Origin of the sequence: Pseudomonas sp. SCPG-7, from assembly GCF_002156405.1 — a bacterium.
GTDB lineage: Bacteria > Pseudomonadota > Gammaproteobacteria > Pseudomonadales > Pseudomonadaceae > Aquipseudomonas > Aquipseudomonas parakoreensis.
The window spans coordinates 56,936-287,621 of sequence record NZ_MVOO01000005.1 but is presented as its reverse complement, the minus strand read 5'-3'; the positions used below and the strand labels follow the sequence as shown (position 1 = coordinate 287,621).

At 61.1% G+C, this 230,686-nt stretch carries 208 protein-coding genes and 2 pseudogenes (2 of these 210 cut by a window edge); 109 read left to right on the top strand and 101 right to left on the bottom strand.

Annotated elements, in window-relative coordinates; translation table 11 throughout:
• From B1722_RS12785 to B1722_RS12775, 3 genes are all read left to right on the top strand, one after another.
• On the top strand, positions 1-1,206 hold the 3' portion of the coding sequence (locus tag B1722_RS12785) for an efflux transporter outer membrane subunit (RefSeq protein ID WP_041067209.1). It extends 201 nt beyond the left edge of the window; 1,206 of the gene's 1,407 nt are visible here — the last part of the coding sequence; the start codon falls outside the window, past its left edge; its stop codon occupies positions 1,204-1,206.
• A gap of 156 nt (positions 1,207-1,362) precedes the next feature.
• On the top strand, positions 1,363-1,968 hold the full coding sequence (locus B1722_RS12780) for an SCO family protein (protein ID WP_041067212.1): 606 nt from the start codon (positions 1,363-1,365) through the stop codon (positions 1,966-1,968).
• Positions 1,968-2,447: a copper chaperone PCu(A)C gene (locus tag B1722_RS12775; protein WP_041067215.1), complete on the top strand. Its 480-nt coding sequence runs from the start codon at positions 1,968-1,970 to the stop codon at positions 2,445-2,447. Before B1722_RS12780 ends, B1722_RS12775 begins: the two co-directional genes overlap by 1 nt.
• A 68-nt stretch (positions 2,448-2,515) precedes the next feature.
• Here the strand turns inward: B1722_RS12775 and B1722_RS12770 are convergent, their stop codons facing one another.
• Positions 2,516-2,782: a hypothetical protein gene (locus tag B1722_RS12770; protein WP_174377184.1), complete on the bottom strand. Its 267-nt coding sequence runs from the start codon at positions 2,780-2,782 to the stop codon at positions 2,516-2,518.
• Positions 2,775-3,656 (bottom strand): LysR family transcriptional regulator, encoded by an 882-nt coding sequence (locus B1722_RS12765; RefSeq protein ID WP_041067218.1) that lies wholly within the window; start codon positions 3,654-3,656, stop codon positions 2,775-2,777. Before B1722_RS12765 ends, B1722_RS12770 begins: the two co-directional genes overlap by 8 nt.
• Positions 3,657-3,758: 102 nt before the next feature.
• On the opposite strand from B1722_RS12765, the gene B1722_RS12760 reads away from it, so the two are divergent.
• The 3 genes from B1722_RS12760 to B1722_RS12750 all read left to right on the top strand — a co-directional run bounded on the left by B1722_RS12760 (position 3,759) and on the right by B1722_RS12750 (position 6,306).
• Positions 3,759-4,820, top strand: a complete 1,062-nt coding sequence (locus B1722_RS12760) for an alkene reductase (protein ID WP_086792781.1) — start codon at positions 3,759-3,761, stop codon at positions 4,818-4,820.
• A 10-nt stretch (positions 4,821-4,830) separates the two neighbouring features.
• Entirely contained in the window at positions 4,831-5,658 is an 828-nt protein-coding gene (locus tag B1722_RS12755; RefSeq protein ID WP_086792779.1) for a pirin family protein, read from the top strand.
• A gap of 63 nt (positions 5,659-5,721) precedes the next feature.
• On the top strand, positions 5,722-6,306 hold the full coding sequence (locus B1722_RS12750) for an isochorismatase family protein (RefSeq protein WP_041067227.1): 585 nt from the start codon (positions 5,722-5,724) through the stop codon (positions 6,304-6,306).
• Between the two features lie 44 nt (positions 6,307-6,350).
• On the opposite strand, the gene B1722_RS12745 is transcribed toward B1722_RS12750, so the two are convergent.
• The gene (locus tag B1722_RS12745) at positions 6,351-7,367 is read right to left on the bottom strand and encodes an ABC transporter substrate-binding protein (RefSeq protein WP_086792776.1); all 1,017 of its coding nucleotides are present in this window, start codon (positions 7,365-7,367) and stop codon (positions 6,351-6,353) included.
• Positions 7,368-7,677: 310 nt separating this feature from the next.
• On the opposite strand from B1722_RS12745, the gene B1722_RS12740 reads away from it, so the two are divergent.
• On the top strand, positions 7,678-9,909 hold the full coding sequence (locus tag B1722_RS12740) for an LTA synthase family protein (protein ID WP_086792774.1): 2,232 nt from the start codon (positions 7,678-7,680) through the stop codon (positions 9,907-9,909).
• A 45-nt stretch (positions 9,910-9,954) separates the two neighbouring features.
• Here B1722_RS12740 and B1722_RS12735 read toward each other — a convergent pair whose 3' ends face one another.
• Complete coding sequence (locus B1722_RS12735) at positions 9,955-10,383, bottom strand: hypothetical protein (RefSeq protein WP_140396012.1); 429 nt, start codon at positions 10,381-10,383, stop codon at positions 9,955-9,957.
• A 343-nt stretch (positions 10,384-10,726) separates the two neighbouring features.
• The gene (locus tag B1722_RS12730; RefSeq protein WP_086792770.1) at positions 10,727-12,763 is read right to left on the bottom strand and encodes a TonB-dependent receptor; all 2,037 of its coding nucleotides are present in this window, start codon (positions 12,761-12,763) and stop codon (positions 10,727-10,729) included.
• A 334-nt stretch (positions 12,764-13,097) separates the two neighbouring features.
• Here B1722_RS12730 and katG point away from each other — a divergent pair, with 334 nt between their 5' ends.
• Complete coding sequence (gene katG, locus B1722_RS12725; RefSeq protein ID WP_086792768.1) at positions 13,098-15,368, top strand: catalase/peroxidase HPI; 2,271 nt, start codon at positions 13,098-13,100, stop codon at positions 15,366-15,368.
• Between the two features lie 127 nt (positions 15,369-15,495).
• Here the strand turns inward: katG and pepN are convergent, their stop codons facing one another.
• From pepN to B1722_RS12695, 6 genes are read right to left on the bottom strand one after another with little or no spacing between them, the layout of a single operon-like run.
• Positions 15,496-18,153: an aminopeptidase N gene (gene pepN / locus B1722_RS12720; protein ID WP_041067241.1), complete on the bottom strand. Its 2,658-nt coding sequence runs from the start codon at positions 18,151-18,153 to the stop codon at positions 15,496-15,498.
• Positions 18,154-18,163: 10 nt separating this feature from the next.
• Positions 18,164-18,994 (bottom strand): DUF2797 domain-containing protein, encoded by an 831-nt coding sequence (locus B1722_RS12715; protein WP_086792766.1) that lies wholly within the window; start codon positions 18,992-18,994, stop codon positions 18,164-18,166.
• Entirely contained in the window at positions 18,991-19,251 is a 261-nt protein-coding gene (locus B1722_RS12710; protein ID WP_003224178.1) for a YeaC family protein, read from the bottom strand. Before B1722_RS12710 ends, B1722_RS12715 begins: the two co-directional genes overlap by 4 nt.
• Before the next feature lie 32 nt (positions 19,252-19,283).
• Entirely contained in the window at positions 19,284-20,153 is an 870-nt protein-coding gene (locus B1722_RS12705) for a rhomboid family intramembrane serine protease (protein ID WP_041067247.1), read from the bottom strand.
• Entirely contained in the window at positions 20,150-21,124 is a 975-nt protein-coding gene (locus B1722_RS12700; protein ID WP_371260368.1) for a metallophosphoesterase, read from the bottom strand. The genes B1722_RS12705 and B1722_RS12700 overlap by 4 nt, the downstream gene beginning before the upstream one ends.
• Positions 21,121-22,011, bottom strand: coding sequence for an NAD(+) kinase (locus B1722_RS12695; protein WP_003224174.1), 891 nt, complete (start codon positions 22,009-22,011; stop codon positions 21,121-21,123). Before B1722_RS12695 ends, B1722_RS12700 begins: the two co-directional genes overlap by 4 nt.
• Before the next feature lie 115 nt (positions 22,012-22,126).
• Here B1722_RS12695 and B1722_RS12690 point away from each other — a divergent pair, with 115 nt between their 5' ends.
• Complete coding sequence (locus tag B1722_RS12690; RefSeq protein ID WP_086792764.1) at positions 22,127-23,077, top strand: DUF1853 family protein; 951 nt, start codon at positions 22,127-22,129, stop codon at positions 23,075-23,077.
• 193 nt (positions 23,078-23,270) lie between these two features.
• Here B1722_RS12690 and B1722_RS12685 read toward each other — a convergent pair whose 3' ends face one another.
• Both B1722_RS12685 and B1722_RS12680 read right to left on the bottom strand, forming a co-directional pair.
• The gene (locus B1722_RS12685) at positions 23,271-24,554 is read right to left on the bottom strand and encodes an arsenic transporter (RefSeq protein WP_041067257.1); all 1,284 of its coding nucleotides are present in this window, start codon (positions 24,552-24,554) and stop codon (positions 23,271-23,273) included.
• A gap of 160 nt (positions 24,555-24,714) precedes the next feature.
• Entirely contained in the window at positions 24,715-25,272 is a 558-nt protein-coding gene (locus B1722_RS12680; RefSeq protein WP_047293713.1) for an NADPH-dependent FMN reductase, read from the bottom strand.
• Between the two features lie 183 nt (positions 25,273-25,455).
• Here B1722_RS12680 and B1722_RS12675 point away from each other — a divergent pair, with 183 nt between their 5' ends.
• Complete coding sequence (locus B1722_RS12675; RefSeq protein WP_041067263.1) at positions 25,456-25,692, top strand: hypothetical protein; 237 nt, start codon at positions 25,456-25,458, stop codon at positions 25,690-25,692.
• An 85-nt stretch (positions 25,693-25,777) separates the two neighbouring features.
• On the top strand, positions 25,778-26,671 hold the full coding sequence (locus tag B1722_RS12670; protein WP_086792762.1) for a LysR substrate-binding domain-containing protein: 894 nt from the start codon (positions 25,778-25,780) through the stop codon (positions 26,669-26,671).
• Here the strand turns inward: B1722_RS12670 and B1722_RS12665 are convergent.
• The 5 genes from B1722_RS12665 to B1722_RS12645 all read right to left on the bottom strand — a co-directional run bounded on the left by B1722_RS12665 (position 26,637) and on the right by B1722_RS12645 (position 31,981).
• Positions 26,637-27,251, bottom strand: a complete 615-nt coding sequence (locus tag B1722_RS12665; RefSeq protein WP_041067268.1) for a GNAT family N-acetyltransferase — start codon at positions 27,249-27,251, stop codon at positions 26,637-26,639. The two genes, B1722_RS12670 and B1722_RS12665, sit on opposite strands and share 35 nt — an antisense overlap.
• A 14-nt stretch (positions 27,252-27,265) precedes the next feature.
• Positions 27,266-29,521 (bottom strand): Orn/Lys/Arg decarboxylase N-terminal domain-containing protein, encoded by a 2,256-nt coding sequence (locus B1722_RS12660; RefSeq protein ID WP_086792760.1) that lies wholly within the window; start codon positions 29,519-29,521, stop codon positions 27,266-27,268.
• A 205-nt stretch (positions 29,522-29,726) separates the two neighbouring features.
• Positions 29,727-30,485 carry a DNA polymerase III subunit epsilon gene (gene dnaQ / locus B1722_RS12655; protein ID WP_086792758.1) on the bottom strand — a complete coding sequence of 253 codons (759 nt, stop codon included), beginning with the start codon at positions 30,483-30,485 and terminating at the stop codon, positions 29,727-29,729.
• A gap of 184 nt (positions 30,486-30,669) precedes the next feature.
• On the bottom strand, positions 30,670-31,131 hold the full coding sequence (rnhA, locus tag B1722_RS12650; protein ID WP_003224162.1) for a ribonuclease HI: 462 nt from the start codon (positions 31,129-31,131) through the stop codon (positions 30,670-30,672).
• 91 nt (positions 31,132-31,222) lie between these two features.
• Entirely contained in the window at positions 31,223-31,981 is a 759-nt protein-coding gene (locus B1722_RS12645; protein WP_003224159.1) for a methyltransferase domain-containing protein, read from the bottom strand.
• 66 nt (positions 31,982-32,047) lie between these two features.
• Here B1722_RS12645 and gloB point away from each other — a divergent pair, with 66 nt between their 5' ends.
• The 8 genes from gloB (at position 32,048) to fabI (ending at position 42,752) form a co-directional block, all read left to right on the top strand.
• Positions 32,048-32,815: a hydroxyacylglutathione hydrolase gene (gloB, locus tag B1722_RS12640; RefSeq protein ID WP_086792832.1), complete on the top strand. Its 768-nt coding sequence runs from the start codon at positions 32,048-32,050 to the stop codon at positions 32,813-32,815.
• 99 nt (positions 32,816-32,914) lie between these two features.
• Positions 32,915-34,381 (top strand): LysM peptidoglycan-binding domain-containing protein, encoded by a 1,467-nt coding sequence (locus tag B1722_RS12635; RefSeq protein ID WP_041067277.1) that lies wholly within the window; start codon positions 32,915-32,917, stop codon positions 34,379-34,381.
• A gap of 175 nt (positions 34,382-34,556) precedes the next feature.
• Positions 34,557-36,389: an extracellular solute-binding protein gene (locus tag B1722_RS12630; RefSeq protein ID WP_086792756.1), complete on the top strand. Its 1,833-nt coding sequence runs from the start codon at positions 34,557-34,559 to the stop codon at positions 36,387-36,389.
• A complete protein-coding gene (locus B1722_RS12625) occupies positions 36,386-38,227 on the top strand; it encodes an extracellular solute-binding protein (RefSeq protein WP_086792754.1) in 1,842 nt (613 codons plus the stop codon). The genes B1722_RS12630 and B1722_RS12625 overlap by 4 nt, the downstream gene beginning before the upstream one ends.
• A gap of 4 nt (positions 38,228-38,231) precedes the next feature.
• The gene (locus B1722_RS12620; protein ID WP_041067287.1) at positions 38,232-39,305 is read left to right on the top strand and encodes a microcin C ABC transporter permease YejB; all 1,074 of its coding nucleotides are present in this window, start codon (positions 38,232-38,234) and stop codon (positions 39,303-39,305) included.
• Position 39,306: 1 nt separating this feature from the next.
• Positions 39,307-40,326, top strand: a complete 1,020-nt coding sequence (locus B1722_RS12615; RefSeq protein WP_041067290.1) for an ABC transporter permease — start codon at positions 39,307-39,309, stop codon at positions 40,324-40,326.
• Between the two features lies 1 nt (position 40,327).
• Positions 40,328-41,938 (top strand): ABC transporter ATP-binding protein, encoded by a 1,611-nt coding sequence (locus B1722_RS12610; RefSeq protein WP_041067293.1) that lies wholly within the window; start codon positions 40,328-40,330, stop codon positions 41,936-41,938.
• 19 nt (positions 41,939-41,957) lie between these two features.
• A complete protein-coding gene (gene fabI, locus B1722_RS12605; protein ID WP_003202751.1) occupies positions 41,958-42,752 on the top strand; it encodes an enoyl-ACP reductase FabI in 795 nt (264 codons plus the stop codon).
• Positions 42,753-42,794: 42 nt separating this feature from the next.
• Here fabI and B1722_RS12600 read toward each other — a convergent pair whose 3' ends face one another.
• Positions 42,795-43,658 carry a LysR family transcriptional regulator gene (locus B1722_RS12600; protein ID WP_086792752.1) on the bottom strand — a complete coding sequence of 288 codons (864 nt, stop codon included), beginning with the start codon at positions 43,656-43,658 and terminating at the stop codon, positions 42,795-42,797.
• Between the two features lie 113 nt (positions 43,659-43,771).
• Here B1722_RS12600 and B1722_RS12595 point away from each other — a divergent pair, with 113 nt between their 5' ends.
• Positions 43,772-44,197, top strand: coding sequence for a VOC family protein (locus B1722_RS12595; RefSeq protein WP_041067301.1), 426 nt, complete (start codon positions 43,772-43,774; stop codon positions 44,195-44,197).
• A gap of 122 nt (positions 44,198-44,319) precedes the next feature.
• Here B1722_RS12595 and B1722_RS12590 read toward each other — a convergent pair whose 3' ends face one another.
• The 4 genes from B1722_RS12590 to B1722_RS12575 form a co-directional block, all read right to left on the bottom strand.
• Positions 44,320-45,288: a sensor domain-containing diguanylate cyclase gene (locus B1722_RS12590; RefSeq protein WP_041067304.1), complete on the bottom strand. Its 969-nt coding sequence runs from the start codon at positions 45,286-45,288 to the stop codon at positions 44,320-44,322.
• A 61-nt stretch (positions 45,289-45,349) separates the two neighbouring features.
• Entirely contained in the window at positions 45,350-45,928 is a 579-nt protein-coding gene (locus B1722_RS12585) for a hypothetical protein (RefSeq protein ID WP_041067306.1), read from the bottom strand.
• Position 45,929: 1 nt separating this feature from the next.
• Positions 45,930-48,092, bottom strand: a complete 2,163-nt coding sequence (locus B1722_RS12580) for a xanthine dehydrogenase family protein molybdopterin-binding subunit (RefSeq protein WP_086792750.1) — start codon at positions 48,090-48,092, stop codon at positions 45,930-45,932.
• A gap of 14 nt (positions 48,093-48,106) precedes the next feature.
• Positions 48,107-48,562, bottom strand: a complete 456-nt coding sequence (locus B1722_RS12575) for a (2Fe-2S)-binding protein (protein WP_025111491.1) — start codon at positions 48,560-48,562, stop codon at positions 48,107-48,109.
• A gap of 251 nt (positions 48,563-48,813) precedes the next feature.
• Between B1722_RS12575 and B1722_RS12570 the strand changes: the two genes are divergently transcribed.
• The gene (locus B1722_RS12570; protein WP_086792748.1) at positions 48,814-49,644 is read left to right on the top strand and encodes an alpha/beta fold hydrolase; all 831 of its coding nucleotides are present in this window, start codon (positions 48,814-48,816) and stop codon (positions 49,642-49,644) included.
• 129 nt (positions 49,645-49,773) lie between these two features.
• Here the strand turns inward: B1722_RS12570 and B1722_RS12560 are convergent, their stop codons facing one another.
• Positions 49,774-50,166 carry a GFA family protein gene (locus B1722_RS12560; protein WP_086792744.1) on the bottom strand — a complete coding sequence of 131 codons (393 nt, stop codon included), beginning with the start codon at positions 50,164-50,166 and terminating at the stop codon, positions 49,774-49,776.
• Between the two features lie 93 nt (positions 50,167-50,259).
• On the opposite strand from B1722_RS12560, the gene B1722_RS12555 reads away from it, so the two are divergent.
• From B1722_RS12555 to B1722_RS12545, 3 genes are all read left to right on the top strand, one after another.
• Positions 50,260-50,928 (top strand): bifunctional 2-polyprenyl-6-hydroxyphenol methylase/3-demethylubiquinol 3-O-methyltransferase UbiG, encoded by a 669-nt coding sequence (locus tag B1722_RS12555; RefSeq protein WP_086792742.1) that lies wholly within the window; start codon positions 50,260-50,262, stop codon positions 50,926-50,928.
• Positions 50,929-51,163: 235 nt separating this feature from the next.
• Positions 51,164-51,667 (top strand): VOC family protein, encoded by a 504-nt coding sequence (locus B1722_RS12550; RefSeq protein ID WP_086792740.1) that lies wholly within the window; start codon positions 51,164-51,166, stop codon positions 51,665-51,667.
• A 35-nt stretch (positions 51,668-51,702) separates the two neighbouring features.
• Positions 51,703-52,536 carry an AraC family transcriptional regulator gene (locus B1722_RS12545; RefSeq protein ID WP_086792738.1) on the top strand — a complete coding sequence of 278 codons (834 nt, stop codon included), beginning with the start codon at positions 51,703-51,705 and terminating at the stop codon, positions 52,534-52,536.
• 15 nt (positions 52,537-52,551) lie between these two features.
• On the opposite strand, the gene B1722_RS12540 is transcribed toward B1722_RS12545, so the two are convergent.
• Positions 52,552-53,139 (bottom strand): LysE family translocator, encoded by a 588-nt coding sequence (locus B1722_RS12540; RefSeq protein WP_041067328.1) that lies wholly within the window; start codon positions 53,137-53,139, stop codon positions 52,552-52,554.
• Positions 53,140-53,434: 295 nt separating this feature from the next.
• On the opposite strand from B1722_RS12540, the gene B1722_RS12535 reads away from it, so the two are divergent.
• Positions 53,435-57,130: a hypothetical protein gene (locus tag B1722_RS12535; protein ID WP_086792736.1), complete on the top strand. Its 3,696-nt coding sequence runs from the start codon at positions 53,435-53,437 to the stop codon at positions 57,128-57,130.
• A 42-nt stretch (positions 57,131-57,172) separates the two neighbouring features.
• Here B1722_RS12535 and B1722_RS12530 read toward each other — a convergent pair whose 3' ends face one another.
• Both B1722_RS12530 and B1722_RS12525 read right to left on the bottom strand, forming a co-directional pair.
• On the bottom strand, positions 57,173-59,419 hold the full coding sequence (locus B1722_RS12530; protein ID WP_041067333.1) for an ATP-binding protein: 2,247 nt from the start codon (positions 59,417-59,419) through the stop codon (positions 57,173-57,175).
• The gene (locus B1722_RS12525) at positions 59,416-60,030 is read right to left on the bottom strand and encodes a biliverdin-producing heme oxygenase (protein WP_041067336.1); all 615 of its coding nucleotides are present in this window, start codon (positions 60,028-60,030) and stop codon (positions 59,416-59,418) included. The genes B1722_RS12530 and B1722_RS12525 overlap by 4 nt, the downstream gene beginning before the upstream one ends.
• 274 nt (positions 60,031-60,304) lie before the next feature.
• Here B1722_RS12525 and B1722_RS12520 point away from each other — a divergent pair, with 274 nt between their 5' ends.
• Positions 60,305-60,925 (top strand): LysE family translocator, encoded by a 621-nt coding sequence (locus B1722_RS12520; protein WP_047293666.1) that lies wholly within the window; start codon positions 60,305-60,307, stop codon positions 60,923-60,925.
• Here the strand turns inward: B1722_RS12520 and B1722_RS12515 are convergent.
• Entirely contained in the window at positions 60,922-61,335 is a 414-nt protein-coding gene (locus tag B1722_RS12515; protein WP_041067342.1) for a VOC family protein, read from the bottom strand. The genes B1722_RS12520 and B1722_RS12515 overlap by 4 nt on opposite strands.
• A gap of 184 nt (positions 61,336-61,519) precedes the next feature.
• Here B1722_RS12515 and B1722_RS12510 point away from each other — a divergent pair, with 184 nt between their 5' ends.
• Genes B1722_RS12510 through B1722_RS12500 form a run of 3 tightly spaced genes read left to right on the top strand, consistent with a single transcriptional unit; the run spans position 61,520 to position 64,053 of the window.
• The gene (locus tag B1722_RS12510) at positions 61,520-62,602 is read left to right on the top strand and encodes a bifunctional transcriptional activator/DNA repair enzyme AdaA (protein WP_041067344.1); all 1,083 of its coding nucleotides are present in this window, start codon (positions 61,520-61,522) and stop codon (positions 62,600-62,602) included.
• A gap of 31 nt (positions 62,603-62,633) precedes the next feature.
• Positions 62,634-63,431, top strand: a complete 798-nt coding sequence (locus B1722_RS12505; RefSeq protein WP_086792734.1) for an isocitrate lyase/phosphoenolpyruvate mutase family protein — start codon at positions 62,634-62,636, stop codon at positions 63,429-63,431.
• 1 nt (position 63,432) lies between these two features.
• Positions 63,433-64,053 carry a DNA-3-methyladenine glycosylase gene (locus tag B1722_RS12500; protein WP_086792732.1) on the top strand — a complete coding sequence of 207 codons (621 nt, stop codon included), beginning with the start codon at positions 63,433-63,435 and terminating at the stop codon, positions 64,051-64,053.
• Between the two features lie 95 nt (positions 64,054-64,148).
• On the opposite strand, the gene B1722_RS12495 is transcribed toward B1722_RS12500, so the two are convergent.
• The 3 genes from B1722_RS12495 to B1722_RS12485 all read right to left on the bottom strand — a co-directional run bounded on the left by B1722_RS12495 (position 64,149) and on the right by B1722_RS12485 (position 67,353).
• Positions 64,149-65,246: an extracellular solute-binding protein gene (locus tag B1722_RS12495; protein WP_086792730.1), complete on the bottom strand. Its 1,098-nt coding sequence runs from the start codon at positions 65,244-65,246 to the stop codon at positions 64,149-64,151.
• Positions 65,247-65,248: 2 nt separating this feature from the next.
• On the bottom strand, positions 65,249-66,370 hold the full coding sequence (gene aguA / locus B1722_RS12490) for an agmatine deiminase (protein ID WP_086792728.1): 1,122 nt from the start codon (positions 66,368-66,370) through the stop codon (positions 65,249-65,251).
• Positions 66,371-66,468: 98 nt separating this feature from the next.
• A complete protein-coding gene (locus tag B1722_RS12485) occupies positions 66,469-67,353 on the bottom strand; it encodes a LysR substrate-binding domain-containing protein (RefSeq protein ID WP_041067359.1) in 885 nt (294 codons plus the stop codon).
• 232 nt (positions 67,354-67,585) lie between these two features.
• On the opposite strand from B1722_RS12485, the gene B1722_RS12480 reads away from it, so the two are divergent.
• Entirely contained in the window at positions 67,586-68,074 is a 489-nt protein-coding gene (locus tag B1722_RS12480; RefSeq protein WP_041067362.1) for a GFA family protein, read from the top strand.
• Between the two features lie 124 nt (positions 68,075-68,198).
• On the opposite strand, the gene B1722_RS12475 is transcribed toward B1722_RS12480, so the two are convergent.
• From B1722_RS12475 to B1722_RS12465, 3 genes are all read right to left on the bottom strand, one after another.
• On the bottom strand, positions 68,199-69,485 hold the full coding sequence (locus tag B1722_RS12475; protein WP_041067365.1) for an ATP-binding protein: 1,287 nt from the start codon (positions 69,483-69,485) through the stop codon (positions 68,199-68,201).
• Entirely contained in the window at positions 69,486-70,193 is a 708-nt protein-coding gene (locus B1722_RS12470) for a response regulator (RefSeq protein ID WP_027613172.1), read from the bottom strand.
• 218 nt (positions 70,194-70,411) lie between these two features.
• On the bottom strand, positions 70,412-71,020 hold the full coding sequence (locus B1722_RS12465) for a tRNA-(ms[2]io[6]A)-hydroxylase (RefSeq protein ID WP_041067368.1): 609 nt from the start codon (positions 71,018-71,020) through the stop codon (positions 70,412-70,414).
• Positions 71,021-71,179: 159 nt separating this feature from the next.
• Between B1722_RS12465 and B1722_RS12460 the strand changes: the two genes are divergently transcribed.
• Positions 71,180-72,043 (top strand): universal stress protein, encoded by an 864-nt coding sequence (locus tag B1722_RS12460; RefSeq protein ID WP_041067371.1) that lies wholly within the window; start codon positions 71,180-71,182, stop codon positions 72,041-72,043.
• A 209-nt stretch (positions 72,044-72,252) separates the two neighbouring features.
• On the opposite strand, the gene B1722_RS12455 is transcribed toward B1722_RS12460, so the two are convergent.
• Entirely contained in the window at positions 72,253-72,723 is a 471-nt protein-coding gene (locus B1722_RS12455; protein WP_041067373.1) for a DUF1289 domain-containing protein, read from the bottom strand.
• Positions 72,724-73,190: 467 nt separating this feature from the next.
• Between B1722_RS12455 and acnB the strand changes: the two genes are divergently transcribed.
• Positions 73,191-75,800 carry a bifunctional aconitate hydratase 2/2-methylisocitrate dehydratase gene (acnB, locus tag B1722_RS12450; protein ID WP_047293641.1) on the top strand — a complete coding sequence of 870 codons (2,610 nt, stop codon included), beginning with the start codon at positions 73,191-73,193 and terminating at the stop codon, positions 75,798-75,800.
• 52 nt (positions 75,801-75,852) lie between these two features.
• Here acnB and B1722_RS12445 read toward each other — a convergent pair whose 3' ends face one another.
• From B1722_RS12445 to B1722_RS30120, 4 genes are all read right to left on the bottom strand, one after another.
• Entirely contained in the window at positions 75,853-77,535 is a 1,683-nt protein-coding gene (locus B1722_RS12445; RefSeq protein WP_371851372.1) for a SulP family inorganic anion transporter, read from the bottom strand.
• 115 nt (positions 77,536-77,650) lie between these two features.
• Positions 77,651-78,931: an HAAAP family serine/threonine permease gene (locus tag B1722_RS12440; RefSeq protein ID WP_041067380.1), complete on the bottom strand. Its 1,281-nt coding sequence runs from the start codon at positions 78,929-78,931 to the stop codon at positions 77,651-77,653.
• Positions 78,932-79,184: 253 nt separating this feature from the next.
• A complete protein-coding gene (locus B1722_RS29580; RefSeq protein WP_174377316.1) occupies positions 79,185-79,355 on the bottom strand; it encodes a hypothetical protein in 171 nt (56 codons plus the stop codon).
• A 49-nt stretch (positions 79,356-79,404) separates the two neighbouring features.
• Positions 79,405-79,785: a hypothetical protein gene (locus B1722_RS30120; RefSeq protein WP_371851371.1), complete on the bottom strand. Its 381-nt coding sequence runs from the start codon at positions 79,783-79,785 to the stop codon at positions 79,405-79,407.
• A 44-nt stretch (positions 79,786-79,829) separates the two neighbouring features.
• Here B1722_RS30120 and B1722_RS12430 point away from each other — a divergent pair, with 44 nt between their 5' ends.
• Positions 79,830-80,213 (top strand): tautomerase family protein, encoded by a 384-nt coding sequence (locus B1722_RS12430; RefSeq protein ID WP_041067383.1) that lies wholly within the window; start codon positions 79,830-79,832, stop codon positions 80,211-80,213.
• A gap of 195 nt (positions 80,214-80,408) precedes the next feature.
• Positions 80,409-81,377, top strand: a complete 969-nt coding sequence (locus B1722_RS12425; RefSeq protein ID WP_086792722.1) for a 2-hydroxyacid dehydrogenase — start codon at positions 80,409-80,411, stop codon at positions 81,375-81,377.
• On the opposite strand, the gene tssA is transcribed toward B1722_RS12425, so the two are convergent.
• From tssA to B1722_RS12400, 5 genes are read right to left on the bottom strand one after another with little or no spacing between them, the layout of a single operon-like run.
• Positions 81,374-82,456 carry a type VI secretion system protein TssA gene (tssA, locus tag B1722_RS12420; RefSeq protein WP_041067389.1) on the bottom strand — a complete coding sequence of 361 codons (1,083 nt, stop codon included), beginning with the start codon at positions 82,454-82,456 and terminating at the stop codon, positions 81,374-81,376. The genes B1722_RS12425 and tssA overlap by 4 nt on opposite strands.
• Positions 82,453-86,277 carry a type VI secretion protein IcmF/TssM N-terminal domain-containing protein gene (locus B1722_RS12415; protein WP_086792720.1) on the bottom strand — a complete coding sequence of 1,275 codons (3,825 nt, stop codon included), beginning with the start codon at positions 86,275-86,277 and terminating at the stop codon, positions 82,453-82,455. Before B1722_RS12415 ends, tssA begins: the two co-directional genes overlap by 4 nt.
• Complete coding sequence (locus B1722_RS12410; RefSeq protein WP_086792718.1) at positions 86,274-87,050, bottom strand: DotU/TssL family secretion system protein; 777 nt, start codon at positions 87,048-87,050, stop codon at positions 86,274-86,276. Before B1722_RS12410 ends, B1722_RS12415 begins: the two co-directional genes overlap by 4 nt.
• Before the next feature lie 18 nt (positions 87,051-87,068).
• Entirely contained in the window at positions 87,069-88,400 is a 1,332-nt protein-coding gene (gene tssK, locus B1722_RS12405; RefSeq protein ID WP_041067450.1) for a type VI secretion system baseplate subunit TssK, read from the bottom strand.
• A 46-nt stretch (positions 88,401-88,446) separates the two neighbouring features.
• Positions 88,447-88,875, bottom strand: coding sequence for a hypothetical protein (locus B1722_RS12400; protein WP_041067397.1), 429 nt, complete (start codon positions 88,873-88,875; stop codon positions 88,447-88,449).
• A gap of 244 nt (positions 88,876-89,119) precedes the next feature.
• Between B1722_RS12400 and tssB the strand changes: the two genes are divergently transcribed.
• The 11 genes from tssB (at position 89,120) to B1722_RS12345 (ending at position 101,562) form a co-directional block, all read left to right on the top strand.
• Positions 89,120-89,662 carry a type VI secretion system contractile sheath small subunit gene (gene tssB, locus B1722_RS12395; RefSeq protein ID WP_086792716.1) on the top strand — a complete coding sequence of 181 codons (543 nt, stop codon included), beginning with the start codon at positions 89,120-89,122 and terminating at the stop codon, positions 89,660-89,662.
• A 29-nt stretch (positions 89,663-89,691) separates the two neighbouring features.
• Complete coding sequence (gene tssC, locus B1722_RS12390; RefSeq protein ID WP_041067403.1) at positions 89,692-91,176, top strand: type VI secretion system contractile sheath large subunit; 1,485 nt, start codon at positions 89,692-89,694, stop codon at positions 91,174-91,176.
• A 70-nt stretch (positions 91,177-91,246) separates the two neighbouring features.
• Positions 91,247-91,744, top strand: a complete 498-nt coding sequence (locus B1722_RS12385) for an Hcp family type VI secretion system effector (protein ID WP_041067406.1) — start codon at positions 91,247-91,249, stop codon at positions 91,742-91,744.
• Positions 91,745-91,759: 15 nt separating this feature from the next.
• Complete coding sequence (gene tssE, locus B1722_RS12380) at positions 91,760-92,203, top strand: type VI secretion system baseplate subunit TssE (RefSeq protein ID WP_086792714.1); 444 nt, start codon at positions 91,760-91,762, stop codon at positions 92,201-92,203.
• Positions 92,187-93,980, top strand: coding sequence for a type VI secretion system baseplate subunit TssF (tssF, locus tag B1722_RS12375; protein ID WP_086792712.1), 1,794 nt, complete (start codon positions 92,187-92,189; stop codon positions 93,978-93,980). Before tssE ends, tssF begins: the two co-directional genes overlap by 17 nt.
• The gene (gene tssG, locus B1722_RS12370; RefSeq protein WP_041067415.1) at positions 93,944-94,969 is read left to right on the top strand and encodes a type VI secretion system baseplate subunit TssG; all 1,026 of its coding nucleotides are present in this window, start codon (positions 93,944-93,946) and stop codon (positions 94,967-94,969) included. Before tssF ends, tssG begins: the two co-directional genes overlap by 37 nt.
• Position 94,970: 1 nt before the next feature.
• Complete coding sequence (gene tssH, locus B1722_RS12365; protein ID WP_086792710.1) at positions 94,971-97,511, top strand: type VI secretion system ATPase TssH; 2,541 nt, start codon at positions 94,971-94,973, stop codon at positions 97,509-97,511.
• A 174-nt stretch (positions 97,512-97,685) separates the two neighbouring features.
• Positions 97,686-98,243, top strand: coding sequence for a hypothetical protein (locus tag B1722_RS12360; RefSeq protein ID WP_086792708.1), 558 nt, complete (start codon positions 97,686-97,688; stop codon positions 98,241-98,243).
• 140 nt (positions 98,244-98,383) lie between these two features.
• On the top strand, positions 98,384-98,965 hold the full coding sequence (locus B1722_RS12355; RefSeq protein ID WP_140396010.1) for a hypothetical protein: 582 nt from the start codon (positions 98,384-98,386) through the stop codon (positions 98,963-98,965).
• 32 nt (positions 98,966-98,997) lie between these two features.
• The gene (gene tssI, locus B1722_RS12350) at positions 98,998-101,007 is read left to right on the top strand and encodes a type VI secretion system tip protein VgrG (RefSeq protein WP_086792704.1); all 2,010 of its coding nucleotides are present in this window, start codon (positions 98,998-99,000) and stop codon (positions 101,005-101,007) included.
• Positions 101,008-101,019: 12 nt separating this feature from the next.
• On the top strand, positions 101,020-101,562 hold the full coding sequence (locus B1722_RS12345; protein WP_041067430.1) for a toxin-antitoxin system YwqK family antitoxin: 543 nt from the start codon (positions 101,020-101,022) through the stop codon (positions 101,560-101,562).
• Position 101,563: 1 nt separating this feature from the next.
• Here B1722_RS12345 and B1722_RS12340 read toward each other — a convergent pair whose 3' ends face one another.
• On the bottom strand, positions 101,564-101,959 hold the full coding sequence (locus B1722_RS12340; protein WP_007958887.1) for a DUF4280 domain-containing protein: 396 nt from the start codon (positions 101,957-101,959) through the stop codon (positions 101,564-101,566).
• A gap of 190 nt (positions 101,960-102,149) precedes the next feature.
• Between B1722_RS12340 and B1722_RS12335 the strand changes: the two genes are divergently transcribed.
• On the top strand, positions 102,150-103,217 hold the full coding sequence (locus B1722_RS12335) for a phosphotransferase family protein (protein ID WP_086792702.1): 1,068 nt from the start codon (positions 102,150-102,152) through the stop codon (positions 103,215-103,217).
• Positions 103,218-103,239: 22 nt separating this feature from the next.
• Complete coding sequence (locus B1722_RS12330) at positions 103,240-104,007, top strand: SDR family oxidoreductase (protein ID WP_047293630.1); 768 nt, start codon at positions 103,240-103,242, stop codon at positions 104,005-104,007.
• 1,008 nt (positions 104,008-105,015) lie between these two features.
• Here the strand turns inward: B1722_RS12330 and B1722_RS12325 are convergent.
• The 5 genes from B1722_RS12325 to B1722_RS12305 all read right to left on the bottom strand — a co-directional run bounded on the left by B1722_RS12325 (position 105,016) and on the right by B1722_RS12305 (position 110,669).
• Positions 105,016-105,273, bottom strand: a complete 258-nt coding sequence (locus B1722_RS12325) for a DUF1652 domain-containing protein (RefSeq protein ID WP_041073283.1) — start codon at positions 105,271-105,273, stop codon at positions 105,016-105,018.
• Between the two features lie 134 nt (positions 105,274-105,407).
• Positions 105,408-106,904: a helix-turn-helix transcriptional regulator gene (locus B1722_RS12320; RefSeq protein ID WP_086792700.1), complete on the bottom strand. Its 1,497-nt coding sequence runs from the start codon at positions 106,902-106,904 to the stop codon at positions 105,408-105,410.
• 187 nt (positions 106,905-107,091) lie between these two features.
• A complete protein-coding gene (locus B1722_RS12315) occupies positions 107,092-107,985 on the bottom strand; it encodes a LysR substrate-binding domain-containing protein (RefSeq protein ID WP_041073287.1) in 894 nt (297 codons plus the stop codon).
• A gap of 6 nt (positions 107,986-107,991) precedes the next feature.
• Positions 107,992-110,205, bottom strand: coding sequence for a xanthine dehydrogenase family protein molybdopterin-binding subunit (locus B1722_RS12310; RefSeq protein ID WP_086792698.1), 2,214 nt, complete (start codon positions 110,203-110,205; stop codon positions 107,992-107,994).
• Entirely contained in the window at positions 110,205-110,669 is a 465-nt protein-coding gene (locus B1722_RS12305; protein WP_041073291.1) for a (2Fe-2S)-binding protein, read from the bottom strand. Before B1722_RS12305 ends, B1722_RS12310 begins: the two co-directional genes overlap by 1 nt.
• Positions 110,670-110,787: 118 nt before the next feature.
• Between B1722_RS12305 and B1722_RS12300 the strand changes: the two genes are divergently transcribed.
• From B1722_RS12300 to B1722_RS12260, 9 genes are all read left to right on the top strand, one after another.
• Positions 110,788-111,678 carry a LysR substrate-binding domain-containing protein gene (locus B1722_RS12300; RefSeq protein ID WP_086792696.1) on the top strand — a complete coding sequence of 297 codons (891 nt, stop codon included), beginning with the start codon at positions 110,788-110,790 and terminating at the stop codon, positions 111,676-111,678.
• A gap of 337 nt (positions 111,679-112,015) precedes the next feature.
• On the top strand, positions 112,016-112,945 hold the full coding sequence (locus tag B1722_RS12295; RefSeq protein ID WP_086792694.1) for an amidohydrolase family protein: 930 nt from the start codon (positions 112,016-112,018) through the stop codon (positions 112,943-112,945).
• A gap of 4 nt (positions 112,946-112,949) precedes the next feature.
• Positions 112,950-113,855: an amidohydrolase family protein gene (locus tag B1722_RS12290; protein ID WP_003224037.1), complete on the top strand. Its 906-nt coding sequence runs from the start codon at positions 112,950-112,952 to the stop codon at positions 113,853-113,855.
• Positions 113,856-114,144: 289 nt separating this feature from the next.
• Entirely contained in the window at positions 114,145-115,530 is a 1,386-nt protein-coding gene (locus B1722_RS12285) for a UbiD family decarboxylase (protein ID WP_086792692.1), read from the top strand.
• 11 nt (positions 115,531-115,541) lie between these two features.
• Positions 115,542-116,156, top strand: coding sequence for a UbiX family flavin prenyltransferase (locus B1722_RS12280; protein ID WP_176393373.1), 615 nt, complete (start codon positions 115,542-115,544; stop codon positions 116,154-116,156).
• A 75-nt stretch (positions 116,157-116,231) separates the two neighbouring features.
• Positions 116,232-117,272, top strand: a complete 1,041-nt coding sequence (locus tag B1722_RS12275) for a GTP-binding protein (RefSeq protein ID WP_086792688.1) — start codon at positions 116,232-116,234, stop codon at positions 117,270-117,272.
• Positions 117,273-117,529: 257 nt separating this feature from the next.
• Positions 117,530-118,885, top strand: coding sequence for a nucleobase:cation symporter-2 family protein (locus tag B1722_RS12270; protein ID WP_041073301.1), 1,356 nt, complete (start codon positions 117,530-117,532; stop codon positions 118,883-118,885).
• A gap of 13 nt (positions 118,886-118,898) precedes the next feature.
• Positions 118,899-120,287 (top strand): amidohydrolase family protein, encoded by a 1,389-nt coding sequence (locus tag B1722_RS12265; RefSeq protein ID WP_086792686.1) that lies wholly within the window; start codon positions 118,899-118,901, stop codon positions 120,285-120,287.
• 220 nt (positions 120,288-120,507) lie between these two features.
• Positions 120,508-120,717: a hypothetical protein gene (locus B1722_RS12260; RefSeq protein WP_003224027.1), complete on the top strand. Its 210-nt coding sequence runs from the start codon at positions 120,508-120,510 to the stop codon at positions 120,715-120,717.
• A 114-nt stretch (positions 120,718-120,831) separates the two neighbouring features.
• Here B1722_RS12260 and B1722_RS12255 read toward each other — a convergent pair whose 3' ends face one another.
• Positions 120,832-122,115 carry a Zn-dependent hydrolase gene (locus tag B1722_RS12255; protein WP_041073308.1) on the bottom strand — a complete coding sequence of 428 codons (1,284 nt, stop codon included), beginning with the start codon at positions 122,113-122,115 and terminating at the stop codon, positions 120,832-120,834.
• A 154-nt stretch (positions 122,116-122,269) separates the two neighbouring features.
• Positions 122,270-123,754: an NCS1 family nucleobase:cation symporter-1 gene (locus B1722_RS12250; RefSeq protein WP_086792684.1), complete on the bottom strand. Its 1,485-nt coding sequence runs from the start codon at positions 123,752-123,754 to the stop codon at positions 122,270-122,272.
• 623 nt (positions 123,755-124,377) lie between these two features.
• Between B1722_RS12250 and hydA the strand changes: the two genes are divergently transcribed.
• From hydA to preA, 3 genes are all read left to right on the top strand, one after another.
• Positions 124,378-125,817, top strand: a complete 1,440-nt coding sequence (gene hydA, locus B1722_RS12245; RefSeq protein ID WP_086792682.1) for a dihydropyrimidinase — start codon at positions 124,378-124,380, stop codon at positions 125,815-125,817.
• A 166-nt stretch (positions 125,818-125,983) separates the two neighbouring features.
• A complete protein-coding gene (locus B1722_RS12240) occupies positions 125,984-127,351 on the top strand; it encodes an NAD(P)-dependent oxidoreductase (protein WP_041073314.1) in 1,368 nt (455 codons plus the stop codon).
• Positions 127,352-128,626, top strand: coding sequence for an NAD-dependent dihydropyrimidine dehydrogenase subunit PreA (gene preA / locus B1722_RS12235; RefSeq protein WP_041073316.1), 1,275 nt, complete (start codon positions 127,352-127,354; stop codon positions 128,624-128,626).
• A gap of 141 nt (positions 128,627-128,767) precedes the next feature.
• Here preA and B1722_RS12230 read toward each other — a convergent pair whose 3' ends face one another.
• On the bottom strand, positions 128,768-129,388 hold the full coding sequence (locus B1722_RS12230) for a TetR/AcrR family transcriptional regulator (RefSeq protein WP_027613201.1): 621 nt from the start codon (positions 129,386-129,388) through the stop codon (positions 128,768-128,770).
• A 138-nt stretch (positions 129,389-129,526) separates the two neighbouring features.
• Between B1722_RS12230 and copC the strand changes: the two genes are divergently transcribed.
• Both copC and copD read left to right on the top strand, forming a co-directional pair.
• A complete protein-coding gene (gene copC / locus B1722_RS12225; protein WP_041073319.1) occupies positions 129,527-129,889 on the top strand; it encodes a copper homeostasis periplasmic binding protein CopC in 363 nt (120 codons plus the stop codon).
• 3 nt (positions 129,890-129,892) lie between these two features.
• Positions 129,893-130,750: a copper homeostasis membrane protein CopD gene (gene copD, locus B1722_RS12220; protein WP_086792680.1), complete on the top strand. Its 858-nt coding sequence runs from the start codon at positions 129,893-129,895 to the stop codon at positions 130,748-130,750.
• 112 nt (positions 130,751-130,862) lie between these two features.
• Here the strand turns inward: copD and B1722_RS12215 are convergent, their stop codons facing one another.
• Together B1722_RS12215 and B1722_RS12210 are read right to left on the bottom strand one after the other, a co-directional pair.
• A complete protein-coding gene (locus B1722_RS12215) occupies positions 130,863-132,005 on the bottom strand; it encodes an HlyD family secretion protein (protein ID WP_086792678.1) in 1,143 nt (380 codons plus the stop codon).
• Positions 132,002-133,657 carry an MFS transporter gene (locus B1722_RS12210; RefSeq protein ID WP_086792676.1) on the bottom strand — a complete coding sequence of 552 codons (1,656 nt, stop codon included), beginning with the start codon at positions 133,655-133,657 and terminating at the stop codon, positions 132,002-132,004. The genes B1722_RS12215 and B1722_RS12210 overlap by 4 nt, the downstream gene beginning before the upstream one ends.
• A gap of 248 nt (positions 133,658-133,905) precedes the next feature.
• Here B1722_RS12210 and B1722_RS12205 point away from each other — a divergent pair, with 248 nt between their 5' ends.
• A complete protein-coding gene (locus B1722_RS12205) occupies positions 133,906-134,832 on the top strand; it encodes a polysaccharide deacetylase family protein (RefSeq protein ID WP_086792674.1) in 927 nt (308 codons plus the stop codon).
• A gap of 85 nt (positions 134,833-134,917) precedes the next feature.
• Here B1722_RS12205 and B1722_RS12200 read toward each other — a convergent pair whose 3' ends face one another.
• The 3 genes from B1722_RS12200 to B1722_RS12190 all read right to left on the bottom strand — a co-directional run bounded on the left by B1722_RS12200 (position 134,918) and on the right by B1722_RS12190 (position 137,483).
• Positions 134,918-135,718 (bottom strand): sulfite exporter TauE/SafE family protein, encoded by an 801-nt coding sequence (locus B1722_RS12200; RefSeq protein WP_086792672.1) that lies wholly within the window; start codon positions 135,716-135,718, stop codon positions 134,918-134,920.
• Positions 135,719-135,727: 9 nt separating this feature from the next.
• Positions 135,728-136,972 (bottom strand): FAD/NAD(P)-binding oxidoreductase, encoded by a 1,245-nt coding sequence (locus tag B1722_RS12195; RefSeq protein WP_086792670.1) that lies wholly within the window; start codon positions 136,970-136,972, stop codon positions 135,728-135,730.
• A 169-nt stretch (positions 136,973-137,141) separates the two neighbouring features.
• Positions 137,142-137,483, bottom strand: a complete 342-nt coding sequence (locus B1722_RS12190) for a helix-turn-helix transcriptional regulator (protein ID WP_041073332.1) — start codon at positions 137,481-137,483, stop codon at positions 137,142-137,144.
• A gap of 91 nt (positions 137,484-137,574) precedes the next feature.
• On the opposite strand from B1722_RS12190, the gene B1722_RS12185 reads away from it, so the two are divergent.
• A complete protein-coding gene (locus B1722_RS12185; RefSeq protein ID WP_086792668.1) occupies positions 137,575-138,438 on the top strand; it encodes an MBL fold metallo-hydrolase in 864 nt (287 codons plus the stop codon).
• Between the two features lie 93 nt (positions 138,439-138,531).
• On the opposite strand, the gene bkdR is transcribed toward B1722_RS12185, so the two are convergent.
• A complete protein-coding gene (gene bkdR, locus B1722_RS12180) occupies positions 138,532-139,020 on the bottom strand; it encodes a Bkd operon transcriptional regulator BkdR (protein WP_027613216.1) in 489 nt (162 codons plus the stop codon).
• A 185-nt stretch (positions 139,021-139,205) separates the two neighbouring features.
• Here bkdR and B1722_RS12170 point away from each other — a divergent pair, with 185 nt between their 5' ends.
• From B1722_RS12170 to B1722_RS12150, 5 genes are all read left to right on the top strand, one after another.
• Positions 139,206-140,441 carry a 3-methyl-2-oxobutanoate dehydrogenase (2-methylpropanoyl-transferring) subunit alpha gene (locus B1722_RS12170; protein ID WP_086792666.1) on the top strand — a complete coding sequence of 412 codons (1,236 nt, stop codon included), beginning with the start codon at positions 139,206-139,208 and terminating at the stop codon, positions 140,439-140,441.
• 1 nt (position 140,442) lies between these two features.
• Entirely contained in the window at positions 140,443-141,501 is a 1,059-nt protein-coding gene (locus tag B1722_RS12165) for an alpha-ketoacid dehydrogenase subunit beta (RefSeq protein ID WP_041073339.1), read from the top strand.
• Complete coding sequence (locus B1722_RS12160; protein ID WP_086792665.1) at positions 141,502-142,782, top strand: dihydrolipoamide acetyltransferase family protein; 1,281 nt, start codon at positions 141,502-141,504, stop codon at positions 142,780-142,782.
• A gap of 4 nt (positions 142,783-142,786) precedes the next feature.
• Positions 142,787-144,160 (top strand): dihydrolipoyl dehydrogenase, encoded by a 1,374-nt coding sequence (gene lpdA / locus B1722_RS12155; RefSeq protein WP_086792663.1) that lies wholly within the window; start codon positions 142,787-142,789, stop codon positions 144,158-144,160.
• Between the two features lie 242 nt (positions 144,161-144,402).
• Positions 144,403-145,422 carry a branched-chain amino acid aminotransferase gene (locus tag B1722_RS12150; RefSeq protein WP_041073345.1) on the top strand — a complete coding sequence of 340 codons (1,020 nt, stop codon included), beginning with the start codon at positions 144,403-144,405 and terminating at the stop codon, positions 145,420-145,422.
• 149 nt (positions 145,423-145,571) lie between these two features.
• Here the strand turns inward: B1722_RS12150 and B1722_RS12145 are convergent, their stop codons facing one another.
• The 3 genes from B1722_RS12145 to B1722_RS12135 all read right to left on the bottom strand — a co-directional run bounded on the left by B1722_RS12145 (position 145,572) and on the right by B1722_RS12135 (position 148,492).
• Positions 145,572-146,393 carry a TIGR03915 family putative DNA repair protein gene (locus B1722_RS12145; protein WP_041073347.1) on the bottom strand — a complete coding sequence of 274 codons (822 nt, stop codon included), beginning with the start codon at positions 146,391-146,393 and terminating at the stop codon, positions 145,572-145,574.
• Positions 146,390-147,610 (bottom strand): putative DNA modification/repair radical SAM protein, encoded by a 1,221-nt coding sequence (locus B1722_RS12140; protein ID WP_086792661.1) that lies wholly within the window; start codon positions 147,608-147,610, stop codon positions 146,390-146,392. Before B1722_RS12140 ends, B1722_RS12145 begins: the two co-directional genes overlap by 4 nt.
• Before the next feature lie 123 nt (positions 147,611-147,733).
• On the bottom strand, positions 147,734-148,492 hold the full coding sequence (locus tag B1722_RS12135) for a helix-turn-helix transcriptional regulator (RefSeq protein ID WP_086792659.1): 759 nt from the start codon (positions 148,490-148,492) through the stop codon (positions 147,734-147,736).
• A 78-nt stretch (positions 148,493-148,570) separates the two neighbouring features.
• Between B1722_RS12135 and B1722_RS12130 the strand changes: the two genes are divergently transcribed.
• Positions 148,571-149,674, top strand: coding sequence for a cytochrome P450 (locus B1722_RS12130; RefSeq protein WP_086792657.1), 1,104 nt, complete (start codon positions 148,571-148,573; stop codon positions 149,672-149,674).
• On the opposite strand, the gene dmeF is transcribed toward B1722_RS12130, so the two are convergent.
• The 3 genes from dmeF to B1722_RS12110 form a co-directional block, all read right to left on the bottom strand.
• On the bottom strand, positions 149,671-150,600 hold the full coding sequence (gene dmeF / locus B1722_RS12125) for a CDF family Co(II)/Ni(II) efflux transporter DmeF (protein WP_041073355.1): 930 nt from the start codon (positions 150,598-150,600) through the stop codon (positions 149,671-149,673). The genes B1722_RS12130 and dmeF overlap by 4 nt on opposite strands.
• A 12-nt stretch (positions 150,601-150,612) precedes the next feature.
• A complete protein-coding gene (locus B1722_RS12120) occupies positions 150,613-150,888 on the bottom strand; it encodes a metal/formaldehyde-sensitive transcriptional repressor (RefSeq protein WP_003223990.1) in 276 nt (91 codons plus the stop codon).
• A gap of 507 nt (positions 150,889-151,395) precedes the next feature.
• Entirely contained in the window at positions 151,396-151,734 is a 339-nt protein-coding gene (locus tag B1722_RS12110; RefSeq protein WP_041073359.1) for an FKBP-type peptidyl-prolyl cis-trans isomerase, read from the bottom strand.
• Between the two features lie 163 nt (positions 151,735-151,897).
• Between B1722_RS12110 and B1722_RS12105 the strand changes: the two genes are divergently transcribed.
• The gene (locus tag B1722_RS12105; RefSeq protein ID WP_086792655.1) at positions 151,898-153,010 is read left to right on the top strand and encodes a sensor domain-containing diguanylate cyclase; all 1,113 of its coding nucleotides are present in this window, start codon (positions 151,898-151,900) and stop codon (positions 153,008-153,010) included.
• Here B1722_RS12105 and B1722_RS12100 read toward each other — a convergent pair.
• Positions 152,976-153,440, bottom strand: a complete 465-nt coding sequence (locus B1722_RS12100) for a hypothetical protein (RefSeq protein WP_086792653.1) — start codon at positions 153,438-153,440, stop codon at positions 152,976-152,978. The genes B1722_RS12105 and B1722_RS12100 overlap by 35 nt on opposite strands.
• Before the next feature lie 101 nt (positions 153,441-153,541).
• Positions 153,542-153,850 (bottom strand): RcnB family protein, encoded by a 309-nt coding sequence (locus tag B1722_RS12095; protein WP_027613230.1) that lies wholly within the window; start codon positions 153,848-153,850, stop codon positions 153,542-153,544.
• Positions 153,851-154,274: 424 nt separating this feature from the next.
• Here B1722_RS12095 and B1722_RS12090 point away from each other — a divergent pair, with 424 nt between their 5' ends.
• Complete coding sequence (locus B1722_RS12090) at positions 154,275-155,567, top strand: MFS transporter (protein WP_041073363.1); 1,293 nt, start codon at positions 154,275-154,277, stop codon at positions 155,565-155,567.
• Positions 155,568-155,578: 11 nt separating this feature from the next.
• Positions 155,579-156,346 (top strand): substrate-binding domain-containing protein, encoded by a 768-nt coding sequence (locus tag B1722_RS12085; RefSeq protein ID WP_086792651.1) that lies wholly within the window; start codon positions 155,579-155,581, stop codon positions 156,344-156,346.
• On the opposite strand, the gene B1722_RS12080 is transcribed toward B1722_RS12085, so the two are convergent.
• The gene (locus B1722_RS12080) at positions 156,336-157,250 is read right to left on the bottom strand and encodes a LysR family transcriptional regulator (protein ID WP_041073367.1); all 915 of its coding nucleotides are present in this window, start codon (positions 157,248-157,250) and stop codon (positions 156,336-156,338) included. The two genes, B1722_RS12085 and B1722_RS12080, sit on opposite strands and share 11 nt — an antisense overlap.
• A gap of 239 nt (positions 157,251-157,489) precedes the next feature.
• On the opposite strand from B1722_RS12080, the gene B1722_RS12075 reads away from it, so the two are divergent.
• Entirely contained in the window at positions 157,490-159,298 is a 1,809-nt protein-coding gene (locus B1722_RS12075) for a monovalent cation:proton antiporter-2 (CPA2) family protein (RefSeq protein WP_041073369.1), read from the top strand.
• 131 nt (positions 159,299-159,429) lie between these two features.
• Here B1722_RS12075 and hcnC read toward each other — a convergent pair whose 3' ends face one another.
• The 4 genes from hcnC to B1722_RS12055 form a co-directional block, all read right to left on the bottom strand.
• Complete coding sequence (gene hcnC, locus B1722_RS12070) at positions 159,430-160,689, bottom strand: cyanide-forming glycine dehydrogenase subunit HcnC (RefSeq protein WP_086792649.1); 1,260 nt, start codon at positions 160,687-160,689, stop codon at positions 159,430-159,432.
• The gene (gene hcnB / locus B1722_RS12065) at positions 160,682-162,091 is read right to left on the bottom strand and encodes a cyanide-forming glycine dehydrogenase subunit HcnB (RefSeq protein WP_086792647.1); all 1,410 of its coding nucleotides are present in this window, start codon (positions 162,089-162,091) and stop codon (positions 160,682-160,684) included. The genes hcnC and hcnB overlap by 8 nt, the downstream gene beginning before the upstream one ends.
• Positions 162,088-162,402, bottom strand: a complete 315-nt coding sequence (locus tag B1722_RS12060) for a (2Fe-2S)-binding protein (protein ID WP_041073555.1) — start codon at positions 162,400-162,402, stop codon at positions 162,088-162,090. The genes hcnB and B1722_RS12060 overlap by 4 nt, the downstream gene beginning before the upstream one ends.
• 250 nt (positions 162,403-162,652) lie before the next feature.
• Positions 162,653-163,543, bottom strand: coding sequence for a LysR family transcriptional regulator (locus B1722_RS12055; protein WP_041073375.1), 891 nt, complete (start codon positions 163,541-163,543; stop codon positions 162,653-162,655).
• Positions 163,544-163,676: 133 nt separating this feature from the next.
• Between B1722_RS12055 and B1722_RS12050 the strand changes: the two genes are divergently transcribed.
• Positions 163,677-165,323 carry a GMC family oxidoreductase gene (locus B1722_RS12050; RefSeq protein ID WP_086792645.1) on the top strand — a complete coding sequence of 549 codons (1,647 nt, stop codon included), beginning with the start codon at positions 163,677-163,679 and terminating at the stop codon, positions 165,321-165,323.
• A gap of 156 nt (positions 165,324-165,479) precedes the next feature.
• Positions 165,480-167,102: pseudogene (locus B1722_RS12045) on the top strand (MFS transporter).
• A gap of 184 nt (positions 167,103-167,286) precedes the next feature.
• On the opposite strand, the gene B1722_RS12040 reads toward B1722_RS12045, so the two are convergent.
• Both B1722_RS12040 and B1722_RS12035 read right to left on the bottom strand, forming a co-directional pair.
• Positions 167,287-167,655 carry a DUF427 domain-containing protein gene (locus B1722_RS12040; RefSeq protein WP_041073381.1) on the bottom strand — a complete coding sequence of 123 codons (369 nt, stop codon included), beginning with the start codon at positions 167,653-167,655 and terminating at the stop codon, positions 167,287-167,289.
• 228 nt (positions 167,656-167,883) lie between these two features.
• A complete protein-coding gene (locus B1722_RS12035) occupies positions 167,884-169,290 on the bottom strand; it encodes a serralysin family metalloprotease (protein ID WP_086792643.1) in 1,407 nt (468 codons plus the stop codon).
• 279 nt (positions 169,291-169,569) lie between these two features.
• On the opposite strand from B1722_RS12035, the gene B1722_RS12030 reads away from it, so the two are divergent.
• From B1722_RS12030 to B1722_RS12020, 3 genes are all read left to right on the top strand, one after another.
• A complete protein-coding gene (locus B1722_RS12030) occupies positions 169,570-171,501 on the top strand; it encodes a DNA topoisomerase III (protein WP_086792641.1) in 1,932 nt (643 codons plus the stop codon).
• Positions 171,502-171,673: 172 nt separating this feature from the next.
• The gene (locus tag B1722_RS12025; RefSeq protein ID WP_041073387.1) at positions 171,674-172,177 is read left to right on the top strand and encodes a GNAT family N-acetyltransferase; all 504 of its coding nucleotides are present in this window, start codon (positions 171,674-171,676) and stop codon (positions 172,175-172,177) included.
• A gap of 511 nt (positions 172,178-172,688) precedes the next feature.
• On the top strand, positions 172,689-173,018 hold the full coding sequence (locus B1722_RS12020) for a hypothetical protein (RefSeq protein WP_041073389.1): 330 nt from the start codon (positions 172,689-172,691) through the stop codon (positions 173,016-173,018).
• Positions 173,019-173,091: 73 nt separating this feature from the next.
• Here B1722_RS12020 and cynR read toward each other — a convergent pair whose 3' ends face one another.
• Entirely contained in the window at positions 173,092-173,976 is an 885-nt protein-coding gene (gene cynR, locus B1722_RS12015; RefSeq protein ID WP_041073391.1) for a transcriptional regulator CynR, read from the bottom strand.
• Positions 173,977-174,096: 120 nt separating this feature from the next.
• Here cynR and cynS point away from each other — a divergent pair, with 120 nt between their 5' ends.
• From cynS to B1722_RS12000, 3 genes are all read left to right on the top strand, one after another.
• Entirely contained in the window at positions 174,097-174,564 is a 468-nt protein-coding gene (gene cynS, locus B1722_RS12010; protein ID WP_041073392.1) for a cyanase, read from the top strand.
• A gap of 82 nt (positions 174,565-174,646) precedes the next feature.
• Entirely contained in the window at positions 174,647-174,883 is a 237-nt protein-coding gene (locus B1722_RS12005) for a DUF2790 domain-containing protein (RefSeq protein WP_041073394.1), read from the top strand.
• A 12-nt stretch (positions 174,884-174,895) separates the two neighbouring features.
• Entirely contained in the window at positions 174,896-175,555 is a 660-nt protein-coding gene (locus tag B1722_RS12000; RefSeq protein ID WP_041073397.1) for a carbonic anhydrase, read from the top strand.
• Between the two features lie 128 nt (positions 175,556-175,683).
• On the opposite strand, the gene B1722_RS11990 is transcribed toward B1722_RS12000, so the two are convergent.
• The 3 genes from B1722_RS11990 to B1722_RS11980 form a co-directional block, all read right to left on the bottom strand.
• A complete protein-coding gene (locus B1722_RS11990) occupies positions 175,684-177,186 on the bottom strand; it encodes an aldehyde dehydrogenase family protein (protein WP_041073399.1) in 1,503 nt (500 codons plus the stop codon).
• Between the two features lie 200 nt (positions 177,187-177,386).
• A complete protein-coding gene (glsB, locus tag B1722_RS11985; protein ID WP_027611723.1) occupies positions 177,387-178,295 on the bottom strand; it encodes a glutaminase B in 909 nt (302 codons plus the stop codon).
• 176 nt (positions 178,296-178,471) lie between these two features.
• Positions 178,472-180,088: a murein L,D-transpeptidase gene (locus tag B1722_RS11980; protein WP_041073401.1), complete on the bottom strand. Its 1,617-nt coding sequence runs from the start codon at positions 180,086-180,088 to the stop codon at positions 178,472-178,474.
• Positions 180,089-180,238: 150 nt separating this feature from the next.
• Here B1722_RS11980 and B1722_RS11975 point away from each other — a divergent pair, with 150 nt between their 5' ends.
• Positions 180,239-180,952 (top strand): murein L,D-transpeptidase catalytic domain family protein, encoded by a 714-nt coding sequence (locus B1722_RS11975; RefSeq protein ID WP_041073402.1) that lies wholly within the window; start codon positions 180,239-180,241, stop codon positions 180,950-180,952.
• Here B1722_RS11975 and B1722_RS11970 read toward each other — a convergent pair.
• A complete protein-coding gene (locus tag B1722_RS11970; RefSeq protein ID WP_041073404.1) occupies positions 180,900-182,288 on the bottom strand; it encodes an MFS transporter in 1,389 nt (462 codons plus the stop codon). The two genes, B1722_RS11975 and B1722_RS11970, sit on opposite strands and share 53 nt — an antisense overlap.
• Positions 182,289-182,391: 103 nt before the next feature.
• On the opposite strand from B1722_RS11970, the gene B1722_RS11965 reads away from it, so the two are divergent.
• Positions 182,392-183,279: a LysR family transcriptional regulator gene (locus B1722_RS11965; RefSeq protein ID WP_041073406.1), complete on the top strand. Its 888-nt coding sequence runs from the start codon at positions 182,392-182,394 to the stop codon at positions 183,277-183,279.
• Here B1722_RS11965 and B1722_RS11960 read toward each other — a convergent pair.
• Positions 183,276-183,896 (bottom strand): cell wall hydrolase, encoded by a 621-nt coding sequence (locus B1722_RS11960; RefSeq protein WP_041073408.1) that lies wholly within the window; start codon positions 183,894-183,896, stop codon positions 183,276-183,278. The genes B1722_RS11965 and B1722_RS11960 overlap by 4 nt on opposite strands.
• A gap of 199 nt (positions 183,897-184,095) precedes the next feature.
• Here B1722_RS11960 and B1722_RS11955 point away from each other — a divergent pair, with 199 nt between their 5' ends.
• The 3 genes from B1722_RS11955 to B1722_RS11945 all read left to right on the top strand — a co-directional run bounded on the left by B1722_RS11955 (position 184,096) and on the right by B1722_RS11945 (position 187,143).
• On the top strand, positions 184,096-184,947 hold the full coding sequence (locus tag B1722_RS11955) for a CAP domain-containing protein (protein ID WP_041073409.1): 852 nt from the start codon (positions 184,096-184,098) through the stop codon (positions 184,945-184,947).
• 262 nt (positions 184,948-185,209) lie between these two features.
• Entirely contained in the window at positions 185,210-186,208 is a 999-nt protein-coding gene (moaA, locus tag B1722_RS11950; RefSeq protein WP_086792639.1) for a GTP 3',8-cyclase MoaA, read from the top strand.
• Between the two features lie 35 nt (positions 186,209-186,243).
• A complete protein-coding gene (locus B1722_RS11945; RefSeq protein ID WP_086792638.1) occupies positions 186,244-187,143 on the top strand; it encodes a bestrophin family protein in 900 nt (299 codons plus the stop codon).
• A 177-nt stretch (positions 187,144-187,320) separates the two neighbouring features.
• Here the strand turns inward: B1722_RS11945 and glp are convergent, their stop codons facing one another.
• Complete coding sequence (glp, locus tag B1722_RS11940) at positions 187,321-188,526, bottom strand: gephyrin-like molybdotransferase Glp (RefSeq protein ID WP_086792636.1); 1,206 nt, start codon at positions 188,524-188,526, stop codon at positions 187,321-187,323.
• A complete protein-coding gene (moaB, locus tag B1722_RS11935; RefSeq protein WP_041073418.1) occupies positions 188,523-189,062 on the bottom strand; it encodes a molybdenum cofactor biosynthesis protein B in 540 nt (179 codons plus the stop codon). Before moaB ends, glp begins: the two co-directional genes overlap by 4 nt.
• 283 nt (positions 189,063-189,345) lie before the next feature.
• Here moaB and B1722_RS11930 point away from each other — a divergent pair, with 283 nt between their 5' ends.
• The 4 genes from B1722_RS11930 to B1722_RS11915 all read left to right on the top strand — a co-directional run bounded on the left by B1722_RS11930 (position 189,346) and on the right by B1722_RS11915 (position 194,970).
• A complete protein-coding gene (locus B1722_RS11930; protein ID WP_041073420.1) occupies positions 189,346-190,239 on the top strand; it encodes a LysR family transcriptional regulator in 894 nt (297 codons plus the stop codon).
• 65 nt (positions 190,240-190,304) lie between these two features.
• Complete coding sequence (gene chrA / locus B1722_RS11925; protein WP_086792633.1) at positions 190,305-191,648, top strand: chromate efflux transporter; 1,344 nt, start codon at positions 190,305-190,307, stop codon at positions 191,646-191,648.
• Positions 191,649-192,174: 526 nt separating this feature from the next.
• Entirely contained in the window at positions 192,175-193,539 is a 1,365-nt protein-coding gene (locus B1722_RS11920) for a glutamine synthetase family protein (protein ID WP_086792631.1), read from the top strand.
• Between the two features lie 147 nt (positions 193,540-193,686).
• On the top strand, positions 193,687-194,970 hold the full coding sequence (locus B1722_RS11915) for an FAD-binding oxidoreductase (protein WP_086792831.1): 1,284 nt from the start codon (positions 193,687-193,689) through the stop codon (positions 194,968-194,970).
• A gap of 128 nt (positions 194,971-195,098) precedes the next feature.
• On the opposite strand, the gene B1722_RS11910 is transcribed toward B1722_RS11915, so the two are convergent.
• Together B1722_RS11910 and B1722_RS11905 are read right to left on the bottom strand one after the other, a co-directional pair.
• Entirely contained in the window at positions 195,099-195,884 is a 786-nt protein-coding gene (locus tag B1722_RS11910) for a DeoR/GlpR family DNA-binding transcription regulator (protein ID WP_086792629.1), read from the bottom strand.
• A gap of 252 nt (positions 195,885-196,136) precedes the next feature.
• Complete coding sequence (locus B1722_RS11905) at positions 196,137-197,030, bottom strand: LysR family transcriptional regulator (RefSeq protein WP_174377063.1); 894 nt, start codon at positions 197,028-197,030, stop codon at positions 196,137-196,139.
• 84 nt (positions 197,031-197,114) lie between these two features.
• On the opposite strand from B1722_RS11905, the gene B1722_RS11900 reads away from it, so the two are divergent.
• On the top strand, positions 197,115-197,891 hold the full coding sequence (locus B1722_RS11900; protein ID WP_086792625.1) for an NAD(P)H-dependent oxidoreductase: 777 nt from the start codon (positions 197,115-197,117) through the stop codon (positions 197,889-197,891).
• Positions 197,892-198,051: 160 nt separating this feature from the next.
• Here B1722_RS11900 and B1722_RS11895 read toward each other — a convergent pair whose 3' ends face one another.
• The 3 genes from B1722_RS11895 to B1722_RS11885 form a co-directional block, all read right to left on the bottom strand.
• Positions 198,052-199,071, bottom strand: a complete 1,020-nt coding sequence (locus B1722_RS11895; RefSeq protein WP_086792623.1) for an AbrB family transcriptional regulator — start codon at positions 199,069-199,071, stop codon at positions 198,052-198,054.
• A 144-nt stretch (positions 199,072-199,215) separates the two neighbouring features.
• A complete protein-coding gene (locus tag B1722_RS11890) occupies positions 199,216-199,638 on the bottom strand; it encodes an HD domain-containing protein (RefSeq protein ID WP_041073433.1) in 423 nt (140 codons plus the stop codon).
• 15 nt (positions 199,639-199,653) lie between these two features.
• Positions 199,654-200,034 carry a hypothetical protein gene (locus B1722_RS11885; RefSeq protein WP_041073435.1) on the bottom strand — a complete coding sequence of 127 codons (381 nt, stop codon included), beginning with the start codon at positions 200,032-200,034 and terminating at the stop codon, positions 199,654-199,656.
• Between the two features lie 264 nt (positions 200,035-200,298).
• Between B1722_RS11885 and B1722_RS11880 the strand changes: the two genes are divergently transcribed.
• Entirely contained in the window at positions 200,299-200,919 is a 621-nt protein-coding gene (locus B1722_RS11880; protein WP_086792621.1) for a hypothetical protein, read from the top strand.
• A 125-nt stretch (positions 200,920-201,044) separates the two neighbouring features.
• A complete protein-coding gene (locus tag B1722_RS11875) occupies positions 201,045-201,476 on the top strand; it encodes a hypothetical protein (protein WP_086792619.1) in 432 nt (143 codons plus the stop codon).
• A gap of 69 nt (positions 201,477-201,545) precedes the next feature.
• Here B1722_RS11875 and B1722_RS11870 read toward each other — a convergent pair whose 3' ends face one another.
• Complete coding sequence (locus B1722_RS11870) at positions 201,546-201,959, bottom strand: hypothetical protein (RefSeq protein WP_086792617.1); 414 nt, start codon at positions 201,957-201,959, stop codon at positions 201,546-201,548.
• A gap of 102 nt (positions 201,960-202,061) precedes the next feature.
• Here B1722_RS11870 and B1722_RS29825 point away from each other — a divergent pair.
• A pseudogene (locus tag B1722_RS29825) lies at positions 202,062-202,148 on the top strand (fructose-bisphosphate aldolase); the annotation flags it as partial.
• 62 nt (positions 202,149-202,210) lie between these two features.
• Here the strand turns inward: B1722_RS29825 and B1722_RS11860 are convergent.
• From B1722_RS11860 to B1722_RS11840, 5 genes are all read right to left on the bottom strand, one after another.
• Entirely contained in the window at positions 202,211-202,768 is a 558-nt protein-coding gene (locus B1722_RS11860) for a hypothetical protein (RefSeq protein WP_086792615.1), read from the bottom strand.
• Positions 202,769-202,809: 41 nt separating this feature from the next.
• Positions 202,810-203,358 carry a cupin domain-containing protein gene (locus tag B1722_RS11855; protein ID WP_011333561.1) on the bottom strand — a complete coding sequence of 183 codons (549 nt, stop codon included), beginning with the start codon at positions 203,356-203,358 and terminating at the stop codon, positions 202,810-202,812.
• 357 nt (positions 203,359-203,715) lie between these two features.
• Positions 203,716-204,999, bottom strand: coding sequence for an FAD-binding oxidoreductase (locus B1722_RS11850; RefSeq protein WP_086792613.1), 1,284 nt, complete (start codon positions 204,997-204,999; stop codon positions 203,716-203,718).
• A gap of 51 nt (positions 205,000-205,050) precedes the next feature.
• A complete protein-coding gene (locus B1722_RS11845) occupies positions 205,051-206,541 on the bottom strand; it encodes an aldehyde dehydrogenase (RefSeq protein WP_086792611.1) in 1,491 nt (496 codons plus the stop codon).
• A gap of 257 nt (positions 206,542-206,798) precedes the next feature.
• The gene (locus B1722_RS11840) at positions 206,799-208,175 is read right to left on the bottom strand and encodes a glutamine synthetase family protein (protein WP_041073455.1); all 1,377 of its coding nucleotides are present in this window, start codon (positions 208,173-208,175) and stop codon (positions 206,799-206,801) included.
• Positions 208,176-208,457: 282 nt separating this feature from the next.
• On the opposite strand from B1722_RS11840, the gene B1722_RS11835 reads away from it, so the two are divergent.
• The 5 genes from B1722_RS11835 to B1722_RS11815 all read left to right on the top strand — a co-directional run bounded on the left by B1722_RS11835 (position 208,458) and on the right by B1722_RS11815 (position 213,779).
• Positions 208,458-209,219, top strand: a complete 762-nt coding sequence (locus B1722_RS11835; RefSeq protein WP_047293497.1) for a gamma-glutamyl-gamma-aminobutyrate hydrolase family protein — start codon at positions 208,458-208,460, stop codon at positions 209,217-209,219.
• A gap of 367 nt (positions 209,220-209,586) precedes the next feature.
• The gene (gene potA, locus B1722_RS11830) at positions 209,587-210,729 is read left to right on the top strand and encodes a polyamine ABC transporter ATP-binding protein (protein ID WP_041073459.1); all 1,143 of its coding nucleotides are present in this window, start codon (positions 209,587-209,589) and stop codon (positions 210,727-210,729) included.
• A gap of 29 nt (positions 210,730-210,758) precedes the next feature.
• Positions 210,759-211,640, top strand: coding sequence for an ABC transporter permease subunit (locus B1722_RS11825; RefSeq protein WP_371260449.1), 882 nt, complete (start codon positions 210,759-210,761; stop codon positions 211,638-211,640).
• On the top strand, positions 211,637-212,512 hold the full coding sequence (locus tag B1722_RS11820; RefSeq protein ID WP_041073462.1) for an ABC transporter permease subunit: 876 nt from the start codon (positions 211,637-211,639) through the stop codon (positions 212,510-212,512). The genes B1722_RS11825 and B1722_RS11820 overlap by 4 nt, the downstream gene beginning before the upstream one ends.
• A 169-nt stretch (positions 212,513-212,681) precedes the next feature.
• Positions 212,682-213,779 carry a polyamine ABC transporter substrate-binding protein gene (locus B1722_RS11815; protein ID WP_041073464.1) on the top strand — a complete coding sequence of 366 codons (1,098 nt, stop codon included), beginning with the start codon at positions 212,682-212,684 and terminating at the stop codon, positions 213,777-213,779.
• Between the two features lie 249 nt (positions 213,780-214,028).
• Here B1722_RS11815 and thpR read toward each other — a convergent pair whose 3' ends face one another.
• Positions 214,029-214,568 (bottom strand): RNA 2',3'-cyclic phosphodiesterase, encoded by a 540-nt coding sequence (thpR, locus tag B1722_RS11805; protein WP_086792607.1) that lies wholly within the window; start codon positions 214,566-214,568, stop codon positions 214,029-214,031.
• 105 nt (positions 214,569-214,673) lie between these two features.
• Between thpR and B1722_RS11800 the strand changes: the two genes are divergently transcribed.
• Entirely contained in the window at positions 214,674-214,868 is a 195-nt protein-coding gene (locus B1722_RS11800; protein WP_041073468.1) for a hypothetical protein, read from the top strand.
• Positions 214,869-214,986: 118 nt separating this feature from the next.
• On the opposite strand, the gene B1722_RS11795 is transcribed toward B1722_RS11800, so the two are convergent.
• Both B1722_RS11795 and B1722_RS11790 read right to left on the bottom strand, forming a co-directional pair.
• Positions 214,987-215,340 carry a DUF1428 domain-containing protein gene (locus B1722_RS11795; RefSeq protein WP_086792605.1) on the bottom strand — a complete coding sequence of 118 codons (354 nt, stop codon included), beginning with the start codon at positions 215,338-215,340 and terminating at the stop codon, positions 214,987-214,989.
• A 2-nt stretch (positions 215,341-215,342) separates the two neighbouring features.
• A complete protein-coding gene (locus B1722_RS11790) occupies positions 215,343-216,422 on the bottom strand; it encodes a hypothetical protein (protein WP_086792603.1) in 1,080 nt (359 codons plus the stop codon).
• A 372-nt stretch (positions 216,423-216,794) separates the two neighbouring features.
• Here B1722_RS11790 and B1722_RS11785 point away from each other — a divergent pair, with 372 nt between their 5' ends.
• On the top strand, positions 216,795-217,067 hold the full coding sequence (locus B1722_RS11785) for a hypothetical protein (protein ID WP_041073474.1): 273 nt from the start codon (positions 216,795-216,797) through the stop codon (positions 217,065-217,067).
• Between the two features lie 45 nt (positions 217,068-217,112).
• Here the strand turns inward: B1722_RS11785 and B1722_RS11780 are convergent, their stop codons facing one another.
• A complete protein-coding gene (locus tag B1722_RS11780; RefSeq protein WP_041073476.1) occupies positions 217,113-217,319 on the bottom strand; it encodes a hypothetical protein in 207 nt (68 codons plus the stop codon).
• Between the two features lie 244 nt (positions 217,320-217,563).
• On the opposite strand from B1722_RS11780, the gene B1722_RS11775 reads away from it, so the two are divergent.
• The 4 genes from B1722_RS11775 to paoC all read left to right on the top strand — a co-directional run bounded on the left by B1722_RS11775 (position 217,564) and on the right by paoC (position 223,363).
• Positions 217,564-219,318, top strand: coding sequence for an L-lactate permease (locus B1722_RS11775; protein ID WP_041073478.1), 1,755 nt, complete (start codon positions 217,564-217,566; stop codon positions 219,316-219,318).
• A gap of 276 nt (positions 219,319-219,594) precedes the next feature.
• Positions 219,595-220,218, top strand: a complete 624-nt coding sequence (paoA, locus tag B1722_RS11770) for an aldehyde dehydrogenase iron-sulfur subunit PaoA (RefSeq protein WP_041073480.1) — start codon at positions 219,595-219,597, stop codon at positions 220,216-220,218.
• The gene (locus B1722_RS11765) at positions 220,215-221,171 is read left to right on the top strand and encodes a xanthine dehydrogenase family protein subunit M (protein WP_086792601.1); all 957 of its coding nucleotides are present in this window, start codon (positions 220,215-220,217) and stop codon (positions 221,169-221,171) included. The genes paoA and B1722_RS11765 overlap by 4 nt, the downstream gene beginning before the upstream one ends.
• A complete protein-coding gene (paoC, locus tag B1722_RS11760; protein ID WP_086792599.1) occupies positions 221,168-223,363 on the top strand; it encodes an aldehyde oxidoreductase molybdenum-binding subunit PaoC in 2,196 nt (731 codons plus the stop codon). The genes B1722_RS11765 and paoC overlap by 4 nt, the downstream gene beginning before the upstream one ends.
• A gap of 181 nt (positions 223,364-223,544) precedes the next feature.
• Here paoC and B1722_RS11755 read toward each other — a convergent pair whose 3' ends face one another.
• Entirely contained in the window at positions 223,545-223,967 is a 423-nt protein-coding gene (locus B1722_RS11755) for a cupin domain-containing protein (protein ID WP_041073486.1), read from the bottom strand.
• Between the two features lie 198 nt (positions 223,968-224,165).
• Between B1722_RS11755 and B1722_RS11750 the strand changes: the two genes are divergently transcribed.
• Entirely contained in the window at positions 224,166-225,107 is a 942-nt protein-coding gene (locus tag B1722_RS11750; RefSeq protein WP_052510613.1) for a LysR family transcriptional regulator, read from the top strand.
• Here B1722_RS11750 and B1722_RS11745 read toward each other — a convergent pair.
• The gene (locus tag B1722_RS11745; protein ID WP_174377062.1) at positions 225,064-226,023 is read right to left on the bottom strand and encodes an aldo/keto reductase; all 960 of its coding nucleotides are present in this window, start codon (positions 226,021-226,023) and stop codon (positions 225,064-225,066) included. The two genes, B1722_RS11750 and B1722_RS11745, sit on opposite strands and share 44 nt — an antisense overlap.
• Before the next feature lie 112 nt (positions 226,024-226,135).
• Here B1722_RS11745 and B1722_RS11740 point away from each other — a divergent pair, with 112 nt between their 5' ends.
• Positions 226,136-226,909, top strand: a complete 774-nt coding sequence (locus B1722_RS11740) for an alpha/beta hydrolase (RefSeq protein ID WP_086792597.1) — start codon at positions 226,136-226,138, stop codon at positions 226,907-226,909.
• A gap of 174 nt (positions 226,910-227,083) precedes the next feature.
• On the top strand, positions 227,084-227,950 hold the full coding sequence (locus B1722_RS11735; protein ID WP_041073492.1) for a CAP domain-containing protein: 867 nt from the start codon (positions 227,084-227,086) through the stop codon (positions 227,948-227,950).
• 130 nt (positions 227,951-228,080) lie between these two features.
• On the opposite strand, the gene B1722_RS11730 is transcribed toward B1722_RS11735, so the two are convergent.
• Positions 228,081-228,713, bottom strand: coding sequence for a PQQ-binding-like beta-propeller repeat protein (locus B1722_RS11730; protein WP_041073494.1), 633 nt, complete (start codon positions 228,711-228,713; stop codon positions 228,081-228,083).
• Positions 228,714-228,744: 31 nt separating this feature from the next.
• Positions 228,745-229,956 carry a helix-turn-helix domain-containing protein gene (locus tag B1722_RS11725; RefSeq protein ID WP_086792595.1) on the bottom strand — a complete coding sequence of 404 codons (1,212 nt, stop codon included), beginning with the start codon at positions 229,954-229,956 and terminating at the stop codon, positions 228,745-228,747.
• Between the two features lie 517 nt (positions 229,957-230,473).
• Here B1722_RS11725 and B1722_RS11715 point away from each other — a divergent pair.
• Positions 230,474-230,686, top strand: the 5' end (the start) of a protein-coding gene (locus B1722_RS11715; protein WP_041073499.1) for a nuclear transport factor 2 family protein. It continues 219 nt past the right edge of the window; only the first 213 of its 432 coding nucleotides appear in the window; it begins with the start codon at positions 230,474-230,476; its stop codon lies beyond the right edge, outside the window.

Sequence of the window (230,686 nt, the reverse complement as noted above, 5' to 3'; positions counted from 1 at the left end):
GCACTGCTGAACAATCGCGACCTGCGCGTGGCGGCGCTGAACGTCGAGGCGTTCCAGGCGCAGTACCGGATCCAGCGCGCCGATCTGCTGCCGGCAGTGTCGGCCAATGCCAGCGAGTCGCGCCAACGCCTGCCGCCCAGCGTGACCCGCAGCAAAGCCATGATCAATTCGACCTATGCGGCGAATCTCGGCGTCAGTGCCTATGAGCTGGATTTTTTCGGCCGGGTGCGCAGCCTCAGCGAGCAGGCGCTGCAAACCTGGCTGGCGACCGAGCAGGCGCGGCGCAGTGCCGAGCTGAGTCTGGTGGCCAACGTCGCCAATGCCTACCTGACCTGGCGCGCCGATCAGGAGTTGCTCGAACTGACGCGCCAGACCCTCGCCGCCGATGAACAGAGCCTGCGCCTGACCACGCGCAACCGTGACGCCGGCAAGTCTTCGGCGCTGGAACAGGCGCAGGCCAAGACCAGCGTCGACAGTTCGCGAGCCAATCTGGCGCGCTACAAACGCCAGGTGGCGCAGGATCTCAACAGCCTGACGCTGTTGGTCGGCGCGCCAGTCCCCGAGCAACTGCCGGCGCAACCACTGGCCAGCGATCTGATCCGGCAACTGCCGGCGGGGTTGCCGTCGGATCTGCTGCAACGGCGCCCGGACATTCTCCAGGCCGAGTACCAACTGAAGGCGGCCAACGCCAATATCGGCGCGGCGCGCGCGGCGTTTTTCCCCAGTGTCAGCCTGACCGCCAGTGCCGGCACCTCCAGCCGCGATCTGTCCGGGCTGTTCAGCGCCGGCTCCGGCGCCTGGACGTTCCAGCCGCAAATCAACCTGCCGATTTTCAACGCCGGCAGCCTGCGCGCGAGCCTGGATTATTCGAAATTGCAGAAAGACGTCGCAGTCGCCGAATACGAGAAATCGATTCAGACCGCATTTCAGGAAGTCGCCAATGGCCTGGCGGCGCGCAGCACTTATCAGCAGCAATTGCAGGCGCAACGCGATCTGGTGCAGGCCACTCAGGACTACTACAACCTGGCGCAGCATCGGTATCAGAATGGCGTCGACAGCAGCCTGACGTTTCTCGATGCACAGCGTTCGCTGTTCAGTTCACAGCAGGGGCTGATCACCGATCGGCTCGCGCAACTGGTCGCCGAGGTCAACCTGTACATCGTGCTGGGCGGCGGCTGGCGGGCCGATGAGGCGAGTTTTAATTAGCCCCCCGTCACTTTTTCTTACACCTTTTGTCGCCCGATCCTGCGCCACGCAGCGATCCGTGGCCGGCGTCTGCCGTCAGTTTGGTATCATGCGCCGCTTTTACGGTTAACCCCCCGCCAGTCCTGCCGACTGACGGGCTGCAAAAGGCGGTATTAGATGACGGCTTTGTTGACTCGCCGCAAGGTGCTTGCGGGAATGGGCGTGCTGGGCCTGGGCCTGCTCGCCGGCTGCGACACCCGTGGCCAACTGTCGTACAAGTACGGCAAGGACCTGAGCGACAAGATCCTCGGGCGCACCTTCAAGCTGAAGAACACCGACGGCGAAACCATGACGCTGTCGAGCTTTCGCGGCATGATGCCGATGATCTTCTTCGGCTTCACCCAATGCCCGGCCGTGTGCCCGACCACCCTCGCCCGCGCCGCGCAAATCAAGAAACTGATGGGCAAGGACGGCGACCGTCTGCAGGTGATCTTCATCACCCTCGACCCGGAACGCGACACTCCGCAGATCCTCGACAGCTACGTCAAAGCCTTCGACCCGAGCTTCGTCGCGCTGTACGGCACCGTCGAGGAAACCAAGGCCACGGCCAAGGAATTCGACGTGTTCTACGAGAAGGTCCCGGCGGGCGATACCTACACGATCTCCCACACGTCCACCAGTTACGTCTACGACTCGCGCGGCCAGTTGCGCCTGGGTCTGTCTGTATCGCTTTCGGCACAAGAGTGCACGGAAGATTTGCTCACCGTTATGGAGGTCTGCTGATGCACCCCGTTTTGAACAACATCAAACGCGCCGTTTTCGCCCTGTCCCTGCTGGGCCTGGCGTTTCAGGCCAGCGCTCAGACCAAGGTCGACGACGCCTGGGTGCGTGCGACCGTGCCGACCCAATCGGCCAGCGGCGCGTTCATGACCGTCACCGCCGACAGCGACAGCAAACTGCTGAGCGTGGCCTCGCCAGTGGCCAAAGATGTACAGATCCACGAAATGACCATGAAGAACGACGTGATGAGCATGGGCCCGGTCAAATCGGTCGACCTGCCGGCCGGCAAAGCGGTCAGCCTCGACCCGAACGGCTACCACGTGATGCTGATGGGCCTGACCGCTCAGCTCAAGGAAGGCGAAAGCGTGCCGCTGACCCTGACCGTGGAAAACGCCAAGGGCGAGAAGGAAACCGTCGAAGTCAAAGCCGAAGTCCGTGCGCTGACGCACATGGAAGGTCACGATCACAGCAAGATGCATTGATCTGACTGCGCGGCAATAAAAAGGGGCGGCCTGATTGATGATCAGGTCGCCCCTTTTTATTGCGCAAGTCAGCCGCGTTTGCGAGCCAGTGCGTTGCGCACACTTTCTCTCGACATCCCCGAGCGCGGTGCCGCCGCAGTTTTCTCCACGGGCGCCGCAGCCAACTGCTGCTTGCGCTTCAACACCTGACTCCAGCGATAACCGAGATAACCGGCCGCCGCAAAGAACCCCAGCCAACCAGTGATCAGGTTGACCACTGTCCACAGCCCAAGGGTGATCAGTACGGTTTTCCAGGTGAACAGCTTCAGGTTGGCGCCGACAACATCCTCAGGCATCCACCAGCCGCTCACGCAAAAACTCGATGAAACGCTGGGTCTTGGCCGGCAACAAGCGGGTTTCCGTCAGTGCGTATACCGCAATTGAACTGGACTGCCACTTTGGCAACACCCGGCATAACGCGCCGCTGGCCAGATCTTCGGCGGCAATGCCTTCGGCCAACACGGCGATTCCCTGATCAAGCATGGCCAGGCGCCTGAGCATGCCGACACTGTTGAGCTGAAAGCGTCCGGCGATTTCGACTTCAATCGTCTCTCCGGCCGTAGACAGGATCCAGTTGTCCGGCCTTGGCGTGCGCAAACGCAAGCACTCGTGCTTCACCAGATCACTCGGTTGCCGCGGCGTACCAAAACGCTGCAGATACCCCGGTGATGCATACAACCCGCGTCGTAACGTGGTGAGCTTGCGGGCGATCAGATTGGACGTCGCCGGCTCACCCATGCGGATCACGACATCCACCGGCTCGCTGACCAGATCCACCTGGCGTGGCGTAAGGTCGAAATCGAAGCTGATGCCCGGGTAATTCCCGGCAAATTCGGCGATCAGCGGTGCCAGATAAACGTTAGCGAAATCCACCGGCATCGACACGCGCAACAGTCCACTGGGCTGCGCCAGCATTTCACCCAGTTGCTCGTGCGCCAGGCGCGCCTCCTCGACGATCCGCTTGCAGCGGTCAAAGTACAGCTGCCCGGCTTCAGTCAGTTCAAGCTTGCGCGTGGTGCGATGTAGCAAACGCAGGCCAATGGCCTTTTCAAGGCCGCTGATGCGCCGCGACAGAGTCGAATTGGGCATGCCCAGTGCCTCGGCCGCGCGACGAAAGCTGCGCACCTTCACTACCTCCACAAACAGCGCCATATCGTTCAAAAGCTCCACGGAAATTGCTCCATGAGTGGAATAGTCATTTCATCTTTAGCGGATTTATCCCGAAAACGGATTGATTAATGATAGCCACATCAATTACCGAGGAGCAGCAAAATGAGTTCGCTATTCACGCCCGTCCAGATGGGTCGCGTTGTACTTGAGAACCGTCTGGTGATGGCACCGATGACTCGATCCCGTGCAGATGACGACGGTGTACCCAGTGATCTGGTCGCCACTTATTACACGCAGCGCGCCGGCGCCGGCCTGATCATCAGTGAAGGCGTGTATCCCCAGGGGACGGGTAAAGGCTATGTGCGTACTCCCGGGATCGAGACCGACGAACAGGTCAGCGCCTGGAAACAAGTCACCGACGCGGTGCATGCTCAAGGCGGCCGAATTTTCATGCAATTGATGCACAGCGGACGAATCTCCCATCCGTCGCTGCAACCCCGCGGCGCCCTGCCCCTGGCACCGTCGGCGATCAAACCGGCTGGTCAGACCTGGACCTCGAATGGCCTGCAAGACTTCGTCACGCCGCATGCACTGAGCGTGGTCGAAATTGCCGCAGTGGTTGAAGGCTACCGTCAGGCAGCTCGCCGGGCGATTGAGGCCGGTTTCGATGGTGTTGAAGTGCATGGGGCCTCCGGGTATCTGCCAGAGCAGTTTCTCTCCTCTGGCAGCAACCAGCGCAGCGATGAATATGGCGGCTCGGTGGAAAACCGCGCGCGGTTCCTCCTCGAAGTGCTGGCGGCAGTTGCCACGGAAATTGGCAGTGATCGCGTGGGCTTGAAAATCTCCCCCGAGATGAATTTCAACGACATCATCGATGCCGACCCACAAGCAACGTACACCTATCTGGTCGAGCACCTGCACAGTCTCGACCTTGCTTATTTGCACGTCGCCTTGTTTGGCGCCAAGACCGACTATCACGCGTTGCTGCGGCCACTCTTCGATGGTCGCTACTTGATCGGTGGAGGACTCGATCAAGCCGCCGCCCAGGCGTTGATCGAAAACGCACAAGCGGATGCTGTGGTGTTCGGCAGTGCGTTCCTTGCCAACCCGGATCTGCCCGAGCGTCTGCGTCTCGGTGCCGAACTCAATGCACCGGACAAAGACACGTTCTACACCCCGGGCGCCAAGGGCTATATCGACTATCCGACATTGAGCCAAGTGTAAGGAGTCTGCCATGTCCGCCCGCGCCTCCTTGAAGTCCATGCGTCACGGCAGCCATTTCCGTGCCTTTTCTCTGCACGGCGGGCAGCCGAATGTCAGCATCGACCCGTTTCTTGCCGTAGACCATGCGTGGATCAGCGGGCCGACGTTTGCGCCCCACCCACACGCAGGGTTCAGCGCGGTGTCGTATCTGTTTGCCGACTCGCAAACCGCAATCGACAACCGTGATTCGCTGGGCAACCGCAACTTGATTCGACCGGGCGGCCTGCACTGGACAGCCGCCGGCAAAGGCATCGTTCACGAAGAGGTCCCGAACGAAAGCGGCAAGACCGTACACATGCTGCAAATTTTCATCAATTTGCCGCTCGCATTTCAGGAGGCTGCGCCTTTTGCCCTCAGTCTTGCCCCTGAAGACGTGCCGGTCTTGCGTTTGCCGGGGGCCAAAATCCGGGTGCCACTGGGTGCCTTTCTCGACACCCGCTCGCCGCTGGATCTGCCGACCGACGTAAGCCTGCTCGATATCAGCATCAAGCCGAGGCACGAAGTGCGGATTCCCGTTGCCAGCGGCGAGTCGGCGTTCGTCATGCCAATCGACGGCGACATCTGGATCGACGACCAGCGTTTCACCATCGACAACGCGCAGGTACCCGTGAGCCTGGTCATCGGCGAAGCGCACAGCATCACCCTGCGGGCTACAGATGCGCCCGCCCACGCCGTGGTGTTTCGTGGTGTGCCATTGCATCAACCGGTGTATTGGCAGGGGCCGCTGGCACTTGCCTCGTCAGACGCGCTGAGCCGGGCGGTTGCGGCCTATCAGCGCGGTGAGTTCGGAACTCTGTAACCCCGTTGAACCGTTCCATCGACCGGGGCGCCGTGCCCCGTAACATCTGCCAGGAGAGATACCATGAGTTACGAGAAATTCAGTGCCAATAATGCTGCCCTGCTGTTGATCGACCATCAGGTGGGCACCATGGGCTGGGTGAAATCCATTCCGTTCGAAGAACTCAAACGCAATGCCCTGATGCTCGCCAGAACCGCAAGCATTCTCAAACTGCCGGTGGTGCTGACGTCGAGTATGGAGGAATACGCTCAGGGTCCATTGCTCAGCGAACTTGAGACGATCCTGCCTGCCGAGTTCGCCGCACGAGTCAAACGCCTTGGCATCGTCAACGCCATGGATGATGAAAACTTTGCCGGCGCCGTCAAGGCGACCGGACGCAAGAAGCTGATTATTGCCGGGGTCACCAACGACGTCTGCACGGTATACCCGGCGTTGAGTCTGGTGCGCGACGGTTATGAAGTGCAGGTGGTTGCCGATGGCGGCGGATCGCCGAGCGTCATGGCCGACGATATCGCCTTGCGCCGCATGGACAAAGGGGGGGTGACCCTGACCACGACCAATCAGTTGATCGCCGAACTGGCCGGCAGTTGGGCAACCCCTGAGGGTGGCCAACTGGTGCAGGTGTTGATGGAAGCCTTGCAGTCCTGATCACTCAACTCCGGCAGCCGCCGCTCGGCGGCTGTTTTTATGCATCAACTCCCCGCGCCACCATGCGCCTCTTCAAAGAAGTAATCCTTCCAGGTGCCGGCCTTGTTCTTCAGCACGCCCAGTTCCTGCAGTTTTTCGGCATAGATAAACGTGCGCTGCGGCACCACCGTGAAGTCGATTTCCGGATCGGTGACGATCTTCTCGACCAGCGCCAGCGGCAGCTTCGACTGTTCGACGCGGATGTACGCCTGGGCGGCGGCGGGTTTGTCGGCCTTGATGATTTTTTCCGCTTCGACCAGCGCATCGTAGAACGCCTTGTAGGTCCTGGGATTGTCGTCGTGGAATTTTTCCGTGGTGTAGAGCACGTTGAAGGTGGCCTGACCGCCGAGCACGTCGTAGGAACTCAGCACTTTGTGTACGTTGGGGTTTTGCAGCGCCTGATACTGGAACGGCGGGCTGGAGAAATGCGCGTTGATTTCCGAACCGCCGGCAATCAGCGCCGCCGTGGCGTCCGGATGCGGCAGGCTGACCGAGATGTCGTCAAATTTCTTGTACTGGTCATTGCCGAATTCCCTGGCCGTTTCGATCTGCAGGGTCCGCGACTGGAACCCCACGCCCGCTGCGGGTACGGCGATGCGATCCTTGTCGCTGAAGTCCTTCAGGGTCTTGATATTCGGGTTGTTGGTCAGCAGGTAATTGGGCATCGAGCCGAGCGAGGCAATGGCCTTGACGTTCTGTTTGCCGCGGGTGCGATCCCACACGGTAAGCATCGGCGGCACCCCGGCGGAGACCACGTCCAGCGCACCGGTGAGCAGTGCTTCGTTCATGGCAGTGGCGCCGGAAATGCTGTTCCAGTCGACCTTGATCTCCAGCCCCTGCGCCTTGCCGTGTTTTTCGATCAGTTGCTGATCACGAACCACATCGAGAATCAGATAACCGATGCCGAATTGCTGGGCGATGCTGATCTTGCCTTCGGCCTGCGCACCGCTGCTGAACAGCATGCTGCTCGCCAGAGATGCGGCCAACAGGGTCAGCGCAGAACGTTTGAACGGTGTGGCCATGACAACCTCGCAGCAGGGTGGATTTGGCTGAAAGGCCGAACTCTATCGCTATAAAAAACAGAAATTAAATACCGTTATCGAATATCCATAGCACGCTCGCATGGGCCGTCATGCGCTGATTTAAACAGCCTGAAACAATAAATCTGCCATCGGTTACACGTTGTGCGTCAGTCACTAGCGGGCTGACACCAGCGCTGGTCACGGCCTCAAGCCCTGCGCCGTGTCTGTGCGAGCAGATCAGCCACGCGTTTAAAAGGGCGATCACGCAGCCCACCCTTGGTATCATCGCGCACACTTTTATGACGGTTTGATGGCTGGAAGGTCTGTGTTTGTGAGCGTTCTTTTGCGTTGGTTGCGGCAACCGCATGCCCGCCTGTTTTCCCTGATTCTGCTGGTACTGATTGTACCGGTGTGCCTGCGCGCGGCATTGGGCTGGTCGTCGCCGCTGGGCTATTTGTCCGACCTGGCGATTGGCAGTTTGCTGGTGCTGTTGCTGCATCGCCGTGCGTGGTGGCTGGCGTTGCCGTTGCTGCTGTTCTGGGGGTTGCTGGCGGTGGCGACGGCGGAGCTGGTCAGCGCTGTCGGCCGGCTGCCGAATCCTGCCGACCTGCATTACCTGATTGACCCGCAGTTCGTGGAAAACTCCACCGGTGGCGGCTTTGCCCATCCGGCGCTGGGCGTGGCCCTGTTGCTGGCGCTGCTGCTCTGGTTGCTGACGCGTTTCGCCAATCGCGCGCAACCCGCTGCTGCCCTGCCCCGTGCCGTGTGGGCCGCACCGGCGCTGCTGTTCGCTGCGCACTGGGGCGTGCAAAACCAGTGGCCGAGCGAGGAAGATCCGTGGCGCCTGTACAACCTGCCGCATCAGTTGCTTGCCTCGCAAGTCGCCGATCTGCAGTTGCAGGCCGAGGAATGGCTGGACGGTGACGTCGAACCCGCCGCGCCACAGATGGCCGGGCTGACCGATCTGGATCTCAATGGCCACAAACTGCTGGCCGCGCCGGGGCAGGCGCGCAACGTGCTGATCATCGCCTTGGAAGGCATTCCCGGCGCGTACATCCGCGCCAATCGCGAGGCCATCGGCAGCCATTATCAGGAAGACCTGATGCCCAACCTCAGCCGCTGGGCCGAGCGCGGCATGAACACCCCGGATTACGTGCTGCATACGCACCAGACCATTCGCGGCCTGTACGCCATGCTCTGTGGCGATTACGACAAGCTCAACAACGGCACGCCCAAAGGCGTGGAAATGCTCACCCAACAGGAGCGCAATCAGGCCTGCCTGCCGGCGCAGCTGCGGCAGAGCGGCTTCAGCACTCATTACCTGCAAGGCGCCGGTCTGCGTTTCATGGCCAAAGACAAGATCATGCCGCACATCGGTTTCGATGCGACCCACGGCCTGGAATGGTTCTCTAACGCCAACTATCTGGAGTTTCCGTGGGGCAAGGATGACAAGGCGTTCTTCGAAGGCGCGCTGGATTACGTCGGCCAACTGAAGAAGCAGAAGCAACCGTGGATGCTCACCCTGCTGACCGTTGGCACCCACCAGCCCTACTCCGCACCGGAAGACTATCTGGCTCGCTACGAGACGCCGAAGCAGGCTGCCGTCGGTTACCTCGACGATGCGCTGGAGCAGTTCCTCAGCGGCCTCGAACGTCAGGGTGTGCTCAGGGAGACGCTGGTGGTGATCACCTCGGACGAATCCCACGGCATCGACGGCGTGCGTCTGGCGTCGTCGTGGGGCTTCAACCTGACGCTGGCCCCCGAACAGGAGCAACTGCCGCGACTGAATGCCGGGGTCTACGGTCATGTCGATCTGAGCGCATCGATCCTCGACTATTTCGACTTGCCCGTGCCGACGACGCTGAGCGGCCGCTCGCTGTTTCGCGACTACGACAGCGGGCGCGAAATCATGTCCTACACCAACGGCAAACTGCGCTACCACAATGGTCAGGGGATCTTCTCCGAGTGCGACATGCCGCGCCGTTGCCGCTACTACGAAAGCGCCGGGTTCATTGCCGAGCGGGCCACCTTCAAGGGCAATGAAAGCAGCCAGCAGGCCCGGCAGATTGCCGCGCGGGCCATGGCGCTGGACCTGTCGCTGCTGCGCACCCCGCTCAATCAGCGTTACCAGTTCGGCAGCAACAACGTCATCCCGCTGCAGGCACAGATCAACGATGACTGGGCCGACAACCTGATCGGCGCGCAGTACCTGGAAATGCCCAAGGGCTCGCACACCCGCGTGCGCCTGACCGTGCGCTCGGTGGACCCGCAGCAGGCGGCGTACATTCAGCTCAAGGCCAAGGAGTTCGAACAGGATGTGCAACTGGGTCTGCCAACCGAGATGGTCGCCACGGCGGATCAGCCGCTGGAAATGGATTTCAGCTTCGACAACCCGCAACAGCGCAAGGCGTTTTCGTTCCACTTGCTGGGTTATGGACTGGGTGCGGTCGAGGTGACGGATTTCAGTGTGATCACCGAGTTGCCGGGGCAGGAAGATCCGCTGGATGCGCTGCCGGAGGATGAAACGATGCAATCGAGTTGAAATCAGGGAGGGGACGGATTGGTTGGATCCGTCCCTTGGCATTTACTAAATACGCTTAATTTCAAATTTACCTGTAACTGTCTTTCCATCAGGCAAAACAAAATCGATGTCACCTGAAACACCGGATCGATTTTCGCCTGTCCGTAAGAACGTGACATTTGCCAGTCCTTGTTTAATAACGTGAGACACGTTTGAGATCCTAACGCTCCAAACCAGCCCACCTTCGTACCATCTCACCTGGTGAGGGCCGTCCTTTATCAAGTCCTGTGGAACGCAGAAGGTAACGACGTTGTGGTTGTAATCATCAGCCCCAACAATGAAATAGTCCTTATCTGCCGTATGAAAAAGCAAGTTTGTCTTCGCGACCATGAACTCTCTTCCATCAACGTGTGCACTAAACGTTCCTTTATATTGATGGTGATTTTCATTAATCAGGTCGAAAATTTGCTTTTCTGATTTATTTGAATTTTGCATGTCGATGCGCTCCGATCCGTTTGAAGGCGGTTGCCTGCGATTGAAAAGCTATGCCTCAATTATCTTGGGCGCTACTGTCATAACTGACAGGTTATTAGCTGAAATCGAAATAAGAAGTTTAAAAAAGACAATTAAATGCGGTATCAAAGCAGTTTGCGACAATGTATGAGCCGGCTATGGACTGGGCGCGGTCGAGGTCACGGATTTCAGTGTGATCACCGAGTTGCCGGGGCAGGAAAATCCGCTGGATGCACTGCCGGAGAATGACACCGCACAATCAAGCTGATGCCCGTGCAGGAGCTGCCGCAGGCTGCGGCAGCTCCTTCAGGGGGGCGAAGGGCTATCAGAACGTCGTGCGCAACCCGACCTGAATGCTGCGCCCTTCTGCCGGTGCAATATCACGCAGGATCGAACTGGCGTAACGCACGGTCTGGTTGGTCAGGTTCTCGGCGTTGACGAAGGCCAGCCATTTGCTCTGGCCGACATCAAAGTGATAACCCACATTGGCGCCCAGCGTGGTGTAGCCGTCGGTGCTGCTTTCGTTGTCTGGCACACGATGCTGCGAGCTGGCGTGTTCGATATCGATCCGCGCCTGCCAGCGATCCAGTTCCCACAGCAAACCACTGTTCAAGCGCAGCGGCGCGATGCGCGGCAGGTCCTGGCCGGTGTCGAGATTCTTGGCGCGGGTGTAATCGCCTGACAGCTCCAAAGCAAATTTGCCGTAGGCATTTTCGCCAAGCGTCCAGCGATCCTGCGCCTCGATGCCACTGAAACGTGCACGCACACCCGAGTAGGTGTATTCGGGAATCCCGCCAGCATCCTCTTCGCCTTCGTCATTCAGTGTACGGCCCGTGCCGAGCAAGCCGATGTAGTTGGAGAAGTGGCTGTAAAACACACCGACACTGCCCTTGTGCGTGCCGTTGTCGAAGCGCAGTGCGAGGTCGCTGGACACGGCTTTTTCTTTCGACAGTCCGGCATCGCCAACTTCATAGGTGCCGGTCGCGACGTGAGCGCCGTTGGCGTACAACTCATAGAACGTCGGCGCGCGTTCGGTGTAGCCCAATGTCGCGGCGACCGACCAGATCGGCGTCAGCGTGTACACCGCGCCGGACGACAGGCTGCCGGCGGTGAAACTGCTGGAGCGGTCGGCATTGGCAAAGCGCTCATTGCCTTTGGCGTCCGGGTCGACGCTGGTGTGTTCGAGGCGTCCGCCGAGGGTGAACAGCAAGCGCTCAGTGGCTTGCAACTCTTCCAGAATGAACAGTGCGCCAGCGTCGGTATCGGTGTGCGGCACAAAGGCTTCTTCGCCCAGTGCCGAGAATTCGTTGCGGCTGACCTGGGCGCCGATCACCCCGTTGAACGGGCCCAGCGGCTGATGCCGAGCCTCGACCCGAGCTTCGTAACCCTTGTTCTTGAAGGTGGTGCCGACTTCACCGCCCTCGATTTCGCGGTGCTGGTAATCGGTGTAGCCGGCATCGAGTTTGATCGAGCTGAACGGCCCGTCGAGATTGCGCATTTCCGAGGCGAACGCGTAGTGCTCCTGCTGCATGCGAATGCGCACGTCGTCTTCGGCGGGCGAGCCGTAGTTCGAATCGTAATTGCTGTAGGACAGCCCGGCGTAACCGTCATCCCAAGTGTAGGAACTGCCGACGGCACCGCCATCCTGACGACCATCGCTGTTGGCGAGCCGATGCTTGCGCGAGTCGCCGTCGTCGTTGGCGCGTGCCGTGCCGGTCTTGGCGTAGCCGGGAATTTTCAGGTCATTGAATTCCCGGGCGCTGGCGTCCAGGTGCAAGGCGAACTGACCGTTGCCGGCCTCCAGTTTCCCCGCGCTGCTGCGGGTGGTGTCGGCCCCGCCGTAACGCAACTCGCCGGCCCCGTGAATGCCTTCGATGGCTTCGGTGGGGATGCGGTTATCGAAGGTGTTGACCACCCCACCGATCGCGCTGCCGCCGTACAGCAACGCCGCCGGGCCACGCACGATTTCAATGCGCTCGACGTTGACCGGGTCCAGCGGCACCGCGTGATCGTAGGACAGCGACGAGGCGTCCAGCGCGCCGACGCCGTTACGCAGGATGCGAATGCGGTCACCGTCCTGCCCGCGAATGATCGGCCGACTCGCGCCCGGGCCGAAGTACGACGAGGACACACCGGGCTGCTTGTTCAGCGTCTCGCCGAGGCTGCCCTTCTGCTGCAACGTGAGGTCGTCGCCGCTGAGAACGGTCGAGGGCGATGCCAGGCTCTGACTGCCCAGCGGGTTGCCGGTGATGACTTGCGGTTGCAGTTCGAGCGGCTCGGCGGCGAACACGGGTGAGGCAACAAGCAGCGCGGCGGCCAGAGGAGCCAGGCGTCGTTGAAGGGGTTGGGAACGGGCAGGCATTTCAGAACTTCCATGAGCAGAAAAATGAGATCGCTGCCGGCGTTTGGCGAGTAACGCTGGCAGAAACAGAATGAAATCTTTTTTATGTTATACAATAACATTTCTTTTTGTCATCACGATTCTCGCGATCCGTTTCGCAGCAAGCCCTCAAGCACGGGGATTTCAGGGTCGAATCAGACAATCATCCAGCCTGCGCAGTAGGCGAAAACGCTGAAAGACTGCGCCTATCAACCTCCAATAGTCGGCCTATTAGCTGGTTGCCCGAGTCGGGTCTAGCCTTACTAGTCCGAAGTCGGCATGAGCCGGCCGCACAAGACCTGATAAGGATCCGAACATGGCAAATGAATCGAAATGCCCGTTCAACCACGCTGCCGGTGGTGGTACGACAAACCGTGACTGGTGGCCGAATCAACTGAACCTGAAGATCCTCAGCCAGCACTCGCCCAAGTCCGATCCGCTGGGCAAGGACTTCAACTACGCCGAAGCCTTCAAGAGCCTGGACTTCCAGGCCCTGAAACAAGACCTGCGCGCGCTGATGACCGACTCGCAGGACTGGTGGCCAGCCGACTTCGGTCACTACGGCCCGCTGTTCATCCGCATGGCCTGGCACAGTGCCGGCACCTATCGCACCGCCGACGGGCGCGGGGGCGCCGGCTCCGGCCAGCAGCGTTTCGCCCCGCTCAACAGCTGGCCGGACAACGTCAGCCTCGACAAGGCCCGGCGCCTGCTGTGGCCGATCAAGCAGAAATACGGTCGCAATATTTCCTGGGCCGACCTGATCGTGCTCACCGGCAACGTCGCACTGGAATCCATGGGCTTCAAGACCTTCGGTTTCTCCGGCGGCCGTCCCGATGTCTGGGAGCCGGATGAAGACGTGTACTGGGGTTCGGAACGCGAATGGCTCGGTGGCGACAGCCGTTACGGCAAAGACAAGTCAGCCATGCAAGAACCCGGGGACGGCACACTGGTGGCCGAACCGGATCTGCATGGCAAAGAGGAAAGCCGCACCGATCAGGGCGAACGCAACCTGGAAAACCCGCTGGCCGCCGTGCAGATGGGCCTGATCTACGTCAACCCGGAAGGCCCGGAAGGCAATCCCGATCCGGTCGCCTCGGGTCGCGATATCCGCGAAACCTTTGGCCGCATGGCCATGAACGACGAAGAAACCGTGGCCCTGATCGCCGGCGGTCACGCCTTCGGCAAGACCCACGGCGCTGGCCCTGCCGACAATGTCGGGCCTGAGCCGGAAGCGGCCGGACTGGAAGAACAAGGTCTCGGTTGGCGCAACGCATTCGGCACCGGCAAAGGCGCCGACACCATCACCAGCGGCCTCGAAGTCACCTGGACCACCACCCCGACCCAGTGGAGCAACAACTACCTGGAAAACCTGTTCGGTTTCGAGTGGGAACTGTTCAAAAGCCCGGCCGGTGCGCACCAGTGGAAACCAAAAAACGGCGCCGGGGCTGGCACCGTTCCCCATGCGCACGATCCGAGCAAAAAGCTCTCGCCGACCATGCTCACTTCCGATCTGGCGCTGCGTTTCGACCCGATCTACGAGCCGATCGCTCGACGCTTTCTGGCCAACCCGGACCAACTGGCGGACGCCTTCGCCCGCGCCTGGTACAAGCTGATCCACCGTGACATGGGCCCACTGTCGCGCTACCTCGGCCCGGAACTGCCGAACGAGGAACTGCTGTGGCAAGACCCGATTCCTGAGGCCACGCACCCGCTGATCGACAGCAACGATGCCGCCGCGCTGAAAAGCAAAGTGCTGGCGTCCGGGCTGTCGGTGTCGCAACTGGTGTCCACCGCATGGGCCGCCGCATCAACCTTCCGTGGTTCCGACAAGCGTGGCGGCGCCAACGGTGGCCGTCTGCGTCTGGCCCCACAGAAATTCTGGCAGGCCAATCAGCCGGAGCAACTGGACAAGGTGCTGAAAACCCTTGAGGGCATTCAGAACGAGTTCAACGCCGGCTCATCCGGCAAGAAAGTGTCGCTGGCAGATCTGATCGTGCTGGCGGGTAACGCCGGGGTCGAGCAAGCGGCGAAAAACGCCGGACACTCGGTGTCGGTGCCGTTCAATCCAGGTCGAACCGATGCGACTCAGGAGCAAACCGATGTCGAGTCGTTTGGTTTCCTCGAACCGATTGCCGATGGTTTCCGTAACTACAGCAAAGGCAAATACACCGTTTCCGCCGAAGCCCTGCTCATCGACAAGGCCCAACTGCTGACCCTCTCCGCTCCGGAAATGACCGTACTGGTCGGTGGTCTGCGGGTATTGGGGGCCAACGTCGGACAGAGCCGGCATGGCGTGTTCACCTCGCGCACTGAAACGCTGAGCAACGACTTCTTCACCAACCTGCTGGACATGGGCGTGGAGTGGAAGCCGACCTCAGCGGCGGCAGACGAGTTCGAAGGACGCGACCGCAAGACCGGCGGCGTGAAGTGGACGGCGACGCGGGTTGATCTGGTGTTTGGTTCCAACGCGATTTTGCGCGCGCTGGCCGAGGTGTATGCGAGTGCTGACGCGAAGGAGCAGTTTGTGAAGGACTTCGTGGCGGCATGGGCCAAGGTGATGGAGCTGGATCGGTTTGATCTGAAATAACAGAAAACGCAAAAACCTGTGGGAGCTGGCTTGCCAGCGATAGCGGTAGATGAGTCAACTTCAACGTTGAATCTGATGCCGCCATCGCGGGCAAGCCCGCTCCCACAAGGTCTGATCTTATCCCTACTTACGCCAGGCTTTTGCTGACCACTTCGTACACATCACTCGACAACTGCCCAGAAGCCAGAATCCGCTCCAGCTCAGCCTTCATCAACGCCTGACGGGCGCTGTCGTATTTGCGCCAGCGGGTCAGTGGCGCCAGTTGCCGCGAGGCGATCTGCGGGTTGAAACCGTTCAGCTCGATCACCAGATCCGCGAGGAAGCGGTAGCCCGAACCGTCGGCGGCGTGGAAGTTGATCAGGTTCTGCCCGGCAAACGCACCGACCAGCGCACGCACCTTGTTCGGGTTCTTGATGTTGAACGCCGGGTGCTGCATCAACGCCTTCACCCGTGCCAGACCGCCCGGCAACGTGCTGCCGGCCTGCACGCTGAACCACTGATCCATGACCAGCGGGTTGTCCTTGAAGTGCTCGGCGAAAGTTGTCAGCGCTTTGGCCTTTTGTTCTTCGAACGGCGAGTTGACCAGCACCGCCAGCGCAGTCAGACGCTCGGTCATGTTGTCGCTGTTTTCGAACTGTTCTTGCGTAGCGGCCAACACTTCCGGCTTGCCGCTGAGCATCAGGTACGACAGCGCAATGTTCTGCAGTGCACGACGGGCAAAGTGCTCGGCCTCGGCCACGTACGGCGTCTGCTTCGACAAATCGCGGTTGGCCTGATAACGCAGCCACAGCGCTTCAAACAGGTTGTCCGCCAGTTGCTTGCGGGCAAACTCGCGGGCGCTGTGAATCGCCTCGACATCTGCCACTTCGCTGATTTCGGTCAGATACGCTTCGCTCGGCAGCGAAAGCATTTCAGCGACCATGGCCTGATCCAGCGACTCATCGGACAGCACGGTTTTCAGCGCCGAGATCAGACGCGGATCGAGCACCAGGCTTTCGCCCTTCTGCTGCTGGGCAATCAATTCCTGCAGCACTTGCACCGACAGTTGCTGACCGGCATCCCAGCGGTTGAAGCCATCGCTGTCGTGCTGCATCAGGAACATCAACTGGTCGCGGTTGTACGGGAAGCTCAGTTTGACCGGCGCCGAGAAACCACGCAGCAACGATGGCAGCGGGTGTTCAGCGATGTCGACGAAGGTGAACGTCTGCTCGGCTTCAGTCACCGAGATCACACGGCTGGTACCTTGCGCTGCCGCTTCACCGGCCAGACGCAGGGCAATCTCGTTGCCCTTGCTGTCGAGCAGGCCCAGTTCGACCGGGATCACGAACGGCAGTTTTTCCACTTTGTCCGGGGTTTCCGGGCAGCTCTGGCGGAAGGTCAGGCTGTAGGTTTTCGCCGCAGCGTCGTAGGACTCGCTGACCGCCAGACGCGGTGTGCCGGCCTGGCTGTACCAGCGCTTGAACTGCGTCAGGTCGACACCGTTGGCGTCTTCCATGGCCTTGACGAAATCGTCGCAGGTCACGGCCTGGCCGTCGTGGCGTTCGAAGTATAGGTCACTGCCCTTGCGGAAGCCTTCGGCTCCCAGCAGGGTGTGAATCATGCCGACCACTTCCGAGCCCTTTTCGTACACGGTCAGGGTGTAGAAGTTGGAGATCTCGATGAAGCTGTCCGGGCGCACCGCGTGGGCCATGGGACCGGCATCTTCGGCGAACTGGTGGGTACGCAGGTACGCCACGTCCTGAATGCGCTTGACCGTGGCCGAGTTCATATCCGAAGAGAAACCAGCGTCGCGGAATACGGTGAAGCCTTCCTTGAGCGACAGCTGGAACCAGTCGCGGCAGGTCACGCGGTTGCCCGACCAGTTGTGGAAATATTCGTGGGCGACGATCGCCTCGACCCGCTGGTGCGCCGCGTCGGTGGCGGTTTCGGCGCGGGCCAGCACGGCGCTGGAGTTGAAGATGTTGAGGCCCTTGTTCTCCATCGCGCCCATGTTGAAGTCGTTGACGGCGACGATCATGAAGATGTCCAGGTCGTACTCGCGACCGTAGACCTCTTCATCCCAGCGCATCGACTTCTTCAGGCTGTTCATCGCGTGCTGGCACTTGTCGATGTTTTCCGGCTCGACGTAAATGCGCAGCGCGACATTACGGTGGGTCATGGTGGTAAAGGTGTCTTCGACACACCACAAATCACCGGCCACCAGCGCGAACAGGTACGCCGGCTTCATGAACGGGTCTTCCCAGGTCGCCCAGTGCCGGCCGTCTTCGCCCGGGCCGGAGGCGATCGGGTTGCCGTTGGACAGCAGCACCGGATAGCTGTGCTGCTCGGCGACCACCGTGGTGGTGAACTTGCTCATCACGTCCGGGCGGTCGAGGTAATAAGTGATCTTGCGGAAGCCTTCGGCCTCGCACTGGGTGCAGAACATCGTGCCGGACTTGTACAGGCCTTCCAGCGCGGTGTTGGTTTCCGGGTGGATTCTGACGCTGGTGTCGACCGTGAAGCTGGCGCTGGCCGGCTGCAGGGTCAGGGTGTTTTCAGTCAGCTGATAATCGCCGGCGCCCAGTTCCTGGTCGGCCAGGGTCACCGACAGCAGTTCCAGCTGCTGGCCGTCGAGTACCAGTGGCGGCAGGCCCGGGCCACGCTCCGGGTTGCGGCGCATCACCAGTTGCGCGTGGACCAGGCTGTGGTCCTCGAACAGCTCGAAGGTCAGGTGCGTCTCGTCGATCAGGTACTCGGGCGCCTGATAGTCCTTCAGGTAAATCATCTTCGGTTGTTCGGTGCGCATGCTGGAATCCTTATTGATGCACGGCGAGTTGATAGGCCGTGTATTTACGAACGTTGATCACGCCGGTGTCGAAAATCAGGTACTGACCCTTGATCCCCAGCAGCGTGCCTTCGGCAATCGGGTTCTTGTCCAGGTTGAAGCTGACGATTTTGGCCGGGTATTGCTCGACCGGATAGCGGATTTCGAGCGGTTCTACATCGGCAATCGTCTGAATTGCCTGTAGGCCGAATCGCTGTTGCAGACCTTGCAAGCCTTCGGCGCAGCTTTCAAACAGCTGATCGCGTACTTGCGCCAGATCCACCGCCGCCGCATCGCCCTTGAGCAAGGCGCGCCAGTTGGTCTTGTCGGCCACCTGACTGCGGAACAGGTCTTCGACGAAGCCCGACTGCTGACGTGTGGCGACGCGCATGATCGGCAGCGCCTGACTCGCGCCCTGATCCAGCCAGCGGGTCGGCAACTGGGTAGCACGAGTGATGCCAACCTTGATCCCCGACGAGTTGGCCAGATAGACCACGTGATCGGTCATGCAGAATTTTTCGCCCCACGCTGGCTCACGGCAGGTGCCGGCCTCGAAGTGGCAGCGCTCCGGGCTCATGATGCAGAGGTCGCACTGGGCCAGTTTGGTCATGCACGGGTAGCAGTAACCCTGGCTGAAACTGGTTTTGGTCTTGCGCCCGCAATGGGTGCAATGAATCGCCCCCAGGTACTCCAGACGCACCGTGGTGCCGATCATGGGGTTGACCGGCACCTCGACGTCATCCAGACGAAACGCGTATTGCACGTTCGGCCCGTCCAGGCGCGCCGACATTTTGCTGATTGCACCGCGGCCAATCTCGATCAATGGATGGCATCCGACTTGAACAGGATGTTCGGTACTTCGATCGACTTCGACGCACATTCTTGCGGGCCCATGTAACCGGTGCGCTGGTCTTCAGGCAGGTTCTGGATTTCCCAGGCGATCATCGCCTGCAGCGACAGCTCGCGCTGTTCGGCGGTGAGTTTGCCACCGTCGGACCACTTACCGATTTCCACGGCCAGTTTCAGGCTCTCGTAGATGTCCGGGGTTATGTTTTTGATCATGTCGTTAAAAGAGGACATCTGGGTCTCCGTGCTCTTTATTCACTGAAATGTTAGGCGGCCAGTTTACGGCGGTTATACAAACCGCCCAACAAACCGGTGAAGCATCCGATGAGTAACCCGCTGACGTGGGCGGCGTTGGCGATCTGGCCGAACCCGATCATCGAGACCAGTCCGGACATGCAGATCACCAGCCACACCAGCATCATCACCAGCACGCCACGTGGCAGGCGATACGCCGGGTTCGGTGCCAGCAACTGGAAAATCCAGCAGTGGCCGAGCAGTCCGTAAAGCACGCCGGACAAGCCGCCGAACAGGCTCGGGCCGCTCCAGGCAAACTGCGCGTAGTTCGACACCAGGCTGAACAGCAGGGTCAGACCGAGCAGATTGATGCTGCCCTGACGTGACTCGATGCGCCGACCCAGCTCCCAGTACCACATGCCGTTCATGGCCAGGTGCAGGATGCCGAAGTGCAGCAGCATCGGCGTGAACAGGCGCCACCACTGCCCCGCCGCCAGGCTGTCGGCCAGCGGGGTGAACTGGATGTACTCGCCGACCACACGAAAGTCGAGGAACGTCAGCCAGCGGATCGTTTCGAGGTTGTCGCCCAGATAGGTCAGGCCACCGACCAGCAGGCTCAGCAGCAGGATCAATCCGGTGGCCTTGGCGTGTTTGAGTTGCTCGGCGAAGCTCGGGCGTTTGAAGGTCGGCGCCAGCGGGATGTCCAGTTGCTGATCGGGATCGCCGGCCGGGAAGCGCTCGTACAGCGAACGTACGTCTTCGCTGATTTCCGCTGGCGCCCACAGCACTTGCTCGCCCGCCTCTTCACTGACCCGATGCGGCACCTGCATCCGTTGCAGCAGCTTGACGAAACCACTCAAATCCACCGCCAGTGGCAGACGCAATACCGCTACCGCACTCATTGCAGCACCTCCGGCCGCTCGACATCGACCCAGACAAATTTATGCGGATCCAGGCGTGTTTCCTGATCCAGACGATAGGCCACCAGTTTGCCGTAGAGCACCGCGCTGTAATCCAGACACGCGAGGTTCGGGCGGATCGGCGCCGGTTTGCCGCTGCGCCAGTAATGCCCGACGAACAACAACGGCTCGTCGATGCCGTAGCGCAGCAGGTTGTTTTTTTCGCTGGAGGTCAGCGGCTTCTGCGCCACCGGCTCAGGCAGTGCATCTGGCTGGAAGACAATGTCGCCGTAGGTTTTCGGATCGTCTTCCCAGAACTTGGTACGGAAAAACGAACGCACCAGACCGTCGCCGCTGGTCATGGTCAGGCCATCCGGCAGGCGCATGTCGGTGCCGCGCAGCAAGCGGTCGAACACCGTGCAGGCGAAACTGCCGGGCACGGCCGAGGCCTGGAGAAAATGCTCGTCGATGCGCGCATCGGGAAACAGCCCGCGCAATGGTTCGATCAGGCTGGTATCCCAACAGGCGTGCACCACACGGAAGCGTCCGGCATCAACCACCAGCGGCAGTTCGTAGAACCAGTTGAGGAAGTCATGCCAGTCGCCCGGATGGTCTTCGAACTGGGTCAGGGTTTCGTGCAGCAGGCGCGCGTGCCGCGGCGTGTGCTCACGGACGAACTGCTTGCCGCTGCCCGGCAGCGCCGGCGTGCTCCAGCCCAGTGCGTTGAATTCGTGGTTGCCCATGATGCACAGCGCCTGCCCGGCCTCGACCATGTCGTGGACGATGTGCAGGGCTTCGCGGATTCGCGGGCCACGGTCGATGATGTCGCCGACGAACACGGCCATGCGCGATGGATGCCGCCAGACCCCGCCCTGCTTGTGATAACCGAGACGGTCAAGCAAGTGTTCGAGGGTCAGGGCGCATCCGTGCACGTCACCAATCAAGTCATAACTGCGCGCGGGATCGAGCATCAGTCGCCTCCACCACCCAGCTTGCTGCCCCAGCCGAGCTTGGTCCGGCAGACTTCGTAGTAGTTGTGGTCGAGCGGATGAATCAGCCGCAGCTTCTGGGCTTTCTTGCTGACGGTGATGGTGTCGCCCGGCGCGCAGGTGAAGTGGTTCTGCCCGTCGCAGGAGACCTGCGGGTAGATCTGCATGTTTTTCGACACGACGATTTTCAGCTCACTGTTGCCATCGACCACAATTGGCCGGCTCGACAACATATGGGGGTACATCGGCACGATCACAATGGCGTCGAGCTTGGGATGCATGATCGGGCCACCCGCCGACAGCGCGTAAGCGGTGGAACCGGTCGGGGTGGCGACGATCAGACCGTCGGCCTTCTGGCTGCAGACGAACTGGCCGTCGATGTACAGCTCGAACTCGATCATCCGCGTCGATTTGCCCGGGTGCAGCACCACATCGTTCAGCGCATCGCCCTGGCCGATGGCCTCGGCGTGGCGGCGGACTTCGGCTTGCAGCAGGAAACGGTTTTCTACCAGATAGTGGCCGTCGAGCACCTTGGCCACTTCGACTTCCAGCTCATCGGGACGAATGTCGGTGAGAAAACCGAGGCTGCCCCGGTTGATCCCGAGTACCGGAATATTGTGCTTGGCCAGCGCCCGCGCGGCGCCGAGCAGGCTGCCGTCACCGCCAACGACGATGACCATGTCGCAGACTTCGCCGAGCATCTTGCGCGACGAGGTTTGCAGGCCATGGCCCGGCAGGACTTCGGCGATGGTGTCTTCGAGGATCACGTGCAGGTGACGATCGAGCAGAAAGCGTTTCAGTCGGCGGACGGTATCCAGCACCTGGGAACTGCCCAGGCGACCGATGATGCCGATATTACGAAATTGCTCCATGGGACCTCTGCGGACAATCGAAAACGCGAAAAGCACAATTATGGGCGAAAGCCCGCCATAGACAAAATCCTTTCAGCCTCAAGGGTGCGCGCGTGTTTCAGGCTATGCTCGCAAGATGATCCTGTTTCCCGACCTGCTCCAGTTGCCACATCAATTACGCCATCCGGAAGTGCGGGATCTGGCGTGGGTGATTCTCGCCCCGCCAATGCTCGCGGCGACACCTTGGCCGCAACGCCATCCGCTGGCCGGCAGCGATTGGGTGAGCGATCCCGCGCGCCTGGAGCAGTGGCTGCGGCAACTGGATCGGGACAGTTATGGCTTGCTGCACTGGCTGTCGCAGGCGCGCACGCGGCGGCTGGGCCTGTATTACGAGCGGTTGTGGCAGTTTGCCGTGGAGCATGCGCCGGGCATCGAACTGATTGCCGCCAACCTGCCGATCCGCCGCGAAGGCCACACCCTCGGTGAACTGGACATGCTGCTGCGCGACCGCGACGGCGTGCATCACCTGGAACTGGCGATCAAGCTCTATCTCGGCCCGCAGAATGGCGACGGCCACGACCCGGCGCAGTGGCTGGGGCCGGGTTGCCACGATCGACTGGACCGCAAACTGGCGCATCTGGCCGAACACCAGCTGCCGATCTCGGCGCGCCCGGAAAGCCGTGCGGCACTGGCCACGCTGGATATCGAAGTGTTCAGTGCGCAGTTGTGGCTGGGCGGCTACCTGTTGTACCCGTGGCCCGGTCACGCCGAGCCGCCGAAAGGGGCGCATCCGCAGCATCTGCGCGGCAGTTGGTTGCATCAGAAGGACTGGCCGGCGTTCGTCGCCCAGCGCCCGGCCGGACGCTGGCAACCGCTGCCCCGCCATGCGTGGCTGGCGCCGGCGCACTACCCGGCAGATCAGACCTGGAGCGCTGAACACCTGCAGAGGTGGCTGGACACCCTGGAACCGATGGCTCCGGCGCAATTGATGGTGCGCCTGACCGAGAATGCGCAGGGCGAATGGGAAGAGGCGGAGCGGTTGTTTCTGGTGGCGGATCTCTGGCCGAATGTGCCGGGCCAGGCTTGAGACTCTGCGGTGTTTGCATCGGCCCCATCGCTGGCAAGCCAGCTCCCACAGGGAGCTTCTGTGTGCTCACTATCTGAGCCGCATCACAAAACCTGTGGGAGCTGGCTTGCCAGGGATCTTCTGTGTGCTCACTATCTGAGCCGCATCACGAAACCTGTGGGAGCTGGCTTGCCAGCGATGGGATCAACTCGGTCTAAAGGGATAACCGCAGCGCCAAAGCCGCCAAGGTAATCAACAACACCGGCACCGTCAGCACAATCCCGACCTTGAAGTAATACCCCCAGCCAATCCGGATATCCTTGCGCGCCAGCACATGCAACCAGAGCAACGTCGCCAGACTGCCGATCGGGGTGATTTTCGGCCCCAAGTCGCTGCCGATCACGTTGGCGTAGATCATCGCTTCCTTGACCACACCGCTGGCCTGACTAGCATCGATCGACAACAAGCCGATCAGCACCGTCGGCAAGTTGTTCATGATCGACGACAACAGTGCCGTCAGCACCCCGGTACCCAGCGCCGCGCCCCACACGCCGTACCCGGCGAACACATCCAGCCAGCCGGCCAGATACCCGGTGAGTCCGGCATTGCGCAGGCCATACACCACCAGATACATGCCCAGCGAGAAAATCACGATCTGCCACGGCGCTTCTTTGAGCACCTTGCGCGTGGAGATCTTGTGACCACGGGCAGCGATCCCCAGCAGCAATGCAGCGCAGACCGCCGAGATCGCGCTGATCGGGATGCCCAGCTGTTCGAGGAAGAAGCAGCCGATCAACAGGATCACCAGCACCACCCAACCGGCGTAGAACGTGGCTTTGTCGTGGATCGCCGTGTGCGGCTGTTCGAGCTGTTCGGGGTCGTAGGCCTTGGGAATGTCGCGGCGGAAGAACCACATCAACACGCCCAAAGTGGCGGCCACGCTGACGAAGTTGACCGGTACCATCACCGCCGCATAGCGGTTGAAGCCGATGTGAAAGAAGTCCGCCGAAACAATGTTGACCAGGTTCGACACCACCAGCGGCAGGCTCGCGGTGTCGGCGATGAAACCGGCGCCCATGACGAACGCGAGGGTTGCCGCCGGAGAAAAGCGCAGCGCCAGCAGCATCGAAATCACGATCGGCGTGAGGATCAGTGCCGCGCCATCATTGGCGAACAGCGCCGACACCAGCGCGCCGAGCAACACCATGTAGGCAAACAGCTTGCGCCCACTGCCCCGCCCCCAGCGCGCCACATGCAGCGCAGCCCAGGCGAAGAAACCGGCTTCGTCGAGCAACAGACTGATGATGATCAGTGCGACGAAGGTGCCGGTGGCGTTCCAGATGATCTGCCACACCAGCGGAATATCGCTCAGGTGCACGACGCCGAAGATCAATGCGAGCACGGCGCCGAGCGTCGCGCTCCAGCCGACGCCGAGGCCTTTGGGTTGCCAGATGACAAGGGTGATGGTCAGCAGGAAGATCAGTGACGCAGCGAGCATTCGCGACAGCCTTAATGAATGAAATAAGCCAAACCACACAACTGTGGGAGAGAGCCTGCCCGCGAAAGCGGACTGTCAGTCACCACGAGGTGTGGCTGATGGCCCTTTCGCGAGCAGGCTCGCTCCCACAGGATTTTTTCAAGCCGCAGCTCTGACCCGATTATTTTTTGTGTTGTTCCACAAATGTCCCATACGCATTGATGAAATTTTGCAGGAACGGTTTCACCGACTCGCTCAATTTGCCCGCCTCGTCAAACGCCGAACCCGCACCGCCCAGGTACGCTTCCGGCTGCTGCATGCACGGCACATCGAGAAACACGAAAGACTGGCGCAGATGCTGGTTGGCGCCAAAACCGCCAATGGCCCCCGGCGACACGCTGATCACTGCCCCCGGCTTGCCGCTCCAGACGCTTTTGCCATAAGGCCGTGAACCCACGTCAATCGCATTCTTCAAAGGCGCCGGCACCGAGCGATTATATTCCGGGGTGACAAACAGCACCGCGTCGGAAGAGCCCACCTGCTGGCGGAAAGTGCTGTAGGCTGCCGGCGGTGAATCGCCGTCGATGTCTTCGTTGTAAAGCGGCAGATCGCCGATTTCGACAATCTTCAGTTTCAGGTTCGCCGGGGCCAGCTCGGCCAATGCCAGCGCGACTTTGCGGTTGATCGATGCTTTGCGCAGGCTGCCGACGACTACAGCGACGTTGTAGACATTGCTCATGGAAGACTCTCGACTGTCCGTGGGAAGAGCCAGTAGTTATAGATGATTCGATGACCGTTTCACCAGCGTGCGCAGGAAATTCCTCCGCGCTGATTATTTTTTTCCTGCAGGAAAACTTACAGGGCTTGATGACGGTCTACCAAGCCGCAAATCAAGCGTTTTATCTCCAGAGGTTCTAAGCAGATGGCAGCAGTACTCGTCGGTCAGTTCCATGCAAGAGATGCGGAAGGCCGCGTTTATTCCGTGCATGAGTTCCAGGAATCCACCCCGTCGGCAGACGGTTTCACCGGCATGGAGCCTGTCACCACCTACAAACTGGCGATTGGCGATCGAGTCAAGAAGCTCAGCGACAATGAGTTTTTGCTGGTTCAGTCAGACATCACCCTGATCCGCGAACCCGAGCCAACCGTCGCTCAATAACCGCGCGTTATGAGCAGAAGTCATATGCGCAGACTTGGGGTAGGATTCAGCCACTGACCCCACCTGCTGAACATGGACTTCACGCATGCGTTTACGTCATATCGAAGTGATTCAGGCGCTCTTGCAGACCGGTCACCTGGGCACCGCCGCCGAATGGCTGCAGCTCCCGGTGACTGACGTCGAAGAGCGTTTGCGCGAAGCCGAGAGCGAGTTGGGGTTCATGCTGTTCGCCAGCGTGCGCGGTCGATTGCAACCAACGCCCGAAGCGCGGGCGCTGCAGGTGGAAATTGCTCACGTCTATCAGGCGCTGGAGCCGGTGCAGCGCCTGGCCAGCAGCCTCAAGCAATACCTCGCTCCGCCCCTGCGCATCATCGGCACCCCGCCGCTGGCGCAACTGCTGTTGCCGCAAAGCATCGCGCTGTTGCGCCGACGTTTGCCCGACGCGCCCTGCCGTTTGCTCAGCTCGCCCACGTGCGACATCGTTCGCAGCCTGCTGCTGCGCGAAAGCGATCTGGGCCTGAGCCTGCACGATCCGGAACACCCCGACATCCACTGCCAGCCATTGGCCCACGGCAAGCTGCAACTGCTCGCGCCGCACGGCTGGCTGCAACCGAAGCAGAAATACATTTCCCTGCAGGATCTCGCTGGCCAGGCAATGGTCGGCCTCGAAGGCCACGACCCGCTGAGCCCGGCATTGGAGAACAAACTCCAGGCCCTGCGCCCGGCGCCGAGCATCCAGACCCGAGTGCAAACCCATCAGATGATGCGCAGCATGGTCGAGGCCGGCGAGGGCCTGGCCATCGTCGACCCGTTTACTGCGCTCGGTGCACGGGCGGGCGGCCTGGACGTCTGCCCGTTGTCACCGGCGGTGCCGATCAGCCTGTATGCGCTGAGCTACCGACACAACGCCACGCCGGCCGCGATTCAAACGCTGCTGGCGATCGTCACGGAACAAGCCGAGGCGATGCTGGCGAGCTGAGCGGGTTTTCCAGCGGGTTGTCGAACAGTCTGTACCAGAACAGCGCAATTTCGGCGGTATTCGGGTCTATCCCGCGATAACGCAAATGGTCGATACCGCCAATCTCGTAGCCACAACGTTCGTACAAACGACACGCACCGAGGTTGTTGTTCTGCGTCTCGAGCATGATCCCCGGCAGCTTCTTCTTGCGACTCCAGAACTGCGCGACATCCAGCAACGCCTTGGCGACGCCATGGCGTCGTGCCGGTGCGTGCACCGCCAATTCATCGATGTGGGCAAAACCGTTCCAGTTGGTGCTGATCACCAGATGGCCGACCGGTTCGTCGTCCAGATAAGCCATGAAGATCGCGCTGTCGGCGGCGTCGCGATAGCTGCTGAACTCTTCAGGATCGATGCCGTAGCACTTGCGGTACGGCACGATCGGCGTCACCGCCCAGCGCTCGACCGGCTGGCCAATGACTGCCGCGCCATACGCAGCCACCTCGAAACTGAAGTCGCTGCCCCAGATGTACGCCGCAAAACCATCGTCGGCGACGCGCACCGACAGTCCTGGGTATTTTGGATTCATGACCGGTTGCATACTCGGAAAAGTCCTCATTCCTTGACGCAATCGACGGTGTACTGCCGTCCATTGCCTTCATCTTCATGTTGCAGTCCATGCACATCAGCGACAAAACCGGGAAAGCTGCTATCGAACGTGCGGGCAAATTTCAGGTAGTCGATGATCGAGCGGGTTGCCTCGGTGAAGCGCTCGCCGGGCATGATCAACGGAATCCCTGGTGGATACGGCACCAGCATCACCGCCGCGACCCGTCCTTCCAGCTCATCGATCGGCACCGCCTCGACCTCGCCGCGCACCAATTGATCGTAGGCGTGGGCCGGCTTCATGGCGATTTCCGGCAACACCGTGTACATGCGTTTCAGATGCTTGGCCGTGGCGTTGCTGCGGTAACAGGCGTGCAGTTGATCGCACAGGTCACGCAGGCCCATGCCGCGATAGCGCGCGGTGTCTTGCTGCGCCACGCAAGGCAGGCAGCTCGCCAGACTGACGTTGGCGTCATAACTGCGTTTGAATTCGAGCAACTCGGTGAGCAGCGTGCTCCACTTGCCTTTGGTGATGCCCATCGAGAACAGCACCAAAAACGAATACAGCCCGGTCTTCTCCACCACCAGCCCGCGCTCCCAGAGGAACTTGCTGACCACCGCCGCCGGGATGCCCTTCTCGCTCAGCGCGCCGCCGGCATTCAATCCGGGCATGACCAGGGTCACCTTGATCGGGTCGAGCAGCACGTAGTCGTCACTGACTTCACCGAAGCCATGCCAGTCGGCGTCCGGCTGCAGCAACCAGTCTTCGGTCTGCACCCGGTCGATGCCTTCGACGCCGGGCGGCTGCCAGATCGAGAACCACCAGTCATCCGCCGCAATGTGCTGACGCAGATTGGCCAGCGCCCGGCGAAAACTCAGCGCCTCATCGAAGGTTTCCTGCAACAGCGAACGCCCGGCCGGGCCTTCCATCATGGCCGAGGCCACGTCCAGCGAGGCGATGATGCTGTATTGCGGCGAGGTCGAGATGTGCATCATGAACGCTTCGTTGAAACGATCGCGGTCCAGTTGCCGCGCACCACCGTCCTGTACGTGAATCATCGAGGCCTGGCTGAACGCGGCGAGCAGCTTGTGGGTGGAATGTGTAGTGAACACGAGTGGGCTGTCTTCTGTGCGCGAGGTGGCCATGCCATAGCGTCCGGCGAAAAACTCGTGAAACGCCGCATAGGCGTACCAGGCTTCATCGAAATGCAGCACTTCGACGCTACTGCCCAGGCTCTGCTTGATCAGCTCGGCGTTGTAACACAGGCCGTCATAGGTCGAATTGGTCACCACCGCCAGTTTGACTTTCGGCGCGCGGCCCCTGGTCAGCGGGCTGGCGTCAATTTTGGCCTGGATCGACTCGCGGCTGAATTCGCTTAGCGGAATCGGGCCGATGATCCCCAGTTCATTGCGCTCCGGGCACAGGTACAACGGGATCGCGCCGGTCATGATGATCGCGTGCAGCACCGACTTGTGGCAATTGCGATCGACGAGCACCAGATCATCCCGACCGACCATCGAGTGCCAGACGATCTTGTTGGCAGTCGAGGTGCCATTGATCACGAAAAACGTGTGATCGGCGCCAAAGTTGCGCGCCGCGCGCTCTTCGGCTTCAGCCAACGGGCCGGTGTGATCGAGCAGCGAACCGAGTTCCGGCACCGACACCGACAAATCCGAACGCAGGGTGTTTTCGCCAAAGAACTGGTGAAACGCCTGTCCCACCGGACTCTTGTGGTAGGCCACGCCACCGCCATGTCCAGGCGTATGCCAGGAATAGTTGGAGTCGGCAGTGTGCTGCACCAACGCCTTGAAAAAAGGCGGCAGCAGGCCATCCAGGTACTTGCGCGCCGCCCGCGCCACTTGCCGGGCCAGAAACGGCACCGTGTCTTCGAACAGATAGAGAATGCCGCGCAACTGATTGAGTTCGGCCATCGCATCGGCCGGGGCATTTTCCAGGGTGACCTGTTCGCCGAGGGCAAAGATCGGCAGATCCGGCGCTCGCACTCGCGCCAGACCGATCAGTTCGGCCATGTTTTGCAACAGATGGGAATTGGTGCTGGCGTCTTCGGCAGCGATGAGCATGCACGCCAGACCATGATGGGTTGACGCCACCAACCGCCCTTCGGTGTAGTCGATGGCCGAAACGATCTTGAAACCTTCCTGCTCCAACTCCCGGGCGATGCCCCGGATACGCTCGCCGGCGACCGTGTCGGCCTTGATGTCGCGGTGGACGATCAACACCGGAAACTTCAAATCTTTGTACATGAGGCTCAGTGTCCCGAGGCGGCGGATCAATGTCTGCCAATGCACTCAGGGTAGAGGGTTGCAGCGAAAGTGGCGAGGGTGGCCAGTTGGCTTCATTCAGCCAAAAGCAAAAGATCGCAGCCTTCGGCAGCTCCTACAGGGATCGCATTCCAATGTAGGAGCTGCCGAAGGCTGCGATCTTTTGATCTTTTGATCTTTTGATCTTTCAGGCCTGAGCGTCAGCCTCGGCGATCTGCGTCCACAGCGCCGGGCCACCGGCCGACTTGGCAATGATCTCCAGCCGCGTCAGGTGCTCCGCCAGCTCATCTTCTGTCGCCCGGATAATCCGCGCAGGCTGACGATTCGCCGGCAGACGACGGATTTCGGTGGCGGAGTTGTCCGCGCCCTCACCTGTGCCATTGCCGTCGGAAGCGTTACCGGCCAGCGACAGACTGGTCTGGCCACCGGTCATGGTCAGGTAGACGTCGGCGAGAATCTCCGAGTCGAGCAAAGCGCCGTGCAGTTCGCGGCCGGAGTTGTCGACGCCATAACGTTTGCACAAGGCGTCGAGGCTGTTGCGCTGCCCCGGGTGACGCTCCCGCGCCATCATCAGGGTATCGAGAATGGTGCAGTGCTGCGTGATGTCCGCACGATCGTGCTGGCCCATCAAGGCAAATTCGTTGTTGATGAAGCCAACGTCGAACGCCGCGTTATGGATGATCAACTGCGCGCCATTGATGAACTCGAAGAACTCGTCGGCGACTTCGGCGAAACGCGGTTTGCCGACGAGGAATTCGTTGGTGATGCCGTGAACGCCGATCGCCCCTTCATCACTCTCGCGATCCGGTTGCAGGTAAACGTGAAAGTGCCGGCCCGTCAGGCGCCGGCCGATCAGTTCGACACAGCCGATTTCAATGATCCGGTGACCATCGGTCACCGGCATGCCGGTGGTTTCGGTATCGAGTACAACGGATCTGGTGGCCATCAGTGTTCAGTTCTCAACGGGGTCAATCGTACAAAAGCGGCGATATTAACACGCTCGGTGGGGGTGTTTCAGGCAGACCGTGTCGCGCCCATTCGCGAGCAGGCTCGCTCCCACAGGGAAGCGCATTCCAATGTGGGAGCGAGCCTGCTCGCGAATGGGGCATACCACAGTGCTCCGCCGTCAATCAGCTCTGCTTGTACCCGCGCACCTCATCAACCCCACGGTTGGCCAATTGGTCAGCCCGTTCGTTACCGTGATGACCAATGTGCCCGCGCACCCACTTCCAGGTGACCTTGTGGCGGTTGACCTGCTCATCCAGCTCTTTCCACAGGTCAGCGTTTTTCACCGGCTCTTTCGCCGCCGTCTTCCAGCCACGTTTCTTCCAGTTGGCCATCCACTCGTTGATGCCCTTCATCACGTACTGCGAGTCGGTCACCAGCAGCACTTCGCAAGGACGCTTCAGGGCTTCAAGGCCACGGATGGCGCCGAGCAGTTCCATGCGGTTGTTGGTGGTGTTGGCCTCGCCGCCCCACAGTTCCTTTTCCACGCCCTTGCACACCAGCAAGGCGCCCCAGCCGCCCGGGCCGGGGTTGCCCTTGCAGGCGCCGTCGGTGAACAGTTCTACGCTATCGACGCTTTCGCTCATGCCACGCTATCCAGATAAATGTCTGGCCCCGTCAATCGCGGATCGACGATGGCCGCGGCCGGAGCAGGTCCGGCCACTATAAAAAGAAGGTTTACGGTTCGATACGACGGCGGTTGACCTTGGCCATCGGCAGCGGAATCAGCTTGCCCATCGGCTCGCGGCGCTCCTGACGCACCGGACGCAGGCCAACCACGATCTTGCGCGCGACCAATAAATAGAAGCCACCGCCCGACAGTTGCCAGTCGCCGGCCTTGCGTTCCCAGCCGGCCAGTCGGGCCTGCCACTTGGGCGATGCGAGCGGCGGACGATAGCACCCGAAGCGGCGTTTCTCCAGCGCAAACCCCAGCAGATTGAGCCAGTCGGCGACCCGCGACGGCGAGATACAGCGCGCCTGGCGCAAGGCGTCGTGGGCGAAAACATGGCGCAGGCCCCAGGTGCTCCACGGGTTGATGCCGATGATCAACAGATGCCCGCCGGGGCGTACGCTGCTCGCCGCTTCACGCAGCAATCCGTGGGGTGACAGGCAGAAATCCAGACCGTGCTGTAACACCACCACGTCAGCAGCATGCTCGCTCAACGGCCAGGCCTGTTCCTCGCAGACGATCTCGACCCCCGGCAACGGCGCGCCGAGCCGCACGTTGCGCTGCACCTGCGGCGCCGACGGCGGGGTCTGCGCCGACGGCCCGTAATGCACCAGATAGCCGCCGAAGAACCGTCCCAACTCGTCTTCGAGCATGCGTCGTTCTTCATCCAGCAGAAATTGCCCGAGCGGGCCGGCCAGCCATTCACGGGCCGCGCCGATCAACGCCAGCCAGTCGGGATCGGCCTGAGCGAACGCTTTATCGGTCATGTCATTCTCCAACGCCGCTAGAAGCTCTAAGATGCGCCAATGTTTTCCGCTTGGCGAATTCCGACGATGATACAGATCAGTGCCCTGCCCGCGTTCACCGACAACTACATCTGGTTGTTACAGGATCACCGCACCCAGCGTTGCGCCGTGGTCGACCCGGGCGATGCCGCGCCGGTGCAGGCCTGGCTGACCGCACATCCGGGCTGGGTGCTGAGCGACATTCTGATCACTCATCACCATCACGATCACGTCGGCGGCGTCGAACGCCTGAAAGCGGCAAGCGGCGCCACAGTCTACGGCCCGGCCAGCGAAAACATCCCAGGGCGCGACGTGGCGCTCAAGGACAACGACAAGGTCAGCGTGCTCGGCTGGGACTTCGATGTCTATGCGGTGCCCGGTCACACCCTCGGCCACATTGCCTACTACCACCACGGCCTGCTGTTTTGCGGCGACACCCTGTTCGCCGCCGGTTGCGGACGTCTGTTCGAAGGCACGCCGGAGCAGATGCACCACTCGCTCGGCCGTCTCGCCGCTTTGCCCGAGGATACGCTGGTGTATTGCACCCATGAATACACCCTGAGCAATCTGAAGTTTGCTGCGGCAGTCGAACCGAGCAACCCGGACATTGCCGCCCGTCTGGAAAAAGTCACTCAACAACGGGAAAAAGGCGTGATGACCCTGCCCTCTACCCTGGCCCTGGAAAAGCTCACAAATCCGTTTTTGCGTACCGCTGAAACATTAGTTACACAAAAAGTGGACGAACGGGCAGGCGCTCAAAACCGGGCGCCGAGTGAGGTTTTTGCGGCTCTGCGGGCGTGGAAAGATAAATTCTAAGCGACTCGCCCCCTGGTACAAAAATTCTGAATGGTTGACCGCAGGGGGTGCGCTTTCTAGAATCGCCCGACATTTTTGCCCGGAACTTACTTCCAGCCAATGTCGTCATCCATACGTAAGTCCGTCAATTCAGACACGTTGACCCGCCTGGCCCAAGCCATCGCGGTGGCTGTGTCCGCCACATTGGCGGGCTGTTCCAGCCATGCTCCGCAGACTGAAGCGACCCATACGCCGAACATTGCTGCGCGAGCCAAGCAGAAACCGATCTGGCTGAGCGAAAAGCCCAGCCCGCAGGTGCCTCAGGACATCTGGGAGCGCATGCGCGGTGGTTTCCAGCTGCAGGACGGCCTGGGCGTCAACCCGCGCATCGAGCAACAGCGCCTGTGGTTCGCCAGCAACCCTTCTTTCCTCGAGAATGCCGGCGAACGCGGCAGTCTCTACATTCATTACATCGTCGAGCGTCTCGAAGAGCGCAACATGCCGCTGGAACTGGCCCTGCTGCCAGTGATCGAGAGCGCCTACAACCCGATGGCCTACTCGCGCGCCGACGCCTCGGGGCTGTGGCAATTCATTCCGTCCACCGGTCGCTACTACAACCTGCGCCAGACCCGTTTTTATGACGGCCGTCGCGATATCACCGCCTCGACCACCGCTGCGATGGATTACCTGACCCGTCTGCACGACATGTTCAACGGCGACTGGCTGCTGGCCCTGGCGGCCTACAACGCCGGTGAAGGCACGGTGAGCCGCGCCATCGAGCGCAACGAGAAGCTCGGCCTGCCGACCGACTACTGGAACCTGTCGTCGTTGCCGGCGGAAACCCAGGCGTACGTGCCGAAACTGCTGGCCCTGTCGCAAGTGGTGCTGGCCCCGGAAGCCTACGGGGTGAACCTCAACCCGATCGCCAACGAACCGTATTTCCAGGTCGTCGAAATCAACCAGCGCATGGACCTGTCGAAGGTTGCGGCGGTGGCCAACATCGACGAAGACGAGCTGTTCCAGCTCAACCCGGCCTTCAAGCAACGCACCACCATCGACGGCCCGCAGCATCTGCTGGTGCCGACGTCCAAAGCGCAACTGCTGACCGCCAGTCTGCAGACCATGCGGCCTGAAGAACTGATCAGCCCGCGTTCGCTGAAACCGGTATTCGACGGTGCCGACCCGACCGAGGTGGCGAAGCTCAAGCGCGCCTACCGGGTCAAACGCGGCGACAACCTCGGCTCCATCGCCAAGGCCAACAAGGTCGAAGTCAAGGACCTGCAGCGCTGGAACAAGCTGACCGGCAAGAACCTCAAGGTCGGCCAGACCCTGGTGATGCAGGACACCACCAAGCGCGCCCCGGCTCGTAACAGTGGCCGGATCAACACGGTGATTGCCGCCAACAGCAAGACCAAAGGCAAGGCCGACAACCAGCAGCAGACCCAGTACAAGGTCAAGCGTGGCGACACCCTGTACGTAGTGGCCAAGCGTTTCAACGTCGAGATGCAGCATCTCAAGCGCTGGAACCCGGGCGCCGGCAAGGCCCTCAAGCCTGGGCAGATGCTCACGGTTTACCAGCCGCATTGAGTTGAAATCAAAAGATCGCAGCCTTCGGCAGCTCCTACATTGGTCTCTGTAGGAGCTGCCGAAGGCTGCGATCTTTTTTTTCATTAACACAGCATTAACCCGCTATCTTTTTCCAGTCCAGACAAGCTGTTACTGTACGGCCCACAAAGCCCAAGCCGCCTGGATCGGATCTGACTTGAAGCGTCCCCTCCTCCTGCTCCTGATCAGCCTGGCCTTGAGCTCACCCGCAAGCGCGACGATTACCGAGAGTCACGGTTATGCGCAGTTCGGCACGCTCAAGTACCCGGCCAGATTTACCCACTTCGACTGGGTCAACCCGCAAGCGCCCAAGGGCGGTACGTTGCGGGTGATGGCGTTCGGCACCTTCGATACGGTCAACCCGTACACCTTCAAGGGCACCAGCCCGGTCACCACGCCGAATTTCCTGCAGTACGGCATCAATGAGCTGAACGAGCCGCTGATGGTCGGCACCGGCCAGTATTCGCCGTCCGGTGACGAGCCGGCATCAAGCTATGGCCTGATCGCGCAATCGGTGGAATACAGCGAAGATCGCAGCTGGGTGGTGTTCAATCTGCGCCCGGAAGCACGTTTCCACGATGGCACACCGATCACCGCCTACGACGTGGCGTTCTCCTATCGTTTGCTGCTCAAGGACGGCCATCCGCTGTACCGCACCGCCCTGCAGGAAGTCTCGCGGGTCGACATCCTCAACCCGCAGCGCATTCGTTTCGTGATGAAGCGCTCGGGGAACCCGCTGCTGATTCTGCGCCTCGGTGAGCTGCCGGTGCTGCCACAGCATTACTGGAAAGATCGCGACTTCAAGGCCACCACCTTCGAGCCACCGCTGGGCAGCGGGCCGTACCGCATCAGCTCGGTGACGCCGGGACGGCAGCTGATCTTCGAGCGGGTCAAGGATTACTGGGGCAAGGACCTGCCGGTCAATCGCGGCAAGTACAATTTTGATCGCATGGAAGTCGAGTTCTACCGCGACAGCGACGTGGCCTTCGAAGCCTTCAAGGCCGGTGAATTCGATATCTACATCGAGCATCAGGCGAAGAACTGGGCCAATGGCTACAACTTCCCGGCGGTGCGCCGTGGCGACGTGATCAAGGCGAAGATCCCGCATCAGATCCCGACCCAGAGCCAGGGCCTGTTCATGAACACCCGACGCGCGACCTTCAGCGACGTCAAGGTGCGCGAAGCGCTGGGCCTGATGTTCGACTTCGAGTGGACCAACCGCGCGCTGTTCAGCGACGCCTACCAGCGCACCACCAGCTACTACCCCAACAGCGAATTCAGCGCCAGCGGCCTGCCGGTCGGGCACGAATGGCTGATGCTCAAGCCGTATAAAGATCAGTTACCGGCGAAGCTGTTCACCGAGCCGTTCACCTTGCCGCAAACCGATGGCCGTGGCATCCCGCGAGAAACCATGCGCAAGGCCCTGGCGCTCCTCGCCGAGGCCGGCTGGAAGCTCAACGGCCAGCGCTTGCAAAATTCCGCAGGCCAACCGCTGAGCTTCGAACTTTTGCTGGTCAACCCGAACCTTGAACGGATCCTGCAGCCGTACATCGAAAACCTCAACAGCATCGGCATCGATGCGCGCCTGCGCACGGTGGATCGCGCCCAGTACAAACAGCGCCTGGATCAGTTCGATTTCGACATGATCCTGATGACCCTCAACCAGACCCTCAGCCCGGGTCTGGAGCAATGGCAGTACTTCCATTCCAGTCAGGTCGGGGTCAAGGGCAGCAAAAACTACGCGGGCATCGCCAACCCGGTGGTCGATCACCTGCTCGAACAATTGCTCGCCGCGCAAACCCGCGACGAACAGGTCGCCGCCGGCAAGGCGCTGGACCGCGTGCTGCTGTGGCAGCACTACAGCATTCCCAACTGGTACCTCAATTATCACCGACTGGCCTACCGCAACCGGTTGGCTTTCGTCACCACGCCGCCCTACACCCTGGGCCTGAGCGCGTGGTGGCTGAAATCTTCGGAGAACAATAAATGACCCCCATCCGTGCCCTGCTCCTGCAGGCCAGCGGTCTGCTGTTCGCCGGGCTGGCGATTGCCGCCCCGCAACACGCGGTGACCCTGTACAACGAGCCGCCGAAATACCCGGCGGACTTCAAACAGTTCGATTACGTGAACCCCGACGCGCCCAAGGGCGGGATCTTCCGCCAGGCCGGGTTCGGCGGCTTCGACAGCCTCAACCCGTTCATCAGCAAAGGCGTGCCGGCCGATGACGTCGGGCAGATCTACGACACCCTGACCAAGCACAGCCTCGACGAGCCGTTCACCGAATACGGCCTGATCGCCGCGAAGATCGAGAAAGCCCCGGACAACAGCTGGGTGCGTTTCTACCTGCGCCCGGAAGCGCGTTTTCACGACGGCCATCCGGTGCGCGCCGAAGACGTGGTGTTCAGCTTTCAGACCCTGACCAAGGACGGTTCGCCGCTGTTTCGCGGCTACTACAGCGATGTCGAAGAGGCCATCGCCGAAGACCCGCTCAAGGTGCTGTTCAAGTTCAAGCACACCAACAATCGCGAGTTGCCGCTGATCCTCGGCCAGTTGCCAGTGCTTCCGAAACACTGGTGGGCCAATCGCGATTTCACCAAGGGCAATCTGGAAATCCCGCTGGGCAGCGGCCCGTACAAGGTCGCCGAAGTGAAGGCCGGGCGCTCGGTGCGCTATGAGCGGGTCAAGGACTATTGGGGCAAGGATTTGCCGGTCAATCGCGGCTTCTACAACTTCGACGTGATGACCACCGATTACTACCGCGACAACACCGTCGCCGTCGAAGCGCTGAAGGCCGGGCAGTTTGATTACTGGCTGGAAATGACCGCGAAGAACTGGGCCAACGCCTACAACATTCCGGCGGTCACAGAAGGTCGGCTGATCAAGGAACAGATCGCCAACAGCAACCCGACCGGCATGCAGGGCTTCGTTTTCAATTTGCGTCGTCCGGTGTTTCAGGATGTGCGGGTGCGGCAGGCGCTCGGCCTGCTGTTCGATTTCGAGTGGACCAACAAACAGCTGTTCAACGGTGCCTACTTCCGCACCCGCAGCTATTTCGAGAATTCGGAAATGGCCGCCACCGGCCTGCCCGACGCCGAACAACGGGCGATCCTCGAACCGTTTCGCAGCAAACTGCCGGCGCAGGTGTTCAGCGAAGCCTTCGAGCCCCCCAAGACCGACGCCAGCGGCATGATCCGCGCCCAGCAGCGCGAAGCCTATCAACTGCTGCAAGAGGCCGGCTGGAAGATTGTCGACGACAAAATGGTCGACGCCAGCGGCAAACCGGTGGTCATCGAGTTCCTCCTTGCGCAGACCGAATTCGAACGCGTACTGCTGCCGTTCAAACGCAATCTGGCCGACCTCGGCATCGATCTGGTGATCCGCCGCGTCGACGTTTCGCAATACATCAACCGCGTGCGCTCACGGGACTTCGACATGATGGTCGGCAGCTTCCCGCAATCCAATTCGCCGGGCAACGAGCAGCGCGAATTCTGGATGAGCGCGGCCGCCGACAAATCGAGCAGCCGCAACACCATGGGCCTGAAGGATCCGATCGTCGATCAACTGGTGGAAAGCCTGATCAACGCCGATTCACGCAGCAGCCTGGTGGCGCATGCCCGGGCGCTGGATCGGGTGCTGCAATGGGGTTACTACGTGGTCCCCAACTGGCATATCAAGACCTGGCGCGTGGCTTACTGGAACCACATCGGTCACCCGAAAGTCTCCCCCAAATACGACATCGGGATTAACACCTGGTGGGTCAAGCCTAACGCGAAACCCGCCATAGAAGTCGAAACCAAACTGCAAGCCGACCCTGTGGGCACGGAGTAATCAGATGCTGGCGTATATCTTTCGGCGACTGCTGCTGATCATCCCGACCCTGTTCGGCATCCTGCTGATCAACTTCGTGATCATTCAGGCCGCGCCCGGCGGCCCGGTGGAACAGATGATCGCCAAGCTTGAAGGCTTCGAAGGCGCCACCAGCCGCATCGCCGGTGGCGGCGCCGAAGTCTCGGTGGCCGGCTCCGCCTATCGCGGCGCGCAAGGCCTGGACCCGGCGCTGATCAAGGAAATCGAGCACATGTACGGGTTCGACAAGTCGGCCCCGGAACGCTTGTGGATCATGGTCAAGAACTACGCGAAGCTGGATTTCGGCGACAGCTTCTTCCGCGACGCCAAGGTCATCGACCTGATCAAGGAAAAGATGCCGGTGTCGATCTCGCTCGGGCTGTGGAGCACGCTGATCATGTACCTGGTGTCGATCCCGCTGGGGATCGCCAAGGCCACGCGGCACGGCAGCCACTTCGACGTGTGGACCAGTTCGGCGATCATCATCGGCTACGCGATTCCGGCGTTCCTCTTTGCGATTCTGCTGATCGTGGTGTTTGCCGGCGGCAGTTATCTGGACTGGTTCCCGCTACGCGGCCTGACCTCGAACAACTTCGATCAACTCAGCCTTGGCGGCAAGGTCCTCGATTACTTCTGGCACCTGGCCCTGCCGGTGACGGCGCTGGTGATCGGCAACTTCGCGACCATGACCCTGCTGACCAAAAACAGCTTTCTCGACGAGATCAACAAGCAGTACGTGGTCACCGCCAAGGCCAAGGGCCTGACGCGCAATCGCGTGCTCTACGGCCATGTGTTCCGCAACGCCATGCTGCTGGTGATTGCCGGGTTCCCTTCCGCGTTCATCGGCATCTTCTTCACCGGCTCGTTGCTGGTGGAGGTGATCTTCTCCCTCGACGGCCTGGGCCTGATGAGTTTCGAAGCGGCGATCAACCGCGATTACCCGGTGGTGTTCGGCACCCTGTTCATCTTCACCCTGCTGGGGCTGGTGGTGAAACTGATCGGCGACCTCACCTACACCCTGGTCGATCCGCGTATCGACTTCGCCAGCCGGGAGCATTGAGATGAACCTGTCCCCGCTCAACCGCCGCCGGTTCGAACTGTTCAAAGCCAACAAGCGAGGCTGGTGGTCGCTGTGGCTGTTCCTGATTCTGTTCGGCCTGAGCCTCGGCGCCGAGCTGATCGCCAACGATAAGCCGCTGCTGGTGCATTACGACAACAATTGGTACTTCCCGGCGATCAAGCGCTACCCGGAAACCACCTTCGGCGGCGAATTCCCGCTGGAAGCCAACTACAAGAGCCCGTATATCCGAGAACTGCTCAAGGCCAAGGATGCGTGGGTGTTGTGGGCGCCGATCCCTTACAGCTACCAGAGCATCAATTACGACCTGAAAGTCCCGGCCCCGGCCCCGCCCTCGGCGGATAACCTGCTGGGTACCGACGATCAGGGCCGCGATGTGCTGGCGCGGGTGATTTACGGCTTCCGCATTTCCGTGTTGTTTGCCCTCACGCTGACGGTACTCAGCTCGATCATCGGCGTGATTGCCGGCGCGCTGCAGGGTTTCTATGGCGGTTGGGTCGATCTGGCCGGGCAGCGCTTTCTGGAAATCTGGTCGGGGCTGCCGGTGCTGTACCTGCTGATCATTCTCGCCAGTTTCGTCCAGCCGAATTTCTGGTGGCTGCTGGGGATCATGCTGCTGTTTTCGTGGATGAGCCTGGTCGATGTGGTGCGCGCCGAGTTCCTGCGTGGGCGCAACCTCGAATACGTGCGCGCGGCGCGGGCGCTGGGCATGCAGAACGGCGCGATCATGTTCCGCCACATTCTGCCCAACGCGATGGTCTCGACCATGACCTTCATGCCGTTCATCCTCACCGGTGCCATCGGCACCCTGACCGCGCTGGATTTCCTCGGCTTCGGTTTGCCGGCCGGCAGCCCGTCGCTGGGTGAACTGGTGGCCCAGGGCAAATCCAACCTGCAGGCGCCGTGGCTGGGCATCAGCGCGTTTGCGGTGCTGGCGCTGATGTTGAGTTTGCTGGTGTTTATCGGCGAGTCCGCTCGCGATGCCTTCGACCCGAGGAAGTGAAATGAATCAGGACAATCTGATCGAAGTGCGCGACCTCGCCGTCGAGTTTGGCTTGAATGAGCGGGCCCACCGGGTGGTCGAGGGCGTGAGCTTCGACATCAAGCGCGGTGAGACCCTGGCGCTGGTCGGCGAATCCGGCTCGGGCAAATCGGTGACGGCGCACTCGATCCTGCGCCTGCTGCCTTATCCGCTGGCCCGCCATCCGGCCGGCAGCATCAACTACGCCGGGCAGAATCTGCTGGGGCTGAGCGAAAAGACCATCCGCCACATCCGCGGCAACCGCATCGCGATGATCTTTCAGGAGCCGATGACCTCGCTCAACCCGCTGCACTCGATCGAGAAGCAGATCAACGAGGTGTTGGGCATCCACAAGGGCCTGAGCGGCAAAGTCGCGACCAAACGCACGCTGGAGCTGCTGGAGATGGTCGGCATCCCCGAGCCGCACAAGCGCCTCAAGGCCCTGCCCCACGAGTTGTCCGGCGGCCAGCGCCAGCGGGTGATGATCGCCATGGCGTTGGCCAACGAGCCGGAGCTGCTGATCGCCGACGAGCCGACCACCGCCCTGGACGTGACCGTTCAGCTGAAAATCCTCGATTTGCTCAAGGAACTTCAGGCTCGATTGGGCATGTCGCTGTTACTGATCAGTCATGATTTGAACCTGGTGCGAAGAATTGCGCATCGCGTATGTGTCATGCAGCGCGGTTGCATCGTCGAACAGGCATCGTGCGCAGAGCTGTTCCGTTCGCCGCAGCATCCGTACACTCGGGAATTGCTCGGCGCGGAGCCCAGCGGAGGCCCGGCGAGCAATAAAATCGGGGCGCCGCTGCTCGAAGTCGAGAACCTGAAAGTCTGGTTCCCGATCAAGAAAGGCCTGCTCAAACGCACGGTGGATTACGTCAAGGCAGTGGACGGCATCAATTTCAGCCTGCCTCAGGGACAGACCCTGGGGATCGTGGGGGAAAGCGGTTCCGGCAAATCCACGCTGGGTCTGGCGATTTTGCGGCTGATCGGCAGCAAAGGCGCGATCCGCTTTGAGGGCAAGCAGCTAGACTGCCTGACGCAGAACGAGGTTCGCCCGTTGCGGCGGGAGATGCAGGTGGTGTTTCAGGACCCGTTCGGCAGCCTGAGCCCGCGAATGTGCGTCAGCGACATCGTTGGCGAAGGCCTGCGGATTCACAAGATGGGCACCGCGACCGAGCAGGAAGCGGCGATTATTGCGGCATTGAAGGAGGTAGGTCTGGATCCGGAAACCCGGCACCGCTACCCCCACGAATTTTCCGGTGGGCAACGGCAACGTATCGCCATTGCCCGGGCTTTGGTGCTGAAACCGGCGCTGATCCTGCTGGACGAGCCTACGTCGGCGCTCGACCGCACGGTGCAGCGGCAAGTGGTGGAGCTGTTGCGTTCACTGCAAGCCAAGTACAACCTGACGTATTTGTTCATCAGCCATGACCTGGCTGTCGTCAAAGCGCTGAGCCACCAGCTGATGGTGGTCAAGCATGGCCAAGTGGTCGAACAGGGAGACGCGCAAGCAATCTTTGCCGCTCCCAAACATTCGTATACACAGCAGTTGCTGGAAGCCGCTTTTCTGGCACCAGCCACTGCGCAATAACCTGAAAGAGGAGCAACACATGGGTTTTCTCGCCGGTAAGCGCGTACTGATCGTCGGTGTCGCCAGCAAGCTGTCCATCGCATCCGGCATCGCTGCCGCCATGCATCGCGAGGGCGCTGAGCTTGCCTTCACTTATCAGAACGACAAACTCAAGGGTCGCGTTGAAGAGTTCGCACAGGGCTGGGGTTCGAGCCCTGAGCTGTGCTTCCCGTGCGACGTGGCCAGCGATGAAGAAATCGCCAAGGTCTTCGAAGAACTGAGCAAGAAGTGGGACGGCCTGGACTGCATCGTGCACTCCGTCGGCTTCGCCCCGGGCGACCAACTGGACGGCGACTTCACCGAAGCCACCACCCGTGAAGGTTTCCGCATCGCTCACGACATCAGCGCCTACAGCTTCGTGGCCCTGGCCAAGGCTGGTCGCGAAATGATGAAAGGCCGCAACGGCAGCCTGTTGACCCTGTCGTACCTGGGCGCCGAGCGCACCATGCCGAACTACAACGTGATGGGCATGGCCAAGGCTTCGCTGGAAGCTGGCGTACGTTACCTGGCCGGTTCCCTGGGCCCGGACGGCACCCGCGTCAACTGCGTATCGGCTGGCCCGATCCGTACCCTGGCCGCCTCGGGCATCAAGAACTTCCGCAAGATGCTGGCCGCCAACGAAGCGCAAACCCCACTGCGCCGCAACGTCACCATCGAAGAAGTCGGCAACGCCGGCGCCTTCCTGTGCTCCGACCTGGCGTCGGGCATCAGCGGTGAAATCATGTACGTGGACGGCGGCTTCAACACCACCGCCATGGGCAACATCGAAGAGTAATTTTCGCGCTGCGATAAAAAGCCCGCCAATTGGCGGGTTTTTTCATGCCTGCGATGCCAGGCAACGGGCGAACAACTGCTGAATCGGCTGGCTGCGCTGGCTGTAACGCTGCAACAGCACCATCTCGCGATAGAACGTCAACTCACCCAATTCGATCACCCTCACCCTCAACGGGTGCTCCAGCCACAATCCGGCTCTTGGCAGCAACGAAACCCCAAGCCCGCACTCGACCATTTTCACAATCGCTTCCAGCTCATCCAGCTCCAGCGCTACGTGGACGTCTATCCGCTGCTCACGCAGAAAGCGCGTCACCAGTCGCCCCCCGAACGAGTTACGGTCGTAGCGCACATGAGGATGCTCGGCGAGCAATTGCAGCGGATCATCGCCCTCGACACCGGGCGGTACGATCAGCACGAACGGTTCGCGTCGAATCACCTGCGCCGACAGCTCCTTGGGCAATTCGAACGGCGGCTTGATCATGATCGCCAGATCGACTTCCCCGGCATCCACCTGACTCAACAAGTTCAGCGACACCCCCGGCACCAGTTTCGGCTCCACGCCCGGTGCCTGCTGACGCAAGCGCAACAACGCCTGAGGCAGCAGCCCGGTCTGTGCGGTGGCCACGGCACCGATTCTCAGCTCGCCGCGAAACTCGCTGGCGTCTTCACTGATCGCCATGCGACTGAAAGTCGCGAGCATTTCCTGCGCCATCGGCACCGCGCGCTGTCCTGCCGGATTGAGGATCGCCTGCCGCCCGGTGCGATCGAACAGTCTTACGCCCAGGGTCTGTTCCAGATTGCGGATTTGCGCGCTGACCGCCGATTGCGTCAGGCCGACATGAAAACCCGCCGCGGCAAACGTGCCGTGCTGCGCCACCGCCAGAAAGGTCTTGAGTTCACGCAGCATGGACACCTCAATTGATCGAAATAATTTGAGCTCGGCGCAAAAACTATCGTCTTTCAATCGAAATGCACAGCGCTAAACTCAGCTCACCCCAACCGTTTATCGAGACCGCGCCTATGTCACTCAGCCCATTCCATCTGGCCATCCCCGTCTATGACCTGGCCGCCGCACGGCATTTTTACCGCGAAGTCTTCGGGCTGGAGGAAGGACGTTCCAGCGCACACTGGGTCGACTTCAACTTCTTCGGCCATCAACTGGTGATTCATCTGGCGCCGAAAAACGCTGCTCAGGAAGCCGCCCACACCAATGCCGTGGACGGGCATGACGTGCCGGTGCCGCATTTCGGGGTGGTGCTGGGGATGGCGCAATGGCAGGCGCTGGCCGAACGTCTGACGTCGCTGGGCACGCGGTTTGTGATTGAGCCGGGGATTCGCTTTCAAGGCCTGGTGGGCGAACAGGCGACGATGTTTCTGTTCGACCCGTGTGGCAATGCGCTGGAGTTCAAGGCGTTCAAGGACATCGGACAGTTGTTTGCCAAATAAAAGTGTGGCGCCTTACCGGACGCTATCGCTGGCAAGCCAGCTCCCACAAGGTTCTGCGGTGTGGCTGGATTTTGTGAGCACCCGCGAAATCTGTGGGAGCTGGCTTGCCAGCGATGAGGCCCTCAATGACCGCGCTTCAATTGCTGCTTGTGTTCGTACATTGCGCTATCGGCATCAGCCAGCAGCCGATCCACCGTGTCATGGCGTTGCGGATCATATTCGATCTGGCCGACGCTGAAGCGGATGTCGTAGCCGCGTTGCAACATCGTATTGCGCTCGTCGAGGATGTCCTTGAGCCGCGCCATGATCGCCGTGGTTTCGACGTGACTGGAGCCGGTCAGCAGCGCCACGAACTCGTCACCGCCCAGGCGCCCGACCACGTCACTCTCACGAAAAGCGATGCGCAGGACGTCGGCGAAGGTCTTCAGCGCACTGTCGCCTTCGGCATGCCCATAGTGATCATTGATGTGTTTGAAGTCATTGAGATCGAAAAACAGCAGCGTCGCCGGTTTGTCCCGGTGCTTGCAGGCCTCCAGCGCATACTGAGCAAGGGCCTTGAAGCCACGGCGGTTGGACAGCAGCGTCAGCTCGTCCATGTTCGCCATCTGCACCGCCATCAATTCCTGCTCGGCCATGCCAGCCAGATCGCGCAACAGCCCGCGCTCCTCGTCATCGAGCTCGCGCGGCCTGGTGTCGATCAGGCACAGCGTGCCCATCTTGTTGCCGTTGGGCACGGTCAGCGGGTAGCCCGCGTAAAAACGGATGTTCGGCTCGCCGGTCACCAGTGGATTGTCATGAAAGCGTTTGTCTTGCTTGGCATCCGGCACCAGCAGCAATTCATCCTGAAGAATCGCGTGCCCACAGAACGACACATCCCGTGGGGTTTCGTTGACGTCGAGGCCGACGCACGACTTGAACCATTGCCGATCCTTGTCGACCAGCGTGACCAACGCAATCGGCACGTTGAACAGCCGTTTGGCCAGACGCGTCAAACGGTCGAAACGTTCTTCGGGCGCAGAGTCCAGGACGTTAAGTCCGTGCAATGCCTGGATTCGCACAGCTTCATTGGCAGGTTTGATCGGGGCCAGCATCACGCACTCCATCAGGGTCAACGACCGTTAGAGTAGCTTGATTCGCCAGCGACTCACACACTCAACCGCCCGCCACCGGGCACGGCCCGCCGGCATCGGCCCAAAGCTTGAACTGGGCCACAAAAATGTCATGCGGCACTGGCACCGGCGCGCGTCCGGCTCCGGGATTCCAGCCCCACAGCACCAGTTTGTCGTCGCTGACATGTTTGATCAGCGCGGCGAAATCACGGTCGCCGTTGCTGGAGCGGTCCTTGATCATCGCGCACAACTTGTCCGGCGGCAGGCCAATCCAGGCCATCTTGTGCGCCGCCGGTGGCAGGCTCCAGTGCGGCGCCCCCGGAGGCGCATGCGGGCCATAACTGTCGGGCGGGTTGCGCTCGGCATGACAGGTGGCGCAAGGCAAACCGGCGGCACCCTTGCCGTCCATGCCGCGCACGACATTCATCGCGTGCGGTTTGCCGGCGTCGAATTGCAGCGGCGAGTCGCCGGGAATGTGGCAGTTCTGGCAACGCGGGCTCTGGAACACCTTCTGCACCGTGCCGAACGCCTTGAGCGCTTCCTGATCATCGGCGAACAGGTCCGAGGCATAGCCGCCCAGCCCCAGCAGGATCACCGTGCCCAACAGCAGATGTCGTTTCATCTCACACCCCCGACAGTTGCAGCGGCAACTCACGCAAGCGTTGCCCGGTCAGCGCATACACCGCGTTGGCCACCGCCGGCGCGGTGGGCGGAACCCCCGCCTCACCGATGCCCCCGGGCTTGTCGCTGCTGGGCACGATATGCACTTCGACCAGCGGCATCTCATTGAGGCGCAGCACCTGATAGTCGTGATAATTGGATTGCACCACCGCGCCGTCCTTGACCGTCAGCTTGCTGTGCAGCGCCATGCCCAGGCCAAAGGTGATGCACGATTCCATCTGCGCCGCGATGCTCTGCGGATTGACTGCGATCCCGCAATCCACCGCACACACCACGCGGTGCACGCGGATCGCCAGATTGTCCTGGGAGACCTCGGCCACCTGTGCCACATAACTGCCGAACGACTCGTGCACCGCCACGCCCAGCGCATGCCCGTCCGGCAATGGCGCTGTCCAGTTGGCCTTCTCCACCGCCAGATTCAGCACGCCGAGATGGCGCGCATGATCCTTGAGCAACGTTCGCCGGTACTCCACCGGGTCCTTGCCGGCCGCCGTGGCCATTTCATCGATCAGCGACTCCATGACGAACGCGGTGTGGCTGTGCCCCACCGAACGCAGCCACAGCACGTTGATCCCGGTCTGCGGCGAATGCAGCTCGACCTGTTGATGAGACAGGCCTTTGATATACGGGCTGTCAGCCACACCTTCGACCGAGGTTGCGTCGATGCCGTTCTTGACCATGGTCTGTTCAAGCATCGTGCCGGCCATGATCGATTGACCGACCAGCACATGCTGCCAGCTCAACGGCATGCCCTGCCCGTCGAGGCCGATGCGCGCCTGATGCAGGAACATCGAGCGGTAATACCCGCCACGAATGTCATCCTCACGGGACCACACGGTTTTCACTGGCATCCCGGCAGCTTTCGCCACTTGCACCGCTTCGGCGACGAAGTCCGAAGTCGGATTGGCCCGGCGCCCGAAACCGCCGCCCAGAAACTCGGTGTGAATCTCCACCTGCTCCGGTTTGAGTCCGGTGATCTTGCCGGCGACCATCTGGTCGAGGGTCTGGAATTGCGTGCCGGTCCAGATTTCGCACTTGTCGGCGCTGATCTTCACCGTGCAGTTGAGCGGTTCCATCGGTGCATGGGCCAGATACGGCACGCTGTACTCGACGTCGATTTTCTTCGCCGCTTTATTGAAGTTGCCCTGCGGATCCCCGGCCTGACTGGCGGAAGTGCCCGGTGTCGCTGCCAGCTTGCGGAAGTTGTCGAGCAGGCCCTGACTGCTCAGGTCCGCGTGTGGCCCCCTGTCCCAATCGACTTTCAAGGCATCGCGACCGAGTTTCGCCGCCCAATAATGCTCGGCGATCACCGCCACGCCCGTCGGCACCTGCACCACTTTGTGCACGCCGGGCACCGCCAGCGCCTCGGCCCCCTCGAAGGACTTGACCGTGGCGCCGAACACCGGTGCACGGGCAACTATCGCGGTCATCAAGCCTTCGAATTGCACGTCCATACCGAACTTGGCGCGCCCGGTGATTTTCTCCGGGGTGTCGAGGCGTTTGGTCGGTTTGCCGATGACCTTCCAGTCCTTCGCCTCCTTGAAGGTGATCGACTTCGGATCCGGCACTGGCAGTTGCCCGGCAGCGTCTGCCAGTTCGCCGTACGTCGCGCGTTTATCGCCGGCAATCACGACGCCCGATTCGGTGCGAATCGTCGACGCAGCGACGTTGAAGCGCTTGGCCGCCGCTTCCACCAGCATCTGCCGCGCCGTGGCCCCGGCCAGCCGGTAACGGTCGAACTCCATCCAGGTCGAGGTCGAGCCGCCGGTAATCTGCATCCCGCCAAACGCCGGCATGCCGTAATTGGCCGCCGAGGCCGGCGAGTGTTCGACGCGGATCGTCGACCAATCGGCGTCCAGTTCTTCGGCGATCAACATGGTCAGGCCAGTCCAGATGCCTTGGCCCATTTCCGAATGCCCGAGCAACACCGTCACGCTGTTGTCGGCGGCGATACGCAAAAACGCATTCGGCGCGAAGACCTTGCCTTCATTCTCCGCTGCCCGCGCAAACCGATGGGCACCGGGCACGACAAACGCCACCACCAGACCGCCACCCAGCACGGCACTGCCCTTGAGAAAGCCGCGACGCGATACAGGACTGTTCATCGTCTATCTCCCAATCAGCCAATTTCGGCCGCACGTTTCACTGCTGCGCGGATTCGCGGATAGGTGCCGCAGCGGCAAATGTTGCCGGAGAGCGCCTGATCGATATCGCTGTCGGTAGGTTTGGGGATTTTCGCCAGCAGCGCCGCGGCAGACATGATCTGCCCGGACTGACAGTAACCGCATTGCACCACATCCAGTTCGGCCCAGGCTTGCTGCACCGGGTGCGAGCCGTCGGTGGACAGGCCTTCGATGGTGAGGATTTTCTGGCCGTTGGCCACGGCAGTGGCGGGCGTGATGCAGGCACGCAACGGTGCCCCATCAACGTGTACGGTGCAGGCGCCGCACTGGGCCATGCCACAGCCGAATTTGGTACCGGTCAGGTGCGCCACATCACGCAGGACCCAGAGCAGCGGCATGTCTGCCGGCACATCGAGTTCCTGATCCTTGCCATTGATATTCAAGGTCAGCATCGGGGGTTTTCCTCAGACTCACGGTGTTCTGAAGGGGCGTCGCTACGGCCATCGAAGCCAGTGCGTGCCTCGGCTTATCCCTTTCAGCAAAGCCCAAATTGCGCCGCAAGCCAGACGTTGCGACCACCGGTCATGCCTCAACGTAAAAATGTCGACTTTAATCTTCTGGCTGATAACGGCGCTCACCCGAGCCAGCACCACCGGTTTGCGACGAGCGCGGTCACCCATCACATTGGTCAGGAGTCGCGAACATGGGATTTGTCACCACTCAAGACGGCGTGGATATCTTCTACAAGGACTGGGGCCCGAAGGACGCTCCGGTGATCCACTTCCACCACGGCTGGCCACTCAGCTCGGACGACTGGGATGCGCAGATGCTGTTCTTTCTGGGCCAGGGCTTTCGGGTGATTGCCCATGACCGTCGGGGCCATGGACGTTCGAGCCAGGTCTGGGACGGCCACGACATGGACCATTACGCCGACGATGCGCTGGCGGTGGTTCAGCATCTGGGGGTGAAGAACGTGGTGCATGTCGGCCACTCCACCGGCGGCGGTGAGGTCATCCACTACATCGCCCGACATGGGCAGGACAACGTGGCCAAAGGCGTGTTGATCAGCGCGGTGCCACCGTTGATGGTCCAGACCGAAAGCAATCCCGGTGGGTTGCCGAAATCGGTGTTTGATGATTTTCAGGCACAACTGGCGGCCAATCGCGCGCAGTTCTATCGCGACATTCCCAGCGGTCCTTTCTATGGCTATAACCGCCCGGGAGCAAAACCTTCGGAAGGGATCATCGGCAACTGGTGGCGTCAGGGCATGATCGGCGGCGCCAAGGCGCATTACGACGGGATCGTCGCGTTCTCCCAGACCGACTTCACCGAAGACCTGAAAAAAGTCACCGTGCCGGTGCTGGTAATGCACGGCGAAGACGACCAGATCGTGCCGTATGCGAACTCGGGGCCTTTGTCCGCGAAACTGCTGCCAAACGGCACGCTGAAGTCATATCCGGGCTTTCCGCACGGGATGCCGACAACCGAGGCGCCGACGATCAATGCGGATTTGTTGGCGTTTATTCGCGGCTGACACACATCATTGTGGGAGCTGGCTTGCCAGCGATGGCGGTGGATCAGGCAACATCAATTGTGGATGCACCGGCCTCATCGCTGGCAAGCCAGCTCCCACAGGGGACCGGGTGATTGGCTTGACTGCGTACTACGCCTCGGTACGGCCCGTCCATTCGCGATCACGTTCGTAGTGGTGCGCCAGTGGCAGCGCCGGTAACCAGGCCTCGCGACGGATGGTCCACAGCTCATAAGTCGGCTTGAACTGGTTCGGCTCGTCCAGCGAGCCGACATTCACTTCAATTTCATCCCCCGAACGTGCAAGTACTGGCGAACCACAGCGCGGGCAAAACACCCGCCCTTGATACTCGCCGAGAGTCCCGCTGACGGTCACCGCGTTCTCGGGAAATATTGCCGATGCGTGAAACAATGCGCCGTGATGTTTGCGGCAGTCGAGGCAATGGCAAATGCCGATGCGGTAAGGTTGGCCCGCAGCTTCGAAGCGAACATCGCCGCACAGGCAACCGCCGGTTAATGGGGTCATGGTGTCTATCCTCTGTCAGACTCTGTTCAGCCTTTGAACATAGCAGCCGTACTAGCGAACGCTCACAATTTGCCCTTTGCCGGAGACAGCGCCATGTCCTCCCCTGAATCCACTTTGTTACAGAGCTGGCACGCCAACGCTGATGCCTGGATCGAGGTCATCCGCAGCGGTGCCATCGAAAGCCGTCAGCAGGTTACCGATCAGGCGATCCTGCTGGCGATCATGGGCCGCCAACCGGAACGCGTGCTGGATCTGGGTTGCGGCGAAGGCTGGTTGTTGCGCGCGCTGGCGGATCGCGGCATCGATGCGGTGGGTGTCGACGGTGATGCGAGGCTGATCGAGGCGGCACGCGCGGCCGGTTCAGCCAATGTGCATGTCGCCAGTTACCAGACGCTGGTCGAGGCCGAAGGCGCTATTGGCCGTGATTACGATTTGATCTGCGCCAACTTCTCGCTGCTGCATCAGGACATCATTCCATTGCTCGCCGCCATGCATGCGTTGCTGGTTTCGGGCGGCACCATGATCATTCAGACCCTGCATCCGTGGGCCGTGGCGGCCGGCAATTATCAGGATGGCTGGCGTGAAGAATCGTTCGCCGCGTTCAAGGGCCAGTGGCAGCCGATGCCGTGGTATTTCCGCACGCTGTCGAGCTGGTGCAACGCGCTGGACATGGCCGGGTTTCACATTCTCAGTTTGCAGGAGCCGCAGCATCCGCAAAGCCCGGTGCCGCAGTCGTTACTGATGATCGCCGAGCGACGCTGACTTCCTGCACATCCTGACTGAGTCACAGACATTGTGGGAGCTGGCTTGCCAGCGATAGCGGTGGCTCAGGCAACATCACTTCTGAAGGTGCCGGCCTCATCGCTGGCAAGCCAGCTCCCACAGGTTCAGGGTGTTGCTGAATTGCACTGCACTTGTCGATCTACGGCACCGCCATTCGACCAAGGACTGACTACGCTGTAAATCCCGCGTGTCTAACCTGCCGAGGATGACTGCCATGCAACGTTTCCAGAAAATCACGCCGTGCCTGTGGTTCGACGATCAGGCCGAAGCGGCTGCGAAGTTCTATTGCTCGATCTTCGATCATTCGAAAATCACCGGCCTCACCCACTACAGCAAGGTCGGCCAGGAATTTCACGGCAAGCCGGAAGGCGCGGTGATGACCGTCAGTTTCGAACTCGACGGCCAGACCTTCACCGGCCTCAACGGCGGGCCGATGTTCAAGTTCAGTGAGGCCATTTCGTTTCAGGTCAATTGCCAGAATCAGGAAGAAGTCGACCATTTCTGGGGCAATCTGTCGGCCGGTGGCCCGGTCGAGGCCCAGCAATGCGGCTGGCTCAAGGACAAGTTCGGCGTGTCGTGGCAGATCGTCCCCGTGGCGTTCATGCACATGATGCTGGACCCCGACACCAGCAAGTCGCAACGGGCGATGCAGGCCATGTTCACGATGAAAAAACTCGACATCGCCGAACTGGAGCGGGCCTTTGCCGGCCAGAGCTAATACACTCCGGGTCTGGCCTGCCGGGAACCATAACGATGAAACACGCTGCCGCCAAAAACCCTCAAAAAGCCCCACGCTTCTGGCGGGACGATGCCCTGCCCTTCATCGAAGCGCGGGCCATCGCCGATGGTCGTGAGGTCTGCTACTCACGCCATTCCCATGCGCACTTTTCCATCGGCGCGATCACGGCCGGGCGCAGCATTTATGTGCATGAGCAATCGACATTCGAAGTCGCCGCCGGCACCGTGGTGCTGATGAATCCGGGCGACGTGCACGCCTGCAATCCGATCGATGATCAGCCGTGGTCGTACTTGATGTTGTATGTCGAGACGCCGTGGCTGACGGATTTGCAGCATCAACTGGGGTTCAGTGCGGAGCTTGAGTTTCGGCGGTTTTCCACCACACACCTGGGTGACCTGCGACTGTTTCGTGACCTGCGAGAGTTTTACGCCATATTGGTCGATGAGCAGCAGGACGCACTGCGTAAACACAGCGCGGCGGTGGAGTTTTTCAGTGATTTGCAATGGCGCCTGAACCCGGCTGAACCCGCGCTGCGCGAGCCGAATATCAAGCTCGAGCGCGCCGCCGACTTCATCCGCGCACACTGCACCGACCTGCTCAGCCTGGAGGACATCTGCACGGCGGCGCAGTTGTCACCGTCGTATCTGATCCGTGCATTCAAACAGCATTACGGCATGACGCCGCACGCGTTCCTGGTCAACCAGCGCATCCAGTTTGCCCGCGAACGCCTGCGCAGCGGCCAGCTGATTGCCGATGTTGCACTGGAAGCAGGGTTTGCCGATCAGGCGCATTTTCAGCGCGCGTTCAAACAGCATCTGGCCGCGACACCCGGCCAATATCGCGGCTGACCATCGACTTCGGGCTCACGGCAACAGCAGATAAACCGCGCTCGCCGCCAGCAGCAAAGCCATCAAGCGATTGAACAGGCGCATCCCCGCCGGATTGCCCAGGTACCCCCGCAAAAACGTTCCGGCGTACACCCAGCAACCGACCGACAGATAACAGATCACCAGATACACCGCGGCGAACTGCCAGACCAGCTGCGCCTCGCCATCGGCGACAAACGCGCCCATTCCTGCCACACAGGCCAGCCACGCTTTCGGGTTGAGCCATTGCATCACCGCGCCGTACAGCATCGACGGCGCCCGCCCCGCTTCGCCGGCATGCAACTGGCCGTCATCGGCAGCCAGCTTCCAGGCCATGAACAACAGAAACGCCACCCCGGCCAATTGCACCACCCGGGTCAGGAATGGCCACAGTTTCAGGACTTCATGCAGGCCCAAACCCATCAGCACCAGCAACAGCACAAAGCCCAGCGTCGCCCCCGCCACGTGCCGCTGACTGGCCCGAAAGCCGTACTGCGCCCCGGAACTCAGCGCGACGATATTCACCGGCCCCGGGGTTATGGACGCCACCAGCGCAAACGCCGCCATCGACACAATCAGACTCATTACGCACCTGCTGCAATTGGGGAACAAGGCGCCAACAGTAAACAGTGCCGCGGGCTCGCGTATTGAACAAAATCACCCACGACCCGCGCCACAACTCAGGCACTTGAGGCCGGAAAAGAAGTTTCTGTTGCCACTTAATACTTCAAGCAGACATCTCGATACTTTTAATAACAACCTGAAACTTAAAATGAAACACCAACATTGCTCGACGCTTTATATTCCCGACCACTTCACAACCCGCCAATTTAACTTGGCTGACTGCTGCGCTACATAACCCGAACCAGAAGAAGTCAATATGGATATTAATCGCAACCTATTTGCAACTGCCCCATCATCGGCCGACGAAGCTGAACGACTGAACATCGCCAAGGCTCTGGAGAACCGACACTTCCTTCGACAAGCCTTTCGTGCTGAAGAAGACTTCATGCAACTCGCTACGGAAGTTGTTTCGGGAAGCCGTTTCGACAGTGAACATCTCGCCGGCAAATTATTGCTGCGTTCACTCAGCAAACATCCAGAATTCATTGAATTCATTGCCTCCTTCGACCTGCCTGCCGATCACTTCTTTATGGTCAGAAGCAATGGTGAAGTGTACGCCGCCTATGAAGCGTTCGGCGCTACGGGTTTTTACATCCACTACGCCATCATTACCGATGAACTGTATGAGATCGAATCTTTACGGAACGATATCGAACTCTTGTCGAAAACCGCATGGCGTTCTGGCGGCATTATTTCCTCCAGCGCCACCGTGCCACTGCGCAACTGGCTGGCGTTTCAGGAAATTGACCCACCTGAAAATTATGCAGACCTTGCAAACTTGGTCGACTGCCTGAACTTCAAAATGCCCGCGCCGCCAAAATTCGCTAACTACTGGGGTATTTCCGAAGAGACTCAGGATATCGCCCTGATAGTCGAGCCGGAGCAGTATCCTGTGATCATGCAGGTCGTGCGAACGTTGATGGCTGAGTCGGGGCGGTATTCCGAGCCGTTGATCAACTACCTGACGGATGTGCTGCTCAAGAAGAGAAGCGGCGCCTTGCTGCAGGAAGATCCGCGACTGGCGTGGGAAATTCTGATGCAAACGAGCGAGGCAAAAAGTCTGGCTCAGCGTTGTTTCGATGCACTTCTGATCGAGGGCAAGGCACACACGGTAACGGAGGTCACCCGCAGCCGGTTACTGCTCGCCGCGGTCGTGCTGGACCTGGACATGGGCTCGGATGAGCGGGTCGAAACTCATCGAAGTCTGCGTTATGAATCGCTGTATGTGCATGAAACCCCGGCGCAGGCGCGGACTCGTCTCAAAAGCCATTTTGAGCAGATCAACCGCGTCAGTCCGTTCGCCGCTTACCTGGCAGTGGAACTGGTGCTGGCGGGGCAATCACCGGAGTTTCTGGTCGTTACCCCGCCGACACTGCTGATCGGTTCACCAGGCTGGGTCATGTTGCGCAAGGCCGTCATGCTGACAGAAAGGATCGCTCCCGGCTTGTCGCGCAAACTGTCTTATGAGCAACTGATGAAATTTGCCGCACTTGCGCCGCTCAGCGATGCACAACGCGCCCTGCATCAATTACTCAATCTGCAATGCGTGCTGGATTGGGCAAACATCAACGAGGTGATGCTCCGTGAAGACCCGGCATTATCGGAAGAACAGATCGCAACAGCGGCAGTGAATCACTACAACACGTATGCCGGTGAACTGGAGGCGGCGCTGAAGTCGATAACCGCTGCGCCGGTCAGCCGACGGAAACTGGCGCAGCAAACGCTGTTCGATGCCGACATCGACCATCATCAGGAGGTATTTCGTTCGCCACACAATAAAGGGGGACTGATCAGCGACACGGTGATCAATCTTTACCTTGCCAACCAGTTACACCGTAAAAACCTCACCAGCACATCGACCAAGCGCAATTTGCACGACGTGCATCCGGATTTGGCCAGCCTGGCGCCAATCAATCAGTTGTATGCCGATAAGCTCAAGCCGCAGCACGAAACCTTCAAGTCGGGAATCAGCACCATGATCCGGCTGGCATTCTCCCGGCTCGGCATGAGTGATCGAGAAGCACTGACACAGGGCGCTTCAACGCTCTACCTGGTGCGCGGCAACCGCAATATCCCCGGTCACAGCGCCGACCACTTCTCCCCGCACGGGGTGGTCATCCTGTGTCGTCACAAATCGAAAAACCATTGCTTTGAGTTGTTCCCGTTACAGGGAGTGTGCCGCAAAAGCGAGCGCCTGGCCGAGGCTTTCGCCAGCGGCTATGCATTCAATGAAGACACCGCAAGCTTCGACGGGCCGACCAACGGCAAGACCGGGAATTTCCCGCGCCTTACCTATCTGGAAAATATCATTACCGAGCACGCAGCCTACTTCCAGGGTGCAACGCCTGGTCAGAGCGAACAAACGGACATCAATCAATTACTGCCGCGCCGCCACTGGGAACTGGCCGAGCATGCAGATGTTCATGAGTTCGGCATGCTGCTTGATCGGTTTGGTCAATTTGCGCCGCACTACGAAGAATCGGCCTGGTACACATCGCCAATGGAAAGTTACCAATCGCCGAGGCTAAAAGACATTGCCGACTTCATTGCGCAAAAGAACCCGCCCATCACCTACAACGAATATTACCGGATGGGCTATGACCAGACTGAATACGAGGAAAAGCAGGAAGCGTACGAGCGCGTTGCCAACATCATTCTGAACATCTTCATTCCATTCAGAGGCTGTATCCAGCAACTGACTTCGGATGATCCGGATGAACGCAGTGGGGCAGCCTTCAGTTGCGTCATCGACGCCCTCGCGGTGTCCTTTGTCTTTATCGGGGCGGCCGGAGCGCTGGCAAAGGCAGTGGCAAGCAGCACCAGGCTGCTAAGCCTCGGGCGCGTGGCGGGCAGTATTCTGGTGTCAATCTTCAACCCTGTCGACGGCGTTCCCCAACTGATCGTCGGCGCCGGGAAGCTGGCAGGCAAAAGCGCGCTGAAGCTCAGCCACGCTGGCAGTTCGATCAGCATGACAGCAGCCCGCCAGCTGCGTCGACTGACGACCACCAGCAGTGGCTCCTACGACCTGGTCAAAGCGTTGAGCAAGTCCGGCGCGGCGGCCGAGATTCGCATGACATTGCCGACGGTGGCTCATGCGCGGGCACTGTTCAAGGACGACGCTCTGGAAACTGTCGAACAGATCGTCACACGACTGAGTCAGGACGTTATATCCGTCCCCAAGGGCAGCAATGCGACAGAGCTGCAGCATCTTTTCAATACTGCAACGAAGGAAGCGGCTGCGTCGTCAAAGGGATTCCAGGAACTGGAATCGTTGATAGGCCATGCCGCAGCGAACGACGTATTGATCACGTTCACAAAAAGCAAAGGCCCCAGGTTCAATGGAACCAAGTTCACTACAAAAGCCCGTGACTATTCCGACACACTCGGGTTCATGGCCGAGCTTGAATCAAAGAAAATCATCTACCTCAAGAATCATCAGCAAAACGTCTTGAAGCTGGATCTTGGCAAGCCGCCCTACACCGATGTGATGCCCGAATCGTCGTTCAACCCGCAGGGTTTCTCCGACAATGCGCAGCGAGCCGGGGCGTGGATGGTCAAAGGCTCGACCTCCGACAACGAACTGGCACACATTGTGGCGATCCTGCGTGAGTATGCGGGCAACAACAGATCCCTGACCGATGCGACCGTGGTCAAAGAAATCCACGGCCGATTGGTTCCTCAACTGGCTGGGTCCGTGCGCGAGGCGGGTGCGCCGTCAAAGTATGGCAGCAGCGTCAGCGGTTTTGCCTTGCTGGAGCAACACCTGAAAACACTTGATGCCGCTCATGAGCACTTCGACAAACACTTGCTGGCGGCCATCGCCGGTTTCCAAGGCTTCGGTGACGGCAATGGTCGTACCGCGAGTGCGGTGTATGCGATCAGCCAACTGCGCAACCAGCGATTTGTACCGATGCCGAAACACGTGTTCATGTCGTTGAGCGATCTGGGCTGACCACTCAAAATCCGTGCCCCGTTTAACGAGGCACGGATTTTCTCATTCACCGGTAAGCATCGCCGGCACGGTAAACCGAAACTCCGTGCCCTCACCTGGCTCACTGCTGGCCTCGATGCGCCCGCCGTGAGCTTCAACAATCCCCTGCGTGATGTACAAACCCAGTCCGGTTCCGGTCGGGTTGCCCTCCTTCACCGTCCAGTAGCGGTCAAACACCCGCGCCAGGTTTTCCTTGGGAATGCCTTCACCGGTATCGCGCACCGTAAACACGATTTCCCTGCCGTCAGACTTGGCCAGTACGCCCACTGAGCCTTTGCGCGGGGTGAACTTGATCGCGTTGCCGATCAGGTTCGACAGCACCTGAAACAGGCGCTCCGGGTCGGCATGGATTTTCAGGTCGGGGTCGGCCTGGAACGAGATGCTGATGTCCTTGTCCAGCGCCAGCGGCCCAAGCAGGGATTGGGTTTCCTCGAACATCTGCCCGACGTCCAAGGTCTGCGGGGCGATGGTGTAGCGCCCGGCGTCGATTTTCGAGGTGTCGAGCAAATCTTCGAGCAGCGTGTTCATCCGCCCGGCGGCCTGCTGCATGGTGTCGATCGCGGTGGAGATGCGCCGCGAGGTGTGCGGGCCATCTGAGCTGAAGGTCTTCTGCATCATGCCGCAGAGCATGGAAATCACGGTCATCGGATTGCGCAAATCGTGGGAAACCACTGCCACCAGCTCATCACGGGCGCGCACCGCTTCCTGCTCGCGGTGCACCTGCCGGGCCAGGTCGTTTTCCAGTGCGGAGCGGCGCAGGTCATTGGCCGCAAACAGATCGCCGTGGCTCCATTTGGTGGAGATCCCGGCCATCTCGACTTTCCAGATTTCGAACGAAGTGCGCGGGCGCAGACGCAGGCCGGCATCGGAGTTTTCCAGATCCAGCGGCTTGCGCGGATCACCGCTCCAGTTGATGTTCTCCTTGACCTCGGGGCGGAACCACAACACGCCGTTGTCCACCGGTTTGGGCAGGCTCATGGCGAGCACGCCGCTGGCCACTTGCTGAAATTGCGCGGCTGGCGGGTAGACGCTGGCCAGATGATGACTGGCGAACACCGGCTCGCCGGTTTCCTGCAACCACTTGTGCAGGGCGCGAATGTCTTCCGGTTCCGGGCAGTTGCCGTAACGGTGCAACTGCTTGTCTTCGATGATCGCAATGCCCCCGGCCCCGGCCAGCGCCATCAGCACTTGCGGTTGCTGCGCCAGACCATCGAAGACATTTTCCGGCGAGTCGATCATGGCTTGATTGAGCAGCGTCAGCGCCTCGACCTTTTCTTCACGCTGACGGCTGAGTTCCAGCGCCTCCATCGCGCTGATCTGCAGCGACAGCACCTGACCGATGGTCTGACAGGCACTGCGCAACTCGTGCGGCACATGCAGCGGCTGGCGGTTGCCACAGCTGATCAGGCCCCAGAGTTTGTCGCCCTTGAGCAGCGAGATGCTCATCGACGACAGAACGCCCATGTTCTTCATGTACTGACAATGAATCGGCGAGACGCTGCGCAGGGTGGCGAAACTCAGGTCCAGCGGGGTCTGGGTGTCCGGGCGCAGCTTGGGCACCAGCGGCACCGGCTGGTAATCGGCATTGGGGATGATCCGCAGCCAGTTGGTGCGGTACAGCTCGCGCGCTTGCTCGGGGATGTCCGAGGCCGGGAAGAACAGGCCGTTGAACACTTCCATCGACGGATCCGACGCCTCGGCGATCACCTGACCGTGGCCCTCCTCCTCGAAGCGGTAGATCAGCACCCGGTCGTAACCGGTCATCGCCTGGATTTCCTTGACGCTGATGTCATACAGCGCCTGCAATGTGGTGGCTGCTTGCAAGCGCTGGAGCATGCGTCCCAGATGGGTCTGGTTGCCGGCGACATTACGCGGCTGGAAGTTTTCGACGTGGATTTCCAGTTCCAGAATCAACACGCCTTGATGACGGTGCAGCAGACCTTCGAACGCGGTGCCGTTGAGGCGGAAATGCAGCGGTCCGGCATCGGCGAACACCGGTTGCTGCAGCGCATCGCGCACGGCGGCGGCAGGCGCTTCACCCAACAAACTGTGCAGCGGCTGGCCGATCAGCTCCTGCGCCGGCCGTGCCAAGAGGGTCTCGACGTTGGCGCTGATCTGAATGATTTCCAGCGCCGGCTCGCTCAGGGTCAGCAGCAGGCCATGGGGCTGGATGGCACCCGGAAAGCGGATCGGTTCGTCGGCACAGTTGGCCAGCAGTTCTTCAAAGGCTTCTTGGTCTTGCGGGTTCATGCCAGTACCTCCCGGCTTTCGAGCCAGCGCTCGAAACAACTGAATGTGGATTGGGCCGCCGCAACCACGGCTTCACGTTCATCCGCACTCAGCGGTCGACTGCCCAGGTAATCAATGAAATCGCGCCAGCGGCGGCCGGTGGCAGCGCCGTAAACGTCGAGGAATGCCGCGCCATTGTCGGCGTCCAGGCTCAACCGCGAAGCGATTTCGCGACGCAGGATCTGCCCGCCGAGGGTTGCCCCTTCCAGCACGTACAACACACCCAGGCAAGTCGGCCCGGAGTCGATCACGGGCAACGTCTGACACTGTGGCAAACGGGCGATGGTCTCGGTCGTAAGGCCCAGAGCCTGCAAATCATCGAGCAAAATCTGCGATTTGAGGCGTGGCGCAAGATCGAAACCCACCGGGATCGCGCCGCTGTCGAGCAATGCGCTTTCCAGTGGCCGATAAAAGCCGTAATAAGCCTGCATCAACCGTACGAAAGCGTTGGAATCGAGGGTATTGGAGAAAAAAGGAAGACGTTTTTCCAGTGCGATGTGCAGTTCGGCAGTGCCGGCTCGCAGATCTTGCAGCACCGGCGGCACATAAACTTCACGGGCCTTTGCTTGCATGTAAATCGCTCTTGGTGGGGCCGCTTCGGGGCCGGCAGGGTGTTTGCAGCTTTGGACGAATATTACACGGCAAACGCCTTTTTCTGACTTGGCACATAGATTTTTCTGACGAAACCAGCGCCTTCAGACTTTTGAGAGTTCCGGCCAATCGGAAAAGTTCGACTTGATTGAAGGGACTGCCAAGGCTGTACCGCGACAGCGCCGCGAGACTGTATGGGTCAACGCGGCCGCCGCCTGTGATAAAAATGCGGCATCGCTTCTGGAGCCCACATCCATGGATCTCGCCACGCTTACGCTGTTTCTTCCGGCCTGCTTTGCCTTGAACATGGCCCCCGGCCCCAACAATTTGCTGTCGGTCAGCAATGCCACCCGCTATGGCTATCGCCGGGCCTGCGCCGCCGGTATCGGGCGGATTATCGCGTTCGCCGGGATGATCGCCCTCGCCGGCGCCGGACTGTCAGTGGTGCTGCAGACCTCGGAATGGCTGTTCCATGCGATCAAGATCATCGGCGCGGCGTATCTGCTGTACCTGGCCTGGCAACTGTGGCGAGCCAATCCTGAGGCCGAGCAGCAGGTAGCGGGAGCGTCGGTGGGGTTCTGGCGGCTGGCACGTCAGGAGTTTCTGGTGGCGGCGGGCAATCCGAAAGCGATCCTGCTGTTCACCGCGTTTCTGCCGCAATTCGTTGATCCGAGCCGCCCGGTGCCGGCGCAATTCGCCGTGCTCGGTGCACTGTTCCTGCTGCTGGAATGGATCGCGATCGGCGCCTATGCGTGGATGGGCCTGCACATGCGCCGCTGGTTCGCCGAGCCGCGCGGCAAACGGGTCTTCAACCGTTGCTGTGCAGGGCTGCTGTCGGCGGCCGCTTCAGTGCTGTTGTTCGCCAAACGTGCTTAAGCCTCGGACGGGCCTTTGAGTTCGACCTGATTGCCGTCCGGGTCGAAGCAATACAGCGACAGGCCGTAGCCCTCGGCGCCGAAGCGTCTGGCGGCTTTTTCCACGGTCAGGCCGCAGGATTGCAAGTGGCTGACCAGCGCCGCCTCGTCGAACGGGTCGATGCGCAGGCAGAAATGATCGACGTTGCGCCGCTCGGTACCGGCTGCACCGCCGCCCTTCCTGCCCAGCTCGCCTTGCAAGTTGACGAGATCGATCATCGAAGTTCCGGCGCGCAGGTGCACCAGACCCAGTGGTTCGTTGTGTCTGACCACCTCGGCACCGAAGACCTGGCGGTAAAAATCGATACTGCGCTGCAGATCGGCGACACGCAGGACGATGTGATCAATATGTTGAATCGAAAACGGATGCATGAACTCGACACCTCACCCACTCTGTAGGAGCTGCCGCAGGCTGCGATCTTTTGCTTTTGATTTTAAGAAACAAGATCAAAAGATCGCAGCCTGCGGCAGCTCCTACACGGTAGTTCAGAGGTTCTGGAAATTCACTGTCGATTTTTCGGTGGAGCCATCGAAATCCTGGATTTAAGCTCTGGCCATGAACATACAAACCGCACTGCTGCCGCCCCACGCCGAGATGGTTCGCGCCATGCTCGAACGCGACACCGCCTACGAAGGGGTGTTCTTCACGGCCGTGAAAACCACCGGGATCTTCTGCCGCCCCAGTTGCACGGCGCGCAAGCCGAAGCCGGAAAACGTCGAATTCTTCGCCCATGCCGATGAGTGCCTGAGCGCCGGTTATCGCGCCTGCCTGCGCTGCAAACCGCTGGACGCTGCAGCCATCGCACCCGATTGGGTGCAGCGCCTGCTCAAAGCCGTCGATGCCGACCCGGAAGTGCGCTGGAGCGACGCCCAGTTGCTGGCCGAAGGCATCGAACCGCTGAAGCTGCGACGCTGGTTCAAGCAGCATTTCGGCATGACCTTCCATGCATGGCTGCGCACCCGCCGGCTCGGCATGGCGCTGGGCGGCATTCGCCAGGGCGCCTCGATCGATCACGCGGCGTTTGACTCCGGCTATGAATCGCTCAGCGGTTTTCGTGACGCGTTCCAGAAATCCTTCCACATCACCCCGGGCCGCGCGGCCAACAGCGAACCGCTGCTGTTCACCCGCCTGACCACACCACTGGGGCCGATGATCGCCATGGCCGAACGTCGGGGACTGGTGTTGCTGGAGTTTCTCGACCGCCCGGCGCTGACCCGCGAAGTCGAGGAATTGCAGGCCCGTCACGGCTACGTGGTCGCACCGGGGCACAATGCGCATCTGCAGCAGATCGAACAACAACTGAAGGAATATTTCGCCGGCACCCGCAGCGTCTTCAGCGTGCCACTGCACCTGCCCGGCAGCGCGTTCGACCGGCAAGTCTGGGACGAACTGCTGAACATCCCCTTCGGCCACACCAGCACCTACGGTGCCATCGCGGCACGTTTGGGCAAACCCGGCGCTAGTCGCGCGGTGGGGTTGGCCAACGGGCACAATCGGTTGTCGATCGTGGTCCCGTGCCATCGGGTGATCGGTGCGGATGGGTCACTGACCGGCTATGGTGGTGGGCAGCCGCGCAAGGCGTTTCTGCTGAGGCTGGAAAACGCTGCGGTGCAGCTCACACAACCCCTGGCTTTCTGACGCTTTGCACCACTCACAAGAAGGAATCTCGATGAACGCGCTCGACACTCGGTTCCACCAGTTACACCAGGAAGGTCTGCTGATCCTGACCAACGTCGCCGACGCCACTGGCGCGCGACTGGTCGAGCACGCGGGCGGTAAAGCGGTCGCGACCAGCAGCGCGGCAGTCGCTTGGGCGCATGGCTACCCAGACGGCAACACCCTGCCCCTCGAGCGGTTGATTTCAACCGTGGAATCCATCGCGCGGGTGATCCAGGTGCCGCTGAGCGTGGACATCGAGGCGGGTTATTCCGATGATCTTGGCCGTGTGGCCGAAGTGGTCGATGCGGTGCTCGCCGCCGGTGCGGTCGGGATCAATATCGAGGACGGCAGCGGCGCCCCGGAACTGTTGGCGCGCAAGATTGAAATGGCTCGGCAAGTCGCTCAGAAGCGTGATGTGAAGCTGTTCATCAATGCGCGCACGGACGTCTACCTCAAGGGTCTGGTACCGGCCGAGGATCGCGTCGCCGAAACCCTGCGCCGTTCGGCGTTGTATCAGGCGGCCGGGGCCGATGGGCTGTTTGCCGCTGGCGTGACCGCCGCTTATGAAATCGAGGCAATCTGCAAGGGCACGTCACTGCCGGTGAACGTGCTCGGCTTCGCCTGCCTGCCCTCGCCGACCGAGCTGCAAGCCCTGGGCGTGCGGCGCTTGAGCGCCGGGTCCGGGATCGCCGAATTCCTCTATGGCGCGATGGGTGCGCTGGTGAAAAGTTTCCTCGCCAGCGGCAAGCTCGATACCCATGATTTGAAGGCGCTGACCTACGGCGAAGTCAACGGTCTGCTGAAATAGCATGCCGGATCGTTATCAGGCGGCCAGTGAGTTTCTGGCCGCGCTCGACAAGGACTGGCATCGCCACATTGCCGCCGTCGGCCCCTGCCTGCATCAACCGCACCCGACGCGTGATCCGTATCAGTCGCTGGTGCGGGCGATTGCCTATCAGCAACTGCACACCAAGGCCGGGGACGCGATTGTCGGGCGCCTGGTGGCGTTGTTTCCCGGGCAGACGTTTCCCCGGCCTGAACAGATTCTCGCGACCGACTTTGATCGACTGCGTGGCTGCGGCTTTTCGGCGGGCAAGATTGCAACGATTCAGGGCATCGCCCAGGCAACGCTGGACGGCGTGGTACCGGACTACCCCATCGCGCGGGCGATGGACGACGAGACGTTGATCGAACGTCTGGTCAGCCTGCGCGGGGTTGGCCGCTGGACGGTGGAGATGCTGCTGATCTACAGCCTGGAACGCATGGATATTTTGCCAGCGGATGACTTTGGCGTGCGCGAGGGCTATCGCCGATTGAAGGGGCTGGAGGTGCAGCCGACGCGCAAGCAAATGATCGAGATCGGCTTGGCGTGGAGCCCGTATCGGACGGTGGCGGCCTGGTACCTGTGGCGCGTACCAAAACCCCTGTAGGAGCGGCCCGAACCTGCGGCAGCTTCTACAGGGGAATGCATTGCAAAGGTGGGAGCGAGCCTGCTCGCGAAGGCGCCAGTTGATTCAACCTCAAATCACAGACCTGACTTCAACTTGCTGAACGCCCGAATCAAAGCCCGATTGAACGCCTTGCCATTGTCATTCTTGCTGTACAGCGAAGCCCGCACCGCCGCTGACGGGTACGTCCCCGGATCATTGCGGATCGACGCATCAACCAAAGCATCCGCCGCCGTGATCGCATTGGCGTAGTGGATGGTGTCAGTGATCGGCGCGATCACCTCAGGCGTCATCAGATAATCCATCAACGCCAGCCCGGCCTGCGGATGCGGCGCATCCTTGGGAATGACCATGGCGTCAAACCAGATCAACGTGCCCTCTTTGGGGATGCGGTAGCTGAGCTGGAACGGCTTGTTCGCCGCTTGCGCCTGCCCTGCTGCAATCGCCACGTTGCCGTTCCACGACATCGCCACGCAGGTGTTGCCGTTGGCCAGGTCGCTGATGTTCAGGTCGTTGTCGAAGTAGCGAATGTACGGGCGGATCTTCGCCAGTTGCTGCTCGGCGAGTTTCAGGTCATCGAGGTTCTGCCGGTTGATGTCCAGGCCCATGTACTTCATGACCGCCGCGAACACTTCGTTCGGATCGTTGAGCAGACTTACCCCGCAATCGGCAAATTTCGCAACCACGGCCGGGTCAAACAGCATCGCCCAACTGTCGGTCGGCGCCTGCGGCAGACGCTGCTTGATCGCCTGTTCCTGATAGCCCACCCCCGTGGTGCCCCAGGCGTAAATCCCGGCGTAGCGGTTGCCCGGATCGAACACCGCCATGTGCTGGCGAAACTCCTCGCCAACCCCGGCAAAGTACGGCACTTGCGCCTTGTCCAGCGGCTGGATCGCACCACTCTCGATGGCCCGCGACAGGTGCTGGCCGGCGGTCAGCACCAGGTCATAACCGCTGCGCCCGGTGAGCAGTTTGGTTTCCACGGTTTCCAGCGAATCGAAGTGATCGGCGACCACCTGAATGCCGGTCTGCGCTTCAAAATTCTTCAGCGTATCCGGGGCCAGGTACTCGCCCCAGATGTACAGATTGACCACCGGTCTGGCGGTGTCGGCGGCCTGCACACACAGGGGTGCAAGCACCAGCAATAACGCTTGAGTCAGTTTGTGCAGGCCCATCATCACACCCCCTTGCGATTAGACGTGCCGGCGTATTGCGGCATGGTGATGCACGCGACGTTGCCGCCACCGAGGAGGATTTCCCGGGAGTTTTCGATGCCGACAATCTTGTGCTGCGGGAACAGTTCGGCCAGGGTCGCCATGGCCACCTGATCGTTGCGATCACCGAACAGCGGTACCACGATCGAACTGTTGCCGGCGTAGTAGTTGATGTACGACGCGCAGATTCTGGTGCCAGCCTGACGGGTATGGGTGCTGTCCTGCTGATCGAGGCCTTCGGCTTCCTCGGCGGTCCACTCCAGCACGTCCGGTTGCGGCAGCTTGTGCACGATCAACGCGCGGCCACGGCTGTCGGGGGTGCTGCGCAGGATGTCGTAGGCCTCCTGATAGATTTCCCATTGCGGGTCATCGCGGTTGTCGGTCCACTGCAGCACCACTTCCCCGGGGCGCACGAAGCAGGCGAGGTCATCGACATGGCCATCGGTTTCGTCGAACTTGCAGCCGCGTGGCAGCCAGATCACCTGTTCGGCGCCAAGGTAATCGGTCAGGCGCCGAGTGACTTCCTCCTTGCCCAGATGCTGGTTGCGATTGCGGTTGAGCAGGCACTGTTCGGTGGTGAGGATGCTGCCCTGACCATCGCTCTGGATGCCGCCGAGTTCGGCAATCAGCGGTGCGCGGTAACGGTCGAAGCGTTCGATTTCGAGGATCTTGCTGGCGATCTGGTCGTCCTTGTCCCACGGGTAATACAAGCCACCGTCGAGGCCGCCGTAGGCGTTGAATTCGAAGTCGACGCCACGCACTTCGCCGCTTTCATCATTGACCACAAAGCACGGGCCGCTGTCGCGAAACCAGGTGTCGTTGCAGGTCATCTCGACCACGCGCACTTGCGGCGGCAATTGCCGACGCGCCGTGGCAAATTGCGCGGCGGAGGCGCAGACCGTGACCGGTTCGCTGTGGGAGATGGCGGTGACGATCTGCACCCAGACTTTCTGCGCCGGTTTCGCGCCGTTGCGCCACACGTCGGTGCGCTCCGGCCAGCCGAGCCAGCAGCCGGATTTGGCTTCGAATTCGCCGGGCAGACGGAAGCCGTCGTGTTTGGGGGTGGAGTCGAGCAAACGTGCCATGGTCAAACCTCGTCTTGGGTGGGGAATGACCACAGGCTAAGGTCGCGGACGGCAGGCCCGCCAACGATGATTATTGCGGAACCGTTGAATTCAACTCATCAATCGCTCAACTGATCGTTGAACCATTCGAGCATCTGCGCCACCGCCGGACGCTCCAGCCGCAGCCGTTCGCAAACCAGCGCGTATTGGCCGAGCGCGGTCATGCTCGCACTGAACGGCCGCACCAGTCGCCCGCTCAGCAGGTCCTCCTGCGCGGTGAGGTTGTCGCCCATCGCCACGCCCTGCCCCTGCGCCGCCGCTTCCAGCGCCAACCCGGCATGGGCGAAATACAGCTGACGCTGCGGGCGCAGATCGCCGGCGTGGCTGGTGAGCCACGTTGTCCAGGTCTTGCCATCCTGATCGTCGTGCAGCAGGCAATGGCGCATCAAGTCCTTCGGCGACTTCAGAGCGCCCTGGTTGAACAGCCCGGGGCTGCACACCGGGAAGAATTGCAGCGCCGGCAACGGCCGCACGAAGTAGGAACTGCTGTCTGCAGGTCCGATGCCGTAAGTGATCGCCAGATCGATGTCCTCGCCCGGCGCGCTGGCGTCGATCGGCTGTTCGTAGAGATGCAGGGTGATGTGCGGATAGCGCGCATAGAAATCAGTGAGGCGGTTCATCAGCCACTTCTGCGCCAGTTCGGCGGTGACCGCCAGACGCACGACCGCCAGCGAGGATGGATCGCGCAGTTCATCGCAGGCCTCGCCGATCAATTCGAAGGCCTGCTGCAGGCTCTGCATCAGGCGCCCGGCGGCAATGGTCGGGCGGATCTGCCGGCCTTCGCGGATGAACAGCGAGACGCCGAGCTGCTCTTCGAGCTGACGGATCTGGTGGCTGACGGCGCTGTCGGTGACGCACAGCTCGGCGGCAGCCCGGCCGAAATGCGCGTGGCGGGCGGCGCATTCGAAGGTTCTGAGGGCGGCCAGTGAGGGGAGTCTTCGCATGGGTTGGGGTGCCTTTTTTGGGGACATGCTGACCGGGCCTTGAGCAGGCGTCCAGTGGCTCCGCGTTATCGTTCATCGCTGGCAAGCCAGCTCCCACAGGTTTTGTGTCGAATGGCAAAGCCGCGCACACCAAAAAATCACTGTGGGAGCTGGCTTGCCAGCGATGGCGTCGGCACATTCACACAATTCTTCTAGGCTCATTCAAACCCATCCAGCCAACCGGAGGCCCCTCATGCACCTCGAAGGCTCTTGCCACTGCGGCGCCGTCACCTTCAGCCTGACCAGCGCCCATCCCTATCCCTATCAACGCTGCTACTGCTCGATCTGCCGCAAGACCCAGGGCGGTGGCGGTTACGCGATCAACCTGGGTGGCGACGCGGCCAGCCTCAAGGTTCAGGGGCGCAAGCACATCAGCATCTACCACGCGAAGATGAAGGAAGCAGGTGAAAAACGTGCCCATCGCAGCACGGCCGAACGGCATTTCTGCTCACAGTGCGGCAGCGGTTTATGGTTGTTCAGCCCTGAGTGGCCGGAGCTGATCCACCCGTTCGCCTCGGCCATCGATACGCCGCTGCCGGTACCGCCGCAACACACGCATTTGATGCTGGGGTCGAAGGCGCCTTGGGTCGAAGTGGATGCCAAGCCCAAGGACAAACAGTTTGCGGTGTATCCCGAGGAGTCGATTGCGCAGTGGCATGAGCGCTTGGGGCTGGTCAAATGAGCATGGATTTGCGCTGGCTTTGATGGCCCTATCGCTGGCAAGCCAGCTCCCACAGGTTTTGTGTACGCCGAGAAACCTGTGGGAGCTGGCTTGCCAGCGATAGGGCTGGAACCGACAACGCAGATCAGTCCAGATGCGCCCAGGTCATCCGAAACGACGCCCCACCCCACACTGATTCCCCGACCTCGACCTGCCCGCCATGGGACTGCGATACCCGTCGCACCAACGCCAGACCCAGCCCAAAGCCACCGGTACGCCGGTCGCGGCTGGCATCCAGTCGCGAGAACGGTTCGAAGATCTTCTCCCGGCCTTCCACCGGCACCCCCGGACCATCGTCGTTGACCCGCACTTCGTAGTAATCGCCGCTGCGCACCAGCGTCACCTCGACTCGCTGCTCGGCATAACGAATGGCATTACGCAGCAGATTGATCACCGCCCGCGCCATGAACCGCGGCTCAATGCGCACGGTGTCGAGCCGGCAGTCACCAATCAGCAACTGCACCCCCGCCGCTTCCGCCTCCAGCGCAACGCTGCCGACCACGCTGTCGAGCCAGTTGGCCGCTTGAATGTTTTCGCGCTTGATCACCGTCGCACCGCGTTCGAGGCTGGCGTAGGTCAGCAGTTCGGAGACCATTTCTTCCAACTCGCCGAGGTCGGCGTACATGTCGGCGATCAGTTCGCGGTTCTGGCTGGCGTCCGGCTGTTGCTTGAGCTGGTCGAGTTCAAACGACAGCCGCGCAATTGGCGTACGCAATTCGTGGGAGACCGCGTTGGTCAGCTCGCGCTGATTGGCGATCAGGCTCTCGATGCGCGCCGCCATCAGGTTGAAGTGTTCCGCCAGATCGCGGATGTTCGAGCGTTTCGACAGTTGAATGCGCACCGACAGATCGTTATCGCCAAAGCGCTCGGCGGCCAGACGCAGTTTTTCCAGATCGCGCCAGTGCGGGCGTACCCAGAAGAACAGCACGATGCCGATGAGCACCGCGAGCATCGCGTAAGCCACCGCGATGTAGAACGGCATCAGGCTCGGTTCGGGCGGCAGCTTGATGCTGAGCAGTTGCGAGCCACCGTCGATGTTGCTGATGAATTGGGTGTAGTTGTCGCGGATCACCAACAGGTTTTGCGCCAGTTCGGCCTTTTCCTCGGTGCTGAGGTCCAGTTGATCGGCTTCGATCAGCTTCAGCGACAAGCCGTAGTGCGGGCGCAACGCTTCCAGCTGCTGTTCACGCGCCGCGCCTTGCTGATCGCGCATGTGCTCGACCAGTGACCACGCCTGCCCGCGCACCGCCTCACGGTTGTAGGCCTGCATCTGATTGTCGAGCAACGCGTTGAAGGTGTGTTCGACAGTTTGCAGAGCCAGGACCAGGCCCACCGTCATCACCAGAAACAGCCCGAGGAATAACCGCAGCATCTACAGCTCCCACGCGAATGGATTGAACAGGTAACCCTTGCCCCACACGGTCTTGATGCACACCGGCTCACGGGGATTGTCCTTGAGTTTGTTGCGCAACTTGCTGATGTACACGTCGACGCTGCGATTGAGCCCATCGAAGGCGATACCGCGCATGCGGTTGAGGATGTCATCGCGGGACAGGGTTTTGCCGGCGGCGCTGGCCAGCAGCCACAGCAGCTCGAATTCCATGGTGGTCATTTCGATGATCTCGCCAGCCAGCCGCACTTCGCGGCAGCTGCGGTCGATGCTCAAGCGGCCGAACTCCAGCGCACTGACCACGCCGGCCTCCGGCATCTGCCGACGCTGCAAGGCGCGTAGCCGAGCGAGCAATACCGGCGGCTTGATCGGCTTGATCACGTAATCGTCGGCGCCGGATTCCAGGCCGAGAATGTGGTCGAGGTCGTCTTCCTTGGCGGTGAGGATGACAATCGGCGTGTCCGACACGCTGCGGATTTCCCGGCACACGTGCAGCCCGCTCTGCCCCGGCAGCATCAGATCAAGCACCACCACTTTGGGCTGGAATTCGAGAAACGCGGCCACCGCCAGATCGCCGCGATGCACCGCGCGCACCTCGTAGCCATGCTGCTCGAGAAAGTGCGCAATCAGCGTGGCCAGACGTTCATCGTCTTCGACCAGCAGGACTTTGCCAAAACCCAGGTTATCCATAACGACCGTCTGCCAACCCATGTGTGAAATGGTCGACAGTATGGCGGCAATCGTCGGCGAGGCGTTGTTTCGGGCAGCAAAAACCGGCCGCAGGGGCCGGTTTTCGGTGATATTTCATACTCTTAAGAGTTTTTAACAAGTAGGAGCTGCCGAAGGCTGCGATCTTTTGATTTTTGAAACAAGATCAACAGATCGCAGCCTTCGGCAGCTCCTACAGGTTATGCGGCAGCCGGCACACCACTGTGAAAGCGGAACTCGTCATCCGGCGACTCGATCAGTTCCTGCTCGGCAGCACGCACCTTGTCGATCACCTGAGCGATGTCCTTCGCGTCGCCGTACTGGTAAGCCAGTTTCAGATAACCCTGGAAGTGCCGCGCCTCGCTTTTCAGCAGGCCGAAATAGAACTTGCCGAGTTCTTCGTCCAGATGCGGCACCAGCGCTTCGAAACGCTCGCAACTGCGCGCTTCGATGAATGCGCCGACCACCAGCGTATCCACCAGTTTCACCGGTTCGTGGCTGCGCACCACTTTGCGCAGTCCCGAGGCGTAGCGCCCGGCGTGCAGCTGGCGCAGCTCGATCTTGCGGCGTTTCATGATGCGCATGACCTGTTCGTGGTGCACCAGTTCTTCCCGGGCCAGACGCGACATCATGTTGATCAGGTCGACGTGGGAATGGTACTTGGCAATCAGGCTCAGCGCGGTGCTGGCGGCCTTGAACTCGCAGTTCTTGTGGTCGATCAGCAGGGTTTCCTGATCGGCCAGTGCGGCCTGGACCCAAGCGTCGGGTGTGCGGCAGCCAAGGAATTCGTGGATTTCGGGAAGGATCATGAGGCTCACGGTAAAAGGTGTACGAGCAAAGGCCGCCGATTATACCGGCCTGCCCGCAGACCACCAGTCGCAGGCGTTGATATGCATCAAGTCGCAGGCGCATGAGCAGCAACTATAGTTGTGCAACGCCGTGCCTTTTCTTTGCTGGAGACTCCGCTCATGCAAGCCATTCGCAGCATTCTGGTGGTCATCGAACCCGAACATTCGGAAAGCCTGGCGCTCAAGCGCGCCAAGTTGATCGCCGGCGTGACCCAGGCCCATCTGCACCTGCTGGTGTGTGACCGCAAGCACGACCACGCCGGCATGCTTGGCGTGCTCAAAGCCGCACTGCTGGCGGATGGCTACAGCGTGACCACCGAACAGGCGTGGAACGAAAGCCTGCACGAGACCATCATCGACGTGCAGCAGGCCGAAGGTTGCGGGCTGGTGATCAAACAGCACTATCCCGACAGCGCGCTGAAAAAAGCTCTGCTGACCCCGGCCGACTGGAAACTGCTGCGCCACTGCCCGACTCCGGTGCTGTTGGTGAAAACATCCACCTCCTGGAAAGACCGAGTGATTCTTGCGGCTGTGGACGTGGGCAATGCCGATGGCGAACACCGGCATTTGCACACCACGATCATTGATCATGGCTACGACATTGCCAGCCTGGCCAAGGCGCATCTGCATGTGATCACGGCGCATCCGTCGCCCATGCTCTCGGCCGCGGATCCGACCTTCCAGCTCAAGGAAACCATCGAAGCGCGGTACCGCGAGCAGTGCAAGGCGTTTCAGGCCGAGTTCGATGTGGACGACGAGCACCTGCATATCGAGGAAGGCCCGGCGGATGTGTTGATTCCGTTCATGGCGCACAAGCTGCAGGCGGCGGTGACCGTGATCGGCACCGTGGCGCGCAGCGGGTTGTCAGGCGCGTTGATCGGCAATACCGCTGAAGTGGTGCTGGATGCACTGGAAAGCGACGTGCTGGTGCTCAAGCCGCAGGAGGTTGAGGATCATCTGGTGGAGTTGGCGGTGAAACACTGAGGATTACGGTGCCTGAACCGACGCCTTCGCGAGCAGGCTCGCTCCCACAGTTGGAATGCATATTCCTGTGGGAGCTGGCTTGCCAGCGATAGCGGTGGCTCAGTCAACATTGATATTGGATGCACCGCCCTCATCGCTGGCAAGCCAGCTCCCACTACATTTTGCACTCCACTCCGATCATTGTGGGAGCGAGCCTGCGCGCGAAGCTTCTAGGCGCCGAAGGCGTCTTTCAGAAAGCCGGGGGCGATATAGCGCTGATAATGCGCTTCCGACAACAGGAAGAATTCCCGATCAATGGCATCGCGCAGTTCCGGCAGGTTCCAGTCGCGGAACTCCGGCAGCAACACCATCCCGTAGGCCTCCAGATTAATGATCACCCGCGCCCCGCGAGCGATCAGCTGATAGGCCCAGCAATATTCCGACTGATGCGGTACAAAGCGGATCTTGCGCTGTTCCAGCTGCTGGCGCAGACGCGCCGAATCGAAGATCTCGACCTTGCTCGCCATCACTTGTGACAGCAATTGCTCCAGACGCAACCACACCGCACGCTTTTCCTCCTCGCCGTAACCATTCCAGTGGATCACTTCGTGGTGGAAACGCTTGCAGCCACGGCACACCAGATCTCCGTAAACAGTGGAGCAGAGGCCGACGCAGGGGGTCTTGATGGTCTGATTGGGCATAAATTGGCAAAACACTGAAACGCGGAACAGGCCGGCATGTTAGCCCTTTGTCGGCCATTGATCACCCCTCAAACGTCAGGGGCAAGCGCTGGCTCGCGGTTTGCCTCGCCCGCGCACAACGCCACCAAAGTCCAATAGAGCGCGACTTACCTTTAAATTTTTTTTGCCGTAGAATCAGCCAGCCTTTTAAGGCGCCAATGTCCGTTAGAAGCTGTTTTCAAAGCGTCACGAGCACAGTCGTTCCTTCAGAGCGGTGTTGGCGAAGGGTTTTTCCAGCGGGGAAAAGCCCAACGCCAACCCTCATCAGCTCCCCGTTCTGCAGGCGTAAAACTTTGAAAGCAGCTTCTGTAAGGAATTGCCGGTAATTCTGGCCAAACGACTCACAACGTCGTGCGGTGCATGAGTACGGCAATTTCGGGATGAGCGTCCCGGACACCCATTTGGGACCACTGATGAGGGTAATAACTGTGCTTGAAGCCTACCGCAAACATATCGAAGAGCGTGCAGCCCTGGGTATCGTTCCCCAGCCGCTTAACGCCGAACAAACTGCAGGCCTGGTCGAGCTGCTGAAGAATCCTCCGGCTGGCGAAGAAGCTTTCCTCGTTGACCTGATCACCAATCGCGTACCACCAGGAGTGGACGAAGCCGCTTACGTCAAAGCCGGTTTCCTGTCGGCCCTGGCCAAAGGCGAAGTCACCTCCCCTCTGCTGGACAAGAAGCGCGCTGTAGAACTGCTCGGCACCATGCAGGGCGGCTACAACATCGTGACCCTGGTTGAACTGCTGGACAACGCCGAGCTGGCGCCAGTGGCTGCCGAAGAACTCAAGCACACCCTGCTGATGTTCGATGCCTTCCACGACGTGGCTGAAAAAGCCAAGAACGGCAACGTTCACGCCAAAGCCGTGCTGCAATCCTGGGCTGATGGCGAGTGGTTCAAGAAACGCCCTGTGCTGGCCGACAAGATCAGCCTGCGCGTGTTCAAGGTCACCGGCGAAACCAACACCGACGACCTGTCCCCGGCACCAGACGCCTGGTCGCGTCCTGACATCCCGCTGCACGCCCTGGCCATGCTGAAAATGGCCCGTGACGGCATCGTTCCGGACGAGCAAGGCAAGACCGGCCCGATGAAGCAGATCGAAGAAATGCGCGGTCAAGGCTTCCCGATCGCCTACGTCGGTGACGTGGTCGGTACCGGTTCCTCGCGTAAATCGGCGACCAACTCGGTCCTGTGGTTCTTCGGCGACGACATTCCTTACGTACCGAACAAGCGCGCTGGCGGTTTCTGCTTCGGCAGCAAAATCGCTCCGATCTTCTACAACACCATGGAAGATGCCGGCGCACTGCCGATCGAGTTCGACGTGTCGAACATGAACATGGGCGACGTGATCGACCTGTACCCGCACGCCGGCAAAGTCTGCAAGCACGGTACCGACGAAGTCATCACCACCTTCGAAATGAAGACCCCTGTGCTGCTGGACGAAGTCCGTGCCGGCGGTCGTATCCCGCTGATCATCGGCCGTGGCCTGACCGAGAAGGCACGCGCCGAACTGGGTCTGCCTGCGTTCGACCTGTTCAAGAAGCCGGAAGCACCGGCTGAAAGCACCAAGGGCTTCACCCTGGCGCAGAAAATGGTCGGCAAGGCGTGCGGTCTGGCAGAAGGCAAAGGCGTTCGTCCTGGCACCTACTGCGAACCGAAAATGACCACCGTAGGTTCTCAGGACACCACCGGTCCGATGACCCGTGACGAACTGAAAGACCTGGCGTGCCTGGGCTTCTCCGCTGACCTGGTGATGCAGTCCTTCTGCCACACCGCAGCGTATCCGAAGCCGATCGACGTGACCACCCACCACACCCTGCCTGACTTCATCATGACCCGCGGCGGCGTTTCCCTGCGTCCGGGCGACGGCATCATCCACTCGTGGCTGAACCGCATGCTGCTGCCGGACACCGTGGGTACCGGTGGTGACTCGCACACCCGTTTCCCGATGGGCATCTCGTTCCCGGCCGGTTCCGGTCTGGTCGCGTTCGCCGCTGCCACCGGCGTCATGCCGCTGGACATGCCGGAATCGATCCTGGTGCGCTTCAAAGGCAAAATGAAACCTGGCATCACCCTGCGTGACCTGGTTCATGCCATTCCTTACTTCGCCATCCAGAACGGTCTGCTGACCGTCGAGAAGAAAGGCAAGAAAAACGCCTTCTCCGGCCGCATCCTGGAAATCGAAGGCCTGGAAGGTCTGACCCTGGAACAGGCATTCGAACTGTCCGACGCCTCGGCCGAACGTTCGGCTGCCGGTTGCACCATCAAGCTGTCGAAAGAGTCGATCACCGAGTACCTGCAATCCAACATCACCCTGCTGCGCTGGATGATCGGCGAAGGCTACGGCGATGCACGTACCCTGGAACGTCGTGCGCAAGCGATGGAAGCCTGGATCGCCAACCCGCAACTGATGGAAGCCGATGCCGACGCCGAATACGCCGAAATCATCGAAATCGATCTGGCCGACATCAACGAGCCGGTACTGTGCGCGCCGAACGATCCGGACGACGCCCGTCTGCTGTCCAGCGTCGCTGGCGAGAAGATCGACGAAGTGTTCATCGGTTCGTGCATGACCAACATCGGTCACTTCCGCGCTGCCGGTAAACTGCTGGACCAGGTCAAGGGTCAGCTGCCAACCCGTCTGTGGCTGTCGCCGCCGACCAAAATGGACGCTCACCAACTGACCGAAGAAGGCTACTACGGCATCTACGGCAAGGCCGGCGCGCGCATGGAAATGCCAGGCTGCTCGCTGTGCATGGGTAACCAGGCACGCGTTGAGCCGAACAGCACCGTGGTCTCGACGTCGACCCGTAACTTCCCGAACCGTCTGGGCGACGGCGCAAACGTCTACCTGGCTTCGGCCGAACTGGCGTCCGTGGCTTCGATCCTGGGTCGCCTGCCGACCGTCGAGGAGTACATGGAATACGCTGGCAAGATCGACAGCATGGCGGCCGATGTTTACCGCTACCTGTCCTTCGACCAGATCGCCGAGTTCCGTGAAGCGGCTGCGAACGCCAAGATTCCGGTCGTTCAAGCCTAACGCTGCAACGCAATGAAAAAACGCCGCCCATCGTGAGATGTGCGGCGTTTTTTTATGCCTTGAGTTTGAGGGCTTGCTGCACCGCCCCATCGACGCTCAGCCCGCTGAGTATCACCCCGTTGGCCGTTACCTCCGGCAACGCCTCCAACGCGACCAGCGCTTCCTGTTTGAGCCGCGCCAGAATCAGCCGCTTGCCCTCCTGATGCACCCGCAGGAAAAACTCCTGCATCGCCTCGATACTGGTGCCGTCCAGGTCCGGGGTTTCCTCCAGACTGAGGATCACCGTGTGCAGCGGCACTTGCGAATGACGAATCAAATGCAGCGCCGCACCGAGAATCCGCTCCACATTGGCAAAGAACAATGCCTCACTGGGCCGCACAATCAGCACTCCCGGCTCAACCGTCGCCGTTGGATGTCGCTGCAAATCGACAAAATCGTGCCCGCCGTCGATTCGCCCGAGCACCTGAATGTCCGCCGCCGACATCTGTTTGAGCATCAGCAACACGCTGATCGCCACCGACACCAGCAAGCCGTCGAGAATGCCCAGCACCAGCACCGCCCCCACCGCGCACAGCACCAGCAGCCGATCCCGGCGCCAGACGAAGTAGCGCCCCAGCGGCTGCAGACTCAAGCCACGCGCCAGCGCATGAATCACGATGGCCGCCAGAATCGGCTCCGGCGTCAGGGCGATCCATGGCAACACCGTCAGCACGATCACCAGCACCATCAGCGCCGCCACGCCACCGGCCCAGCGTGACGTCGCCCCGGCCGCCTCGTTCGCCGACGTCGCCGAATACCCGGCCCCCGCCGGCATGCCATGGAACAATCCAGACAACAGATTCGAGGCCCCCAGCGCCAGCAGATCACGGTTGGAGGTCACACGATCACCGTGTTTGAGGGCGAACGCACTGATCGAGCCGTACGACTCTGCATACAGAATCATCACCAGCGCGAACCCCACTTCCCCTAGCCGCAGCCAGTCGGCAAACGGCAGCACCGGCAGGTTCGGTACTTCCAGGCTCAGGTCGATCAAGCCGATCAACTTCACACCGTGGGCCGGCAGGTTCAGCCATTGCCCGGCGACGATACCGATCACTACCACCAGCAAACCGCCGGGCACCCGTGGAAAACGGGAGAACAGGCTCAACAACAGCAGAGCCACCGCAGCGACAGCCGCCGCCGGCCAGTTCCATTGCGGCAGTTGTTCGAGCAATTGCGGGGCGAAGCGCACCAGATTGGCGTCGGTCAGGTGCACGCCGACCACGCTGGCGACCTGTTTGAGGATGATCGTCAGCGCCAGGCCAAAGGCGAAACCGCGCAATACCGGTTTGGCGATAAACGAAGTAACGCTGCCGAAGCGAAAGATCCCCGCCAGCAAGAACAGCCCACCGGTGACCAGTACCAAGCCGACCGCCAGCGTCGCGCGTAACTGCGGGTCGCCATTGGCCATGGTCGCGGTGGTCGCCGCCAGCACCGCCGCTGACGAAGACGTGGCCGAGACAATGGCAAAGCGGCTGGTGCCAAACAGTCCGTAGCAGAGCAATCCGGCAAATAGGGCAATCACGCCGGCCTGCGGCGCCAGCGCGGCGATGGTCGAATAAGCGACCGCTTCGGGCAAGAGCAGCCCGGCAATCGACAGGCCGGCGAGGATGTCACGCCAGCGATTGGTGGGTTCTACCGGTTGGGCCGTACTCGACAATCCACTGTCTCCAGACGAAAAAAAGCCGCAGTGCATGAGAGATGCGCAGCGGCCTACTGTAGCTGAAAAGCGAAAGATCGCAGCCTTCGGCAGCTCCTACAGGTATACACAAACCCTGTAGGAGCTGCCGCAGGCTGCGATCTCTTGATCTTCAAGCAGTCAGCGAATAAATCAACGCCGAAATCGCCACCAGACCTACGGCGGTGACGAACACGTTCGACGCCTGACCGCGATAGCGCGCCATCGCCGGTACTTTGCGGATCGCGTACATCGGCATCAGGAACAGAATCGCAGCGATCACCGGGCCACCGATGGTCTCGATCATCCCGAGAATGCTCGGGTTCAGGGTCGCGACGATCCAGCACACCACCAGCATGAACGCCGCCACGATGCGATCCAGCGCCTTGGCACCCGGACGCTTGCCGCTCTTGACGATCAGGCCCTTGAGGCCTTCGCTGGCGCCGATGTAGTGACCGAGAAACGACTTGGAGATCGCCACAAACGCAATCAACGGCGCCGCGAACGCGATGGTCGGATTGCTGAAGTGGTTGGCCAGGTAGGACAGGATCGACAGGTTCTGCGCCTTGGCTTCGGCCAGTTGTTCCGGCGACAGGGTCAGCACGCAACTGAAGACGAAGAACAGCACCATCACCACCATCAACAGGTGGGCGCGGCAGAGGATCTGCGAGCTGCGCTGGTCAGCGTTGACACCGTAGCGACGCTTCTGATCCACCGCAAACGCCGAGATGATCGGCGAGTGGTTGAACGAAAACACCATGACCGGAATCGCCAGCCACAGTGTGTGCAGCAACGCCGACGGTGCCGGCACTTGCGAGGCGGTGGTGAGAATGCCGCCGTTCCAGTGCGGAATCAGGTACACCGCGAGGAACAGCAGCGCAACGATGAACGGATACACCATCAGGCTCATCGCCTTGACGATGGCCTGCTCGCCGCAACGCACAACGGCGAGCAGGCCGAGGATCAACACGAACGACAGCAGCGCGCGCGGTGGCGGCGTGATGTGCAGTTGGTGTTCAAGGAAACTGGCGACCGTGTTGGTCAGGCCGACGCTGTAGATCAGCAGGATCGGGAAGATGGCGAAGAAGTACAGCAGGGTGATCAGCGCACCGGCCTTGATGCCGAAATGCTGCTCGACCACGTCAGTGATGTCGGCGCCTTCGCGACCGGAGAGGACGAAGCGGGTCAGGCCTCGGTGGGCAAAGAACGTCATCGGGAAGGCCAGCAGCGCGAGGATCACCAGCGGCCAGAAGCCACCCAGACCGGCGTTGATCGGCAAAAACAGGGTACCGGCGCCAATGGCCGTCCCGAACAGTCCCAACATCCACGTGGTGTCATGGCGATTCCAGCTCGACAGTTCAGCTGGTGCTGCCGCTTCATAGCGTTCGTCGACGCTATTGGCCTGATCATTCATCCGGTCGGATCTCCGCATTCCGGTCACTTGCCACTCGGTCGGGACGCGTCGGAAAAAACCGACAGACATGCTCCGGCCGAAACAGGGGCGCGATTCTCCGTGATAAATGAGCAGAAGCAAAGACTTAGCTGAGGAATGGTTGTACGGAGCAGATCAGTGGGTTGTCGTTTTTGGGAAAATAGCTGTCGGCTTCGGATACGTGAAATGTCGTTTTTCGACAAGCTCCAGCGCCAAATCCACTGGCAAGGCCTGATCAGATTGATCGAGCCAGGAGAAATCCGAGTGACATGCAAAACAGGCCGAACGCCAGCATTCCCCAGATTGGGTACATATCGCCCTTGTTTTTGATGCGCATTCTTTCAACGTCCTCATCGTATTCTCGATCTGCCCGTTCAATCATGGCCTGACGGTCAAATGTACTCATGGTGATTTCCTTCTTAGAGAGTGGGGTTGAATGGTACAAACGCGAACACTTAAAACTTGAGTGAAAGTCCTACTACGGCCGCTGTTGCGGTCAACACCCCAGCGACTACCGCAAACGGATAAAAATACGTATCCCACCTCAACTTCTTTTCTTCCGCGATAAGCTTTTTTCTCTCGGCCGCCAGTTTCCGTATTTCACTCATTATCCTTTCGAGTTCCAGGTGTTCTCGATTGTTTTGAAGCATTTGCCTTCCTTGGCTGTTGGTAGTCACTACCCGAGCTACTTTGTGTCCCCATGATTTCGCGTTCATCACCATTCCGGTAGCAGACGCATCCGCCAAATTCGTAGGCAAAATCCGCGAAAAATGTAGGTAGCCTCGTACAAAAACAGCGGCGAGCTCATCACCCCACACTTTCAATCTGGCCGACATGTTCTAGCGTGAGAGGAGTCCCTTGCCCCACGGAGTCTTTGCCCATGCCCCTCGTCCGCGTCGAAATCAAAAAGCACTCTGATCCCACCTTCGCCAAACGCATCGGCGAGCAGATCTACGCCGCCATGCGCAGCACCATCAACGTACCGGAGCACGACAACTTCCAGATCCTCAACGAGCACGACGGCGAGCATTTCATCTTCGACCCGCAGTACCTGGGCATCCAGCGCAGCGATGAGTTGGTGATCATCCAGATCACCCTCAATGAAGGCCGGACGCTGGAGCAGAAAAAAGCCCTGTACCAGACCATCGCGCACAGCCTGAACAGTCAACTGGGCATTCGCCTGGAAGACGTGTTCATCAATCTGGTGGAAGTCAAAAAGGAGAACTGGTCGTTCGGCAACGGCATCGCCCAATACGCCAGTTGACTGGACTCGTTGGCGACTTCGTGCAGCCGATCAACGATACCGGGGCGAGCTTCTGACGAAGCGCCCGCGCGCTCCCCGTTTCAGCTCCTACACTGGCTGAAGCGGGGCTGCGGCCATCATTGCCAAAGCGCTCTGGAATCAGCACTCTGACACGATATTCGCGACCGAACCGCCATTGATCACAGGAGCCGCGCAATGCCCGCCACCGTTCTGGTACTGGTTGAAACCATCAATGACTATCTGCCGATTCTCGAGCATCAGGGCTTTCATCTGATCCTCGCACCAACCCCTGCCGAACGCGCGCAAGCCATTGCCACCCACGGGGCACGGATCGACGCTGTACTGACTCGTGGCCCGCTGGGCCTGACGGCCGAGGAAATCGCCGCCCTGCCGGCGCTGAAGATCATCACCGTGATCGGTGCCGGTTACGAACACGTCGACCTGCAGGCCGCCAGCGATCGCGGGATTACCGTGACCAACGGCGCCGGGGTCAACGCCTCGTCGGTGGCCGACCATGCCCTGGCCATGCTGCTGGCACTGGTACGCGACATTCCGCGCTGCGACGCGGCGGTGCGCCGGGGTGAATGGCCGAAGATCATGCGCCCGTCGCTGGCCAATAAACGCCTGGGGATTCTCGGCCTGGGGGCGGTGGGCATGGCGATTGCCAAGCGTGCTCACCTTGGTTTCGACATGCAGATCAGTTACCACAACCGGCAGCTGCGCAGTGATGTGCCCTATGCGTTCTGCTCCACGCCGACCGAACTGGCACGGGCCTCGGATTTTCTGATCGTCGCCACGCCGGGCGGGATTGGCACCCAGCATCTGGTGACGCGCCCGGTACTTGATGCTCTGGGCCCGACCGGTTTCATCGTTAATATCGCCCGGGCCAGCGTGATCGCCACGGCCGAGTTGATCAGCGCACTTGAGCAACGACGGATTGCCGGGGCTGCGCTGGACGTGTTCGATCACGAACCGCAGGTGCCCGATGCGCTGAAAACCCTGAACAATGTGATTCTCACGCCGCATGTCGCCGGTCTGTCGCCGGAAGCCACACAAGGTATGGTGGAACTGGTGGGGAAAAACCTGATGGCATTCTTTTCGGGGCAACCGGTGCTGACGCCGGTTGAGCTACCGCCGAAACTGGGCAATCAACGCGTGCACTAAAGCACGCCGAGCAAGGTCCACAAACGCCGCGACTCGGCGTCGGCGCTGATCAATTCGCCGAGCAATTCACTCAACGGCTTGTTGCCCCACTCTACCCCGCGCCGAATCAGGTAAGGCACCGGGCTGTGGGGCTCGGTGCGGGCCAGGTATTCGGCAATCAGCAGCAATTGGCGGTAAGCCTCTTCACGACTGGCCGGCTCACGGAAAATCTGTGCGACCGACGCTGCTTCGCCCGTCTGAACCTCGGTGACAGGCGCCTCAACGACCGCAGGCGGTGGTGCCGGTTGTTGCGGGTGCATGGCAATGAACTCCTGAACCAGTGTCAGCAACGCTTGAATGGTTTCCTGCAAGGGGCGAAATCCCGGCCCCTGATCGCCCAGATACGCATCGCTCCAGGCGTCCAGTCGCTGCAGATGCTGCAGGCTCAGCAGTAAGTTACCCTGCATGCGCAGCCAGAACGCCATGGGCGTGACGCGTATTTGATCGTCGAGTTTCTTCTGTTCGTTGCGCGCGACGTCAGACGAGGCCTTGGCGTTTTTGCTGTCATTGGCCTTGACTTGCTGCACCTGCAAGCGGCGCCAGACGTCGAGGGTGTAAACCTCGAAATCACTGTTGTGCGTGCCGAACAGCGGCACTCGCGTCAGCAGAACATCGCTGTAGCGCCGCACCAGCCATTCCAGCGGAATGACCCGCCACGACTGATCACCGTCCTCGGCCTGCGGATGCAGGTGCTCGGGATAGCGTTCGCACAGGCCGGCGATCAGCGCCAGGCTGCCGGGCAAACCATCCAGTGCCTGCAGATGCAGCCACGCCTCGCCCAGCCACGCGGCGAGCATCAGGTCCTTGCTGCGCTCCAGCAGCAAGACCGTGGTCAACGCTTCGAGCTCCGGCCAGTTCGCCCGCTTGACTGCCGACTGCCAGACCCCGGTCGGCAGGCTGGTGTCGTCCTCGCGGCGCAAATCGCGCAACTGATCGTACTCACGTTCGTAACGCAAATCCGTCCCACAGGGCTGCTCGGCAGTGATGGGCGCCAGCAACTGATCGATCAGGTCCGGCAGAGTCGTCGATGGCAGGCTCACAAACCCTCCTCGTTGCGGGCATCCAGCGCGGCGGTGGCGCCGGTCTGTTGATACGGCGAGCGCGGTGCGCGGGTCGGCAGCGGCGAGATCGCCAGCGGCAATTTCGAGCCCTGACTCATCAGCGACAAGCGCACGAACATCCGTGTGAACTCACTGGTGACACTGTCGGTCGCCGCCGTCACCGGCAGACGCAACGTCAGTGGAAAGTCGGTGTAATCAAGATTCGGCTGCCGCTGCACCGAGAAATGCGCACGCATCAGCCGCAACAACGACCACGGCCCGCCGTACTCCCAGCCCGCCTCCAGGTCGCGCACCACCAGGTTCGGTTGCAACGGATCGTTGACCGGACGCTCTTTGCCGTTACGTGCCCAGCGCAGCGTCAGGCGGATCGGCTGGCCGACCATCCAGCGCAGGTTCGGCTGTTCGGCACCGGGGTAGTTGACCTGTTGATTGCCCGCTAACAGGCCCCAGGCGATCACCTGATCGGCCCCCTTCTCCTCCTCGCGATCAGTGCGCCAGCGCACATCAATTTCAACCCCGAGGATGCCGCTCTTGTCACGCACGAACAGCGGCGTCAGCCACACACTGGCCTGCTTCAGGCGCTTGAGAAAGTCTTCGGCCGCCAGGCGCTCCGGAGTCTGACTCAGGATCAGTCCGGCCTGCGCCACCGGCAGGCGCTTGTCGATGATTTCGAGAAAGTGCTGAACCCGCGCCGGGTCGGCATCTTGCGCCTGCACACCGTTGGCAAACGGAAAGCGATCGGCCAGGTATTGATTGAAATAGGAAGCCAGCTCATTCCACGCCGCAGCCGCTTGCTGCTGTTGCAGGAATTGGCAGCGCTGCATCGCCGACTGCTGCAATTCCACCGCGCGCATCGCCAGGGTGCCACGCCCGCCCGTCAGGTTGGCTGTTTGCAGGACCTGCAGGCAGGAAGCAGTGTCCATCTCGACGAAATCACGACTGACCAGTTGCTCGATCTGCGCCGGAGAACTCGCCGGGTTGGCGTCCTTGTACTTGAGCAATTCATCGTTGAGTGCGCTGAACTGCGTCACTCGCTCGTAATCCAGCGCCGACAGGTTGCCCTGCTGGGTCATCAGCCATTGCAGGGCTGGCGCGCGACGTTCGGTGATACCGAGCATGGTGTTGAACTGCTGTTTGAGGCTCAGCTTCAAGTCCTGTACATCGCTGGCGCCGTATAGTTGCAGACCAAGGTTTTTCGAACCATCCCACTGACTGATTTCAGTGCGCCCGCCAAACAGCGGTTGCGCGGTGATTTCGTCCAGGCCACTGACGATCTGCGCCAGCGCCCGCCGGTTCAACGCGTTTTGCAGACGCGCAGCCAGATCGCTGCGGTGCACCTCGACAAAAGCCTTCTGCAGGGCCATGGCCTGTTCGGCCTGAACATTGAAGACCGCGTACGGATGTGTCTGATCGTTATGATCCTTGAGACTCAGCCACATTGCCTGTGCAGCGGCCGTTTCGGCAGCCTGCAGCAGCGCATCGCGATACACCGGCGGGATGCGCGGCAGCTCTTCGGCGACATAACTTTTATAGCTGGCGAAGTAGCTCAGTGAGGTATTGAGGTCGTCGCCGTCAACGGTCTGGCCCTGCATGTTGACGTTATCTTGCGTGGCACGCATTGCGATCGAAACAAAATCGCGCCGGAACAGCGCCTGCACCGCGTTGTTGAGTTTCACCACCTGATCCTGCAACGCCAGTTGCCCGCTGCCCTGCTGCACCAGCAGGTTGCCGCGTGAACCGACCTGGGCAATCCACTGATCGCGAAAGCTCTGCTGCAACTTGCTCGCCTGGGCGTCCAGTTGTTGTTCGACCGCTGGCCCGAGCAAGCTGCTCTTGCGTACCTTGTCGAGAAAGTCGCGATAACCCGGTACCAGTTCCTGCCCCTTGCCGCGACTCCAGGTCGAGTTGGTCAGAGCGATCGCCGCTTGCAGGTCATCGATCAGGGCGCGCAGGTCTTCCAGCTCGCTCAGGCTATTGCCGCTGCCGGCCTCCAGTTGTTCCAGATGCAGCTTGAGGTAGCCGGCCTTGCTGACGAAGTTGTCGGCGAGAAAATACTGGTCGAGCCAGCGCTCCATCAGCCCGTTGAAATTGCTGACAATCAGCGGCCGTTCCACGCTCAGGTCCAGCGCCTGCAAGTCACCGCCATCCCCCGCCGCGAGCAAGCGGTTGTAATAAGCGGCATGGGGCAACGTGGCGGGGTTGAGGTTGAGTGACAGCGCACTGTTGCTCAGTTGCACCAGATCATCCAGTGGTACACGCTGGTTATTCTGCACTTCACCGAACAACTGGTTCTGCTGCTCCAGACGCAGCGCGCGATCCACCAGATCCGTGGCCTTCTGATAGTTCTGCCATTGCGCGGGGTCCTCGCTCTCGACGCTGGCACGCCGCTCAGTGCTGCGAATCGCCTTGATCTTCGCCAGCTCCGCGACCAGCAGATCGTGCAGCGGCACCAGCATATGGCGCTGGATCGAGCGGAACAGCTCCTGCTCCAGTTGCAGGTCGAAAGAGGAAAACCACGCGCTCGGAAACACCAGCGACGCATAGTGCCAGTGCGGGGCTTTTTCCAGCACGCGCCAGAAACTCTGCACGTTACGCCGGGTCGGCTCGATGCGATGCGCCTCGTCGGTGACCGCGACGTAACTCTTCTGCGCGCCCTGCATCAGCCGCGCCAGTTCGTGAGCATCGCGCACCGAATCGCGCCAGATCCAGACCATCGCCACCACCCATACCACCCCGACCACCAACGCGACGCCGGCAGTGATTCGCTGCCAGCGCTGACGCAAGCGCAACAGGCGCGGCACACCCTGGGCCAGCCCCCGCTCGCCAACCACTCGCTGACGCCACAACTGACGCACGAACGCACTGCGTTGCAGGCCGCTGTCGTCAGCGGAAAAGCCGTCAAGCGCATCGTCAGCCGGCTGATTGGCACTGAAGTAAAGACCGCGAAAACACGCGGCCTCGCCCTGCGCATTACCTTGAAATACCGGCTCCAGTACGTTTTGCAAACCGCGGCGCAAGGTTTCGATACGTTCCGGCAACGCGTACAGGTCCGCGCTCAGGTGCCCGGACAACGTGCCGATCTCAATCACCGCTTCGGCCAGTGCCCGGTGCAATCGATCCATGGCCTGATCGCTCCACTGGCCCTGCCACACCGCATCGCGTGGGTAAGGCGATGACCAGCCCAAAGTGCGATCACGGGCCTCGTCGGGCAGTGCACTGATCAGCTCCTGAAATCCCGGCAGCTCTTCAAGCCCGGTGACGATCACGTACACAGGCACACTCAAGCCGAAACGCTGCAGCAGATCGATAAAGCGGCGGCGTGCCGCCAGCCCGAGCTGGGTGGCCTGCTCCAGGTTGCCCAGGCGACTGGCTGGCACCGTCCAGACAATCCCGTCCAGCGGACGTTTGCTGCGCAGGCGCAAGATCAGCCCGAGCAGACGCCACCAGCCTCCGCGCTGCAAGTGCATGCCGTCTTCGGGCAGGAACAAGGCCTGCGGCACCACCAGCACCGCGCCTTCGGGGTCCGACCACCAGCGGCCGAACCACGCTGGTTTGTCGGTGGGTTGCAGGTGCCATTCGTTGACCAATTGCGTGCCCTGGCGTTCGTCGCCGAGCATCAACAGCCACGGTATCTGGTAGCGGTCGTGAGTGCCCTGCTCTTGCTCCATGTGCCGCACCGACGTATAGAAACTGCGGATCGCCGCGCCGCTCTGGGTCCGCAGCCACCACACCAAAATCGCGATGATCAGCAGCAATAACAACAGCGCCACCACCCACGCGACAATCGTCAAAGTGCTCATGAGTCTTGCTCCGGAGCCACCACTGAAGCGCTGATTTGCAGCACCGGTTCCAGTTCAGAGCGGATGTCGCGCCACAGAAAATGGCCGATGCCAGTCAGCAGCAGAACCATTGCGATAATTCCCAGTGCCAGGCGAAATCCGTCCGGCAACGCCGTGCGTACCGGCAGTTGCAACGGCGGGACCTGTGAGGGTTGCACCAGGCGCTGACTGACACCGGCGTAGTCGGCTTCGTCTTGCCAGGCAAAGCGGAACAGCGCCAGCCGCCACTTTTCCAGTTGTGCCTGACTGTGTTCGCCGCGCAGTCGTCCGTGAAAGCCAAGGATCAGGCATTGCAGGTAGACATTGGCCAGATCGCGGCTGGTCGGTTGCTGTTCATCGAGCAGCGTTTGAATCGCCGCCGGCAGTTGCTCGCCAGCCTGACGCGTGGAATACAGACGTGACTCCAACGGTTTGCTCTGCCACGCCGATTGTCCCGGCCACGGGCTGAATAACAGGGTCTCATCAACCAGCGCAACGAAGGCATAGACCAGCGCCTTGACCTGCTCAGTGGCCGAATCGCCCACCCGCGAATACGCTGTGCGCCACAAGCGTTGCGAAGCCTGGGTCGAAAGTTCGACCACGCTGTCGACCAGTTCGGTCTCGTCCTCGTTGTCCTTGGGCAACTGGTTCCAGTCCAGCGACCATTGCTGCCACGTTTGCCGGAACGCGCTGCCGAGCGGCGCGTCCTGCAAACTCAGAGTTCTCGTTGCGGCCCCGGCAGTCCCTTCCGACATGCTGCGTTCCTTGTGTGATCAGGCACTTTCACTCGTCTGTGCAACAAACAGCACCACCTGCCACGGACTGCTGGTCAGCTTCGCTGCGGGCGCGGCGATCACCAGCGGTAGTTGTGCGTCGAACCACGCGCCTTCGGCAGTGATCACGAACAGTCGCGTGTCTTCGCCGACGCTGTAGGCCACTTGTTCATTGCGACTCATGGCCTGGTGGCTCAACCCGCTCATGCGCTGGCGGCTGAGCAAGGCAACGTGTGGCGAGGAGGCGATGATTGCACCACGCAGCCACTCGCTGGCCGCCTGCTCGCTGGCGCCGTTGGGCATGCGCAGGCCGATGACCAGCCGCTGGCTCGGTTGCTCATCGGGCAACTGGATGGAAAAACTCTGCTCGCCGCGTTCGAACGGCAGGCTGTGATAACCGGCGCGGATCAATTCGAGAGTCGTTTCCAGCCATTGCAGTACCGTATCGTAACCGCGCTGCAACTCCAGAAAGTCCAGCGGCGCGAACGAAGGCACCCCGGCCAGCGGGTCAAGTGCCGACCATGCGCCAGCCAGACCGAGCAGTTGCACATACAGGCTTTGCGGGTGAGCGATGCGACTGTTGAGTGCGCCTTCGACTTCCGGCAGTCGCGCCCATAACGCGGTCAATTGCCGGCGGATTTCCAGCGCATCATCCTGATTTCCGGCCTGTTGCGCCTGACGCAAGCGACCGCCGAGAAACAGGCACTTTTCCCGCGCCCGCGCGCACAACCCGGCAACCCGCCGGCCCAGCGGCGAATCGGGCAACAATAATGGAGTGGGAGGCGTGTAAGCCAACGCCAGGAAGCCGCCGCCCTCCTTGCGGATTTTCAACAACGGCAGGCAGATCGAATCAGCCTTGTTCAGTTGTGTACACAGGCGGGGGTTGGGCCGCCACACGGTGATCGATTCCGGAAACTCGCCACTGGTCAGATCCGGCAGCGCGTCGCCGACTACCGATTGCAAACGCCCCTTGAGCGGCAGCAGTTGCCCGGCGCGCCACAACGGACTGATCGCCAGGTACACGGTAACGCTGGCGTCGTCGGTTTCGTTGATGGCCGGGCCGACATCCAGCTCCAGGGTCGGGCCGATACCGGCTTGCAGATCCACCGGCAAACCGTCGGGCATGGTGCCCTGCAACGCCAGCACGCGGACCACTCCCGCGCTCAAGGCCGAGGGATCGAATTCCATGCGATTGACGCCCCAGAACCATGGGTTGCACGCCTGCGCCAGATGCGCCCCGAGGGCTTCGGCGCGCAGGCCCTGCAACTGAAAATGCTGCGGCAGCAATTGCATGCCTTCGTGCCAGCAAACCGCGTCAGGTAGCAGACTCATACGACTCCCTTCGGCCATGCCGCAACCCGGCGGCGGGCGGTATGTTTCAGTTTTCCTTGCTGACCAGGCTCATCTCGCGACTGTCGAACCTGAGCCAGGCCTCGCTCTGATCGTCGAGCCGCAAGCGGTGCGCTCCGGGTGTGTTATAGCTGGCGAAGACCAAAAGTCCAGCGGCCTTCTTGCCCCCCAGCGGGAAGGGTTGACGGTCGATGAATTGACCCGGAACCAGCTCCAGCCCCCACACACTCATCAGTTGACGATAGTCGCGCTGGTATTGCTCGCGCTCGGCAAACCACTGGCTGGCGTTGATGCCCGACAGTTGCTTGAGCAGATCCGGATCGGCGACGGCGACGAAATCCACGGCAATCGGCGTGTCGTCATTGGCCTTGGGTGCGACATCGAGGGTCAGGCTGTCCAGGTCGACTTTGGGGCCGAAAAGAGAGCAGCCGGCGACCAGCGCAAACCAAACCACCATCAAAAAACGTCTGCACAAAATGAATTTTCCTTTTCCCGTGGCAGTCCAAAATCGTTTTTGCTTGCTTTTTTATAGACCTGTTCTAGCGTCTTGGATAGTTCGGTTCCAGCAGCCGAATGAGGAAGGTTTGTCAAAGGAACGACAGGTCATCTGCCACCCTTTCTAACCTACGGTCCAGTAAGGGAAAGCGATGAACGGGCCTCCCCGATGCATTGCGCCCGCCTTCGCATCGGAGTCAGCCACCATGGCAGAAAGTACTCAACACAAGCTCGACCGGGTCCGTCCGCCCCGAGTGCAAATCACCTACGACGTCGAAATCGGCAACGCCATCGAAAAAAAGGAATTGCCACTGGTGGTCGGGATCCTGGCTGATCTCTCCGGCAAGCCGCTTGAACCATTGGCAAAATTGACTGAACGGCGTTTTACCGAAATCGACCGCGACAACTTCAACGAAGTGCTCGCCTCCATCGGCCCTCGCGCCACCCTGCAAGTCAATAACACCCTCAGCGGCGACGACAGCAAGCTCAACATCGAGCTGAACTTCAAACACATCGACGACTTCGATCCGGTCAAGGTGGTGGAACAAATCACGCCACTGCGACGTTTGTTCGAAGCCCGCCAGCGCCTGCGCGATCTGTTGACCAAGCTCGACGGCAACGATGATCTGGACAAGCTGTTGCGCGACGTCATCGCCAACACCGAAGGTCTGCAAGAGATCAAATCGGCCCGCCCAGACACCGCTACCCCGGCCGCTGACGCCGAGGCCCCGGCCGAACCGCAAGCCTGATCGTCCACTTAATCGAGGGAGCATCCGTCATGCCCGCCGCCGCCCAGAATCAAGCCAGCGACAATGCTGCAGCCGAAACCTTATCCCTGCTCGACCGGATCATCGCCGAGGGCCGTATGGCCCACGATGACAGTCAGCAGGATTACGCCCGCGACATGCTCGCGGAGTTCGCCACCCAAGTGCTTGACGAAGGCATGGCCATCGACAAGGACACCGTGGCGATGATCAACGACCGCATCAGCAAGATCGACGAACTGATCAGCGCCCAGCTCAACGAAGTCCTGCACCACCCTGACCTGCAAAAGCTCGAAGCCTCGTGGCGCGGTCTGCACATGCTGGTACAGAACACCGAAACCAGCACCCGATTGAAATTGCGTCTGCTGAACGTCACGCAGAAAGAACTGCAGAACGACCTGGAAAAAGCCGTCGAATTCGACCAGAGCGCGCTGTTCAAGAAAATCTACGAAGAGGAGTACGGCACCTTCGGTGGCCATCCGTTCAGCCTGTTGGTCGGCGACTACACCTTCGGCCGGCATCCGCAGGACGTTGGCCTGCTGGAGAAACTGTCGAACGTCGCGGCCGCCGCTCACGCCCCCTTCATTGCCGCTGCCAGCCCAAGGCTGTTTGACATGAACAGCTTCACCGAACTGGCGGTGCCGCGTGATCTGTCGAAAGTCTTCGAGAGCCAGGAACTGATCAAGTGGCGCTCGTTCCGTGAGAGCGAAGACTCGCGTTACGTGTCGCTGGTACTGCCGCACTTCCTCCTGCGTCTGCCTTACGGCCCCGACACCGCGCCGGTGGAAGGCATCAACTACGTCGAGGACGTCAATGGCACCGACCACAGCAAATACCTGTGGGGCAACGCCGCGTGGGCGCTGTCGCAACGCATCACCGAGGCGTTCGCCAAGTACGGCTGGTGCGCGGCGATCCGTGGTGCAGAAGGCGGCGGTGCAGTCGAGGGCCTGCCGGCGCACACCTTCCGCACCAGTTCCGGCGACTTGTCACTGAAGTGCCCGACCGAAGTGGCAATCACCGACCGCCGCGAAAAAGAGCTCAACGATCTCGGCTTCATCGCGCTGTGCCACAAGAAGAACAGCGACGTCGCCGTATTCTTCGGCGGCCAGACCACCAACAAGTCCAAGGTCTACAACACCAACGAGGCCAACGCCAATGCACGCATCTCGGCGATGTTGCCTTACGTGCTCGCAGCCTCGCGTTTCGCCCATTACCTGAAGGTGATCATGCGCGACAAGGTCGGCAGTTTCATGACCCGCGACAACGTGCAGACCTACCTCAACAACTGGATCGCCGACTACGTGCTGATCAACGACAACGCGCCGCAGGAAATCAAGGCGCAATACCCGTTGCGTGAAGCGCGGGTGGACGTGACCGAGGTGGCCGGCAAACCGGGCGCCTATCGGGCGACCGTGTTCCTGCGCCCGCACTTCCAGCTTGAGGAACTGACGGCATCGATCCGCCTGGTGGCGACGTTGCCACCACCGGTTGCGGCCTGACCTTTACCCCCGCCGCAGCGGCGGGGGTTGTTCTTTTATCTAGCGCGACACCTTTCAGGAGTTTCAAGCGATGGATGCAATCATTCTCGACCTCGGCGGCGACATCAAAGGCGACAGCCTGCTTGAGGGCTACAAGGACAAGATCGAAGTCATGTCCTACAGCCACAACGTGGCGATGCAAGTGACCAATGACGTCAGCAACTCGGAACGGACGTCCGGCCGGCCGCACATCGGTGAGTTTACCCTGACCAAATTCATCGACAGCTCGACGCCAACGCTCAACGAATATTGCTGTGCGGGCAAACCCATTCCCGAAGCCAAAATCACCATCGGTCGTAACGCCGCTGAAGGCAGCGGGCAACTGATGCCGTTCATCATCTACACGCTCAACAACGTGGTGCTGTCCAACGTCAGCGTCAGCGGTGGTACCGGCGGCAAACCGGTGGAAACCCTGTCGCTGAACTTCACCAAGATCAAATGGGAACTCACTGCGCAGAAAGACGACGGCACCAAGGAAGGCACCGCCGGCACGGTGTGGGACCTGGCGGCCAACAAGGCCGGCAAGTAAGCGGACGCCCTGGCCATGGCAGGCACCGGCATTCGCGCACCGTTGTTCGAACGCCTCGCCTCCAGCGAGGCCGACGGTGCGCGGGAATTTGATAAGCAGGACTTGCTCGACTCGGTGCAGGCCGAGCTCGGGCGCCTGTTCAACACGCGGCGAGGACCGCGCACCCTCACCCAACCGCCCAGCGTCATCGATTACGGCATCGCCGACTGGAGCGCCCTGCAACAACAGCGCAGCGATGACCGTCGCCGGCTGACGCGCGATGTCCGCGAAGCCATCAGCCATTTCGAGCCGCGCCTGAAACTGGACGAGGTGCAGGTCAAGCCCGTGCCCGACCATCCGCAACGGTTGAGCATTCGATTGACCGGCGAGCTGCGCAGCGGCCAGCAACACTGGCCGGTGGCGTTTGTCATCGAACCCGGCGGCGAAGGGCTGGAGGTGCGCCATGAGCGACTCGATTGATCCGCAACTGCTCGACTACTACCAGCGCGAACTGACCTGGCTGCGCCACGCTGGCAGCCAGTTTGCCGAGCGTTACCCGAAGGTCGCGCGACGACTGGAACTGTCGCCCGGCGAGTGTCCCGACCCACACGTCGAACGTTTGCTCGAAGGTTTTGCCCTGCTGGCTGCACGACTGCAGCGCCGACTCGACGACGACTACGCCGAGTTCAGCGACGCTTTGCTCGAGCAGCTCTATCCGTTGGCCGTCAGGCCATTGCCATCCTGCGCCATTGTCCAGTTCGAGCCCGACCCGAGCAAAGGCAACCTCGACGACGGCTATCCCCTGCCCCGCGACACGCCATTGTTTGTCACCACCGGCAAAGGCGAGAGCATCCACTTTCGCACCTCGGCCGCCGTGCGCTTATGGCCCATCGACGTCAGCGAAGCGTTATTGCTCGGCAGCGATGAAGCCCAGGCGCTGACCGGTGTGGCGCAATCGCGCTCGGCGTTGCGCCTGAGCCTGCGTTGCCTCGGTGAAAGCCAATGGTCGGCGCTTGGCATTGAGCATCTACGCATCCATCTGGCCGCGTCACCGGTGATCAACGCCTGCCTGTTTGACCTGCTCGGTGCCCATTCGGTACAGGTGCTGGCCGGCACGCCCGGGAGCATTCCGACACACGTGAAGGGTTTACCGAAGATCGTCGGTTTCAGCGATGACGAAGTCCTGCTGCCGGACGAGGACGGCGTACACCCCGGCATGCGCCTGCTGGCGGAATATTTTGCTTTCCCGGACAAGTTTCATTTCTTCGATCTGCCGTTGAACGGCGTCAGCAGCGACAGCCAGACGTTGTACCTGTACATCGTTTTCGACCGTGCTCCAGCCAGCCGCCTGCATTTACAAGCCAGTGACATCGCATTGGGTTGCGCGCCAGCAATCAACCTGTTCCCGCGTACCTCCGAGCCACTGCGCCCGGACGGCACCCGCAGCGAGTACCGTTTGATTGCCGACAGCCACCGCGAGAACAGCGTCGAAATCCACAGCATCCGCAGCATGCGTGCCAGTTGCCCCAGCGGTGTGCAACAGCTGCCGGCCTATTACGGCAGTCAGCACAGTGGCGGCGATCAACAGCGTTACTGGCATGCACGGCGAGTCAGCGGCAAGACGCCGAACCGGCTCGGCAGCGACCTGCTGGTGAGTGTGGTCGACACCCGTTTCGACCCGTTGAGCGAGCTGCCGGATTACAGCCTCACCGCCGAGCTGCTGTGCACCAATCGGCATTTGGCGCAGAGCCTGCCCGCCGGCACACCGCTGGGTTTCGAACGTCCCGGGCCGATTGCCTGGGCGCGGCTGCGCAACCCGCCGAGCCCGCAAAGTCTGCCGCGACTGGACGGTGATTCGCGCTGGCGACTGGTGTCGCAACTGACCCTCAATCATTTGTCGCTGGTCGAAGGCCCGCAAGCACTCGACGCACTGAAAGAGATTCTGCACTTGCACAACCTGCGCGACGAAGCCAGTGCACTGCGGCAGATCGAGGGGCTGCTGAACCTGCGTAGCGAGCGCGTGATCGGCCATGTCGGCGCCGACGCCTGGCGCGGTTGGCGCAATGGCCTGGAGGTGCAATTGCAACTCGATGCGCAACACTTTGTCGGCAGCAGCGCGGTGTTGTTTTCTGCCGTACTGGCGCAGTTCTTTTCGGTGTACGCCACAGCCAATCGCTTTGTGCGCACGGTATTGATGCACGGTGACAAGGAGATCAAGGCATGGCAACCCCAAGCCGGCATGCCCCTGTCGCTCTGACCCTGAGCCAACGACTGCGCCGCGATCCGCAGGCGTTTGAGTGGCTGCAGGCCTTGCTGCTGCTCGAGCGCGAACAACCGCAAGCCGAATCGTTGGGCAGCGGCACTTCGCCCCAGGCCGAAGCGCTGAAATTGCGCGGACCTTTGACACCGCTGTTCCCCACCAGCCAGATCGAAAATCTGCACGAAGAGCCGGGCCAGCCATTAACCCTCGGCACACCGATGTTCGGTCTCGGCGGCCCCGACGGCCCGTTGCCCTACGCCTATCAGGAATGGTTGCAACAACGGGCCCGAGCCAAGGATCACGCGCCGGCCGAGTTCCTTGATCTGTTCCAGCATCGCCTGCTCAGCCTGCTTTACAAGGTGATGCGCAAACACCGGGTGGCATTGGGCTTTGTCACACCCGGGGCGTCGCCGGTGCAGGCGCAATTGCGGGCCCTCACCGGGCTGTTGCCCAAGGCTTTGCAGGAGCGTCAAGCGGTTCCTGATTGCGCAGTGCTGGCCTGTACGGCGCTGTTCGCCGACGGCCGGCGCTCGCTGGCGGGGTTCGCAGCGACAGTTCGGGAACAGTTCGGCGTACCGGTGGCACTCAGTGCCTGCCAAGGCGCCTGGCGCGAAATCCCGCCGGCCAGTCGCAGTGTCATCAAATCCGGAGGGCGAAATTTGCAACTCGGGCGCACCGCGGTGGCCGGAAGCCGGGTGTGGGATGAACACGCCGGCATACGTCTGACCCTCGGCCCACTGCCCTCGACGCAAGCGATCCGTTTTTTGCCGGACGGCGAAGCGCACCCGGCATTGGCCAGCCTCGCGGCGTTGTACTTCGGTCCCGATCTCGACGTGACGCTGGTGCTGCTGGTACGCGGTGCCGGGCCGATGAAACTCGGGCGCCAGGCACCGGTTTTGCTCAGCTGGAACGGGGGTTTGCAGCGTCAGGCCAGCCTGGCCGTGCAGCGCATCGAAACCCGTCTTCGTCAGTTGGAGATCACCTGACATGGAACTCGCCAGTCTGATCGGACGGCTCAACCCGGACAACCGCCGCGCCCTCGAGCGCGCCGCCCAGCGCTGTCTGCAGCGCGGGCATCACTTTGTCGAGATCGAACACCTGCTGCTGGAACTGCTCGAAATCGAAGCGGGGGACTTTGCCTTGCTCCTGCCACGCTTCGGCCTCGAACGCGATGCGCTGACGGCAGAAATCAACAAGGCGCTGGATCTGTTCAAGGGTGGCAGCACGCGCACGCCGGCGCTGTCCTCGCACACGCTTGGCTTGTTGGAGGATGCCGTCGTTCAAGCCAGTGTACTGGGGATCGACAGCATTCGTTCCGGCTTGCTGTTACTGGCACTGATCGACCGCGACGAGCGCCGCAGTTTGCTGCTCAACAGTGCTTCGTCACTGTTGCGGATTCCCAAGGAAGCGCTGCGGGCCAATCTGCTGGAGTGGACGGAAAACTCCCGCGAGCATGTCGGCCCGCGTTCAGCGTCAGCTGGAAATTCCGCACCCCGGCAGGACTCAGTACTGGACCAATACACTCAGGACCTGACTGCCGATGCCCACGCCGGACGTATCGATCCGATCGTGGGGCGCGATGGCGAAATCCGCCAGTGCATCGACATTCTTCTTCGGCGTCGGCAGAACAACCCGATTCTGGTCGGCGCGCCCGGCGTCGGTAAAACGGCGGTGGTCGAAGGCCTGGCCCTGCGCATCGCCGCCGGTGATGTACCGCCGTCGTTGCAGGAAGTCAGCCTGCGCGTGCTTGACCTCGGCTTGCTCCAGGCCGGAGCCGGGGTCAAAGGCGAATTCGAACAGCGGCTCAAAGGCGTGATTGATGCTGTGCGCAGCGCCGACAAACCGATCATCCTGTTCATCGACGAAGCCCACACGCTGATCGGCGCTGGCGGGGCCGAGGGCGGCAGCGATGCGGCCAACCTGCTCAAACCGGCATTGGCCCGGGGTGAGTTGCGCACCCTCGCCGCGACTACGTGGATGGAGTACAAAAAATATTTCGAGAAAGACCCGGCCCTCGCCCGCCGCTTTCAGTTGGTGCAGGTTGAAGAGCCCGACGAAATCACCGCCGTGGAAATGCTCCGGGGCGTGGCCGCCAAACTGGAACAGCATCACGGCGTGCAAGTGCTCGACGCGGCGATCCACGAAGCGGTGAAACTCTCGCACCGCTACATCTCCGGCCGCCAGCTACCGGACAAGGCCATCAGCGTCCTCGACACCGCGTGCGCCCGGGTCGCCCTCGGCCAGCACGACGTGCCGCCACCGCTGGAGAGCCTGCGCCATCGGCAAAACAGCCTCAAAGATGAAGTCGAACGCCTGCGCCGAGAGCAGGCCACCGGGCTGGATCATCGCGAACGCATCACCCTGCTGGAGGCTGAATCGAAGACCAATGTGCAAGCGATCCGCGAACTGGAAACACGTTGGAGTGAAGAGCGCGTGGCCGTGCGTGAACTACTCGAAACACGCCGCGAATTGCTGGCGTTGAGCGAAAGCGCCGATAGCGACAAACCCGACGAAGCCACCGACAGCCGCATCGATCATCTGGCCGCCGAACTGCTGCGCCTGGAAGCGGGACTGGATGCGATTCGCCAGGACGATCCGCTGGTGCCGGAACAGGTCGACGCGAAAACCGTCGCTGCCGTCATAGCCGGATGGACCGGCATCCCCGTAGGCAAGATGCTCGCCGACGAAGCCCATGCCGTGCGCACCCTCGGCACCCGCATCGGCCAGCGCGTCATGGGCCAGAGCACCGCGCTCAACACCATCGCCCAGCGTTTGCAGGCTTATCGCGCGGGGCTCACCGATCCGCAAAAACCGGTCGGTGTGTTTCTGCTTGTCGGGCCTACGGGCGTCGGTAAAACCGAAACCGCGTATGCGTTGGCGGACGCGTTGTACGGCGGCGAGCGCAACCTGATCAGCATCAATCTTTCCGAGTATCAGGAAGCCCATACCGTCAGCCAACTCAAGGGCGCGCCACCCGGCTACGTCGGTTATGGCAGCGGCGGCGTGCTGACCGAAGCCGTGCGGCGCAAACCGTACTCGGTGGTGTTGCTGGATGAAATCGAGAAGGCGCACCCGGATGTGCTGGAAGCGTTTTACAACGTGTTCGACAAGGGCTTGATGGAGGACGGCACCGGCCTGGTGGTCGATTTCAAGAACACCGTGATGCTCGCCACCAGCAATGTCGGTGCTGAGTTGCTGCTCGATACGCCGGTGTCGCAAATCGGCAGCGAAGCCTTCAACGAAGCGCTGCACAAAGTCCTGCTGCAAGCCTTCCGCCCGGCGTTTCTGGCACGCATGACGGTGGTTGCGTATCGACCGCTGGATGAGGCGACGCTGGAGGGGATTGTGCTCGCAAAACTGGAAAAACTGCGCGGCCGTTACAAAGCCGCGACCGGCAAGCAGTTCGAGTTTGATTCGGGAATTGTGAAAGCGGTGCTCGCCAAATGCAGCGCGGCGGGTGCGCGGGATGTCGAGAATGTGTTGATGACGCAGGTGACAGGGAAGTTGGCGGAGTGGGTGTTGGAGTAGAACTTTCGAACACTTGAGCACACCGGCAGCAGAGAGTTCACGAAAACCAAGGAGGCAACATGAGCCACTCAGGCAACTGCAAGACGATCAAAAACCGTTGTTTTCAACACAATGGATTGCTCAGGTGATGCTGAAAGAACCCGTTTCTATTACGCCCCCATCCAGGATTAAAAAATGAAGTGTTATGTGTTCCCCATAAAAGAGGGTGAAGTTTATCTAGGCGTTAAATCTCTGATAAACCCCTACAGTTCACGAAAACCGATGTGGGCTGCCGGTTTTCCCATGGCATTCGGCGGAAGTGACGATGATGACAATACACTTGTTACTTGCGCCCGAGAGACCCATGAAGAGTCACATTGGAAGCTGGACCTCGAATCAGCGGCCTTCACACACTTGGTCAACCTGGAAAATGCAGGAACACCCTACTTTTTTTACTACGCAACAGGATTTACCTACGACCCTACGGCTGTTCTACCGCCAACACTGGCAAGGGCCAAAAGATATCGTGAAACAACAGGGAAAATTCTCAGGATCAACTTGAATGAGCGCCCCGTGCTATTTCTAACGAGGAGTGTTGCTGCCGCGTGGATACTTCAAAAACTTAGAGAGCAGCACCCTGACATAAGCATAGACAGTTCAGCGGAAGGATACTCAGACTTCCTGTCATCTGAAACCCTGAGAGCATTCATCCTTCTCGTTCGACACCACATGAAGCAGCCAATTGATGGGTAAGCAGACCATTTTTCTTATTCATTTTAAAAGCAGAAAAGAATCATGGGCAGATTCATTATTTCCGTACAAATACGCTTTACACGAAAGTGTATTGACGCCTCTTGGTGAAGCGAACTGACGAAATCCCAGCGGAGATTGCCATGGCAGAAATTCATAAAGTCGGTCGTTACTCGGGAGGCAATGTAGCAATGACGGGCGCAAACCCGCTATACGCCAGCTGGCTGGCGGCCAATCACGCCACCAACGGTGGGACGATTCCTGACTTGGCTACCATCTGCCATGAATCCTCTTCAACTCGCCGAGCCTTGGCCGGCTCGGGCGCGTCCCATGGAACCTGTTTTGCCGTCGTCGAACACTTTGATGCCTCACGCGGCGTACTGATGTACAAATTCGGCGACAGTGCGCTGAAACTGGACCTTCTCGGAAACTACACAACAACAACCAAAAAAGTCGTCACAACCCTTCGCGGGCATGCTGAAATCAGTGCGTTGGTTCAGGCGATCAACAGTGTTGCGCTTCCTGACGGTGATTACAGCAACTTTGTTACACGTATCTATATCGAACTCAGCCCCTGCCCTCTTTGTGGGCCGCAACTCGAGCCTTACGTTAGAAACTCGGTGGTGATGTACAGCTACGTTTATGGAAACGAGAGAGAGATGGATGGGTGGGTCAGTGACAACCAGGCTGCAATCCATGAGAAAGGCGGTACGTTCAGGTGGTGAGCTTTTTCTCTACCAACAGCTGAGGTCAGCTCATGCCCCGGTCTACCGATAGCAACACCACCCTTTCCCTCACTGCCCCCTCGTTGTCGGCGCTTTACCCTGATTCGCTGTCCGGCGATGAGGCGCTCACCCTGTTGGGTTCACAAATCCTCAACGGTCTCAACGACGGCACCACCCTCACCTTGACCTCTGCCATCGCCAGCCACGTCACCACAACCCTGCACAACGACGCTCAGCTTCGCCCGTTCGACGCATTGGTCGCCGAGATCCGCCAACTGCCGGCCGACGCAACTGCCGAACGCTATCAGCTGGTATTAAGGCCCTGGCTCTGGTGGTTGACCCTCGCCAGCAACAACCGCGTATTCCAGAACCTCGCCACCTCGAACATCGTCACCACGATCTTCAAGGCCCACGGCTTCACCGATTTCAAACTCTCGCTGACTGGCAGCTACACGCCCCGCGAATATTGCGTGCAGTACGGCGAGACCGACTTCGCCTTCGTCTCACGGCTACTGGAAGAGGAAGGCATCTTCTGGTTTTTCACCCATGAGGAAGGCAAGCACACGCTGGTGCTGGGCGACAGCAACGACGCCTTCGTACAAATTCCCAACGGCCCGAAAGTCAAGTATCTGGGCCAGCAAATGGGTGAGCGCGAGTTGCATGGCATTCGCTCGGGCCAAGTGTGTCTGCAAGCCGTGGCCGGCGTGTACAAGGCGACGGATTATGAGTTCACCACGCCGACCACTTCACTCTTCGGCCAGGCCGAAGCGGTCGCCGGGCCGCGTTCCATCTATGAACATCCGGGTGGTTACAACGCCAAGGCCCGGGGTGATGCATTGACCAAACAGCGGGTCGACGGCCTGCGCAGTGAAGAGAAACGTTTTGTTGGCGAGAGCGACTGCCGCTGGCTGATCCCCGGCCATTGGTTCACCCTCGACGGCCACGAAGACGAAAGCCTGAACATCGATTGGGTCGTCACGCGGGTCACCCACGACGCCAGCCACGAAAGCTATCGCAATCGCTTCGAAGCCATCCCCAAAGCCACGCCGTTCCGCCCGCCCCGCTCCACACCGAAACCGCGCATGCATCCGCAGACCGCGATCGTCGTGGGCAAGTCCGGCGAGGAAATCTGGACCGACGAATACGGTCGGATCAAATTGCAGTTTCCCTGGGATCGCGACGGCAAGAACGACGAAACCAGCTCCTGCTGGGTGCGCGTGGTGTTGCCATGGAGCGGCAAGGGGTTCGGCATGCAGTTTGTGCCGCGCATCGGCCAGGAAGTCATCGTGACCTTTATCGACGGCGATCCGGACCGGCCGCTGGTGACCGGCTGCGTGTACAACGGCGACAACGCCCTGCCCTACGCGCTGCCGGCCAACCAGACCCAGTCCGGCATCAAGACACAATCGTCCAAGGGTGGCGGCGGTTTCAACGAGCTGCGTTTCGAGGACAAGAAGGATGCAGAAGAGGTGTTTCTGCAGGCGCAGAAAGACCTGAAGATCAACGTGCTCAACGACACCACCGCCACCGTCGGCCACGACGAAACCCTCACGGTGCAGAACGCCCGCACCCGCACGGTCAAGGACGGCGATGAAACCGTCACCCTGGAAAAAGGCAAACGCAGCGTGACCATCCAGACCGGCAGCGACAGCCTCGATGTGAAGGACAGTCGCACGGTAAAAGTCGGTGCCGATCAGAACCACAGCACAGGCGGCAACTACACCGACAAGGTCACCGGCGACTACAGCCTGACGGTGGACGGCAACCTGACCATCAAGGTCAGCGGCACCTTGACCCTGCAAAGCGGTGGCAGTTTCACGATCAAGAGCGGCGCCGATCTGGCGACCTCGGCCAGCACTTCGATCACACAGAAGGCCGGCACCGCCATGACCAACCAGGCCGGTACATCGCTGGACAACAAAGCCGGAACCACCCTGACCAACGACGCCGGGATCAGCCTGACCAACAAGGGCGCAGCCTCACAGACCGTGGACGGCGGCGGCATGCTGACCATCAAGGGCGGGCTGGTGCAGGTCAACTGACAAGGAGTCGCCATGGCGATCACACCGCTGGATTTGCAGCAGGATGACAAACACCTCAAGGGACGATTGAAGGATGGCCAGCTCGACGGTCCGTTGAATATCAAGGATGACGGTCGCCAACAGGCAGACCTGAATTACAGCCAGGGCCAATTGCAGGGCACGTCTCTGCTCTACCACCCCAACGGCAAGGTTTCGGCGCAGATGCCGTTCGTGCGCGACAAGCTGCAAGGCGTCGCCAGTTTTTATGCGCCTGAGGGCTGGTTGCAGCGCAAGGCATCCTATCGGCGCGGCCTGTTGCATGGCGAGGCGTTCAATTACTTTCCCGACGGGCAAGTGGCGGAGGCCGAGTTCTATCGCGACGGCGTGCGCGAGGGGCGTTATCAGCGCTTTCATCCCAACGGCAAACCGGCGGTGGATGCGCGTTATCTGAATGGGCAACTGATGGAGCCGGAACAGGGATTTGCCGAGGACGGGCGGCCACTGGATGCCGATGGCAAACCGATTTCCCGGGTGCGCTGGTGGTTTCGCAAGTGGACGGATCCGCAGCAGGCCTGACTCAGGGAATCAACATCTGCATCTGCCCCGGCATCACGATCTTGATCACCCCCGCCCAGTTGCACATCAACGTGCTGTTGGCATCGATCGCCGGCATCCCGCCCAGCAGCAGGGTCGGTGCACCGCCGGGGATCCACGGCGTGGCGGTGGCGGGAATGCACGGCATCGGCGTCAATACGCCCAGCGCAGCAGCAGTGGCAGCGGCGACCATCGGATTGGCCATGCTCATGCACATGCCGAACGTGGTGACGTTGACCAGCGGAATATGATCCATGATGTTCGCCGCCGGCATCCCTCCGGTCAGCGTGCGATTGACCGGCAGCACGTTGAGCACTGCCGGGGCGGCGCCGAAACTGCATTGCAGAGTGGCGCTGGCACAGACTTGCGGGCAGCCCATTTCAAAGCTCCTTGCCGAACATGGCATACCCGCTAAACCTTAGCCTGCTGTGGCCCGCCGCGCACATTCCCAAAGGTGATTATCCTGCAACACGCTAACCTATAAGACCGCTGCGCGCTTGTGGCCGCCCTGGTGCGCCATTAGATTAGCCAATGATGTCTGGCCTCCAAAATAAGCAGAAGGGATAAGCATGGCGCTTACTGACCAGTCCACCCGTATCCGCTCTGGCGAAGAACTCGATGCCAGCCTGATCGACCCGTACCTCAAGGCGCACATTCCGGGCCTGACCGGCACGCCGCAGATCAGCCAGTTTCCCGGCGGCGCGTCGAACCTGACGTACCTGCTGGAATACCCGGACCAGGAATTTGTCCTGCGCCGCCCGCCGTTCGGCCACAAGGCCAAATCCGCCCATGACATGGGCCGCGAATTCCGCATCCTCAATCAACTGCGCGACGGTTTCCCCTACTGCCCGAAAGCCTACGTGCACTGCACCGACGAGTCGGTGATCGGTGCCGAGTTCTATGTGATGGAACGGGTCAAGGGCATCATCCTGCGCTCAGATCTGCCGCCAGAACTGGGCCTCGATGCAGCCAGGACCGAAGCGCTGTGCAAGAGCTTCATCGACCGTTTCGTCGAACTGCACCGGGTTGACTACAACGCCTGCGGCCTCGGCGATCTGGGCAAGCCGGAAGGTTACGTCGCCCGTCAGATCAAGGGCTGGAGCGAACGTTACGAAAAAGCCCTGACCCCGGATGCGCCGCACTGGGAAAAGGTCAAGGCCTGGCTCAATGACAAGATGCCGGCCGACCATCCGACCTCAAGCATCGTCCACAACGACTACCGTTTCGACAACGTGATCCTCGACCCGAACAACCCGATGCAGATCATCGGCGTGCTCGACTGGGAACTGACTACCCTCGGCGATCCGCTGATGGACCTGGGCAACACCCTCGCCTACTGGATTCAGGCCGATGATCCGGCCCCCGTGCAACTGATGCGCCGCCAGCCCAGCCACGCTCCGGGCATGCTGAGCCGCCGCGAGTTCGTCGATTACTACGCCGAACGCTCGGGCGTCCGCATCGACAATTTCGACTTCTACTACACCTACGGCCTGTTCCGCCTGGCCGGCATCGTGCAGCAGATCTACTACCGCTTCTACCACGGCCAGACTCAGGACAAACGCTTCGCGCAGTTCATTCACATGAACAAACTGCTGGAGCACATGAGCCTGCAGGTCATTGCGAAATCGAGCCTCTGACGGCCCACACCAAGGAACCCCCATGTCCAAGACTCAGTTGTTCGACCTCGACGGCAAAATCGCATTCGTCTCCGGCGCCAGCCGGGGCATCGGTGAAGCCATCGCCAAACTGCTGGCCCAGCAAGGCGCCCACGTGATCGTCTCGAGCCGCAAGCTCGAAGGTTGCCAGCATGTCGCCGACGCGATCATCGCCGCTGGCGGCAAAGCCACCGCCGTGGCCTGCCACATCGGTGAAATGGAACAGATCAGCCAGGTATTCGCCGGGATCAAGGAACAGTTCGGCCGCCTCGATATCCTCGTGAACAACGCCGCGACCAACCCGCAGTTCTGCAACGTGCTGGACACCGACCTGAGCGCATTCCAGAAGACCGTCGACGTGAACATCCGCGGCTACTTCTTCATGTCGGTAGAAGCCGGCAAGCTGATGCGCGAAAACGGTGGCGGCAGCATTATCAACGTCGCGTCGATCAACGGTATTTCACCGGGGATCTTCCAGGGCATCTATTCGGTGACCAAAGCGGCAGTGATCAACATGACCAAGGTCTTCGCCAAGGAATGCGCGCAATTCGGCATCCGCTGCAACGCCCTGCTGCCGGGCCTGACCGACACCAAATTCGCTTCGGCACTGGTCAAGAACGACGCGATCCTCAAGCAGGCGCTGACGCAGATCCCGCTCAAGCGCGTAGCTGATCCGAGTGAAATGGCCGGGGCGGTGTTGTACCTGGCCAGTGATGCGTCGAGCTACACCACCGGGGTGGCGCTGAATGTGGACGGTGGGTTCCTGTCCTGAACCAGACGCGCCTGTGTAGGAGCTGCCGAAGGCTCGTGCCGCGTTCGGCAGCGCCTACACAGGATTGAGGTCAGGCAATGACCTTATGCACCGCCAGCAAAGCCGCCCAACGCTACTGCGTGACACACCGGGTGGTGGTGATATGGCGCGTGACCTGCTCGTCAACGTACATATCGCCAGACACCTGAGTGTTCTCCAGCGTCTGACAGGTACGCACCGGCGGTGGCGGCGGCGCAGCAGGAGGCGGTGGCGGAGGACTGGCGCAGCCGCTCAATAGTGCGACAAAGAAAGCCAGCGACAACGGCAGATACACGCGATTCCCAGGATTATTCATAGGACGACCCGCGGTGAATGAAAGAGCCACTTCCGCGATCGCGCACGAATACCGCGGATGACGGAAGACCTGACCACTCATTCTTTATAGCCGACCACCCTGCAAGCGCCAGTGAAATGGAGGGGGATGAGGGAATTGGCTGTCGGTTTTGTGGAGCAGAATCTGTGAGGGAGGGTTACCTCAGCAAGCAATTTATTGACCGGAAGGCCGCCATCGCTGGCAAGCCAGCTCCCACAGTGAAATCGGGTGCCATCAGTTAGAGATTGGTCGGCTGGCAGGCCGCCTTCGCGAGCAGGCTCGCTCCCACAACTTTATTCGTTCACACCCCATGCGGCGAAGCCGCCCCACTCAACACAATGAGCGTTAGCTCGAGTACCGCTTTTGATCTGAGGGCCCGTCGGCAGGCTGAGTGGAGGGATTTATCCGGGGGTGGGAGCGCAGCGACCGTTTGGCGCAGCCAAACACAGCGAGAGGAGGTGCAGCGAAGCAAACCGTAGGCGCTGCCCCCCGGATGAATCCCGGAGCGAAGGAACCCGAGCCTGAGCGAGGGCCGAACGTCAGGGTAAAGCCCTTTGGTTACTTTGGGGCTTTTGCCAAAGTGACCCGCCGTCAGGGCGGAACCGTAATAAGCAACACCCGCAGTAACGGATCCACACCCAAAACAGCCAAAAACCCTAAGCCATATCCGGATCCCGAGCAGCCCGCAAAGAATTACTCTCCAACTCATACCGCAACTCATCAATCAACGCCGCCACAGCCTCCGGCGTTCGCAACTCATTGAGTTTCAACCCGCTGATCACCAGATCCACCTGTCCCGACTCCCGGTGATACAACTTCACAGTCAGCGAATGATCCCCATCCACTGAACACTCGCACGCCAGTGGCGAGAAACTCTGCTCAAGGCTGGCGCGCAACTGCGCAAGATTCATCATGGAGCTTGTTCCTTTAGCTGTTTCGAAGGGAGACGATCCCAAGCCAACAGGCTTGTATCGCACCCCACCAGACTAAGAACTGCCCCACCGCGCCAGAACCTGCATTTGCACCTCATCGATTAGTGCATTTGCACCTACCGTTGCCCCTTGGCGCCGCGTTCGCCGGAAAACAGGCCCCGCTCCCGCGCCCACACAATCGCCTCGCTGCGACTGTGCACATCGAGCTTGGAATACACCGTCGCCACATGATTGCGCACGGTATTGGGTGCCAGCTTCAACCGGGCGGCGATCTCCTTGTCGGCCAACCCCTCGCAGATCAGCCCCAGCACGTCGCGCTCACGCGCCGTCAGATCAGTGAACGACACGCTCGGCAGCTGCGGCGAGTTGACCTTCTTCACATTCGCCAGTTTTTCGATCAGCGTCCGGCTGAACCACGAAGCATCCTTCATAACCTCTTCGATCGCCGCCACCAGCTCCAGCTCGGTGCGCTTGCGTTCGGTGATGTCCATCAGCACCAGCAGATAGCACGGCGTGTCCTGAATGTTCACGGTGTCAGCCGACACCGCGCACTCCAGCAGCTCTGCATCCTTCCTGCGCACGCGGACGTCGACCCGATCAATCCGACCGCTTTTGGCCAGGGCGTTCAGCAGCCGGGCCCGCGCACCATCGTCATCGATGAAATGCAGCTGGGTCACGGTTTTGCCCACCACCTCGTCGCTGTCGTAGGCGAGGGTGTCGAGGAACGCCTGATTGACATCAATCACCTGCTGCTCGTCAGCACTGCAGATCAGAATCGGCACCGGGGTCAGGCGAAACGCCTTGGCGAAGCGTTCCTCACTCTGACGCAGCGCCACTTCGGCCTTGTGCCGCAGCTCCATGTCGACGAAGGAAAACAGCATGCAATCCTCATCATTGAGCACCAGAGGCTGCCCGGCGACGATCACTTGCTTGCTGCCGCCATCGGGCAGCCGCAGTTGAGCCTGCATCTGTGGAATGGTCGCCACATCGCGCAGGCGCTGGATCGCCAGATCCTTTTTCTCAGCCTGATCGAAGACATCGATTTCATAGGCCGAGGTACCGATCACCTGGTCGCGGGTGTAACCGGTCATCTCCAGAAACCCCGGATTAACCTTGATGTAACGCAAGTCGCTGAGGCGGCAGATCACCGCCGGCGCCGGGTTGGCATTGAAGGTCTTTTCGAAGCGCTGCTCGGCATTGGCCCAATCGGTGACGTCGCTCATGATCAGCACCAGCGACTCCGGCTGCCCTTCGCGGTCGGTCAGTACCATGCTGCGCACACTGTGCACCCAGACGCATTCCGGGTCATCCATGGCAGACATTTCGACCAACAGGTCGCTGAATACCTCACAGCGTGCGACGCGGCTGATCGGATAGTTCTCGGGCGGCAACAGGTGGTTGTTGCGATAACGCAGCGTGAAACGCTTGGCATACTCATCGGCATTAGTGCCCAGCTCGCCGATCCGGCTGACACCGTGCATGGTCAGTGCTGCCTCGTTGGCCCAGAGGATGCTCTGATCGAGCTCCAGCAGAATCACCCCGTCGGACAGCCCGGCGATAATCTGCTGCAACTGGCGACGATTGGTTTCAGTGGTCAGGACTTCCTGGCTCATTGGATCTCCACAGGGAATGCGCGTGTGAAGATTACGACCGCAGGCGTTCGTGATCGTGCCGAACATAAATATGCGCCCCACCACAGTCCCCTGTGGGAGCGAGCTTGCTCGCGAATACGGTAGTTCTTTCAAATAATCTGTCGGCTGACACACCGCCTTCGCGAGCAAGCTCGCTCCCACAAGGGGATCAAGGTTGATCTGAGGTTTCCACCAGCTCGCGCAACGTATCGAGAAACAGCCTGAGCACCGGCGAAGCATCATCGGCGCGGTAAGTCGCGTACAGCGGCACTTCCGGCAGCGCCGGCGTCAGCTTGCGAAACACCAGCCCTGCCGGCGCCAGTTGCTCGATCGAAGCCGGCAACAGCGCCACCCCGAACCCGGCGCGCACCAGGCTGAGCAGCGTCTGCACTTCGATCACCTGCTGGCGGATCTGCGGGGTGAACCCGGCCTGAACGCAGCACTGATAAAGGAAGTTGGCAAACCGCGACTGCTTCAGTTCCAGCGCAACGAACGGTTCCTGCGCCAGATCCGCCGGAGCCAGCAGCTCGCGGCTGGCCAGCGGATGATCGGCCGGCATCACCACATGAATCGGTTCGTAGATCAGCAACTCGTTACGCAGCAACGGATCGTCATAACCGACCCGAAATACGCAGGCGTCGATACGTTTCTCTTTCAATGCCTTGACCTGCGCCGCCGGGGTCATTTCATGCAGGCGCCAGTTCACCTGCGGATAACGCTCACGAAACAAGTGCAGGGCCTTGGGCAGCACGCCGACCATCACCGAACTGATCATGCCGATTTCCAGCTCGCCGAGTTGCCCGCGCCCGGTCTGGCGCGTCAGATCCAGCGCCCGTTCCAGTTGTTCGAACACCAGCGGCGCCTGCTCCTTGAGCATCTGCCCCGCCGCTGTCAGTTCGACCCGGTGGTGACTGCGCTCGAACAACGGCGTGCCCAGCTCCTCCTCCAGCAGGCGAATCTGCTGGCTCAGCGGCGGCTGACAAATGTGCAACCGCTCCGCAGCCCGACCGAAATGCAACTCATCGGCCAGGGCCATGAAGTACCGCAGCAGGCGCAGGTCCATGGCGGCTTACCCCAGGCTCAGCGGTGTCGACCGCTGGCGCACGCCGGTCAACGCAAACAAAGCGTTGGCAATCGCCGGGGCCACCGACGGACTGCCCAACTCGCCGACGCCACCGGGTTTGCCCGGCTCGCCATCCAGCACCACGATATCGGTGGCCGGCATGTCCGACATCCGGGTCACGCGGTAGTCGTGGAAATTGCTCTGCACCACCCTGCCCTGTTGGATGTCGAGGCGATCAAACAACGCATGGCCCAAGCCCCACATCAGTCCGCCGTAGATCTGCTCCTCGACCCCGCCCGGCGACACGGCCAGACCGCAGTCGACCACACACGTCAGTTTCTCGACTTTCGGCTTGCCATCGACCGTCGCGACCCGCGCCACCACGGCGATAAAACTGCTGTAACCCTGAAAGGTCGCAATGCCCAGCGCGGTGCCGGGCGGCAACGGCTGGCCCCACCCGGCGCGTTCGGCAGCCTGTTTGAGCACCGCCACATGCCGTGGCCGTTCCTGCATGTTCGCCAGCCTGAAGGCCAACGGATCGGCGCCCGCCGCGTGGGCCAGTTCGTCCATAAAACTCTCGACGGCAAACACGTTGGGAATGAAGCTCACCGAGCGATACCAGCCGCTGGGCACCTGGCTTTCGTGCTTGACCCAGTTCAACTGCAGATGCGGCGGACGGTAGGCGAAGTCCCACGCGGTGATCGCCTCGGTGGTGCTGTAATCCATGTGATCCGGGCGCTCGAAGTAACCCGGCTCCCACTGCTCCGGCGACGCTGGTGACACCGCGTGCAGTTGCAGTGCGTTGAGTTTGCCTTGGGCATCCAGCGCGCCTCTGACCCGGTGCAGCGTCGCCGGGTGATTGAACAGTGCGTGCATTTCGTCTTCGCGGCTGTTGAGCAACTTCACCGGCACGCCGGTCTGTTGCGCCAGAAATGCCACTTCGAACAACCAGTATTTGGCCTCCCGCGCACCGAAGCTGCCGCCGGACACCAGTTCATTGATGGTGACCTTGTCCTTGGCGATGCCGCAGACCGTTTGCGCGGCTTCCAGCGCCGACGACGGCACCTGCACGCCGCCCCAATAGGTGATCGCGTTATTCTTGACCTGTGCGGTGATGCAGATCGGTTCCAGCGGGTTCTGCACTTTGTACGGCATGTGGTAATCGGCTTCGATCAGCTGCGCCGCGTGCGACCATTGCGCGTCAACATCACCCTGCGTCATGGCTTTGATGGTCTGGCTTTTCGGGTCGGAAATAGCGGCCGCTTGCGCTTTGCCCAGTTCCGCGCTGTCGAAACCGGCCAGCGGCGAATCGCTCCATTTGATCTCCAACAGCTTGCGCCCCTGCTGCGCCGCCCAGAACGTCTCGGCCAGCACCGCGACGCCTTCCAGGTTGCCACCGAGCACGTCCGGGCGGCCGGGGACTGCAATCACCTGGCGCACGCCCGGCACCTGCAATGCCGCCGCCGAATCCACGCTGAGAACCTTCGCCCCGACGACCGGCGCGCGCTGAATCACCGCCACCAGCATCCCCGGCAACTGCACGTCGATGCTGTACTTGAAGCGTCCGCAGACCTTGGCCGCGGCATCGCGCTTGTGGCGCAGTTTGCCGATGTATTTGAACTGCGCCGGATCTTTCAGCGTGATCTTTTGCGGCACCGGCAGATGCGCTGCGACGCCGACCAGTTCGCCATAGCCGAGGCTGCGTTGACTGGCGGTATGCATGACCCGACCGTCCTCGGTGGCGCAACTGTCGGGGCTGACCTTCCATTGCTTTGCCGCCGCCGCGATCAGCAGCGCCCGCGCCGTGGCCCCGGCCATGCGCAAGCGCTCGTATTCGAGAGAAACACTGGTGCTGCCACCGGTGGAGAACACTTTCCAGACCGGATGAATGTAGGTCTCGAAGAACGGATCTTCCGGGGTGATCACCTGCACGGTCATCGGGTTCACATCCAGCTCTTCGGCCACGCACGCGGCCAGCGCCGTTTGCGTGCCAGTGCCGGAATCGTGCTTGTGCACCACCAGTTTTACCGTGCCGTCGGGGAAGATCCGCACCCAGGCGTTAGGCTCGAATTCCGTGGCCGGCGCCAGGGTTCTCGAGTCGCTGGCGGCGCTACCGGACGGCAGGTACAGAGCAATCGCCAGGCCCGAAGCGACCGTCGCCGCTTGCTTGAGAAACACCCGGCGGGACGGTTTGAGCAAGGTGTCGTCGCGCAGCCTCATCAGGCCTCCTTCGGCGCGTTCGCCGCACGTTTGATCGCTTTGTTGATCCGCCCGTAGGTGCCGCAACGGCAGATATTGCCGCTCATCGCATTGCGGATCGAATCGTCGGTCACTGCCGCGCCAGTGTTGAGCAGCGCGGCGGCGGACATGATCTGCCCGGATTGACAGTAACCGCATTGCGGCACATCTTCGGCGACCCAGGCCAGTTGCAGCGGATGACTCTCGCTCGGCGACAAGCCTTCGATGGTAGTGATGCTGTGGCCCGCGACGGCGGCCAGCGGCAACTGGCAGGAACGCACCGCGACGCCGTCCAGATGCACGGTGCAGGCACCGCACAGGCCCATGCCGCAGCCGAATTTGGTGCCGGTGAGTTTCAGTTGATCACGCAGTACCCATAACAAGGGCATGGAGGGGGACGCTTCATCCAGCTCGCGTCGTTCGCCGTTAACCGTGAATGCGATCATTGTCAGGCTCCAAAAGAGCGGCCCGTCTTTGTGCGGGCCTGGTGACCGATTATTGGAACCCCGGGCAAACCGCGGCCAGCGACGATTTCTGCCAACCGCTGTAAGCAGGACTAACAACATGTACAAGCGATACCCGTCGGTGCAGTCCATGAGTGCGTTTATCCACGCGGCGCGCAGCGGCAGTTTTTCCAGCGCGGCGCGCAAGCTCGACCTGACGCACAGCGCGATCAGCCAGCAGATTCGCGCACTGGAAGATTTCATCGGTCAGCCGTTGTTCGTGCGTGAGGGCGGCGGCAGCAACCTCACCGATGCCGGGCAGTTGTTTGCCAGCGTGCTGGCGGACGGGCTGGCGCAGATCGACCGGGCCCTGTCCTCGGTGAAAAACCGCAGCGTGGCGCAGCGCCTGACCCTGGACGTCGACAGTGAACTGGCGCAGAGCTGGCTCAATCCGCGCCTGCCGGAATTGCTCGACGGACTGCCGGATTACGAGGTGACGCTGCTGTCGATGCCGCGCAGTGATCGCAGCAGCTTCGAGCGGGTGGATCTGGCGTTGCGTTACGGATATGGCGATTGGGATGACTGCGAGATGACACAGATCTGTGGCGATCGGGTGCTGGCGGTGGCTTCGCCGGCGTTGCTTGAGCGCTGTGGTTTGCAGTTGCCGTTGAGCCCTGCGCAGATCCTTGAATTGCCGCTGTTGGGCTATACGCGACGCTCGTGGATTCCGTGGCTGGATGCGGCCGGAATGCCCCCGGTGGAGCCAGCGGCGCGGGTGATTTTCGATAATGCGGCCAACCTGATTGCGGCGGCTGAAGCCGGGGTTGGTGCCGGGCTGGTGCGCGGTTTGCTCGCCGCCGATGCGTTGCGCAGTGGGCGGCTGGTGGCGTTGAACGAGGCGCAGATTGCTGCGCATTACAACCTCTACGCGGTGTGGCCGCATGGGCAGGCTGAGCGGGTGGCGCCAGTGGTTGAAGCCATCAAGCAGTTGGCCCTGCGTACACAAACTTGACGCCATCGCTGGCAAGCCAGCTCCCACAGGTTTTTGTGGTGTGACACAGATCGGATCAACACTTCGATCACTGTGGGAGCTGGCTCGCCAGCGATGGCGTCGGCACATTCACCCTGAAACCCAAACCATATCGCCCAAGTATCACCACCGCGTCCAATTAATATTGTACGAACCCCTCCCCCCTTTCCAATACTCGCCCTCAGCAACCACCCACCCGGGCCGGATGCGAACAGGCGAGGGAATGCGCGAGACCTGCGCATAGAAATGGCCGATTGCCCGGGGCGTGGATGCCGAGAGCCGCAAGGCTCCCTTCCCCGCTATCAGGAGATCGACTTCAATGATCATCGATATCAGCTGCTATCCCACGGATCTCGTGGACCTCGCCTGGAGGCATGACGGTGACCCGTTCACCGGCGAGCGTCTGCTGGAGATGATGGATGGCCCGTACATGGTCAACGGCAAACCTCGCCGGATCGACAAAGCCTTCATCCAGCCGCCGCAGGGCAACACCATTTACACCTGGACCGACGGCGAACTCTCGGGCCGCGAATCCATCGACGCCTACATGGCCTACACCCTGAAAATGGTGCAGACCTACCCGGATCGTTTCATCGGCTGCTTCGTCTACAACCCGCGCTGCGGCGTGGAAAACGGCGTCGAGGCGATCGAGCGCTACGTCAAGCAACACGGTTTCAAGATGGTGCAGATGCAGGCCAACATGCACGCCTACCGGCCTGATCGTGCACTGGACTGGGTGCGCCCGTGCTTCGAGAAATGCGCCGAGCTGGGGATTCCGGTCAAGCTGCACACCGGCGACGGGCCGTACAGCATCCCCTCGGAATGGGTACCGATGATCAAGGAATTCCCCAACGTGAATTTCATCATGGCCCACTTCGGCGTGCAGACCGGCGGGGTCTATGTGTTCGAACCGATGCAATGGGCGATGGAGCTGCCCAACGTGTACTGCGAATCCGGCTGGTGCCTGCAATCGCGGATCGTCGAGTTCGCCAAGGTCTTGCCAACGCACAAGATCCTGTTCGGCACCGACACCCCGCCGAACGAACCGGGCATGTGGCTGCGCCTGCTCGAAGTGCTGTGCCACGAGCCGCCGCAGGGCCTGAACCTCGACGAGGACACCCTCGAAGAGTATCTGGGCAACAACACCGCGCGGATGATCGGCCTCGAACCGACCCCGCCGCCGCGTTCCGTTTCCGAAGCAGAGGCGCAACTCAAGCGCCCCGTCACCACGCAACTGGCCAGGAGCTGAACCGATGATCATCGACACCCATCTGCACCCCACCAACCTGGTCGACGAGGCCTGGCGCCACACCGGCGAACCGTTCACCGGCGAGCGCATGCTCAAGCTGATGGACGGCCCGTACATGATCAACGGCAAGCCACGCCGCATCGATATGGGTTTTATCCAGCCGCCACCGGGCAACACCGGTTATCGCGACGGCAACCGCCGGGGCCGCGAAGGCGTGCGTGACTACATGTCGTACGTCGCCGAACTCTGTGTGAAGTACCCGGACCGCTTCATCGGCAACTTCAACTTCAACCCGCGCTGGGGACCGGAAAACGGTGCGGCGGAGCTGGAATTCCACATCAAGGAATACGGCTTCAAGATGCTCAAGCTGCACGCCAACATGCACGGCTATCGCCCGGATCGGGCGCTGGACTGGCTGCGTCCGGCGATGAAAGTCTGCGCCAAGTACAACATCGTGGTGCTGATCCATACCGGCGACGGCCCGTACACCATTCCGACGATGTTCTACCCGATCATCCGCGAGTTCCCGATGGTCAATTTCATCATCGGCCACTTCGGCATCCAGACCGGCGGCAACTACTCGTTCGAGGCGTTCTGGATGGCGATGGACACGCCGAACGTGTACTGCGAATCCGGCTGGTGCTTCCAGTCACGGATCGTCGAATTCGCCAAGGAACTGCCGCGCAACAAGATCGTGTTCGGCACCGACTCGCCGCCAAACGAACCGGGCATGTGGCTGCGCGAGCTGGAGGTGTTGTGCTCACCGGCACCGCAAGGGCTGGGCATCGACGAGGACCATCTGGAGGACTACCTGGGCAACAACATCGCGCGGTTGTGCGGAATCGAACCGACGCCACCGCCGAAGGATCTGGTTGAGGCTGATATTCGCCTGACGACCACGTACCTCTGATACCGCTGTTCGCTGAAGCCATGCTGAACCCTTGTGGCGAGGGAGCTTGCTCCCGCTGGGTGGCGAAGCCGCCCCGCTTTTTCCCAATGAGCTTGGGCCTGCTGCGCAGTCCAGCGGGAGCAAGCTCCCTCGCCACAGGAATCTCCTCAGCACCTAAGTGAACAGTAGAGGCAACACAGCGACTTTACAGGCACGAAGATGACCCGGCGTTTGCTCGACCGGCAGGCCAACGGCTGCTCGATCCAACACCTTCTCACCCCTGCGTGCCTGCTTTTTACGAGGTGAAACCATGACCCGTTCGACGCTCGGCGATTCTCAGGATTTTCACGTGTTCATCGATGCCTATCGCCGAGAGTACCCGGACGATGTGCTGACCATCACCCAACCCGTTTCTGCCGATCAGGACATCACCGCCCTGGTCGATGCCCTCGCCGCGCAGGGCCGCGACCCGTTGCTGATCTGCGAAAACGTCGGCGGCCTCAAGGTGCCGGTGGCGACCAACCTGTTTGCCTCCCGCACCCGCATCGCGCGGTTGTTCGGCGTAACGCCTGCACAACTGCACGAAACCTTCCAGCGCCGCGCCAACCAGCCCATCGCCCCGCGCTACGTGGAAAGCGGCCCGGTGCTTGATGAAGTGTTCGAAGGCGAAGCCGTGGATCTGGCGCTGCTGCCGATGCTCAAGCACTTCGACAGCGATCGCGGGCCATACATCACCAACGCGATCATCATCGCCGAGGACTCGCTGACCGGCATCGCCAACATGAGCTACCACCGCTCGATGCGCCACGCCCGCCAGTCCCTGGCGACCAGCCTGCACTCGCGCGGACATTTGTGGCGAATGCTGCAGACCGCTCGTGAACGCGGTGAAGAATTGCGCGTGGCGATGGTGGTCGGCGCGCATCCGCTGTTCATGCTCGCGGCGGCAGCGCGCTTGCCCTACGGCAGCGATGAACGTGCCGTCGCTGGCGGTTTGTTCGGTGCGCCGCTGGAACTGGTCAAGACCCCGCGCTACGGCATCGGCGTCCCGGCATACGCCGAGTTCGTTCTCGAAGGCGCCATTGACCCGACGGCCTACGCCGAGGAAGGTCCGTTCGGCGAGTTCAGCGGTTATTCCTCGGATCGTTCGACCAACAACGTGCTGCGCGTCGACACCCTGTTGCGGCGCAAGGACGCCTGGCTGGTCGATGTCATGGGCGGCCGCTACGCCGAGCATCTGACCCTCGCCCGTCTGCCGCGGGAAGCGGAAATGAGCGAGAAGCTCAAGGCGCGTTTCCCCGCCGTCACCGCCGTGCACTACCCGAACTCCGGCACCCACTTTCATTGCTACGTGGCGCTGGATCAGAGCCGCGACGGCGAAGCGCGGCAGATCATGCTGGCCCTGCTCGGCTGGGATCCGTATCTGAAAAGCGTGATCGCGGTGGACAGCGATATCGACATCACTGACGACAGCCAGGTGTTGTGGGCGCTAGCCACGCATTTCCAGCCGCACCTCGATATTTTCATGATCGACGGCTTGCCCGGCAGCCCGCTGGACCCGTCGTCCTCGGTCAACGGCACCACGTCGCGCATGGGTCTTGACGCCACCCGTGGCTCGGGCTTCGACGGGATCAAGGCGCAGCTCGATCAGGACGTGCTCGAACGAGCGCGGCAACGGCTCAAAGGGTTGCCGTTGTGAACCGCCAGCGGATGGTGGTCGGCATCAGCGGCGCGTCCGGCTTCATCTACGGCGTGCGCCTGCTGCAATTGCTCGCCGAACTGGACATCGAAAGCCACCTGATCATCAGCCGCGCCGCGCTGCTGACCATGGCCCACGAGACCGACTACAAACTGGCCGATGTCACTGCACTCGCCAGCCACTACCACCGCGCCGATGACGTCGCGGCCGGGATTGCCAGCGGTTCGTTTCGCTGCCTCGGCATGGTGGTCGCGCCGTGTTCGATGCGCACCCTGGCGGAGATTGCCACCGGTACGTCGTCCGGGCTGATCGGCCGCGCTGCCGACGTCACCCTCAAGGAGCGCCGCACGCTGGTGCTGATGGCCCGCGAAACGCCGCTGACCCTCGCCCACCTGCGCAACATGACGGCCGTGACCGAGATGGGCGGGATCATCGCCCCACCGGTGCCGGCGTTCTACGCCCGGCCCGAAAGCCTGGCGCAGATGGTCGATCACAGCCTGGGCAGAGTGCTCGACCTGTTCGGCCTCGATGCTGGCGTTGCCACCCGCTGGAAAGAACACCCCGGCCCCTGTGGGAGCTGGCTTGCCAGCGAAAGCAATAGGTCAGTCGGCATCACTGGTGAATGACACACCGCCATCGCTGGCAAGCCAGCTCCCACAGTTGATCGCACTCCGACTAAAAACACAGGTAAGGAGCTCCAGATGAACACCCCCTTCAACGCCCCAACCCGCAACACCAAAATCCCCGTGACCATCCTCACCGGCTTCCTCGGTGCCGGCAAAACCACCCTGCTCAACTACATCCTCAAGGAAAACCACGGACGCAAGATCGCCGTGATCGAAAACGAGTTCGGCGAGGTCGGCATCGACGGCGATCTGGTGCTCAGCTCGGAGACCGAAGAAATCTACGAAATGGTCAACGGCTGCGTGTGCTGCACCGCCGAGGTTCGTGAGGATCTGGTGCGCATCGTCCGCGAACTGGTGGCGCGCCCGGTGCGCCTCGATCACATCCTGATCGAGACCAGCGGGCTGGCCGATCCGTACCCGGTGGCGCAGAGCTTTTTCATCAATGACCCGATTGCCGAGGACGTCGAACTCGATGCGATCGTGACCATGGTCGACGCCAAGCACATCGCCCAACACCTGGAGGATCTGCAACTGGATGGCGTCGACAATCAGGCGGTGGATCAGATCGTCTGCGCCGACCGCATCGTCATCAACAAGGTCGATCTGGTCAGCCCTGAAGAGGTGGACATTCTGCGCGGCAAGATCCGTGGTTTGAACGCCACGGCGGATCTGGTGACCTCCACTCATGCGCAGATCGACCTGACGAAAATTCTCGGCATCGGCGCCTTCGAATGCACGCAGAAGCTCATGGAAATCGGCGCTGAACCTGAGCATCACGACCATGAACACCACCATGATGAACCCGACCACGAACACGATCCGAGCGTGTCATCGGTGGGCATCGCCGTCGACGGCGCGGTCAACCTGATGGCGTTCCACCGCTGGATCAGCGAACTGCGCTCGTCCCAGGCCGACAACCTCTACCGCATGAAAGGCGTGCTGGCCGTGGCCAACGAAGACCAGCGCTACGTGCTGCAAGGCGTGCACAGCCTGGTGGAGTTCCGCGCCTCGACCGCCTGGGGCACGGAGCCCCGCTCGAGCAAGATCGTGTTCATCGGCCGCGACCTGGATCGCGCGGCGCTGAACCAGGGCTTTGCCGCCTGCCTCGCAGGCTGAACAAGGCATCGGAGCCGGTGGATGGCGGCTTCGGGCACGAATGACTGGAACGATCAATTGGCGGTGACCCGGTACCTGTGGCGAGGGAGCTTGCTCCCGCTGGGTCGCGAAGCGGCCCCTGAAAGCATGGGCCTGCTGCGCAGTCCAGCGGGAGCAAGCTCCCTCGCCACAGGTGTCTCATTACGGCATCAGGCAATTGATCGGCATCAGACGAATACCCCTCTCTACCGCATAAAAACAGCCAGAGGTGATTCCCCATGTCGTCAGCCACTCCTTCCTCCACCGTGCACCCCGTCGACCGCGTTTTGCCGGTGCGACAGATGCTCACCCTCGGCCTGCAGCACATGGCCGTCTCGTACATCGGCGCCATCGCCGTGCCGTTGATCGTTGCCAGCGCCCTGAAAATGTCCCACGCCGATACCGTGGTGCTGATCAGCACCACGCTGTTCTGCTCGGGCATCGCCACCCTGTTGCAGACCGTCGGTTTCTGGAAATTCGGCGTGCGCCTGCCGATCCTGCAAGGTGTGGCGTTCAGCAGCGTCGGCCCGGTAATCGCCATCGGCAGCAACCCCGAAGTGGGCTTCCCCGGGGTCTGCGGCGCGGTGATCGGTGCCGGGATTTTCACCCTGCTGATGGCGCCGTTCGTGGGCCGATTACGGCGGTTTTTCCCGCCGGTGGTGACCGGTTGCATCGTCACCGTGATCGGTCTGCAACTGTTCCCGATTGCCTATGAATGGGTCGGTGGCGGACGCAATGCGAGCAACTTCGGCGCGCCGGCCTTTCTCGCGGTGGCGGTGGTGGTGCTGCTGACCATTCTGCTGGTCAATCGCTATGGCAGCCCGCTGCTGCGAAACATGGCGGTGCTGGTGGGCATGCTGGTCGGCGCCGGTCTGGCCTACGGTCTGGGCATGGGCAATTTCCACAGTGTTGAAGAGGCCCCGTGGCTGACCGTGCCCTACCCGTTCTACTTCGGCCTGCCGACGTTCAGCCTGATCCCCATCGCGACCATGGTGGTGGTGATGATCGTGCAGATGGTCGAGTCGATGGGGCTGTTCGTGGCCATCGGCGACATCGTCGACAAACCGGTGGAAGACCAGCAAGTGGTCAACGGCCTGCGCGCCAATGGCCTGGCCAGCACCATCGCCGGAATGTTCGCCGCATTCCCGTTTATCGCCTTCATGGAGAACGTCGGTCTGGTGATCCTGACCGGCGTGCGCAGCCGTTGGGTGGTCGCCGTCAGTGGCCTGCTGATGTGTTCGATTGCGCTGGTGCCCAAGGCCGGGGCGATCATCGCCTCGATGCCGACGGCGGCGCTGGGCGGTGCCGGCATTGCCATGTTCGGCGTGGTCGCGGCGGCGGGTATCCAGACCCTGGCCAAGGTCGACTACGAACGCAATCGCTACAACGTGTTGATCGTCGGTTTCACCATCGCCGCCGCGCTGGTACCGGTGCTCGCCCCGACTCTGTTCAAACAACTGCCCGAGTGGTCACAGCCGTTCCTGCACAGCAGCGTGGTCATCGCCTGCCTGGTGTCGGTGCTGCTCAACGCAGCGCTCAATGGCGTCAGCGTGCCAGACACCACACCCGGCAAATCCGCCTCGCACATTCTCTGACTGGAGCCTGCCCATGACTCAACTTCAAAACATCCTGATCAAAAACCCGCTCGCGGTGATGACCGGCCTGCGAGGTCCGCGTGCCCGGGCCGGCGCGGTGGACATTCGCGTGATCAACGGACGCATCGCCGAAATGGCCGCCGACCTTGAGCCACACCCCGGCGAACGGGTGATCGATGCGCGCAACAGCGTGGTCTATCCGGGCTGGATCAACACCCACCATCACCTGTTCCAGAACCTGCTCAAAGCCGTACCCGAAGGTTTGAATCAGGATCTGCAAGGCTGGCTGGCGAGTGTGCCCTACCCACGCTTGAACCGCTTTACCCCGCAATTGGCGCGGATCGCCGCTCGGCTGGGCATGGTCGAATTGCTGTTGTCCGGGGTGACGACCTGCGCCGATCACCACTATCTCTACCATGCCCACGGCACCACCGAGACCGGGGACCTGCTGTTCGATCTGGCCGATGAGTTCGGCCTGCGCTTTGTGCTGTGTCGCGGTGGCGCACTGGAATCGGCGAGCGCGCACCCGGGCTTCTCGAAAACCGCGCTGCAACCGGAAAGCCTCGAGCAAATGGTCGGCGATATCGAGCGGCTGAAATCGCTGTATCACCAGGACACCCCGGACTCCCTGCGCCGAGTGGTCGTCGCGCCCACCACGCCGACCTTTTCGCTGCCGCCGACCCTGCTGCGCGAACTGGCGCACACCGCTCGCGGCCTCGGTTTGCGCCTGCACACACACCTGTCGGAAACCCAGAACTATGTGAATTTCTGCCGCGACAAGTACAACTGCCTGCCGGTGGAATTCGTCGCCGAACACGAATGGCTCGGCCCCGACGTCTGGTTCGCCCACGCCGTGCACCTGCAACCGGGGGAAATCCGCATGCTCGCCCAGACCGGCAGCGGCGTCTCGCACTGCCCGGTAAGCAATGCGCGCCTGGGCAGTGGCGTCGCGCCGGTGCCGCAAATGTTTGAGGCCGGCGTACCAATCTCCCTCGGCGTCGACGGCGTCGCGTCCAACGAATCCGGGAGCATGGTCGGCGAAGCCAACACCGCATGGCTGATCCACCGCGCCGAACAAGGCGCCTCGGCGACCACCGCCGAAGACGTGATCCACTGGGGCACGGCGGGCGGTGCCCAGGTATTGGGACTGGGCGCGGTCGGTACACTGCAAGTCGGGCAAGCGGCAGATCTGGTGATCTACAGCCTCGACCATCCCCGCTTCTTCGGCTTCCACGATTGCGCGGTTGCACCCGTCGTCGCGGGGGAACCGATCACGGTGAAATACAGCCTGGTGGGCGGCCGGATCGTGGTCGATAACGGCGTGATTCCGGGGCTGGACATCGAACGGATGCGCGTCGAGGCGTGGGAAGGTGTGCAGGCGATGATGAATATCGAGGATTGATCCGATCTCACATTCAATGCAAAACCCTGTGGGAGCCGGCTTGCCAGCGATGGAGGGCGTTCAGTCAATGCAGCAGAGACTGACCCACTGCTATCGCTGGCAAGCCAGCTCCCACAAAACATTGAGTCATTCGCGAATTCGGGGTTTGTCGACTAACGTTATTCCCTCATCGGATTGAGCCCCTGCCAGCTACACCGGGCTCTTGATCAAGGAGAGACTGATGACGTCGCGTCGCAACATCGAACAGACTTATCGCACCTGGTCCAGCCCGATTCTGCTGGAGCTGAAAAAGCGCGAACACCAAATGGCGCCGGTCGAGCGTCAGGCGCTGGAGAATGTGTTGGTCGAACGACGGTTGCTGGATGTTGGCAACCCCAACGGCCCCGACAGACGCCAGGGCACAGCGGGCAAGAATGACCGGCCCGGTTGATCAAACCAAGTCGTTCCTGCAGGTGATCACTAAAAGATCGCAGCCTGCGGCAGCTCCTACAGGTTGAATGCAATCCAACTGTAGGAGCTGCCGCAGGCTGCGATCTTTTGATCTTCAGGCCGCGCGCTGCCCCTCCGCCACCATCGCCGAAGCCGCCAACATCGCCCGCAACAACACCGCACACCCGGCCGCCAGATCATCCGGCGCGGCATTCTCGATTTCGTTGTGGCTGATGCCGCCTTCGCACGGCACGAAGATCATTCCGGCCGGGCCGAGTTCGGCGAGGAAGATCGCGTCGTGGCCGGCGCCGCTGACGATGTCCATGTGTGACAAGCCCAGGCCTTTCGCCGCGCCGCGCACGGCTTCGACGCAGCCCTTTTCGAAGTACAGCGGCGGGAAGTCGGCGGTCGGGGTCAGTTCATAGGTCAGGCCGTGTTCTTCGCAGGTCGCGTCGATGACCTGCTTCACTTCGGCAATCATCGAATCAAGGCGCTCTGGCTGCAGATGGCGGAAGTCGAGGGTCATGCGCACTTCGCCGGGGATGACGTTACGCGAGCCGGGATAGGCTTGCAGGCAACCGACGGTGCCGCAAGCGTGGGGTTGGTGGCCGAGGGCGGCGCGGTTGACTGCACCGACAATCACCGAGGCGCCGACCAGGGCGTCCTTGCGCAGGTGCATCGGCGTTGGCCCGGCGTGCGCTTCGACGCCGCGCAGTTTCAGGTCGAACCACTTCTGCCCAAGGGCGCCGAGGACCACGCCGATGGTTTTCTGTTCGTCTTCGAGAATCGGGCCTTGCTCGATGTGCGCTTCGAAGTAGGCGCCGACCTTATGCCCGCTGACTTTGCGTGACCCCGCGTAACCAATGGCGTTGAGCGCTTCGCCGACGGTGACGCCTTCGGCATCGACCTTGGCCAGGGTTTCTTCGAGGGTGAATTTCTCGGCGAACACGCCGGAACCCATCATGCACGGAGCAAAGCGCGAGCCTTCTTCGTTGGTCCAGACCACCACTTCCAGCGGTGCTTCGGTTTCTACGCCGAGGTCATTGAGGGTACGCAGCACCTCGACGCCGGCGAGCACGCCGAAGCAGCCGTCGAATTTGCCGCCGGTAGGTTGGGTGTCGATGTGGCTACCGGTCATCACCGGCGGCAGGTTCGGATTACGCCCCGGGCGGCGGGCGAAGATGTTGCCGACTGCATCCACTGTGACGCTGCATCCGGCGTCCTTGCACCACTGCACGAACAGGTCACGGGCCTGGCGATCGAGGTCGGTCAGGGCCAGACGACAGACCCCGCCCTTGACCGTGGCACCGAGCTTGGCCAGTTCCATGAGCGAGGCCCAGAGGCGGTCGCGGTTGATGTGCTGATGGGTGGATTGCAGAACGTCTACGGCTGCGTTCATGTTGATCTCCTCAGGCAGTTTCTTAGGATATTTCTTTGGTGTTTTCCAGGCCGCCATCGCTGGCAAGCCAGCTCCCACAGGTTTTGAGTGAACTCATGGTTTGTGTACGACTTGATCCTTGTGGGAGCTGGCTTGCCAGCGATGAGGCCCTCCCTCACACCGGTGATTTCACGACCGAAGGCTGCGCCCGCATCACGCACAACCCGTAATAAATCACCCCGCCCAGCGCCGAGCCGGTAAACCAGCCGTAGCTGTAAAACCAGCTGAACGCATCGCTGCCCAGCGACAGCAGGGTCAGCACCACCGGCACGCCAAACGCGGCAAACCCGGCCCAGTTCCACGCCGGATAAACGTCATCGCGGTACAGCCCGGCCAGTTCCAGTTGCTGTTTCTTGATCAGGAAATAGTCCACCACCATGATCCCGGCGATCGGCCCGAGCAAGCTCGAATAGCCCAGCAGCCAGTTGGAATACACGGTTTCCAGGCTGACATCGGAAACGATCAGACCGAGCTTTTTCAGCAGCTCGTGGGCCATCAACGCCAGCCCGACGAAGCCGGTGAGCAACACCGCTTTGGTGCGGTTGATCACCTTGGGCGCGATGTTCTGGAAGTCGTTGGTTGGCGAAACAATGTTCGCCGCCGTGTTGGTCGACAGCGTGGCGATGATGATCAGCGCCATGGCCACCGCCACCCACAGCGGGCTCTGGATATGGCCGATCAGGCTGACCGGATCCGATACCGTGACACCGACCAGCTTCACCGACGCAGCGGTCATCACCACCCCCAGCGAAGCGAACAGGAACATGGTCAGTGGCAGGCCGAAAATCTGCCCGAGGATCTGGTCTTTCTGGCTTTTGGCGTACCGGCTGAAGTCGGGAATGTTCAGCGACAACGTGGCCCAGAAGCCGACCATCGCCGTCAGCCCCGCAGCGAAGTAACTGACCACGCTCGCGCCTTCGGGGCGTTTCGGTGGAATCGCCAGCAGCTCGCTCATCGACACATTGGGCATGGCCCACATCAGCAAGCCGATGCCGACTGCCACCAACAGCGGTGCGGACAGGGTTTCCAGCCACTTGATCGACTCGGCACCACGGATCACCACCCACAGGTTCAGCGACCAGAAGATCATGAAGCCGATCACCTCGCCCGTTCCGCCGAGGGATTTCCAGCCGTCGAAGATCGAGCCAAGAAACAGGTGAATCGCCAGCCCGCCAAACATCGTTTGAATCCCGAACCAGCCACAAGCCACCAGCGCACGAATCAGGCACGGCACGTTGGAGCCGAGCACGCCGAATGACGAGCGCAGCAACACCGGGAACGGAATGCCGTACTTGGTGCCGGGAAAGGCATTGAGGGTCAGCGGGATCAGCACGATGACATTGGCCAGCAGAATCGCCATCAGCGCTTCGCCGACGGTCAGGCCGAAATACGCGGTGAGCACGCCGCCGAGGGTGTAGGTCGGCACGCACACCGACATGCCGACCCACAGCGCGGTGATGTGCCATTTGTTCCAGGTGCGCTCGCGCACCTTGGTCGGTGCCATGTCGTGGTTGTAACGGGGACTGTCGAGGACGTCGCTGCCGGCTTCGAGTTCGAACAAGCCGTCGCGCTCGGTCACTTGCGATCTGTTCTGTTGCATGGCCGCTCCACTGTTCTTCTGATTATTTTTTTGCTCATCAGGCGGCTGCACACGGGGTGCGAGCCGGACGATGGCCGGAGGAACTGACAACTTTCTTGCACCGGCCATGGTGTCAGCGGCGGCATCAATAAACGTGCCGGGTACTCCGTCTGACGCTCAGGCGGTGTTACAAACGCATTGCAACTTTCTGATAATTCACGCTTTTAATTATTCACCGGAGGAGTCCGCGAAAACCTGTCTGCACGCTCAGGCCAAACGTTTTCCAAGTTGTCCGAACTGTCAGGACTCAATCTGGTGCACTGCACTTTTTTTCATCACGGGCGCTCAACCGCAGCTCAACTTCAAGCGGCTGATTTCACATAGGAAATCTTGCTCATATTTCCATCCTGTCAAGTGCGTCAAAATGGTGAACAGCCTCACCATTTTGGTGATTTGCAGTTTTTATCGTTATTTTTCATACAGTTAAAACAGACATAAGCTTATAAAAAATAATCTTGATCAATTGCAAAACTGCGACTAGCTTCTATTCCTGACAGCGCTGACAGGAATACGCCGATCAGCGTTGTACATCAATAAAACATTTAGAACCGGCACAAGTCGGTCATGCCTGCGAGGAACTCGGAATGTCTCTGTTGATCCGTGGCGCCACCGTTGTTACCCATGATGAAAGTTATCGCGCCGACGTCTATTGCGCCGACGGCGTGATCAAAGCCATTGGTCAGAACCTGGATGTTCCCGCCGGCGCCGAAGTGCTCGACGGCAGCGGCCAATACCTGATGCCCGGCGGCATCGACCCACACACTCACATGCAACTGCCTTTCATGGGCACCGTGGCCAGTGAAGACTTTTACAGCGGCACCGCTGCGGGTCTGGCTGGCGGGACCACCTCGATCATCGACTTCGTGATTCCCAATCCGCAGCAGTCGTTGATGGAAGCGTTTCATCAGTGGCGTGGCTGGGCCGAAAAGTCCGCCTCGGACTACGGCTTTCACGTCGCGATCACCTGGTGGAGCGAGCAGGTGCGCGAAGAAATGGCCGAGCTGGTCAGCCACCACGGGATCAACAGCTTCAAGCATTTCATGGCCTACAAGAACGCGATCATGGCCGCCGACGACACGCTGGTGGCGAGTTTCGAGCGCTGCCTGGAACTCGGCGCCGTGCCGACCGTGCATGCGGAAAACGGCGAGCTGGTTTATCACCTGCAACGCAAGTTGATGGCCCAAGGCATCACCGGGCCGGAAGCGCATCCACTGTCGCGGCCCTCGCAGGTGGAAGGCGAAGCGGCGAGCCGGGCGATTCGCATTGCCGAGACCATCGGCACGCCGTTGTACCTGGTGCACGTGTCGACCAAGGAAGCGCTGGACGAAATCACTTATGCCCGCAGCAAGGGCCAACCGGTGTACGGCGAAGTGCTGGCCGGGCATCTGCTGCTCGACGACAGCGTCTACCAGCACCCGGACTGGCAGACCGCCGCCGGTTATGTGATGAGCCCGCCGTTCCGCCCGCGCGGGCATCAGGAAGCTCTTTGGCATGGCTTGCAAAACGGCAATCTGCACACCACCGCCACTGACCACTGCTGCTTCTGCGCCGAGCAAAAAGCCGCCGGGCGCGACGACTTCAGCAAGATCCCCAACGGCACCGCCGGCATCGAAGACCGCATGGCGGTGTTGTGGGATGAAGGGGTCAACAGCGGCCGTTTGTCGATGCAGGATTTCGTCGCCCTTACCTCCACCAATACCGCAAAAATCTTCAACCTCTATCCGCGCAAAGGCGCGATTCGCGTCGGCGCCGACGCCGACCTGGTGCTGTGGGACCCGCAAGGCACTCGCACCATTTCCGCCAAGACCCACCATCAGCAGGTGGACTTCAACATCTTCGAAGGCAAGACCGTGCGCGGCGTGCCAAGTCATACCGTCAGCCAGGGCAAAGTGGTATGGGCCGACGGCGATCTGCGCGCCGAGCGCGGGGCCGGGCGGTACATCGAACGGCCGGCGTATCCGACGGTTTTTGATTTGCTGAGCAAGCGGGCTGAGATGCATAAGCCGACGGCTGTGAAACGCTGAAATCCAGGCCTTCGGCCTATCGCTGGCAAGCCAGCTCCCACAGGGATTCTGGGTGTTCGAAAAACCTTGTGGGAGCTGGCTTGCCAGCGATGAGGCCATCCCAAGCGACACAAAAACCACTGCCCGACAGAGGCAGAGAACCTCAATAACCGTGAGGCAAAAAACCGTGATCGAGACCCTGAACCATCTCCCGCACCCGCACGAAAGTGCGGCCGCCCTCGCCGGCCATTTCACTGATCTGGCGCCACCGCTCAACGCCCGGCAGGCACACCTGGAAGCCTCGCGCTGCCTGTATTGCTACGACGCGCCGTGCGTCAATGCGTGCCCCAGCGAGATCGATATTCCGTCGTTCATCCGCAACATCCATCAGGACAACGTGCCCGGTGCGGCGCAGAAAATCCTTTCGGCGAACATCCTCGGCGGCAGTTGTGCGCGGGTCTGCCCGACGGAAATCCTCTGCCAGCAAGCCTGCGTGCGCAACAACGCCCAGGAATGTGCGCCGGTGCTGATCGGCCTGCTGCAACGCTACGCCGTGGACAACGCGAATTTCACCGAGCACCCGTTCCAGCGTGCGGCCAGCACCGGCAAGCGCATCGCCGTGGTCGGCGCCGGGCCAGCGGGTTTGTCCTGTGCCCACCGCAGTGCCATGCACGGCCACGACGTGGTGATTTTCGAAGCACGGGAAAAGGCTGGCGGCCTCAATGAATACGGGATCGCCAAGTACAAACTGGTCGACGACTACGCGCAAAAGGAACTGGATTTTCTTCTGCAGATCGGCGGTATCGAAATCCGTCACGGACAGAAACTCGGCGAGAATCTGACCCTCAGCGAGCTGCATCAGCAGTTCGACGCGGTGTTCCTCGGCCTCGGCCTGAATGCCAGCAAACAGCTCGGCCTGCCCCACGAAGACGCGCCCGGCCTGCTCGCCGCCACTGACTACATCCGCGAACTGCGCCAGGCCGATGACCTGACGCAACTGCCACTGGCCGAACGCTGCATCGTCCTCGGCGCCGGCAACACGGCGATTGACATGGCCGTGCAAATGGCCCGTCTCGGAGCGCGTGACGTGAATCTGGTGTATCGCCGGGGTGCGGCGGACATGGGCGCGACCGGTCATGAACAGGACATTGCCAAGGCCAATCAGGTACGCCTGCTGACCTGGGCGCAACCGGAAGAAGTGCTGCTCGATGCGCAAGGCAAGGTGCGCGGCATGCGTTTCGCCCGCACGCAACGGGTCGACGGTCGCCTGCAAACCACGGGCGAAACTTTCGAACTGGCCGCCGACGCGATCTTCAAAGCCATTGGTCAGGCCTTCGACAGCAGCGCCCTCGCCGACCCGCTGGCCCGCGAACTCAAGCGTCAGGGCGAACGGATTCAGGTCGATGACAACCTGCGCACCAGCATTCCCGGCGTGTATGCCGGCGGCGACTGCACCAGCCTCGATCAGGATCTCACCGTGCAAGCCGTACAGCACGGCAAACTCGCCGCCGAGGCGATCAACGCGCAACTGATGCTCAACGTGGAGGCTGCGTAAATGGCCGATCTCTCGATTGTCTTCGCCGGTATCAAAGCCCCCAACCCGTTCTGGCTGGCCTCCGCGCCGCCGACCGACAAGGCCTACAATGTGGTCCGCGCCTTCGAGGCCGGCTGGGGTGGCGTGGTCTGGAAAACCCTCGGCGAGGACCCGGCAGCGGTCAACGTCTCGTCGCGCTACTCGGCGCACTACGGCAACAACCGCGAGGTGCTGGGGATCAACAACATCGAACTGATCACCGACCGCTCGCTGGAAATCAACCTGCGTGAGATCACTCAGGTGAAGAAGGACTGGCCGGATCGTGCGCTGATCGTCTCGCTGATGGTGCCGTGCGTGGAGGAGTCGTGGAAACACATCCTGCCACTGGTGGAGGCCACCGGCGCTGACGGCATCGAGCTGAATTTCGGTTGCCCGCACGGCATGCCCGAACGCGGCATGGGCGCGGCGGTGGGTCAGGTACCGGAATACGTCGAGCAGGTCACCCGCTGGTGCAAGACCTATTGCTCGTTGCCGGTGATCGTCAAGCTGACGCCGAACATCACCGACATCCGCGTCGCCGCCCGCGCGGCCCATCGCGGTGGCGCCGATGCGGTGTCGCTGATCAACACCATCAACTCGATCACCAGCGTCGACCTGGAACACATGGTCGCCCTGCCCACCGTCGGCAGCAAAAGCACCCACGGCGGTTATTGCGGCTCAGCGGTCAAACCGATTGCGCTGAACATGGTCGCCGAGATCGCCCGTGATCCGCAGACTCAAGGCCTGCCGATCTGCGGCATTGGTGGCATCGGCAGTTGGCGTGACGCGGCGGAGTTCATGGCGCTGGGCAGCGGCGCGGTGCAGGTGTGCACGGCGGCGATGCTTCACGGCTTCCGGATTGTCGAGGAGATGAAGGACGGGCTGTCGCGCTGGATGGACAGTCAGGGTTACGCCAACATCGCCGAGTTTTCCGGGCGTGCGGTGGGCAACACCACTGACTGGAAATACCTCGACATCAACTATCAGGTCATTGCCAGGATTGATCAGGACGCGTGCATCGGTTGCGGGCGTTGCCACATTGCTTGCGAGGACACGTCACACCAGGCGATCAGCAGCCTCAAGCAGGCCGACGGCACGCATAAATATGAAGTGATTGATGAGGAATGTGTCGGGTGCAATCTGTGCCAGATCACCTGCCCGGTGGCGGACTGCATCGAGATGGTGCCGATGGAGACCGGCAAGCCGTTTCTGGACTGGAATCATGATCCGCGCAATCCGTACCATGTCTCACCCTAGGCCAGGTAGCGTCTGAACAGACGCCTTCGCGAGCAAGCTCGCTCCCACAGGGTTCTCTGGTGTTCATGACACTTGAGGACAACCCGAAAACCTGTGGGAGCGGGCTTGCTCGCGAAGGGGTCGGCAGTCACAACACATGGCTCAAGGTTCTAATCCGATCCCGCGCAAAATCACACTGGTCACCGTCTGCACCGCACGCTCGAACTGCATGTCCGACAGCGGCTGATGCTCGTTGAGAATATTCACCTGATGATCGAAGTCGGCGTAATGCTGGGTCGAGGCCCAGATCATGTACAGCAGGCTCGACGGCTCCACCGGCAGAATCCGCTTGTCCTCGACCCACTGGCGGATCTTCGCTTCCTTCATTTTCGCCCAGTCGTACAGGCTCAGATCCAGCGCTTCACCCAAGGTCGGCGCACCGTGGATGATCTCGTTGGCCCAGACTTTCGAACCATAAGGCCGGCTGCGCGAGTGGTTCATCTTGGCGCGGATGTAGCTGCTGAGCACCACCCGTGGATCGTCGAACATCTCAAAGCACAGCGCGTCCTGCTTCCACACCTCCAGCAGGTCGAACAGCACCGCGCTGTACAGTTCGCTCTTGGTGGAAAAGTAGTAATGCAAGTTGGAGCGCGGCAGTTGCACTTCGGCGGCGATGTCGGCCATGGCGGTGCCGCCGAAGCCTTTTTCAGCGAAGACTTTTTCCGCCGCCAACAGGATTTTCTCGACGTTACTGCGACGGATCTCGATCTTGTGATTGCCCATGAGGGCTCCCTGACAACGACGTTGTTGAAGACTAGCATCCACTCTGGCCTCGGGGCGACCGCTGCAAACAAAACTTCGTATGAAGGCCGGCGCATGGCTAAACTGGCGCTTCTTTGTCCTGCCTCAGAGGTACCCGCGATGCTGTTCAAGAACGTCCTGACCACCACTGCCCTGCTCGCTTCGCTGTGCGCCGCATCCTCCGTTTTTGCCCACGCCCACTTGAAAAGCCAGACCCCGGCCGCCGACAGCACCGTCGCCGCGCCGGCCGATCTGCGCCTGACCTTTTCCGAAGGCGTCGAGGCCAGCTTCACCAAAGTCAGCCTGACCCACGACGGCGCCCCGGTCGCGATCAAACCGCTGACCACCGAAGGCGACAAGAAAACCCTGATCGTCACCCCCGCCGCACCACTCAGTGCCGGTGAATACAAAGTCGAATGGCATGCGGTGTCGGTCGACACGCACAAGAGCGAAGGCGCCTACCAGTTCAAGGTCGGCCAGTAATTCATGAGTGAAGCGCTGGTGCTGTGCCGCTTCGTGCATTTCAGCGCGGTGTTGATGCTGTTCGGCGCCTGGCTGTTTCGGCCGTTGCTGCTCAAGGCACCAGTGCCGACATTGGATCGGCATCTGGCGCGACTGGCGCGCTGGCTGACGGCAATTGCGCTGGTCAGCGGTGTCACCTGGGCGCTGCTGATCACCGCGAGCATGGCCGGTTCGGCGGCGGCCGCGTTTGCCCCGGACACGATTGGCTTGGTGCTGGGCAATACGTTTTTCGGTCAGGTCTGGCGTTGGCATCTGCTGATCAACGCGCTGTTGCTGGCGTTGCTGTTCACGCCTTGGCGTTCGAGCCTGACGTTGCGCCTGGGCTTGAGCGCGCTGCTCCTGGCGACCCTGGCGCCGGTCGGTCACGGCGCGATGCTCGACGGTCTGAATGGGCAACTGCTGATCCTCAACCAGATCGTTCACCTGACCTGCGTCGCTGCATGGCTCGGCGGTCTGTTGCTGCTGGTATTGATCCTGCGTCAACCCGGCGAAACGATGAGCCGGATCCTGCAACGCTTCAGCGGTGTCGGTTACGCCATTGTTGGCGGGCTGCTGATTACCGGGCTGATCAACGTGCGCGTGCTGACCGGGCAATGGTGGCCGACGCCGCTGTTCAGTGGCTTTGCCCTGATCCTGCTGATCAAAGCGTTGCTGGTGCTGGGCATGCTCGCGCTGGCGTTGTTCAATCGCTTGCGGATTGATGATTGCGAACAGCGGATGGGCGCGCTCAAGCGCAGTGTGGTGCTGGAGTGGCTGTTGGGAATGGGTGCCGTTGCTGCGGTCTCCCTGCTCGGTACCTTGCCGCCGATGATTGCAGCCTGAAGCCCCCCTGTGGGAGCTGGCTTGCCAGCGATGGCGGTGTGTCAGGAACAGATATTTTCGGATGTGCCGACGTCATCGCTGGCAAGCCAGCTCCCACAGGGTTGTGTGTAGGTCAATGCGGTTGTGTGTCGCCCGCTGCGGTGTCGATGCTGACCACCACCGACATCCCCGGGCGCAAGCGTTCCTCCTCCTGCTGATCCGGATCGATGGTGATCCGCACCGGCACGCGCTGGGCGATTTTCACGAAGTTGCCCGTGGCGTTATCCGCCTGCAGCAGGGCGAACTCCGAACCGGTGCCGGGCGAAATGTGCTGCACATGCCCGGTGAACTGGCGGTGGTTCAGCGCATCAACGGTGAAGCGCACCGGCTGCCCGACGCGCACGTTGTCCATCTGGGTTTCCTTCATGTTGGCGATCACCCATTTCTGGTTCGGCACCAACGCCATCAGCTGCGCCCCGGAGTTGACGTAGGCGCCCAGGCGCACGCCGATCTGCCCGAGCTGGCCGTCTCGCGGGGCGACGATGCGCGTATTCGACAAATCGATCCGCGCCAGTTGCACCGCCGCTTCAGCGCTGGCCACCGCCGCCTCCAGCGAACCGCGATTGACGATCACCGTTTGCAGATCCTGACGGGCGATTTCCAGATTGGCCTTGGCCTGCGCCACCGCCGCAATGCTCTGCGCATTGGCCGCGAGCGCCACGTCCATCTCGCGTTTCGACACCGAGCCGTCACTCACCAGCTCCTTGTTACGGCGCAGATCCGCCTCGCTTTTACGCAACTGCGCCTCGCTGTCGGCCACCACCGCCTGACGCAGTTTGATCGTCGCTTCGGCGCTGTTGCGTTGCTGCACCACGTTGGCCAGCGCGGCTTTCTGCACCGCCAGTTGCGCCAGCGACTGGTCGAGGCGCTGCTGATAAATCCGGTCGTCCAGGCGCACCAGCAAATCACCGGCCTTCACGTACTGGAAATCCTGCACCGGCACCTCGAACACGTAACCGCTGAGCTGCGGGCCGATGATCGTCACCTGACCGCGCACCAACGCGTTTTCAGTGGTTTCGACCGCACTGCTGAACGGCGGCAGCTGCCAGGCGTAGAGCACGATCAGCACACCGACGATGGCAATCGCGGCAAAGCCCAGTGACGAGATGATCCGTACCCGCAACGAGCGCGGCTCGGTGTTCGGCGAGGACGGCGGCGCCACGCCTTCCGGGGTGGCGGCGATGGCATTGGTGGTTGTGGTGGTCGGTTCGGTCATGAATGGGAGGCACCGTCAGGAGGTACGGAAGGCGCTGGGTCGACGGCTTTGGTGGTGCTCATCAGCCACAGCGCACGAATGGACAGCCAGATCATGGTCAGCACCGCAATCACGGCGATCAGCATGAACACATCGTTATAGGCCAGCACGTTGGCTTCGCGAGTCGCGGCATTCGCCAGGCTGCGAATCCCGGCCAGATTGCGCAGGCTCGGGTCGGCCAGCAAGCTGCCATAGGCCGAACTGCCGCTTTGTACGCGCGCAGCCACCAGCGGATCGGACAGCGTCAGGTGCTCGACCAGGTGGCTGGAGTGGAATTTCTCGCGCACGATCTGGAACGTGCCCAACAACGCCGCGCCGAGCAGGCCGCCGAGGTTGTTGCAGATCCCGAACAACACCGAAAAACTCACCAGATTGCGCGGGTTGGTCAACACGTTGCGGGTGCCGAAAACCATGGTCGGTCCCAGAAAAAACGTGCTGCCGAAGGCCAGCAGGAACTGGCTGAAATACAGGTTTTGCGGACGGGTCAGGTTGTTGGAAAAACTGTCCATCACCGAGCCGGTGGCCATCAGCGCCAGCGAGATGATCAGCGGCATCAGCAGGTGCTTGGGGTCGATGGTCAGCGCACTGGTCGCCAGCCCGGCGACGCTGCCGATCAGCATCACCACATACAGGCTGTGCAACTGCTCATAACCCATGTTGAGGTTCTGCATGAAACCGACGGCGCCGGTGGACTGTTCCGAGGTGACCATGCGGATCAGGGTCACCGCCAGCGCCAGGCGGATCATCGTGCCGCTGCCGAGCCAGCGGGTCATCAGCATCGGGTTGCTGCGATTGTGTTCAATCGCCAAGCCCGCGAGGATCAGGGCAATCGAGGCCGCCAGCGCATAGCCGATCCAGTTGGCCTCCAGCCACCAGTCGATCCGCCCCAGCGACAACACCGCGCAAAGCAGTGCCACGCCGCTGGCGAGAATGGCGAAGGTCAGAAAGTCCAGCGGCTCGAAGGTTTTGAAGCGGTCACCGGGCGGCAACTTGAGCAGCAACACGCAGCCCAGCGACAGCAGCGCCATGCCCAGCTCGAACAGGTACAAGCCACGCCATTCGGCAATCTGCAGCAAGTCTTCGGAGAACAATCGCGCCAGCGGCAAAGCCAGTTGCGAGGCGCCGAGGCCCAGCACCAGCGCCTTCAGCCGCCACTTGGCCGGAAACGCCTGAACCATGTAATACAGACCCAGCGAACTCAGCGCCGCACCGACCATGCCGTGCGCCGCGCGCACGGCGATGGCCGAGCTCAGGTCATTGACGAACAGGTGGCCGAAGGTCACCAGCGCATACAACACCAGAAACACTTCGGTGAATGCACGCAGGCCGAACTGCTGACGAAACTTCACCAGCAACAGGTTCATCGACACGTTGGTCATCACGTACGCGGCCGGCAGCCAGGCCATCTCCGCCGTGGTCGCGCCCAGCGCACCTTGCAGGTAAGGCAGGTTGGCGACCACCAGCGAGTTGCCCAGACCACCGGTCACCGCCACCAACAGCCCGACCAGCGCATAGGCCAGGCGCTTGGGGTTGGAGTGCAGCGGCGTCGAGGGGGAACCGGGCAGACTGGGCTTCTCGTGCGGCTGCCAGTTGCGCGGGGCGTATCGATCCATTGAAAGACCTTGTGCTTGTGCTGCCGGGAGTTTGCCGCAAATGTTGCGGCAAACCCACAATCCTGTGGGAGCTGGCTTGCCAGCGATGGCGGCAGTCGGCTCGGCAAGAGGGTGACCGGCAGCCCGCTCCCACAGGTTTGCGGTGGATTCGTAAATTCTGTTTAAAGGTCTTCTTGCCCGCAACGGATTTTTCCCGCGCCGGGCAACTGCCACCCTTGCAGCCCTTCTCAACCTGCAAGGTGCCCGTTATGACCACGCCCCACCGGCAACGCTCCCCACGCTTTTTAAAAAACCTTGTGGCGGCCGCCCTGCTGCTGCCGGCCCTCGCCTTCGCTCAGGAACGCCCGTGGCCGGACGGTTCGCAACTGGTGATCTCGGTGTCGATGCAATTCGAAACCGGCGGTCAGCCCGAGGGCGCGGAAAGCCCGTTCTCCGGCACGCCGCTGCCCAAGGGTTATCCGGATCTGCCGGCGCAGACCTGGTTTGATTATGGCTACAAGGAAGGCTTGTGGCGGATGCTCGACCTGTGGGATCGCACCGGCATCAAGGTCACCTCGCATGTGGTCGGCGAAGCGGCGCTCAAACACCCGGAACTGGCGAAAGCGATTGCTGCGCGCGGCCATGAACTGGCGGCCCATGGCATGCGTTGGGCCGATTCGTACAACATGAGCTACGACCAGGAAAAACAGTTCATCGGCGACGGTGTCAACGCGGTGGAAAAACTCACCGGCCAGCGCTCGGTGGGCTACAACGCCAACTGGCTGCGGCGCAGCCCCAATACGCTGAAGGTTCTGCAAGACCTGAATTTCACCTACCACATCGATGACGTGAGCCGCGACGAACCGTTCGTGACCATGGTCCGTGGACGCAAATTTGCCGTGGTGCCGTACACCCTGCGCAATAACGACATCGTGCTGATCGAGGGCCGGCATTTCTCCGCCGAGCAGTTCTATCAGCAACTGGTGCTGGAATTTGATCGCCTGTACGCCGAAGGCGCGAGCCAGCGGCGGATGATGTCGGTGAGTCTGCACGACCGCATCGGCGGCACGCCGGCGATGGTCGAAGCGATGGAGCGGTTCATTCGTTATGCGCAGGCGCATCCGAAGGTGAGTTTCATGCGCAAGGATCAGATCGCGCAGGTTGTGCTGACCGAGAAAAATCCTTTGATTGATTGAGGAGCAAAATCAAAAGATCGCAGCCTGCGGCAGCTCCTACAGGGTGTACACCATTCCCATGGAGCTGCCGCAGGCTGCGATCTTTTCAGGCGCGCAACAACATGTAACCCGCCACCACCAGACACACGCTGGCAAACCCCACTTGCAACGTCCGCGCCGGCACCCGCGCACAAAGCTTGCGGCCGATGATCATGCCGACGATGCTGGCGACGATAAACGCCGCGCCCTGTGCGTCAATCCGCACGCCCGCGTGAAAGGAGCCGATCACGCCAATCGCGGAAATCAGGCTGATCACCATCAGCGACGTCGCCACGATCCCGCGCATCTGCACATCGGTCAGTTGCTTGAACGCCGGCACGATCAGGAAACCACCGCCGACGCCGAGCAACCCCGAAACCACACCCGTCACTGCGCCCAATACCGCAAGGGTCGCGGTGCATTTGGCGGTCCAGTCGAAGCGACCGGTCTGTTCATTGAGCATGCAGTTCTTCTGCCCCCAGCTCGCATGGCCATGGTCGCTCGGCCCCTTTTGCGCACGCTCGCGGCGCAACATGCGCCAGGCCACCATGACCATCAGCAGGCTGAAGAGGATCATCAGAATCTGCTCCGGCAACTGATGCGCGAAATAGATCCCCAGCGGCGAAAACACCGCGCCGAGCGCCGCAATCAGCAGTGCCGCGCGATAGCGCACCAGGCCATGACGCAAACCGTCAATGGCACCGACGGCTGCCGCACTGCCCACGGCGAACAACGCCACGGGCGCAGCCTGGGTCATGCTCCAGCCGAGGCCGAGCACCAGCGCCGGCACCGCGAGAATCCCGCCGCCCGCCCCGGTCAGCCCGAGAATCAGCCCCATCAACACGCCAAACAGACTTGCCAGCAACATAGGGAGTTCTCAGTCGACTTTGGACAAACCGGTCAGCCACTCGCGGCCCTTGAGCATGCCGTTCCAGTAGAACCACGGCAGCAGCGTCGCCTTGAGGAACCACGCCGAGCGGCGCGGCACGGTCGCATCGAGGGCGAAGGTCGGCAGCAACTTCCCGCCGTAACCGAACTCGGCGAGGATCACCTTGCCCTTCTCCACCGTCAGCGGGCAGGAACCGTAGCCGTCGTACTTCAGTGGCAGCGGCTGCCGCTTGCGCACGGCCAGCAGATTTTCCGCGACCACCACAATCTGCTTGCGCACGGCGGCAGCGGTTTTCGCATTAGTTGTGCCGCAGATATCGCCGAGTCCGAACACCTCGGGGTAACGCGGATGTTGCAGGCTGTGCGGATTGACTTCGCACCAGCCGGCGGTGTCGGCCAGCGGGCTCTGGGCGATGAAGTCCGGCGCGACTTGCGGCGGCACAACATGCAGCAGGTCAAAGGTTTTCGCCTGTGTGGTGACGTTGCCGTCAGCGTCCTTGATCTCGAACCAAGCGGTTTTCGCCGGGCCGTCGACCTTGACCAGATTGCTGTTGAAGGCCAGTTGCGCGTTGTACTTCTCGATGTACTTCATCAGCGGCGGAACGAAGGTCGCTACACCGAAGAGTGCGGCACCGGCCAGGTTGAACTCGACGTTAACGTTGTTCAGCACAGCGGTTTTGCGCCAGTGATCGCACGACAGGTACAACGCTTTCTGCGGCGCGCCGGCGCATTTGATCGGCATCGCCGGCTGGGTGAACAACGCCTTGCCGCCGCGCAGTTTCTGCACCTGATCCCAGGTGTACTGCGCATGCTGATAGCTGTAGTTGGACGTCACGCCGTGCTGGCCGAGGCTTTCCTGCAGGCCCTCGATTTTCTCCCAGGCCAGACGCAGGCCGGGGCAGACGATCAGGTTCTGGTAGCTGACGCGGCGTCGATCGTTGAGCGTGAGTTGACGGGTGTCGGGATCCACCGCTGTCACCGCCGCCTGAATCCAGGTGGCCTGACGCGGCATCACTTTGCTCATCGGCCGCGCAGTGTCCTTGACGTCATAGGCGCCACCGCCGACCAGCGTCCATGCCGGTTGGTAGTAGTGCTGGGCGCTTGGCTCAATCACGGTGACTTTAAGAGTGGGATCACGCTTGAGCAGACTGGCGACGAAGCCGATGCCGGCGGTGCCGCCGCCGATGACCACGATGTCTGCACTGATGGATGGGCCCCAGTGTTGATCGTTCATTGCTTGTTCCTTATTGCTGCACGCAAGGATTTTTTCGAATCAAACCACTAAACCTGTGGGAGCTGGCTTGCCAGCGATAGGGACTTGTCAACCGCTATTGATGGCGACTGACACTCCGCCATCGCTGGCAAGCCAGCTCCCACAGGTTTTGTATTGTGTTGGCTGACATTTATGGGTGGCCCCAGCTCTTGAGCACCGCCCCGCAATACAGTCCGGACAGGGTCTTCATCACCTGAATCACTTCAGGGCTGGCCAGGCCGTAAAAGATGTATTTGCCTTCGCGGCGGGTCGCCACCAGGCCTTCGTCGCGCAGGATGCCCAGTTGCTGGGACAGCGTCGGCTGGCGCACGCCGGTGATTTTTTCCAGCTCGCCGACGTTGCGTTCGCCCTGAGTCAGCTGGCACAGGATCAACAGGCGATCCTCATTGGCCAGCGCCTTGAGCAGCGCGCAGGCCTTGGAGGCGGACGCCCGCAGTTGGGCGACTTCACATTCGGTCAGACTGGATTGCATTTGCACGATGCCTTCAACGTCACTTAAGCTGCGAACATTATGTTTTTAGATAAAGTGTTGCAACCCATTTCCCTGATTCAGGTTGGTGTCCATGCCCGCGCAGATTGAAGCTTTCCTCGACCCCGCCTCTTCGACCTACAGCTATGTGGTCTATGAAGCCGATGGCGGGCAATGTGCAATCGTCGATCCGGTGCTTGATTACGACGGCGCTGCCGGTCGTACCTGCACCGTACAGGCCGAAAAAATCATCGCCTTCGTCCGTGACCACCGCCTGCAGGTGCAATGGCTGCTGGAAACCCACGCCCACGCCGACCACCTGTCCGCCGCGCCGTACCTGCGCCGCGAACTGGGCGGCAAGATTGCGATCGGTCAGTCGATCAGCAAAGTGCAGAATGTGTTCAAGGCGCTGTTCAATCTGGAGCCGGAGTTCTGCGTCGACGGCTCGCAGTTCGATCACCTGTTCGCGCCGAACGAGTCGTTCAGGATCGGCAACCTCAAAGCCACCGCCCTGCACGTCCCCGGCCACACCCCGGCAGACATGGCTTATCTGATCGACGGCGAACAGATTCTGGTCGGCGACACGCTGTTCATGCCCGACGTCGGCACCGCCCGCTGCGACTTCCCCGGCGGCGACGCGCATCAGTTGTTCAACTCGATCCACAAACTGCTGGCCTTCCCGGCCAGCGTCAAACTCTACGTTTGCCACGATTACCCGCCAGAAGGCCGCGCCGCGCAGTGCCAGACCACCGTTGGCGAACAGCGCAAGAGCAATATTCATGTGCATGACGGGATCGACGAGGCGGCGTTTGTCGAGATGCGCACCAAACGCGATGCCGGGTTGGGCATGCCGACGCTGTTGCTGCCGGCGATTCAGGTGAATGTGCGGGCGGGGAATTTTCCGGCGGCCGAGGACAATGGTGTGGTTTACCTGAAGGTGCCGATCAACAAGCTATAAAAGCAAAAGATCGCAGCCTGCGGCAGCGCCTACACAGGGCACACATAAACGGTGTCCCTGTAGGAGCTGCCGCAGGCTGCGATCTTTTGATCTTCAAGAACCCAGCGTCAACCCATTCGCCGGCAATGGCAGCGCCGTCTTGTAGCGCACCTGCTTCAAGGCAAAACTCGACCGGATGTTCGCCACCCCCGGCACCTTGGTCAGAAAGTCCATCATGAAGCGTTCAAGCGCCTGAATCGTCGGCACCAGCACCCGGATCAGATAGTCCGGGTCGCCGGCCATCAGGTAGCACTCCATCACCTCGGGGCGGTCGGAAATCGCCTCTTCGAAATGCTGCAACGCTTCCTCGACCTGTTTCTCCAGACTGACGTGAATGAACACGTTCACATGCAGCCCCAGCAGATCGGCATCCAACAACGTCACCTGCTCGCGAATCAGCCCTAATTCCTCCATCGCCTTGACCCGGTTGAAACACGGCGTCGGCGACAGGTTCACCGAGCGTGCGAGGTCGGCGTTGGTGATGCGCGCATTCTCCTGAAGGCTGTTGAGAATGCCGATGTCGGTACGGTCCAGTTTGCGCATGAGACAAAACCACCTGTTTTTTATGTTTATGCAGAATTTCTATCTGCAAATCATCTCCAGCGCAACGAAACAGAGAGAAATATTCTTCTCGGCCGGGCCTATGATTGTTGTAGGACAAGATTTCTTTCACCCAAGAATGATTGCCAGCTCACTACAAGAAATTCACAAGATCGAGCGTAGAAGCCATGACCCAAGCGTATGAACCGCTGCGTCTGCACGTCCCTGAACCCTCGGGCCGCCCAGGCTGCAAAACCGACTTCTCCTACCTGCATCTGACCGATGCCGGCACGGTGCGCAAACCTTCCATTGACGTCGAACCTGCCGACACCGCCGACTTGGCGCGTGGCCTGATTCGGGTGCTCGACGATCAGGGCAACGCCCTCGGCCCCTGGGCTGAAAATGTGCCGGTCGACATCCTGCGCAAGGGCATGCGCGCCATGCTCAAGACGCGGATCTACGACAACCGCATGGTGGCCGCCCAGCGCCAGAAAAAAATGTCGTTCTACATGCAAAGCCTTGGCGAAGAAGCCATCGGCAGCGCCCAGGCCCTGGCCTTGAACATCGACGACATGTGCTTCCCGACGTACCGCCAGCAAAGCATCCTGATGGCCCGCGACGTGCCGCTGGTCGACCTGATCTGCCAACTGCTGTCCAACGAGCGCGATCCGCTCAAGGGCCGGCAGTTGCCGATCATGTACTCGGTCAAGGACGCCGGTTTCTTCACCATCTCCGGCAACCTCGCCACTCAGTTCATTCAAGCCGTCGGCTGGGGCATGGCCTCGGCGATCAAGGGCGACACTAAAATCGCCTCGGCCTGGATCGGTGACGGCGCCACCGCCGAATCGGACTTCCACACCGCCCTCACCTTCGCCCACGTTTACCGTGCGCCAGTGATTCTCAACGTGGTCAACAACCAGTGGGCGATCTCGACCTTCCAGGCTATCGCCGGCGGTGAAGCCACCACTTTCGCCGGACGCGGCGTCGGTTGCGGCATCGCCTCGCTGCGAGTCGATGGCAACGACTTCTACGCGGTCTACGCGGCTTCCGCCTGGGCTGCCGAACGCGCCCGGCGCAACCTCGGCCCGACCATGATCGAGTGGGTCACCTACCGCGCCGGCCCGCACTCGACCTCCGACGATCCGTCCAAATACCGTCCGGCCGATGACTGGAGCCACTTCCCGCTGGGCGACCCGATTGCCCGCCTGAAGCAGCACCTGATCAAGGTCGGCCACTGGTCGGAAGAAGAGCACGCCGCCGTCAGCGCCGAGCTTGAAGCCGAAGTGATTGCCGCGCAGAAACAGGCCGAACAGTACGGCACCCTCGCCGGCGGGCAGATTCCTAGCGCCGCGACCATGTTCGAAGACGTCTACAAAGAGATGCCAGAGCACTTGAAGCGCCAGCGTCAGCAGTTGGGGATCTGACATGAACGATCACAACAACAATATTCAGTTGGAAACCGCCATGACCACGACCACCATGACCATGATCCAGGCCCTGCGCTCGGCCATGGATGTGATGCTTGAGCGTGACGACAATGTGGTGGTGTTCGGGCAGGACGTCGGCTACTTCGGCGGCGTGTTCCGTTGCACCGAAGGCCTGCAGACCAAGTACGGCACCTCGCGGGTATTCGACGCACCGATCTCCGAAAGCGGCATCGTCGGTGTGGCGGTAGGCATGGGCGCCTACGGCTTGCGTCCGGTCGCCGAAATCCAGTTTGCCGACTACGTGTACCCGGCGTCCGACCAGATCATTTCCGAAGCGGCGCGTCTGCGTTATCGCTCTGCCGGCGAGTTCACCGCGCCGATGACCCTGCGCATGCCTTGCGGCGGCGGCATCTACGGCGGCCAGACCCACAGCCAGAGTATCGAGGCGATGTTCACTCAGGTCTGTGGTCTGCGCACCGTCATGCCGTCCAACCCGTACGACGCCAAAGGCCTGCTGATCGCCTCCATCGAAAACGATGACCCGGTGATCTTCCTCGAGCCAAAACGCCTGTACAACGGCCCGTTCGACGGCCACCACGACCGCCCGGTAACCCCGTGGTCGAAACACCCGCAAGCCCAAGTGCCGGACGGTTATTACACCGTGCCGCTGGACGTCGCCGCGATCACCCGTCCAGGCAAGGACGTGACCGTGCTCACTTACGGCACTACCGTTTACGTGTCGCAAGTGGCTGCCGAAGAATCCGGCGTGGATGCCGAAGTCATCGACCTGCGCAGCCTGTGGCCGCTGGACCTGGACACCATCGTCAAATCGGTGAAAAAAACCGGTCGTTGCGTGGTGGTGCACGAAGCCACCCGCACCTGCGGTTTCGGCGCCGAGTTGGTAGCGCTGGTGCAAGAGCATTGCTTCCATCACCTGGAAGCGCCGATCGAACGCGTCACCGGTTGGGACACCCCCTACCCGCACGCGCAAGAGTGGGCGTATTTCCCAGGGCCGTCCCGAGTGGGCGCGGCGTTGAAACGGGTCATGGAGGTCTGAATGGGCACGCACGTTATCAAGATGCCGGACATCGGCGAAGGCATCGCAGAAGTAGAGCTGTCGCAGTGGCACGTCAAGGTTGGCGATCTGGTCGTTGAAGACCAGGTGCTGGCGGACGTGATGACCGACAAGGCGATGGTCGATATTCCCTCGCCGGTACACGGCAAGGTGATTGCCCTCGGCGGTCAGCCGGGGGAAGTGATGGCGGTCGGCAGTGTGCTGATCAGCATCGAAGTCGAAGGTGCCGGAAACCTGAAGGAATCCGCCGCGCCAGCACCGGTTGCTGCGAAAGAGGCACCTGCTGCGGCGAAAGTTGAGACAGCTGCCGAGAGCAAACCTGCGGCCGCTGCTGCACCGCGTCCGGCACCGGTTTGCCAAGGCCCGATGGTTGCCCGCGAGGCCAATGAACGTCCGCTGGCCTCGCCGGCGGTGCGCAAACATGCGCTGGATCTGGGCATTCAGTTGCGTCTGGTGCGCGGTTCCGGCCCGGCCGGCCGTGTGCTGCACGAAGACCTCGAAGCCTATCTGGCGCAGGGGCAGTCGAACGCTTCGGCACCGCTCGCCGCCGCTTACGCCCAGCGCAACGACGAAGAACAGATTCAAGTAATCGGCATGCGCCGCAAGATCGCCCAACGCATGCAGGACGCCACCCAGCGTGCCGCGCACTTCAGCTACGTCGAAGAAATCGACGTCACCGCCATCGAAGAACTGCGCGCGCATCTGAATGAGAAACACGGCGCCAGCCGGGGCAAGTTGACCTTGTTGCCGTTCCTGGTGCGCGCGTTGGTCGTCGCTCTGCGCGACTTCCCGCAGATGAACGCCCGTTACGACGACGAAGCCCAGGTCATCACCCGCCTCGGCGCAGTGCATGTCGGCGTCGCCACGCAAAGCGATGTCGGCCTGATGGTGCCAGTAGTGCGTCACGCCGAAGCGCGCAGCCTGTGGGACAGCGCCGCAGAAATCTCGCGTCTGGCCAATGCTGCCCGCAATGGCAAGGCCAGTCGCGACGAATTGTCCGGCTCGACCATCACCCTGACCAGCCTCGGTGCGCTGGGCGGCATCGTCAGCACGCCGGTGCTGAACCTGCCGGAAGTGGCCATCGTCGGCGTGAACAAAATCGTCGAACGGCCAATGGTCGTCAAAGGCCAGGTGGTGATACGCAAGATGATGAACCTCTCCAGCTCCTTCGATCACCGCGTGGTCGACGGCATGGACGCGGCGCTCTTCATCCAGGCCATTCGTGGTCTGCTCGAACAACCCGCGACCCTGTTTGTGGAGTGACGCCATGCAAACCTTGAACACCACGCTGCTGATCATCGGCGGCGGCCCCGGCGGCTACGTCACGGCGATTCGTGCCGGGCAACTGGGCATTTCGACGATTCTGGTCGAAGGCCAATCGCTCGGCGGCACTTGCCTGAACATCGGCTGCATTCCGTCCAAAGCGTTGATTCACGTGGCTGAGCAATTTCACCAGACACAACACCACAGTCAGCATTCTGCGTTGGGTATCAGCGTCTCGGCGCCAACCCTCGACATCAGCAAAAGCGTCGAGTGGAAGGACGGCATCGTCGATCGCCTGACCACCGGCGTCGCCGCACTGCTGAAAAAGAACAAGGTCCAGGTCATCAATGGCTGGGCCAAAGTCATCGACGGCAAAACCGTGGAAGTCGGCGATACGCGGATCCAGTGCGAACATCTGGTGCTGGCCACCGGTTCGACCAGCGTCAATCTGCCGATCCTGCCAATCGGCGGGCCGATCATCTCCTCCACCGAAGCGCTGGCACCGAAAGCGGTACCCAAACGTCTGGTGGTGGTCGGCGGCGGTTATATCGGTCTGGAGCTGGGCATTGCTTACCGCAAGGTCGGCGCCGAAGTCAGCGTGGTCGAGGCGCAGGATCGCATCCTGCCGGCCTACGACGCCGAGCTGACGCAACCGGTGCACGAAGCGCTGAAACAACTGGGCGTGAAGCTCTATCTCAAACACAGCGTGCTGGGTTTCGACGGCACCTTGCAGGTGCGTGACCCGAACGGCGACACCCTCTATCTGGAAACCGATCAGGTGCTGGTGGCCGTCGGTCGCAAGCCGAATACGCAGGGCTGGAACCTCGAAGCGCTGAATCTGGACATGAACGGCTCGGCGATCAAGATCGACAACCGCTGCCAGACCAGCATGCGCAACGTCTACGCCATCGGCGACCTGAGCGGCGAACCGATGCTCGCGCACCGCGCCATGGCCCAGGGCGAAATGGTCGCCGAACTGATCAGCGGCAAGCACCGCGAATTCAACCCGACCGCCATCGCCGCCGTGTGCTTCACCGACCCGGAACTGGTGGTGGTCGGCCAGACCCCGGACGAGGCCAAGGCTGCCGGGCTGGACTGCGTCGTTTCCAGCTTCCCGTTCGCCGCCAATGGCCGGGCGATGACCCTGGAATCGAAAAGCGGCTTCGTGCGCGTAGTCGCGCGTCGCGACAATCATGTCATTGTCGGCTGGCAGGCGGTCGGAGCAGGTGTTTCCGAATTGTCGACCGCGTTTGCGCAAAGCCTGGAAATGGGCGCGCGCCTGGAGGATATCGGCGGCACCATTCATGCGCATCCAACTCTGGGTGAAGCGGTGCAGGAAGCGGCGTTGCGTGCGTTGGGGCATGCGTTGCACCTTTAAAGATCAAAAGATCGCAGCCTGCGGCAGCTCCTACAGGGGGGGTGCCGATTCTGTAGGAGCTGCCGCAGGCTGCGATCTTTTCAGCGATGGACAAGGATTTTTCATAAGCAGGCTAATAAATCTGCTTTTCCCCCCATCGTCCGGGCTGCGAAACCGCTCCAGAATGAAGTATTGTTGTGCCCATCCAAAAAAACGTCAGAAGCCTGAACCGTTTCGACGGTTGTTCAGTGATAGAGGGTGTCATGGGTAACGAAAGCATCAATTGGGACAAGCTGGGTTTTGACTACATCAAGACCGACAAACGCTATCTGTCGTACTTTCGCAATGGCGAGTGGGACAAAGGCACCCTGACCGAAGACAACGTGCTGCACATCAGCGAAGGCTCGACGGCCCTTCACTATGGCCAGCAGTGCTTCGAAGGCCTGAAGGCTTATCGTTGCAAGGACGGCTCGATCAACCTGTTCCGTCCCGACCAGAACGCCGCGCGCATGCAGCGCAGCTGCGCCCGCCTGCTGATGCCGCACGTGTCCACCGAGCAGTTCATCGAGGCCTGCAAGCAAGTGGTTCGCGCCAACGAGCGCTTCATCCCGCCATACGGCACCGGCGGCGCGTTGTACCTGCGTCCGTTCGTGATCGGCGTGGGTGACAACATCGGCGTGCGCACCGCGCCAGAGTTCATCTTCTCGGTATTCGCGATCCCGGTCGGCGCCTACTTCAAGGGCGGCCTGACCCCGCACAACTTCCAGATCTCCAGCTTCGACCGCGCCGCGCCACAAGGCACCGGTGCGGCCAAGGTCGGTGGCAACTACGCCGCCAGCCTGATGCCGGGCTCCCAGGCCAAGAAAGCGCACTTCGCTGACGCCATCTACCTGGATCCGCTGACCCACAAGAAAATCGAGGAAGTCGGTTCGGCCAACTTCTTCGGGATCACCCACGACAACAAGTTCATCACCCCGAACTCGCCATCCGTGCTGCCAGGCATCACCCGCCTGTCGCTGATCGAACTGGCGAAAACCCGTCTGGGCCTGGAAGTGGTGGAAGGCGACGTGCTGATCGACAAGCTGTCGGACTTCAAGGAAGCCGGCGCCTGCGGTACCGCTGCGGTGATCACCCCGATCGGCGGTATCAGCTACAACGACCACCTGCACGTGTTCCACAGCGAAACCGAAGTCGGCCCGGTCACCCAGAAGCTCTACAAAGAACTGACTGGCGTGCAGACCGGCGACATCGAAGCGCCAGCGGGCTGGATCGTCAAGGTTTGATCTGACGGCCAGTTGCACAAAAGCCCCTCATCAAGTGATTGATGGGGGGCTTTTTGGTTGTGAGGATCAAGATCAAAAGATCGCAGCCTGCGGCAACTCCTACAGGAGATCTGTGTTGGAGCTGCCGCAGGCTGCGATCTTTTGATTTTCTATTTCAAGGCAATCCGCTTGCCGGCTCGCGCAGCGATCCCGCTGGCCTGCCCATTCTGCTGCTTGCCCATCCGCGCCTGGGTAATCAATCCGGGAATCAACTCCCCTTCCGGCAGATTCTTCCAGAACCGCACCGGCAAGTGCCCTTGCATGACCTTCTCGTTCAACCGCGCCGGGTTGAAGATGTGGCTGTAGTACGTCAGCCACAACTCGCCGTGCGGGTCATCGACGTTCTGCGCCAGTTGCTGCCATTCCAGCGGGCATTGGCGTTGATGGATCAATTGCTCGCCATCGTAATAAACCCCGTCACGCGGCGTGGCGATCAACCAGCGATGCCGGCCCATGCGCCCGATGAAATGCTCGCTGGCGCTGTGCAGGATGTCGTGGGCCGGCTCGTGCCATGCGACGTATTGCGGGCCCGGCTGATCCTGCGGCCGTTCGATGAAACGCACGAACGCATGCAAATGGTGGGCTTCGCGGTGTACCTGCTTGATGCGCCGCTGCAACTCGCTGCCGAGTTTATCGCCGGCCATCATCGCTGTGCGGTCGCCGTGGCTGACTCGCCACAGCACTTCATACAACAGACTCCAGCGCTGGTCGCCCCGGTAGCGCGCGGCTTGCTCCAGGGTATCGAGCAGTGCACGGGGGATACGTGCCTGAAACGGCCCCTGCCCCTCCGGCACCGAGACGTCACTGGCAAACAGATCGCTCACCCCTTCCGACGCCCAGCTCACCAGACTCGGGTCGACTTCATGGCTGAGCAGCCAGCGCGCCTGTTGGCGCCAGGTGTCGAACAGGTCGTCGCAATCGAGATTGATCATCCCCACAATCCCATCTGCTGCGGCTGCGGCCGGTCGCGCAGTTGCTGATAGAGCATGTGGCTGGTGACTTCCGCCTGTTGCGGGTGGTAGTCGCTGGTGATGATGAAGGGCTTGGCCTTGGCCAGCACACAGCGCATGCGCGCCACGTCTTCGTAGCGAATGCGCCGTTGCTGGCGCAATTGCACCAGACGTTCGGTGGTACGCAGGCCAATACCGGGGATGCGCGCGATCAGCGACGGCTCGGCGCGGTTCAGGTCCAGCGGAAACACTTCGCGATTCTGCAGCGCCCAAGCCAGTTTGGGGTCGATGTCCAGCGCCAGATTACCCGGGCCCTTGAGCAACTCATCTGCGTTGTAGCCGTAGCTGCGCAAGAGGAAATCGGCTTGATACAGACGGTGTTCGCGCATCAGCGGCGGCGCGGCCAGCGGCACGCTTTTCGGGCTGTCGGGAATCGGACTGAAGGCCGAGTAGTAGACGCGGCGCAAGCGGTAGTTGCCATACAGCGACTGAGCGCTGTGCAGGATCGTGCTGTCGTCGGTGTCATCGGCGCCGACGATCATTTGCGTACTTTGCCCGGCGGGGGCGAATTTCGTCGATCGCGGTTCGTTGAGCACCGTTTGCACGCCAGTGTAAATGGTGTTCATCGCTTGCTTGATCGAACCGATCTGTTTCTCCGGCGCCAGGGTTTGCAGGCTGGCATCGGTGGGCAGTTCGATATTGACGCTGAGGCGATCGGCATAACGCCCGGCCTCCTCGATCAAGGCCGGATCGGCCTCGGGAATGGTCTTGAGGTGAATGTAGCCACGAAACTCATGCTGTTCGCGCAACAGCTTTGCCACGCGTACCAGTTGCTCCATGGTGTAATCCGCCGAACGGATGATCCCCGAACTGAGAAACAGCCCGCTGATGCAGTTGCGCCGGTAGAAATCCAGGGTCAGCGTGACCACCTCCTCGGGGGTGAAGCGTGCACGCGGCACATCGCTGGAGCGGCGGTTGACGCAGTACTGGCAGTCGTAGAGACAGAAGTTGGTCAGGAGGATTTTCAGCAGCGACACGCAACGACCGTCCGGCGTGTAGCTGTGGCAGATGCCCATGCCATCGGTCGAGCCCAACCCGCTCTTGCCCTCGGAGCTGCGCTTGGGCGCACCGCTGCTGGCGCAGGAGGCATCGTACTTGGCGGCGTCGGCGAGAATGCTGAGCTTGTCGATGATTTGCATGGCGGAGACTCGATACTGGTTATGCGTACAGTATCAAGTCTATTGGATTGGCACAAGGTGCAAAACGGGATCAAAAGATCGCAGCCTTCGGCAGCTCCTACAGGGACTGGGCAGGGCCGAGAATTATCGGGTGTACGCGATTACTGTAGGAGCTGCCGCAGACTGCGATCTTTTGACCTTGGCGTCTAACGGCAACTCAAGACAAAACCGCGAACCCATTGCCTTGCGCCCCGCCACGGTCAGTGCCAACGCCCGACTGTCCAGATCCTGCGTCACCCACTTGCGTTTCAACGCCATCTGCAACAACGCCGCGCCCAACGAACCGCCCAGATGCGGCCGACGCATGCTCCAGTCCAGGCACGGGCAAGCGAACTTGCGGCGCAGGGTACTCAAGTCCTGTACCTCAATACCCAAACCCACGAACAGCGCCTCGCCACTCTCGCTCAAGCGATAAGCCCGCTCGTCGGTTTCCACCAGCCATCCCGCCGCGAGCAAACGGTCATGCAGCAACACCGCCAGCGTGCCGGCCATATGGTCGTAGCAGGTGCGCGCGAATTGCAGACGATCTGGAGTGTGCGACTTGAAGCTCGGCGCGGCGTTCTGGCCGATCACCATCAACGCTTCCAGCGCCTGCGCCACCCGTTGATCGGCGAGGCTGTAATAACGATGGCGGCCCTGTACGTGCAAGCGCACCAGCGACAGCTCCTTGAGTTTGGCCAAGTGCGCGCTGGCAGTGGAGGCGCTGACCTCGGCAACGGCGGCCAACTCAGTGCTGGTGCGGGCGTGGCCGTCCATCAGCGAGCAGAGGATTTTGGTGCGTGCCGGTTCGGCGATGGCGGCTGCCACCTGCGAAACGCCGACGTCTTGATGTTCTGCGTGCATATTTCGCTCCCCGACGAATCGTCGCCGCTGCGAACTGAAGATACTCGCATCACTTTCCCGACGACAAGGTTATGAACCATGGACCCGATCATCGCTGCGACGCATGCCGATCCCTACCCCTACTACGCCAAACTGCGCGCGGAGGGCGGACTGACCTTTGATCATGGATTGAAACTGTGGGTCGCCAGCAGCGCCCGAGCGGTGCGTGCGGTGCTGACGCATGCCGATTGTCGGGTGCGACCGCTGCAGGAACCGGTGCCCAAGGCGATTGCCTCGGGGCTGGCCGGCCAGGTGTTCGGGCAGTTGATGCGGATGAACGATGGCGAACGTCAGCGCTGTCCGCATGCGGCAATCGAGCCGTCACTGCAGTTGATAGATGACGAGCAAGTACGCGCACTGGTGGCCGCGCGTCTGATTACACCGGACGCCGACGGCTTATATAAGGCGATGTTTCGCGGCCCGGTGTGCGTGGTCGCGACGCTGCTCGGCTTCACCCCGGCGCAAGGCCGGGCGATCAGTGAGCTGACGGCGGATTTCGTCGCCTGCCTGTCGCCGTTGAGCAATGACCTGCAACTGGCGGCGGCGCATGCGGCGGCTGAGCAATTGCGCGGTTATTTCATCGAGTTGCTGGCTGAAGCCAACAGCGATTTGCTCCAGGCTATCGAGCAGCGATTCGCAGGGGACAAAGAAACCCTGATCGCCAACCTGATCGGTCTCTGCTCGCAGACATATGAGGCGACAGCCGGGCTAATCGGCAATGCACTGATAGCGCTGCAACGTCAGCCCGAGTTACGTGGCGCCTCTGTAGACGCACTGTTGGCCGAGGTTCAGCGCTTTGATCCGCCGGTGCAGAACACTCGGCGCTTTGTCGCACAGGCTTGCGAAATCGATGGCGTGCGGCTCGAGGCTGGCGAGGTGATTCTGGTGCTGCTGGCCTCGGCAAACCGCGATCCCTTGTTAAATGCAGAGCCCGAGCGGTTTCTGCTGGATCGTCCTGACCCGCGCAGTTTCAGCTTTGGCAGCGGCCGGCATCAGTGTCCGGGGCAGACACTGGCGCTGAGCATTGCCGCTGCGACTGTCAGAAAAATCCTTGATCAGGGTATGAATCTGCAACAACTGACGTGGCATTACCGCCCTTCCCTCAACGGGCGGATTCCACTGTTCAGCGCAGTGCGACCTTAAGCGCTGCGCAGCTCAATGGTCAGGTGCGACAGTTCATGCACTGGCGCCAAGCGTTCGCGAATCGCCTCCGCCGTCACGCCCGCCGCCGCGACCACACTGACAATCGCCGCCCGCGCCTGCGGGCCGACCTGCCAGACATGCAGATCGCTGATGCGCACATCGTCGGAGGTTTCCAACAATTCGCGGATCTCCGCTGCCACCGGTTCGTCGGTGGTGTCGAGCAGCACGGCGGCGCTGTCGCGCATCAGGTTGTACGCCCATTTCGCGATGACAATCGAACCGACAATCCCCATCGCCGGGTCCAGCCATACCCAACCGAGATAGCGCCCGGCCAGCAACGCGGCAATCGCCAGCACCGAGGTCAGGGCATCGGCCAGCACATGGACGTAGGCCGAGCGCAGATTGTTGTCGTGATGGTGATGATGATCATGACCGTGGTCATGCTGATGGCCGTGGTCATGGCCGTGATGGCCCATCAACAGGAAGGCGCTGAGGACGTTTACGCCCAAGCCGACAATCGCAATAACAGTGGCTTCGCCAAACGCCACGGTGGTCGGTTCGAACAAACGAAAAATCGACTCGCCGGCAATGCCCAGCGACACCAGCCCCAGCACCATCGCCGAAGCAAATCCGGCCAGATCGCCGACTTTGCCGGTTCCGAAACTGTAGCGGCGGTTGTTGGCATTGCGCCGGGCAAAACCATAGGCTGCCGCGGCGATACCCAACGCGCCGGCATGGGTCGCCATGTGGAAACCATCGGCCAGCAGGGCCATGGAGCCGGTGATGTAGCCGGCGGCAATCTCGCCGATCATCATCACGAACGTCAGCGCCACCACCCACAAAGTGCGGCGGGCGTTTTCGTCGTGAGATGCGCCGAGAAACTGGTGATCGTGGCTGAAACGCTCAGCGCTTGGGGTCAGGCTCATGATGCGGATGCTCTATTTGGAATAACGGCGGATGGCTTGCAACAGATCTTCGGCGCCCTGGGCGCGCTGTTCGTCGGTGAGGTCGGGATGCGCCACGTGCTCACGGGTGTGGGCCTCGATGAACTGCTCCATCAACCCGTTGACCGCCCCGCGAATCGCCGCCACCAGGTGCAAGGTCTTGGCGCAATCGGCATCGCCTTCCAGCGCTTTCTCCACCGCCTGCACCTGCCCGGCAATCCGCCGCACGCGGTTGAGCAACTCGTCTTTGTGTTCATGAATATGCGACATACCTATACCCCCTACCCCTATATGGCGCGCATAATCGCCGATGGCTTGGGCAATCGCAAGTTCGGTGAGCATTCAAGGGATGAACGGGATGCTGAAAGCGATTTCACTCCCACTGTGGGAGCGAGCCTGCTCGCGAAGGCGGTGGACCCGCTAGTTGCAGGGCAGTCGAAATCCGGATCCGATCCGGATCCGATTCGGATCGATGGATCTTGGGGTCGCTTCGCAACCCAGCGGGAGCAAGCTCCCTCGCCACAAGGAAAACGGCGCAAAGGAGAATTTCACATGACCAATAAAACAGATGCCCACGTCGTCGCCGCATAAGTCGCCATGGGCCTCAATGAGCGGGATCGGCACTGGGCGCTGGACGCGATGGCAATGGTGGCCTGAGTAATCGTGACGAGGGGGATCGCGAAGCGATACCTCAAGAAGGCCGGCTGCGCAGTCCATCGGGGATAAATCCCCTCGCCACAGGTTACATGGAAATTGATTGATCGGCGGTTGCCCGCCTCAATCCTCCCGCGTCAAAACCTCCAGCAACTCTATCTCAAACACCAGATTCGAATTCGGCGGAATCTTGCCCATCGTTCGTTCGCCATAGCCCAGATGCGCCGGCACCAGCAGTTTGCGCTTGCCGCCCACTTGCATGCCCATCAGCCCCTGATCCCAGCCCTTGATCACCCGGCCCGTGCCAATCACGCACTGGAAAGGTTTGCCTCGGCTATGGGAGGAGTCGAATTCGCTGCCGTCTTCCAGCCAGCCAGTGTAGTGGGTGGTGATCAGTGCGCCTTTGACGGCGGCCTTGCCCTCGCCCACCTGGAGATCGATTACCTGCAGTTCATCATTCATGCCATTCACTCTATTGTTCAGCTGGCCGCCGTTTTCCCAGAAATGGCGGCTGTTCGCAACTCATTAACGAAGATTGGCGCTGTATCCGAAGTGACTGCCAACCCATTAAGATAGCCAACCGCCATTACTTCACGGATCGATTTTTCATGCTGGCAGTTCCCGAATGACTGAGCTCTGGATCAGCCTTGCCCTTGGCGTTGTCATGCCTGGATTGATCGTCGTCCTGATCTGGCGCGAGCGCGGTTTGCGCAAGCAACTGGACGAATACCGCGAGCTGCTGACCCGCGCCGCCGAACGCCAGAACATCCACCAGGACGGTGACGCCGAGCGTTTCAAACGCAGCCAGTACTTTGCCCGTATCGGCACTTGGGATTGGGAAGTCGACACCGACCGGCTGTATTGGTCGGACGCGATCTACGGCATGTTCGGGTTCAAGATCGGCGAGATCACACCGTCTTATGCGCTGTTCTGCGCCTGCGTGCACCCGGACGACCGCGTCAGGGTGCGGGACGGTGAATTGCGCTGTCTGGAGACCGGTGAAAACCACGACGAGGAATACCGCGTGGTCTGGCCCGACGGCACGATTCGCTGGCTGCGGGAAACCGGCAATGTGGTGCGCAACGACCACGATGCGGTGATCAAGATGATGGGTGTGGTGCGCGACATCACTGAGGAAAAAGCCTCGGCGAGCTACCTCCAGCACCTCGCCCACTTCGACCCGTTGACCGGACTGCCCAATCGTCTGGTGCTCGAAGAGCGTTTATCCGAAGCACTGGAACAGGCGCGCCGCAGCCTGACCCGCGTGGCACTGGTGTTTATCGATCTCAATGGTTTCAAGGCGATCAACGACCATTACGGTCACGCCGCCGGCGACCGCGTGCTGATCACCACTGCGACGCGTCTGAAACGCATCCTGCGCGCCACCGACACCGTCGCGCGGATTGGCGGCGACGAATTCGTGGTGATCCTGCAAGGCCTGGCCCCGAGCCTCAACCTGCAGGAGGAAGCCCGCAGCATCTGTCAGAAGATTTTCATCGAACTGTCGCCGCCGATCAGCATCGGCAACGACCAGCGCCACATCGGCACCAGCCTTGGCGTCGCGGTATTTCCCGACCATGCGCCGACCATGGACCGACTGCTGCACATTGCTGACCTGGCGATGTATGAGGCCAAACGCAGTGGGAATAATCAGTATCGATTGGGGGGTGGGCAGGTATTAAATCAGGGTCGAGTGGAGTTGCTCAGTCAGGAGGCAAGCCAAATACGACACCATTGAAAGTATGGGTACAACATTGGCAATGGGGTTTCATCTCCTCGGCCTTCAAATCCGGGTTGACGATTTGCAGGCACTTTTGCTCATCGACGTACAGACCACTGAAGGAGCTCGACTCACCCACTCGCACGATCTCCTCGCGATCGTCTTCATGGATGGACACGATCCAGAACACTGGCTCCGGGCGATCAAGGCGCGCCACCGCCTCACTGTAAATCTCATCCCAGTTACCTCCGACGCGAGATAACAGAAAGCGAAATAATGGGGTGTAATCGTAGCCGTGATGCTTGATCCCGTGCATCGAACCCCGCGTTGCCTCGCTGCGCCTCTCGGCTTTGGTATTGCGCTCATACCGATAGTGGCTGCCCTGATTGTTGCGCCAGACGTTGTGGGCAGTGGTATTTACCTTGCGATAAAGCGGTTTCTTTTCCAACGATTGCTCCTGACATCAAGTCACTCGAAACGCCTTTCGGGTTTTACTCGAATGGCGCCCGAATGCAATCGACCGTCCATGGCCAATTGTTGCCGAAGTGCTTAACGCTCGACAGGCTGCATCTCGACAATGGTGCCGTTGGTGATCATGACCATCACGTACTTGTCGTTGATCTGCACCCACTGCGCCTGGTCGACCGGTGCTTTCAAGCCTTTCTGTTTCCAGTTTTTCAACGCTTTGTCGCTGCGCTGATAAATGTCTGGAGCGCGGTCGTTGACCTTCAATTCACGGTCGCTGGTCGGCGATTGGACGGTGGGTTCGCTTGAGGTTTGCGCCGCTTGAACAAGTGGGCTGATCCCGGCAATGCCGGCGACGAGGGCCAGGCTGGCGATTAGAGTTTTGCTGTTCATCGGTGAACCTCCTTCAGATGTGTGATACCTGAACTCCGACTGCGGAGGACTGGAATCATTCCTTGTTTTTTGCGGGGACTGGACGGGGATTGTAGTTGTCTGTGAGGCCGCTATCGCTGGCAAGCCAGCCCCCACAGGTTTTCTTGGTGTTGCAGGAACAGCGCGTACACCGCAAAACGGTGGGAGCTGGCTTGCCAGCGATGGCGTCGGCACATTCAGCCTCTTCATTACCTGACACACCGCTTTCGCGAGCAGGCTCGCTCCCACAAGTAGGGGTGTTTCAGGGGATTGATCCACTTTGCACATCAATCCATGCCAACAATGCAATTAACATCCTGTTACAGCTGCGCGACCATCCGCCGCAATAACAACCGTGCGCCGCTTCCACGTCGCGCACGTCATAAAAGCGGTGGAGATCTTTTCTATGACAGCCTCAATCCCACACGGCGGCTCGCGGGCCGGCGCCATTTTCCGGGTGACCTCGGGCAACTTCCTCGAACAGTTCGACTTCTTTCTGTTCGGCTTCTACGCCACGCAGATCGCGGCGGTGTTCTTCCCGGCGAGCAGTGAGTTCGCTTCCCTGATGATGACGTTCGCGGTGTTCGGCGCAGGCTTTCTGATGCGTCCGCTGGGCGCCATCGTGCTGGGTGCGTACATCGATGACGTCGGTCGGCGCAAAGGGTTGATCGTCACCCTGTCGATCATGGCCAGCGGCACGATCCTGATTGTGCTGGTGCCCGGATACGAGACCATTGGTCTGTTTGCGCCAGCGCTGGTGTTGGTCGGACGGCTGTTGCAGGGCTTCTCCGCCGGTGCGGAACTGGGCGGTGTTTCGGTGTACCTGTCCGAAATCGCCACACCGGGCCGCAAAGGCTTTTTCACCGCTTGGCAGTCGGCCAGTCAACAGGTCGCGATCATTGTCGCGGCGGCGCTGGGTTACGCGCTGAACGCGTGGATGGCGCCGAGCGTGGTGGCTGACTGGGGCTGGCGGATTCCGTTTTTCGTCGGCTGCCTGATCGTGCCGTTCATCTTCCTGCTGCGCCGTAACCTGGCGGAAACCGAAGAATTCGCCGCACGCAAACACCGCCCGAGCATGAAGGAAGTGTTCCGCACCCTCGGCCAGAACTGGGGCGTGGTACTCGGTGGCATGTTGATGGTCGCGTTGACCACTACCGCGTTCTACCTGATCACCGTGTATGCGCCGACCTTCGGCAAAACCGTGCTGCACCTGAGCACCTCCGATGCGCTGCTGGTGACCTTGTTGGTCGGCGTGTCGAACTTCTTCTGGCTGCCGATTGGCGGCATGTTGTCCGACCGCATCGGCCGGCGTCCGGTGTTGATTGCGATGTCGCTGCTGGCGCTGGCCAGCACCTACCCGGCGCTGTCGTACCTGGTGCAGGCACCGAGCTTCAGCCACATGTTGCTGTCGCTGTTGTGGCTGTCGTTCATTTACGGCATGTACAACGGCGCAATGATTCCGGCGCTGACCGAGATCATGCCGGTCGAAGTGCGGGTGGCCGGCTTCTCCCTCGCCTACAGTCTGGCGACCGCGATTTTCGGTGGTTTCACCCCGGCGATGTCGACCTTCCTGATCCAGTACACCGGCGACAAGGCCGCGCCGGGTTACTGGATGAGCGTCGGCGCACTGTGCGCGTTGGGCGCCACGTTGTACCTCTATCGCCGCGCAGGCGGCCGTCTGCAACCGGTTGCCGCATAAGGAGCAACACCTTGAAAAAACTGATCAATTTCACCGCCATCGCCCTCTTCGCGTTCAGCGCCCTGGCCCATGCTGAACAACTGAACGTGATGACATCCGGCGGCTTCACCGCCGCCTACAAAATCCTCGGCCCGAAATTCGCGGCGGCCACCGGCAACACCCTCGACACCCAGCTCGGCCCGTCGATGGGCAAGGCGCCGGAAGCGATCCCCAACCGCCTCGCCCGTGGCGAACACGCCGACGTGGTGATCATGGTCGGCTATGCCCTTGATGATCTGATCAAACAAGGCAAGGTCGACCCGGCCTCGCGGGTCGAACTGGCGGATTCGCGGATCGGTCTGGTAGTGCGTGAAGGCGCGGCGAAGCCGGACATCAGCAGCGTCGAAAGCCTGAAGAAAACCCTGCTCGACGCAACATCGGTGGCCTACTCCGACAGTGCCAGCGGCGTGTACATCGAGAAGGAGTTGTTCAACAAACTCGACGTAGAAGATCAGCTGAAACCTAAGGCGAAAATGATCCCGAAAGTCCCGGTCGGTTCGGTGGTTGCCACCGGCGATTATCAACTGGGCTTCCAGCAGGTCAGCGAATTGCTGCCGGTGCCGGGGGTGAGTTTTGTCGGCAAGATTCCTGAATCGGTGCAGTCGGTGACGCGTTTTGCCGCCGGCATCCCGGTCGGTGCGCAGCATCCAAAAGAGGCCAAGGCCCTGCTCGACTACCTCGCCGCGCCTGCCGCTCAGGCTGACGTGCAGGCCACCGGACTGGATTCGGTCAAGCGCTGATCGTCGGCGGCTGGACTTTCATTTCCACCACCAGCCGTTCCAGCTCCAGTGCTGCCGGGGTCAACGTGCGACCCCGGCGTTTGATGATGCCGACACTGCGCATCACTTGCGGATCGGTCAGCGGCACCCGGGTCAGGATCGGATGATCCGGCCCGGGCATCGCCATCAGCGGCACCGCCGCTACGCCAAGCCCCGCTTCCACCAGCCCAATCATCGTCGTCACATGCCGCGTCTCGCAGATGCTCTGGCGTTGCGGCACCACTCGGCTCAAGGCCTGATCGAGCAGAAACCGGTTGCCGGACGTCTTGTCCAGCGAGATGTAATCCTGCTGATAGAATTCGTCCCAGCTCACGCTGCTGCGCCCGGCCAACGGATGATCACGGCGACAGGCGACAACGTAGCACTCCTGCACAAGCGGTTCGAAATCGACTTTGGCATCCTGTGTGCCGATAAAGCTCAAACCGAAATCCGCCTCGCCATTGACCACAGCACTGAGCACGTCATGGGCGCTGGAATCGAGGACTTTGACCTTGATGCGGGGGAATTGCCGGTGATAACGGGCGACCACGCGCGGCATGAAGTAGTACGCCGCCGACGGCACGCAGGCCACGGTGACGTGACCCATTCGCGTCGAAGCGACTTCGCTGATGCCCAGCAACGCCACGTCCAGATCATCCAGCAAACGCTCGACGCTGGGCATGAAGCCGCGCCCGGCCTGAGTCAGGCTGACTTTGCGCGTGGTGCGTTCGAACAGTTTTACGCCGAGGGCGTCCTCGAGCTTTTCGATGCGTCGGCTCAAGGCCGGTTGTGACAGGCGCACGGTGTCGGCGGCCTTGCGGAAGCTGCCCTGCTCGACCACCGCGCGAAAAGCCTGCAGGTCGTTGAGATCGAAGTTGATGGCCATGGCGGACTCGGAAAGACTGATTCGCGAAGGCTATCAATGTAACCATTTGATGCAAATTATTACAGATTTACACTGGCTCACTGTAGGAGCTGCCGAAGGCTGCGATCTTTTGATCTTCAAAAACAAGATCAAAAGATCGCAGCCTTCGGCAGCTCCTGCACGGGATCTTCGGTAGATCTTGAATCGTTTCAGCCTTTATCCTTGTCACCCCCCGCCGTACCGCTGTCAGGAGTCAACCCATGCCCCATGAAGGCAACCTGTTACAAGCCGCTGTCGTGTTTCTGTTCGCCGCAGTGCTCACCGTGCCCTTGGCCAAACGTCTGCAACTGGGCGCGGTGCTCGGTTATCTGTTGGCGGGGGTGATCATTGGCCCGTCGGTACTCGGTCTGATCGGTAATCCGCAAAGCGTCGCGCATATTTCCGAACTGGGCGTGGTGCTGCTGTTGTTCATCATCGGCCTGGAACTGTCGCCACGGCGCTTGTGGGTGATGCGCAAGTCGGTGTTCGGCGTGGGTCTGGCGCAGGTGCTGCTGACCGCAGCGGTGATCGGCGTGCTGGCGTTGTATGTGTTCGGTCAGCCGCTGAACAGTGCAATTGTGCTCGGCCTTGGCCTGGCGCTGTCGTCCACCGCATTCGGCCTGCAGAGCCTGGCCGAGCGCAAGGAACTCACCAGCCCGCATGGGCGGCTGGCGTTTGCGATTCTGCTGTTTCAGGACATCGCCGCGATCCCGTTGATCGCGCTGGTGCCGATGCTCGCCGGTAGCGCGCATGCCACCAGCAACGCGGAAAGCCTGAATCACGGTTTGCAAGTACTCGGCGGGATCGCCGTGGTGGTGGTCGGTGGGCGTTATCTGTTGCGTCCGGTGTTCCGCGTGGTGGCAAAAACCGGTCTGCCGGAAGTGTCCACCGCCACCGCATTGCTGGTGGTGATCGGTACGGCGTGGCTGATGGATCTGGTCGGCGTGTCGATGGCCCTCGGGGCTTTCCTCGCCGGTCTGCTGCTGGCGGACTCCGAATATCGGCATGAACTGGAAGCGCAGATCGAGCCGTTCAAGGGCTTGCTGCTCGGGCTGTTTTTCATCAGCGTCGGCATGGGCGCCAACCTGAGTCTGCTGCTAAGTGCGCCGATCACCGTGCTGGGCCTGACGCTGTTGCTGATCGGCTTGAAGTTGCCGCTGCTGTTTGTGGTCGGGCGCCTGGCTGGTGGGCTGACCAAGGTCAGTGCGATTCGCTTGGGCATCGTGCTCGCCGCCGGCGGTGAATTTGCCTTTGTGGTGTTCAAGATCGGGCGCGATCAGGGCCTGTTCGAACCGCGCCTGTATGACCTGCTGGTGCTCACTATCACCCTGTCGATGGCGTTGACGCCGTTGCTGCTGTTGATCTGTGCGCGGCTGGTCAGCCCGAAAGTGCAGCCGGTGGAAGTACCGGAGAAATTCCGCGAAATCGATACCGAGGCACCGCGCGTGGTGATCGCCGGCATGGGTCGGATGGGCCAGATCGTGGCGCGGATTCTGCGGGCGCAGAACATCAAGTTCGTGGCTCTGGACACCTCTGTGGAAACCATCGAACTGTCGCGCAGTTTTGGCGGCGTACCGGTGTTCTATGGCGACCCGATGCGCCCGGAAATCCTCAATGCGGCAAAGGTTGGTGAGGCGGAATACTTCGTGATTGCCACGGACGATCCGGAAACCAATATCAAGACCGCCGAGATCGTGCGCAAGCTGTATCCGCATATGAAGATCATCGCCCGCGCACGTAACCGTCAGCACGTGCACCGCCTGGTGGATGTCGGCGCCGAGCCGATTCGTGAGACCTATTACTCCAGTCTGGAAATGAGCCGCCGCACCCTGGTCGGGCTGGGTTTGACCCAGGCTCAGGCCGATGCGCGGATCAAGCGCTTCAAGCACCACGATGAGCAGGTGCTGGAGGCGCAGCACGCCGTTTACGACGACGCGGCGAAAGTCCTGCAGACCGCTCAGGAAGCCCGTGCGGAACTGGCGCGGCTGTTCGAATCGGATCAGTTGGAAGAGGAAGCGCGCAAGGTCTGACCTCCTTGCACAGATCCAAACTTCAGGCCGACAGCACTGACGCCTTCGCGGGCAAGCCCGCTCCCACAGGTTTAGTGAACGACCGAAAACCCTGTAGCAGCTGCCGCAGGCTGCTCCTACAGGGTATTGGATCAGGCCAGCTCTAACTCCAGCGCTTGCTTGACCGGTGCCACCTCAAACCGATCTGCCAGGAACGGTGTGATATCCAGCGGCAGCGCTTCCTGGTTGACCAGTTTGTCGAGCAGCACCCCGGTAATCGCCGAGGTCAGGATGCCGGTGCGGAAGTGTCCGCAGGCATTCAGATACCCCTCCACCCCACGCATCGGCCCGAGGATCGGCAGTTCATCCGGCGAGCCCGGACGCAATCCGGCCCAGGTGCGCTTGAGGTTGACGTCCTTGAGTTCCGGCAGGCAGCGCACCGCGCCCTGCACCAGTCCGGCGATTTCCGGGTAGGTGGTGGTGACGTCGAAGCCTTTGTCTTCGGTGGTGCTGCCGATCAGGATCTCGCCGTTGTCCTTCTGCGCCACATAGCAGTCGCTGGTAGTCAGGCAACCGTTGAGGATTTTCGGCATGCGTTCGGTCAGCAGGATCTGGCCCTTGACCGGCTTCACCGGAATCCGCACACCGGTGGCCCACTCGCTCAAATCCGCCGCCCAGGCGCCGCCGGCGTTGATCAGGGTTTTGCAGTGGAACACGCCCTCTTCGGCCGTCTGCACGCCGGTCACGCGGCTGCCGTGGTGCAACACGCCAGTGACGTTGGTATTGACGAAGATGTCGACGCCGTTCTGCCGCGCACCTTCCATGTAGGCATCGGCGAGACGGAACGGGCTGACCTGGTGGTCGCAGAGAAATTCCAGTGCCCCACGAGCCTCATGGCTGACGCTCGGCTCGGCTTCGCGCAATGCAGCCTGATCGAGCCAGCGCACCTGATCGGCCAGATGCGGAATGCAGCTGACAATGTGCTCGGCGTAGAGCCGGTCTTCGTCGTCATATATGACGAACTTCAGCCCGGTCTTTTCGAACTTGAAATCCATCCCGTGCTTGTCCTTCAGCTCGCGATGCAACGCCGGGTAAAGCGCGTTGGACTGCAGGGCGAAATCGAAGAACGACTCCGGCAGGATATGCGGCGTGCTGGCGTCCACCGCCACGGCCGCGCCCTGGGTTTCGCGTTTGCGGTTGGCCGACATCATCCGGAAGAAAATCACCCCGCAGCCCAGTCCCACCGACTCGCCGATGGCCCACAAGCCGCCGGCCGAAGCGCGGGTTGCGTTGCCCGGGCGTTTGGCGTCGATCAACGCCACCTTGAGGTTCTCGCGCTTGGACAATTGATAGGCGCAGGACGCCCCGATCACGCCGCCGCCGGCAATGATCACGTCATAGAACTTACTCATGGGAAACGGCCTCCGTGCCGCCGGACTGGAACGCGGAAAAAGGAATCGGATCGATCGGGAAACGCGGGCGCAACCAGCCAACGTCCTTGCGCCCGGTCGCCTGGCGCAGGCGATCGCTGCAGTAGCCGACGCACATCCGGCCCTGACAATCGCCCATGCTGACGCGGGTGCGCATCTTCAGGCTGGCGATGTCCTGCACGCCTTGCTCCAGCGCCAGATCAATGTCCGCGCGGGTCGCATGTTCACAGCGGCAGATCACCGTATCGGCAGCCGGCAAAGCGGTCTGGCCGACACCGCGTTCGGTGTAGCGGTCGACAGCCGCACGAAAGCGCACGATGGATTTGAGTTTGCCCAAATAACGGTCGCGGCGTACCCGTGCCAGATCCTCTTCGATAATCCCGCGTTGCAGCAGGATCGAGGTGGCAGCGATTCTGCCGGCGAGCATCGCCGCTTCACCGCCGCGAATGCCGCCCATGTCACCGGCCAGGTGCACATGCGGCTCGTTGCTTTGTTGCCAGCTGTTGGCATTGGCGCGCAGGTAACCGTCGTCGCTGAAACCGTGGTCGAGGCCCATCTGCTGACTGAGCTGGGTGCGCGGGATAAAACCGTAACCGACCGCCAGGGTCTGCGCTTCGAAGCGCTCGATGCGTGTCAGGTCCGGCTCCCAGGCGGCCGAGTACGGTGCCACGCTGACGCTCTTCAGCTCGCCGTCGCCGTGAGCTTCGACCACGCCCCAGCCGTAGTTCATCGGGATGCCGTGCAGTTTCAGGTAAGCGAGCATGCTCAAACCATCGAGGAACAGCTGCGGCTTGTTCAGCAACGCCAGGCTTTCGCGGGCGATCTTGCCGAAGGCGCAGGCTTCGTACACGCCCGCGACCTTGACGCCGGACGCGTGCAGCTGCGTTGCCACCAGCGGCAGCAACGGCCCGGTACCGGCGATGACCACCGGTCCCTGCGGCTTGACCACGCCACTTTTGATTTGCAGTTGCAGGCCGCCGAGCATGATCACGCCCGGCAGGGTCCAGCCGGGAAACGGCACGCTGCGTTCGTGACAACCGGCGGCCAGCAGCAATTGCGGATAATCGATCTCATGCAGTTGCTCATCGCCATCCAGCACCACCAGGGCACGGGTGCCTTCGGCGCCGACCACGCGGTGATTCAGGCGCACGTCAATCAGCCCGGCCTGTTGCTGAAAATCACCGTGCAGTTTGCTCAGGGCTTCGGAATAACGTGGCCCGAGGTAATCCAGTTGCACGCCGTCACGCAACGGCCCGCGATAGACCACCCCACCGAGGCGCGAAGCCTCTTCGAGCAAGGTACAGCGCACGCCATGGCGCGCCAGTTCGATGGCCGCCGCCATCCCCGCCGGACCACCGCCGACGATCACCGGTTGCAGGCTCATACAACCTCCTGCTCGTTGATGCGGTTGACCTGGGTTTCAATCCGCATACCGTCGCGCACCACCGTCTGGCAGGCTCGGCGCTTGTGCCGACCGTTGATTTTCACCAGGCAGCACTGGCACACGCCCATGCCGCAATAGGCGCCGCTGATCTGGTCATGATCGTTACGTGCGACCTGGCGCACACCGAGGGACTGGATAACGCTGAGGACCGTTTCACCGATGGCCGCGCTAACCGGTTGGCCGTTGATGTGGACAGTCATATCCGCCTGGGTCAGGGGCTGGATATCAAAGGTGCGTTCGAGGCAGTGCATTACGATGTTCATCCGTGAAAAGTTTCAGGGGGAGTTCTACGTCAGCTCCTTGCTGCACTCTGCCTGGCGACCCGTTGTGATTGTTGGTGGGGGCTGCCGGGCTACTCCATCAGCGCAGCAAATCGCGCACCGGAGCACTGTAGTCGATACCGCAACAAGGGCCTGGATCTTTTAAGTTAGGTGATATTTCAAGGGGAAATATTGATCCAGATCGGTGAAATCTCGAGCCGGGTGAAAAACCCTTGAGGTGTCAGTGTTTACCGCTGAGCAGCCCCTGCTCCGCCTCGCACAGCCCCACCACATAATCCCAGACCACCCGCAGCCGCACCGATTTGTGCAGCTCGCGCCGGGTGCTGATCCAGTAACTGCGCTCAATACGCTCCTCCGGCAGCAACAGCCGCAGATCCGGATCCGACGCCGCCATATAGCAGGGCAACACAGCAATCCCCAGGCCCGAGCGCGCCGCCTCCTGCTGGGCGATCACGCTGGTGCTGTGGAATACAACGCGCGGGCTGCGGCAGAAACTGTTGAGAAACATCAGCTCCTGGCTGAACAGCAGATCATCCACATAGCCGATCCACGCATGCCGGGCGAGGTCTTCGCGACTCTGTAGCGGCGGTGCCTTGTCGAGGTAGGCCTGACTGGCGTAGAGCGCCAACCGATAGTCCGTGAGCTTGCGCGTGACCAGCATGTCGGCAGCCGGGCGTTCGAGGTGGATGCTGATTTCCGCCTCGCGGTTGAGGATGCTGACGAACCGCGGCACGGCCACCAGCTCCACCTCCAGGCCGGGATAGCGTTCGAACAGGCCGATCATTCGACTGGCGAGAAATTTGATACCCAGCCCTTCCGTGACGCCGACGCGGATCTTGCCCAGCGGCGCGGTGGATTGGGTGATCTCTTCCTGGGCCAATAGCGCGACGTTTTCCATGGCCTCGGCGTGCTTGAGCAGCGCCTCCCCCGCCGGGGTCATTTCGTAGCCTTGGGCATGCTGGACGAACAGTGCGGTGCCGAGGCTCCGTTCGATGGCCTCGATGTGCCTGGCGACGGTGGCGTGAGTGGTGTTCAGGCGTCGGGCGGCCGTGAGCAGGCGGCCGCTGCGTTGCAACTCCAGAAAAAACCGCAGGTCGTTCCAGTCGAACATGGGGTGTCCTTGTCAGCCAGGGTCAAGCCAGGCTGTTCGAAAACGCACAGCGGCTGGGTAAAAACTAACATTCTTTTAACGAAAGCTAACAACTAGAGTGTCCGACAATAAAAACAAAAAGCGAGGTCAGGGAATGCAGACTTCCCTTGAAGAATACGACTACATCGTGGTCGGTGCCGGACCTGCCGGCTGCCTGCTGGCCAATCGATTGTCGGCAGACAAGCAGCAGCGGGTGTTGCTGCTCGAAGCCGGCGGACGCGACAACTATGCGTGGATTCACATCCCGGTTGGCTATCTGTTCTGCATTGGCAACCCACGCACCGACTGGTGCTTCAAGACCGAAGCCCAACCCGGCCTGCAGGGTCGCAGCCTGAGTTACCCGCGCGGCAAAGTGCTCGGTGGCTGCTCCTCCATCAACGGCATGATCTACATGCGCGGCCAGGCCGGCGACTATGACGGCTGGGCGGCCGAGGGCAATCCGGGCTGGGCCTGGAACGACGTGCTGCCACTGTTCAAACAGAGCGAAAACCACTTTGCCGGCGCCGCTGAATTTCACGGTGCCACGGGTGAATGGCGGGTTGAGCAACAGCGGTTGTCATGGCCGATTCTCGACGCGTTTCGCAGCGCCGCGCAGCAGAGCGGCATCGCCAGCATCGACGACTTCAACCAGGGCGACAACGAGGGTTGCGGCTACTTTCAGGTCAACCAGAAGGCCGGGGTGCGCTGGAACGCGGCGAAAGCATTTCTCAAACCGATTCGCGAGCGGGCCAATCTGACGGTGCTGACCGGGGTTGAAGTGGATCGGGTGCTGCTGGAAAACGGCCGTGCTTGCAAAGTCAGCGCGCGTCACGAAGGCCAGGTGAAAAGCTTCAAGGCGCGCAAGGAAATCATCCTCTGCGCCGGTGCCGTCGGTTCCCCGAGCATTCTGCAGCGCTCCGGAATCGGCCCGCGGCCGTTGCTGGAACACCTCGGCATCGGCGTGATTCATGAGCTGCCGGGGGTTGGCGGCAACCTGCAGGATCACCTGCAATTGCGCCTGATCTACAAACTGCAAAACGCCCGCACGTTGAATCAGATCGCCGGCAGCCTGTGGGGCAAGATGGGCATGGGCCTGCGTTATCTGTATGACCGCAGCGGGCCGCTGTCGATGGCGACGAGTCAGTTGGGCGCGTTTGCCCGATCAGGGCCGGAGCAGACTTCAGCAAACCTTGAATACCACGTGCAACCGCTGTCGCTGGAGCGCTTTGGCGAGCCGCTGCACAGCTTCCCGGCGTTCACCGCGTCGGTCTGTGATCTGCGTCCGCAGAGCCGTGGGCGGATCGACATCCGTTCGACGAATCCTCAGGACGCGCCGCTGATTCAACCGAACTACCTCAGCCATCCGGAAGATTTGCGCGTGGCCGCCGATGCGATCCGCCTCACCCGCCGCATCGTCAGCGCCCCGGCCCTGCAAGCGTTCAAACCGGTGGAGTATCTGCCCGGCGACAGCCTGCAAAGCGAGGCGCAACTGCACGAAGCGGCGGCGCGAATCGGCACGACGATTTTCCACCCGGTCGGCACCTGCCGCATGGGCAATGACGCTGACGCGGTGGTCGATGCGCAACTGCGCGTGCATGGCGTGCCCAGCCTGCGCATCGCCGACGCCTCGATCATGCCGCGCATCACCTCGGGCAATACCTGTTCGCCTACGCTGATGATTGCCGAGAAGGCGGCGCAGATGATCCTCAACCCACCGATCAGGACCTGCACACCCACCCCCGAACTGGCCCAAATCCTGTAGGAGCTGCCGCAGGCTGCGATCCTGGCTTTTTCAGATCAGGAACAAGATCAAAAGATCGCAGCCTGCGGCAGCTCCTACAGGGGACCGTGTAATTCGTTCAAGGCAGCGCGCAACACCAGTGGAACAACAAAAACAATCACTGTGAGGGATACCGATATGTCAGAACACGCTCAGCCGCTGGATGCCGCGAGCGGCGCCAGCACCAGCAATGCCACACAGAAAGTCATCTTCGCCTCGTCGCTGGGGACGGTGTTCGAGTGGTATGACTTCTTCCTCTACGGCGCCCTGGCGGCGGTGATCAGCAAACAGTTCTTCGCCGGCGTCAACGACACCACCGCGTTCATCTTCGCGCTGATGGCCTTCGCCGCCGGGTTTATCGTGCGGCCGTTCGGGGCGCTGGTGTTCGGTCGGTTGGGGGACATGATCGGGCGCAAATACACCTTCCTCGCGACCATCGTCCTGATGGGCATCGCCACGTTCTGCGTCGGTCTGCTGCCGAACTACGCCAGCATCGGCATCGCCGCGCCGATCATTCTGGTGGTGCTGCGCATGCTCCAGGGCCTGGCGCTGGGCGGTGAATACGGCGGCGCCGCGACCTACGTGGCGGAACACGCGCCCATCGGCAAGCGCGGTTTCCACACCAGCTGGATTCAATCCACCGCGACCCTCGGCCTGCTGCTGTCGCTGCTGGTGGTGCTCGGTTGCCGGTACTTCACCGGTGACCAGTTTGAAGTCTGGGGCTGGCGCATTCCGTTTCTGCTGTCGATCGTGCTGCTGGGCATTTCCACCTGGATCCGCCTGAGCCTGCACGAGTCGCCGGCCTACCTGAAAATGAAAGAGCAAGGCAAAGCCTCGAAAGCGCCGATCCGCGAATCCTTCGGCCAATGGGAGAACCTCAAGGTCGTGCTGATCGCGCTGTTCAGCATCAACGCCGGGCAAGCGGTGACCTTTTACGCCGCGCAGTTCTACGTGCTGTTTTTCCTCACCCAGTTTCTGAAAATGGATCCGGCCGTTGCCAACAGCCTGCTGATCATCAGCGTGGTGATCGGTGCGCCGTTCTTCATCATTTTCGGCTAGCTGTCGGACAAGGTCGGACGCAAACCGGTGTTGATGCTCGGTTTGCTGCTGGCGACGGCGCTGTACTTTCCGATTTTCAAATCCCTCGCCCACTACGCCAATCCGGCAATCGATCAGGCCAGCCGTCAGGCGCCGATCACTGTACTGGCGGACCCAGCAACCTGCACCTTTCAGTTCGACCCGGTGGGCAAGGCCAAATTCGACAGCCCGTGCGACAAGGTCAAGACCTTCCTGGTCAAGCAAGGCCTGCCCTATACCAGCGCCGCAGCGCCGGCCGGCAGCGGCGTGCAGGTGAGCATCGGCGACGTGAGGATCGACGGCTATGACGAATCGGCCCTGCGCGGCGCCGTCACCCTCGCCGGTTACCCGCAACAGGCCGACCTGCAGCAGATCAACAAACCGATGATCGTGGCACTGATTGTCGCGCTGATCATCATCTCGGCCATGTGCTACGGCCCGCTGGCCGCGCTGATGGTCGAGCTGTTCCCGACGCGCATCCGCTACACCTCGATGTCCCTGCCGTATCACATCGGCAACGGCTGGTTCGGCGGTTTCCTGCCAACGGTGTCGTTCGCGCTGGTGGTGTACACCGGGGATATTTTTTATGGGCTGTGGTACCCGGTGCTGATTACCGGGGTGAGCCTGGTGGTGGGGATGATTTGTCTGCGGGAGACGAAGAATATCGATCTCGATAAGAACTGATTCCAGATCAAGTGAGCTTACCTGTGGCGAGGGAGCTTGCTCCCGCTCGACCGCGAAGCAGTCGCAAAACCTGTAACCGTGGTGTACCTGATGCACTGTAATTGCAGGGTTTAGGGTCGCTTCGCAACCCAGCGGGAGCAAGCTCCCTCGCCACAGGTGATTTACTCGGTGACAGATTTACGTGTCAGGCATCCGCCTTGATCACCTCAAACTTCACCTGATCCGGATAAAACGCCACGTAGTCACGAATCGGCGCGACCGAGACTTTCGGATTTTCGTAAGTCCACACCGCATTCGCCGCCTCATGCCCCGGTATTTGCAAGCTGAAGTAATTGGCGTCGCCCTTGTACGGGCAATAACTGGTGTGGTCGGTGCGGGCGAAGTATTTTTCGTCGATGTCCTCGCGGGGCACGTAGTACACCGGCGGGTAGTTGGCCTCATGGAGGACCAGCACATGCGAGGACGCCGCGACCTGGATGCCGTGGAATTTCACCAGCAGGCAACCGGGGAGTTCTTCGAGGGTGATGACGGGGTTGAGGCCGGTGGTGCTCATGGGGGTTTCTCCAGGGACAAATGAACTGTGGCGAGGGAGCTTGTCGAATCGTCGCACCGTCCCGCTGGGCTGCGTAGCAGCCCTAAATCCAGGAATCGCGTGTGTCAGGTATAACGCGATTTCCGAGTTTGCGACGGCTTCGCCGCCGAGCGGGACGGTGCGACGATTCGACAAGCTCCCTCGCCACAGGACGATAGTTGCCCTGAATCGGTGTCAGTCAGGATCAGCTCAAACCACGATATCCGTCGCCAGCGCCTGCCCCACCACACCTACGGCAAAGTCCACCTCCCCCTGCCCCGTCAGATCGATCAGCAGCCCGGTCTGACCACTCTGTGCGTAATAAGTCAGGATTGCATCGCCCGCATGGCCGGTGAAACCGCTGACGAAGTTCAGCGTGGCCGCGCCCGTGGCGAAACCGGCGATGCCCGAGAGGTCGATCTTGTCCACGCCGCTTTTGAAATCCATGATCCAGTCCGGCTGGTTGTTGGTCGAGTCACTGGCCGCACCGAACACGAAGGTGTCCGCCCCCTCGCCGCCCCACAGCACATCCGCGCCGCCACCGCCATAAAGGATGTCGTTGCCGGCTCCGCCGAACAGATGGTTGACGGCCGAGTTACCGATCAGCAGGTCATTGCCGGAACCGCCAACGGCGTTTTCCACGGTCACGCCATAGGCGATCGACACGTTACCGACCAGCCCGCCGACATCGGAGAACGAACCTTCATTGAGGTTGATTTTCTGGTTCTGGGTGAAGCCGGAGAAGTTCAGCGTGTCATCGCCGCCACCGTCCCACACCGAGAACACCAGCTTCGACGACGCCGAGTTGGCGCTGTAGTAATCGCGCCCGGTATTGGAGCCGAAACCGTAGGTGGTGTTATCGGCGCGAGTCTCATAGTTGGCGCCGTAGAGTTTTTGCACGGCGACGATATCGTCCAGCAGCGGTGCCGAGGCGTAGGCGCCGCTGCCGTCCTTGCTGAAGTTCTGGTCGGTGTTGGCTTCGCTCCAGTAGCTCATCAGGCTGTAGCCACGGGTGTCTTCGGCGTATTTGGCGTCGTTGTAGGTCGGGTTGCCGTTGCCGGCGTTATAGGCGCCCGGGTGCGACAGGCCGAGGGTATGGCCGATTTCGTGGGTCAGGGTCTGACGCCCGTAGTTGTTGGTGTCCGGGGTCTTGTTGACCTGATACTGGTTGTTGATCAGGTACCACGACTGGCCATCGTAGCTGCCACCGCTCGGCAGGTAAGCGAACGCCGCACCGCCAGTGCTGACGTCGTAGTTGCCGAAGGTCATGTGGCCGTCGCCGCATTTACCCTCGGTGAAGGTCACCTTGGCCACGTCGGCCCAGGATTGCATCGACAGCACGGCCTGGGCCTTTTGTTGAGCGCTGAACTGGCTGAAATTGCCGAGGTTGGGGTTGTAGTTCGCCGGTTTCTCGGTCAGGAAGGTGTAGGTCAGGGAGATTTTGCCGTCGCCGTTCTTGTCGTGCCACGACAGGTTTTTGCGCAGGATTTCGTCAGCCGCCTGGTCGGCAGTGAACGACGGTTTGCCGTTCACCAGGCCGACGCCACGGTCGTACAGGTGGCTGAAGGTGTTCACTTCGTCATAGGCGCTGCTGGATTTTGCTTTGGCTTGAGCCATGGTGGGACTTCCTTGTTTCAGAGTAGTCAGTGCGTTCGGACGTTGGCGATCATCTGGCGGGATCGTCCTGTCTCTCGCGTTTCTTGAAGGCCCGACGAACCTGCCATGCCCGGCAAGCGCGGCACCATTCGATTTCTCGATAGTGGTGCGCGACGTCCCGGTAATACCGGTCATTCCCGGCAACGTTTTGATCTGTATATCCATACAGATAAAAGTTGCCCCCGACGCCAACTGCGGCCATCCTGTGCACCTCCAGTGAACTGATTGACGACGGTGGTTATGCGGCTGTACCTCTGTGAAAAACCTTCCCAGGCCAAAGACATTGCGGCCGTGCTCGGCGCCAGGCGTCGCGGCGACGGCTGCTGGCTGGGAACGGACGTCACAGTGACCTGGTGCATCGGCCATCTGCTGGAAACCGCACCGCCGGATGCCTACGACGCGCGCTACAAACGCTGGGTACTGGCGGATCTGCCGATCATCCCGGACAAGTGGAAAATGACCGTCAAGCCGCGCACTGCCAGCCAGTACAAGGCGGTCAAGCGCCTGCTCAGCGAGGCCAGCGAACTGATCATCGCCACCGACGCCGACCGTGAGGGCGAGATGATTGCCCGGGAACTGGTCGAGCACTGCCGCTATCGCGGGCCGATCCGGCGCTTGTGGCTGTCGGCGCTGGATGAAGCGTCGATTCGCAAGGCCCTGGCCGCGCTGAAGCCGGGGGCGGAAACCTTCAGCCTGTATCACTCGGCGCTGGGGCGCTCGCGGGCGGACTGGCTGATCGGCATGAACATGAGCCGCCTGTTCACCTTATTGGGCCGGCAGTCCGGCTATCAGGGCGTGCTGCCGGTCGGTCGGGTACAAACGCCGACGTTGCGACTGGTGGTGGATCGCGACCGCAGCATCGCCGATTTCGTCCCGGTGCCGTATTGGGCGATCGATGTGCAACTGCTGCACGACGGCACGCGGTTCACTGCGCAATGGCGTGCGCCCAACGACGTTTGCGACGATCAGGATCGCTGTCTGAATCAGGCACTGGCGCAACAAGCGGCGGCGGCAATCAGCAATGCCGCCACTGCGCGGGTGATGAAGCTGCGCACCGAACGCATGCGCGAAGTAGCGCCGCTGCCTTTCGATCTGGGCACCCTGCAGGAAGTCTGCTCGAAGAAACTCGGTCTCGGCGCCCAGGAAACCCTCGACATCGCCCAGGCCCTCTACGAAACCTACAAGGTCATCACCTACCCGCGCAGCGATTGCGGCTTTCTGCCGCTGAGCCAGCACAGCGAAGCACCGGGGATACTTGCGGCACTCCGTCAGGCCGACCCGAGCCTTGACGCGCTGAACGGTCACCTCGACCCGCAGCGCCGCTCCCGAGCGTGGAACGACGCCAAGGTCAGCGCCCACCACGGCATCATCCCCACGGCTGCGGCGAAAAATCTCGAACGCCTGAGCAGCAAACACCGGGCGGTCTATACCCTGATTCGCGCGCGTTATCTGGCGCAATTTCTGCCCAACCACGAATACGATCGCACCCAGGCCGATTTCGATTGCGCCGGTGAAGCATTGCGCGCGGTCGGCAAGCAGATCATCGAACCGGGCTGGAAACGTGCCCTGCCTGAAGCCCTCGCCCCGGCCAAGGGCCGTGAAGCGCCAGCCCCGCAAACCCTGCCGGCGCTAAGCCAGGGTATCGATTGCGCCGTGGCCGGCGTGAACCTCAAGGATCTGTGGACCCAGCCGCCCAAGCCCTACACCGAGGGTGATCTGATCAAGGCGATGAAGAACGTCGCCAGACTGGTGGAAGATCCGCTGCTCAAACAGAAACTCAAGGACACCACCGGCATCGGTACCGAAGCGACCCGCGCTTCGATCATTCAGGGTCTGCTGGATCGAGGTTATCTGGTGAAGAACGGCAAGGCGCTGGCCGCGACCCCGGCGGCCTTCAGCCTTATCGACGCCGTGCCCCGGGCGATTGCCGATCCCGGCACCACCGCCATCTGGGAACAGGCGCTGGACATGGTGCAGAGCGGCGAGATGAGCCTGGAAGAGTTCGTCACCAAACAGGCGGCGTGGATGAGCAAGCAGGTCACCCGCTGTTCGGCCCTGAACCTGACCATCAGCGGCCCGCCACCGGCCGGCAAGGCTGCCGCGCCGTGGAAGAAAAAGCGTAAATCGACGCGCAGTAAAACTTCTGGCACCACACAACGCAAAACAAAATAGGCTTTTGTGGCGAGGGAGCTTGCTCCCGCCCGGCTGCGCAGCAGTCGCAATCCTGCAACTATGGTCTATCTGAAACATCGCGATTGCAGGTTTTAGGGCCGCTTCGCGCCCCAGCGGGAGCAAGCTCCCTCGCCACAGGGTTCTTAAGTCTCCCTTTTGGAGTTCATTGACCATGCCCACCATCGAACTGCACCCCGCCCACCGCGACGAACTGCAAACCATCGAAAACCTCATGCAGTTCTACATGTACGACTTCAGCCAATGGCTACCACTGAAACTCGGCGGACATGGCTTCTTCAGTATTCAGCAGAAAGACGACTATTGGCGCAATCCCGCTACCCAACCGTTCCTGATCCGCGTCGGCGGTGAACTGGCCGGCTTCGTGACCGTGGATAACGACACCCACATCGACGGCGCCGAACACAACATCGGCTACTTCTTCCTCACTCGACGCTTCCGTGGCCAAGGCGTCGCGCAGTTTGTCGTCTCTGCCCTCTTGAGCCGTTTGCCCGGTCAGTGGCAGATTTTCCATATCGACGCCAACCTGCCTGCACGGCACTTCTGGGCCAGGTTGATCCCCAAATTGAGCGGTGGTGAGTTCGTCCGCCAGCAGCGTTCGGTCGACGGTTATCCCTGTACCTTCTACTTCTTTCACAGCCCCGCGTCCGTTGCCTGAACGGAACTTTTCTCATTCCAAAACAGCTTTGTCCGACAATATGTAGTGATCAAAAATAATCACTACAAAACCGTTGACGGCGTCGTTTTGCTTTTGCATGATGAAGACGTTCCCCGATCGGGAACATCGGTAACACGCTTGAGCAAACTCGTCTGACCGCCGAGTTGTTTTTTCCGGATACACGCTGCCCACAAGGCAGATTGAAGAAGCTGACCTGGCCTGAACGTCCAGTACAAGGACGAGAAGCGCTGGCGAAAATTCTCAAGACGCTTGTGGTCGACCCTGAAAACGTCGTCAAGGAGCCTCCCGGTTTTCGCTGCTTCTCCTCGTTGTGACGCTATTGCGTAGCAGTTATTCAACACGACTACATGCAACAGACGCATGACCCCGTACTTCTCACGGGCGACCGCTGACGTCCTGGTTTCGGTGCCAGGGATCAACTAACCGATGGGCTACCTGTATTAGCGAATCAACTTTGAAAGATCACCAGACTGGTCAAGGGGCAAACATCATGAATCTGAACAATCAACCTACTATCGAAGAACTGGCTCGTATGTTCGCGGCGCAAAAAGACAGCCACGACAGCCACATTCTCTGGATCAGCAAGTCGGGTCAGGTGCATATCGACTGCCTGTCGCCCCACGCTGGTGAAGAAGAATTCGACCGCAGCAACCAGAACCTGCTGGCCCGCCTGAAGATGTACCGCCGTGGCCACGGTTATGTCGGCAAAAAAGCTGCGGCCGATAAAGACTTCATCGGCAATGTGCTGCAGACGCTGAAACAGGCGTGGGATTCGATGCAGAACAAAAATGAAGTTCGGGTGATTGACCGGTTTTGCTGAGTTATAACTTCAATAAATAAAAAGGGCCTGCTTCCAAAAGAAGCAGGCCCTTTTTATTGCTCCCTGAAACTGCCTAAAGGGGGATATTGAGTTCCAGCACCAGATTCATGAACGCCACTGCCGCCGCACTGTGGTAATTATTGCGCCGCCGCAACAACGTCGCTCCACGCTGCGGCGCTTCATGCTCGACGCTCAAGCGACGCAACGCGCGGTCTTCAGTCGCAATCGCCTCGGGCAACATCGTCGCCATCGACGCATGTCGCACCACCTCCAGCAACGTGCTCACCGAGTTCACTTCGATGTGCACCTGCGGCGTGATCCCCAACTGACGAAAATATTCATCGATTGATAACCGGGTAATGAAGTCAGGTGCCAGCAAGGCGAAATCCAGCTGTGCAAGGTCACTCGACGTCAGTACCCCGCTGCTGTCGTACAGCGGATGTTCACGCCCGACCATGACCCCCAGGGTTTCGGTAAACGCCGGAATGCACTCGAGATCGGGGTGGCGCACCGGGGTAAAGGCAATCGCGATGTCCAGCGAATCATCCGCCAGTCCCGCTTCGATATCGTCCATCGACAGCTCGAAAATCTGCAGATGGATACCCGGGTAGCGCGCCGCGAAATCACGCACCAACGGCCCGACCAGATACGCCATGAAGGTCGGGGTCATGGCCAGGCGCAGGTTGCCACGGGACAGATCCTTCACGTCATGCAACGCCCGCTTGCCCGCCTCCAGCTCCACCAGCACCCGCCGCGCGCACTCAATGTAAGCCTCGCCGGCATCGGTGGCCTTGACCGTGCGCGAAGTGCGATCGAACAGGGCCACCCCCAGAGTTTCCTCAAGTTGGCGGATCTGTTGCGACAAGGTCGGCTGCGACACGTGCAACGCCTCCGCCGCCCGGGTGAATCCGCCGTGGTCGGCCACGGCCAGCAGATAACGCAAATGTCGCAACAGCATCGGGCTCACCATCTATAGGCAGGACTTATGCGAAGCATTGTATATCGGTCTTGGACGCTATGGATCAACCGGCAGAAGATGGCTCCCACACAGCAAGCCAACCTTGAAAGGAGTGACACCATGCAACAGTCCCACGCTTACAACGATGCCAGCCTGGCCCTGACCACCCGCATTCTCGACATCAAGGCCCGCAAAAATCTGTCGTGGCAGGATCTGGCTGACGACACCGGCCTGAGCCTGGCCTACGTCACTGCGGCCCTGCTCGGCCAGCACCCTTTGCCGCAAGACGCCGCGCAAGTGGTCGGCGCCAAGCTTGAACTGGACGCCGACGCCGTTGCCGCCCTGCAAATCATCCCGTTGCGCGGCAGCCTCAGCGGCGTGCCGACCGACCCGACCATCTACCGCTTCCACGAGATGATCCAGATCTACGGCACCACCCTCAAAGCCCTGGTCCACGAGCAGTTCGGCGACGGCATCATCAGCGCCATCAACTTCAAGCTCGACATCAAGAAAGTCGAAGACCCGGAAGGCGGCTCCCGCGCCGTGGTCACCCTCGACGGCAAGTTCCTGCCGCTGCGTCCGTTCTGATCCACCCGGCCCGCACCAGAGGTGCGGGCCCATCCAAATCTCAATTGCCAAGTCGTCACCCCAACTACCTGGAGGCTGCCCCATGCACAAAATTCTGTTGACCCTGGCCCTGCTCGCCGGCCTCGCCGCCCAGGCCCAGGCTGATGAAGAGGCCATTGCCTACCGCTACGGCATGGCGCTGGATATTGCTGAAGTCATGAGCATCACCCCGGTCGCCGACGTCTGCGGCGTTGTACCGGTCGAGATGACCTACCTCGACAGCCACGGCGCAAAACACATTCTTCAATACAGCGAATTCGGCACCGGCTGTTCGAACTGAGAGGACAACACCATGAAAAACCTGATCGAAGGCTTCCTGAAGTTCCAGAACGAGGCGTTTCCGCAACGCACCGAACTGTTCAAACACTTGGCGACCACTCAACAACCCGGGACCTTGTTCATCACCTGTTCCGATAGCCGGGTGGTGCCGGAGCTGCTGACTCAGCAAGAACCCGGTGAACTGTTCGTGATCCGCAACGCAGGCAATATCGTGCCGTCCTACAGCCCGCATCCGGGCGGGGTTTCGGCAACGGTGGAATACGCGGTGGCGGTGCTTGGGGTGACTGACATCGTGATCTGCGGCCACTCCGATTGCGGCGCGATGACCGCGATTGCCCAGTGCAAATGCATGGATCATCTGCCCGCCGTCAGCGGCTGGCTGCAACATGCCGAGTCGGCGAAAGTGGTGAACGAGGCACGACCGCACGCCAATGACGCGGCGAAATTGAGTGCGATGGTGCGGGAAAATGTGATCGCGCAACTGGCGAACATTCAGACCCACCCGAGCGTGCGCCTGGCCCAGGAGAAAGGCCTGCTGAACCTGCATGGCTGGGTCTATGACATCGAGACCGGGTCAATCGATGCGCTGGCGGCGGATCGCCGTACGTTTGTACCGCTGGCTGAGCAACCGGCGACGTGTGCGGTGCTGGCAAAGACCAGCGCAGCCGCCTGAAGGAGAACAGTGCAACCCTGTGGCGAGGGAGCTTGCTCCCGCTGGGGCGCGCAGCGGCCCTCGCTTATTTGGGTCCGCTGCGCAGACCAGCGGGAGCAAGCTCCTTCGCCACAGGTTTGGTGTTCAGATCAGCGTTTTACGCTGAGGTCGATCTGAGTCATACGGCTACGAACCGTAAACACCCCATCCCCCGAAAGAATCGCACTGCGCGCAAACAGGCGCCCGCTCTCCCAGTTCGAAAGCCCCAGCTCCGGCTTGTTCAACGCGTACTGCCCATCGACCCAACGGGTAATCCCGTTACCCACAAACGGCGCGTTCACCGCGTTGTAGAAACGCTCCTGGGCCGCCGCATCCTCGCTGATCAGCGACACCGTGAATTGCGGGCTGTAGCGGTTGAACAGCGCGATCGCCTGATCCAGATCATCGACGATCATCAGACTGACTTCCGGGGTTTCTTCCCATTCCCACTCGCGACCCAAATCGGACTCCGCCAGCGCTTCGGCCAAGGCCTCGGTCTGATAACCCTCGGCGCGATAGACCTCGACCGTTGTGTTCTGCCACTCGGCCGGCAGGTAGCTTTCACTGCCCGCGACGATGTGCAGTTTGCAGCCCTGCCCACGTGCGTTACCGGCCTGCTTCAGCGCATCGAGGAACAACGGCAGCAGTTCGGCGACACGGTCGCGTTGAATCAGGCAAACGTTCAGCGTGTTGCAGACCTTGCGATCCAGCGAGTTGCGCACCACGGCGGCGAAGCGTGTGGCATCGGCATCACGATCGGCAATCAGCCATGCGCCGCCAGTGCCATGCAGGCTGACCGCCGTGCCCGCCTGCTGGGCGATGCTGCCCAATTGGCTGACGGCACGCCCCGAACCCCGGGCCACCGCCAGCGACAGACGCCGGTCGGCGAACATCGCCCAACCGGCGGCGTGATTGACGCTTTCCACCAGCGACACCGCCCCCGCCGGCAGACCGGCATCGGCCAGCGCCGGGTTCAGCGCGTGAGTGACGATCGCTTGCGCGGTGCCCAATGCATCGCTGCCGATGCGCAGCACCGCGGTGTTGCCGGTGCGCAGTACGCCGGCGGCATCGGCGAACACGTTCGGCCGTCCTTCAAACACGAATGCCACAATGCCCAGCGGCGACACCACTTGTTCGACTTTCCAGCCGTCGTGTTCGACGCTGCTGATGACCTTGCCGCGCGTGGCCGGCGCATCACGCCAGGCGCGCAGACCGGCGATCATGTCACGGCGCATGCGCTCGTCGGCGAGCAGCCGGGTGGTGGAGCGACCACGGGCCTTGGCGCGTTCGATGTCGGCCAGGTTCGCCGCTTCGATCAGGCTCCAGCATTCCGGGGTTTCCAGACGTTGGGCGAACAGATCGAAGAAACGACTGATGGCTTGGTCGGTCACCGCCGACAAGGCAGTGAAAGCCGCTTCAGCGCGTTCGATGGCCACCGCAGCGGCCTGTTGATCGACCACCGGAATCAGCAACAGCTCGCCACTCACCTGCTCGACCAAAAGGTGGTCACCGGGCTGAAACCGCGCCGCCAGTTCGGGGCTGACCAAGGTCACGCGGTTACCAGCGAAAGGGATCGGCGTGCCGGCGACTAGACGTTCGAGCGCAAGAGACATGAAGCGGATTCACCATATGAGGGGCGGCCGGAAAATGTAGCGGATTCTGCGCTGAAACACACCTTCTACAAACACCAGCAAACCTGTGGGAGCTGGCTTGCCAGCGATGAGGCCGGCAAGCCCGGCATTGACGTTGCTGAACCACCGCTATCGCTGGCAAGCCAGCTCCCACAAAGTCTTGCAGTGTTTGAAAGATTGGGTCAGAACACCGACCAGCCAATCCGCGAGCTGAGCATCTCCAGCGCCGCCATCCCCGCCAGCGAGTTGCCGGCAGCGTTGAGTTCCGGCGACCACACGCACACGCTGAATTGCCCCGGCACCACCGCGACAATCCCGCCGCCGACCCCGCTCTTGCCCGGCAGGCCGACGCGATAGGCGAAATTGCCGGCCTCGTCGTACAAACCGCTGGTGGCCATGATCGAGTTGACCTGCTGAGTCTGGCGACGGGTGAGGATCTGTTCGCCGCTGTGTTTGCAGAACCCGTCGTTGGCGAGGAAGCAGAACGCCCGCGCCAGGTCGATACAGTTCATGCGCAACGCGCAGTGGCTGAAGTAGCTGCGCAATACCGCTTCGACGTCGTTGTGGAAGTTGCCGAACGATTGCATCAGGTACGCCATGGCCGCGTTGCGGGCGCGGTGCTGGTATTCGGATTCGGCGACCTTGCCGTCGACGATCACCTGTGGATTGCCCGACAGGCGCCGCACGAAGTCACGCATCGACAGGGCCGGCGCGGCGAATCGCGACTGGTTGATGTCGCAGATCACCAGCGCCCCGGCGTTGATGAACGGATTGCGCGGACGCCCGCGCTCGAACTCCAGCTGCACCAGCGAGTTGAACGGCTGGCCGGACGGCTCGTGTCCCAGACGCTCCCAAATCGCCTCGCCGGAATGCTCGATGGCCTGCACCAGGCTGAACACCTTGGAAATACTCTGCACCGAGAACGGCGTCTCGGCATCGCCGGCGCAATACATTTCGCCGTCGTTGCCGTACACGGCGATGCCCAGTTGATTGGCCGGCACAGTGCCGAGGGCGGGAATGTAGTCAGCCACTTTGCCCTGCCCGATCAGGGGCCGGACAGCGTCAAGAATCTCGTTCAACAGCGCTTGCATGCCGGGTTCCGAAGTCTCGCCCCATGGGATTGCGGGGACACTGGGGCTAGACGCTGCGCAAGCTTGCGGAATCACACAAACCCTGTAGGAGCTGCCGAAGGCTGCGATCTTTTGACCTTGCCTTTCAAAATCAAGATTAAAAGATCGCAGCCTGCGGCAGCTCCTACGGAGATCGGTCAGTGTGCGCCGTCGAGGCCGGCGAGCAGCGCACTGTCGCGGCTGTAGATATCCGGCGCATAACGCACTTGCCCATCCTTGCCGACCTGCGCCGTCCAGTAGGTCATCAGGATCGGCACCGGGGCCGACAGGCGGAATTCGTGGGTGCTGCCGGTGGCGAGCAACGTGTCGGTACGCGTACGTTCCGCCGGGGTCAACAGCAGGTCACGCAGTTGCATCGGGTGCTCGACCCGCACACAGCCCGAGCTGAAGGCGCGCGGGCCTTTGTCGAACAGGGCCTTGCTCGGCGTATCGTGCAGGTACACGGCGAACGGATTGGGGAAGCGGATCACCAGTTGCCCCAGCGGATTCCGTGGCCCGGCCTCCTGGCGCAGCATGATGTTGCCGGGGTTGTCCCAGTCGATATCCGCCGCGGCCAACGGCTGGCCATGGGCGTCGAGGACTTGCAGGTTCTGCCGGCTGAGGAAGGTCTGATCCTTGCGGATCGCCGGCAGTTTGTCTTCTTTCCAGATGGTCGGCGGCACGGTCCAGGTCGGGTTCAGGGTCAGGCGCGTAACCCGGGATTTGAGCAGCGGGGTCTGACGTTCGGCACGACCGACCTGAGTGCGGGTCTGCCAGACCGGCACACCGCCCTGATACAGGGTCAATTCGGCGGCGGCGACGTTGACCAGCAAACCGTCGGGCTCCATGTCCTGCGCCAGCCAGCGGAAACGCTCGAGGTTGACCCGCAACTGCTCGCGGCGCGTCAGCGGACTGATGTTGAGTTCGGCAATCGTTCCCGGCCCGACCACCCCGTCGGCCTGCAACGAATGGTTGGCCTGAAAGCTCTTCACCGCTTCCACCAGCACGCCTTCATAGGCATTGCCGGGCGTGCCGGTGACGTGAGTCAGATAGCCTTCGTTGAACAGGCGCTGGGCCAGTTCCGGCACGCGTTTGTCCTCCATCGCCGGGCGCAGCAGCGGGCCGTTGCCCACCGACTGCCAGTGCGGCAAGGCCTGCAGCCGTTGGCTGGCGTAGAGATGACGCAGGCTTTGATACTGCGCCAGACGCGGACGCGCCAGATCGAACGCGGCTTTGATGTCGTGCAGGCCGGGTACGGCGATCGACAGCAATTCAGCCTGACGATCACGCGGGGTGTCATCGGCATGCCACAGCGGCTCGAAATGCGACTGCAACAGACGCCCGAAATGCAGGTCTTGCAGCGCTTGCAGATAAAAGCGGCTGATGTCGATATCGGCGCACAACTCGCCGTCCTGCGGCGGATTGACGGCCACCGGATAGCGCTTGGGATTGAGGCCATCGTCGGCCAACAGCTGCAACTGCGCGCGCAACGCTGGCAAACGCCCGGACTCACTGGCCCACACCGGCAGCCAGTCCTGCTGCTGGTAGAACGTTTGCAGTTGCGCCAGCGCCGGACCACTCAACTGTGCGGCAATCGCCGGGCATGCCTGAGGCAAACCGATCAGCACCGATTGCAGCGGACTTTGTGGTTCGACCGGCATTTGCGCCGGCGGCGTCGGCAGGGTCTGCAACGGCGGCAAGGGTTCATCGGCACAAGCGACAAACGGCGCAGCGAGCAAACAAATGCTCAAGTAGCATGCGTACTTTTTGAACAACTGCTTTACTCCAATCCGTGGCCGTCTCATTGACGGTCAACCTTACATCAGGTGCGCTGAACAGTCAGGCCCGAAACAGGGGTCTGTCGGGTATGACTGGGAGTCAGGAGCCAAAGTGCCAAATAAGTAGCCAGTGAGGACACTGTATAAATGTTGACGTTTTTGCGCCGACTTCTGCTGACCAGCGCGACCGTCGTCGCCGTGAGCAGCCCAGCTTTCGCCGCCGGCAAGCCATCGCCGGTTCTCTTCACCAGCCTCGCGCACGCCGCGCCGGAACTCAATCCCCAAGCGCTCAAAGGCGCCTTGAACGCCATGCAATGCGCGGTCAACAATGGCGCGCGACCCTCACGCCATCTGGCGATCATCGATTACTCGCAACCCTCCACCGCCCGCCGACTGTGGATCTTCGACCTGAGCAGGCAGAAACTGGTGCTGCGCGACCTGGTCGCCCATGGTTCGAATTCCGGGGAAAACTTCGCCACTCAGTTCTCCAATCGCGAAGGCAGTTACCAGTCCAGCCTCGGGCTGTTCCGCACCCAGGAAAGTTACGAGGGAACCCATGGTTATTCGCTGCGCATGGACGGTCTGGAGCCGGGCTTCAATGATCTGGCCCGCGACCGCGCCATCGTGATCCACGCCGCCGACTACGTGAATCCGCTGTGGAGCAAGCGCCAGGGCCGTATCGGTCGCAGCCAGGGTTGCCCGGCGGTGCGTCCGCAAGTGGCAAGGCAGGTGATCGACAAACTCAAGGACGGCCAGTTCATGTTCTCCTGGTACCCGGATCAGCGCTGGCTGAAGTCCTCGCCGTACCTCAACTGCCAGCCGCAACAGGTGGCGAGTATCTTGAGTAGCCACGCCAGCTGACGATCAGGGCCATGACCATCAGCGCCGCCGCAACCCCGAACGTACTGTGCAAGCCACTGCCGATGACGTCGGCCGGGGCTTGCGTCGGGTTGCCAGTAGCGAAGGCAAACACCGCGCCCATGACCGCCGCGCCGGTGATCAGTCCGAGATTGCGCGACAGCCCGAGCAAGGCCGACACCACGCCGCGCTGATCCTGACTGACCGTCGCCATCAACCCGGTATTGTTCGCCGCCTGAAACAACGCGTAACTGCTGGCAATCACCGCCATCGGCAACAGATACCCCGGCAGGCCGAGACGCATCGGCAACAACGCCAACAAGCTGCAACCCCCGACCATCCCGAGCAACGCCCCCGGCACCACACGCCGTGCACCGAAGCGATCCACCAGACGCCCGGCCGGCACCCCGCCGCACGCGGCCAGCAGCGGCCCGACTGACAACGCCAGGCCGACCACGGTGCTGCCCAGTCCCAGGCCTCGGCTCAGGTAAAACGGCCCGACCACCAGCGTGGTCATCATCACCGTCGTCACCAGCAATGTCAGCGCAAGGCTGCTGCTCAGACGCGCATCGCTGAAGAGAGACAAACGAATCAGCGGCGCTCTGGCTTTGATCTCGACCGCAATAAACAGCCCCGCCCCGCCTACGCTCGACAGCAGCAATACCAGGGTGAATCCATCCAGCGTCATCGCCAGCGCATAGGCCGCCAGCGTCAATACCAACACTGCGCTGCCGAGATAATCAAACGCAACACCCGCCCGCACCGGCCGATCCGCCGGCAGATAGCGATAAACCAGCCACGCGTTGAGCAGGCCCAAGGGCACGTTGAGGACAAAGATCGACGGCCAACCGACATGCGCGATCAACAGACCACCCAGTGACGGCCCGAGGCTGGTGCCGGTGGCCGACATCGTCGCGAGCAGGCCCATCGCACTGCCCGCCCGCGCTTTGGGCACCGCATCCGCCACCAGCGCCACGGTCAAGGCGAACATGATTGCCGCGCCCAGGCCTTGCACGGCCCGGGCGCCAATCAACCAGCCCAACCCCGGCGCCAGTGCGCAACACAACGACGCACTGGTAAAAATGCCAATGCCGATCAACAGCAATCGCCGCCGCCCGAACACATCGCCCAGACGTCCAACGCTGACAATCAACGTGGTGACCGCCAGCAGGTACGCCAGCACGATCCATTGCACCTGTTGAAACGTCGCATCGAACGCTGCGGCCAGGGTGGGTAATCCGGCGTTGGCGATGCTGGTGTCCAGTGACGGCATCAACATCGACAGCGCCAGGCTGGTCAGCGCCCAGCGGGCTTGAGGGGGCAAAGGGGATCCGGGCATCGGGCGCTCCTGGTGCAAAGGTCAGACGGCATAGCCTGAGTCTCGACAAGGCAAGGCGCAAGACGCATGCTTTGCACTTGATACCTGCATGGAACGCCATGTCATGAGCGCACCGGACCTTAACCTGTTGATCACCCTTGACGTACTGCTGCGCGAAGGCAGCGTCGCCCGCGCCGCGCAAATTCTGCAGCTGAGCCCGTCGGCCATGAGCCGTGCGCTGGCCCGGCTGCGCGAGACCACCGGCGATCCGTTGCTGGTGCGCGCCGGACGTGGCCTGGTTCCGACCCCGCGCGCGCTGGAGTTGCGTGAGCGAGTCAGCACGCTGGTGCAGGAAGCCGAGGCCGCTTTGCGCCCCGCCGAGATTCTCGACCCCGGCCAACTGCAGCGCACCTTCACCCTGCGCAACACCGACGGTTTTGTTGAAACCTTCGCCGCCGCCCTGCTCGCGCGCATCGCCGAAGAAGCACCCGGCGTGCGCCTGCGGTTTGTGCAGAAGGCCGACAAGGACAGCACCCTTCTACGCGAAGGCCGGGTGGATCTGGAGACCGGTGTGGTCGATGACAGCACCGACCCGGCGCTGCACAGCCGTATCCTGTTTCAGGATCACTGGATTGGTGTAGTCCGTGAGGGCCATCCGTTGAGTGCGGGCAAGATCAGCAGCAAACGCTTCGCCGGCGGCCAGCACATTCTCATCTCACGTCGCGGGCGCAGCAGCGGTCCGGTGGACGAAGCGTTGCTGGCTGCGGGTCTGACGCGGGATATCGTTACTTCATTCGGCGGATTTTCGGCGGCGCTGACGCTGGTCCGCGAATCAGACCTGATCGCCACGGTTCCGGAGCGTCACACCAGCAAGCTGCGCATGGGCCTGCACAGCTTCGCCCTGCCCTTCAGAATGCCGCCGATCAGCGTGTCGATGCTCTGGCACCCGCGCATGGACGCCGACCCGGCGCACCGCTGGTTGCGCAATTGTGTGCGGGAAGTCTGCGTCTAACGCGCATCGCCGCCGGCCGGTTTATAGAACAGGAATTTGCCGACCGCGGCGGTCTTTTTGTACTCCTTGGCCCAGCTCGGGTGCACGTTGCGATCATGAAAGTACAACGCGCCACGGGTACGATCCGGCAACTGGCGGTTGAGTGCCTTGCCGGCGATGTCCTTGGCCAGGGTGTATTCGGCGTCTTCCTTGACCTGATCGGCCTTGCCATCGCACCACCAGGAAAACTGGCAGCTCTTGGTTTCAGAACCTTGTTTGACCACGGCACACACGGTGTCGGGGAAGCCGTCATGACCCAGGCGGTTCATCACCACGTTGGCCACGGCCTGCATTTCCGCAGTGTCGCGACCCTTGGCTTCCCAGTAGATACTGCGTGCCAGGCAGGTGATCGGATCGTCCAGCGGCGCGGTGCCGGCGGGGTCCACGGCTTGTACTTCAGTAGGTGTGATCGCTTCGGATTTGGGTGCCGGCGCCGCGCTGACTTTGTCAGCGGCTTTCTCTTCCAGCACCTGGGCTTTTTCTTCGGCCTTGGCCTTGATCGGGGCCTGATCGGTGGCCATCACCACACCAGCCATCAGGGTTACTGCGAAACAGCCAGCCAACCATTTCAATCCCATGTCAGTTCTTCCGGCAGCGCCCGTTCCGGGCAAGGTGTTTCGTGGGGGAGACGCCCGGTTCCCGGGGCCTTCGGAGAGTGTAGACGGCAAAGGCCGGCGTAACGTTCCGCAGAAAAACCGGCTCGATGAAGAAAAAAGACATTGCATGGACCGGGGGCCTTTCGCGCATCATGAGCGCATTCCGCTCAAGGAGATTTCCATGCGTTTCATGCCATCCGTTTTGCGCTTTGCCGCGCTGTCCTTTGGGCTGGCCGTGGCCGCCTCGGCCATGGCTGCCGACGAGTCGCAACTGATCGAGTCGATCAATGCCTACCGCAGCCAACCGCAGCGTTGCGGCAGCCAGGCGTCCAATGAACTGCCACCGCTGTCGGCCGACCCACGACTGAGACTGCCGGCCACCGGCGCGGTAGATCTGCAACAGGCCATGGCCAGCGCCAGTTACCCGATGGTCAACGTGCAGGCGATCACCCTCAACGGCCCACGCGATGCGGCGTCGGCGATGAAGGCGATTCAGGAGAGCTTCTGTCAGGTGGTGCTGGATCCGCAGTTCGTCGATGTCGGCGTGAGCCGCGCCGATCGCGACTGGCGCATTGTGCTGGCACGTCCACTGCTGTCGGCAAAACTCGCGGATGCGCAGAGTGAAGGCCAGAAGTTGCTTGAACAACTCAACGCCGCCCGCGCCCAGCCACGTCAATGCGGCGGCCAGGCCTTTGCCGCCGCTGCGCCATTGGCCTGGAATGCGAGCCTGGGCAGCATCGCTCAGGATCACAGCCGCGACATGGCCAACAACAATTACTTCGACCACAAGGACCGTGACGGCCGCACCCCGGGCGACCGCGCCGAACTGGCCGGCTACAGTGGCCAGCTGGTCGGCGAAAACATCGCCGCCGGGCAAGACACTGTGCGCAAAGTCGTCGATGGCTGGCTCGCCAGCCCCGGCCACTGCGCCAACCTGATGAACCCACAATACAAGGAACTCGGCGCCGCCTACGCGACCGACCCGAAAAGCAGCGCCGGCATTTACTGGACCGCGATGTTCGGCGCGCCATAACCCTGATTGATGGAACATCAGCGATCACAGCTGACAGTGGATGTGCTCTGACACCGGTGGCGACTGCACGGACGCCTTCACGAGCACGCCCACTGTGGGCGTTCAAACCCGGATCGTCGTCCCGCTGAACAATCCACTCATCATCGAGCGCATCAATCAGCCATTCACTAATAGTGATTGGACGCTTGCCAACGTTGCCCCTAACCTGCGTGCACTCCATTCCTTCCGCTCAATGCGGCTTCTCTACTCCTGTAAGGCTGTCATGTCAGAGCGTGTCTTGATCGATGGTTACAACCGCCGTGTCGACTATCTGCGCATGTCGGTTACCGACCGCTGCGACTTCCGCTGCGTGTATTGCATGGCCGAGGACATGCAGTTTCTGCCGCGCCAGCAAGTGCTGACGCTGGAGGAGATCTATCAACTGGCACAGAGCTTCGTGGCGCTGGGCACGCGCAAGATTCGCCTGACGGGTGGCGAGCCGCTGGTCCGTCCGGGCGTCGTCAAACTGTGCGAACAGATCGCCGCCCTGCCCGGCCTGCGTGAGCTGTGCATGACCACCAACGGCTCGCAACTGGACAAACTCGCCGCGCCGCTGTTCGACGCCGGGGTCAGGCGCCTGAACATCAGTCTCGACAGCCTCGACCCGGATCGCTTCAAGCAAATGACCCGCACCGGTGATCTGGCGCAGGTGATCAAGGGCATCGATGCGGCGCACAAGGCCGGTTTCACCCGAACCAAACTCAACGCGGTGGTGATGCAGGGCCGCAACGATCAGGAGATCAACGATCTGGTGAGCTTCGCCATCGACCGCCAGCTCGACGTCTCCTTCATCGAGGAAATGCCGCTGGGGATCATCAGCGAACACAGTCGCGCCGAGTCGTTTTTCTCCAGCGCTCAGGTGCGCGAGAAAATCGCCGAGCGCTACACCCTGATCGATTCCGCCGAGTCGACCCAAGGCCCGTCGCGCTACTGGCGCGTGGCCGAAGCACCGGACATTCGCCTGGGCTTTATCTCGCCGCACAGCCACAATTTCTGTGGCACCTGCAACCGCGTGCGGCTAACCGTCGAAGGACGTTTGCTACTGTGTCTGGGTAACGAGCATTCGGTGGACCTCAAAGCCGTGTTGCGTGCTCATCCGGGGCAACCGCAGCGGCTGGAGAAGGCCATTATCGAGGCGATGAAACTCAAGCCGTACCGGCACAATTTCGAAGTGAACGACGACGTTCAGGTCGTGCGCTTCATGAACATGACCGGCGGTTGAGCCGCCCTCACCCTGCGTAACCGGGATCGCCCAGCATGATCGTCAGACCCAAGGTCAACCAGTTCGCCATTCTCTTCACCCTCAAGGGCTCGATCGCCAAACGCATCGCCCTGCGCACGCTGATGGTCACCTTGCTGGCCTCCGCCATCGTGCTGATGGAAATGCTCCACCCGAGCAACTTCACCAAGGTCAACGCCACGCCGTTCACCTTGCTCGGGCTGTCGCTGTCGATTTTCATGAGTTTTCGCAACAACGCCTGCTACGACCGCTGGTATGAAGCGCGCAAGGCCTGGGGCGATGTGCTGGTGCACATTCGTTCGGTGATCCGCGAAACCCAGGTCATCCGCGAATCGGTGCAACGCAAGCCGTTGCTGCTCAACCTCTGCGGTTTTGCCCACTCGCTGAATGCGCGGTTGCGCCGGGAAAGCGAAGCGGCGGCCAGCCGTGCGTGGATCACCCCGCCGCACGATGCACAGGTGCCGGACTACAGCGGGCGGATTTTGCAGCAGGTCGGCCAACAGTGCTCCGACCTGCACCAGAGCGGCGAACTGAGCGAGTGGCGCTACATGCTGCTGGCCAATCACCTGACAAGCCTGACCCAGGCGCAAGCGGTGTGCGAACGGATCAAGAACACCCCGCTGCCCTTCCCCTACACCCTGCTGCTGCACCGCACCATCTATCTGTTCTGCATCCTGTTGCCGTTCGCCATGGCCGAACCGCTGGGCTGGCTGACGCCGCTGTTTACCGCGATTGTCAGCTACACATTTTTTGGTCTGGACGCGATTGCCGATGAGCTGGAAGACCCGTTCGGTCGCGACGAAAACGACCTGGCGACCGACTCGCTGGTGCGCACCATTGAGCGCGATATTCTCAGCGAACTGGGTGAGACCGACCTGCCACCGATGTTGTTGCCGGTGGACTATGTGCTGAGCTGATTCTTCGTTTTCCAGACACCTCAAAAAGCTGTGGGAGCTGGCTTGCCAGCGATGGCGGCGGGTCAGTCACTCTGATGTTGGCTGACACGGCCTCATCGCTGGCAAGCCAGCTCCCACAGATTTTGATAGTGTTGATACGTTTTCATAAGCCTTACAAAAAAGATCGCAGCCTTCGCTTTAAAAGAGTTCGTTGAAGGGAATGAAGCGCAGCGGATTGCCGATGCGGTGGGTGCTATGTTCCGGCACTTCCACCAGCCCATCGGCCCAGGTCGCACCGAGCAAAACGCCGGAGCTTTGATTCGGGTACAGCACTGCATTTCCCGCTTCCAACCGCACCCGCAGGTACTCTCGACGGCTGCCGGCCTTGCTCCAGTCGAACCCGGCATTCACCGTAAAGCTCAACGGCATGACCTCTTCCACGCCCTGAATGCGCAGCAGATATGGCCGCGCCAGCAGGCCGAAGGTCACCAGCGCCGAGGTCGGATTGCCCGGCAGACCGATCACGGGCACGCTGCCGAAATGCCCCACGGTCAGCGGCTTGCCCGGTTTGATCGCCAGTTTCCACAGCAGCGGCTTGCCGTCCTCGCGCAACACCTGCCCGAGGCAATCGGCATCACCGACAGACACGCCACCCGTGGTCAGGATCAAGTCGGCCGCCACTTGCAGTTGTTCAAGCTTGAGCCGCGTCTGCGCCGGGCGATCCGGGAGGATTCCGGCGTCGATCACTTCGCAGCCCAGCTCGCGCAACCAATGACCGAGCAACACGCGGTTGCTGTTGTAGATGCTGCCGGGGCGCAGTGGCTGGCCCGGTTCGACCAGTTCGTCACCGGTCGACAGCAGCGCCACGCGCGGGCGCCGCACCACGTGCAACTGCGCCAACCCTTGCCCGGCGGCGACCGCCAGTTCGAACGGTCCGAGGCGTTTGCCGGCGCGCAGGAGAATGTCGCCGATGCGGTTTTCCTGGCCTTGTGCACGAATGTTCTGCCCCGCCTTCAGCGGCTGCAAGAAACGCACGCGGCCGTCGTCCAGCACTTCGACGTTCTCCTGCATCTCGACGCAAGTGGCACCCAGCGGTACCTGTGCGCCGGTAAAGATCCGCGCACAGGTGCCGGGCAACAAAGCGTCCGGCGCCTGGCCGGCGTAAACCTTTTGCGACACCTTCAACGGCTGGCGATGCAGATCGGCCAGGTTCAACGCGTAACCGTCCATGGCACTGTTCGGCCACGGCGGCAGGTCGAGCGTCGCCACCAGATCACTGGCGAGCACCCGCCCGCGCGCCTCGTCGAGCGGCAGCATTTCGCTGTCGGCCAATCGTTGCTCATTGGCCATGCCGAGCAGTTGGTCGAGGGCGTCTTCGACCGGCATCAACGCCGCCTTGCTCATCCGCGTGGCCCGCAGGCGTTCACTGATTTGAGGTGCGGCACGAAGTTGCACGGGCGATGGCGGTTGTCCAGTTGCTCGGCAAGAATGCCTTCCCACGCCGTGCGGCAGGCACCGGTCGAACCTGGCAGGCAGCACACCAGCGTGCCGTTGGACAGCCCTGCCAGCGCGCGGCTTTGCACGGTCGACGTGCCGATGTCGAGAATCGAAATGGCGCGGAACAACTCGCCAAACCCGTCGATCTGCTTGTCGAGCAGACAGGCCACCGCTTCCGGTGTGCTATCGCGCCCGGTGAAGCCAGTGCCGCCGGTAATCAGCACCACCTGAACGCTGTCGTCGGCAATCCAATGGGCGACCTGGGCGCGGATCTTGTACAGATCATCCTTGAGCAGATTGCGTTCGCTCAAAGTGTGACCGGCCTCCAGCAGACGGCTGACCAACAATTGCCCGGAGGTGTCGCTCGCATAATCGCGAGTATCGCTGACGGTCAGTACGGCAATGTTCAGGGGCACAAACAGGGCATCCGCTTTCGCACTCATGGAATCTCCGGCAATAGTCAATCAGATTGCCGAGCAGCCTAAGTGCCACTTGTGAGGACTGTCTAATCACTCTGACCTACCGCATTATCGATCTGCTCTATCGCTCCCGTTGACCTTGGCCAACGCCTTTGAAACCATGGGCGATAGAGCTGATCGATAGGCTTTTCAACGCTTCCGATTGGACGCGACCCGAGGCAAATGTGATTGTCGCGCCTCGCGTTTTCCATGCGCGGCGCGCCTCTGCGTCAACAGCCCATTCAAATTTCAACGAGCAGGTGCTTTCGTGGACATCAAACAACTCAAGTTCCTGATCGCGCTGGACGAAACCCGACACTTCGGCCAGGCCGCCGCCCGCTGCCACATTACCCAGCCGACCCTGTCGATGCGTCTGCGCAATCTGGAAGATGAGCTGGATCTGGTGCTGGTCAATCGCGGCCAGCGCTTTGAAGGGTTTACCGAGGCCGGCGAACGAGTGCTGGCCTGGGCCCGCACGCTGCTGGCCGCGCATGACGGCCTGTTTGCCGAAGCCGCAGCGTGCCGCGGGCAACTGGTCGGCAGCCTGCGCCTGGGCCTGGTGCCGTTGAGCAACTTCAACCCGATCAATTACATCCAGAGCTTGTCCGGCACGTATCCCGAGCTGAAATTCAGTCTGTCGTCGGGGAGTTCAGACGAGATCATCGCCGAGCTTGGCAACAATCAACTGGACCTGGGCGTGTGCTACCTCGACCACGTCAACCACAACTATTTCGATTTTTTCGAGATTGGCGAAACCCGCGTCGGGCTGCTTTACGACAACCGTCACTTCCATTTCGAAGGCTCTGACATCAGCTGGGAAGACGCCGCCGAACTGCCGTTGGGGATGATCACCACCGGCATGCATTACCGCAAATCCATCGACCTGAGTTTCCGCAGTCGCGGCCTCAATCCGCAGCCGATCCTGGAAAGCGATTCGACCTATCAGCTGTTGCAGGCCATTCATCAGGGCTTCTGTTGCTCGATCATGCCGCTGGACAGCGGGCTGGAAGAGCCGATCGAACACCTGTCGTTCATGCAATTGCCGGATGCCAGTGTGCTGGCACCGCTGGGGCTGGTGATGCGCAAGACCGAACCGCGTTCGGCGATCGCCGAGAAGTGCTTCGCCGAGGCACGCAAGTTGTTTGGAAAGGGTCAAGACTGACACCACACTTTAACAAAAAACTGCTTAGATAGCGGCTTCGACAACATCCACCGCAGGCGCCGCGCTTGAACACCTCACCCGAAGATTTGCCCAGACCCGCTCCCGTAACGCTGCGCCAGGCCTGGCGCTTCTGGCTCAAGCTCGGCTGCATCGGGTTCGGCGGCCCGGCCGGGCAGATCGCGATCATGCATCAGGAACTGGTCGAGCGCCGGCGCTGGATCTCCGAGCGACGGTTTCTGCATGCGCTGAACTACTGCATGTTGCTGCCCGGCCCCGAGGCCCAGCAGCTGGCGACCTACATTGGCTGGCTGTTGCATCGCACCTGGGGCGGGGTGATCGCCGGGGCACTGTTCGTATTGCCGTCACTGTTTATTCTGATTGCGCTGTCGTGGCTGTACATCGCCTTCGGCGACGTGCCGGTGGTCGCTGGAATCTTCTACGGGATCAAACCGGCGGTGACCGCGATTGTCTTGCACGCGGCGCACCGTATCGGCTCGCGGGCGTTGAAAAACAGTTGGTTGTGGGCGATCGCCGGGGCGTCATTCGTGGCGATTTTTGCCTTCAATCTGCCGTTCCCACTGATTGTGCTCGGCGCGGCACTGATCGGTTATCTCGGCGGGCGACTGGCGCCGCAGCGCTTCAACAACGGCGGCCAGCGCAGCAACGCCCAATCCTTCGGCCCGGCGTTGATCGATGACGACACGCCGACGCCTGAGCATGCGCGATTCAGCCTGCCAAAGCTGTGGCGCCTGCTGTTGATCGGCGCGGCGTTATGGTGTTTGCCGATGGGCCTGCTGACCGCGCTGTTCGGCTGGGACGGCACCTTCACGCAAATGGGCTGGTTCTTCACCAAAGCCGCACTGCTGACCTTCGGTGGCGCCTACGCGGTGTTGCCGTATGTCTATCAAGGCGCGGTCGGGCATTACGGCTGGCTGACGCCGACGCAGATGATCGATGGCCTCGCCCTCGGCGAAACCACACCCGACCCGCTGATCATGGTGGTGGCGTTTGTCGGTTTCATTGGCGGCTACGTGCAACCGGCATTCGGCGCGGAACATGCGTTCGCCGCCGGCGCATTGGCAGCGACGCTGGTGACCTGGTTCACCTTCCTGCCTTCGTTTCTGTTCATCCTCGCCGGCGGGCCGCTGGTGGAGTCGACCCACAACGAACTGAAGTTCACTGCACCGTTGACCGCGATCACCGCGGCGGTGGTCGGGGTGATCCTCAACCTGGCGTGTTTCTTCGCGTATCACGTGTTCTGGCCGAGCGGTTTCGCCGGGCATCCGGATCTGTTTTCGATCGGGCTGGCGCTGCTGGCGGCGTTGGCGCTGTTCATTTTCAAACGCGGGGTGATCGAAGTGTTGATCGTTTGCGCCCTTGCCGGGCTGGGCTTTCACCTGCTGCGCTGAACGTCGTCCAACGGTGCCGGGGCGCAATCAGCGGTTTACAGGCCCGCAGATTGCCCCTTACTATCCGGGCACACCGGTCGGCGGGTATGCCCCGCCACCGACGTTTTCCGCCAACGGAAACACGCGTTATGAGTACGTCACCACAACAACCAGAAAGGTTGAACGTCTCCGCTGTGTGCGCCCCCTGTCACAGGGGCCGTGCATGAATCGCATCGTCAATCTCCCCATGGCCCTGCGCCGTTCCAAGCTGCGTCACTCCGCACGCCCGCCGGATATCGCCTGCTGATTCCGACAGTCAGAAAATCCATTTGTGGCGAGGGAGCTTGCTCCCGCCGGACTGCGTAGCAGTCCCCTGCCCTTGAATCAAAAAGCGAGAGGCGCTTCGCGCCTCAGCGGGAGCAAGCTCCCTCGCCACAGGTTCTGTGTCACGTCTGACTGATCTCCATTTGATATCCCTGCCGGGACGCCTTCAATGCGCCCGGCCCGAATCTGCGCGCCTGTGCGGCGCCATCGTGAGTGATTGACCATGAAATTCGCAGCCATCGAAGACGCACACCTGTTCCTCGAACAGAACCCCGATATCGACATGATCGAGCTGTTCATCCTCGACGCCAACGGCGTGCCACGCGGCAAGTTGTTGCACCGTGAAGAACTGCTTGCCGTGTACCAGAGCGGTCGCCCGCTACCCAGCACCATCCTCGGCCTCACCGTGCAGGGCGAGGATGTGGAAAACTCCGGGCTGGTGTGGGACGTCGGCGACATCGACTGCCGCGCCTACCCGCTCGAAGGCAGTCTGGTGCGCCTGCCGTGGCGACAGATTCCCACCGCGGCGGTGCAGGTCAGCATGCACCCGACCGAGGGAATGCCAGCGAGCATCGCCGACCCGCGTCATCTGCTGATCAAGGTCATCGACGGCCTCAAGGCCGAGGGTTATCACCCGGTAATGGCGTGCGAACTGGAGTTCTATCTGCTCGACGCCAAACGCGATCACAACGGCCGTCCGCAACCGGCGCTGGATGCCGATGGCGGCCGACCGCGACACACTCAGGTCTACGGTTTGCGCGAACTGGAGCAGATCGAACCGTTCCTCGCCGACCTCTACAGCGCCTGCAAACTGCACGGCATTCCGGCGCGCACGGCGATCTCGGAATATGCGCCAGGACAGGTGGAAATCACCCTCGAACATGGCGACGCACTGGTCGCGATGGATCAGGCAGTGCGCTACAAACGTTTGGTCAAAGCGGTGGCGCACAAGCACGGCATGCAGGCGACGTTCATGGCCAAGCCGTTCGATGATCTGGCCGGCACCGGCATGCACATGCACGTCAGCCTCGCCGATGGCGAAGGACGCAACCTGTTCGCCGCCGAGGATCCGGCCGGCACCCCGCTGCTGCGCACGGCGATTGGCGGCATGCTCGCCTCGCTGCTCGATACGCTGCTGCTGTTCTGCCCCAACGCCAACTCCTACCGCCGCTTTCAGGCCAACAGCTATGCGCCTTTGGCGCCGACCTGGGGCGTCGACAACCGCACAGTCAGCCTGCGCGTACCGGGCGGCCCGGCCAACACCCGGCACATCGAACACCGCATCTGCGGCGCCGACGCCAACCCGTATCTGGCGGCGGCAGCGATCCTTGCCGGGATCCATCGCGGGATTCGTGAAAACCTCGATCCGGGTGCGCCGGTCGAGGGCAACGGCTACGCGCAAGCCAAGGAACTGCTGCCGACCGATTGGCTGACGTCGCTCCAGGCGCTGGAAAATTCTGCATGGGCGCGGGATGCCCTGGGCCAGGAATTTCTTGGCGTGTACCTGGCGGTGAAGCGTGCCGAATACCGGCAGTTCATGGCCGAGGTGGGTGAGCAGGATTGGCGTTGGTACCTGACCGAAGCCTGACATACACCCTGAATCCTGTGGGAGCTGGCTTGCCAGCGATGGGGCCGGCACATTCAGCATCTCTGGTGACTGATACGCCGCTATCGCTGGCAAGCCAGCTCCCACAGGGTCCTCGAATTGACTCCCGAATTTTGTGTGGACACCAACATGACCCAACGCTGCAATTCCTACTACACCGCCACCCTTCAACAGGACACCGACTACCCGACCCTGCAAGGCCGACATCAAGTCGATGTGGTGATCATCGGCGGCGGTTTCACCGGCGTCGCCACCGCCGTCGAACTCGCCGAAAAAGGCCTGAAAGTTGCCATCGTCGAGAGCCACAAGATCGGCTGGGGCGCCACCGGGCGCAATGGCGGACAAGTCACCGGTAGCCTCTCAGGCGACGGCGCGATGCGCAAACAGATGCGCCCGAAACTCGGTGATGAGGTCGACGATTTCATCTGGCACCTGCGCTGGCGCGGGCATCAAATCATCCGGCAGCGGGTCGAGAAGTACGGCATTCAGTGCGACCTCAAACACGGTCATCTGCACGCGGCTTACAAGCCGAGCCACATGGCCGGTTTGCGCAATGATTACGAGGAAGCCGTGCGTCGCGGCCTCGGCGACGAAGTCAGCCTGCTTGACCGCAGTCAAATGCGCGACCTGCTGCAAAGCGACCTCTACCACGGCGCAATCAAGAACACGCGCAACATGCATCTGCACCCGCTCAACCTGTGTATCGGCGAAGCGCGGGCGGCAGAAAGTCTTGGCGCGCTGATCTTCGAGAACAGTGAAGTGCTGGAGATCATTCACGGCAAGAGCCCGGGCGTACGCACCGCCCACGGCCAGATCGACGCCAATCAGGTCATGCTCGCCGGTGACGTCTATCACAAGCTCGAACCGGGCCAGCTCAAGGGCAAGATTTTCCCGGCCATGGGCGGTATCGTCACCACCGCGCCGCTGGGTGATCTGGCGCGGCAGATCAACCCCGAAGACCTCGCGGTGTACGACTGCCGTTTCGTCCTCGACTACTACCGCCTCACGGCCGACGGGCGCCTGCTGTTCGGTGGCGGCGCGAACTACAGCGGCAAGGATTCACGGGACATCGCCACCGAACTGCGCCCGTGCATCGAGCAGACCTTCCCGGCGCTTAAAGGGGTGCAGATCGACTATCAATGGAGCTGCGCGATGGGCATCGTGATCAACCGCATCCCGCAACTGGGCAAGCTCTCGGACAACGTCTGGTATTGCCAGGGCTACTCGGGACACGGCATCGCGACGACACACATCATGGGCGAAATCATGAGCCGCGCGATCACCGGGCAGATGGAACAGTTCGACACGTTTGCGCAGTGCCAGCACATTCGGGTGCCGATGGGGGATTTGCTGGGCAATCCGTTGCTGGCGGCGGGGATGTGGTATTACCAGATGCTTGAAAAATTGCGTTGATCGCACTGGCCCCATCGCTGGCAAGCCAGCTCCCACAGTGTCCGTGTCGTACTCAACATTATGTACACCACCAAAACCTGTGGGAGCTGGCTTGCCAGCGATGAGGCCATCAGCCTCCGCACAAAACCTCAGTCCGGCAACTGCTCCACCACAATCCCCAACCGCCGATAATCCTCGACACTGCCCGACGCCAGATGCCGCTCGGTAATCAGCGTATGCAGGCGCGTGCACGGCGCCACCACAAACGGCTCCACCGCCCCCAGCTTGTCCGCCGTGGTCACCGCAATCACCCGCGTCGCGCTGTCGAGCAGCGCCTGTTTCACCGGCACTTCATCGAAGTGCAGCGAGGTGATGCCCACTTCCGGGTGAATTGCGCAGACGCCGGTAAAGGCCAGATCCGCCTTGATCCCGGCCAGCATGCGCACCGCCTCGTGCCCGCCGGCCGCCATCGTGCGCGGGTTCAGTTGCCCTCCGGCGAGAATCACTTTCACGCCCTTGTACTCAGACAACGCAATGGCCGTCATCGGTGCGGCGGTCACCGCGGTGATCTGGATATCCGCCCGCAGCGAACGCGCCACCTGCAACGCGGTCGAGCCGGAATCGAACAGCACAATCTGCCCGTCCTCGACCTCTCGCGCCGCCCGTTGCGCCAACTGCACTTTGACCTCATCGGTCTCCTCCAGCCGGGTGAAGTAATCCTTGCCGCTGTCCTTGGGCCTTGGCAGCGCCCCGCCGTGCACACGCTGCACCAGTCCGGCGTTGTCCAGTTCGGCGAGGTCGCGGCGGATGGTGTCTTCGGACACGGCGAAATGCTGGCTCAACTCGGAGGCCATGACCTTGCCGTCGCGCTCGAGGATCAGGAGGATTTTCTGCCGGCGCAGGGAGGGCAGTTCGGTGACCGAATGATCGTGCATGGTTTTGCCTGTTTGTGCTTGTAGTTGCAGGTTTTGCCGAGACTAGCGAAAGCCTCGGGCAAACACAAACCGGCGGGTATCAATTGTTTCGATCATTGGAATCAACAGGCCGAATTTTTTCTTTGCACGGCGCCTGTTCAGAATGGCCTCACTTTAAAAAGGCTCAGGATGAACAGCTGATGAATCTCAATTTTGCGTTTGCGTGCATGATCGTGGTGTCTTTTGCGATTGCCCTGGGCCACGCCTGATCCGTCATACCGACTTCGCCAGATGCTCGCGAAGCCATTTGTGCGCCGGATCGCGGTGCGCGCGCTCGCCCCAGAACATTGCCATTTCGTAGCCCGGCACCTGCAGCGGTGCGTCCACCACCTGCAACGCCGGGTTGCCGCGCACCAGCCGTGACGGCAGCATCGCCACCAGATCAGTACTGGCCAGCACCGACATCACCATCAGAAAATGCGGCACCGACAGCACCACTTTGCGCGCCAGACCGACCTCGGCCAGCGCCTTGTCGGTGACCCCGAAAAAGCCCCCGCCCTCGCGCGACACCATCACGTGTTCCAGCGCGCAGAACTGTTCGCGAGTCGGCTTACGCTTCAACCCCGGATGCCCGACGCGACCGGCCAACACGTAATGCTCGGTGAACAGCACCCGCTGATGCAGATCCAGCGGCGCGTCTTCGGTGATGTGCAGCGCCAGGTCAAACACGCCCTGCTCCGCCTGCCTGGCCAACTGCGCCGGCACCAGATCAAGCACCGCCAGCCGCGTGCCCGGTGCCTGAGTGCGCAAACCGCTGAGGGCTGGCAGCACCACCGTCGACTCGCCGTAATCGGTCGCCGCGACTTTCCAGATGTGGCGGGCCTGCGCCGGATCGAACGCGCTGGCCGGCGCCACCGCGCGTTCCAGTGCTTCCAGCGCCTCGCGCAACGGCTCGCGCAGTTCATCGGCCCGCGCCGTCGGGCGCATGCCCCGTGGTCCGGGCAGCAACAGCGGGTCGCCGAAAATCTCACGCAGCTTGGCCAGGTGCACACTGACCGACGGCTGCGACAGGCTCAACCGCTCTGCGGCGCGGGTTACGTTGTGTTCTGCCAACAACACGTCTAGGGTCAACAGCAAGTTGATATCCAGACGTCGTAAATTATTCATGGCTATACCTGACATATCAGACATTCATTTCCAATATACCGATCAAGGATTGATCCTGCCTGCATTCAACCAAGGAGTTGCCCCATGAATGTGCTACTGGTCTACGCCCACCCCGAACCCACTTCGCTCAACGGCTCGCTCAGGGACTTCACCGTCCAGCGCCTGCAAGCCGCCGGCCACACCGTGCAGGTCTCCGACCTGTATGCGATGAACTGGAAGACCACGATCGACGCCGATGACGCTCCCGGTCGCGATGAAAGCCGGCCATTCCACGCCTCGATCGATTCGAAACTGGCTTACCAACAGGGCCGGCAGTCCGCCGACATCGCCCGCGAGCAGGAAAAACTGTTGTGGGCCGACGCATTGATCCTGCAGTTTCCGCTTTGGTGGTTCACCATGCCGGCCATCCTCAAAGGCTGGGTCGAGCGCGTGTATGCCTACGGGTTTGCCTACGGTGTCGGCGAACACTCCGATGCGCGCTGGGGCGAGCGCTACGGCGAAGGCAAGATGAAAGGCAAACGCGCGATGCTGCTGGTCACCACCGGAGGCTGGGATTCGCATTACAGCCCACGCGGGATCAACGGGCCGATTGATGATTTGCTGTTTCCGATTCAGCACGGCGTGCTGTTCTACCCCGGTTTCGACGTGGTGCCGCCCTTCCTGGTGTACCGCGCCAGCCGCATGGATCAAGCGCGGTTTGCCGAGACCTGCGAGGCGCTGGGTACGCGTCTGGATGAGCTGTGGAGCACGCGGCCGATTGCGTATCGGCAGCAGAATGCCGGCGATTATGAGATTCCGGCGTTGACGTTGAAGGAAGGTATTGCACCGGGGCTAGAGGGCTTTGCCGCCCACACGCGGTAAAGATCACTGAACCTTTGTGGCGAGGGAGCTTGCTCCCGCTCGGCGACGCAGTCGTCGCAAAACCTGGGATTTCGGTACACCTGAAACACCGTGGCATCGGCGTTTGGGGCCGCTTCGCAGCCCAGCGGGAGCAAGCTCCCTCGCCACAGGGGGATGTGCTTCAGACTTCCTTCTGCGCTCGTCGCACCTGCACCAACAACGCCGGCGCAAAGTGCAGCAATACCATCCGCGCCAGATGATGCGTGAGGATAAACACCACATTCAGCCCACCGGCAAACGCGACAATCGCAATCGTCTCGATCGCCCCCGGCATGTACGCCAGCCACAGCGACAGCGGATCACTGCCCAGCCAGCGCGCCGTCACTTCGGCAAACGCCGCCGCGACCACGATCATCAAGCCGACCGACACCAGCGCCGTCCGCCCATGGCGGCCCAACTCCGCAAGACCGAGCCCCTGAAAACGCGAGCCGATCCGCACGCCGAGAATCAGCGCCGTCAGGTTCAGGCTCCAGTCCGGCATGTGAAAGCCGTGCAGCCATCCCGATTTCACAAACGCCGCCGTCAGCAAAATCGCCGTCAGCATGAACGGCGCCGGCACGCCGATCACCAGCAGCAAACGCCCGAGCACCACGCTCAGGCCAATCAGTACGAATACGGTCAACGCCATACCCGTGCTCAACGGAGCGCTTTCAACCACTGTCAACGAGGCTTGCCCGGGAATCAAAAAGCTCACCAGCAGCGTGATCAGCAACAAGCGCATCAGGTGCACGATGATGACCTTGCTCGAAGCCTTTTCCGATTCGAGCAAATCAAACACCGCCGCCAATGCGCCGGGGTACACCGCCAACAGCGCATCGGTGCGATTCCATCCAGCGCCGCGGGTCAGCCACCATCCGGCGAGGGCAATCTGCACGGTCAGGCATATCAGCAACACGCCGAGGCTTGGCAACATCGCCGACGCCGTCGCACTGTCCCACGCCTCGAACATCAGCCCGGTAGCGATGCCCAGCGTGACCTGGATGTAGCCCAGGCCATACGGGGTGGCGGGGGCAAAACCGCTGCGCGTGGTGATCCATGCGGTGACGAGGATCGCCCCCAGCAACAGGCCATGAGGAACACCGCTGACCTGCAACGCAGCGCCGACAGCGGCAGCGATCAACAAACACAGAATGGATTTCATATTCTTCGCCTTCCTGGCTATTTCCCTGATGTATTCCACTCCCCTGTAGGAGCTGCCGAAGGCTGCGATCTTTTGACTTTGTTTTTTAAAAGCAAGATCAAAAGATCGCAGCCTGCGGCAGCTCCTACAGGGGGGGATTCGTTCTTACGTGCGCAACCGCCCAATCGCCCGCCGATACTTCTCGACCCGTTCCAGATCCTCCCAACTCGGCGAGGCGATCCGCGACAAGTCGCTGTTCTCTTCCAGATCCGCCAGTTTTACCACCCGGCCAATCGGGTTCTGCGCCGCGCGCTCGACGAAATCCTCGTAGGATTCGCCCGGCACTTTGGTCACCGACTCAATCGCCGTCAGCACCTCTTCGCTGAAACCTTCCTTGCGCAAGTCATCGAGGCTGACGCCGCAATCCTCGACCACGTCGTGCAGCACCGCGACGATGCGTTCTTCCAGCGAGTTCATGCGCAACATGACTTTCAGCGGATGCAGAATGTACGGCGCACCGCCCTTGTCCACCTGCCCGGTGTGGGCGGTGGCAGCGATGGCGATAGCGCGTTCGAGGGTTTGAGTCATGCGAGTCTCCGTGGTTTAAACGCCGTAACGGCCGCCGACATGAATGTTGCGTTTGAGCCAGTTGCCGATTGTTTTCAAGCGCCCCACTGGCTGGGAATGTTGTTCAAGAATCACGGAAACCAATATCGCCTGATCCGCCCCCGGATGCGCATCGATCACCTGCGCCACCCACGCACAATCGGCCTTCTTCAAATGCTCACGCCATTCGCCGGGCCAGCCATCCAGCTCATCCAGCGCCAACCACCGCGCCCCGCCCTGCTCGGCATGCCCGCCGCCAATCGATTGCTCGAAGCAGAACGGTGTAGCCGGTCGGGACTGGTCGATGCTGAAAATGTAGATGTCTTGAGTGGGGTGCTGCGGCGTGGGCGCGTTGTTGCGGCTGCCGATTTCGATCATGCGCGGTTCCGTCCGTGGGTGAGGCGTTACAACTTGTTTCGCAGTCTACGACGTGGTGCCGATGGGGGGAACCTTTGGCGATGAGATGTAGACGGACAACTGAAATGGTTCAACCCATCCTCTTTTGTGTAACATTTCCAAACCAGCGTATTTACAAGGATGTTCACCGTGTCAGGAAAACCTGCTGCTCGAGTTACTGATCTAACCTCCTCCTAATGCTTGGTGCGCCTTAGCTAACTGAATGTATGCAAGAGTGAGAGCCGCATGAGGTTTATCAAAAAAATAATGGCACTGGTAAAGCCAGAACCTAGGCAAGAGCAAATTGTCGGGTATACCAAACAGGAGCTTAAAAGCTTATTTTCTCGGCCGTTAGATCATACCAACCTACCCGCTCAGCCTCCCACTACTTCATTGGAAAGCGCTGATATCTGCGCATTTTTTTCGCAGTTCCTAATCGACCCTAAAGATTTGGTTGAATTTGAATCACTCGTCGAATCTCACTTCAGAAAAAACACTGAAAGAACCTTCAATGACCTTCCGGTATTTGAATACGAAAGCGCATTGAGCGGAGACCGACTGATATTCTTCGCATCTACTAGAGAATTCAACTCCGTCACGATTCGTTTGATAACTAATAGCCTTGAATTTTTAACGATGCTTAACCGCAAAAAATTTGCGGTTCCTCCACCTTGGTTTGCTTTTGAAGGCTACGAGCCTGCTTGGTGGGGAGGCAGCATGCAAGGTGCTCAAGAGTATTACGACAACAATTACTTTTTCAGTTTTTTCACTCAATTAAGTGACATTGAAAAGCAATCTTATTATTCGAGGTTTGGCGCAACTGATGAGTGGATCGAAAGGTTAGAATTAATGTACGACACAGAGTGATTTGAACAGGAGCACCTTCGCGTACTCTCACCGGAATGGTTGATGGAACCTTCCGAGACGAACCTATCTCGAAACCATAAGCGCCCCGCTCACGATCAAACACGGGGCCATGGGAGAGTTCCGCGATGAGCATCCGAATGTTGCTCCTGATCGCCACCTTCACCGTCATTCCCACCTGCGTCATGGCCGAAGGCTGCGACGTCCAGACCCAATCCTCCAGCGCCTCGGTGTCAGCCGTGGAAACCCACAGCTGCTATGAATATGAAGGCATGCCCGTCAACTCCATCGACTGGTCGTGCAGCAATGAGAGCAAAGACATGCTCAGCAGCACTAAAACCAAAGTCGACCACTGCGCTGATCACTATCAGGCCACGTGTATCGCCACGATCACCCAGGAATCCCTGGCCAACCCGCACTCCACCAGCAAAGACAAAAACGCCAAGGCGCTGAACATCCCCGACAACGCCCAAGTGACCACGTATTACTACGACGCGGAGCATTTGGCCCAGGCGCGAATTGATTGTGAGAACGGGGGTGGGCATTGGAAGGCGAAATAGCGGCGTTTAGCGCGCATGAAAAAGGGACACCGATGGGTATCCCTTTTTGGTTCTAAATGGCGGGTGGATTCAGCGTTTCATGGCCTCACACTGACTGCGCAGATCATGATCGCCGATTGACGAACAGCTACTGCCCTTTTTCGCTTCACAAAACGCCCGCTGGTCATGATCACCAATGCTTGAACACGAACTGCCCATCTCCGCTTCGCAGGCCGCGCGCAGGTCGTGATCACCGATGGAGGAACAACTACTGCCCTTTTTGGCTTCGCAATAAGCGCGCTCGTCATGATCGCTAATGCTTGAGCACGAACCACCTTTCTCCGCTTCGCAGGCCGCACGCATGTCGTGGTCGCCGATGGAAGAACAGCTGCTGCCTTCCTGCCGGGCCTGGCAATAACTGCGTTTGTCGTGATCACTGATGCCGGAACAACTGGCGGAAACATAACCGCTGAACAGCAACAACATCGCAAGAATCAGTTTCATCTCACACTTCCTTGGGCTTGCCGGGAAACAGCCTGGCATTGGGTGATTCGTTCGAAATGAGCGTCGCGACACGCCATCAAGTTGACATCAGCCTTAAGGAACGTTCCGACCATCGCCAGAATCATGGTGCAAGACGTGAGTGATGTGTTTCGAGTTATAGAGCAACGAGGATTTGATGTCGTAGGCTAGAAAATTTGAAGGTGACAGACTCATATAAATAGGTCCGTCACCTTTTCTGCATGTCACTGCAATCACTCCCTACCATTCAGCTCTTTCAACAACACCGTCATAGTGGCAAGTTTCTTATCAACATCAACGATGCTGAAAGTAAACGACCGCGCCCCCACTTCAAAGTTTCGACTCCACCCCTTGGTTACTTTTACCGTATACAAAGGAGACTCCGGCGTCTGAACGTCTATAAGAAAACTCGAATACCCTTCACCGCCCGATGCTGACTTTACATATACACTAAACGGCAAAGTACTTTCTTTCAGGCCCTGCCCTACATTCAAGATACGGGTCTTGTTTATAGGCTTTGTCACAGTATTTTCCGGCGACTTGACTTCCACTTGTTGCTTTGCTTTTTCAAGTTCGGAAATACGCTTTTCAAGGGAAATTATTTTCTCGCCAAACACACCGTCAACATTAGGCGTATTTTTTACAGCACTAAAATCTTGGCCCCAGATCCGAAAAACAACACCATTTGATTCGGAATACCAGAGCATGCCTGCCACCGTTGCGATACTCAGGAACAGAAAAAACAGAGCAACAGGCAAGGTTAATTGTTTCCAGAAGGCACCATTTTCCATTTCGTCTTCCCTTACAAAAAATACAAATTTTCAGACGACGATCAAAAATTCGCCGGCGTATTCGCACTGATGATTTCCGCCTCATCCGCCCCGATATTCCGGAACTTGTGCGGCAGCGTCGTCGGAAAGTAATACCCGTCCCCCGCACTCAACACGCTCACCTGCCCGTCCACCGTCAACTCGACCGTGCCACGGGTCACCAAGCCACACTCCTCGCCTTCCGCGTGAACAATCGGCTCTTCGCCGGAGCTCGCGCCCGGTGCGTATTGCTCACGCAGCAAGCGCATCTGGCGGCTCGGCACGGAGGCGCCGATCAGCAGCAGGCGCAGGCCGTGGCGGCCGAGGTCGGGTTGTTCGTTGGCGCGGAAGACGTATTGGTGTTCGCGCGGGGGCTGGTCGAAGGTGAAGAAGTCGGCCAGGGACATCGGGATGCCTTCGAGCAGCTTTTTCAGGGAGCTGACGGAAGGACTGACGCGATTCTGTTCGATCAGGGAGATGGTGGCATTGGTCACGCCGCTACGCCGGGCCAGCTCGCGCTGGGAGAGTTTGTAGCTTTCGCGTACTAGTTTGAGTCGAGAACCCGTATCCATGACAGCCTTATGTGAGTAGTACTTAAGGGTAATGGGGGTGGGTGGCGGGTGCCGCGCAAGGCGCGGATCACGTTGCTCCCGTGTCCCGGAACCGTGAAAGGCGGCTATTAAATCACGTTTGCCGGTGTTGCTCAGCAGGTTCGATGGACGGTGGGTGAAATGAGCCTGCTGGGGGTAATTGCGGGTCAGGCACAAGACCTGTGGGAGCGAGCTTGCTCGCGAATGGGCGGCACATTCAACATCTCTTTTGCTGATAGGCCGCTTTCGCGAGCAAGCTCGCTCCCACAGGGTTTGTGGTGTTGCCGGTCATGTGAAAAAACCGGCGGCGCCTGTGCGGGACCGCCGCCGGGGAGGTAACTAGATGCCGAAGCGGTCGCGCAGCGAGTAATACACGGCGCCGAGGGCGGTCAACGGGGCGGAGAAGGTGCGCCCGCCGATCATTGGCATGTGCGGCAGCGAGGCGAAGGCGTCGAAGCGTTCGGCGTCGCCGCGGATCATTTCCGAGATCAGTTTGCCGGCCAGGTGCGAGCAGGTGACGCCGTGACCGCTGTAGCCCTGCATGTAGTAGGCGTTTTTCTCGATGCGGCCGAATTGCGGCATGCGTGACATGGTCAGCAGGAAGTTGCCGGTCCAGCGGTAGTCGATTTTCACGTCCTTGAGCTGCGGGAAGGTCTTGAGGATCTTCGGGCGGATCAGTTGTTCGATGTCGTCCGGTTCACGGGCGCCGTAGACCACGCCGCCGCCGTACAGCAGACGGTTGTCAGCGGTGAGACGGTAGTAATCCAGCAGGTAGTTGCAGTCTTCGACGCAGTAGTTGTTGGTGATCAGGCTGCGCGCCTGCTTTTCGGTCAACGGTTCGGTAACGCAGATCTGCGAGCCGCACGGCATGCTCTTGGCGGTCACGCGGTTGTCCAGACCTTGCGGCAGGTAGGCGTTGCCGGCGATCAGCAGGTATTTGGCGCGCACCTGGCCTTTGGCGGTGCGCACGACGTTCGGCTCGCCGTACTTGATTTCCACGGCGGCCGATTGCTCATAAATCTTGCCGCCCAGGCGCACGATGGCCGCGGCTTCACCGAGGGCGAGGTTCAGCGGATGCACGTGGCCGCCCTGCATGTCCAGCAGGCCGCCAACGTAGGCGTCGGAGCCGATTTCGCGACGGATGTCAGCGGCATCGAGCATCTTCAGGTTTTTGTTGCCGTAACGTTCCCAGCTGCGCTTCTGCTCGGCCAGGCCGTTGAGTTGTTTCTTGTTCATCGCTGCGAAAATGCCGCCCGGGCGATAGTCGCACTTGATGTCGTAGTCCTTGATCCGCGAACGGATGATGTCGGCGCCTTCGAAGATCATGCTGCCGAGGATTTCTGCGGTCTTGTCACCGTAGCGCTCTTCGATCACATCGACGTCGCGACTGTAGGAGTTGACCAGTTGCCCGCCATTGCGGCCACTGGCGCCGTAGCCGACTTTCGCTGCTTCGAGCACCGTCACTTTGTAGCCGGCCTCGGTGAGGAACAGGGCCGAGGACAGGCCGGTGTAACCGGCGCCGATGATGCAGACGTCGCACTCGACCGACTCTTCAAGGGTCGGGAAGTCGATGACTTCGTTGCGGGTGGCGGCGTAGTAGCTGTTGACGTGTTGTTGCTTCATTTTATTGTTCTCCGAGGGTCGCTCATCAGGAGCGACCGCCGCTGTAGAAAATCAGAGCTTGATCCAGGTCGCTTTCAGCTCGGTGTACTTGTCAAACGCGTGCAGCGATTTGTCGCGACCGTTGCCCGACTGTTTGAAGCCACCGAACGGCGCGGTCATGTCGCCGCCGTCATACTGGTTGACCCAGACACTGCCGGCGCGAAGGCCACGGGCGAAGGTGTGCGCTTTGCTCAGGTTGCTGGTCCACACGCCGGCGGCGAGACCGAAGATGCTGTCGTTGGCGATCTGCAGCGCTTCTTCAACGGTGTCGAAGGTGATCAGCGACAGCACCGGGCCGAAGATTTCTTCCTTGGCGATGGTCATGGCGTTGGTCACGCCGTCGAAAATCGTCGGCTCGATGTAAGTGCCGCCGGTTTCTTCGAGGGTGCGCTGGCCACCGGCGATCAGTTCGGCGCCCTGCTCGCAGCCGATGCTGATATAGCGCAGCACGTTGTCGAGTTGACGCTGATCGACCACGGCGCCGACGGTGGTGGCCGGGTCAAGCGAATGCCCCGGCTTCCACGCCTGCAGCGCTTCCACCAGCAGCGGAATGAATTGCTCGCGGATCGAACGTTCGACCAACAGGCGCGAACCGGCGGTGCACACTTCGCCCTGGTTGAAAGCAATGGCACCGGCCGCAGCCTGGGCTGCCGCGCGCAAGTCCGGGGCGTCGGCAAACACCACGTTCGGGCTCTTGCCACCGGCTTCGAGCCAGACGCGTTTCATGTTGCTCTGGCCGGCATAAATCATCAGTTGTTTGGCAATCGCCGTGGAACCGGTGAAGGCCAGCACGTCGACGTCCATGTGCAGCGCCAGCGCCTTGCCGACGGTGTGGCCGAAGCCCGGCAGGACGTTGAACACACCTTTCGGAATGCCCGCGTCCAGCGCCAGTTGGGCGATGCGGATCGCGGTCAGCGGCGACTTTTCCGAAGGCTTGAGGATGAACGAGTTACCCGCCGCCAGCGCCGGGGCGAATTTCCAGCTGGCCATGATCAGCGGGAAGTTCCACGGCACGATGGCCGCGACTACGCCGGCTGGCTCGCGGGTTACCAGACCGAGTTGGTCGTGCGGCGTGGCAGCGACTTCGTCGTAGATCTTGTCGATGGCTTCGGCGCTCCAGCGGATCGCGTTGGCGGTCGCCGGAATGTCGATGCTCATCGAGTCGCTGATCGGTTTGCCCATGTCGAGGGTTTCCAGCAGCGCCAGTTCTTCCTGGTGTTGCAGGATCAGATCGGCGAAGCGGATCAGGATGCGTTTGCGCTCGGCCGGGGCCTTGTTGGCCCACACGCCGGAGTTGAACGACTGGCGTGCGACTTCGACGGCGAGGTTGGCGTCGGCTTCATCGGTGCTGGCCACGGAGGCGAGGAAACGGCCGTCGACGGGGCTCAGGCATTCGAAGGTGGCACCACTGATCGCCGGGCGATATTCGCCGTTGATGAACGCGCGGGATTCGAGGGTCAGGGACTGGAAGCGTTGTTCCCAGTCGTTGCGGGTGGTTGTCATTGTTGTGGCTCGACAAGGGGGAATTGGGGGTGTCGTGTCTGGCTTGAGATAGCTGCCCTCACCCTAGCCCTCTCCCAGAGGTAGAGGGGACCGACCGAGTTGTCTCGGGAGTTGCGCCGACCTGAATGACCGAGTCGATTATGGATTCGGTAAAGCAGGTTCAGGTCGCAGGATTTCCCAAGCATCCCCGGTCAGTCCCCTCTCCCTCCGGGAGAGGGTTAGGGTGAGGGGCTCTTGGCTTTTGAGGGCCGAAACCATCACACCGTATGCAGATACCAGTTGTACTCAAGGTCGGAGATCGAGTTTTCGAACTCGGCCAGCTCGCTTTCCTTGCACGCGACGAACACGTCGATGTACATCGGGTCGATGTAGCGGGCCATGACTTCGCTGTCGTCCAGCTCGCGCAATGCATCGCGCAGGTTGTTCGGCAGGCTCTGTTCGTTCTGCTCGTAGCTGTTGCCTTCAACCGGCGCGCCTGGCTCGATCTGATGGGTCAGGCCGTGGTGAATGCCTGCCAGTACCGAAGCCATCAGCAGGTACGGGTTGGCGTCGGCACCGGCGACACGATGCTCGATACGCACGGCGTCGGCCGAACCGGTCGGCACACGGACTGCTACGGTGCGGTTGTCGATACCCCAGCTCGGCGAGTTCGGCACGTAGAACTGCGCGCCGAAGCGGCGGTACGAGTTGACGTTCGGGCAGAGGAAAGCCATTTGCGCAGGCAGGGTCTCCAGCACACCGCCGATCGCGTGGCGCAGCGCGGCGTTCTGCTCGGGATCCTCGCTGGCGAAGATGTTGTTGCCTTCTTTGTCCAGGATCGAAATGTGTACGTGCAGACCGTTGCCCGCCTGGCCCGGATACGGCTTGGCCATGAAGGTGGTGTCCATCTCGTGGTCGTAGGCGATGTTCTTCACCAGACGCTTGAGCAGAACGGCGTAGTCGCAGGCCTTGATCGGGTCGGAGACGTGATGCAGGTTGACTTCGAACTGCGCCGGGGCGCTTTCCTTGACGATCGCGTCAGCCGGGATGCCCTGCTCTTTCGCGCCTTCGAGGATGTCTTGCAGGCAGTCGACGTACTCGTCGAGATCGTCGATCAGGTAGACCTGAGTCGATACCGGACGCTTGCCGGAGACCGGTGAACGCGGCGACTGCGGACGGCCGTTCACGTTGTCCTGGTCGATCAGGTAGAACTCCAGTTCGAACGCGGCGCAAATGGTCAGGCCCAGTTCATCGAACTTGCGCACCACGTTCGCCAGCACTTCACGCGGGTCGGCGAAGAACGGCTCGCCTTCCAGTTCGTGCATGGTCATCAACAGTTGTGCGGTTGGGCGCTTCTGCCACGGCTCGATGCTCAGGGTGCCGGGGATCGGGTAGCAAATGCGGTCGGCGTCACCGATGTCCAGGCCCAGACCGGTGCTTTCCACGGTGGAGCCATTGATGTCGAGGGCGAAGAGCGAGGCCGGCAGGTTGATGCCTTTCTCGTAAACCTTGTGAAGACTGGTGCGCTCGATGCGCTTGCCGCGCACCACACCGTTCATGTCTGCAATCAGAAGGTCGACGTACAAAACCTCAGGATGTTTCTTAAGGAATGCGTTTGCTTCGTTGAGTTGAACGGCACGCAGAGGGACCGACATGATGCACCTATTTAGCTGTTAATTATTATGTTCACTGCTGTTTCGCCGAGCCAGTCAATCCGAAAGGCAAAGTGAAGTCAATAGCGAACATCCAGCTGTTCAGCGTTTATTTTTCGGGCTTTTTTTAACACTCACGTGCCAATGCAGGCGCCGCAAGGCTTGGAATCATGAAGATTGGATGAGCGGCGTTTAGAATTTTTTACATGGCAGTTGTTAATTAAAATCAACGAGGCTAAGCTCCGGAAAAGCTCGTTCAAGTGTCAAACTTCGAGGTGAATAAAAATGGCATTCAAGCCATTGATCGGCGTTACTGCGTGCGTCAAACAGATTGGCCTGCACCCCTATCACATCAGCGGCGACAAATACGTTCGCGCTGTCAGCGTTGCGGCGCTGGGGTTGCCCGTCGTCATTCCTTCCCTTGGCAAACTGACTGAAATCGAAGACCTGCTGGGTCAACTCGACGGTCTGCTGCTGACTGGCTCACCCTCGAACGTGGAGCCCTTCCACTATCAAGGCCCGGACAGCGCCCCCGGCACGGATCACGATCCGGCGCGGGACGCCACCACCCTTCCTTTATTGCGTGCAGCCATTGCAGCGGGCGTTCCGGTACTCGGCATCTGCCGTGGCTTCCAGGAAATGAACGTGGCTTTCGGCGGCAGCCTGCACCAGAAGGTGCATGAGTTGCCGGGCATGCTTGATCACCGCGAAGCCGACAGCCCGGACGTGGCCGTGCAATACGCACCGGCGCATGCCGTGAGCGTGCTGGCCGGTGGTGTGTTCGAGGCGCTCGAGTTGCCGGGCGAATTCCAGGTCAACTCGATCCACAGTCAGGGCATCGACCGCCTCGCGCCCGGCCTGCGTGCCGAAGCGGTGGCGCCGGATGGGCTGATCGAGGCGATCTCGGTCGAGCACAGTCCGACCTTCGCCCTCGGCGTGCAATGGCACCCGGAATGGCAAGTGCTGGACAACCCGAACTACCTGAAGATTTTCCAGGCGTTCGGTGAGGCTTGCCGGCAACGGGCGGCGCGACGCAACCAGCGCTGACACCACCCAGGATTTCAAAACTGTTTACTGCCCCCACGGGGTCGGCGGTTGCGCGTGTGCGCATCCGTCATCCGTGAAAACAACAAACCGTAATAACAACAAGTACGACCCAGGCAGCCAGGACGGCGGCGCCGAACAAGCCGGATGGCCGGAGCAAAACCGTCAGATCAATGCAAAACCCTGTGGGAGCTGGCTTGCCAGCGATGAGGCCATCACCTCCAACATTGTTGGGGAATGATCCACCGCGATCGCTGGCAAGCCAGCTCCCACAGAGAATGTGATCCGACCGGAAATGCACCTGCAGGCTTGCAATCCACTTAAGCCCGGCCACGTTGGCCGAGCGAACGAAACCTGTTGGGAGTTTCACATGGCAAACGCCTCCAGCACTTACCGGAAGGCACTTGAAGGCCACCAGCAACCGAAAAAGGTTCTGGTGAAAGTCGATCGTGTCACCAAAAAGTTCGACGAAACCACGGCCGTGGACGATGTGTCCCTGGAGATCCATCAGGGCGAAATCTTCGCCCTGCTCGGTGGCTCCGGTTCGGGCAAATCGACCCTGCTGCGCATGCTCGCCGGTTTCGAGCGGCCAACTGAAGGGCGGATTCTGCTCGACGGTGTGGACATCACCGACATGCCGCCCTACGAGCGGCCGATCAACATGATGTTCCAGTCCTACGCGCTGTTCCCGCACATGACCGTGGCACAGAACATTGCCTTCGGCCTCAAGCAGGACCGTTTGCCCGCCAGCGAAATCGACGCCCGCGTCGAAGAGATGCTGCGCCTGGTGCACATGACCCAATACGCCAAACGCAAACCCCATCAGTTGTCCGGCGGTCAGCGCCAGCGCGTCGCCCTCGCCCGCTCACTGGCGAAACGTCCGAAGCTGTTGCTGCTCGACGAACCAATGGGCGCGCTGGATAAAAAGCTGCGTTCGCAAATGCAGCTGGAATTGGTGGAAATCATCGAGCGCGTCGGCGTGACCTGCGTGATGGTGACCCACGACCAGGAAGAGGCCATGACCATGGCCGAGCGTATCGCGATCATGCACCTGGGCTGGATCGCCCAGATCGGCAGCCCGGTCGATATCTATGAGGCGCCGGTCAGCCGCATGGTCTGCGAATTCATCGGCAACGTGAACGCCTTCGACGGCACCGTGGTGGAAGACCTTGAAGGTCACGCGATCATCCACAGCCCGGACCTGCAGCAGAAGATCTACGTCGGTCACGGCGTCAGCACCTCGGTGCAGGACAAGTCGATCACCTACGCGATCCGCCCGGAAAAAATGCTTGTCAGCACCCTCAAGCCAGAGACCCGCTACAACTGGTCCGAAGGCAAGGTGCACGACATCGCCTACCTCGGCGGCCACTCGGTGTTCTACGTCGAGCTGCCCGGCGGCAAGATCGTCCAGTCGTTCATGGCCAACGCCGAACGCCGTGGCGCGCGTCCGACCTGGGACGACAAGGTCTACGTCTGGTGGGAAGACGATAGCGGCGTGGTACTGCGCTCATGAGAACCTTCAATCAGCAATGCCTGCGCCTGGTGCCCAGCGGGCGAAAGTTCGTCATTGGCATCCCGTTCATCTGGCTGTTCCTGTTCTTCATGTTGCCGTTCTTCCTGGTGATGAAGATCAGCTTCTCGGAAGCCGCGCTGTCGATCCCGCCGTACTCGGAGATCTACACCTATGCCGAACAGAAATTCCAGCTGATGCTCAACATCGGCAACTACACCATGCTCGGCGAAGACGAGCTGTACCTGTCGGCCTACCTCGGTTCGCTGAAGGTCGCGGCGCTGAGCACGATGATGTGCCTGGTGATCGGTTTCCCGATGGCCTACGCAATCACCAAGGCGAGCAAGGAAGCGCAAAACGTCCTGCTGCTGTTGATCATGATGCCGACCTGGACCGCGATCCTGATCCGCGTTTACGCGTGGATGGGCATCCTCAGCAACAACGGTCTGCTCAACGCGTTTCTGATGTGGACGGGGCTGACCGATCACCCGATCGAGATCCTCAACACCAACACCGCGGTGTATATCGGCGTGGTCTATGCCTACCTGCCGTTCATGGTGTTGCCGCTGTACGCCAACCTGGTCAAGCACGATGGGAGCCTGTTGGAAGCCGCGTCGGACCTGGGTTCGAGCAACTTCAACAACTTCTGGAAAATCACCGTGCCGCTGGCCAAGAACGGCATCATCGCCGGTTGCATGCTGGTGTTCATTCCGGTGGTCGGCGAGTTCGTGATTCCGGAACTGCTGGGTGGCCCGGAGACGCTGATGATCGGTCGCGTGTTGTGGCAAGAGTTCTTCAATAACCGCGACTGGCCGGTGGCATCCGCACTGGCAGTGGTGATGCTGTTGATCCTGATTGTGCCGATTCTGCTGTTCAACCGCAGCCAGGCCAAAGAGATGGAGGCACGAGGATGAAACGCTTCGGTTTTTCCAAGTTCATGTTGATCTTCGGCCTGATGTTCATCTATCTGCCGATGCTGATTCTGGTGATCTACTCGTTCAACGCCTCGAAACTGGTGACGGTGTGGGGCGGCTGGTCGGTGAAGTGGTACGTCGGCCTGCTCGACAACACGCAACTGATGGGCTCGGTGGTGCGCTCGCTGGAAATCGCCTGCTACACCGCGATTGCCGCAGTGGCGTTGGGCACCCTCGCCGCCTTCGTCCTGACACGGGTGACGCGCTTCAAGGGTCGTACGCTGTTCGGCGGTCTGGTGACGGCGCCGCTGGTCATGCCGGAAGTGATCACCGGTCTGTCACTGTTGCTGCTGTTCGTGGCGATGGCGCAGTTGATCGGCTGGCCCCAGGAGCGTGGCATCGTCACCATCTGGATCGCTCACACGACGTTTTGTGCAGCCTATGTGGCGGTGGTAGTCTCCGCCCGCCTGCGCGAGCTGGATCTGTCGATCGAAGAAGCCGCGATGGATCTGGGGGCCAAGCCGTTCAAGGTGTTTTTCCTGATCACCATTCCGATGATCGCGCCATCGCTGGCGGCGGGCGGGATGATGTCGTTCGCCCTGTCGCTGGACGATCTGGTGCTGGCGAGCTTCGTCTCCGGGCCGGGTTCGACCACGCTGCCGATGGAAGTGTTCTCGGCGGTGCGTCTGGGCGTGAAGCCTGAGATCAACGCCGTGGCCAGCCTGATTCTGCTGGCGGTGTCGCTGGTGACCTTCCTCGTCTGGTACTTCGGTCGCAAGGCAGAAGCCAGCCGCAAGAAGGCGATTCAGGAAGCGATGGATCAGACGGCGAATGAGGCGTGGCAGCCTCAGCGATCCGCAGCGACTGCTTAATGCAAGATTGCTCTTGTGGCGAGGGAGCTTGCTCCCGCTGGGCTGCGCAGCAGACCCAAAAGCTTGTGAGCGCTGCGCGCTCAAGCGGGAGCAAGCTCCCTCGCCACAGAGATGTGTGTACATCAGGTTTTGTGTTGTGTTTTTGAATAAAAAGAATGGAGTTTCACCGATGAAAATGTTTGGCAGGACTCTGCTGACACTGTCCTTAATGGGCGCAATCGCCACGGGCGTCCAGGCCAACGACAAGGTGCTGCGTGTTTACAACTGGTCCGATTACATCGCGCCGGACACCGTCAAGAAGTTCGAAGACGAGACCGGCATCCAGGTGACCTACGACGTGTTCGACAGCAACGAAACCCTTGAGGCGCGTTTGCTGGCGGGCAAATCCGGTTACGACATTGTCGTGCCGTCCAACAGTTTCCTGGCCAAGCAAATCAAGGCCGGGGTCTATCAGCCGCTGGACAAATCGAAGCTGTCGAACTGGAAGAATCTCAACCCGGTGCTGCTGAAAAACGCCTCCGCCAGTGATCCGGACAACGCTCACGCGTTCCCGTACATGTGGGGCTCGATCGGCATCGGCTATAACCCCGACAAGGTCAAGGAAGTGCTCGGCGCCAATGCCCCGACCAACTCCTGGGACCTGCTGTTCAAACCGGAAAACGCCGAGAAGCTGAAAGCCTGCGGTATCAGCTTCCTCGACTCGCCGACCGAAATGATCCCGGCTGCCCTGCACTACCTGGGCTACCCGGTGAACGACAAGGACAAGGCGCACATCCTCGAAGCCGAAGCGCTGTTCATGAAGATCCGCCCGTACGTGGCGTACTTCCATTCCTCGAAGTACATCTCGGACCTGGCCAACGGCAACATCTGCGTGGCGGTCGGTTACTCCGGTGACGTGCTGCAGGCCAAGGCCCGCGCGGTGGAAGCCGGCAACAAGGTGCAGATCGACTACAGCATTCCCAAGGAAGGCGCCGGCAGTTTCTACGACATGGTCGCCATCCCGCGCGATGCCGCCAACGTCGATAACGCCTACCTGTTCATGAACTTCCTGATGCGCCCGGACATCATCGCCGAGATCACCAACAGCAACGGCTACAGCAACGCCAACTCGGCGGCGACGCCACTGGTGGACGAAGCGATCCGCAACGACCCGGGTTCGTACCCGTCGCAGGCGGTGATGGCGACGTTGTACGCGGTGCCGGATCAGCCGATTGCCACCCAGCGGATCATGACCCGCGGCTGGACGCGGGTGAAGCTCGGTAAATAGGCCAAGCGCAGATCCAAATGTGGGAGCGAGCTTGCTCGCGAAAGCGGTGGATCAAGCCATACAGATGTTGAATGAGCCGACGCCTTCGCGAGCAAGCTCGCTCCCACAGGGTCGGTGTTCACTCGCAGAATCATTGATTTCCCGTTCACGCAGCGCCTTACCACCGCTGCACCCTGCAATGAACGGCCTCACCTGGCTCCCTCGGCTCAGGTGAATTTCAGGCGCCCTCGGGCGCCTTTTTTTGTGGGTTCAATTCAGTGGCCAATCCTGCAGGATCCGGTAGCGGCCCTTGTGCGATTCGAACAAGGCAAAGCGCTCGGCACGCAGGAAGAACTCCGGCGGCGTGGCGGCTTCCGGTTCCGCTGCGCGGTAGTCCCGGGCCAGGGTCAGGTGCGGGCGGAACTCGCGCGGTGATTCTTCGAAACCGAACGGCAGCATCGCCTGTTCCAGCGCATACACCAGACGCAACAACGCCGGCGGCGCCTGCTCCGGCGCCAGAGACAAGATCCCCGCGCGATGCCAGACCTGCAGACGATCCAGCGCAAGCTTCAATGGCTCACCCGGCGTGCGTACTTTGCCGGCGGCCTCGCAGACTTCATGGATCTGCGCCAGCGGCACCGCGCCGAGGAACAGCAGCGTCAGGTGAAAGTTATCCGCCGGCACCGCTTTGCCGGTTCTCAAGCGCAGATCGGCGCGCCACTGAGCGATGGCCTTGCGTTGTGGTGGTGGGCAGTCGAGGGCGAAAAACAGTCGCTTGAACGGTTCATCCCTGCGCGCATCATCGGTCATGGGCCAGCTCCTTCGCTCGTCGATCGGCCGATTCTACACGGCCTTCTCTGACGACTCGCGACAGCCGGCTATAGTTCAAGGATTGCCATCCAACTGGAGGTCGCCATGCGCGAGATCCTCAGCAAAGAACCCTGGTGGGCCCGACCACCCAGCCCAGGGCAGGATGAAACCGAGCTGGAATGGGGCTGGCTGGTGCATTACAGCGAAGGTGAACCACGCTTCGAATTCGTCCGCGAACGACCGACGGAGGAAGAAATCCGCCACCGCAAAAGCTGCCGGATTACCCCCTCTCCAGAGTGACCACATTCCATTGTGGGAGCGACCCTGCTCGCGAATGCGGTGGGTCAGCCATGAAGATATAGGCTGTGCCGGCCTCTTCGCGGGCAAGCCCGCTCCCACAATGGATTTGCGCTGGTCTTCAGGATTCAAGAAGGTTCTTGAAGCCCCCAAAGATCATCCGTTTCCCATCAAACCCCATCGGGTTGACGTCCGGTTGCATGCGCGGGTCTTCCATCATCTTGGCCATGCCGGCATCGCGGGTGGCCTTGTCGGGCCAGATCAGCCAGCCGGACGACACCGTTTCGCCTTCCTTGAGTTTTACCGCCATCGGGAATGACGTGACTTTGCCTTCCGGCACGTCATCGCCCCAGCCCTGAACCACCTCCGTCGCTCCGTATTCCTTGAACAGTTTCGCGGCGATCTCACAGTGTTTTTTGTACTGTTCGCGATTGGCATTCGGCACGGGTGCTACAAAAATATCGATGTAAGCCATGATCACTCTCCTTGCACGTTGGGTTCGATCTGCTGATTGGTCGATTCGGGAGGTCGCCATTCGACACGATTCAGCCCCTGCCCGACCGACGGTTGTTCGCCCCCGCCAAGGCTGCCCTCGACCTGTCCGGCGATATGCAGGGTTCCGGCCATAACTCCGGTGGTCGGGTTCTGCAGCAATTTCGCCCAGGCCTTGTCGAAGGTGTTGCCCAGGCTGCTGCGAATCAGCGCTTCACTGTCGGGTCGGTCGTTGGCCTGGATGATCGCGCGGATGCCCGCCACCCCAATCGAGATCACCCCGCCGACCAACTTGCCCGCCGCAGCCGCCACCGCACTGGCCGCTCCGCGCGGGGCCATTTCCGCTTCCATCCGTTGACTGGCGCGTTTGGCCACAGGGGCCATGCCGGCGTCGGTCGAGGCAATGCCCTTGCTGCCGCCCTCGGTGTGGATCTTGTCGATCAGCGCGGCATATGCCGGCAAGGTGTTCAGCGGCTCGGTGCTGATGATCTGATACAGCGACGCATCCCGCGCCGGCGGCGGCCCGAGGGCGATGGCCGGGACCTTCTGCAGACGCCCGTTGAGCTGGGCCACCGGCACGCCGTAGCGCTGGGCGATGAGCGGCATCTGCTGGGCCATCAGTTGCGCGTAGAACGCCGTGGCCTGACCGAGGATCGCGTCCGGATCGATCTCCACCGCCACCGGTGCCAGCACTCTTTCCTGATATTGCTCAAGCAGATAGCTCGCCAGACGCTTGGCCGACGCATCCTGCTCGCCGCCGGCACTGATGGTGTACCAACTGACTTTCATCGACAGCCATTCCTGGGTCCAGTAGCTGCTGAACCACGGAATGAAATTTTCTTCAGTTTGCTGATAGACGCGAGTGCGCCAATGTTCCATCGAACCCCGGGCAAATACTTTGACTTGCTCGGTGGATTGCTGCGAGGCGCTGACGATGTCGCGGTCGATCTGCTGCCAGGTCGCCGGCGATACCACCACCGCTCGCGGCGCCACCGGGGCCCGCGCCGAGGAGGCGCAGCCAGCCAGCAGACACAATGCGGCGAGGCTCAGCGCACGCAGGTTCACGGTGGTGGAGTCCTTGAATGGAGGGAGACAGCATTGAGTATAGGTGTGTCAGTTTCCGAGGATGTTGGCTGTACCGACGCCATCGCTGGCAAGCCAGCTCCCACAGAGCCCTTCTGTGAACATCAATCCAATGAACAGCCGAAAACCTGTGGGAGCTGGCTTGTAAGCCCCATGGAAAACTTCAGTGGCCATCAATCCAATGAACACCCGAAAAACCTGTGGGAGCTGGCTTGCCAGCGATGAGGCCAGTCAATCCACCACACCTATTAACCATCAACGCCGTCGATATTCACCATCGCCACGATTGCCTTCCGCCCGCCGCCCGGCGAAGGCACGATTCAGCCATCCGAGACGCAACGAGGAGTAACCATCATGATTCTCACCATCACCCTCTCCGTGAGCTTCCCGGTGTTCGGCAGCAACTATTACGACCAGCAGGTCGTCTCGCGCAAGACGCAAGCGCTGCTGTTCAACGAAGATTTCGACGATGTGCTGATGCCCGCTGCGAGCAATCACTTCAGCAATGAAGTGGTCGGCATCAACGATCAGTTCCGCTTTCTGAGCGACATACTCGCCACCCATTTGCTGGATCTCGAGGCCACCGCGCCTGCGCATTCCAGCGTCCGGGCGAGCGCTCATTTTTAATCGGCGAGGGCGTTCCCGTTGCGGGAACGCCCTTTTGATGTCTACTCAGTCATCGTCGCGATCACGATAGTAACGACGCCCGTCGCGACGACCATCGTCGCGGTCATCCCAGCGTCGGTCATGATCGTAGTAACGGCCATGATCGCGGTCGTAATGCCGCCCGTGGCGGTGATCATCATCAAAGTCCGCCACACAGCCAGCCAGCAATACGGCGGCGGTCACGGTCAGTAGCATCGTTGTAGCGCGCTTCATTCAACACTTCCCTAAAACCAAGGTCTTGACGACGGAACGGCTGTCACTGCCCACGCCTTCACAGGACGCAGTGCGCGCAGCTGCTGATACGACCGGACAAAAGGACTTTGATTCACTGCCCGGGCACGACCGTTGATCGGCCCATTTGCTGCATCCGGGCGGCGGCGAAATGCCACCTATACTGCTGCTTACCGACTCCCACGCAAAGGATCTGCGCCTCGATAACAACAAGCAGAGGTGGATCATGGTCTGGCAGCAAATCTACGACCCGTTCGGCAACCCGCTGATCTCCACGCTCATGGCCGCGGTGCCGGTGGTGGTGATGCTCGCGGCGCTGGCGTTCTTTCACGTCAAGGCGCACCTCGCCGCCCTGCTCGCCCTGGCTTCGGCATTATTGATTTCGATCTTCGCCTTCGGCATGCCGGCGAGCATGGCCGGTTCGGCGGCGTTGTTCGGCGCGGCCAATGGTTTACTGCCGATCGGCTGGATCGTGCTCAACATCATTTTTCTGCACCGCCTGACCACCGAGAACGGCTCGTTCAAAGTGCTGCAGGATTCCCTCGCACGCATCACCGATGACCGGCGTTTGCAGCTGCTGCTGATCGCGTTCTGCTTCGGTGCATTTTTCGAAGGCGCGGCAGGGTTCGGTACGCCGGTCGCGGTGACCGGGGCGATTCTGATCGGCCTCGGTTTTTCGCCGCTGGCGGCGTCGGGTCTGGCATTGATTGCCAACACCGCACCGGTGGCGTTCGGCGCACTCGGTACGCCGATCATCACCTTGGCCAAGGTCACCGGGCTGGATGAGATGGAGCTGTCGATGATGGTCGGTCGGCAGCTGCCGTTTTTCTCGGTGCTGGTGCCGTTCTGGCTGATCTGGGCGTTTGCCGGGTGGCGCAAGATGCTGGAGATCTGGCCGGCGATTCTGGTGGCCGGAGTCAGCTTCGCGGTGCCGCAATTCCTCGTCTCGAACTTCCACGGGCCGATGCTGGTGGACGTGATCGCCGCGCTGATTTCCATGGCCTGCCTGACGTTGTTTCTGCGGGTCTGGAAACCGGCGACGGTGTACACCTCGGCTGCCCTGTCAGGGCGGGTCGACAACTCCCGGGTCGAGGAAGAAAAAGTCACCGCCAGCGCCGCCTTCAGCGATCAGGCACGCCCCGCCGTGATGCGCGCGTGGATGCCGTGGATCATCCTCACCGTGTTCGTGTTTGCCTGGGGCACCCAAGGCTTCAAGAACATCTTCGATGTGCGCCCGGCGCTGGACCCGGTAACGCACGCGGTGAAACTTGATCCACAAGGCAAACCGATGAACGAGGCCAACCCGATTTTCTCCCCGGCGCTGACCTTCACCACCCTGCACCTGCAAGTGCAGAAAGTCCCGCCGGTGGTGCCGGCGCCGAAAGCCGAGGAAGCGATCTACAAGTTCACCTGGTTCACTGCCACCGGCAGCGGCATTCTGCTGGCAGCGATTGTCGGCGGCCTGCTGATGGGCTATTCGATCCCGCAACTGATCAAGCAGTACCTGCGCACCTTGTGGGTGGTGCGGTTTTCGCTGATCACCATTGCCGCGATGCTCGCGCTGGGATTTCTCACGCGTTATTCCGGACTGGACGCCACCATGGGTCTGGCGTTTGCCGCCACCGGAGTGTTCTATCCGATGTTCGGCACCCTGCTCGGCTGGCTCGGCGTCGCGTTGACCGGTTCGGATACGGCCTCGAACGTACTGTTCGGCGGACTGCAACGGGTGACCTCGGAACAGCTGGGCATCAGCCCGGTGCTGATGGCGGCGGCCAACAGTTCCGGCGGGGTGATGGGCAAGATGGTCGATGCGCAGTCGATCGTGGTCGCCTCCACCGCGACCCGCTGGTATGGGCATGAGGGCGAGATTCTGCGCTACGTGTTCTTCCACTCGATTGTGCTGGCGGTGCTGGTCGGCGGGCTGGTGACGTTGCAGGCGTATGTGGCGCCGTTCACGCACATGGTGGTTGGCGGGCATTGAACACAATAGCTGTGGGAGCGGGCTTGCCCGCGATGGCGGTGTGTCATTCAAGCAATGCTGACTGACACGACCCCATCGCAGGCAAGCCCGCTCCCACAAGGTCAGCGTCGCCCAGCTCATTAATGAATCCTGCGCATAACTCTATAGCGCAAATCCGCAAAAACCTTTTCCCCTCCGCACAGGTCATTCCAAGAACGAGACCGGCAAACATGCCGGCGTGCCCGAGTGGGCCCTTCAATCCCTGCCGTCCTGATTAAGCCAGAGAGGAATCGAAGCATGACGATTTCCCGACGAAGATTCCTGATCCTCGGCGCGGTGACCGCCACCGCGTTTGCAATGCCCCCTTTCATCAGCCTCAAGGCCTACGCGGCCAGTCTGGAGCAACCCGCCATGGCCAAACTGACCATCAACGTCAACGGTACACCCCAAGCCCTTGAGGTCGACAACCGCACCACCCTGCTTGATGCTCTGCGCGAACACCTGCACCTGACCGGCAGCAAGAAAGGCTGCGACCACGGCCAGTGCGGCGCCTGCACCGTCATCGCCGACGGCCGTCGAATCAACTCCTGCCTGACGCTTGCGGTGATGCATGAAGGCAGCGAGATCACCACCATCGAAGGTCTCGGCATGCCCGACAACCTGCACCCGATGCAGGCCGCGTTCATCAAGCACGACGGCTACCAGTGCGGCTATTGCACGCCGGGGCAGATCTGTTCGGCGGTGGCGGTGCTCAAGGAAATTCGCGAGGGCATCCCCAGCCACGTCAGCCCCAGCCTGACCGAGGCGCCACAACTGATCGCCAGCGAATTCCAGGAGCGCATGAGCGGCAACATCTGCCGCTGCGGCGCCTACTCGAACATCATCGAAGCCATCACTGAAGTTGCGCAGGTGCCAGCATGAGAGCGTTCAATTACAGCCGCGCCGACTCCCCCGCCGCAGCCGCAACGCTGGCGGCGCAGATTGAAGGCGCGAAGTTCATCGCCGGTGGCACCAACCTGCTGGACCTGATGAAACTCGACATCGAAACCCCGCTGCACCTGATCGACGTCAACCACTTGGGCCTCGATCAGATCGAAGCCACACCTGAAGGCGGATTGCGCATCGGCGCGCTGGTGCGCAACACCGATCTGGCCGCCGACAGCCGCGTGCGCAAGGATTACGCGCTGCTCTCCCGCGCCTTGCTCGCCGGCGCTTCCGGTCAGTTGCGCAACATGGCGAGTACTGCCGGCAACCTGCTGCAACGCACGCGCTGCCCGTACTTTTATGATGTCAATCAGGCCTGCAACAAACGCCAGCCCGGCAGCGGCTGCGCGGCGATTGGCGGGGTCAGTCGGCAACTGGGACTGATCGGCGTCAGCGACGCGTGCATAGCCACTCACCCCAGCGACATGGCAATTGCCATGCGCGCCCTCGACGCGCAGGTTGAAACGGTGAAGCCGGACGGCAGCACACGCAGCATCGCCATCGCCGATTTCCATCAACTGCCAGGCAATACGCCGAACATAGAAACCAGCCTCACGCCCGGCGAGTTCATCACTTCGGTAACCCTGCCCGCCCCGGTTGGCGGCACGCACATTTATCACAAGGTGCGCGATCGCTCGTCGTACGCTTTCGCGCTGGTGTCGGTCGGTCTGATCCTGCAAAAGGACGGCAGCGGCCGTGTGGCGGTCGGCGGTATTGCGCCGAAACCGTGGCGGGTGGAAGCCGCCGACGCGTTGCTGCCCAAAGGCGCAAAAGCCGTCAGCGAACGCTTGCTCGACGGTGCCACGCCAACCCACGACAACCAATTCAAACTGACCCTGGTCGAGCGCACGCTCGGCTCGGTGTTGGCGCAAGCGAGGGATGAAGCATGAAGTTCGACACGCCCGCCACCACCAACCCGATTGACCAACTGAAAGTCGTCGGCAAGCCCACCGACCGCATCGAAGGCCCGCTGAAAACCAGCGGCCAGGCGCCGTACGCTTACGAGCAGCATCAGGCCGTGGCGAATCAGGCTTACGGTTTCATGGTCGGCTCGGCCATCGCCAAGGGCCGCATCAGCCACATCGATCTCGACGCTGCACAAGCGGCGCCCGGCGTGCTGGCCATCGTCACCGCCGCCAATGCCGGCAAGCTTGGCAAAGGCCAATACAACTCGGCGCCGCTGCTGGCCGGACCCGAGGTGCAGCACTATCACCAGGCCGTGGCGCTGGTGGTCGCCGAGACCTTCGAACAGGCCCGCGCCGCAGCACAATTGGTCAAGGTCGATTACGTCACGGCCAAAGGCGAGTTTGAACTGGCCAACGTGCGCGACCAGGGTGTCGAAGACGACGAGTTGCCCGACGTGACCCACGGCGATTTCGACTCGGCCTTCGCCGCTGCGCCGGTGCAGTTCGACCAGACCTACACCACTCCCGATCAGTCCCACGCGATGATGGAGCCGCACGCGACGCTGGCCGCCTGGAAGGGTGATCATCTGACCTTGTGGACCTCCAATCAGATGATTGCCTGGAGCGTCGGTGACGTCGCCACGACCCTTGGCCTGCCCAAGGAAAACGTGCGCCTGATCTCGCCGTACATTGGTGGCGGCTTCGGCGGCAAACTGTTCATTCGTGCCGACGCGATCCTCGCCGCCCTCGGTGCGCGCCTGGCCAATCGCCCGGTGAAAGTCGCCCTCGCCCGCCCGCAAATGGCCAACAACACCACCCACCGCCCGGCCACGATCCAGCGCATTCGGATGGGCGCCACGGCGGACGGCAAGCTCAGCGCCATCGCCCACGAAGGCTGGTCGGGCAACCTCAAGGACGGCAAAGTCGAGGTCGCCGCGCAACCGAGCCAGTTGCTTTATGCCGGGGAAAACCGCCGGGTGACCATGCGCCGGGCGCCGCTGGATCTGCCCGAGGGCAATTCCATGCGCGCGCCGGGTGAAGCACCGGGGCTGATGGCGCTGGAAATCGCCATGGACGAAATGGCCGAGCAGCTCAAGCTCGACCCGGTGCAGTTCCGCATCCTCAATGACACCCAGGTCGATCCGGTCAAAACCGAGCGCCCGTTCTCCCAGCGGCGCCTGATCGAATGCCTGCAGACAGGCGCCGAGAAATTCGGCTGGAACCAGCGCAACGCCACACCCGGTAGCCGGCGTGAGGGTCGCTGGCTGATCGGCATGGGCGTCGCCGCCGCGTTTCGCAACAACCTGCTGCTGAAATCTGGCGCCCGGGTACGGCTGGAGCGCGACGGCAAGGTCACGGTGGAAACCGACATGACCGACATCGGTACCGGCAGCTACACCATCATCGCCCAGACCGCGGCCGAGATGATGGGCGTGCCTCTGGTGGATGTGACGGTGCACCTGGGCGATTCGAATTTCCCGGTGTCGTCCGGCTCCGGCGGCCAGTTCGGCGGTAACTGCTCGACGGCCGGGGTCTACGCCGCGTGCATGAAACTGCGCGAAGCGGTCGCCGGCAAACTGGGCATGAGCGGCAGCGACGTCGAGTTCGCCGACGGTCAGGTCCGCGCCGGCGGCAAGACCCTGCCGCTGCGCGATGCCGCAAAAGATGGCGAGGTCGAGGCCGAGGACAGCATCGAATTCGCCGACCTCGCCAAGCAGTATCAGCAGTCGACTTTCGGCGCGCATTTCGTTGAAGTTGCGGTGGATGCAGCGACCGGCGAAGTCCGCGTGCGGCGCATGCTTGCGGTGTGCGCGGCGGGACGGATTCTCAACCCGAAAGCCGCGCGCAGCCAAGTGATCGGGGCGATGACCATGGGCGTCGGCGCGGCACTGATGGAAGAGCTGGCGGTGGACAAGCGGCTGGGCTTTTTCGTCAATCACGACCTGGCTGGATACGAGGTGCCGGTGCATGCTGACATCCCGCATCAGGAAGTGATTTTCCTCGACGAAACCGATCCGATTTCATCACCGATGAAAGCCAAGGGGGTGGGTGAACTGGGGATTTGCGGCGTGAGTGCGGCGGTGGCGAATGCGATCTACAACGCCACCGGGGCGCGGGTGCGTGAGTATCCGATCACCCTCGACAAGATCCTCGATTCGTTGCCGGAGATGACCTGAGCAACCTGGAAAAGCCCCTCACCCTAACCCTCTCCCAAAGGGAGAGGGGACTGACCGAGTTGTCTTATGGGATGCGCCGAAATGAGAGGCCGTGTCGATTATGGACTCAGCGTAGTGCTCACAGACATCCCCCAATCGGCCCCCTCTCCCTCCGGGAGAGGGCTGGGGTGAGGGAGCCGCGTCACTCGGATCGCAAATACTGCTCAGCACTCACCTGTTCCATCCACTCCACCACAGCACCGTCCAGCACCTCGGCAATCGCAATGTGCGTCATCGCCGTGGTCGGCGCGGCGCCATGCCAGTGCTTCACCTGCGGCGCGATCCACACGGTATCACCGGGGCGGATCTCGCGAACCGGTTGCCCCCACTCCTGCACAAAACCTGAACCGGCGGTGACGATCAGCGTCTGACCCAACGGATGGGTATGCCACGCGGTGCGTGCGCCCGGCTCGAAAGTCACCGTGGCGCCGCTGACGCGCGCCGCATCGCTGCCTTTGAACGGTGCGTCAACGCGCACGGTGCCGGTGAACCAGTCCGTCGGGCCTTTGGCCGACGGTTGCGAGCCGTTGGGGGTGACGGTAACGCCTGAGATATGTGCATTCATCACAAGACTCCAAATCTGAAAGAGACCTCCCTGTAGGAGCTGCTGCCGGCTGCGATCTTTTGATCTTTGATTTTCAAAAACAACATCAAAAGATCGCAGCCTGCGGCAGCTCCTACAGGGAACTTGCGTCACTTTAGCGAGCCGTACTCTTCAGATAATCGACTAGAATTCGAAAAAACTTATGCAGGACACTCATCAATGCTTCGAGAAAACGCCAGTGACCTGCTCGCCTTCCTTGCCGTGGCCCGCGAGCGCAGCTTCACCAAAGCCGCGGCCAGACTGGGCGTTTCACAATCGGCGCTCAGCCATACCATTCGCGCCCTCGAAGCGCGCCTTGGCCTGCGCTTGCTGACGCGCACCACCCGCAGCGTCTCGCCCACCGAGGCTGGCGAACATCTGCTGCAAACCATCGGCCCGCGCTTCGAAGAGATCGAGCAGGAACTGGCGGCGCTGAGCAACCTGCGCGAGACGCCCGCAGGCCGGATCCGCATCAGTGCCACCGACCATTCGCTGAATTGGCTGTTGCGTCCGGTGCTCAAGGAATTCCTGCCCCAATACCCGGACATCGCCGTCGAGGTGATCTGCGACTACGGTTTCGTTGACATCGCCGGGCAAGGCTTCGACGCCGGCGTGCGGCTGGGCGAAGATGTCGCGCAAGGCATGATTGCCACCCGCATCGGCCCGGACATGCGCATGGCGGTGGTCGGCGCCCCTGCTTACTTCGCCAAGCGTGAACAGCCGCAAACACCACGAGACCTGACCGCCCATGCCTGTAACAACCTGCGCCTGCCCACCAACGGCGGTCTGTACACCTGGGAGTTCGAGAAGGACGGCGAAAGCCTCAAGGTGCGGGTTTCCGGGCAAGTCACCCTCAATGGCGTGTATCCGCTGCTCGACGCCGCACTTGACGGTTTTGGCCTGAGCTACATTCCGGAAAACATCGTTGCGCCCTATCTGGCCGATGGGCGTCTGCTGCAAGTGCTGGCCGACTGGTGCCCGACGTTTGCCGGTTATCACCTGTATTACCCGAGTCGACGGCAGGCGGCGCCGGCGTTTGCGTTGCTGGTCGAGGCATTGCGTTATCGCGGGCAGGCAGCTATCCCAGCAGTGCAATCAACTGATGCCGCTGCGCATCGGTGAGCATCGGCCCGAACCCGGCGCCGGCGTTGTCGGTCATGTAGCGCGGATTGCCGGTGCCGGGAATCACGCAGGTCACCGCCGGGTGCGACAGCAAAAACTTCAGCGCCAGTTGCGGCCAACTGTTGACCTGCACGTCCGACACCCACGCCGGCAGCGGCTTGCCCCTGAGCCGCTCAAGCAACCCGCCACCGCCAAACGGCCGGTTGCAGATCACCGCGACCCCGCGCTCGCGGCACAACGGCAGAATGCGTTTTTCCACGCCACGGTCATCGAGGGCATAATTGATTTGCAGAAAATCGAGTGGTTCAGCCTTGAGCACTGCTTCGACTTCGTCGTAAGCCGAGGGCATGTAATGGGTGATGCCGATGTAGCGGATACGCCCCTCGGTTTTCCACTCGCGCAGAGTCGGCAGATGACTTTGCCAGTCCAGCAGGTTGTGGATCTGCATCAGGTCGATGCGTTCGGTGCGCAGCAGACGGAAGGATTGCTCCATCTGCGCGATACCTTCCTCGCGCCCGCGCGTCCAGACCTTGGTGGCGAGAAAGGCCGGCGAACGCGGTTCGTGGATCGCCAGCAGTTCGCCAGTGGTTTGCTCGGCGCGGCCATACATCGGTGAGCTGTCGATCAGCGTGCCGCCCTTTCTGAACAGCTCGTCGAGCACTGCCGGCAGTTGTTTATAGGCAGTCTCGCCAGGCGCAACGTCGAAGCTACGATAAGTGCCCAGGCCCACCACGGGCAGTCGTTCGGCGCTGGAAGGGATGGCGCGGGTCTGCATGGTCTGGTCTCCTGCCTGGTTCGGCGAAGTGGCAGTCGGCGTCATGGCAGTGGCCAACGCCCGGTCAAAGCTCAGCACCGCCGAAACCCCGGCAGCCAGCGTGAGCAATCGGCGACGGGAGCAACCCTCAGTGTGGCTCATGCTGGTTCCCCTGCTACGTGAATCTGTTGCACGTTGTGTGCGACGGCTGTCCCTCCACTGCGCTGGACTACACTGCGACAGCGAACACCCGCGTCCCGTTAAAGTTAGCCGAATGTCCAGAATCCTGATGTCAGTCGTCGCTTTGCTCATCGCCCTCTACGTTTTGCTGTGCGGGGCATTGTTCGTGTTCCAGCGTTCGCTGATCTATTTCCCCCAGCCTGGCAGTGCCGTGACCACGGCAGATTCACGGCTGAAACTGGCGATGCCGGATACCGATGTCTGGGTAACCGTTCGCGAACACGCGGGTCCGAAAGCGCTGATCTACTTCGGCGGGAATGCCGAGGACGTGTCGCGCAACCTGCCTTCATTCAGCGCAGCGTTTCCGGATTACGCGGTGTATCTGCTGAACTACCGGGGCTTTGGCGGCAGCGGCGGTTCCCCCTCGGAGGAAGCGATTGCCGAAGATGCGCTGGCGCTGTTTGACCGGGTCTACGCCAGCCATCCGCAGATTGCCGTGGTCGGGCGCAGCCTGGGTTCCGGAGTGGCGGTGCGGCTGGCGAGTCAGCGCCCGGCGCAGACATTGATTCTGGTGACGCCGTACAACAGCCTCGAAGAAATCGCCGTGCGCCAATACCCGTGGTTTCCGGTGAAATGGCTGCTGAAGGATCGCTTCGAGTCGGGCCGCTATGCCGCGCACATTCAAGTGCCGACCCTGCTGCTGGCAGCCAGCGATGATGAAGTGATTCCACGGGACAGCACGCAGCGGTTGCTGCAGAGTTTCCCTGAAGGCGTGGCGACGCTCAGGGTCGTGCCGGATTCGGGGCACAACTCGATTTCCGAGCGGGCGCAGTATCTGCAGTGGATGCAGGCAGTGCTTGATCGCTGATAGCCGATTATTGCGCCAGTGCGGACAACACAAAATCCAGGATCCCCCCCCTTCACACCCACCAAAAAAGCCAGTTTGCCAGCATGAACCAAGTGCAAAAAGCCCAGTCCTAGTGGCGCCGCATTCCGCGGCTGCCCACTTCAGCACTGTCCTTTCCCCTGAGTCTGCCGTCCCATGCGCCATGTCGTTCGCTCATCACGCTTCGTTTCGCTGTGCCTGCTGATCCTTGCCCCACTGTTCACCGAGACCGCCCACGCCAGCGAAGAGCGGCAACTGGTGGCCGCCATCAACGATTATCGCGCCCATCCGCAACGCTGCGAACGTCGCCCTGCCCAGCGCCTGGCGCCACTGTCGCTGAAGTCGAATCTGGCGTTGCCGATCGGCTATGGCTACGGCGGTGGCTTGCGCGAAAGATTGAAGTCTTCGGGATATTCGGCGGTGGCGGTGCGCAGCATCCGCATCGTCGGTGCCGGGGATGCCGAGGAAGCCTTCGAACAGCTGCAAGACAGCCACTGCACCGCCCTGCTCGACGCCCAGTACGCCGACATCGGCGTCAGCCGCGCCCGCGGTGAATGGCAAGTGGTGCTGGCGCAACCGGTGCTAGACAGTCGCGTCGGCGACAACCGCAGCGTCGGCAAAGCCTTGCTCGCCGAGGTCAACGCCGCCCGTGCACGCCCACGGATGTGCGGACGCCAGCGCTTCGCCGCCGCTCGCCCGCTCAGCTGGAATCCGGCGCTGGGAGCCGCCGCGCAAGGGCATAGCAAGGCCATGGCCTACGGCAACTACTTCGCCCACCGTGATCCAGACGGCGACATGCCGGCCGATCGCGCCCGGGCGGCAGGTTATCGGGGCCGGCAGATCGGCGAAAACATCGCCGCCGGCCAGAGTTCACCGGGCAAGGCGATGGCCGGATGGCTGGCCAGTCCCGGGCATTGTGCCAACCTGATGAACCCGATGTTCACCCAGGTCGGCGCGGGTTTTGCCAGTGAGGCGCGCAGTGATGAAGGGGTTTACTGGACGATGGTGTTTGGTGCGCCTTGATTCACCGAGAGATTTTCAGTGAAGCTGCTGGCCCCTTCGCTAGCAGGCTCGCTCTCACATTTTGCCCGGTTGAGGCTGAACCCATGTGGGAGCGAGCCTGCTCGCGAAGGGCCAGAACAGGCACCCTCCATCACTTGGGCCGCCGCACCGCCCGCAGCCGCCCACTCCCCCCGCCACCGCAGTAAAAGCGCTCGCCGTCATCCGCTTCCAGCCCGGAAACGCCTGTCCCCGCAGGCATCTTCAAACGCTCCAGGACCTCGCCATCTTGCGGATCGACCCGGCGCAGTTCACTTTCATCGCCTTCCCAGGTGCCATGCCATAACGCGCCGTCGACCCAGGTGACCCCGGTGACAAAGCGGTCTGACGCCAGCGTGCGCAAGACCGCGCCGGTCTCCGGATCGACCTGATAGATCTTGCGCTCGCGATACTGGCCGATCCACAGCGAGCCTTCGGCCCAGGCCATCCCCGAATCGTTGCCGCCGCCGGGCGCCGGCACGGTGTTCAGCACACGGCCGGTGGTCGGGTCGATTTTCTGGATACGGCTGTCGGCGATCTGGAACAGGTACTGGCCGTCGAACGCGGTGCCAGCGTCGGCACCGACCTTGAGCGTGCGCACGGTTTTGCCGCTGGCCGGGTCCAGCGCGTTGAGCTGGCCGTCACTGGCGAACCACACGTGCTGGCCGTCGAAGGTTACGCCGTGGACACGTTCGACGCCGTCGAACGGGCCGTACTCACGAAGGATTTCTGCGTTTGCCTGTTTCATGCTGCCTTCCTCGTTGGTAGGAGTGTCCAGCCTAGCCATTGCCCAACGACACCGGGAGTAACAAGATCGTCGCGAAACCCGGCAACGGCGGCGTGGTCCAGCGCCGCGCACGACCCACGCCGAACCCTTGCACTTTATCCGCCTGCGCCAGTGCTTCCAGTGAGCGCTGCACTTGCCGCTGACTGCAGCCCAACGCCAACGCCAGCGCCGAACTCGACCAGGATTCGCCATCGGCGAGCAAGGCCAGCAGTGTCGCGTACTTGTCCTCGACCGGCAAAGTGAGCAACGCCACATCGTCGGCGACCAAGGCAAAACCGCGCGCCGTCGCGATGATCCGCGCCAGTGGCTGCAACGCCGAACGCAGGCGACCGATCTCCACCCGCAGGCGTGCGCGATGGGATTCGTCGCTTAGTTTCAAGCGAAACGCCTGAGCGATCAGCGCCTCTCTCGACACATCTGCCGGCCACGCCTGAGCCAGCATCCGCAGCAGACCGAACAGCACCGGACGCGTCGCCAGGGCCACTGTCATCCCCGCGCCGCGCACGCTGTAGCGACACGCATCGACCACCAGCGCCGGCGAGGCGAACAACGCTTCAACCTGCGCGAGCGTCACGGTCTGAGACCGGCCAGACACAATCAGTTGCGCCGCAGGTGCATCGAGCATTTGCAGGGCCTGTTCGGTCTCTGCGGTCAGCGCTGGAATAGCCGCTTGCTGCGCCGCCCGTTGCGCAAGTTCCAGCGCCGCCCGCGCTGTGTGCGCCTGCACCTGACGCAGCGCAATACCGGCCGTCATCAATCCATGAGCGGCCCGCAACGGCGGGGGCAACGCGGTGGGATCAAGTGCGGCGAGCAACGCCTGCGCCTCATCGAGCTGGCCGATCAGCAACAGCCGGCGGATTTGCAAATAGCGGGCATGCGCAGCGTTCAGGTGATCGCCGTGATCGAGCAAGAGCTGCCGCGCCGCCTCCAGCGCTTTAACCGGCCAGCCCAGATCCCGCGTCGCCAGCGCCACTTCGGCCTCGGCCACGACGCAGCGCGCTCGGGACAACGGCTCGTTGGCGCCGAACGCCTTGACCGCCCGCTGCAGCAGCGCCTTGCCTCGGGACACATCACCGAGCTGAGCCATGGCGATGCCACGCAGCGCCAGCGCAGGCGGGTCTTCACGCAGGGCGACGAGCTTCAACGCGGCCAGCGGATCACCCACCGCGAGCGCACGGCCGGCAGCGTTGATCAACGAGTCCATGACAGATCAGGCACAGTGAACATTTCCGGGACTGGATATCCCGGTTTAGTCCAGTTAGCGGACGGACACCAGTACGGTGTGATGCGAGAAATGACAACGCGGTAGAAACAGCCGCGCCCTTCGATAAGAAAGGGCGCTGGAGTCTGGTGGAGTGCTGCCGGGGTCAGACCGGGGAAATCGTCGCAAGCATTCCGATCAGAATGGTCAACGTCAGAAAACCACCGAGGAAAATCGCCATCTTGTTCATGCTGCTCTCCTTAATGTTGAGCTTGCGGTGCACCGGGCGCTTCGGGATGAAGGGCTGCCGCGGGTGACCGGATTGCCGGGCTATTCTGAGCGCCTGACTGAGCCGGTTACAGAGGCAGATCCAACAGAAAAATACGGATCAGATACCAAACTGATCTGTTCCGGACATGGCGTGATATTCAGACCGGCACACAAAGATTCGAGGGCACGCCGCTTTGAACTAGAGTGATTGCCGTCGCGCGAAAAACAACAACAATTCCAGGAGTGGTCAATGTCCGAACTGAACCTGCACCCCAACGCCGCCGAATCCTTGAAGCGCTGGCACGAGATGATCCGCACCGGCAACCTCAAGGCCTTGCCCGAGCTGCTTGATCCGAATGCGCTGTTCCGCTCGCCCATGGCCCACTCGCCCTACCCAGGCGCGCCTGTGGTGACGATGATCCTCAACACCGTGCTCAACGTGTTTGAAGATTTCAAATACCAC

Coding starts and splice junctions, on each gene's coding strand:
- B1722_RS12780 (WP_041067212.1), top strand. CDS start 1,363: ATGACGGCTTTGTTGACTCGCCGCAAGGTGCTTGCGGGAATGGGCGTG.
- B1722_RS12775 (WP_041067215.1), top strand. CDS start 1,968: ATGCACCCCGTTTTGAACAACATCAAACGCGCCGTTTTCGCCCTGTCC.
- B1722_RS12770 (WP_174377184.1), bottom strand. CDS start 2,782: ATGCCTGAGGATGTTGTCGGCGCCAACCTGAAGCTGTTCACCTGGAAA.
- B1722_RS12760 (WP_086792781.1), top strand. CDS start 3,759: ATGAGTTCGCTATTCACGCCCGTCCAGATGGGTCGCGTTGTACTTGAG.
- B1722_RS12755 (WP_086792779.1), top strand. CDS start 4,831: ATGTCCGCCCGCGCCTCCTTGAAGTCCATGCGTCACGGCAGCCATTTC.
- B1722_RS12750 (WP_041067227.1), top strand. CDS start 5,722: ATGAGTTACGAGAAATTCAGTGCCAATAATGCTGCCCTGCTGTTGATC.
- B1722_RS12745 (WP_086792776.1), bottom strand. CDS start 7,367: ATGGCCACACCGTTCAAACGTTCTGCGCTGACCCTGTTGGCCGCATCT.
- B1722_RS12740 (WP_086792774.1), top strand. CDS start 7,678: ATGGCTGGAAGGTCTGTGTTTGTGAGCGTTCTTTTGCGTTGGTTGCGG.
- B1722_RS12735 (WP_140396012.1), bottom strand. CDS start 10,383: ATGCAAAATTCAAATAAATCAGAAAAGCAAATTTTCGACCTGATTAAT.
- B1722_RS12730 (WP_086792770.1), bottom strand. CDS start 12,763: ATGCCTGCCCGTTCCCAACCCCTTCAACGACGCCTGGCTCCTCTGGCC.
- katG (WP_086792768.1), top strand. CDS start 13,098: ATGGCAAATGAATCGAAATGCCCGTTCAACCACGCTGCCGGTGGTGGT.
- pepN (WP_041067241.1), bottom strand. CDS start 18,153: ATGCGCACCGAACAACCGAAGATGATTTACCTGAAGGACTATCAGGCG.
- B1722_RS12710 (WP_003224178.1), bottom strand. CDS start 19,251: ATGTCCTCTTTTAACGACATGATCAAAAACATAACCCCGGACATCTAC.
- B1722_RS12705 (WP_041067247.1), bottom strand. CDS start 20,153: ATGAGTGCGGTAGCGGTATTGCGTCTGCCACTGGCGGTGGATTTGAGT.
- B1722_RS12695 (WP_003224174.1), bottom strand. CDS start 22,011: ATGGAGCAATTTCGTAATATCGGCATCATCGGTCGCCTGGGCAGTTCC.
- B1722_RS12690 (WP_086792764.1), top strand. CDS start 22,127: ATGATCCTGTTTCCCGACCTGCTCCAGTTGCCACATCAATTACGCCAT.
- B1722_RS12685 (WP_041067257.1), bottom strand. CDS start 24,554: ATGCTCGCTGCGTCACTGATCTTCCTGCTGACCATCACCCTTGTCATC.
- B1722_RS12680 (WP_047293713.1), bottom strand. CDS start 25,272: ATGAGCAATGTCTACAACGTCGCTGTAGTCGTCGGCAGCCTGCGCAAA.
- B1722_RS12675 (WP_041067263.1), top strand. CDS start 25,456: ATGGCAGCAGTACTCGTCGGTCAGTTCCATGCAAGAGATGCGGAAGGC.
- B1722_RS12670 (WP_086792762.1), top strand. CDS start 25,778: ATGCGTTTACGTCATATCGAAGTGATTCAGGCGCTCTTGCAGACCGGT.
- B1722_RS12665 (WP_041067268.1), bottom strand. CDS start 27,251: ATGCAACCGGTCATGAATCCAAAATACCCAGGACTGTCGGTGCGCGTC.
- B1722_RS12660 (WP_086792760.1), bottom strand. CDS start 29,521: ATGTACAAAGATTTGAAGTTTCCGGTGTTGATCGTCCACCGCGACATC.
- dnaQ (WP_086792758.1), bottom strand. CDS start 30,485: ATGGCCACCAGATCCGTTGTACTCGATACCGAAACCACCGGCATGCCG.
- rnhA (WP_003224162.1), bottom strand. CDS start 31,131: ATGAGCGAAAGCGTCGATAGCGTAGAACTGTTCACCGACGGCGCCTGC.
- B1722_RS12645 (WP_003224159.1), bottom strand. CDS start 31,981: ATGACCGATAAAGCGTTCGCTCAGGCCGATCCCGACTGGCTGGCGTTG.
- gloB (WP_086792832.1), top strand. CDS start 32,048: ATGATACAGATCAGTGCCCTGCCCGCGTTCACCGACAACTACATCTGG.
- B1722_RS12635 (WP_041067277.1), top strand. CDS start 32,915: ATGTCGTCATCCATACGTAAGTCCGTCAATTCAGACACGTTGACCCGC.
- B1722_RS12625 (WP_086792754.1), top strand. CDS start 36,386: ATGACCCCCATCCGTGCCCTGCTCCTGCAGGCCAGCGGTCTGCTGTTC.
- B1722_RS12620 (WP_041067287.1), top strand. CDS start 38,232: ATGCTGGCGTATATCTTTCGGCGACTGCTGCTGATCATCCCGACCCTG.
- B1722_RS12615 (WP_041067290.1), top strand. CDS start 39,307: ATGAACCTGTCCCCGCTCAACCGCCGCCGGTTCGAACTGTTCAAAGCC.
- B1722_RS12610 (WP_041067293.1), top strand. CDS start 40,328: ATGAATCAGGACAATCTGATCGAAGTGCGCGACCTCGCCGTCGAGTTT.
- fabI (WP_003202751.1), top strand. CDS start 41,958: ATGGGTTTTCTCGCCGGTAAGCGCGTACTGATCGTCGGTGTCGCCAGC.
- B1722_RS12600 (WP_086792752.1), bottom strand. CDS start 43,658: ATGCTGCGTGAACTCAAGACCTTTCTGGCGGTGGCGCAGCACGGCACG.
- B1722_RS12595 (WP_041067301.1), top strand. CDS start 43,772: ATGTCACTCAGCCCATTCCATCTGGCCATCCCCGTCTATGACCTGGCC.
- B1722_RS12590 (WP_041067304.1), bottom strand. CDS start 45,288: ATGCTGGCCCCGATCAAACCTGCCAATGAAGCTGTGCGAATCCAGGCA.
- B1722_RS12585 (WP_041067306.1), bottom strand. CDS start 45,928: ATGAAACGACATCTGCTGTTGGGCACGGTGATCCTGCTGGGGCTGGGC.
- B1722_RS12580 (WP_086792750.1), bottom strand. CDS start 48,092: ATGAACAGTCCTGTATCGCGTCGCGGCTTTCTCAAGGGCAGTGCCGTG.
- B1722_RS12575 (WP_025111491.1), bottom strand. CDS start 48,562: ATGCTGACCTTGAATATCAATGGCAAGGATCAGGAACTCGATGTGCCG.
- B1722_RS12570 (WP_086792748.1), top strand. CDS start 48,814: ATGGGATTTGTCACCACTCAAGACGGCGTGGATATCTTCTACAAGGAC.
- B1722_RS12560 (WP_086792744.1), bottom strand. CDS start 50,166: ATGACCCCATTAACCGGCGGTTGCCTGTGCGGCGATGTTCGCTTCGAA.
- B1722_RS12555 (WP_086792742.1), top strand. CDS start 50,260: ATGTCCTCCCCTGAATCCACTTTGTTACAGAGCTGGCACGCCAACGCT.
- B1722_RS12550 (WP_086792740.1), top strand. CDS start 51,164: ATGCAACGTTTCCAGAAAATCACGCCGTGCCTGTGGTTCGACGATCAG.
- B1722_RS12545 (WP_086792738.1), top strand. CDS start 51,703: ATGAAACACGCTGCCGCCAAAAACCCTCAAAAAGCCCCACGCTTCTGG.
- B1722_RS12540 (WP_041067328.1), bottom strand. CDS start 53,139: ATGAGTCTGATTGTGTCGATGGCGGCGTTTGCGCTGGTGGCGTCCATA.
- B1722_RS12535 (WP_086792736.1), top strand. CDS start 53,435: ATGGATATTAATCGCAACCTATTTGCAACTGCCCCATCATCGGCCGAC.
- B1722_RS12530 (WP_041067333.1), bottom strand. CDS start 59,419: ATGAACCCGCAAGACCAAGAAGCCTTTGAAGAACTGCTGGCCAACTGT.
- B1722_RS12525 (WP_041067336.1), bottom strand. CDS start 60,030: ATGCAAGCAAAGGCCCGTGAAGTTTATGTGCCGCCGGTGCTGCAAGAT.
- B1722_RS12520 (WP_047293666.1), top strand. CDS start 60,305: ATGGATCTCGCCACGCTTACGCTGTTTCTTCCGGCCTGCTTTGCCTTG.
- B1722_RS12515 (WP_041067342.1), bottom strand. CDS start 61,335: ATGCATCCGTTTTCGATTCAACATATTGATCACATCGTCCTGCGTGTC.
- B1722_RS12510 (WP_041067344.1), top strand. CDS start 61,520: ATGAACATACAAACCGCACTGCTGCCGCCCCACGCCGAGATGGTTCGC.
- B1722_RS12505 (WP_086792734.1), top strand. CDS start 62,634: ATGAACGCGCTCGACACTCGGTTCCACCAGTTACACCAGGAAGGTCTG.
- B1722_RS12500 (WP_086792732.1), top strand. CDS start 63,433: ATGCCGGATCGTTATCAGGCGGCCAGTGAGTTTCTGGCCGCGCTCGAC.
- B1722_RS12495 (WP_086792730.1), bottom strand. CDS start 65,246: ATGGGCCTGCACAAACTGACTCAAGCGTTATTGCTGGTGCTTGCACCC.
- aguA (WP_086792728.1), bottom strand. CDS start 66,370: ATGGCACGTTTGCTCGACTCCACCCCCAAACACGACGGCTTCCGTCTG.
- B1722_RS12485 (WP_041067359.1), bottom strand. CDS start 67,353: ATGCGAAGACTCCCCTCACTGGCCGCCCTCAGAACCTTCGAATGCGCC.
- B1722_RS12480 (WP_041067362.1), top strand. CDS start 67,586: ATGCACCTCGAAGGCTCTTGCCACTGCGGCGCCGTCACCTTCAGCCTG.
- B1722_RS12475 (WP_041067365.1), bottom strand. CDS start 69,485: ATGCTGCGGTTATTCCTCGGGCTGTTTCTGGTGATGACGGTGGGCCTG.
- B1722_RS12470 (WP_027613172.1), bottom strand. CDS start 70,193: ATGGATAACCTGGGTTTTGGCAAAGTCCTGCTGGTCGAAGACGATGAA.
- B1722_RS12465 (WP_041067368.1), bottom strand. CDS start 71,020: ATGATCCTTCCCGAAATCCACGAATTCCTTGGCTGCCGCACACCCGAC.
- B1722_RS12460 (WP_041067371.1), top strand. CDS start 71,180: ATGCAAGCCATTCGCAGCATTCTGGTGGTCATCGAACCCGAACATTCG.
- B1722_RS12455 (WP_041067373.1), bottom strand. CDS start 72,723: ATGCCCAATCAGACCATCAAGACCCCCTGCGTCGGCCTCTGCTCCACT.
- B1722_RS12445 (WP_371851372.1), bottom strand. CDS start 77,535: ATGCACTGCGGCTTTTTTTCGTCTGGAGACAGTGGATTGTCGAGTACG.
- B1722_RS12440 (WP_041067380.1), bottom strand. CDS start 78,931: ATGAATGATCAGGCCAATAGCGTCGACGAACGCTATGAAGCGGCAGCA.
- B1722_RS29580 (WP_174377316.1), bottom strand. CDS start 79,355: ATGAGTACATTTGACCGTCAGGCCATGATTGAACGGGCAGATCGAGAA.
- B1722_RS30120 (WP_371851371.1), bottom strand. CDS start 79,785: ATGTCGGCCAGATTGAAAGTGTGGGGTGATGAGCTCGCCGCTGTTTTT.
- B1722_RS12430 (WP_041067383.1), top strand. CDS start 79,830: ATGCCCCTCGTCCGCGTCGAAATCAAAAAGCACTCTGATCCCACCTTC.
- B1722_RS12425 (WP_086792722.1), top strand. CDS start 80,409: ATGCCCGCCACCGTTCTGGTACTGGTTGAAACCATCAATGACTATCTG.
- B1722_RS12415 (WP_086792720.1), bottom strand. CDS start 86,277: ATGAGCACTTTGACGATTGTCGCGTGGGTGGTGGCGCTGTTGTTATTG.
- B1722_RS12410 (WP_086792718.1), bottom strand. CDS start 87,050: ATGTCGGAAGGGACTGCCGGGGCCGCAACGAGAACTCTGAGTTTGCAG.
- tssK (WP_041067450.1), bottom strand. CDS start 88,400: ATGAGTCTGCTACCTGACGCGGTTTGCTGGCACGAAGGCATGCAATTG.
- B1722_RS12400 (WP_041067397.1), bottom strand. CDS start 88,875: ATGGTGGTTTGGTTTGCGCTGGTCGCCGGCTGCTCTCTTTTCGGCCCC.
- tssB (WP_086792716.1), top strand. CDS start 89,120: ATGGCAGAAAGTACTCAACACAAGCTCGACCGGGTCCGTCCGCCCCGA.
- tssC (WP_041067403.1), top strand. CDS start 89,692: ATGCCCGCCGCCGCCCAGAATCAAGCCAGCGACAATGCTGCAGCCGAA.
- B1722_RS12385 (WP_041067406.1), top strand. CDS start 91,247: ATGGATGCAATCATTCTCGACCTCGGCGGCGACATCAAAGGCGACAGC.
- tssE (WP_086792714.1), top strand. CDS start 91,760: ATGGCAGGCACCGGCATTCGCGCACCGTTGTTCGAACGCCTCGCCTCC.
- tssF (WP_086792712.1), top strand. CDS start 92,187: ATGAGCGACTCGATTGATCCGCAACTGCTCGACTACTACCAGCGCGAA.
- tssG (WP_041067415.1), top strand. CDS start 93,944: ATGGCAACCCCAAGCCGGCATGCCCCTGTCGCTCTGACCCTGAGCCAA.
- tssH (WP_086792710.1), top strand. CDS start 94,971: ATGGAACTCGCCAGTCTGATCGGACGGCTCAACCCGGACAACCGCCGC.
- B1722_RS12360 (WP_086792708.1), top strand. CDS start 97,686: ATGAAGTGTTATGTGTTCCCCATAAAAGAGGGTGAAGTTTATCTAGGC.
- B1722_RS12355 (WP_140396010.1), top strand. CDS start 98,384: ATGGCAGAAATTCATAAAGTCGGTCGTTACTCGGGAGGCAATGTAGCA.
- tssI (WP_086792704.1), top strand. CDS start 98,998: ATGCCCCGGTCTACCGATAGCAACACCACCCTTTCCCTCACTGCCCCC.
- B1722_RS12345 (WP_041067430.1), top strand. CDS start 101,020: ATGGCGATCACACCGCTGGATTTGCAGCAGGATGACAAACACCTCAAG.
- B1722_RS12340 (WP_007958887.1), bottom strand. CDS start 101,959: ATGGGCTGCCCGCAAGTCTGTGCCAGCGCCACTCTGCAATGCAGTTTC.
- B1722_RS12335 (WP_086792702.1), top strand. CDS start 102,150: ATGGCGCTTACTGACCAGTCCACCCGTATCCGCTCTGGCGAAGAACTC.
- B1722_RS12330 (WP_047293630.1), top strand. CDS start 103,240: ATGTCCAAGACTCAGTTGTTCGACCTCGACGGCAAAATCGCATTCGTC.
- B1722_RS12325 (WP_041073283.1), bottom strand. CDS start 105,273: ATGATGAATCTTGCGCAGTTGCGCGCCAGCCTTGAGCAGAGTTTCTCG.
- B1722_RS12320 (WP_086792700.1), bottom strand. CDS start 106,904: ATGAGCCAGGAAGTCCTGACCACTGAAACCAATCGTCGCCAGTTGCAG.
- B1722_RS12315 (WP_041073287.1), bottom strand. CDS start 107,985: ATGGACCTGCGCCTGCTGCGGTACTTCATGGCCCTGGCCGATGAGTTG.
- B1722_RS12310 (WP_086792698.1), bottom strand. CDS start 110,205: ATGAGGCTGCGCGACGACACCTTGCTCAAACCGTCCCGCCGGGTGTTT.
- B1722_RS12305 (WP_041073291.1), bottom strand. CDS start 110,669: ATGATCGCATTCACGGTTAACGGCGAACGACGCGAGCTGGATGAAGCG.
- B1722_RS12300 (WP_086792696.1), top strand. CDS start 110,788: ATGTACAAGCGATACCCGTCGGTGCAGTCCATGAGTGCGTTTATCCAC.
- B1722_RS12295 (WP_086792694.1), top strand. CDS start 112,016: ATGATCATCGATATCAGCTGCTATCCCACGGATCTCGTGGACCTCGCC.
- B1722_RS12290 (WP_003224037.1), top strand. CDS start 112,950: ATGATCATCGACACCCATCTGCACCCCACCAACCTGGTCGACGAGGCC.
- B1722_RS12285 (WP_086792692.1), top strand. CDS start 114,145: ATGACCCGTTCGACGCTCGGCGATTCTCAGGATTTTCACGTGTTCATC.
- B1722_RS12280 (WP_176393373.1), top strand. CDS start 115,542: ATGGTGGTCGGCATCAGCGGCGCGTCCGGCTTCATCTACGGCGTGCGC.
- B1722_RS12275 (WP_086792688.1), top strand. CDS start 116,232: ATGAACACCCCCTTCAACGCCCCAACCCGCAACACCAAAATCCCCGTG.
- B1722_RS12270 (WP_041073301.1), top strand. CDS start 117,530: ATGTCGTCAGCCACTCCTTCCTCCACCGTGCACCCCGTCGACCGCGTT.
- B1722_RS12265 (WP_086792686.1), top strand. CDS start 118,899: ATGACTCAACTTCAAAACATCCTGATCAAAAACCCGCTCGCGGTGATG.
- B1722_RS12260 (WP_003224027.1), top strand. CDS start 120,508: ATGACGTCGCGTCGCAACATCGAACAGACTTATCGCACCTGGTCCAGC.
- B1722_RS12255 (WP_041073308.1), bottom strand. CDS start 122,115: ATGAACGCAGCCGTAGACGTTCTGCAATCCACCCATCAGCACATCAAC.
- B1722_RS12250 (WP_086792684.1), bottom strand. CDS start 123,754: ATGCAACAGAACAGATCGCAAGTGACCGAGCGCGACGGCTTGTTCGAA.
- hydA (WP_086792682.1), top strand. CDS start 124,378: ATGTCTCTGTTGATCCGTGGCGCCACCGTTGTTACCCATGATGAAAGT.
- preA (WP_041073316.1), top strand. CDS start 127,352: ATGGCCGATCTCTCGATTGTCTTCGCCGGTATCAAAGCCCCCAACCCG.
- B1722_RS12230 (WP_027613201.1), bottom strand. CDS start 129,388: ATGGGCAATCACAAGATCGAGATCCGTCGCAGTAACGTCGAGAAAATC.
- copC (WP_041073319.1), top strand. CDS start 129,527: ATGCTGTTCAAGAACGTCCTGACCACCACTGCCCTGCTCGCTTCGCTG.
- copD (WP_086792680.1), top strand. CDS start 129,893: ATGAGTGAAGCGCTGGTGCTGTGCCGCTTCGTGCATTTCAGCGCGGTG.
- B1722_RS12215 (WP_086792678.1), bottom strand. CDS start 132,005: ATGACCGAACCGACCACCACAACCACCAATGCCATCGCCGCCACCCCG.
- B1722_RS12210 (WP_086792676.1), bottom strand. CDS start 133,657: ATGGATCGATACGCCCCGCGCAACTGGCAGCCGCACGAGAAGCCCAGT.
- B1722_RS12205 (WP_086792674.1), top strand. CDS start 133,906: ATGACCACGCCCCACCGGCAACGCTCCCCACGCTTTTTAAAAAACCTT.
- B1722_RS12200 (WP_086792672.1), bottom strand. CDS start 135,718: ATGTTGCTGGCAAGTCTGTTTGGCGTGTTGATGGGGCTGATTCTCGGG.
- B1722_RS12195 (WP_086792670.1), bottom strand. CDS start 136,972: ATGAACGATCAACACTGGGGCCCATCCATCAGTGCAGACATCGTGGTC.
- B1722_RS12190 (WP_041073332.1), bottom strand. CDS start 137,483: ATGCAATCCAGTCTGACCGAATGTGAAGTCGCCCAACTGCGGGCGTCC.
- B1722_RS12185 (WP_086792668.1), top strand. CDS start 137,575: ATGCCCGCGCAGATTGAAGCTTTCCTCGACCCCGCCTCTTCGACCTAC.
- bkdR (WP_027613216.1), bottom strand. CDS start 139,020: ATGCGCAAACTGGACCGTACCGACATCGGCATTCTCAACAGCCTTCAG.
- B1722_RS12170 (WP_086792666.1), top strand. CDS start 139,206: ATGACCCAAGCGTATGAACCGCTGCGTCTGCACGTCCCTGAACCCTCG.
- B1722_RS12165 (WP_041073339.1), top strand. CDS start 140,443: ATGAACGATCACAACAACAATATTCAGTTGGAAACCGCCATGACCACG.
- B1722_RS12160 (WP_086792665.1), top strand. CDS start 141,502: ATGGGCACGCACGTTATCAAGATGCCGGACATCGGCGAAGGCATCGCA.
- lpdA (WP_086792663.1), top strand. CDS start 142,787: ATGCAAACCTTGAACACCACGCTGCTGATCATCGGCGGCGGCCCCGGC.
- B1722_RS12150 (WP_041073345.1), top strand. CDS start 144,403: ATGGGTAACGAAAGCATCAATTGGGACAAGCTGGGTTTTGACTACATC.
- B1722_RS12145 (WP_041073347.1), bottom strand. CDS start 146,393: ATGATCAATCTCGATTGCGACGACCTGTTCGACACCTGGCGCCAACAG.
- B1722_RS12140 (WP_086792661.1), bottom strand. CDS start 147,610: ATGCAAATCATCGACAAGCTCAGCATTCTCGCCGACGCCGCCAAGTAC.
- B1722_RS12135 (WP_086792659.1), bottom strand. CDS start 148,492: ATGCACGCAGAACATCAAGACGTCGGCGTTTCGCAGGTGGCAGCCGCC.
- B1722_RS12130 (WP_086792657.1), top strand. CDS start 148,571: ATGGACCCGATCATCGCTGCGACGCATGCCGATCCCTACCCCTACTAC.
- dmeF (WP_041073355.1), bottom strand. CDS start 150,600: ATGAGCCTGACCCCAAGCGCTGAGCGTTTCAGCCACGATCACCAGTTT.
- B1722_RS12120 (WP_003223990.1), bottom strand. CDS start 150,888: ATGTCGCATATTCATGAACACAAAGACGAGTTGCTCAACCGCGTGCGG.
- B1722_RS12110 (WP_041073359.1), bottom strand. CDS start 151,734: ATGAATGATGAACTGCAGGTAATCGATCTCCAGGTGGGCGAGGGCAAG.
- B1722_RS12105 (WP_086792655.1), top strand. CDS start 151,898: ATGACTGAGCTCTGGATCAGCCTTGCCCTTGGCGTTGTCATGCCTGGA.
- B1722_RS12095 (WP_027613230.1), bottom strand. CDS start 153,850: ATGAACAGCAAAACTCTAATCGCCAGCCTGGCCCTCGTCGCCGGCATT.
- B1722_RS12090 (WP_041073363.1), top strand. CDS start 154,275: ATGACAGCCTCAATCCCACACGGCGGCTCGCGGGCCGGCGCCATTTTC.
- B1722_RS12080 (WP_041073367.1), bottom strand. CDS start 157,250: ATGGCCATCAACTTCGATCTCAACGACCTGCAGGCTTTTCGCGCGGTG.
- B1722_RS12075 (WP_041073369.1), top strand. CDS start 157,490: ATGCCCCATGAAGGCAACCTGTTACAAGCCGCTGTCGTGTTTCTGTTC.
- hcnC (WP_086792649.1), bottom strand. CDS start 160,689: ATGAGTAAGTTCTATGACGTGATCATTGCCGGCGGCGGCGTGATCGGG.
- hcnB (WP_086792647.1), bottom strand. CDS start 162,091: ATGAGCCTGCAACCGGTGATCGTCGGCGGTGGTCCGGCGGGGATGGCG.
- B1722_RS12060 (WP_041073555.1), bottom strand. CDS start 162,402: ATGCACTGCCTCGAACGCACCTTTGATATCCAGCCCCTGACCCAGGCG.
- B1722_RS12055 (WP_041073375.1), bottom strand. CDS start 163,543: ATGTTCGACTGGAACGACCTGCGGTTTTTTCTGGAGTTGCAACGCAGC.
- B1722_RS12050 (WP_086792645.1), top strand. CDS start 163,677: ATGCAGACTTCCCTTGAAGAATACGACTACATCGTGGTCGGTGCCGGA.
- B1722_RS12040 (WP_041073381.1), bottom strand. CDS start 167,655: ATGAGCACCACCGGCCTCAACCCCGTCATCACCCTCGAAGAACTCCCC.
- B1722_RS12035 (WP_086792643.1), bottom strand. CDS start 169,290: ATGGCTCAAGCCAAAGCAAAATCCAGCAGCGCCTATGACGAAGTGAAC.
- B1722_RS12030 (WP_086792641.1), top strand. CDS start 169,570: ATGCGGCTGTACCTCTGTGAAAAACCTTCCCAGGCCAAAGACATTGCG.
- B1722_RS12025 (WP_041073387.1), top strand. CDS start 171,674: ATGCCCACCATCGAACTGCACCCCGCCCACCGCGACGAACTGCAAACC.
- B1722_RS12020 (WP_041073389.1), top strand. CDS start 172,689: ATGAATCTGAACAATCAACCTACTATCGAAGAACTGGCTCGTATGTTC.
- cynR (WP_041073391.1), bottom strand. CDS start 173,976: ATGCTGTTGCGACATTTGCGTTATCTGCTGGCCGTGGCCGACCACGGC.
- cynS (WP_041073392.1), top strand. CDS start 174,097: ATGCAACAGTCCCACGCTTACAACGATGCCAGCCTGGCCCTGACCACC.
- B1722_RS12005 (WP_041073394.1), top strand. CDS start 174,647: ATGCACAAAATTCTGTTGACCCTGGCCCTGCTCGCCGGCCTCGCCGCC.
- B1722_RS12000 (WP_041073397.1), top strand. CDS start 174,896: ATGAAAAACCTGATCGAAGGCTTCCTGAAGTTCCAGAACGAGGCGTTT.
- B1722_RS11990 (WP_041073399.1), bottom strand. CDS start 177,186: ATGTCTCTTGCGCTCGAACGTCTAGTCGCCGGCACGCCGATCCCTTTC.
- glsB (WP_027611723.1), bottom strand. CDS start 178,295: ATGCAAGCGCTGTTGAACGAGATTCTTGACGCTGTCCGGCCCCTGATC.
- B1722_RS11975 (WP_041073402.1), top strand. CDS start 180,239: ATGTTGACGTTTTTGCGCCGACTTCTGCTGACCAGCGCGACCGTCGTC.
- B1722_RS11970 (WP_041073404.1), bottom strand. CDS start 182,288: ATGCCCGGATCCCCTTTGCCCCCTCAAGCCCGCTGGGCGCTGACCAGC.
- B1722_RS11965 (WP_041073406.1), top strand. CDS start 182,392: ATGAGCGCACCGGACCTTAACCTGTTGATCACCCTTGACGTACTGCTG.
- B1722_RS11960 (WP_041073408.1), bottom strand. CDS start 183,896: ATGGGATTGAAATGGTTGGCTGGCTGTTTCGCAGTAACCCTGATGGCT.
- B1722_RS11955 (WP_041073409.1), top strand. CDS start 184,096: ATGCGTTTCATGCCATCCGTTTTGCGCTTTGCCGCGCTGTCCTTTGGG.
- moaA (WP_086792639.1), top strand. CDS start 185,210: ATGTCAGAGCGTGTCTTGATCGATGGTTACAACCGCCGTGTCGACTAT.
- B1722_RS11945 (WP_086792638.1), top strand. CDS start 186,244: ATGATCGTCAGACCCAAGGTCAACCAGTTCGCCATTCTCTTCACCCTC.
- glp (WP_086792636.1), bottom strand. CDS start 188,526: ATGAGCAAGGCGGCGTTGATGCCGGTCGAAGACGCCCTCGACCAACTG.
- moaB (WP_041073418.1), bottom strand. CDS start 189,062: ATGAGTGCGAAAGCGGATGCCCTGTTTGTGCCCCTGAACATTGCCGTA.
- B1722_RS11920 (WP_086792631.1), top strand. CDS start 192,175: ATGAAATTCGCAGCCATCGAAGACGCACACCTGTTCCTCGAACAGAAC.
- B1722_RS11915 (WP_086792831.1), top strand. CDS start 193,687: ATGACCCAACGCTGCAATTCCTACTACACCGCCACCCTTCAACAGGAC.
- B1722_RS11910 (WP_086792629.1), bottom strand. CDS start 195,884: ATGCACGATCATTCGGTCACCGAACTGCCCTCCCTGCGCCGGCAGAAA.
- B1722_RS11905 (WP_174377063.1), bottom strand. CDS start 197,030: ATGAATAATTTACGACGTCTGGATATCAACTTGCTGTTGACCCTAGAC.
- B1722_RS11900 (WP_086792625.1), top strand. CDS start 197,115: ATGAATGTGCTACTGGTCTACGCCCACCCCGAACCCACTTCGCTCAAC.
- B1722_RS11895 (WP_086792623.1), bottom strand. CDS start 199,071: ATGAAATCCATTCTGTGTTTGTTGATCGCTGCCGCTGTCGGCGCTGCG.
- B1722_RS11890 (WP_041073433.1), bottom strand. CDS start 199,638: ATGACTCAAACCCTCGAACGCGCTATCGCCATCGCTGCCACCGCCCAC.
- B1722_RS11885 (WP_041073435.1), bottom strand. CDS start 200,034: ATGATCGAAATCGGCAGCCGCAACAACGCGCCCACGCCGCAGCACCCC.
- B1722_RS11880 (WP_086792621.1), top strand. CDS start 200,299: ATGAGGTTTATCAAAAAAATAATGGCACTGGTAAAGCCAGAACCTAGG.
- B1722_RS11875 (WP_086792619.1), top strand. CDS start 201,045: ATGAGCATCCGAATGTTGCTCCTGATCGCCACCTTCACCGTCATTCCC.
- B1722_RS11870 (WP_086792617.1), bottom strand. CDS start 201,959: ATGAAACTGATTCTTGCGATGTTGTTGCTGTTCAGCGGTTATGTTTCC.
- B1722_RS11860 (WP_086792615.1), bottom strand. CDS start 202,768: ATGGAAAATGGTGCCTTCTGGAAACAATTAACCTTGCCTGTTGCTCTG.
- B1722_RS11855 (WP_011333561.1), bottom strand. CDS start 203,358: ATGGATACGGGTTCTCGACTCAAACTAGTACGCGAAAGCTACAAACTC.
- B1722_RS11850 (WP_086792613.1), bottom strand. CDS start 204,999: ATGAAGCAACAACACGTCAACAGCTACTACGCCGCCACCCGCAACGAA.
- B1722_RS11845 (WP_086792611.1), bottom strand. CDS start 206,541: ATGACAACCACCCGCAACGACTGGGAACAACGCTTCCAGTCCCTGACC.
- B1722_RS11840 (WP_041073455.1), bottom strand. CDS start 208,175: ATGTCGGTCCCTCTGCGTGCCGTTCAACTCAACGAAGCAAACGCATTC.
- B1722_RS11835 (WP_047293497.1), top strand. CDS start 208,458: ATGGCATTCAAGCCATTGATCGGCGTTACTGCGTGCGTCAAACAGATT.
- potA (WP_041073459.1), top strand. CDS start 209,587: ATGGCAAACGCCTCCAGCACTTACCGGAAGGCACTTGAAGGCCACCAG.
- B1722_RS11820 (WP_041073462.1), top strand. CDS start 211,637: ATGAAACGCTTCGGTTTTTCCAAGTTCATGTTGATCTTCGGCCTGATG.
- B1722_RS11815 (WP_041073464.1), top strand. CDS start 212,682: ATGAAAATGTTTGGCAGGACTCTGCTGACACTGTCCTTAATGGGCGCA.
- thpR (WP_086792607.1), bottom strand. CDS start 214,568: ATGACCGATGATGCGCGCAGGGATGAACCGTTCAAGCGACTGTTTTTC.
- B1722_RS11800 (WP_041073468.1), top strand. CDS start 214,674: ATGCGCGAGATCCTCAGCAAAGAACCCTGGTGGGCCCGACCACCCAGC.
- B1722_RS11795 (WP_086792605.1), bottom strand. CDS start 215,340: ATGGCTTACATCGATATTTTTGTAGCACCCGTGCCGAATGCCAATCGC.
- B1722_RS11785 (WP_041073474.1), top strand. CDS start 216,795: ATGATTCTCACCATCACCCTCTCCGTGAGCTTCCCGGTGTTCGGCAGC.
- B1722_RS11780 (WP_041073476.1), bottom strand. CDS start 217,319: ATGAAGCGCGCTACAACGATGCTACTGACCGTGACCGCCGCCGTATTG.
- B1722_RS11775 (WP_041073478.1), top strand. CDS start 217,564: ATGGTCTGGCAGCAAATCTACGACCCGTTCGGCAACCCGCTGATCTCC.
- paoA (WP_041073480.1), top strand. CDS start 219,595: ATGACGATTTCCCGACGAAGATTCCTGATCCTCGGCGCGGTGACCGCC.
- B1722_RS11765 (WP_086792601.1), top strand. CDS start 220,215: ATGAGAGCGTTCAATTACAGCCGCGCCGACTCCCCCGCCGCAGCCGCA.
- paoC (WP_086792599.1), top strand. CDS start 221,168: ATGAAGTTCGACACGCCCGCCACCACCAACCCGATTGACCAACTGAAA.
- B1722_RS11755 (WP_041073486.1), bottom strand. CDS start 223,967: ATGAATGCACATATCTCAGGCGTTACCGTCACCCCCAACGGCTCGCAA.
- B1722_RS11750 (WP_052510613.1), top strand. CDS start 224,166: ATGCTTCGAGAAAACGCCAGTGACCTGCTCGCCTTCCTTGCCGTGGCC.
- B1722_RS11745 (WP_174377062.1), bottom strand. CDS start 226,023: ATGAGCCACACTGAGGGTTGCTCCCGTCGCCGATTGCTCACGCTGGCT.
- B1722_RS11740 (WP_086792597.1), top strand. CDS start 226,136: ATGTCCAGAATCCTGATGTCAGTCGTCGCTTTGCTCATCGCCCTCTAC.
- B1722_RS11735 (WP_041073492.1), top strand. CDS start 227,084: ATGCGCCATGTCGTTCGCTCATCACGCTTCGTTTCGCTGTGCCTGCTG.
- B1722_RS11730 (WP_041073494.1), bottom strand. CDS start 228,713: ATGAAACAGGCAAACGCAGAAATCCTTCGTGAGTACGGCCCGTTCGAC.
- B1722_RS11725 (WP_086792595.1), bottom strand. CDS start 229,956: ATGGACTCGTTGATCAACGCTGCCGGCCGTGCGCTCGCGGTGGGTGAT.